Here is a 181,083-nt window from a genome sequence, read left to right on the forward strand (position 1 = left end):
GAACTCGACGAAAACCTGAAGGTCTGCACGCATTGCAATTATCACTTTCCCATCGGCGCGCGCGAACGCGTTCATTCCCTTGTCGAAACGTGCACGTTTGAGGAACTCGACGCTGACATGACGAGCGTTGACGTCCTGAACTTCACGGGCGCAGCGTCCTACATTTCCAAGCTTGAGAAGTATCAAAAGGCGACAGGCCTGAAGGATGCCGTCATCACGGGCATCTGCACGTTGAAGGACCACCGTGCTGCACTCGGGATCATGGATTTCAGCTTTCTTGGCGGTTCGATGGGATCGGTCGTTGGCGAGAAGCTCACGCGGCTCATCGAGAAAGCCACGGAAAAGGAATTGCCGTTGATCATCATTTCCACGAGCGGCGGCGCGCGCATGTATGAAGGCATGTTCAGTCTCATGCAAATGGCCAAGACCTGTGGCGCGCTGGCGTATCACGCACAAGCCCGCCTGCCCTACATCAGCATCCTGACTGACCCCACGATGGCGGGTGTCATGGCGAGTTATGCGAGTGTGGGCGACCTGATCCTGGCCGAGCCGGGCGCGATGATCGGCTTTGCGGGTCCGCGCGTGATCAAGGACACCACCCAGGCGGAACTGCCGCCGGGTTTCCAGACTGCCGAATTCCTCCTCGATCACGGATTGATTGACGCAATTGTTCCGCGGAAAGAGATGAAGGATCGCCTGAGCGACTATCTCGATTACCTCACGGCAAATCGCAATAAGCTGAAGAGCCGAGCCGCTTAGTGGGCGCCATGGCCTGGCATGGATTGCAACAGGCGTTGTTTCCGTTCGGCTGGCAGGGAGGATTGAAGCAACCACGCTTCGGCGGCTGCGGGGTCTGAGCGAATCCAATTCCGCGCCAGGTTCTCCGTTTGATTGTATCGTTGATTCGGGTCCGTCATGGTTTCGACCCATGGCGCCGCCAGCTCGGGCGAATTGTAGGAGAGGCGTGAAACGAAGCCAGAGATCGCCGATTCCCGCGACGTTCCAATCGGCAGGGTTTTGAGCCAAACGCTGGCTCCATTCGGGTCGGCGTCCGCCCAGTTCCCCGCAACAGACTGAAACGCCTGGTCCCTCGACTTACCATCGGGAAACGTAGCCACCCATTTCGCCGCCGCATTCGGCTCGGACTGGCTCCACTGGCTCAATATTTGTGAGGTGGCGCTTTCCTGGGCGGGGCCAGGAGGGAGTGTGCCGACGTAACGGGCCGCTTCTTCGGGTGCGTTCCGCGCCCAACCGGCAAGCACGCCGCTGAGAGCGTTATTCTGTCCCTGCTGGTCGGGAAAACTCCGCGCCCATTCGAGGGCCTTTTGAGGATCTGTTTCCGCCCACTGATTTGCCACAGCGCCCAACAGGTTGTCCCGGGAACTTCCAGGAGGCATGTTCTGGGCGTATTCCGCTGCTCCCTTCGGATCGGCCTGCGCCCACGTATGACTCATCTGTTGGAACGCCTGATGCCGTGCGCTGCCTTCCGGCAGCTGCGTCACCCATTCAATCGCGCCGTTCAAATTCGCACTCGCCCAACTGCTGGCAAGCTGTCCTATGAATTCGTTTCGGCGCTGCCCGGGCGGCAATGTCACGGCAAACTCTGCAGCCGCCTCTGGATCCCCCTGCGTCAATTGCCATGAAACCTGCCGCAACGCGTCGCTCTTCATTCGGCCTTCAGGAAACGATGCAATCCATTCCATCGCGCCTTTGGGATCATACTGCGCGAGGCCGTTTGCGATCTGCGCCACTGCCTGATTTCGGGACTGGCCGGCAGGCAGCAGGTTGGCGAACTCCAGTGCGGCATGTGGATCCTGATAGGACAGGCTCGACGCGAGCGTCTGCAAAGCGCGATTGCGCTCAGGGCCGGCACGCAGTTCCTCAATCATCTTCAGGGCCGCTGGCCGATCGTTCTGTGCCAGTTGAGTAGCGATCGTTCCGATCAGTTCGCTGCGGTGCCGGCCTTCAGGCATGGCTTGAACCTGTGTCAGCGCCGCCTGGGGATCCGCTGCAGCCCAACGCGAGAGGACGCTGGAAAGGGCATTTTTCTTCGCCTGCCCTTCGGGCAGTTGCTGCGCCCACGCCAGTGCGCTGTCAGGATCGGAACCCGCCCATTGCGAAGCCACGTTCACCATGAACTCGTTTCGCATCTGTCCCGCTGGCAGGGTGGCGGCAAATTCAGCGGCCGCTTTCGCATCATGCTCCGCCACCTGGTACGAGATGTTGCGGAGTGCATCCCGCTTGCCTGGACCTTCCGCCATCTGATTCACCCAATCCAGCGCTTCCCTGGCATTCTGCCGGGCCAGTCCGCCGGCAATCTGTCCAATGATCTGGTTCCGCTGGCGGCCAGGAGGCATGGCCTCGGCAAATTCCTTCGCCACCTGCGGATTTTGATACGCAAGATTCGACGTGATGCGCTGCACCAACTGATTGCGCAGTTCGCCTGCCGGCAGATTCTGCACCCACGCAAGAGCGGCTTTCGCGTCAATCTGCGACCATTGCAATCCAACGCTGCTCAATGCTTCCCTTCGAGTATTCCCGTCAGGCAACTGCTCGGCCCATGCCAGCGCAGCCCGGACATCGATGCTCGCCCATTGTGATGCAACCGCGTTCATGGCGGAGTTGCGCGTCGTTCCCACGGGCAGCGATGCGGCGAGCGCGGCGGCTGCGGCAGGATCGGTTCCGGCAAGGTGTGTCACAACCATGTGGATCGCACTGCTGCGCTCCGGGGTGGCGCTGAGTTGTTGCGCCCAGGCCAACGGCGCCTGGGAATCGATGAGGACCCACGCGCTGACAACGGCGCTGATCGCCTGCATCCGCTGGGAACCGGACGGAAGGCTCAGCACCCGTTGGGCGGCAGCGGCGGGGTCGCGCGCCGCCCAGACATTGAACACTTCATAGACCGAGTTGCCCCATCGAGGTCCGTCGCCCGCTGCGACCGTCATGTTGATGGCCGCTTCCGGGTCTGATTCGGCAAGTACCCCGGCCAGCGCTGATACGCTCTGTTTCTTTAACGGCCCTTCGGGCAGCTTCGCATGCCATGCGATGGCTGCCGTAGAATCCACTTCAGCCCAGCCGCGCAGGACATGAACGATCGCCTGGTTGCGTTCATTGAAGTTCGGCAGGGCGTTGGCGTGATGCATCGCCGCAGTAACATCGAACTTGGCCCAGCGCGGGAGCAGCACTCCCGCCGCCGCGGGCCGGGCCTGGCGAAGATGCGGCTGATCCAGATAAGCGACGAGGCCAGGAAGATCCTCAGGTTGAATGGAATCCGAAACCTGGCGAAGGCGTTCGAACTGGCGGACACGTCCGCTGCGCGTGGCTGCTTCGATTGCGGCCTGGGCTTCTGCGAGCGACATCACGCGGCCAGGGCGGAACTCATCGAGGTTGGTTGCGGCCAAAGCGGCAATGGGCGGAAGGGTCCTGGCGGTCTGCTCCCCAGCCAGGATGGAAGCAGGTTCCGCTGAACGGACTGACGCCCGTTTTGTTCCAAGCGCCCATCCGAGCACGAAGCTCAGAATCACAACCAACGAAGCCGCGACGAAACGTCGATTCATATGCCTTCGATTGCTTTCCGGGAAAAATGTTCGGGTTTTTCTGATCCTCCTGCGAACTCCCTGCGCAAAGACGCCACGTAATCCGTGAAGAAGCAAGCCGCGATTCCAAATCTTTTCTGGCGTGTTCAAACCTGGCGCGGGCCACCCGCACTGGTGGCGTGCTCACCCCATTTTTAGGCCGGGCTCTCCCCGGTAGGTTTCGGGGAGAGGCTATTGTGAAAATTATCATCTTGATCATCGGAATCGCCATCGGCGCCACCGCGGTGTGGTTTTATCGAAGCCAGCCCCAGGGCTCCCCTGCGCGCAACACTGGCGAGGAAATTGAGTCCGCCGTTCGTTCGGCGGGAAGCTCCCTGCAGGAAAGGATCGGGTCGCTCAACCTGAGGGGCGATGACATCCGCGACGAGCTGGAGCGCACTGGAAAAGTGATTCGACGCAACGCCAGCAGCGCAGGCGATGCGATCGCGGACGCAACCGAGGACGCGCGGACGACAGCTGCGATCAAGGCGAAGCTCGTGCGGGATCCCGATCTTTCGGCGTGGGACATTTCGGTTAATACGACGGCGGGTGTTGTAACGCTTGCGGGCAGTGTGGCGAATGCGGATCATATCGGAAAAGCGGTCGCACTTGCGATGGATACCGAACACGTAAAGGAAGTGGTGTCCACGCTGCAAGTAAAGGCCGAGCGGTAAGCCATGAGCATGTCTCCCAACCCCACGAACCTCGCTTTCGTTGAAAGCCTTTATGAGGATTACCTGCGCGATCACCAGTCCGTTTCATCGGAGTGGCGCGAGTACTTTTCAAAGGTCGCGGCGAATGAGCTGAGATTCCCAAAACCGCATTTCGGCCCGACCTTTCAGCCAGCGAGCATCTTCAATCCGCCTTCCAACCCAGCGCGCAACGGCCGGGCGCGAATTTCCGATCCCAACACGGCGGCGTTGCAGGACCGCATTTACCTTTTGATCCGGCTGTACCGCGTTCGAGGGCATCGCATCGCGCGCGTGGATCCGCTCGGCCAGCCCATCGAGACACCGCCGGAACTGGAGCCTGAATTTTTCGGCTTCACGGACGCGGACATGAGCCTGCCGGTTCACAGTGAAACCTTCCAATACGACGGCGCGCTCACACTTGGAACGCTCCTGGAGCGGTTGCGAAACACCTACTGCCGCAGCATCGGAGTGCAGTACATGCACATCGACGACTTGCGTGTGCGGAGATGGCTGCAGCGCCGAATGGAAACAACGGAGAACCGGCTGCAGCTCACGCGCGAGGAGCAGCTGCGCATTCTCACGCGGCTGACGGGCGCGGTGACGTTCGAGGAATTCATCCGCAGGAAATTTGTCGGCGCCAAAAGCTTTTCACTGGAAGGCTCGGAAAGCCTGATCCCCCTCCTGGATCTCGCGCTCGAAAAGGCGGGTGACCAGGGCATTGATGAAGTCGTTGTTGGCATGGCGCATCGCGGGCGGCTGAACGTGCTGGCCAATGTGATGGGCAAGAGCCCGCGCCAGATTTTTCGCGAGTTTTCCGACACCGACTGGAAATCCCGCCCGCAGCGCGGCGACGTCAAATACCACCTCGGTTACGATTCTGAATGGACGACGGCGGCTGGCCACAAACTTCGCCTTGCGATGTGCTTCAACCCGAGCCATCTCGAGTTCGTGAATCCGGTCGCCCTTGGCCGGGCGCGCGCGCGCCAGGACTGTCTCGAGGATCACGATCGCAACCACGCCATGGCGCTGCTGATCCATGGTGACGCTGCCTTCGCAGGCGAAGGCATCGTGCAGGAAAGCCTGAACCTCAGCCAGGTTCCCGGCTTTCGGACAGGCGGAACGTTGCATGTCATCGTCAACAACCAGATTGGATTCACCGCTGGCCCCGAACAGGCGCGTTCCTCACAATACGCGAGCGATGTCGCCAAGATGCTGCAGATTCCGATCTTCCACGTGAATGGCGAGGATCCCGAGGCGGTTGCACAAGTGGTGCGGCTGGGCATGGATTTCCGCCGGGAATTCCAGCGCGACGTCGTCATCAACATGTATGGATACCGCCGCCTGGGACACAATGAGGGCGACGAACCCACGTTCACACAGCCCGTGCTCTATCGCGCGATCGCCAAGCGCAAGCCCGTCCGCGAAGGATATCTCGAGCATCTGCTGCGCCTGGGCGGCGTCACGCGCGAGGAAGCCGACGAGATCGCCGCGCGGCGGAGGGAAGTGCTGGAGAAAGAATTGTCGCAATCGCAAAAGGAGGATGCGGAGGGCGGACGGCCCATTATCACGCGTTGGAAATGCCGGGGAGGGCTTGAACCCTCGGACGACGAAGCGCAGACAGCGGTGCCGCGGGACAGGCTGGTGCAATTGCTTCGGGCGTTGAACGAGCTGCCGCCCGAATTTCACCTACATCCCAAACTGAAGAAGTTGTTTGAGAATCGCGAATTGATGATGACGGGCGAACATCCGCTCGACTGGGCCGCGGCCGAAGCTCTTGCGATCGCAACGCTGGCGGCGGAAAAATGCCGCGTCCGATTGACTGGACAGGACAGCGAGCGCGGAACCTTCAGTCATCGCCATGCGGTCCTGCACGATTACCAGGACGGACACACGTACACACCGCTGCAGCATGTTGCAGCCGGCCAGGCCAGCGTCGAGATTTACAACAGCCCATTGTCCGAGACGGCCGTGCTTGGGTTTGAATACGGGTACAGCCTGGACTGCCCTGAAGGCATCGTGATCTGGGAAGCGCAGTTTGGGGATTTTTGGAATGTGGCACAGCCGATCGTTGATCAGTTCATCACGAGTGGCGAAGACAAGTGGGGCCAGCTCAGCGGCGTCACGTTGCTGTTGCCGCACGGGTTTGAAGGCCAGGGACCTGAGCATTCAAGCGCGCGGCTTGAACGATTTCTTGCGCTCAGCGTTGAGGATAACATCCAGGTCGTTTATCCCACCACGCCCGCCCAATACTTCCATTGCCTGCGGCGACAGGCGCTGCGTTCATGGCGAAAGCCCCTGGTGATCATGACGCCCAAGAGCCTGCTGAGGCATCCGAAGGTGGTGTCCTCGCTGGAAGACCTTGCGGAGCGCGGATTCCAGCGGATTATTCCCGACACGTTGCAAAAGCCTGCCGAGAACATTCGCCGCGTGCTGCTGTGCACGGGAAAAATCTTTTTCGAGCTGGAGGAACACAGGGCGGAGGCGCGGCACGAGGACGTCGCAATCCTGCGCGTCGAGCAACTCTACCCGCTTCGCCGTGAGACGCTCGAGACGGCGCTGGCACCCTACGCCGACAATACCCAGGTGCTCTGGGTTCAGGAAGAGCCGGCAAACATGGGCGCCGCAAATTACCTGAAGATTCATTTCGGGGAGCGCCTCTTCGACCGTCTTCCGCTGAAAACCATCGCGCGCGCCGCTGCCGCCACCCCGGCTTCCGGCTCCGCCAAACGCCACAAACACGAACAGGCCGAGATCATCAAGCGCGCCTTCACCGACTGATTTATGTCCATCGAATTGAAAGTTCCAGAAATCGGCGAGTCGATCACTGAAGTGGAAATCGGCGAGTGGTTTAAAAAGGAAGGCGATGCCGTCCAGAAGGATGATCCCATCGTCACGCTCGAAAGCGAAAAGGCGACGGTGGAATTGTCGTCGCCGGAGGCAGGAACGATCAGCCGGATGTTGAAGAAGAAGGGAGATGTCGCGAAGGTGGGCGAGGTCATCGGCTATCTTGAAAACGGAAAGGCTGAAGCCACGCCGTCGAAAGCAGCCGCAAAGGCTCCCGACCTCACAGGACCGCCGAAGACAACTCCCGAAAAAGTGCAGGCTCGGAGCGAGGAAACGGCGCCTGCGAAAGCAGAGAAGCCCGCACCCGCAGCGCCGCCGGCGCCAGCACCGCGCGCAGCCACCAGCGAGGCACCGCAGGAAAAAAGCCGGAGTCAACGCCAGTTGGACGAGCAGGAAATGCCGCTGTCAAACACAGCCGTGGAGTCAGAGCCTGCCCGCGAGCCGCAGACCAAAACCGTGGCTGAGCGGCCCGAAGAAGTTGTTCCCATGAGCCGTTTGCGCCGCACCGTCGCCGAACGGCTCGTTGAGGCACAGCGCAACGCCGCGCTGCTCACCACGTTCAACGAAGTCGACATGTCCGCCATCCTCCAGCTGCGGCGGGAATATGGGGAAGGATTCCACAAGAAGCACAACGTGAAACTGGGCTTCATGTCGTTTTTCGTGAAAGCGGCCATCGATGCCCTGAAACAGTATCCAGTGGTCAACGCGGAGATCCGGGGCAACGACATCGTTTACCACAATTACTTCGATATCGGCGTCGCCATTGGCAGCGGGAAAGGCCTTGTCGTCCCGGTCCTTCGCAATGCCGAGCGGCTGAGTTTTGCGGAAATTGAATTGACCATTGGCGACTTTGGCCGCCGTGCGCGCGACAACAAGTTGAAGCCCGACGAACTCCAGGGAGGCACCTTCACAATCAGCAACGGAGGGGTCTACGGGTCGCTTCTCTCCACGCCGATTGTCAATCCTCCTCAAAGTGGCGTGCTCGGCATGCACGCGATCCAGGATCGGCCTGTGGCTGTCGAGGGCAACGTTGTGATACGGCCGATGATGTATCTCGCCCTCAGCTACGATCACCGGATTGTCGACGGCCGCGAAGCCGTTTCCTGCCTCAAGCGCATCAAGGAAGCAATCGAAAGCCCGGCCCGGATGCTGATGGAGATCTGATCGCCTTTGGGTAAAAGCCCCATTTCGAAGAAGCTGTCCCGCGGCTATTCACATGCACAGCATGAATTACGAGGCCGTCGCAGAGACGATTCGAAGCGGATATCGCGAAGTCACGCCGCAGTATCGCCGGGACGATGAGATTGAAGTCACGACGCGGAACCACGCGCACATCAGCGGGATTCTTCGCAAGCTTTGCGTTTCGTTTGACCGTCCGATTCGTGCGCTCGATGTCGGCTGCGGAACGGGCCGTTATTTTCATTGTCTTACGAACGTGCAGCAACTGCTCGGCATAGACATCACCGAGGAAATGCTGCGCGCTGCCGAACATCCCGTGCGCGAGGATGAAGTTACGATTCCGGAGATCCGGCTGGTGTGCGCGAATTTTTACCTGACGGAATTTCCGCCGGGTGCCTTCGACCTGATCTATTCGCTGGGCATGTTCGGCAACGGCTGCCCCGTCACCACGGCTGTTTGCAACCGTTTCCACAAGTGGCTGGCCCCCGGGGGAAAGTTGTTCTTCAACACTGTTGATGTGGCGGGGATGCCCGCATCCTACAGGATCAAGCGCCAAATCCGCGGCGTCGCATACCCGTTTCTTCCGCCAAAAACCAAGGCGCGCCTCGATGAACGCGCGGCGAGGCACCCGTTCTACGGAATGAGCCGGCGCGAACTGGCGTCGGTCCTGAAGCAAAGCCAGTTCAAGAACTTCGAAGTCACTTCAAACTTCTGTGAATCGCCGCTTTGGAATGGACGGCACCTGGAGTGCATCGCCTCGAAGGATTAACCCGCCTGCGGCCGGTCGTCTTTATTTATCCGCAAACTGAACGCGGCCGGCAGGCATGAGGTTGCGGCGCTCATTGGGATCATTGTGCAGCGCAGCTTCGATCATCAGGTATTCACCGACGTTCTCTGCCGTGATCATCCCTGCCAGCTGCCCATTCCAGAGCACAGGCATCGACCGCAGCGTTGGCCCCTGCAATCGCGTGAAAACCGCCTCAACAAGATCGTCGGCGTCCGCGGTTTGAAATTGCTGCTCCATCGCATCGGCGACGGGAAGCTGCGAGCCGAGGCGCGCCAGTCCTTGAACCAGGGCTGACCTCGTCAACACACCGACCACACGTCCGCTTACGACCACCGGGAAGTCCTGCTGATGCGTTGTCAGCAGGAGATCAACTGCGCGCGAGAGCGTATCCTCGGGTGCCAGCGTGCGAAAATCCGTGATCATGAGTTGCCCGACACGCGTATGGCCCAGCGCGGATTTCACCTGAACCATGTTGGATTCCTGCGCCGCACCCATCCAGACAAACACGGCTATCAATATCAGCAAAGGGTTCATAGGTCCGCCCATAAACCCGAGCAACCCGAGCATTCCGAAAATGAAAGCCATCCCCTGCCCGATGTTTGCAGCGATCTGCGTTGCCCGCACATAATCCATTCGAATCGCCAGCAACGCGCGCAGAACGCGGCCGCCATCCATCGGGAATGCGGGCAGCAGATTGAAGACGACGAGGACGATGTTCACATACAAGAGCCCCGTGATAAAACCCCGGCCTGCGGACAGGACCTGCTCCCCTGAGCTGAACCGCGCGGCAAGCATCATGCCCGCGCCAATCAGGATGGCGAGCACCACATTCACGGCGGGCCCGGCCAACGCCACCACAAGCTCCTGGCGCGGCTTCTCCGGCATCCGTTCAAGGCGCGCGACGCCGCCAATCGGGAGCAACGTGATGTCCCGCGTCCCTATTCCGTATCGCCGCGCCGCAAGCGCATGGCCGAGTTCATGGAGGACGACAATAAAGAAGAGTGTGAGGGTAAACGCAATGTACCACAGCGCATCGGATGCTTTTTGCTGGACCGAATATCCTTTCCAACCTGCGAAGAAAATGAGCAGGAGGAAGGTGACATGGACGTAGATGCCGATCCCCGCCATGGTCGCTACTCGCCAGGACCATTTCATTCCCTCTTCCCTGGACGCTTTACGATTCACGTGTGGGTTGATATCCGCTCTTCAATATCGTGTCGTGCAATGCGGGCATGTTGGTGCGGGCGCTTTCGAACGTCACTGTCGCGCGCGCAGCAGCACGGTCGACCTTGACATCGCGAACCCCCTCCACGCTGCGCAATGCCTTGTCGACGCGACTCACGCATTTGTCACAAGTCATTCCTGATATTGCGATATCGCGTGTCTCAATCCGTTGTACCGGGGGTGTGGATCCAGGCTCGTTCATAATTTGTCCCGTCCCCATCCTCGCATATGTGTTCCCACACGCAAATGCCGCAGCGCAGGTTTCCGACACCAGAGCGCCGACATGCAACTTAACGCTCAATTCCACCTGGACAGCGAAACGCGTGCGCCGCTGTTCTCGTTTGTGGCATCGGATCTTAGCGAGCGCCCGGTTCTTCGATCGTCGTAAGCCGACTGCAAGTCGGCGCTCCGGCCGCCTGCAGCCTGCTCCCGACGAGTTGGGACGTGTATCGCTGGCTTCCAAGCCGGCTTGGTGCGATGTCCGAGGTTCGCAGCCCTTTTTCCTCGACCCCTCCGCCGTCCGCTGGCATCACTGGCCGGTGAATCTCAAGCAATGGCTCGAAGTGTCAATCATGGCGGCTCGATCGGCAGGCGCGCTCATGCGCAAGAACCTGCGCGCGGTGAAAAAGGTGAACGCCCATACCGCGCATGACGTCAAACTCGAGCTGGATGTCCGCTGCCAAAAGCTGATCGAACGAATACTGGGCGATGCCTTTCCGGATGTCGCATTTCTCGGCGAGGAAGGAAGTGCCGGCGATGCCAACGCCCCGTACCGCTGGGTTGTCGATCCCATCGATGGCACGGTGAACTTTTCCCACGGCATTCCCCACGCCTGCGTGTGCATCGCGCTCCAGGAAATGGGAAAAACCAGCAAAACGCGGCTACCCAAGGGACAACCTTCGGATCCCTATCAGACAGTGCTGGGTTTGATCTACGATCCCTTCCAGGATGAACTCTGGACCGCCACGCGAACGGATTCCGCGCGGTTGAACGGACGTGTGATCGAGGTCAGCAATCGCACGCGCCTTGAGGACGCCATCTGCGTGATGGGCTACGGGAAAAACGACGCAATGATCCGCGAATCATTGCCACTCTTCGGCAAGCTGACTCTTCGATGCCGCAAGTTGCGGAACATGGGATCGGCGGGCCTTGGCCTGGCGTATGTCGCGTGCGGCAGGTTCGATGCCTACATCGAGCGCGGCGTGAGCCTTTGGGACATCGCGGCGGGCGGATTCATCATCGAACGTGCGGGTGGTGAGTTCTGGCACGAGCCCCTTGGAAATCAGGATGGCTTTCGCCTGATCGCGAACAACGGCCATCTGCGGCGCAAGATCGAAAGTCTGGCGAAGTAGTTCGCCATTGGACATTGCTTCCGACCGTGTGTCACACGATTACCTGCGTGCGCCGCTCTGCGATCGACACGCGGCTTAGGGATTGCACGTAAACGTTCCGCTCACGGGTCCGATGGGTGCCACCAGAAAAGCGCTGCCATTGAATGTTCCCGCGTTCGGGGAATCGAAATCCAGATGCAGCGTCATGATGAAGTTGTAGCCCGACAGCAGCAACGGATTGAAACGGCCGCGATACGGATCCTGTTTCCAGGAATAGACGACGCCGCCTGACCCGCCGCCGTTGTCCGTGTAGGTCGCGTTCCCCTGTTGATCGAATGTCATGGTCACTTCAAGTCCGCCATTGAAGTTGAGTTTGATCACCTTGCCATTGGGAACACGTGGGACATAGAGAGGGCCGGGATATTGCACCTGCAGCATTCTGAAAAATTCGCGCGCCAACTGCGGTTTGAACGTCAGTGAACTCACCACTGGCAGGGTGGTCTGAAGTCCCAAGCTGCCACCCGCCCATGCCTGCAGGTTTGTCGAACCGTAAAAATAGTTCTCAACGCCCAATCGGTTGCTGAACGTGACGGCCACATTCGTTCCCGCGCGCGCGATTTGCACCGCGATGTTCGTGACAAGAGGAAGACCCTGCGCGTGGATGTCAAAAGCCTGCGCCTCTGCGCCGATGCGGTGGATCCGAACGGAGTGCAATACAATGTTCGTCAGCGGCTTGTCCTGGCCGTCGGTGGCGACGCGGTTGATCGCATAGACCACGTTCGATCCACCGAACAGGCGCCCAAACACCGAATAGCTGCCGTTCAATGAAGGCTGTGGCCCTGCTGTGATGAAAAACTGCGAGCCGTTTGAATCGGGACCCGCATTCGCCATGGAGAGCGTTCCGAAGGCATCATGCGTTCCGTTGGTCTCATCGGTGAATTGATAGCCCGGACCTCCCGACGGCGAGCCGTCAGGCGAACCGCCCTGGTTCATGAAACCGGCAATGACGCGGTGAAAGGTGGTGCCATCATAGAATGGAACGCGGCGAATGCGGCCGGTTGAATCCAGCCACGCCCGTTCGCCCGTTGCCAGTCCAATGAAATTTGCGACAGCCTTTGGCGCGAGCGCCTGGTTGAGGCGGCAGGTGAAACTGCCCATGCTCGTGTTGAACTCGCTGTAGATGCCGTTTGTGTATTGCGCTGTCGCAGAGAACGTCGAAAGCGCCAATAGAACCGCGAGCATTTTCCACGGGGAGACGGCTTGGCGGATGGTGTGTGATGTCATGTGATTACGGCACGGCGCGAGATCTTGTTTTCACGCCAGTGCTGCCAACAATGACACATCGGACGCCTGAGAAACAATGGCAAACCTGTCCGAACTTGTGCTAACGGCGCAGCCGGAAATAACGGATGCCATTGCTGCCGTCATACGCGAACGGACTGGAGGCGCCGACGACATCTTCGAAGGGTCCACTGCAGTTCTCCGCCCCCTGCAACACATAGCCCGTATCCCATTTTAGCTGCATTGTGCTGCCATTTGCAGTGCTCTCGAGGAATGGTCCGGGAACGAGTTCGCCAGTAGGCAGCAATCGCGCGGGAAAATCTCCCGGGGCGGCCCCGGTGGGATTTCGGAAGATGACCCGGGATAGTTGCGCCGGCGTGAGCGATTGGGCGTCGGACCCAAACACGACCTGCTCCGCGCCACCGCCTCGCATCGAGCCGTTCCAACCCTCAATCACGAGACTGGCATCGGTGCTCCAATCGGTGCTGCTGCTCGGCTCGAATTGCAGCCGCCCGCGTTCGCCCGCGAGTCGAATTGTCGACTCGGCGGCGGCCTCGCCTGCAAGTTGCAAAGCACCCAGTTTCTGATCCTGGCCGGTGACCTCCCAAATGGCGTTATCGAGAATCAGGATTCCCGATTGCACCAACTGCCCCGCCGTTTGTTCAAATGACCCAAAACGCACCTCAATATCCGCGCAGTGCAGTTCACCCGCCGCCAGCGTGTAGACAGCGCGTTGGAAGGAATCGCCGGAAACCGAAAGCTGTTGCGCAATGCGATGCCGTCCGCCGGATTGTTTGAACCCGCCGCGCCAGGAGCCGTACACAAACGTGCGTTGCGTTTCGAGTTCACCCGCGTTGAGCTGGAAGGTGCATTGGGCATTATGGGGTCCGAGAATCAATTCGCCTGCGGAGTTCGTGCCCCCGTTTTGAGCGAACACGCCCACGGTAACCTCGACGGTGTGGGCGAGCACATGTCCGCCGTGCAATGTATAAAAAGCGTAGGCCGTTCCGCCGCCGCTCAGCACATTGCCACCCTGCAATTGCAGCGGCCCCGCAACCACATGCGCGCCGCCCGTGTGCTCGAACGTGCCCTGCGGACCCACACGGGTTCCCGCAGTTTCAAGAATTCCGGATTCCAGCGTATAGGAAGTCCCAACGCTGGGTGGCGGTCCAATGTGCAATGTCTCCGGGTCGTCCTGCGCAGAGCAAATCAACGCCCATCCAAAACTGTAAATGACCGAGATGGTACAAAGCTGGCGGGAGGAGTTTTTCAACACCGAACAGAACGTCTGAGTGGTCATAGTGCAATGGCTGCGGACAATCCAACAGCGTGACTGCATTATGGGTGGAACGTTCGAAATTTGTCTCTGCGTGAGAACCCCACACCCAGCCGGGTTCTTAACCCTACCTTCGGGAACGGCGGATTGTCAGACAAACCCCTACAAAGTGTCGGCGCGCGATAGGTAGGCGCGCCGCCATTCCGCCCGCGACAGCTTGCCGCGTTTGTTCGGCAAGAGTGAATCAACCCGCCACCACTCGCGGGGGACCTGCCATGCGGGGAGCTTCTCCAAAGCGAACTGCCGCAGCGTCTCGTCCGCAACCTCGCCTCGCGCAACAAAACACGCGACAACCATTTCCGTCCGTCCCCCGTGTGGCGCAGGAGCGCCGAAGACCAGGCATTCACGAATGGCAGGATGCGCTGCGATGGCCGTCTCGATAACTTCAGGAGCGATCTTTCGTCCTGCGACATTGATCTGGTCATTCACGCGGCCGCGCAAATAAACCATCCCGAACACAATCTCGGCGAGATCACTCGTTTTAAATACTCCATTCCCCAAGGTGTCGCCCGGTTCAGGCCAATAGGTATTGGCGACCGCATCGCTCCTGACTTCCAGGCAACCTTCGCTGCCGACCTTCAGGCTTACGTTCTGCATCGGACCGCCAACACAACTGCCTTCCGTGCGTGGCAAGGACGAAGCATCATACGCAATGCCGCCGCATTCGCTGCTGCCATAGAAGTTGTGCACCTTGAGTCCGCGCGCTGTGAAGATGCTCTGCTCCAAGGCAACGGGCAACGGCGCTCCAGCTGAGATCGCAAGCCGCACATTGCGAGGGATCGCATTGCTTTCATGCCACACGCGCCAAAGGGCGGGCACCGCGGGCAGAGTGAATTTCTCCGTAATCGCATTGGCTCGTTTTAGAAGTTCTGGCAGGGGCGAGTGGATGAGATGCAGAGGAATGCCGTGCAACACGAGAGGCAGGACGAGGTTCGAAAAGCCATAGGAATGCGCGAGTGAGATCACTCCCAGATTGGGTGAGTCGAGTCCAAGACCCATCGTCGCCACAATGTTTTGGGCATCCGCGACCAATTGCGCTGCAGTGAACGCAATAACCCGCGCGGTCCCGGTCGTGGCCGACGTCATTTTCAGGTGAACTATGTCCGCGGGTAGAGCTCGCGGAATGACAGGCGCAGCCTGGTCGGTTTCGAGGGGACAAACAACCTGCTTGAAACGCCATGCTCGCAGAAGTTCAAAGATGAAATCCGCGGAGATGCCGCGCGGATGCGCCAACGCTGCCCTCGAGGGCGCGGGCTCACGTTCCACCCTGGCCGCGATTTCACCGAAGGTCCAGTCTTCGCCAGAGCTGAGATCACGCAGCGCCATCCGTTTGGAATGACTGAAGGCGATCTGGCGCCACCGTTCGTACAGCATTGCCAGTTTGTTACTGCACCCCTAGGTTCTGCCGCAAGCAGATATGCATTGCCGGTTCAGTGCCCAACATTCAAGCATCCGCTCCTGTTGCCCAGCACAGCAATCCTTCTGGCGAAAAGCGGCCCAGGCTGTTTCGCTTCGGTTTGTCTTTGTTCTCACGGCGATTGTCCTTCTCTCCGGCTGCGCGACGAGCAAGCCAGTTCCCGGAGATCGGCCCTTCGACTTCTCGCGCGATACGTTCGCGTTCACCAACCAGCTCGTGTGGGATTACTACTACGATGCCGGCGGGAACTGGGTGCACGAGCGTCACAAACCGGATCCCGATTACACGCATCACTGCTTTGTGGTGGTTCGCGCCGCGCGCCAGTTTTTCCAGCACGCGCGATTTGAACCCGCGGAGCCACCCGTGGATGTGGAGGAATATCGGGAACTGATACGGCGGGTGGTGGGACGGGACCCCGCGCGTCCGCTGCATCCGAGCCGGCGCATTGTCATTCCTGGCTACCCGGATCTGCGAAGCTTCAGCGCCGCGCATCCAGAACTTTTGAAGGCCGAATGTGGTGGTGCGTGGCGGAGTTACTTTCAGCGCGGGCACTGGCGCATCCTCTTTCCCTTTCGTCGCGCACAGCAGAAAGGCGTCGCCGAAGAATTCTTGAAAGACCTGCAATCGAATCAGCCACCCGTCGCGCACCTTGTGAAGTTTCCAGAGTTAACGATCAATCACGCGCTGCTGGTTTTCGACGCGAGGGCGAATGGCGAGCGCATTGAATTCCTTGCCTACGATCCGAACCGGAACGATCAGCCCGCGTCGCTCTTCTTCGACCGGGCCACGCGCACGTTCCACTTCGAGCAAACCGATTACTGGCCAGGGGGAACGCTGGACGTTTACGAAATTTATCGAAGCCTGTTTTATTAAAGCAGGTCAACACCGCGCAAACGGGTCACAACCGTTCGCGGCCCGCGTAGCCCGTGTCGATGTCGTGCCAGAACTCAATGTCGTCCTCGTCCTTTTCCCAGCAGAGAAAAACTTCGCGGCCGCCGATGATTGCAGGGAAATCCACCAGGCCGCGTTCGAGATCCTTGAGCTGGATCTGTCGGACTTCAAACTCCTGAAGCAACTCCTGCAGGGAGGCGAGCGATCGCACCCAGCCGTTGGCCGTGTCGCCGCCAACATCGCCGCGTTCCAGCAACGCCGTCATCCGGCGGTCGCCCTTTTCCATCGCGGCACGCAGGCGATCCAGCTCCGCAAGCCAGCGTCGCACCCGCGGCAGCAGCGCCCGTGCTTCATCACGCGTGTAGTGCTTGCTGAACTGGTATTTCATGGAACCGAACTTGCCGAGGTCCCGCGGCTCAGCTTCTCCCGCACCTTGTCATTCGCTTCAATCGACAACGATTTTGTCCAGGCCTCGCGCGCCTTGTCATGTTGCTGCAGGGAGTCGTAGACATCCCCAAGATGATCATAGAGCGTGGCATCCTCCTCCTCGGACGCCTTGATGGCATCGAGCAGGTACTTCAGTGCCTCCTGCCTTTGATTCAGCTTGAACAACACCCAGCCCATGCTGTCGAGGTAGGCGGCGTTGCCCGGGTTTGCAACGAGCGCGCGCTCGATCAGCGCCTTTGCCCGATCCAGCTTCTCGCCGCGTTCCGCGAGCATGTAGCCGAGGTAGTTTTGCGCCTCATCATTGTTCGGGGACAGCTCCAGGCATTTTTCGAAATATTGTTCGGCGCGCTGGTAATCGCCCAGCCGCTCGCAGGTCGCGCCCAGCTGGAAGTAAAACGAATCGCGCAGGATGCTGGCCGCGGAACCGCTGGCCTCTGCGATGACCTCGGCCGTGGTGAAATGTTTCAACGCGTTCGTGAAATCGTCGTTCGACGTATAGGCCACGCCCGTCAGGTATTCCGCATAGAACTTCTGCGGGAACTTGGCGCGAGCGCGCTCGAGCGTTTTCAACGCCTCCCCCGCCTGGCCGGCATTCAACTGCGCCGCCGCCAGTTCGTAATACGCCTGCTCAAATTCCGGGTTCAATACAACGACGCGGCTGAACGATTCACTGGCGGCAACGTAATTGGTCTCGTTGTAGTGGATGCTGCCGAGGATGTAATGCGCCTGGATGTCAGCCGGGTTGTCGCGGATCAAGTCCTGCAATTGTTCCGCCGCCTCCTTGACGTTGCGCCCGCGCAAATAGACATCCATCAGCTTGGCCCGCACGGAGTCGCGCATGAACGGCATGTCATCCAATTCCCCCAGCAACTCGCGATAAATCCCCGCTGACTGCGTGGTCTCGCCGAGAGTATTGAAGGCATCGGCCAGTCGCAGACGCAGATGGGGCTCGGTCGGAGGTTCCTTGAGCGCGCGCTTCAGCACCGCAATGCCCTTCGCGAACGCACCCTCCCGTTCAGCTGGCTTTTGCAGACCCAATGTCCCGTACAACTCCCCCAGGGCAATCAGGAATTCTGTCGGCACCCCCGGAACCTTCCCTGCGTCGTCGAGTACCTTGACGGCCTCAGCCGTGAGATTCGTCTGCAGGTATATCAGAAAAAGATTCTGGTAGCTGACCAATGCTCGCGGATCCCGTCGAATCGCGGTTCGGTTCGCGGCAATTGCCTGGTCCACGTTCCCGTTCTGGAAGTGCAGAAAGCCAAGCCGCGCAAACAGGTTTGCAGAAGGTCGCGGCTGGGCGATCGCCAGCCTGAGGAGCTCTAGCGCCTTTTCGGTTTGCTTCGCCTGGAACAACCGCCGCGAGACCTCCAGAACGAGGGCTTCGTTTGAAGGATCGCGCGTGGCTGCCCGATGAAACGCTTCGGTCGCGGCATCCGCCTCGCCGTTCATCTCATGCACGAGGGCGGTCGCATACTGCGCCTGCGCTTCGATCGCATCCTGCTCCGATGCCGTGGTCGTGCCGCGATGCGTAACGACATCGCGGTCGTGTCCGAAACCGGGCGCAGGGACGGATGAAGCGGGGCCGCTGCTGCAGCCAGTGGCCATCCAGCCACTGACCGCCAGGAGGAGGATCAGGGTGAAACGGGAGCTAAACAACATGCGGTATCATAAACCAACAGGGCGCAACCCGCATCTTGCGAATCGCGCCAAGGGTTTTCCCGAAGCTGTCGTCGGCAGATTACTTCTGCCAGGTGCGCTTCTTATGGCGATGCTGACGCAGCTTCTTGCGCCGTTTATGTTTGTTGATCTTCGCTTTACGACGTTTTTTAAGTGAACCCATATAATCTTTAAATCAGTAACGGGCTAATGGATTAAAGGAGAACCGGCGAAATGCCAATCTGAATCTTATCTTCGCGGGGCCGGATTTCGGCCGGATTTCGTCTGGCGCGTGTGTTTGGCTGCGAGCCGTCTCCCGGCCAACCTTTCGAAAAATTTGTATCGATCTTCATCCTGGAAACCGGAAGCTAGGCGTCGCATGGCATTGGGGATTTACCAGTTGTATCGCCTGCTGCGGCAAGACGCCTTCCGCGAGAGACGCTGGCAGTTTTTCCTGCGGAACATGCAGCCCATGGATGCCACCCGTATTCTCGACCTCGGCGGCTACCCATGCAATTGGGAGTCTGTGCCGATCCTATCCCCGATCACATTCCTGAACACCGAATATCCTCCCGGCTGGCAGGTGAATTCAGGGCGGTTCCGCTCAGAGATCGGCAATGGTTGCGCCATGCCCTTTGCCGATCAGAGTTTCGACATCGTTTACTCGAACAGCGTGATCGAACACGTCGGTTCATTTGAAGACCAGCGAAGGTTTTCAGCTGAAATTAATCGCGTCGGCAAGCGCGTGTTCCTGCAGACGCCGAATCGCTGGTTTTTCCTCGAACCCCACTTCCTCGCGCCGTTTGTTCACTGGTTGCCGTGGCCGATGGCTAAACGATTGATTCAACACGTTTCCTTGCGTGGATTAATGCGGAGCGGCGACAACAAGGACCTGAAAGCTCTCGCAGACGAACTGCGTTTTGTGCGGAAGGCGGAACTGCGGCGATTCTTCCCAAATGCAGCGATTCATCACGAGCGCTGGCTCGGCATGACAAAAAGTTTCATCGCGATGGGGCCGGCGTTGGCGCCGTCGGCATCGAACGAAGGACAATATCGCCCACGGGAAGCGTCACCGTTGGATGAGCATTCTCCGGCACGGTGACGGTGATTTCGCCCTGGGCCACGATTTCGCCAGTAAATGAGCCCTCCCTCTTCGCAGTGGCCGTGACTCGAATCACATACTCGCCGGGCGTGATGGAATCCACCGTGAAGCTTCCATCCGCATTGGCCGCAACTGCATAAGTGCGGCGCTCGCGTTGGGCCGTTTGGAACTCAGGCGAAGTCAAAAATGCCCGAGCCTCCTCCGCAGATCCGAACTGCGGAATCGGGGGCATCTTGGAGGACAGCGTCCCGCTGATGACGAGCGCTCCTGCATCGGGGGGCTGCGTTTCCCAGCGAATATTTCCCGAAACAACCCCGCCTGATTCACCCAGGCGCACTCGCGTTGTCTGGCCCGCTTCGATCGTCACTGGGGTTTGATGGCTGAACATGCGGGTCCCCTGACCGATTGGAATCATCCGGACAATGGACCCTTCACCCGGTGGAATGCGTTCCATCGTGAAACTGCCTTGTTCATCCGTTTTGACCTGATGCGTTTCATAATCAGGCATTACTCCGGAGGACATCATCGAAAACAGCATTTCATGGCCGGCGGCGGGCTTTCCTGTGATGGATAACGTTCCCTCGATCCTTCCAAAGGCCTGCAACTGGATCTTGCCGTTGCTGCGCACCTCTTCCAAGGACGCCCAGCCAAATCCCGTCGTACCCAACGCCGCCAGCCTTCCCGCTGTCGCCGTGAGCGTAAGCTTGAAACGGCCGTTCGCATCCGTGACGGCCACTTTCGCGCTTCCATGGGATTCTATCCTTCCATTGCGGATTTGAATGTTCATCCCCGGATCATTGCCAGCGGCCACCATCGCCACACTGGCGCCTGCCGAAGGCAACCCGTCCGGTGTCATCACGACTCCTTCAAGAACGCCCGTGGATTTCATTCGAATGGTCAGCTGAATCACGCCGCCCCCGCCCGCTGGAAACGACTCGACCGAATCCGCATACCCAGTCGCGGCGGCCAGTATGGCATTGTGACTATGCTCATCGAGGGTCATCGCGAATCGTCCTTCAGGTGAATTGAACTCCTTGCGCATCAGAATGCCGTAGACACGGTCCCCACTGCGCGTCCCCACCCGCACATTGAAGTTCGTCACGGCCTGGCCAGTCGCATCGTCCAGGACGACTCCTTCAATCGTCCGTGCGCGCCGCATCGTGATCACCTTTTCCTCACCGGGTGGCACGGGCACATTGCGCATGGCTTCGTAGCCCGTCGCAAAAATGTAGAACGTCATGGTGTCGCGCGGGGCGCTGTCCCACTCGAAAACTCCAGCCTGATCTGTGGTGGTCGTGAACTCGATGACCCCCGGCCCCTGGGAGCCCAGTTCACCGTCCAGTCCCACCCTTGCTTCCGGCAACGGCTCGCCCGCTTCATTCTGCACCCGCCCCCTCACCAGTGAACCGGCCTGCACCTGTACCACGATCTCAGAAAGTCCCTGACGCACCACGATGTTTGTTGTGACAGTTTCAAACCGTCGCGCCATCACCGTCAACGGCGTGGATCCTTCGTAAACCTTCTTGAAGTCAAAGGAGCCATCCGCCGCGGTTGTTACTTCCTGCCGCTCCCGATAATGTCTGAGCCCAAGCCAGATGGTTGCGCCTGCGACTGGAACATTCTGTCCGTCAATCACGCGACCGCGCACTGGCACGCCGCGGGTCAACCTGGCCGTAAACTCCAGTTTTCTCAGTTGCCCCTCCGTGCTGGCCGGATTTCCCACCGTGAAGTTCGTGGAAAGAAATTCCGGATGTGAAACGGTAAAGCCGATTCTATGCAACAAATCTTCAGGAAGTCCCGAAATCGTCCAATAACCCCGCGCGTCGGTCATTACGACGCTGTTCGGAAAATCCGGACTTTCGCCCCGCGCCGCCCTCGGGTCATCGTCTCCCCCACTCCAAAACCGGTGAAACGCAAGCTGCGCCCCTGCGATGGGAACTTCGGCAGAATCCACGACAAACCCGCCTATGCGAACGCCTCCCCCGAGTTTCAACACATGACGTGCAGGAATCTCGTCCCCTGCCTCCAGGTTCCAACGAATCTTGCGTCCGCCATGCTCGTCATGACTCACGGAAAGATCGAGCGAGCTCAATTGCCGCGGTGGAAAACGCACCGCAGCGATGCCAAACTCGTCGGTCGGCATTTCAGATCGGGCCGGAGGCGAACGATCCGATGCGCGCGTTTCGATCCGCACCCTCGCGCTGGAAACTGGCATTCCAGCAGCCGATTGCACCACGAGTTCCAATTGCGCGGGTGGTTCAAGATCCCCGGGCTCAAGATCAGGCGACGCGTCCATCCGATGGCCGGGCGGCATGGAATCGAGAGTTATGGCGATGACAAACAGGGTCGCCATTCGCCTGGCGCTCACCCATTCCAGTCGCGTAACGGGTTTTGCAGGTTCGGGGTTGGCAAGGCTCACCCGATACAACCGTCGCCATCGTGCAGGTTGCGAATCCACTTCCGCCCAAACGACTTTCGAGTAGGGATAGGTCAGACGCGCCGGATTTTCGTAGGGCTCGCGTATCCAGTCCCGGATCTCATTCATGTAAGCGATTGCTGACCGGCGCGAAGTTCCATCCGAATAATGCCAGACCAGGTCTGCCGCCGCCGTTCCTGCTGAAGATTCATAGCGCGTTGCGCCTAACAGGTGAACGCTTCCAACGTTGGTTTCGGAAACTCCAGCGACGGTCAAAGGAACTGAAATCGCTGATCGGTAACCGCGTCGGCGTTGCTCCGATCCGATCCCTTGCAGTTGAAACATTCCCTCCAGCTTGAATGGAATACCCCCCAACACGTGGTCACCGCGTGGAATGTTTTTGTAGGCGTCGTCCCGCTGCCACGTGCCATTCTCGGCATCTGTGAAGATGGTGCTCAACGGCAATGGGATGATAAAGTCCGGGACGTTCTGATCGCTGGCCCATGCGGAACCCGCAGCGGCGTCTGCGATCGACGAACCCTCAGTTCCGGTTTCCATTTCGACGGCCTCGTCGCTTTTGATTGAAGGCCCGGGCCGCCGCGCATTTGTCCAAGTCAGAAGTCCGATCAAAACAGCGAGAAACGCGACTCCTCCCAGCACCGACGAGCGGATTTTCATGGAAACTCCTGTTGTTGGTGAATCCTCTTTCGACCCTCAAGGCCCACTGCCGTTCAATCAGTTAACGGGCGAGGCCGCAACTCCCGTGGCCGCGCGTGGGGGAGTTTTGCCCGCTGCTTTAGGCCGGCTTCCAAATCCTTCAGAACCGTGCGCCAGCTGGTCTGGGCTAAACGGATGACGCGCCGAAATCCCGCCGCGCCGGATGGTTGGTAACCTTCGATTCAGCCGCAGGTCATCCAAAAGGGAAGTCTGCGGCGCTCTGCACGGGAGCGGCTACACATCGATGCCGTACGCCTTGATCTTGTTGTAAAGCGTCTGGCGCCCGATGCCCAGGCGTTTGGCAGTTTCAAGCTTGTTGCCGCCCGTTTCCTTGAGCATCTGCACGATGGCATTACGCTCCACGCCCTCAAGCAGCGTGAAATTGGTGTCCATCGCCTGCTCGGATTCCGCGCGCGCGCTCGTGATCGAAAGATCGCTCGCATCGATGTCGTTGCTCTCGCACAACAACACCGCGCGTTGGATTTCATTCTGCAGCTGGCGGACGTTGCCGGGCCAGTCGAACGCTGTCAGGCGCTCAACCGCGGCAGGGGTGAACCCGCGGATCGGCCGCGCGGCCTGGGCCACGAAGCGTTTCAAGAATGCCTGGGCGAGCGGCATGATGTCCTCGCGCCGCTCACGCAGCGGAGGCAGCAACACCGAAATGGCACTGATCCGGTAGAACAAGTCCTCACGAAGCTTTCCATCCTTGATCGCCTCATCTGTTCTGCGATTCGTGGCGCCCACAATCCGGCAATTCGTCTTGTAACTGATCTTGCCGCCGACGGGCCGCACTTCCTGGTCCTGCAATACGCGCAGCAGCTTGCTCTGCGTATCGATTGGCATTTCCGAAATCTCATCGAGAAACAGCGTCCCGCCCTCGGCCTGGCGAAACAATCCTTCCCGGTCCGAATGGGCGCCCGTAAACGCGCCCTTCACGGAACCGAACAACTCACTCTCGATCAGTTCACGCGGCAGCGCAGCGCAATTGATCTTGATGATGCGCCCCTTGCTGCGGGGGCTCATCGCGTGAATCAGGTCCGCAATGACTTCCTTGCCCGTTCCGCTTTCACCCGTGATGAGGATGGAGACGTCGCTGGGCGCAACGCGTTCTACAGTGCGAACCACAGCCTGCATCTGGGGGCTTTGAAAGATAGGCGACGACCCGCCACTCATTGTGGACAGCGCGCGGCGCAACGAACTGTTTTCCTCGCCCTGCTGCTTGTGTTCAAGCGCTCGTTCAACCGTTACGAGCAGGCCCTGCGTGTCGAAAGGCTTGTTGAGAAAGTGATAGGCGCCGCGCTTGGTCGCCTCGACCGCCGCTTCAAAGGTGGCATTGCCCGTAAGGACGACGACTTCAGTTCCAGGCCATTGCTTTTTGATCTGCGGAAGAAGGTCCAGGCCGTCTGCATCGGGAAGTTTCAAGTCGAGCAGGACAACGTCCGGCTGGATCTCCGTGAACAGCTGCTTCAGCGCAGCACCGCTATCGGCCTCCGTGACATCATAGTTGTCCCGCAGAATGGCAGCCAGCAACTCGCGGATGTCCGCAGCGTCGTCAACGACGAGAATGTTTCCCTTCATATCATTTGGTCCGATGCCGCACGCAGGCCTGGGTGAACGCCCGAAAAAGAGCCCGGTGCTCCGCGTAACAGCTCGCCAGCCGCTCCGGGTGAAACTGAACGGCCAGCAGAAAGGGCAGCATGCCGGTCGCGTCAGGCTTCAGTTCCATGCTTTCAACAATCCCGTCCTCGCTCGTTCCCGTCGCCTGCAAAGGGCCGGCAACCCGTCCAACCGCCTGGTGATGCGTGCTGTTTACGCCCAGAATTTTCTTGCGCGTCATCTTGGAGATTAACGATTGCGGTGTCAACCGCACTTCATGAACCACCTCGTTGCGGCTGTCCATTCTTCGATGCTCGATCCCGTCCGGCACCTGCGATGGGATGTCTACAATCATCGTGCCCCCGAGTGCCACGTTTAATAACTGGTGCCCCCTGCAAATCGCGAACAGCGGCTTTTTCTGTCGAAACACCTCGTCGATCAGGATCAGTTCTCGGAAGTCCCGTTCGCCATTATCAGGCGTCGTTCCCACAGTCGCCCTGAGCTTTGGCGGAAGTTCATCGGCGTAAATCGAGGGTTCGATGTCGTCGCCGCCCGTCAGCAATACGCCATCGCATCGCCGGACGCACTCAGCAATCAATTCACGGGATTTCCCGACAGGCAGGGTCAGGGGAATTCCGCCCGCATCCGCGACCGCCCGCGGATACGCTTCCGAGAGGCTGATCGATCGATCCTCGAACTCAACCCCCGCGCTTTCAATGCTCGGCGAAACCAATATGAGTGGCGGATTCATTACGGGACTACGGGACTACGGGACTACGGGACTACGGGACTACGGGACCAAGGGACCAAGGGACCAAGGGACCAAGGGACCAAGGGACCAAGGGACTAAGGGACCAAGGGACTAAGGGACAACCGACAACTACTCATTCACATATTCTGAATTATGTTCGTCCCGAACTCGCTGCATTTGATTTCGGAGGCGCCTTCCATCAAGCGCGCAAAGTCATACGTCACACGCTTGCTGCCAATTGCCCCGTTCAAACCCTTCACGATCAGATCCGCCGCCTCGACCCAGCCCAGGTAGCGGAACATCATTTCGCCCGACAGGACAACCGATCCCGGGTTGACGACATCCTTGTTCGCATATTTCGGCGCGGTTCCGTGCGTCGCCTCGAAAATGGCATGGCCTGAGACATAATTAATATTGCCCCCAGGTGCGATTCCAATTCCGCCCACCTGTGCCGCCAATGCGTCGCTCAGGTAATCACCGTTAAGGTTCAAGGTCGCGATGACATCGAAATCCGTGGGACGCGTGAGCACCTGCTGGAGCGTGATGTCCGCAATGGCATCCTTGATGACAATCCCCGCGCCCGGCTTGCCGTCCGGAATTTTGCACCACGGTCCGCCGTCCAGTTCCGTCGCACCGAATTCATTCTTCGCCACGCCGTATCCCCAATCCCGAAACGCCCCTTCCGTGTATTTCATGATATTGCCCTTGTGCACGAGCGTGAGGCTCTTGCGCTTGTTGGCGATGGCATACTCAATGGCCGATCGGACCAAACGCTCCGTTCCCGTCTTGCTCACGGGCTTGATGCCGATGCCCACAACATCCGGCGTTTCGCCGAAGCGGATCTTCTTGAACTCCTTCGGAAACGCGTTCTTGAGAAACTCGAGGGTTTTCAACGCCTGTTCCTTGCCCGCTTCGAAATCAATGCCCGCGTAAATATCCTCCGTGTTCTCGCGGAAGATCACCATGTCGACCTTTTCCGGATGTTTCACAGGAGAAGGCACGCCCGTAAACCATTGCACGGGACGCAGGCAGACATAGAGGTCGAGCATCTGGCGCAGGGCGACGTTCAGGGAGCGGATGCCTCCGCCGACGGGAGTTGTGAGGGGTCCCTTGATGCCAACGAGGTATTCCTTGAATGCGTCAACCGTGTCATCTGGCAGCCAGTTGTTGAAGCGTTTGAAGCTTTCCTCGCCCGCGAAGACTTCGAACCACGAGATCTTTCGCTTGCCGCCGTAAGCCTTCTCGACTGCCGCGTCGAAGACCCGCACGCTGCTCGCCCAGATGTCTGGCCCTGTGCCGTCGCCGCGAATGAATGGAACAACGGGGTTCTCCGGAACGTTCAGCTTGCCGTTCGCGATCGTGATCTTTGCGCCTGCCGGCAGGGTGACATCTTTGTAGGCCATGTGCAATTCAGTTGGTTAACGGTAAAAATTGAATCCGCAGAGCAAACGTCCGATGCGCCCGGAAATCAAGGATAGAAACCGAGCCCGCGCGATGCGGTGCATGCTGGCACTGCCCCAGGCCACACTGCTGGAAAGCGCGGCGTTTACGCCGCTTGAGCGGGCGCGAATCCGTTGGGCTGGCGTTTCCTGCGATCCAGCGCAATCATTGAAGCGATCTGAAGATCGCGCTGCGGGGCAGTGTCGGGGAAACCGGCGGGATGGGGTCTTCGTGTGACTTTCCATTTGGCCTGATGAAAGATCTTCTCCTCGCATTCGGGCGAGGAATTTCCCTTGCCGATATGAAACAGCGAAGCAACTGTGTACCCGAACCTTCCCACATCCATGAACTTCGCGTTGAACACCCCGGAACAGATCGTTGGCTGGACCGCCATTCTGTTGTTGGTTGGGTTCGGAGTTGCCGTTGCGTTTCGCCGCATGGCCAGCGCGCCGCTCTCTCCTGATCCCTGGGATTCAGACGTCGCGCGCGATCTTGAAAGCGGGGATGCGACGCCCTTGTGCCATCGCTGCATCACCGAGCACGGTTTGAACGACAAGTTTTGCCCCAGGTGCGGCGCCCCGGTCGGACAGTACGTGAACTTCATGCCTTACGAATACCTGTTCTCCGTCGGGCACATGTTCCGTCTCGGCACCTCGGGCCAGGTCAAACGGTCGTTTATCACAACCGCTGGATTCCTCCTGGTCAGTTGCGCGGAATACATCATGTTTGCGCCCATCTACTGGATTGTCTTCCTCCTCAACCTGCGGCGGGAAAAGCAAAACACAACGCGTGCCGGACAACGAACGCCTGACACTTGAAGGGCCTTGCAGGAACAATGCGCTCGTGATGCGCGGAAAAAAACATCGGCTGCGAATCGTCTTCAAGTCGGTTTGGCTGTCGGCCGAGCTTGTGTTCGCAGCCATCCGTTATTTCATCACGTGCGGAATCGCACCCTCGCGTTGCCTTCCCGAACGACGCGCCGCATGGTTGCAGGCTTCCTCGCAGCGCGTCCTTCGCGTCATCAACACCCGCATTCATGCCTCAGGAAACATTCCCCAGCACGGATTGCTGGTGAGCAATCATCTCAGCTATCTCGACATCCTGGTCATCGCATCACTGACTCCCGCGGCGTTCGTGTCAAAGCACGAAGTCAAAGCCTGGCCTGTCTTTGGCTGGTTTGCGCGCATTGCCGGAACCGTTTTCGTCGATCGACAAAAACGTCATCAAACCGGGGTTGTGGCATCTGAAATGGAATCCGCACTGCAGCACTCCGTGGTGCTGGTGCTGTTTCCCGAGGGCAGGAATTCCAACGGCGACGCCGTGCTTCCGTTCAAATCGTCATTGTTGGAACCCGCTGTGCGGCTGCGCCCCAATCTCAGCGCGGCATTTATCTGTTACGAACTCGACGACGGAGATCCCGCGAACGAGGTGTGCTATTGGGGCGACATGGTCCTCGTGCCACACATGTTGAATCTTCTCAGCAAGCGAGGCGTTCGAGCGTTTGTCCGTTTCTCTGCCCATCCAAACTCTGCCTCCGACCGAAAACATCTTGCGCGGGAGCTGCATCGGAAAGTGATTGTGCTGAAATCAGAGCCGCTCGGTGCGGCCAACAGTTGAAGGTTAACATGTCCTGCTGGCTTAGGTGGTAAACTGCGGCTTTTGGAGAAGAGGTGGGGTGGCCAACGGGACTCGAACCCGCAACATCCAGAACCACAATCTGGGGCTCTACCATTGAGCTATGACCACCAACCGGGCGATACACTAGTTTTCGTGCCGGCCAACGTCAAGTTCGCGCAAGCACGTAACGCGGCGCCAAACCCGGATGGGAACGGGGCGCTGCTCGTCCCCGCACATCAGCGCGAAACAAACTCTTCCCGACGCGTCGTGTGCCATCGGATCGAAAAACGAAGTTGTCTCAAGCGAAGGTCACGAAGGACGTGAAGAAAAGTCGTTTAACAGGAGCACGCAGAGGTAGCCGAGGAGGCAGAGAACGACGCATCGGTATCCGTGTCCATCAGTGTTCATCCGTGGTCAAAGGCTTATCTCTAGCGCCTTCCTCTGCTCACTCTGCTTTCTCACGTTCAACGTGCTGTTTCTCCGCCGCGGGCCATTACCAGGTTCCGATCCGCGAAATCCAGGAACGTTTTCCAGTCCTCAGCTGTAATCGTGTGCCCGCCCGTATGGTAGAGAAATCCAACTGAGCCGTTCACGACAGGCTGATCCAGATCCGGAAGTTCCTTCACCCCCAAACCGGTTTTGCCCAACAATCGGTATACTGGTTCAGCAGCCACCGCTGCGAGAAATTGCCCGCGCGGATCCGCCCATTGATCCTGCGTTCCACCCGTAATGAACACGGGCCGCGGCGCGATGAGAGAGATCAGGAGATGCGAATCGACAGGCATCTCGTTCCATCGTCCAACATATTTCTGGAAGTTCCCGGCGAACTGCCATCCGAAGTTCGCGGCCATGTCATCCACCGTTTCGCCAAAATCGCGGCGAGCAAGGGACGCCCCCATCTCTCCCGAACAACTTGAAAACACCAGGGCGAACCGCGGGTCCTGTGCCCCCGCCCAGAGAACGGTCTTGCCCAGTCGCGAGTGGCCGATCAGCCCAATGCGTTGGGCGTCAATGCCGCGGTCTGCAGACAGATAATCCAATACGCGGCTGGCGCCCCACGCCCACACACTGATTGTTCCCCATTCGTCAGCGGCAGGTTCAGTTTGAGTTGTCGCCAGCGCCATTTTGCGAACACGGCTGAGGCTCCCCGCGCGTGAGTCGCCTTCGAAATCCGTGTAACGCAGCGTCGCATAGCCGAAACCGCGGCTCACTATTTCAGAAATTGGACCCGTCTCGTTGAACCGCGGGCGCGCCCCTGAATCATTCGTGACGCCAGAGGGAATTGGGCTCGCGCCGAAAAACGTCAGGTGCAGGAAAACAGGAACCGGCTGGGCGGCCTTGGCTGGCAAAACGATATGCAGCGTAACTGTATTGGTTCCAAAATGCCCGGCAACCTTCCTGTAAACAGCTGATCCGTTCAAAGCCGTCGCATTCGTTTCGGCAACTTCCCAGGTGATTCGTGGAACACTCTGCGGGACCCGTCCGTAAATCTCGGTTTGGTACAGCCCAAGTATTTCAGGGCGCCGGCGATTCACCCACGTCGCGGCGTCACTCACGCGCGTCCCATCCCGTAAAAGGAGGGGATCGGGCAATGTGTATTCGCCCACCCTGGCTTCATCGTAGTTCGACACATGGCCAGTCGGAGCGCGTCGAATCGGATTTCCCGCGGCGTCGGTTCGCGGAAGCGCATTCGTGACTGAAACGGTATTTGTGGAAACGGAACGCACCTCGGCTGCTGACAAAGCGACATGGAGAAAAGTGAGCGCGCCAACTCCAAGGAGGATCGCCGCCGGGAAGGTTTTCATGAAACGGACCTTAGCCGTGAGGTCCGCCAACGTCCAGCATCGGCACAGAGACCTCCCGGGCCGCCCGGACCGCAATTTCCAAACCCGGCGATACAGCAGACTCGGAGGTCTGCGCTGCAGAACTGAATTTCTTGGAAGCACCCGCCAATCGCATCTTGAGCTTTACCGCTCCCCTTTTTTTCCTAAAGTCCCAGCGTGGTTACTCTGGCTCAAAGCAAAGCCTTCCGCATGCTCGGTGGCGCTGAACGCATGGCGCTCGAACGGATCGCTGCCGAACAAAGCTACACGAAAGCGCAGACCATTTTTCGTGAAGGCGATGCTGGCAATGGCGTTTACGTCGTGAAGCAAGGCTGCGTCGAAATCTGCAGCACCGCGGTCGATTCGGAGCATCGGGTGTTTGCGGAGGTTCCGCCCGGCGAGATGTTTGGCGAGATGGCGGTGCTCGAAGTGAAGCCGCGATCAGCGACCGCGCGCGCCAGGGAAGATTGCGTCGTGTATTTCATCCCGCGCGATGAATTGCTGCTGCAGATCGAGCGCTCTCCCCTGCTCGCCCTGGAGTTGCTCCGCGCCATCAGCCGCCGCCTGCGCGACTTGAACCAGCGTTACATCCAGGATGTCCTCCAAGCCGAACGCCTTGCCGTCGTTGGCCGGTTCGCCAGGTCCATCATTCACGACATCAAGAACCCCCTCAACATCATCAGCCTGTCCGCGGAATTGAGCTGCCTCGATACCAGCACGCCGCAAACCCGCCAGCGTTCTTCGACGACCATCCGAAAACAGGTTGAACGCATCAATGATCTCGTCGGCGATATTCTTGATTTCACGCAGGGCGCCAGCAAGGACCTCATTCTCGGCATCGTGGATTACGACGCTTTTCTCCAGAAACTCGTCGACGATTTGCAGCCGGAACTGGAAATGCGCAACGCGCGCCTGGAAGTCGGACCCGTCCCAACTGTGCGTCCGCGGTTCGACCCGCGCCGGCTCCGCCGCGTCTTCAACAACCTTCTGCACAATGCAACCGACGCGATGCCCGGCGGCGGCGTCATCCGGGTCCGTGTCGCTAACCAGGAAAATGCGGTGCTGACTGAAATCGAAGACAGCGGACCGGGGATTGCGCCCGAGATTGCCGGCAAACTGTTTGAAGCCTTTGCCACGTTCGGCAAGGCGCATGGCACAGGGCTCGGTTTATCCATCTGCAAAAAAATCATTGAGGACCACGGCGGCCGCATCTGGACGCGTTCTGAACCTGGTCATGGCGCGATATTCTGTTTCACGCTTCCGCTATGACGCTGTGGAAGTGAGAATCCGCTGCTTGAACCATCCGCCCGCATGAATTGCATTCGCCTCTTATCCGACCAGGTCGCCAACCAGATCGCGGCCGGCGAAGTCGTGGAGCGTCCCGCCAGCGTGGTAAAGGAGTTGGTGGAAAATTCCCTCGATGCGCGCGCGCATCGGATCACGATTGAGATTCAGGCCGGCGGACGCAGCCTCATTCGCGTGACAGATGATGGCGTCGGAATGAGCCGCGACGATGCCCTGCTTTGCCTGGAACGCCATGCGACCAGCAAAATCCAGCGGGCGGACGATCTTGCGTCGATCTCCACGATGGGTTTTCGCGGCGAAGCCTTGCCGAGCATTGCGAGCGTCAGCCGCTTCATGCTCGTGACGCGTGAGCGAGAGAGCGGTTCGCCCGAGGGCACGCAGGTGGTCATCAATGGCGGAAAGATCGTCGAGGTCAAGGCGGCTGGGACCGCCCCGGGAACGACGATGGATGTGCGGCAGTTGTTCTTCAACCTTCCCGCGCGACGCAAGTTCCTGCGGACAGAAGAGACCGAAGCCGCGCACATTCAACATTACCTGACGCTCGCCGCGCTGGCGTATCCCGAGGTGGCGTTCACGTTTATCCGCGACGGCCGTGTCGTGTGGCAGCTCCCTGCTGCGCGAACAGGTGAAAACGTGGCCGACAAATTGGCCGGCCTTGAAGAACGGTTGCGCTCGCTGTGGGCTGGCGACCAGAAGCTCCTCCAGGTGGACTTTTCCGCCGATCTGCTCGACGCTGCCGATCATTACGAAGCCGAGGATCTGCTTCGCGATCAACCCTCCCGCACCCTGTTTCGCCTATGGGGCTTCATCGGTGCTCCGGGCGTGTCGCGTTCAACGAGGGAGGATCAACATCTGTTCGTCAACCGGCGCCCAGTGGAAAACCGGGGGCTCAACTTCGCGCTGCTCGAGGGCTATCACACGGCGCTGATGAAAGGCCGGTATCCCGTCGCTTGCCTGTTCGTCGAAATTGATCCCGCCGCCGTCGACGTAAACATTCATCCCGCCAAGCGGGAGGTGAAGTTCCACCGCGAAATGGATGTGCGACGCCTGGTGACCCGCGCTGTCCGGGAAACACTGCTGCGCTTTCATACACCCGCCACAGCTCCTGTTGCGGAGACTCCGATCGACCCGCCCGTTTCGATTCCACATCTTGCACCCGATTCATCGCTTGCCGCTGAGGCAAGCACACCGCAAACAGCGGCACTGCCGCATTTTCCCGCTGCGTTGATGCCGCAGCTCGAGGCCGCTCGTCCCGCGCCTCAACCTGCGCTGCGCCTCGGATTCTCTCCCGCAGAACCACGCCAACCCTCGGCGCCCACCTCGCCCGCCCATATTCATCCATCGACCCCCACGGCGCCTGCGCTCCCGCCACGATCTGCGGCAACCGGCCCTGTGCCATTGCTCAACGTTCCCTTGCGCCTGGTCGGAGTCGTGGGACGGCTCTACGTTGTCCTCGAGTCCGATCGCGGCCTGGTCCTGCTGGACCAGCATGCGGCGCATGAGCGGATTCTATTCGAGCAAATGCTGAGTCGCCTCGAACTGAAGCAGCAGGCCGATTCGCAGAAGCTTCTGTTGCCCGAAACCGTGGAACTCTCCGTCCGCGACGCGGGATTCATTCGCGATCATTTGGCCGTCCTCACACGACTCGGCGTCGGACTTAGCGAGTTTGGCGAACGCACCTTTCTCCTGGACGCATTGCCGCCGTTTGTTAAAGCGGGCAACCCGCGCCAATTCGTGCTCGAACTTGTGGACGAGCTGAAGGCCGCGGGAAGCCAAGTAAATTCTCTTCGCCTCGGCGAGCACGTCGTGGCGAAAACCGTTTGCCGCCACGCCGTCAAAGCGAATGATCCGCTCGCCGGACCCGAGTTGGAAAACCTGATCAACGACCTGCGCACATGCTCGATGCCTTACACATGCCCGCACGGCCGGCCCACGTTGATTGAGATGAATTTCCGCGAGCTGGAAAAGAAGTTTGGGCGCACGCAGTGACATCGTTCAACCTAGCTGCGAAACCTGAACCCGGCTTCGGCGTCTGTTGAGCCAACCTATGGATCGCATGTCCTGCCAAAACTTGGATTTCGCCGCTCGCCTGCGCGCGCACCTCTTCGCTGCGCTCTGCGTGTGCGTGCAACTGCTGGCTCCGCAGCTGCGGGCTGGGCCGCATCTCGCCGAGAATCAAGGCGGGCGGGTCGTTGTTGCCTTCGATTCAGATTGGCGATTCAGCCGCGGCGATTTCGCGAACGGGATGATCGCAAACTTCAACGATTCGAATTGGCGGCAGGTTGAGATCCCTCACGATTGGAGCATCGAAGGGCCGCTGGGCCCGGAATTCGCCAGCGGTTCAGGGTTCGCACCCGGCGGGATTGGATGGTATCGAAACCGTTTCACAATGGACCTGAGTGCCTCAAACAAACTTGTGGCAATTGCGTTCGACGGCGTCTATCAAAACGCGCAGGTCTGGATCAATGGCCACCTTGCGGGTGGACGCCCCTACGGTTACTCGAGCTTCGAGTGCGACCTCACCCCGCACCTCAAATTCGGCCGCGCGGGAAATGTCATCGCCGTCCGTGTGGATCACACCAAGTTCTCCGACTCGCGATGGTACACAGGGTCGGGAATTTATCGCCACGTCCGACTGAGGATGACCGATCGGGTCCGCATCGCGCCATGGGGAACGTTCGTCACGACTCCTGCGCTGAATTCGGATTCAGCCACGGTGCGCATTGAAACCGAACTTCGCAACGGCAACGCGGCGGATTCCAACCCCACGCTGCAAACGGAAGTCGTGAACCCGCATGGCGAAGTCATCGCTTCGAATGCGACAGCGACGCAGATAACCGCGGGCACCAATCGCTTCGTGGTTCAGGAACTCCAGGTGACAAAGCCAAATCTTTGGTCTCCTGATTCCCCGCAGCTTTACACCGTGCGACAGCGCCTCGTCGTGCAGGAACGCCTGTTGGATGACAACGATACGCCGTTCGGATTTCGCAACTTTCGCTTTGATGCGAACCGCGGCTTCTTCCTCAACGAAGTCCCGTTGAAGCTGAAGGGTGTTTGCCTGCACCACGACGCCGGAGCGCTCGGCGCCGCTGTGCCCGCACCAGTATGGGAGCGGCGCCTGCGCACGCTCAAGTCGATCGGCGTGAATGCCATTCGCACCAGTCACAATCCGCCCGCGCCCGAGTTGCTCGACCTGTGCGATCAAATGGGATTCCTCGTGCAGGACGAGGCGCTTGATGAGTTCACGCCACCGAAGAACAAGTGGGTCGAGGGGTGGAACGCCGGCGAACCGAGCCGCTTTGGCGCCGGGGAATTCTTCGAGCAATGGGCGGTTCGCGATGTTGAGGACATGGTTCGGCGCGATCGTAATCATCCGTCGATCATCATGTGGAGCATTGGGAACGAGATTGATTATGCCAACGATCCCTTTTCGCATCCCGTGCTCGGCTCGGAATTCCGCCCCGACCATCCTCGCGCCGAAAATATCGTCAAGCTCGCCCGCCCGCTCGTTGCGGCGGTCAAGCGCTTCGACACCACACGCCCTGTCACCGCGGCGCTGGCGAATGTGTTGATGTCCGATGCCGTGGGATTTGGCGAAGTGCTCGACATCGTTGGATACAATTATCAGGAACAGCGCTATCCGGAGGATCATGGGAAGTTTCCCGGCCGCGTCATCTACGGCAGCGAAAACAGCCACACCTGGAATGCGTGGGTCGCCGTCCGCGAGAATGAATTCATCGCGGCGCAGTTCCTCTGGACGGGCGTGGATTACCTGGGCGAAGCGGGGCGCTGGCCCGTCCACGCCAACGGATCGGGCCTGCTCGATTTATGTGGTTTCAAAAAACCGCTCGCGTGGTTCCGGCAAAGTCTCTGGAGCGAAAAGCCGATGGTGTATCTCTGCGCCACGCCGGGCGGCGATACAAACCGGCAGGGCCGCGGCCGTTTGCGCGCGGATGAAAGTTGGAACTGGAGCAGCAACAGCACCGTCACAGTGCGTTGTTACACAACGTGCGCCGACGTTGAACTCACCCTCAATGGAAAAGTCATCGGACGAAAATCAAAGGCTGAAGCGGTGGACGGCGCCTTGATCTGGCGCGTGCCCTTTGAACCGGGAACGTTGAAGGCCGCCGGTTTCAATGGAGCGACTGCCGCGGCCGAATTCTCGTTGCGCACTGCGGGTCCTGCTGCCCGTGTAGAACTGCTCGACGACTCAGGCGCCGCTCCGATTTCGTCATCGAGCAGGATTCGGCAGGTTCACTTTCGCATTGTTGACGACCAGGGGGTCCAGGTCCCGGATGCCGCTCATGAGGTGAACTTCGCGATCAGCGGAGACGCAAGGCTTCTCGGGATTGAGAACGGCAACCTTGCGAGCACGGAGAACTACCACGATCTAAAACACAGGGCGTACCGCGGGCACGGCTTGCTGATTCTGAAGAGCCCCGCCAACGCGGATGGCATCCAAATCTCTGCCACTGCGGAGGGCCTTTCAGGAACCACACTGTCCATGCCATAAAACGGAGCGCGGACTTGCAGCTGGCTTACAATCGAGGAACCCGGCGCGGTCTCGTGAGGGTTATGTCTGATAAAGCAAACGAGAACGACCTCTGCACGACGTAAACCGCCCGCCCAATTGAAAGCGCCAAGCCGGCTGCAATTACCGCAAGCCGCCGCTCCAGAACACTTGCCCGGCTGGGTTGCGCGCCGTGAATCACTTCGCCGGCAGGCCGCGAACTTCGGAACGAATCACCGTAAACGGCTCGCCCTTCTTCACGTTCACCGTCACGTTTTTAAGCTCAAGGCCTTTTGCGTTCGCAATCGTCAGGCCCGTTTGAGCGTGGATCGTCACGTTTTCCAGAACGAAATTCTCGATTGGCGCTTCCGGCAAACCCACGATCAGGCCGGCGGACTTCGTTGAATAGGCCGTGAGATTGCTGATGCGGATGTTCTTGTACATCGGCGTGGTTTCGGTCACGGGTTGGGCTGGGTCGTTCTCCAGCATCTTGAGCTGCGAACTGTTCTGGTAATAACCGGCGAACGACAACGCGGGATAAACGTTGGTCATCACAATGCCGGTATAAGTGACATTCTCGACCCGCCCGCCACGATCCCGCCGGGATTTGATTCGGATGCCGTTCTCGGTGCCATCAAACCGGCAGTTCTTCACGGTGATCCCTCGAACACCGCCAACCACTTCGCTGCCGATCGATAAACCGTGACCGCGCCGGAATTCGCAATCCTCAATCAAAATATTCTCCACTGCGAACTCGCGGCCAGGAACCTTCTTTCCGGATTTGATGGCAATGTTGTCGTCGCCGACGTCAATGAAGCAGCGGCGAATGATGATGTTGCGGCTGATGCTGGGATCAATTCCGTCCGTGTTTGCAGCCTCTTCAGGCGCAATCACCCTCACGTCTTCAATCACGACGCCATCACAGTCGGTCGGGACAAAATGAAACTTGGGCGCGTCCCGCAGCGTAATGCCAGACATGCGGATGTTTTTCCCGCGATTCAGCACGATCAGATTTGGACGCGGCAATGTGTAGCCCGAAACTTTTTTGCGAGCCTCCTCCGCCGGAATCCACCACTTCTCACCTGAACCATCGATGGTCCCCTTCCCCGTGATCGTGACGTCCTCCAGATCTTTTCCGCCGATGAAGGGTTGAAACGGGCCTTTGCTGGTGCCGTCGAGAATCTTCTCCCAGGTGACGCCGGCAGGAAGGTAATGCGCGGGTTCATCCGTGGCCTTCAGCACCGCCCCTTCCTCCAGCAGCAGCGTCGTGCGCGTGCGGATGGTCAGCGGCTGGCTCAGGTAGACGCCCGCCGTCAACCGCACGGTGCCGCCCTCTTTGCCAGCGGTGTCGAGCGCCTTCTGAATCGATTCCGTGTCAAGCGCGCGTCCGTCACCCTTTGCGCCGAATTGCCGGACATCAAAAATCTTCGACGCACCGTTAGCTGATGCCGTTCCCACGGTCAGTCCCAGTGCCAGCCAAAGTCCAAAGGCTCTGTTCATAGTTCAAATTGAAAGTTGTTGGATGTTTCGACGTTGTCCACCTACGGCCCGAGCAATACCCGATAAAACCGTTGCGCTTCATTCACGCTGTCCTGCCAGGACCACGGCAGTGACGGCGCGCTGTTGGTAAAGACGCCAAACCAGTCCGTCAGGTTCGTCGATCCTTCAATGATGTAATCCGGCCCTGCGTCGCCTGTGACAGTCCACTGCACGTCAAAGTTGTCTCCATGCGCAACGTGCAGCTGCGGTTGCGCCGGGGGCAGCACGATCCCAGTGAACGACTGCGTTGCGCCAAGACTCGGGCTGCCGTTGTCGAAAACCCGCACGGTGAAAACGTTCGTTGTTCCCGCGTCTGCTACAGCGGGCCGCCACGTCACAATACCCGAGTTCGTGTCAATCGCCGCCCCGGCAGGCGCCGCTTCCAACGCGAAAGCCAGGTTCTGCCACGGAAGATCCGGATCCGTTGCGACGTTTGTGACCGACAGGGTCGAACCCCCAATCCAGATCTGTTCCGTAACGGGTTGCAACGTGGGCGCTTGATTGGGAATGTTCGTTACAAGGACTGTCACCGCCACGGGACCGAACCCCGCCGCATCAACGTGGTTGGTCGCGTGAAACTGGAACTGCGACAACCCGGAAAAATTTGGCGAAGTCAGAAGCTCCACGGTTTCGCCGTCGCCGAGCAACACTGCGGTTCCATTCGTCGTCGAAATGCTATGGAACAGGATGTTCGTCAATCCGCCTGCCAGCGCGCGCAAGTTCACCTGGATCGGCCGGCCCGCCCCGCCCGTTGCATTCGGTCCTGCGAGCCAGTTGAGATACCATTCCAGGTCAGTGTAGCCGTCTCCGTTGAAATGATTGTTGTTCGCCACCACGGGATTCCATCCGAGCGCCGATTCAAAATAATTCGGAATGCCGTCGTTGTCGGAGTCCAGCGGAAGCGTGCCTGAGTTCAACACGGGCCAGCCGCGAACGAAGGCGTAATTGACGCCGTTGATGTTCGTGATGACATAGTCGCTGGATTGCGCAGGTGAGCCGACGGCATCCACGAGGCGTCCGTCATGTCCATTCACCGTGCCAATCAGGCGGGTGTCCACGGCATCGCGCTTCCGCGAATTCCCCGCGAATGCAAGGACGCGTTGATAGGCTTCCGCTGCCGTCTCAGCCGTGACGGGCGGCAATGGGTACGGCGTTTCGCGCTGCGTGTATTGGCTTGTGAACATGTTCCATCCCGTGTCCACGCCGTTCACAACGGAGTTCTTGTTGTTATCAATGAAATTACCCGACTGGTAGATGAAGGTGTTGAACGAACCGCCTCGGAACGCCTCGGACGACGGGCCCGTGCTTGGGCCTGCCACGAGGTAATTTCCGACGTAGTTCAGGTAATTCGTAAAACCGTTGGGATTGTCTCCGAAATCCTCGCCCGAGTAGCCCGCGCGGCCGCCCCAGTTGTAGATGACGTTGTTCACGAAATCCAGCTTGATGCGGTCGCCAAGCCGCGGATTCCGGCTGTCATGATGCTGGTAAAGATTGTGATGGAACGTGAGTTCGCCCGCGCCGTACCGCAGCAGCGAACCGTAGCCGTGCGCGCCCTTCTCGTGCTGCGACAGGCGCAAGCTTTCGCTGATCATGCACCATTGCACCGTGACGTTTGTTGAATGCGTGACGGACAGGCATTCATCCACGCTCCATGAAGTGGAGATGTGATCCAGAATCACGTTCGTGGAACCCGTGACCCAAAGCGCATCGCTCTCGAAATTGCTGTCGAGGTCGCCTGGCCGGACGCGAATATGACGCACAATGATGTTATGCGAACTCACGCGCAGGGAACGTCGTCGAAGCGTGATGCCGTCGCCCGGCGCAGTCTGGCCCGCGATTGTAATGTAGGGGCGATTGATCGTGAGGTCGGATGCAAGGTCAATGTTGCCCGAGACGCGGAAGATGATCGTGCGCGGGCCGGTCGCTCCCGTTATTCCCGTGCGCAAGGAACCTGCGCCGGAGTTGTTGGTTGTCGTCACGAAATAGAGATCCCCACCGCGTCCGCCACGCGCCTCGCTACCCGCACCTTCAGCGCCTGGAAACGCCGGAATCGCGCTGGCGCGCGGCATGGATAGAGTTAGAACTGCGACGAGAAGAATGGATGGAATTAAAGGCACGATCATGCGACGGGGCAAAAGTGTGAAATCAGTGTGAACCTGTCCGCTACGCGCGGGCACGGCGCCCCCGCTTCGCAACGGCCACGCCTTCGCTCGGCTGTTTCGATGCGCTCGCGGTTGCGGGCGGGAATCCGAAATACTGCTTCGCGTTTCCAAAGCAGATGTTCTGGATCATCGTCCCCACCAACGCCTCGTCATCCGGAATCTCCCCATTTTCCATGTCGCGACCGATGAGGTCACACAGCGTGCGACGGAAATATTCGTGCCGCGGATAGGACATGAACGAGCGGGAATCCGTGATCATGCCGACAAAGCGTGATAACAGCCCAAGGTTCGACAACGCATTGATCTGCCATTGCATGGCTTCCTTTTGGTCGAGGAACCACCAACCCGAGCCAAACTGCAACTTGCCTGGGATCGTGCCGTCCTGGAAGTTCCCAAGCATTGTTGCAAACGCGTAATTGTCGGCGGGGTTGAGGTTGTAAATGATTGTCTTGGGAAGCGATTTTTCCTGGTCGAGCCGATCCAGATATGCCGCCAGTGCCTGGGCCTGGGGGTAATCGCCAATCGAATCGAAACCCGTGTCGGGTCCAAGTTGCTGGAGCAGGCGCGTGTTGTTGTTGCGCATCGCTCCAAGGTGCAACTGTTTCGTCCAGCCTTTCTCCGCATCGAGCTTCCCGAAAAACAGCATCATGAACGCGGCGAACTTCCCGTATTCCTCAGGCGTTGCGGCGGTTCCGCGGCGCGCCTTGCTGAAGATGCCCGCCGCAACCTTGGGCGAACAAAAATCCGAAAAACAATGATTCATCCCGTGATCAGACAATCGGCTGCCGTGGGCGTGAAAAAAGTCATGACGCTGGCGCAACGCATCCAGGAAGTCATTGAAGTTTCCAATGTCAATATTCGCTGCTCCCTCCAGCGCCGCGACCCACTTGTTGAATCCTTCGGGCTTGTCCACCGTCAGCGCCTTGTCGGGCCGGAAGGCCGGGATCATGCGAGTCGGATGCCCACTCTGCGCGAACTGCCGATGATACCGCAGGTCGTCCGTCGGATCATCCGTCGTTCCCACGGCGTGCACCTTGAACTTGCGAAGAATGCCGTGCGCCGAAAGTTCGGGCGTTGCCAGGCGTTCGTTCGCCTTCTTCCACACGCGGCTGGCACTCGCCTCATCGAGAAGTTCGTCGATCTCGAAATACCGTTTCAATTCGAGGTGGGTCCAATGATACAGCGGATTCCGGAGTGTGTGCGGAACCGTTGCTGCCCAGGCTTGGAATTTTGCGAACGGATCGGCATCCCCTGTGCAGAATTTTTCAGCAACGCCGTTGGATCGCATCGCGCGCCATTTGTAATGATCCCCTTCCAGCCAGATCTCGAACAGGTTGTTGAATTGACGGTTCTCCGCGATGTCCTTCGGCGAAAGGTGGCAATGATAATCAAAGATCGGCTGCCCTTCGGCGAATTGCTGATAGAGGCGGCGGGAAGTCCGGTTACCGAGGAGAAAATCTTCGTGTATGAATTTCATGATCAAGGATGAGCATCGATGCCACTCCAACCGGCGCGCGCACAAGGGCTCGGGAAGTGGATTTGCATCGATTGCTTGCGAGGAGAGTAAACCACCTTTGCAGGCGCGTACTCACTCCTTTTTGCACAAAATCTTGATTTTTCTGCACCTTTTCGGCGCCTCCCGGCAACGGCGAATGGCCAAGCCGCAACAGGAGAATGCGGGCAAGAGGGATAATGCAAAACCCGCGCAGCTCTGCATCGAGCCGCACGGGTTTGGACGATTCAACAATTCGTGATGTTTTACTTCGATGCCGATTCGGATGCCGCCGACGCTTGCGGCTGGCCTAAGTCGCTTAGAAACTTCTCAATTGCGTCCGACAATGCCGCTCCCGCGACCCTCGATTTGGTCGCCGCAGTATCACACTTCAACTTGGCAAGCTTCTCCTCGCAAAACCCAACATACTCCCGGCTGAGCACCTCCCGCCCGGATTGAAGCACCCGCAACTGCAACACCGCGTTGCCCTGGACAGGCGTCGATGTGCTTCCATAGGCAAAGGCGCCGATTCCACCCGTGAGCAGGCTTGTCGCTATCGCTTTCGTCATGATGGCATCATACCCCGGCACGACCCAATCCAACCGAGCCAGCGTGCCCTCAACATTCAGGATCGTCGCCGAATCGGCATTCAGCGACGCTATGTTGGAATCGAGCAAAGCCTTCTTCAGCGCAACGGCGACCTCGTCCGAGGGCTTGTTTTTAAGAACAGAATCCAGGGATTGATCGGTTCGCGCGTCAGCGATCCGGACTTTGACGTCAACGAACCGAGTGGTAGAAGCTGCGGAATAAACGGTCGGCTTGGTTTGCAGGGGAACGCGACTGGCGCAGCCTGTGAGCACCGCGACAGCAACCGATAATAGGAGGAGTGGAACTTTCATAGGAACAGCAGGGAACGATTCGATGTGTAGGAATGATGACACTTGAAAGGTGACCAGCGCAGGTCCACGAAGCAGAGCCTTTCAAACAAAAGCGCCTCCTCCGAAACCTTGTTTTCTTCACCGCTGCAACAATTCAAGCGGACGCATTGTGCCGCAAAGCCGCGGAACCGTCAGCAAAATTGCGCATTCAGGGGATGCCCGTCTGTTTCACCGCGGTGGCGAGGGCCTTAGCCTTCGGGAAGCCTGTAGCTCAAAACCCAGTAATACTTTAAAAACCGAATCTTCACGCCGGCGGCAATATCGGCGACGGCGCCCCGCAATTCGGATTCGGAAGGAAAATTCTTTAGAACCTCATGTTCGCTGCCGTCATCCAGGCGCCGCGTCTGAAAGCTGTCGCCAAATTCGTCCGTACGGGAAATCGGCGTGCTGCTCCCCGCGACGTACACGTTGTCCATGAAAACCACCGTCGCGCCGGGTGGTAGAACAGCGTGAAATCCGGTGAGGAAGCCACGCAGCCTGGATTTCGGAATGTGAGACCACCAAAATGCCGAGAACCCGGCCGTTATCCTGCGCGATGGCATCCGCGGGGCGTAAGCGTCTTGGTTCTGAAACGCAACCTCGCAGCCGTATTGCTTCGTCCGCGCGATCGCCAAAACCTCTTCGTTGATATCCGTCGCCAGGACGCATGCCGCCGTTCGTGAAACAATCTCCGTCCAATATCCCGTCCCGGAGGCGACCTCGAATACGTGGGCACCGTCGAACGCGCCTTCGACCTCGTTGCGTAACACCTGCAAATCGGCCTGCCGTTCCGGCTTGTGGAAAATCCGTTCGTATTCGCTAGCCCGCCTTGCGTAGTAGTCAACGATCGATGTGGAAATGTTCATTTCGTTCGCAACGATCTGGCACAACCAACGTGTGTCAATCTGATCGGGGAATCGGCTGATGGCGAGATCCGATTTCATACAGCGCCAGCATCAACGGCCTTGGATGCCGCGCAGAATTCCGGACGTTCATCCACAACGCCGACGCCGATGCCGGGTTCGGAAAGCATTGCGTCCTCCTCTTCGATGAAGAAGACGACTACTACAGCTACATCTCGTATTTTCATCGGGACGGGACCAACCCGATGAGCCGCGGCTGCCTGCTCGCGGGAGGCTATTTCCACATCGCCATCCAGCATCATCCTGACGATCTGCGGTCGGTGCTCGCCCATGAACTGACCCATGATTGCGTGGCATTCCTTCCGTTGCCGCTCTGGATCAACGAGGGACTGGCGCAACGTGTGGATCGCTCGGTCGGTTTGACGGCGGAACCGCTTATTGATTTCGATCTCAAGGAACGGCACCTCGCGTTCTGGAACGAAACGAACATTCAGCAGTTTTGGGCGGGCGTATCCTTCAGCTCGGTCGGAGACGCACAGCAGCTGAGCTACAGTCTTGCCGAAATCCTGCTGACGCTGGCCGAGGAACAATCGGGGGACCACGCTTCGTTCCTGCGGAACGCGCACTACGATGACGCCGGGCAGACGGCTGCGTTTGATCATCTCGGTGTCGACCTTGCTGACCTGGCGAGCACCTTTCTCGGACCAGGCGAATGGCGGCCAAACCGTAAAGCGATTGCAGACGCGTGGGAGCAATGGCAGACACGCGTGCCGAATGAGGCGGAATAGCAACCTTCGAAGGCTTACGAACTCGCCGCCGGGCTGGCCGGCTTCGATGAAAACAGGTTCATCGCGATCTTCAGAAGGATCGTATACACGCCAAACCCAGCGGCCCAGATGCCGGCGCTGACTTTCCATTCCAGCACGCTGGGTTTGTATTCCACGAGTTCGTGCAGTGTCGATGGCACGAATCCAGGAATGATCAGCCCCATGCCCTTTTCAATCCAGATTCCCGCAAACGCCAGCACGCACGCGGTGATCAACCCGGCTGGCCGCTGCACGAGCTTTGGGTTGAGGAGGATTGCCGCCGCCGCGATGACCATCACAATCGAGCTCCAGATCCACGGCACCAGGGCGTTATGGCCGTGCAGCCCGAAGTAAAGGTAACGCGCCGACGAGGTGTGGGACCCGCCCGTGTAAAACTCGGTGAACACCTCGGACACCACCATCAGCAGGTTGATCAGGATCGTGACGCGCATGATGTTGACCAGCGTGCGAACCGCGCCCGCGCCGAAGCCATTGCCAATGACCCGGCGGATCACGTGGATGGTCACGATGATAAACGCAGGACCGGAGACGAATGCGGACGCGAGGAACCGGGGCGCAAGCAGCGCCGTGTTCCACAGCGGCCAGCCGCCCAACCCGCAGTACAGGAACGCGGTCACTGTGTGAATGGAGATCGCCCAAACGATCGAGACGAAGACGAACGGCACATAGAATTTCGGGTTGGGCTTCCTGCCAAGAAATCGCGTGTAAAGCAGGTAGCCGCAGATGTGAAGGTTTAAAACGAGGTACCCGTTCAACACAATCACATCCCACGTCAGCATTGAGACGGGAAAGTTGAATTTGCCAAGGCCCGGAAGCAGATGCCAGAAGCGGTCAGGCCGGCCGAGGTCCGCGACGACAAACATCAGGCACATTACGATGGCTGCAATCGCAAGCAATTCGCCAACGATCACGATCTTGTGCATATCCTTGTCGTGATACAGATACGCGGGAATCACCATCATGACACCGCCCGCTGCGAGCCCGACGAGGAATGTGAAGTTCGCGATGTAAAGGCCCCACGACACATGATCACTCATGCTGGTCAGTCCCATTCCATCGCGCACCTGCGTTGCCCACGCGTTCGCTCCCACCAGCGCAATGGCCGTCAGGAGTGTCATCCAAACATAAAATTGCCAGTTTCCGTCGAAGGCTTCCCAGAACAGCCGCGCAATAAATCGCGCGAACAGGCGGATGTGGCCCTGCTGTGCGGCGGGTGGACGGCTGAGTGGCGCGGTCGAAGTGGCAGATGCGGTATTCACGTAATCAATTGGAGCGTGGCGCGAAGGTGTCTGGCTTCTCGGGGCGGATTAAACATCGAAGAAATAAAAGAACTGCGGACGCAACCCGAGTTCCTCCTTCAGCACAAACACACGTTTGTGCGCGAGCACCTGCCGAATTTCCGAGTCGGGATCGAGGAGATTGCCGAACACCCGCGCCCCCGTGGGACACGCTTCGAGACAGGCAGGCAGGCGTCCGTTGCGGGTTCTGTGCAGGCAGAAATGACATTTTTCCATCACGCCCTGCGGGCGAATGCGATTGCTCAGGTATCCTTGGTCCGGATTGATTTCCTTTGCCGGAATTTCTGGCTTCGTCCAGTTGAAACGGCGCGCATGATACGGGCAGGCCGCTTCGCAATAACGGCATCCGATGCACCAGTTGTAATCCACCACCACAATGCCGTCGGGTTCCTTCCACGTCGCCTCGACCGGGCAGACATCCACGCAGGGCGGCCGCTCGCAGTGCTGGCATTGGACCGGCATGTAAAACTTGTCCTTCTGCGGCACGGGATGATCGTAGTGCGCATTGCCCTTTTCCATGTCAAGCGAACCCTTCTGCATCTCGAAGACCCGGATATAGGATTGGTTCGAGGGGCGATCGTGGTTGTTTTCGATGTGGCACGCTTCGGCACACTTGCGGCAGCCGATACAGATGCTGAGGTTCAAGGCGTATCCGAACTTCACGCCAGGTTGCGGCTTGTAGTCCCGAATCGTGACGTCCGCGCCATACTGTTCCTGGGTATCCTTCTCGAGCCGCGCAAGGATCATCGCCAGGTCAACGGGCGTGAGCTCACGATAATGGCGCTGCAAAAATTCATCGGGGGAAATGTCCTTTGTCCATTCCGTCAACGGCGCCAGGGCTTTCGCGAACGCGGCGACACCGAGCGTTGCACCAATTCCCTTCAATGCATCGCGGCGCGTCCAGTCTCGTGATTCAACCGCAGGCTCGATCGTGTTCATTCGAGTTTAAGCTTCAATGCGGAACCGCGATGCGATCCTTCGGCGGGAGCACGGGTCTCACTGTTGGATAGGCGGGCGCGTGCGGATCGTGGCAATGGGTGCAACTGTTGCGCGTGCGCGGGCCGCGCGTGAGATCCCAATAGCCATTCATGCCTCCATGCAAACCGCGCTCAAAATCGCGTTTCTGCAGGCCATGACATTGACCGCACAGTTGCATCACATCGGCATATTCCAGCGAAGTCCCATTCGCCAATCGCAACGCATCATAGTTCCCCTCGTGGTGGCAATTGAGGCAGCTCTGGTTGCCATGCTGGAAAACAAGCCCTTGATGAAATCGATCCAACTGAGCAGCCGAGTGCGTGGCACGGTCGGGCGTTGTGGTTGAATGACATGAACTGCAGGAGACAGAGGCGATCACCCCGGAATGATTTGTAAGGGCGGTGAGAACTCTTGGAGCCGGACCGACACGCCGGATGTGAACGGGATGGAGAGCGGCAGGACTGCGGGCCGTCACTGCACTCTTCGATGTCGTCACGTTTTCAGGAGCGGCGAACAACCAGGCCGTTACAGCGGCGCACGTTGCGGCCAGGATCAGGAGCATCTTGAAATTGCCGGCCTTCATTCGTGAGCACGAGGCTAGGGATGCGGAAGGATCAAAACATTGACGCACGTCAAAGCGGTTGAAGAACGATTCAGGATACTCAACTCCAGCATGCCGATCAGCGGACTCGTTATCACCATTGAACGCGGATACCGCGGCGACGCTGCTGTTGAAGCTCTCAAGCAGTTGCGTGAGCTGACGCTCGGCGAACGTTCGGGAAACCAAGTGCCCGCGGCACTCGAATCCGCCGACGTATCGCACAGCCGCGGCCTTCACGATCAACTTTCAGCGATCCCGGGCGTCACGCTCGTGGACGTCGTTTACGTCAACCTTGAATCCCTATGAACCTGCCACGCCGCGAATTCATCAAAACCTCGGCCCTCGCCGCCGCCAGCGCGCTGATCGCGAATCGGGTGGGTGCTGCGCTGCCATCATCTCCCACGGCCTCGGAATCCGATGGCATTCACTGGGACAAGGCGCCCTGCCGTTTTTGCGGAACGGGATGCCATGTTCGGGTCGGCGTAAAGGACGGCAAAGTGGTTGCAATTCAGGGCGAGCAACTGGCCGAAGTGAACAAGGGCCTCCTCTGCGTGAAGGGATACCATGTCGGTCTGGCGCTGTATGGAAAGGATCGCCTGACGACTCCCCTGCTCCGCCGCAATGGGAAGCTCGAGCCGATCTCATGGGATGAAGCGATTGAAATTGTTTCCCGCCGCATTCTTCACGCGCCCGAACGATTCGCGATCTATGGCTCGGGTCAATGGACCATTCCCGAAGGCTACGCCGCCAACAAGTTGATCAAAGCCGGATTATCCACCAACAACATCGATCCCAACGCGCGCCTCTGCATGTCGAGCGCCGTGACAGGTTACTTGAGCGTATACGGCGTCGATGAACCGGCCGGCTGTTACGACGACTTCGATCGCTGCGACGTGTTGATCCTGTGGGGAAACAACATGGCGGAGATGCATCCCGTTCTTTTTTCGCGGGTGATCGATCGCCGTTCGCGCGGTGAAAAGGTAACGATCATTGACCTTGCAACACGTCGAACGCGCAGCACGGACTTCGCCGATGAACATTTGCTGTTCAAGCCGCAGACGGATCTCGCCATTGCGAATGGCATCGCGCACCTGCTCCTGAAGAATGGCACGTGGGACAAGGCATTCGCGGAAAAGCATTGCAACTTCCGCAAGGACACTGCCGAAGCGTCGCTGCTCGGCGAAGCGATGACATTCGAGGAATACAAGGCATCGCTTGAAAAATACACGCCTGAGGAAGTCGAGCGGATTTCGGGAGTTCCCGCCGGGAAGATCCGCATGCTGGGCGATTTGTTTGGACGCCGCGACATTCGCATCACCAGCACGTGGTGCATGGGATTCAACCAGCACAGCCGCGGCACGAACATCAATCGCCTTTGTCACGGCATTCACCTGTTGAGCGGACATTTTGGCCGGCCGGGCGACGCCCCGACGTCCTTGACCGGCCAGCCGAGTGCCTGTGGCACTGCGCGCGAAGTCGGCACTCTGTGCAACTCGCTGCCCGGGGGACGCCTTGTAACCAACGCCGAGCATCGCGCGGATTCGGAGAAACTCTGGAATGTTCCTGCCGGCCGCCTGAGCGCGAAGGCAGGGCATCACACAGTGTTGCTGTGGGAAAAATTTTGCACGCCGACGGACGAGGGCGGCGACATTCAAACGATCTGGGTTCAGGCCACGAACCCTGGGCAGTCGCTGCCAAACCTGAACAAGCTCTTTCGCGGCAAGAAGAACCTGGCTGACAAGTTCCTCATCGTTTCCGACGTGTATCCCACGGCGACGACCGAACTTGCCGATCTCGTGTTGCCATCTGCGTTGTGGGTCGAGAAGAACGGGATGTTCGGAAATTCGGAACGGCGGACGCATCAATGGTTCAAGATGGTACAACCGCCCGGCGATGCGCGCGATGATTCCTGGCAGATCATTGCGGTGGCACGCAAGCTTCTCGACCTGGGCCATGCGGGGATGCGGGATCGCGACGGCAATTTCCTGTTTGCAGCCCGCGACGCGCAAGGCCGCGAAGTTCCCATCTGGGAGTGGAAACATTTTTACGACGTGAACGTGGATCGGCTCCTGTTTGAGGAATACCGCACGTTCAGCCGCTACAAGCACAAGGATCTGGCGCCGTACGATGAATACGTAAAGGCGCGCGGATTGCGCTGGCCCGTGGTTCAAGATAAGAACGGAAGCTGGCGCGAAACAAAATTTCGCTTTGCTGAGTTCGATGATCCATATGTGACGAAGGGAGCGGGAATCGAGTTCTATCATTCCGTCACGAAAGACAACCGCGCCCTCATCTGGTTTGCGCCGTACGAAAAAGCCGCCGAGGAACCCGATGACGAGTTCCCGTTCTGGCTCTGCACGGGCCGTGTCCTGGAGCACTGGCACACGGGCACGCTTACGATGCGGATCCCGCAATTATCAGGGGCGATGCCCCACGCCTACGTGGAAATGCATCCGGACGATGCAACCGAGCGCGGCATTCGCAATGGAGAAAGGGTGGTTGTGAAAACGCGGCGGGGAGAACTGCAACTCCCCGTGTGGATTGGCGGGCGCAGCCGCGTGCCACGTGGATCTCTGTTTGTGCCGTTCTTCGACGAGCGCTTGTTGATCAACGAGATCACGCTCGGAGAGCCCGATCCGATTTCAAAGGAGCCCGACTACAAAAAGTGCGCGGCGGCCGTGTTGAAGGCGGGAACCCCGGGCTGAGGACACCATGCATACGCCGAATCACGCGCCTCGGAAACGCGCCACATGGATTGGGGGCGTTGCGTTGGTCACCATTGCAGTGAGCGGTTACTTCATGGGCCTTCGACAAACCAGTTCCGCTTTGAAAGCCCCGGAACCGAAGTCCACGATTACATCGGATTCCCTGCGCCGCTCGGCGCTCGAAACGAATGACGTTCCGATTGCGTCGGGCTACGTAAAGCAGGACTGGATTCGGCAGGGCCATAACGCGGGCTGGACGAATCATCTCGCGCGGCTGGTGCAAACGGCGGCATCGAATTCAACGAACTTCTTTGCTTCCGAATCCGATCGAGCCTTGGCGTTGCAGGAGAGGTCGCTGCGACGCGCTTACAACGGCGCGCCTCCTGTTGTTCCGCATCCGATTCAGCAGGATTCCTCGGCCGGATGCCTCGCCTGTCATGAATCGGGTTTGGCGATCAAGGACCGCGTGGCCCCGCGCATCAGTCATCCGCATTACGCGAGCTGCACGCAATGCCATGTTCCTGCTGGCGGCACACAACTGCCGGTGCAAAACGCGGCACTGCGTGAGCCACTGGCGCTGAATCGATTCGGCGGTGCTCCTGAACCTGGCCGGGGCGAACGCGCGTGGATATTCGCACCACCGGCCATTCCGCATTCGACCCTCATGCGCACCGACTGCCTGAGTTGTCATGGCGCAACGGGCCGATTTGCCTTGCGAACGCCGCATCCCGAACGCCACTCCTGCATGCAATGCCACGTGCCGTCGGCGAACCTCGACCAGCGTCGATTCACTGAATCACCGTTTCCACGCACGAACTAGATGAGCGCTGCAATCTCACGCCGCGATTTGTTAAGCCGGTTCCTTGGCAGGATGTCGCCAGCCCCGCAGCAGCGACCCCCGCTGGAAGCTGGCGAATGTCAGAAAGGCGCAGAGACAACAGGGAAGGTTGCTGTCATTCAAGCGCGCTTCTGCATTGCGCTCACGTCGTTTTGTTCCGTCTGCACGGAACGCTGCCCGGAACCGCTCGCGATGTCGGTCGATCACGGCGTTCCGCGAGTGAATCCCAATGCGTGCACGGGCTGCGGCGTCTGCCACGAAGTATGCCCCGCGCCACGCAATGCGGTGCTGATGATCCCGGCGCGTCGGACCCTCAATTCTCATGAACTCTGAAACAGACGATCTGGAAGCGCCGAAACTGGCGGAACTGCAGGAATCCATTCTCGATTCCGCAACCCTCAATGATCTATTTCGTGACCTGCGCGTTTGCACGGAAGTGATCGAGGTGATTCCGCGCGCTTCGCGTCATCAGATGGTTGCCGAGCGCACGCTGACGCTGGAAGAGGCGAAAGAAAAAATTTTGAGTGGAGCCATTAACGGACTGCAGATTCGATATCGTTATGAGGGGGCGGAATGGTGGGACACCCTGCTGCGGCTGCCGCAAGGGGTTCGAATCGTGCGCATTCGCCACGAATTTTGAACTTATAGGGCTTGCAACATCCCGCTGCTGAGAATCCGGCAGCGCAGGCCGCCGCGTCCGCGCAACCACGCCTCAGCTCCCCGTGCGATCGCGGTGTTCATCCAATAACACGGACGGCATTCCTCCACGCCGGCAAAGCGAATCCCGTTCAACTCAAATTCCACGCCGATCAATTCGCGCAAATCCAATCCACGAACGAACACGTTCCGCCGGGTCGCATCTGGTCGAGCCTCAGGCAAAGAGAGTTCCCGCTGAAGAGCATCAAAGGTTTCCATTTCGAAGAAGGTTATCTGTCCCTTGTAGTTTTCCTTGAAGTCGAAAAACCGATCACCGCGAATTCCACGATGCGCAACACATTCGATCTGGTTCAGAGCCAGCATGGGATGATTGGCCGCGGGTTGCCCATGGTGGCCGAAGAAATTGTGACCGGCAGATACGAACAGGTGCTCGATTCGAACGTTTTCCAGCACGCGCAGGGCTCTTTCTCCAAACTGCAAGTGAGGCAGCGGTGCAACCAGGGCTTCCATTTTCACGGAGCGAGAATAGCAGCTGCACGATCTCGTGCTTTGACGCAGGTCAAGCGGTCCGCGGCACGTGCGGCTTTGGCAATTGCATCGGGCAGCCCGCCAGAAATTCCCAACGTTTTCCGAGTTTTCAACGCTGAAGCGGCCTGAAGGCACGCGCTCCGGCAAGCCAGGCAGGATCGGGCAGTGCATAAGGCCGGAATGTTTCGAGGTATCCCTCGCGATCGTTGTAAAACAACGCGCGATGCATTCCAAGGGTTCCCGCGTCGGGCTCATCAATCAGCGCCGCCGAATCGCTTGCGCTCATCTGGAACAATACACGCATCGAAAATTCGCTGAGCGTTTTCCGCCCAATGTAACGGCTCACGTTGTTGTAGGTGTCGCAGCTCGCGATGATATGAATACCGCGGGCGGAACCTTCCGTAATCAGGCTTTGCAGCACGGCCGCCGGCTGCACCGCATCATCGGTGCTGGACGAAAAACCGAACTCATCCTCCGGCCGCAGTTTGCGGAAATTCTGCAATCCCTGGATCAACACGTAGGTGTCAGGTCCCGCCGACGATTCCTCCCGCGCTTTGAATTCTTCGGCGAGGCGCTTCATGGCGCCGGCAAGCTCGCCCGGCCGCACCCGCTGAACGTCGGCCGAAAGCATCTGTGCCGCTCGATCCAGAAAATCGCCTGCTGCACCTGAGCCTTGCCCCGGACTTTCGAGGACCACAAACCGAACGTCACCGGCGGGATACTGCGCCGCCAGCGCGATCAAACTGGTCCCCAGCATGATTGATGTGCTTTCCTCGCTTTGTCCCACAATCAGCAAATGGCTGCCGCTTTGTCGTTGGAACACAGCCTCAGTTGGGCCTTTGATGGAATTCGGCGCACCGAGCCACACCCGCGCGGAAGCAGGCGCAGCCGCGGGCGGCAGCTCCAGTGCGCGCTGCAGCAGAATGTTGTCGCGGATGTCAGCGGCCGCATTCCCTTCGAACACGAAGGGGCCGGGATGCTTGACGGCGTCCCGCGCGGCGCGCTCCCGCACCATGATCAGGTAACGTTCCCGCTCCTCTTCCGAGAGCCACACCGCCTGGAACGGGCTGTTGCCATCAATCGCTCCTGCGGCGTCGTTGTAGATTCCTTCGCCGGGACGCGACAACAGCCGGGGCGCAGGATTGTCCTGGTCCATGATCAAATAAGCGTCGGCTTCATTGCACATGAGTGCGATGCGGATCACCATTTGTCCGAGAGTTGCGCGCGCAAGCGTGTAGGCGCCGCCCAGCGTTTGCGAACCGAGAATCACGTGAATGCCAAAGGCACGGCCCTGGCGCACGATCCGATCCAGCAACACCGCCGCTCCCTGCGAAACGCGATCCTCCTCCGTGAAAAATTCCTGGAACTCATCGATCAGCAGCAGCGACCGCGGCATCGGCTCCTTGCCACCACTGCGCCTGTAACCCGCCAGATCCTGCACCCCAAGCGTGCGAAACAGATCACCCCGCCGCCGTAATTCGTCGTCGACCCGCTGCAGCACACTCAATCCAAACTGGCGGTCACTCTCGATGGCCACGACGCGCGCATGCGGCAGGCGATGCGTTGCGTATCCCTTGAATTCAACGCCTTTTTTGAAATCAACGAGATAAAACTCGACCTCTTCCGGCCGGCACCACAGCGCCAGGTTGGTAATGATGATATGAAACAGCGTCGATTTGCCTGAGCCCGTCTTGCCCGCGATCAACGCGTGCTGGCGCGTGCCGCGGCCGATCTCCAGCCATTGCAGCTTCGTCGCGCCTGAACGTCCGATTGCGACACGCAATTCCTCCGCGGTCTCGCGGCTCCAGATTTCCGGTTCCGGCGGGGCAACGTGCGAGAAAGGAACCTCAACTCGATTCGATCCACGCCCGCTTTCTCCCACCTGATGCAGAAAACGCGTGGCGACTTCCGCCGGAGGAGGTTCATCGAGCACGAGGCGCGTTCCAGGGCGTTTGGTTCCCGCGATCGCAAATCCCCCATCGGCTGCGACCAATTCGACGCTGTTCTTCCGCAGCTCATCGGCCACAAACCCCTGCGGCAGCGGCTGGCGCTGGTCCCAATGGATGAGCGTGTAAACCCCGCACCGTGCGCCATTGCTCACGATGTTGATCAGGCGCCGCAGCGCGGTGTCGCTGAAGTTGACGGGAAAATCCGCGATGACCAGGAAATGATATTTCTCAGCGATGCTGCCGGCCTGCGCGTTGTATTCGGTGATCGTCGGATATTCATTGCGAAGGTACATCTGGATGACCTTCTCCATGTGCTCGTTCAATTCAGCCAGTTTTTCCTCGAGGTGATTGGATTGGGTCCAGATGCGGCTGTTGATGTGGCTTTCCTCGTAGTCGGCCAGGTGCATAAGCCCCGCGAAACTCTGGCCGAGTCCAACGGGATCGAAAATTGTGAAGCTCAATTTGCCGGGAGGAGTGGCAGCCAGCAGCCGGAAAATAATGCTGTTGATGAGCGTGCGCGCCGGCGCGGCATCCCCCGTGGTCCTGACCAGCAACGATCCCGCATCGGGGTAAGTCAGCAACAGCGGCACAGCCAGATTTTCGGCAGGGGGTGCAAGCCGCGAATCCTGGGGCACACGATCCGTCAACTGTGGAATTGCCAGGTGCAACTCACCGAATCGCGCCGCATTGATAAAATGGTTGGGGGGATCCCACTGAGCCCAGGAATCATCCTGCCAGCTGGGAAACAGTTGCTGCGCCTCCGCGGCATTCCGGGAGAGCGTCTCGAAGATGGGCCAGACATGCTGTTTCCATTCGCCAGCCAGCGCCGAGAATTTCGCGTGCCGATCCGCTTCGCGTTGCGCTTCGCGGGCCTGATGATCCGCCTCGAGCCCTAGCCTGGCTTCCTCGCCCTCACGTTCAAGCCGTTCAATGTGCGCCGGATGCTCCAATTCAATCCGCTGCAGCCTGCGTTGAAAAACCGCCTCATTCTTTTGCGTGACACGTTGAGCTTGTTCATCAATGCGGCGGGGGCGCTCTCCGAGCAGGTCGATGCCTTCCTTGACCGCTTTTTTCCATTCCTGATTCAATGCCTGCTTCGCCGCCTCGAACTCTGCATGTATGCGCGCTTGCTCCTGCGCGCTGCGCGCGTGCGCCTGGGCAGCGGCCGCGCTTAGCAATTGCTGGATCGTCGCGAGATCGGACGCCAGCATCTTGGCGGTCGGATTGATTTTACTCGTCGCCGTCAAGCGCCCGAGCAACAGCAGAATCCCGGCGGCCACAAGGCCAATCCCGATTGCCCGCCATGGACCGCCCGCAGGCAATTGGGCTGCAACAGGCGAAAGCATCACAACACCTGCGATGAACAGGAATGCGGACACGCCGGCAGGAAAGAAGCGAAACCATTTCGGCAGAGCGGCCGAGCTCAAATCCTCCAGGCGCCGTGACGCATCCGCGTGCGCTTGAGCCGCCTTTTCGAGCATTTCATCGGGCGAGGCGGCGGCGACAGATGGGACGGGATGTTCGCGCGACAGCATGCGGGTAATCTTCCCGTAGCCGCTGAAGGCAAATCGAGTCGACGTGGCCAGTTGCGCGAGCCATTGCTGGGCTTCGATGAGCCGGCCGTTAAATGCCGCGTCGTCTGCTGCGAGCGCGGCGAGTTCAGCATCCCGCCGTTTCTCGGCATTCAGGGTGCCTTCCTGCACTTTGTATTTCCGGCGCCCTTCCACTTCATGAATGGCATCCAGAGCCCGGCGACGGCTTTCCATGTGGCCCCGGTTGATCCGGGCCTTCCGTTGTTCAAAGCGCTGCTGCAATCCTTCCATTGCATGCTGCGAGTTCAACTCCGCCTGCGCTAGCATCTGGCTCCGACGCGCCAATTCGGCCTCGCGCGCGGTAGTGAACGCATGCTGGTCAGCCGCTGTGCGCGTGCGGAACTCTGCGAGGAGGCGTTGCTCGCGCGCGGCGAATTCCTGCATCGCAGCCACCAGCTGGTCGATCAGCGCCAGCGTTTCATTTGTGCCTGGAAGCTTACTCACAGTCTTTTCTCACTTTTGCCAGCAGGTCATCGACTTTCTCCATCGCAGTAATCGTTCGGTCAACGCTGATGAACAGTTCCTGCATGTAATCCTTCTCGAACTCGAGCGCCTTTGCGTCCCGCCACGCTTCGCGCGTCTCGTGCCATTGCATCCACAAATCCTTCGTCAACGTGGCAAGGCGGCTCTTGGACCCCGCAAGGCTCATGGCTGCGCCTCCCCGTCTGACGGCTCGGACTGGGCCGCGGGCGCCACTGCGTTCGTTCCGGAAACGACATCACGGTAGGCCGCGAGGGCGCGGCTGATCTGTTCGAGATGGGCGACGGCTCGCGGCAGGTCATTGTTGAGGACATGCTGCAGCCCGTTCGTCTGGCGCACCAGCGGCTCAGCGATATGCTCCAGTTCGCGATCCCATTTTTTCAAAAGGCTGAGTTTATTCTCCGCTTCCTGGACACTGTCGCGCGCCCTGCGAACCGCCATCTGCTGACCGGCGGTGGCTTCATCCATCAATGAAAGGCGCGCCGACGAAAGCTCGCTCATGGCAGCATCGAGTTTTTTTCGGCGACGACGCAATTCGTCGCTCCAGTTCTTGCGCTGATCTCCCTGGATCCATTGGCGGGTGCGGCTGACCTCGCCGGAAACCTCCTCCACGAGAGCGCGGGTTTTCGTGGCATACACAATCAGGTGCGCGCGAAATTTATCGATCGCTTCAACCGATGTGACCTGGGCTCGTTCGGCCATTTAACGCTGGTTCAAGTACTCCTCAATGCGCTGTGCCTTGCGGAGAAGGTAGGGGGTGTGGGCCTTTGACAGTTCCACGAATTTTTTCAACGCCTTCATCGTCTGCCGAAATTCCTCCGAGAACTTTTCGTGTTCCTGGTCCTGCCAGCTGTCGCCGAGCGCGGTGAAACGCGCCTGCAGCAATGTCAGCCGGCCTTCCAAATCGCTGTTGAACCGCTGAAGGTCATCGGCAAACCGCCGGACCTTTTCCGGATCCATCATCGCCTGAGCCATGCAATTCCTTTCGAGCTGTTAAACGCCGGGTGCAGCGCTGACGCAACTTAGCTTGGTGCCCCGAAGATGGCCAGCAGGAGAATCACCCGTTCGAGACGCGCGGCATTGATGGCCTTCAGCGAAAATCGCGCAAAGGGGCAGTCCTGCTTGCTTTCCCAGACCCCGCGGGCGGGCGCCGTTGCTCAAAGCTCAGGGAACTTCAATCTGATAGTAGCGCCCAGCCTCCTCCCCGCTGAGGGAGTTCGTGAATGAAAAACTGCCCAGAGAATCAAATTGGTTGGTCGAAATGCGGATCCACTCTGTCATGGGCCGCGCAAGGTTCGTGGTGGTCAGAACATGATACGTCCAATCGGGTGTGCCCCCTGAGCCTCGAATGACAAGGCCAGCCGCAACATTTTGAACCTGCGAAAGGTGCGGCGACGCAGTGCGCAAGACCCAGAGCGTCCCATCAAGGTTCAGACGCGATGTGTTCCATTTCAGGCTGTCATCGAGGGCGGGCAGGCTGAAGCTGGCGAATTCACCCGTGAATGATTCAGCCTGCAGCAAGGGAAACCGGTCGCCCGCGGCAAGGAGCTCGGGTGTCACATTCACCACCGTCAATTCTCCGTTCAATGCAAGATTTCCGCCGACCCGGATCGAATCGTTCGTCATCGGGCTTACACTGATTTCAAACACCGCGTCGCTGCCTGCTGCAAACGTCACGTTGCGATGGAAGCGCAACGCTCCGATGCCTGCGCCGGGCCGCAATCCGCCAATGATGACCGCATCGCCGCCAATGATTCCGTTCCCCCCGAGGCTGCCATTAACACCCACCGTGACGACATTCGTCGCCGCCGATTGATCGCCATTCACCAGCAATCTTCCGGCGTTGACCGTTGTCGCGCCTGAATAGGTGTTGTCGGAGGTGAGTGTCCATGAACCCGCGCCTTCCTTGATGAGCGCCGTTGTGCCTTGGAAACGCGCGTTGTTGATCGCATCCGTGTTCAAGCCACCGACGCGCCACGTGACAGAATTTTGCGCACCGGCTCCGCTGCCCGAACCGGCATTTACAACCGCTCCAACCGCGCCCGAGAATTCGCCAATCGGAATCACGCTTCCCGCATTCGCGCGTGAATACATGAAAATGTTCGAGGCGATGTGCACACGCGCGGCGGGAAAACCAGCGCCCGTGCTGACGCGAAAGTCATCCATCGTTCCGCTGGGCGGCGTGCCAGTGGTTGGCAACACGTTGAGCGATCCCGCAAAACCCGTCCAGTCGCCGCCGACGTCACCGCGCACGTAATCCACATTCAGGTTGAGCGTTCCTGAGCCTGTGACCGTGCTGGCGATGGCCTGCCGCGGACCGGCAGCGAGCGTTCCCGTTTGGCCGGATTCAATCACCAATCGATTGGTGATCGATCCGAAGCTGCTCGTGTTGTCCGCCAGCCCTGAACCGTACAGGGCAAGGCGGCCGCCACGAAAGAGCACGGGTCCCGATCCGAGCGCGAAGGTGTTGGCCGTGTATCCCCCAACGAGATTTCCGACGATCGCGAGCGTTCCGTTGCTCAGGATCGTTCCGCCTGAAAAGGTATTCGTCGTGCCCAGGGAAATCGTGCTTGTGCCCGTCTTGACCAATGCAGCCGGCCCTGCAATTCGCCCACCGCCCGTTATCGTGTAATTCCGGGTGCCGGCGAACATCAGGGAGGCCGGCTGAACAATCTGCGTCAGGTTCAACGCTGGGGTATTCGAGCCGCTGTTGTCAAAGAGCACATGCGCGCCATCGGTGAACACTGTGAGGGTCGAGCCATCAAACCAGTTCGCCGTTCCTATCACATTCCAAACGTTCTGCAAACCATCCCCGCGCCACGTCAACGCGGGCGGCGTTGCGCTCGTCGTTGCGCTGGCAGTGGCGGAGTATTCGGAGAATCCAGCCAGGTTCGTCCCACGCACCCGGTAAAAATAGGCAACGTTCGCAGCCAGCCCGGAATCCGTGAAGTTGGTCACGCTTCCACCCACCGTGCCGGCCTGCGCGAAGGCATTGCCATTACCTGTTGAACGCTCGATCAGGAACGCGTTGATGTCGTCACCCGTATGACGCCAGGTCAGTGTAATCTGTGAAGCATTCAATGCGAACGCCTGCAACTGGAAGGGTGCCGGCGGCGGGGCATTGGGGACGATCGCAAGGAGCGCAATCTGCCCCGGCAGATTGGTGAGCACGACGTCCTGGATGAAATTCCCGCTCAATGCCAGATTGTTGAGCCCGCCCGAAATCGCGCCGGTATATGAAATCAGAGGATACACACCGCCTTGCAGGAACCCGTCCGGCAATCGCACCACAATCAGGTTTGTGCCCGTCAACGTGAGATTTCCCACGACGTCCACACGATCGTTGGCACCCTGCAACGTGCTCGACAACTCAAAGTGATTGGTGGCTCCTGCGAGCGTCAGTTGATTTGAAACCGTGAGCACCCCTGCCCCGTTGGTGCCAGGGCCAACGATCAACGTGCAACCCGCCTGGACGGTCAGGCCGTTGCCGAAAATGCCCGCGCCGCCGATGGTGGCAAATCCTTCGGGTGTGCCTCTGCGTTCAACGGTCACCGCGCTGCCCGAAAACGCGCCGTTCACAATCAAGGCGCCTCCGCTGACAACTGTAGGGCCCGTGAAGGAATTTTGATTCGCAACGGTCAGGCGACCCTGACCCGCCTTGAGCAGTCCTCCCATGCCGGAAATCGACCCTGCGCCTGTGAAGATATAATCGGTTGGTGAGTACACAGTGACATGGGCGGGCTCGACGACCGTGCTCAGCGTCACAGGTGTTTGATTGGATCCGCCGATATCGAACAGCACGGATTCTCCTGCAAATGCAACCGGCGGATTGTTCGTGCTCCAAACCCCGTTCGTTCGCCAGTTCGCCGTCATTTCGTCCCACACGTTTCCAGCCGCATTGCCGCGCCATGCGAGCTGCGCCTGCGAAATCGGCGCGCGCGGCGCGGGCGACATTCCTGCGCCAAGAAAGAACCCGGGATGCGGCGGTTGATTGTATCCCGTATTCTGCCACGCAATGGCGCAACGATATTGCGGGTCGTGCATCAGCGTGTAGAAGCGGTTCGTCGAAAGCGTTGTTGCGGTGTAAATGCGCAGCGCGGAATTGTCGGCCGTGCGCCAGATGACTTCCTCGCGCCAGTCGCCGAACAGATCGGCGCTCAAGCACGGATTTGATTTCGTGCTGTTAACGGACGCGAGCCCTCCCGGCGAAAGCTGGCTGCTGGTTGAGCTTGAATTCCAGTTCCATTTTGAAATTGTCGTCCCGTCCAGCAGTTCGCGCGTGAGATCGGCATCCCACCAAAGAGCGAAGTTCATCTGTCCCGGCCTTGACCCGGAAATCTGAACTCCCGTCGAACTCATCAGTCCCCCGCGCGATGCCCATGCCTCATAGCCGGGCTGTCGCGGATCGATGTCCATCGCAATCCCGCGGCCGACATCCGAGTTTTGTCCGCTGACACCAAACAAAATGGCTCCCGTCCGTGCATCGCGGAAGTCGCCGCCGTACGGTCCATACGAACCCGGATCTTCATGGACCATCCAGATTTCCTGTCCTGGACGATTGGGATTCATATCCGAAAGATGCAATGCATCGCCGTGCCCGAGGCCGGTCGAATAGAGTCCCTGCCCATTGTCATCGATTGCCGCCGCGCCATAAACGATCTCGTCCTTCCCGTCGCCATCGACGTCGCCCACGGTCAGGCTGTGCGCGCCCTGGCCGCGATACGCGAGATTGCCACTGCCGCCCGTGTTGCTGTCAAACACCCAGCGCCTGCTCAAGCGGCCGTCGCGCCAGTCCCACGCGGCAATAACGGCGCGTGTGTAATAACCACGGCAGAAAATCCCGCTCGGCTGCTTGCCATCCAGGTACGCCACCCCGGCGAGAAATCGGTCCAATCGATTGCCATAGCTATCGCCCCAAACAGCATTGATGCGGCTGGCCGTTGGATTGTCGTTGTTGTTGTCTGGATCGCGTTTGGGATAGTAGCCGGCGCTCGCCAGCTCCTGCCCCGTACTGCCTTCGAACACGGTCAGGAATTCCGGCCCTGCAAGAACATAGCCGTTCGCCGAGCCATTCGGATTGCTGTAGCGGTAATCATCCGTGTTGTTGAACGGCGGACGCGCTCCGTTCGCATTCTGCCAATTCGCCGCGCCCGCAACGTAGTTCCCGGCACCATCGCGCGTTCCCGGCGCTGTGCGGCACATCAGTTCCGCGCGGCCGTCGCCGTCGAAATCAAAGACCATGAAATGCGTGTAATGCGCGCCAGCCCGGATGTTCGGACCGAGGTCAATCCGCCAGAGCAACGCCCCGTTCAACCTGTAACAGTCAAGCAACGTGTTTCCCGTGAACCCGCTTTGCGAGTTATCCTTGGAATTCGACGGATCCCACTTGAGGAAGATCCCGTATTGTCCATCCCCATCGACGTCGCCGGCACTGGCGTCGTTCGCGTGATAAACGTACTGGCTGCCATCGGGTGAAGTGCCGCCTGCGGGGATCGACAGCGGGATCTGCAGGTATTGCTGCGTCGGTGACTGCGCCGGAAGTGTATGGCCCGCGCTCGGAGGACTCATCACGCCGTTGGTCAGCGCACGAACAAAATAAGTGTTCGCCACTGAAAGGTTGGCGGATGCATCCACGAAATTGCACGAGTTCACAATGGCGCCGCCGGTGTTCACCAGGTTTGTGAGACCATTCGCGACCCGATACACATTGAATGCGATCGCGTCGGGATCGTCCCCGAGCAGTCTCCAGCCGACATATACTGAATTCGCTCCCGTGGAGATTGCAATCAGTCCGCGATCGAGAGCTTCCATTTGGCGCTGTGCGGCCGCCGGGCCGCAACACGCGAGAACCAGGATGAAATGCAGGTAAGTTCGAGCGATGGGGAAAGGCTGATCCATTTGGCAGTGTATGTCAGGATTGGTCGTTCAAATGCGAGCGATATTGTATCGACACGCCGCCGCCAGACCCAGCCCCGCAATGCCTGTCCCCGCAGCAAATTCTGGTTACACAGCCGCCGCGGAATGCGTGCCGCGGACGCCTGGCGGCCGGCCATCCAACCTTTTGCCCTGCGTCATTGGCTTGTTTTCTGTTGAAACAGCTTGAGCACGCCCTCTGTGATATCGATTACCTCGCCGCTGCTTTGGTATAGAAGCCCGGCGTGATTCGAAAAGCGGTCGCTTGAATCTGCGACAACATTGAAGCGGTCGCGCGCATACTCAGCCACAAGTCCGTTCACAGTGTATCGGGTGCGAATTTCTTCGGACGCGCGCTGGCGGCGTTCGAGGACGGATGCAATCGGCAACCGAGCTTTTTCCTGCTGGGCCATCAGCTCTTCGTAATTCGCAGTCAGGTTTGTGTTAGCGGGGACACGAGTGGGCATCCCCGTGGCCGGATCGAAGTGTGGTGGATAGGGACGGCGCACTCGCGACAATTCGCGATTGATCGCCTCATAACGTTCCAAATGCTGGGCGACCTCAGGCTCCAAGACCTCGCTGCGAATATCTGCCTGAATTTGACGGATACTCCAGGTGTTGATTGCGGACTCTATTCTTTCCCGGCTTGCAACAGCCAACCGAATGGAGCCGGCCCCCGCGGCGTTCTGTCGCATCCATTCAGCACCTGCCGCCGGTTCAACGTTTTTTCGCGCACAACATCCCGTTGCAAACAGTGTGGCACATGCCAGAAAGGCGAAAAGCAAACCACCGTTGATGCAAACGCGCGGCATGCCAGGTGTGATAGGCGCATTCCTGAAATGGTGGAATGCCTTCGCGTTCAAGCATCCAATCGAAGTGATAATCCTCATTGCGAACGCACCCTATGAAGCCCGATTTTGGGCGTCAAGAATTTTGCCCGGCTACGAACCCGCGTCGCTTCAAATGAACTCGTAGTCGTACGGTTTTCGCATCGACCGGGCGAGCCGGCGGTTCGCATCCTCCGCGTGTTGGCCCACGAACACTTCCTTCTCAGCATCCCACTGCAGCACCTTCTTTTCTGCCAGCCCGATCACGATCAAATGTCCAATCACGGCGGAACGATGCCCTTCCTCGACGCTCGCAATGGGATCCTTTCGCGACCGGACGCATTCGAAGAAGTTCGACATGTGATCGCGGCTGCGTTCCAGTTGGATGGAGTCCTCAGGCAAAGGCGTGCGGATTCGTTCCGGATCGTTTGCGGTGATTTCATCGCGATTGACCCAAAGCCAGCCGTCGCTGCCTTCAAACTTGATCCCGTTGCGTTGGCCATCGGCCTTGATCACAGCGCCGTACGGACTGTCATCGGGCGTGGTGCGCACGATTTGCTTCACTTCATTTGGCCATAGCAGGGTGGCTTCGAAATCGCTGGGCGCGGTGTAGCCGCCGGGAACGATTTCCGCCAGCGCGCGCGCTTCCACCGATGCCGGCCCTGGCGAGCCGAGTGCCCAGCGGACAATATCGTTGTGATGCGCGCCCCAATCCGTGACGGGTCCGCCCGAATATTCAAACCACCAGCGGAAGTTTCCATGACAACGTTCCGCGACATATTCCGCGGCAGGAGCCTGCCCCTGCCAGAGATCCCAATTGAGGCTTTCGGGCACCGGCCGTTTTTGGAATGGGCCGCCACGCAATCCGGAGGGAACAAACACACGGACCTGCTGGAGCTTCCCAATGCGCCCGTTCCGAATCAATTCACATGCCAGCCGAAAACGCGCGCTGCTCCGTTGCTGCGTGCCCGTTTGCAACACCACCTTATGCTTTCGCACGGCGGCGATTGTCCGCTTGCCTTCATCGATCGTCAGTGTCAGCGGCTTCTCCGCATAGACATCCTTGCCCGCCTGGGCAGCGGCGATGTTGATGAGCGTGTGCCAGTGATCCGGCGCCGCCTGCACCACGACATCGACGATATCCTTCTCGAATAATTTTCGGAAATCTGCGAACGCGGCGGGGGTCTTTCCATCCCTGGCAAGTTCGCGTGCAGCTGAGTCTGCCCTCGATCGATCCACATCACAAACGGCGACGATCGTTCCGTGCCGGGCAGCGTTCCGCCCGTCTGCCATTCCCATCCCTCCACAACCCACCAGGGCAATGCGGGGACGTTCATTCGGAGAAGACTCCGCCGACGTGACCTGGGCAAATGCGCGTTCAGCGTCGAGAAACCAGAGTGGAAGCCCCGCGGCGGCCGCGGTTTTCGCTGAGGTTGAAAGGAAGCTTCGGCGGGTCATCTGGCTGGACGATTTCATACAAGTTGAATTACACGCACAGCAGAGCAGAAGCTCACGCCAATGCCAGTCGTTAAAATTGATGAAGTTCATCGGCGCGCCATGCGTCTCCCTGTGACAAATGACAGGGGTCGTTTCGATATGACCGTGTGGGGAATGATGATTGCCCGCGGAGCGGCTTCAACTACTGTGTCAGCATTCTCGTCAAGCGTGCACACATGAGAACTCACCTCTGCCGTCGCTGGATCTGCTTGAGCCTCCTTTCCTCCGTGCCCGCGATCGCGCCAGGCAATGCGGCGACAGAAATCCGCTTCGCCGGGCACCCTGGCGAACTGGTGATCAGCGAAGTCAGCGAACGAACGGCGCGAATTCAGTTCTTCCCGTTCGACCTCAATGGAAGGCCGCGGCAACCCGCGAAGTCCACTGTGTTAGTCCCATTCGACGCGACGGAGAAACTGCGGCTGAAAGCGCTCGACGGAACGAAGACTGTCAATGTGGGAACAGTGCGCGTCAACGTGACAGCAGATCCCTTGACGATCGCGTTTCAACGCAATGGAAAACAGGTGCAGCGAATCGTGTTGGATGCCGCGTCCGCCACCAATGCAGCGGTTCACTTTCAAACCGCCGCGCCGGTGCTTGGCCTTGGTGAAGGTGCGCAACAGTTTGATCGCCGTGGCGCGCTTTATCCAATGGAGCCGAGCTGGGGCGGATGGAATCGCTCCGTATTGGGGTCGGTGGTTCCCTCGCCTTTCCTGATTGGCACTGAAGGCTGGGCGCTCTTCGCGCATCGTCCTGAAGGCCAGTTTGACCTGCGTGGCGACGTTGGAAAATTCGTGCCCCGCCAGGATTCCGACGGCGGCGCGGCCCTCGACATCTTTGTCGTCAGCGTCGAAGAGCCCGCGGCAGCACTTGCCGAATACATCCGTCTGACCGGGCGCCCCGTGATGCCTCCCAAATGGGCGCTTGGATACTTTCAATCGCATCGAACCCTCCCGGGTCCCGACGAACCGCTCCAAATCGCGCGCACGTTCCGCGAAAAGAACCTGCCGTGCGATGCGCTAATTTATCTTGGCACCGGCTATTGCACGAACGGCTGGAACACCGGACACGGATCCCTGACGTTCAACAGCAACGCCTTTGCTGCGGACCACGTCCGCGCCCTGCACGACTTGAATTTCAAGGTGGTGTTGCACGTGAACCGCGCGCCGCGCAACCTGTTCGGCAATTCCATCAATGAAGCTTCGGATTCCCCGCTGCATATCCGGAATTACTGGCGGCGGCACAGCGCTCTCGCAAGCTTGGGCGTGGATGGCTGGTGGCCGGACGATGGCGACGAACTTCCGCTCGAAGCCAGGCTTACGCGGCATCGCTGCTATTACGAAGGTTCGCTGTCAGACGAGCCAAACGTGCGTCCCTGGAGCCTCCACCGGACGGGTTACGCCGGCGCGCAGCGCTACGGGGGATGGATCTGGTCGGGCGACATTGATTCCAAATGGGAAACGCTCGCCGCGCAAGTGTCTGTCGGATTGAACCACGGACTGAGCCTGACACCTTTCTGGGGCACGGACACGGGCGGCTTCTATCCTTCGCGCGAACTGACAGGTGAATTGTACATTCGCTGGTTCCAGTTCTCCGCGTTCTGCCCGTCATTCCGTTCGCATGGCCGCACGTGGCTTCTGCGCCTGCCGTGGGGCTGGAACACCGGAAGCTTCGGGCCGATTGAGCATGGCCCGGCCGAACGAACCGACTTCACGGGCAACATCACACGTCCTCCGCAGCACCCCCCGCCCGGCGAACTGCGCAACGAATCCATCGAGCCGATCGCGCGCAAGTTCCTGGAATTGCGCTATCGGCTCCTCCCGTACAATTACAGCGTCGCGCGCCAGGCGGTCGACCACGGGATGCCCATGATGCGGGCGTTGTGGTTGCATTATCCTGAAGATCCCGAAGCGGTGAAGATCGGCAATGAGTATCTCTGGGGACGCGACCTTCTCGTGGCACCCGTGACAGAACCAGGCGCACAATCGCGGCGTATATACCTCCCCGCGGGCGCGTGGGTCGATTGGTGGACTGGCGAGAAGGTCGAAGGCAAACGTTGGATCGATCGGCCAGTCGACCTGGCCACGCTGCCGCTCTACGCCCGGGCAGGCGCAATCATTCCGCTGGATCCCGTGCGCCAGCACACGGGCCAGCATGCCACCGATCCCACCACGCTGCGCGTGCACCCCGGCGCGGACGGCAGTTTCGTGCTCTACGATGATGACGGCGAGAGTCTCGGATACCGTGATGATTCAGATCCGCGCGCTGTATGGATTTCCATGCGATGGAACGATGCGGAGCGCCGGCTCACGCTCGAGTCGGATCAAAGAATGAAACGAAGGCCGCCCGCCGCACGCCGGTTCACGGTTGAAATCGCAGGCCACGCCCGGTCGCTGCCGGTTGAATTCCGCGGCGAACGTGTTTCGCTCACATTGGACTAGCGTCGCCGCTCGCGCGATGTGGCGAATTTCGGATGACTTCAACGCGTTCGAAGATGGGCTCACCGTTCTCGTAATCAATCCACATCCCGGTTTTATCGCGGTACGCCAGGCATTGCTGCGAACCACATCGAACGCGAATGGGAAGAACGAGGGGGCGGGAGAATTTCACATCCTGCTGAACGCTCTTGCGAAGCGCTTTCATTACCTTCCATATACTCGACCACGACGAAACGGGGCATGGGGCGTATGCCCGATGGACACTTCAACCCGCAGAATCCGAAAGCAGTGCATCGGCGAGGCGCTCGTATTGGGGCAAGGAGTTATACAGTTGCGCTGAAACACGGATCAGGCGCGAACCTGAAGTCCAAGGCATGATTGGAACCTCGATGCCGTGCTTCTCGAGCAAACGCATCTGCAGCGGATGCTCGTTTACAGGCAACACCGGTTCTTCGTGCGCGAACCTCGCTGGCAATGGGATGGATGCCAGGGAACCAATCATCTCTTGCGGACAGGGGGCTGCAACCTCGAGCGCGTTGCACAGGAGCTCGCGCGCCGCGAGCGCCAGCGCGCGGTTTCGCGCCCTGATTTCAACCCAACCCCCAGGCAAAAGCGAGCCCATGAACCGCAATGCCTCGGACACGCTGAGCGCCGCGGTCGGATCCCATGTGCCCATCCACGCAAACTCGACCTGGAAGCGCGATCGATCTTTGCGCAGGGAATTCGCGCCGTGGCTGATCGTGAGCGGGCGGATGGCGGCCTGGCGATGCGGCAGCACATGGAGAAACGCGGCACTGCGCGGAGCGCAGAGCCATTTGTGGCAATTCCCGGTGTAATACGTGGCCCCGAGTTCCTTCAGGTTCAACAGAACCATTCCGGGTGCATGCGCGCCATCGATCAGTGTCTCAATCCCCCGCTCTGTCATTGCACGAACAATCCGTTCAACGGGCAGCACCATTCCGGTCTGGCTCGTGACATGATCAATCAACACCAGCCGTGTGCGCTCGGTGACCTTCTCCAGCAGCGCCGCGATAGGTTCGTCGCCTGCGGACAGCGGGAATGGAATGTGAACAACGATCACATTTAGTTCGAAACGTTGCGCGACAAAATCCAGCGCGTTGCGGCACGCGTTGTATTCCTGCGTCGTCACGATTACCTCATCACCGCTTTTCCAATCCAACGACCGCAGGATGGTGTTCACGCCGGTCGTCGCGTTGGGAACAAAGACGAGGTTTGCTGGATCAGCTCCAACGAATTTTGCCAGCGTGTTGCGAGCGGCATCCAACATCGGTTCGAGGTCGCGCGCGAGGAATTGCAGCGGCTGGCGTTCGAGCCGTTGTCTCAGCCCTTGCTGGTATTCCAGGACAACCCTGGGACAAGCTCCAAACGCACCGTGATTGAGATAGGTCACAGCGGGATCGAGAAGCCAGTTGCCAGGGTCGGCCGCTGGATGCTGCAGCAGAGCGGGTGTATCAAAGGTTTCCATCATCTCGGTCGAACATCTTACGTAGTCCACCGATTGCAGCCAATGCTGATCAGGCCACGTGAAGATTGTTGGAGAGCAGCACCGGGCGACGTGCATGTCACCGTTGGCGCGCCCCTCTTTTCCGTCCTCCCTCTTTACCAGGAACGAATCCCAGCGAGCCGATGACCATCAGCGGGCCCGCAAAGGGAACCAGCCAAAGCAAAGTCATCAAACACCTGGTCGCGAGAAGAAAGGCTGACGGAGCGGCGGGCAAAGCAAAGCAAACCGCGCTGTATGTTCGGTCTCCGCTATCGCACTTACGACGTTCGTCGTATGGATGTTGCGGAAACCGTTCTGCCAACCTCACAGCCGAAATACACTGAAACTCAGACACTGTTATCGAAGCACACGATTATGAAAACTCCACTCAAGGTCCTGTTATGCGGAAGCTTTTGCGCCATCACTGCCAGTGCATGGGCCGGTGTTGCCTATTCCGTCGATGGCAGCATGAACACCAGTTCCGCAGCGTGGTCTGGAACTCCGGCGATCGCTCTTGCGACACCGGGACAGGGCAACGTTTACGAAGGAGGGAACACTGGCGGCGGCGTTGTTGGGATCGCCTTCCTGACCACCAGCGCATTCAATCTCGGCGAAATCAAATTCGAGTCGCAAGGCATCCTCGGCAACAACTTCTCGCTTTCGCTGTATGATCTCGGAACGACGGTTTCAGAAACGAATCCCCGTTACACGATCGACAACACGAGCGTCGACCTCTTTTCAGCCGACCTGAATTTCTCCTACACGACTGCGGGCGGCCAGATTACGACCCTCACCTTTACGGGCGCCGATCAGGTGTCCTTGCTTGCCGGCCACTGGTACAGCCTCGAAATATTGAACAACGACCTTGCGAGCAACCTCCTTGTGGAACGCGCTTCGACTGCGTTGAGCGCGTTTATGTCCCTTGGAACGGGAGCCACTGGCGCCCGCAATAACGTGCCCGCGGGCGATCGCGATCCGGTCGCCGCAATCTACGCCGCTCCCATCCCGGAGCCTTCTTCGATCGCCCTGGTTGGCGCCGGCCTGATGAGCCTGTTCATGATGCGCCGTTCGAAAAACGGATAGCAGGTTCAGAGCACCCGCCCGGGAATCCTCTTCGATCAGGACCGCGTTCCGTGAATGGAACGCGGTTTTTTTACAGCGACCGGGAATTCCCGCGCCATCTTACGCCTCCATCGAAGGTCCAGTGAACACGGAGGCGCACCCGGCAATCAACTTTGAAAAGCCACTCGGCGATTTGCGCGAAAAATCGAGAAGGCATTTCGAGCGGGGGCTGCTAGAGTGCAGAAGCAGTGCATCGGCTCATAACCCAGCTCTCGCTCAGAACGGCGCGTCAATCGATCGCGCTGGTTCTCTGGCTCGCAACAGCCACGGCCGGAGCAGCGACCTGGTTTGTTGCGCCGAACGGACTGGATGCCAGCAACGGTTCCAGCAATGCGCCTTTCCTGACGTTGATGCGCGCGCAGTCAGCCGCCAGCGCGGGTGACACCGTGTTTCTTCGCGGCGGGAATTATTTCCTGAACAACACCCACGTCACCGCCACGAATGCGCCCTGGGCAATCGTCAACAGGATCAACAAGAACGGAATCAATTATCTCGGTTTTCCTGGCGAACGTCCCGTCTTCGATTTCTCGTCCGTGAAGCCGCCCGGGTGGCGAGTGACGGCGTTCCTCGTCACGGCAAGCGATTGCGTTTTCAAGGGCTTTGACGTTGTGGGCGCGCAGGTCACGATTCGGGCGGGGGAGGCGGGCAACACGCAATCAGAATGTTTCCGCGTCGCGGGGGGAAACCGAAATCGATTCGAACATTTGGCCATGCGCGACGGCATGGGCGTGGGTTGGTATCTCACGTCAGGACAAAGTAATCTCGTGCTGAACTGCGACGCCTATAACAATCGCGGTCTCGACAGCCTTTCGATGGGGAACGTTGACGGATTTGGCGCGCATCCATCGGCAGCGTCCGGCAGCGGCAACGTGTTCAGCGGATGCCGCGCGTGGTTCAACAGCGACGATGGATTCGACCTGATTGGCGCGAGAGCGGCCGTGACGATCGACCGTTGCTGGGCGTTCTACAACGGGTACTTCACGAACTTCACGAGTTCGGGCGGGGACGGCCACGGATTCAAGGCGGGCGGCTATGGGCGGAATGGCAGCGCAATCCCAAGTCCGGTGCCGCGGCACGTCACGCAGTTCTGCCTGGCGGTGCGCAACCGCGTGAGCGGATTTTACGCCAATCATCATACGGGCGGCCTCAACTGGTTTCACAACACTGCATTCCGCAACAGCGTGAATTACAACATGCTGTCCACCCTGGCCGACAATGAAACAGATGTGCCCGGTTACGGTCACCTGATGAAAAACAACCTGGGATTCCGCGCCTCGACGGAAGTGGCGAATCTCGGCAGCAGCAACGATGTGTCGTTCAACTATTTCACCCTGCCCGTGACGATTGCCTCGAACGATTTTGCGAGCTTCGATGAATCGCTCCTGACGCAGCCGCGCCAGGCGAACGGCGTCTTGCCGAATACTGCGTTTGCAAACCTCCTGGGATCGAGCGACCTCGTCAATGCCGGGACGAATATTGGATTCGTTTTTGCGGGAGTTGCGCCCGATTTGGGGGCATTCGAACGCGGATTGGCAATGCCCCCGTTTCTTCGGATCAGCCGGCAGGATTCGCACGTGTTGCTCAGCGGCCAGGGCGGCTGGGGCGGCGGGCCTTATCATTTGATCGCATCCACAAACCTGCGGAATTCAGCCGCCGAATGGGCGCTGATTCACACGAATCGTTTTGATGCCGCCGGAACGTTCCTGCGCACCAACGCCGCAACGCCGCCAGACAACCGGTTTTTCCGCGTGCGCCTTCCCTGATATTACGAATGAACCCGAACGAACCTGAAAGGCTGGAACGGCTTGAAACCCACGTCGCGCACCTGGAACATCAACTCGAGCAATTAAACCAAGTTGTGATTGACCACGGAAAAGTCATTGCGCGGTTGAAGAAGGAAGTGCAGCGACAGTCTGAGACGTTGCAGGTTCAGGAGCTCGAGCGGATCAAGGGAAACAACCAGAAGCCGCCGCACTATCAATAGGGATCAGGCACTTTTCGGTTGAAGGAAGGCAAGTCCCGACTAGCCGCGGGCCGTCGAATGCGCTGTATTGGACGGCAACAACCAGTCATTCCAATGAAGATTACAGAAGCACTGCTGGCCGAACACCTGGTGTTCCACAATCTGTTTGATCACATCGAAAAAATCGCGCCACGGCTCAAGACGCTGGCCGAGGTGAAGGTGCTGGCGTCGTTGATGGAAACAATGCTGTCGGCGCATTCGCACACGGAGGACGAACTCTTCATGAAGCCGCTCGAACCCTCGTTTGAGCAACTCGGCCATTGCGCGATCTTTCATCACGAACACGATCTCATCGAACAGAACCTCGCGCTTGTTCACGAGTCGAAAAGCCTCAAGCACGCACGCCACCTCCTGCTCACCACGGTCGTCCTCTGCCGCAGCCACTTCGACAAGGAAGAACGCATTGTGTTCCCAATGGCCGAACGCGTGTTGAAATCGAAGACGCTTCTTGAACTCGGCCAAAGCTGGATGAACCAACGGAACTGCGCCTTGCTCGCATAGGAGCGAACGCACATCGCGGAGCGGAATTCAAAAACCGCAGAAGGTGTTGAGCGCCGCATGAACAGCCGTGATCAGCGCCTGCTCCCTCACCTGCAACGCGAAATCTGAGGGCGCTTCGAGCGTGTAGCTCAGCCGCGTCTTGTGTCGAATCAGATAAAACGCCTCAGGCCAGTCGGGGCGCGAATCGGGATCGAGATTCGGGCGGATGATTCCCCTGCTTGCCGGACGTCCCTCAATCAACTCGTTTGGATCAATCGGACAAACGCGTTCCACAGCATCGATCATGGGTTCAGCGAGCGAACGCTGGCCCAGCGGGTTTTGTTCGTAGAGGTAAAAGCCGTTCGATTCCCAATCTTCATGCAGCAGAAGGCAGAGGTCGAAGGCGGGCTGCCTCTCCAGCCAGTTGATGTGCGCAATGATTTCGTCAGCCGAGGGATTCAGGTAGGCGCGGTTCAAATCAAGGCCTCGCGCGTTTTCACGACAGTTCAGTGTGAACCCTACCGGATTCAGGCACGGGCAGAACCAGAGTTCCGCATTTTCGGGCCAGCGATCTTCCTGAAGCAACCGCAGCGCCGCCCTCGGACCCGCGGGTTCGTCTCCATGAATTCCCGCGCTGAGGTAAATGCGCCGCGTGGCTGGGCTGTCTGAGCGCGCCGGTCGATGCAGGCTCAATAATTCGAAACCGTCCGTGGTCGCAAACGACCCGCGTTCCCATCCGTGCTTGTCGGCGGCGGAAATGATTTCTGCCAGCGTCTGGCGGACATCAATGACATCGCCGCAGTACCGATCAAGGTTCTTGCCGAGGCGCTGCCCGGGCCCCGCTACTTCGCCATCGCCGGTTCCGCTTCGCATGAAGTTCCGTTGCACCCGCATTCGTGTTCCGCCTGGTCAGTGAAACCGTGCTTGTCCCAGCTCGGATCCAAACCCAGGTCGCGGATCATCTGCATGTCCTTCTCGACAGGCTGATTCAGGGTGGTCAGATAATTGCCGACCATCATCGCGCTCGCGCCCGCCATGAAGATCATGCTTTGGGCTTCGCGCAGGTTCACCGTGCGTCCCCCGGCGATCATGATCTCGCGTCGCGGAAGGATGAACCGGAAGCACGCGATCGACTTTAGAATCTCCATCACAGAGAGCGGTTCGTTGTTCTCGAACGGCGTGCCTTTGATCGGGTTGAGAATGTTGATCGGCACCACGCTCGCGCCAATTTCCTTGATCGAGAAAGCAAGATCGCATCGATCCTCACGCGTTTCGCCCATTCCGATGATCCCGCCCGAACAGATGCTGATCCCGGCGTTCTTAAGAAACTGGATTGTCTGCAGGCGATCGTCGTAAGTATGCGTGGTGCAGGTTTTCGGAAAGAACCGCCGGGAGCTTTCCAGATTATGACCGTAGCATTCCAATCCCGCTTCCTTCAGCCGATTCGCGACCTTCTGGTCCTTGATGATTCCGAGTGATGCGTCAGGGCGGGTCTTGCCGCCCGCCTTCAGTTCGCGAATCCGGTCGCACACCTCGTCGAGAAGGGGTCCCTCATTGAGCCCCTTCCAGGCAGCTACCAAACCAACGGCAGTGACGCTGTTGCGATTGGCTTCGTCGGCGGCCTCCTGGACAGGTTCGGGATCGATGAAGCCGTAGCGCGGCGAGCCGGTTTGGTAAAACGCGGATTGCGCGCAGAAACTGCAGTTCTCGGAACAGGCGCCGGCCTTGGCATTCACGATGGAACAGAGATGAATCTTGTTTCCCTTGAATCGTTCACGGATGCGGTTGGCCCAGGAAATCAGGTCCAGGATGTCGGCTGAAGTCTCGAGATTGAACAGCCACAACGCCTCTTCACGCGTGATAGATCCGCCGGAAAGCACCCGCTGACCCAGGAGCCCCAAACGTTCGTGGCTTGTGGCGTCAAATGAACTCGCACTCATGGTTGACAGCATGATTCACGGAGGGTCGTTAGGCAAGGAACGATCGTAATGATCAGGCGCCCGACTGGGTGTCATCGGAGGCGCGCTTTTCGTCTCCGAGGCGGCCGAGGACCGGAAGGACGATGTCGTATTGCTGTTCCTCAAACTTCAATACCAGCTGCACGTGAGAGATTTTATTGAGGACGCAGAAGTCGATTGCGCCGGTTGAACTGAGGAAATCCATCGCATCAGCAGGATCCCTCGTCCAGGCCCCGACGTCTTTAAAGTAGAGGCCACTGTTTTTCTGCTGGATCAGAATCCGCATAACTTTTCCTTTTCCCCACGAACTCCGATTCAAACCGGCTTGAAGATTGGTCTCAGCCCGATAACGGTTTGACCTTAGCAGGTGGGCATCCGCTGGCAACACAATTGATGGAGGGGATGCACGGCGCGGGGGTTCCGCGGAAGATCGAGAACCGATCCGATTCGAAGCGCAGGTTTACGTACCTGCTGTGTCGCCACGCTTCCAAAACAGCAGGGCGCGGCTCGCGCAGGCAGCTGGCCGATTAGAGATGCACTGCGCCGAGGATGTTCTGCCGGCGAACGGGACCATACATCCGGCTGTCGAAACTGTTCTCCCGATTATCGCCAAGCACGAAGTACTGATCCTGTCCGCAGACAATCAATTGCTCGTGGAAGCCTGAATAGGTCAGGGTCGGCCGTCCGGCCCACACGTAGGGTTCCTTCAACTGCACCCCGTTTACGAAAACCTTCCCGTTCTTGAACAGGATGGAATCGCCCGGCATTCCAATGATGCGTTTCACGACGAACGCTCCATCGGTGGGATCCTTGATCACGACAATGTCGTTTTGTTTCGGCGCATGAAAGCGGTAGGTGAGGCGATCGAGGATTAACTGATCGGCTGGACGCAGGGTGGGAACCATGCTGACACCGACGACCTGCACTGACTGAAAACAAAAGTGGCTGATGAAGAGATACGAGCCAGCGCTGAGAAGCACGAGCATCAAGCATTGAAGCAACTGGCGGCTCAACGATGGCGCCGCGGGCTTGGTGCTCGGAGCGATACTCTCCGCTGGGGGGGTTGCCGATGTTTGATTTTCCATACTCTCGCGGTCCTGATTGCAGCGACAGATTAAGAGGATGGCGCGCCTTCGCACAATTGGGGCGTTATACGCAAAATGAAGATGGGAGAACTACGGAAACGGGCGCCGGGGTGAACGCTTCAACTTGCCGGGACTGCATTGGATGTGCTCCGCAACCACAAAGCGCCGGCACCTGCCGCAGGCCCGCTCCTACGTGGTGCGATGGAGAAGCACCTGTGCGATTGCCTCGCGCAAATCGTCGAGCAGAAACGGTTTGCTGATCAGCCGATCGACTCCAGACAAGGGAACCCCGGAAGACTGAAGCATCTCGGCGTACGCAGTGATCATGATCACGGGCTGTTCAGGAAACTGGCTTTTGATCGTCGTCGCGAGCTCGTCGCCCTTCATCAAGGGCATGGCAAAGTCGGTGATTACCAAGTCGAATTTTTCCTTGCCCAATGAAGCCAGCGCTTCCTTGCCGCTGTTGGCCGTCTTCACCTCATGGCCATCAAACGTCAGCATCATCTTGACGGCGTCGCAGACGAATGGTTCGTCATCGACCACCAAGATGCGTTTGGTTGGCATCACAGGTACAGCCATGGTGGGGGATACTATCTCCACGCTTTTTCTGCGCCAGTCTTTTGTTGAATTTGCGTTCCAGCCGTTTACATCCCAGCTTAGCTCGGAAGAGGGGAAGTTTAAAATCAACCGGTTCGATCACACGCCCTTCAATTCCTTCCTCAATTCCACAATCCATGTAAGCGTTGACAATGCAACGAGGTCAGTTACCGTTTCGCGCTCAAATTTAAATTACGATCTATGCCGAATACCAAGTCAGCCGAACGCCGCATGCGGAGCAGCGCGCGGAAAAATCTGCAAAACCGCCGCGTCAAGTCACGCCTCCACACCCTGGAGAAGAACTACCTGGCCCTGGTAACCGCCGGCAAGAAAGAGGACGCTGCCAAGGCTTTGCGCAGCGTCGCTTCAGCTTTCGACAAGGCTGCGAAGACCGGCGTGGTGCACAAGGGCACCGCCGACCGCAAAAAGTCGCGCCTGTCCGTCCGCCTCAACGCAGCGGCCAAGTAACGCCGTTCTTCCAGCCCGTCCGGGCCAACTGGAGGCGGATTGATCCATGGCCGAACTGCAACCGCTCACATCCTGCCCGCTCGGCGCGGCGGCAACCGTCGCCGAGATTCATGTTCCCTCCCCGGCTCGGGCGCGCCTGATGGAAATGGGCCTGCTCGTCGGCACCAAGATCGAATTGGTTCGCTTCGCACCTCTCGGAGATCCCGTCGAAATCAAGATTCGCGGCTATAATCTTACCCTGCGAAAACACGAGGCGGACCAGATCCTGGTACGCCTTGCAGCCAGCGCGTAATTCGCAATGAATTCCGCGGCAGCCAAGCACGACAGTGTTGAGTCCAAGAATCACACAGGGACTTATGTTGTACTGACGGGCAACCCCAACTGCGGCAAGACCACCCTTTTCAACGCGCTGACCGGCCTTCGAGCCAAGGTCGGCAATTACGCCGGCGTCACTGTTGAACGCAAGGAGGGCAAGCTGCTCGATGCGCCCGCACACGCGGATATCCGGGTTCTCGACCTGCCCGGCACTTACAGCCTCAGCCCGCAGTCCCTCGACGAACAGGTTTCCCGCGACGTCCTGCTGGGTCGCCTGGACGAACTTCCCGCCCCGGCCGCCATTGTAGTAGTGGTCGACGCCTCAAACCTGCAGCGGAACCTTTATTACGCCACCCAGGTGATCGAACTGGGATATCCCACGGTGGTGGCGTTGAACATGATTGATGTGGCCGAAACCAACGGCCAGCGCATTGAAGCCAGCCAGCTTGCCCAGGCCTTGGGGACGCCGGTTGTTCCGGTTATTGCAAGCACCGGCCATGGAATTACGGCATTGCGCGAGACGATTCTGTCGGCTTTGGCGAAGAATGCAGCGAACGCATCGGGCACGACGGCGGATGTTCGTTTTTGCGCATTGCCCCGGGAGTTTGCGAATGAGGTGGCGGAGATTTCCCGCGTGCTGTCCACGGCGTTTCCCGGGCGCCGCTCGCAAGCCCATGCCGAGGCGCTGCTGATCCTCAGCAATGAAAAGGCGCTCGCATCGAGCGCGAATCATTACCCGCCAGAAGTGTTGGATGCGGTTGAGGCGAGCCGCGGACGCCTCGAGAAGGCGGCAATCGATTGGAGAAGCCAGGCAATCGAAGGCCGGTATGCTGCTGTTTCGGAAATCCAGATGGCCGTCACAGCCGAACTTGCGCCGCCTGGAGAAACGTTCAGCGACAAGCTGGATCGCGTGCTCACGCACAAAGTGTGGGGCACGGTGATCTTCGTGGCGATCATGGCCGCGATGTTCCAGAGCATCTTCACGTTCGCCAGCATTCCGATGGATGCGCTGCAATCCGTCGTAGACTGGCTTGGAACCCGGGTTGGAGAACTGATCCCCGAGGGCGACTTGAACAGCCTGCTCGTGGACGGCGTGATTGCCGGCGTCGGCGCGGTGGTGGTGTTCCTGCCGCAGATTTTGCTGTTGTTCCTGTTCATCGGATTCCTGGAAGACACAGGTTATATGGCGAGGGCGGCGTTCCTGATGGATCGCCTGATGAGCAAGGTGGGACTGCACGGAAAGAGCTTCATACCCATGTTAAGTTCCTTCGCCTGTGCCATCCCGGGAATCATGGCGACACGCACGATCGAATCCCAGAAGGACCGGTTGGTGACGATCCTTGTGGCGCCGCTGATGAGTTGTTCCGCGCGGCTGCCTGTCTATACGCTCCTGATCGGCGCGTGCATTCCGGATCGCGTGGTGGCGAACCTCCGATACGATGTGAACGTCGGCTTCGGGAGCTTCAATCTGTTTGGATTCCTCGGAATGCAAGGGTTGACGATGCTTTCGATGTATCTCCTGGGAATCGTCGTTGCGCTCTTCATGGCCTGGATCTTCAAGAAGACGCTGCTCAAGGGTGAAACGCCCTTGCTCATCATGGAACTCCCGCCTTACAAGCGTCCGCTGTTGCGAATCGTGCTGCGGCACATGTGGGATCGATCCAAGATTTTCCTTCGCCGCGCGGGAACGGTCATTCTCGGAATCAATATCATTCTGTGGTTCCTTGCAACGTATCCGCGCGTGAACAGCCACGCCCTGAACATTCCGCGGGCGGCCGCCGAAGCGCCTGAACGCGGCTCTGAAATGCAGGTGCCGGACGTGTCTGGAACGATCCAGGGAGAAGTCGCCGGAGAACAGTTGCGCAACAGCTTTGCGGGTCGGATGGGCCGTGCGATTGAGCCGCTGATCGCGCCGCTCGGGTTTGACTGGAAGATCGGCATCGGCCTTGTCGCCTCGTTCGCTGCTCGCGAGGTGTTTGTCAGCACCATGTCCACGGTTTACAACGTGGCCGACGCAGAAGGCGGTGAAACCAAGCTGGAGGAAACCCTGCGGCAGCAGAAGCGGCCCGATGGCACGCCGGTTTACACGACCTTGACCGCGGTGACGCTCATGGTCTTTTACGTGTTCGCACTGCAATGCGTCAGCACGGTCGCCGTTGTTCGCCGCGAAACCAACTCATGGAAGTGGCCTGTGTTCCAATGGATCTACATGGGGCTCCTGGCCTGGGGATTTGCTTTCGCGACGCTTCATCTCGGGCGGATGCTTGGGTTTGAATAAGATCGAGCCCGCCCGTTGTCCCCTCTCCTTCGTCCCCGCTTTCTTTATACAATTCCCGGCTCGGCGGTGTCTATGCAGTGAAAACGTGAGCGAAGAAGCGCCAGAACATTGGAGTGCAGGACTTTACGAAGCGCGTGCCGCCGAACTGCTGCTGTATGGGCGCGCGCTCGGCTTGAGCCATGCCGAGGCCCAGGATGTTCTGCAGGAAACGTTTATTACGTTGCTTGAACGTCCAGTGGCGCCTTCCAAGCCTGGGCACTACGCCATTCGCACGTTCCGCAATCGCGTCCTCAATTACAGGCGCTCGATGTGGCGGCGCCTGGCGCGTGAACTGGAATCGCATCGATGGTTTGAGAAGCAGCCCGACCAAACCGCGGCGGCTGAGGCGGCAATGCGACACCTCCGTGAATTGCCTGTTGAGCAGCGTGAAGTCATTGTGCTGAAGATCTGGCATCACTACACGTTTGAGGAAATCGGCGAATTGCTGGAAACGTCGCCCAACACGATCGCCGGCCGGTATCGATATGGACTTCAAAAAATGCGGAACTGTTTGAAGGAAGCGGACTATGAACGAGATGAACCCAGTGGAAACGCAATTGGCTTCCTGGAAGCCGCGGCGCCCGTCGCCAAACCTTAAACGCAGGATTTTTCGGCAGCGCAGCGCCAATCCATCGCCCCGGTTGGGCATGCTGCAATGGGCGGCGCCCGTTGCCGCGTGCTGCCTGCTCACATTCCTGGTGCTGCGTGAAGGAGTGGACCCCCTGGTCAGCTCTGCGCACCCGTTTGCGACGGATCAGCCATCGCGCGCAGCGTCGATTCCCCCTTACGACGTGGGGCATGTGAACGCTCCGTTTGGAAATAGATTTGATTGGACAAACGCGGGCGCTTTCACTTCTAGTGTTGGCTCATTTTTGCCAGGCCGGGCGAACTGATTTACACGCATGGAAAAACCTAAACTGACCTCCGACGCGGTGCCGACCGCCGCCACTACGCCGGGAGTTCCCGTCGTTCCCCCGAAGCTGCCACCCCTTTTCAGACGAATCGACTGGCTCACCTTTGGGCTCACCTTCCTGGTTGTCTTCGCTGGATATTTCCTGACGCTCGCCCCTGAAATGACGCTGGAAGATTCCGGCGAACTCGCTGTCGCGTCGTACTACGCAGGCGTCCCCCATCCTCCCGGTTACCCGGTCTGGACGTTATACACGCATCTGTGGGCCATTCTACTTCCGATCGGAAATGTCGCCTGGCGGGTCGGGCTCGGCGTGGCGTTCTCGGGCGCCATTGCAGCAGGCCTGCTCGGCCTCGTTGTCTCGCGCGGCAGCAGCATGCTCATCGAAAGCATCGACGATCTCCGCACGATCAGGCGAAACATTGAAGGTGCGATCTGCCTTGTGACCGGCTTCGTTGCGGGCGCGCTCATCGGCTTCAACGGTTACATGTGGAGCCAGTCGGTGATTGTGGAAGTGTACCCGCTCAGCGTGCTTTCGCTCATGGGCGTCATCGCGTGCCTGATGCGCTGGCTATACGCGCCTCACCAGCATCGCTATCTCTATTATGCATTTTTCTGGTACGGCATCTGTGTCAACAACCACCAGTCCCTGCTCGTCATTGCAATGGGAATCCAGGTGCTCGTGTGGCTCGCGGAACCGAAGCTCGGACGGGAGATGTTCTTTTGGAACACGTTGATCTGGTTGCTCGGGTTGCTCGCGGGACCCTCAATGCTGGAAACCAACACGATGGTGAAGCTGATCTACAACCTGATCGGGATCACCTCGGCGGCACTGTGGATCTGGCTGGTTGTGCGCACGCAGAAGAAATCCTCGGAGTTTATCCGGGACGGCCTGATGCTGGCCACGCTCGGATTCATCGCGCTCTTTTTCGGCGGGCTTACGAATTACATCCCGCGGGTTAATTCCAGCGGCACGTTGTTTCTCATTGCGGTCGCAATCCTTGTCTCTGGCTTCTTCTTCGCCCGCTGTGCCCGGCAGACCGCGGCGCTGGGAAAACAGTGGTGGCATGTTCTTGCTTCGGGCCTGAGCTGGGCGGCCGGCATGGCATTCTACCTTTTCATGCCAATCTCGGGAGCAACGAATCCCCCGATGCAGTGGGGCTATCCGCGGACTTTGGACGGATTCATCCACGCCTTCACACGCGGGCAATATGACAAGATCAATCCGACGGGTGGCGCGGGCGACACCCTGTTCGAACAGATCGGCAACTTCTTCGCCACGTATTCGCTTCAGCTCTGGCGTTTCTTTGAGGGTCTGAGCACCGAGTTCGGGTTTTTATACCTCCTGATCGCGCTCGTGGTCTTCCTGTTTTTCCGAAAGCTGAAGCGGCGTGAGCGGGTGTGGATTCTCGGCATGGTCGCGCTGTTCATCTGTGTGGGACCATTCCTGGTCTGGCTGCTCAACTTCTCCTCCGACCGTCAATCCCTTGAACTGAACCGGGTATTCCTGACGTCCGCCCATGTGTTTGTCGCGATGTTTGTAGGCTTCGGCCTCAGCCTGGCAGCGGCTTCCATGTCGGTTCATTACAACTCATTGCGCAACGTATCGATCCTGGGCGGTTTGTGCGCGCTGGATTTCACAACCTTCACCCTCGCCCTGAACGCGCAGGAGGCGCTCAGCCCTGATGCCGCGACGGCGTTTGGCTTCATCAAGATCCTCTGCTGGATGGCGGCGCTTACGTGCATTGTGATCCTGTGGTACAAGGGCCTCGAGCGGGATCGCCAGCTGTCGTTCGGCATACCGTTGTTCTTCATCCTTATTTCGCTGGTGTTCTCCTGTTGGACACTGGTCGGAAAACCGGCTGCAATGGCGAATATGCGGGAGGCGCTGGCTGCGATTCCTCAGGCCTTCAATCCGGATCAATATGGCCTTCCGATTTACGCTGCCCTGCTGCTGGTGGTCGCATGCCTGGTCTACCTCGCTGCTGTTTTCGCTTCGCGCACACGGGCGCCCATGGCGGTAACACTTGCCGTGCTGGCCCTGATGCCGAGTTACGCCGTGATGACGCATTGGTTCGAAAATGAGCAGCGCGGACACTGGTTCGGCTACTGGTTTGGCCATGACATGTTCACCCCGCCGTTCAAGGACAAATCGGGTCAGCTCAGTTACGACGCGAAGGAGCGAACGGAAGCCGCGTCCGGTGCCAGCGGTAAACTCGTTTACCCCGAGATGGATCGGCACGCGATCCTGTTTGGCGGCACGGATCCCGGACGGTTTGCCCCGACGTACATGATCTTTGCGGACAGCTTCATCCCGAATTCCTGCAAGCCCGAGGTGGATCCTGTCTTCGATCGTCGTGACGTCTATATCATCACGCAGAACGCGCTCGCTGACGGCACGTACCTGCAGTACATCCGCGCGCACTACTTCCGAAGCGACGAATATAAGTACGACACCTATTTCTTCCAGGAACTGCTGCGCGGACCGGAAGAGCGCGACCGCGAAGGACGTTTCAATTATCAGACCAACCTGCTGGCCCGGCTCGCAGGCCGGGTCCTGGATGGGCCACTCAATGCCTGGGGCGCCCGCGTGGAGGCACGCCGTCGCAAGGAAGGTGTGTATCCGCCGAACGAGATCTACACGCCCACCCCTGAAGATTCACAACGCTGCTTCCAGCTTTACATCGAAGACGCCCAGCGCCGTCTGATGCATGACCAGCAATACCCCAACGAACCAAGGCAGGTTCGCCCGGGCGAAAACATCAATATCGTCGACAACCGCGTCCAGGTTTCAGGACAGGTCGCTGTCATGGCGATCAATGGCTTGCTCACAAAGGTCATCTTCGACAAAAACCCGACGAACGAGTTTTATGTGGAAGAAAGCTTCCCGCTGGATTGGATGTTCCCGCACCTGACGCCGTTCGGCATCATCATGAAGATCAACCGCCAGCCGATTCCCGAACTGACTGAGGAGATCATCGCGCGGGATCACCAATTCTGGAAGGACTACTCGACACGCCTGATCGGCGACTGGATTGATTACGACACGCCTGTCAAAGACATCGGCGCCTTTGCCGAGAAGGTCTACATGAAGCGCAACTTTGCGGGCTTCAAGGGTGATCGCAAATTCGTTCGCGATGATCAGGCGCAGAAGGCGTTTTCGAAATTGCGAAGTTCGATCGGCGGCATCTATGCGTGGCGCCTCGGCTTTTCATCGGGCGCACCGACGCCCGTCCAGTACCTGCCAAAGAGCGACGCCGAACGCCAGCGGCTCGTCCGCGAGGCGGAGTTCTCCTTCAAGCAGGCTTTCGCATTTTGTCCTTACAGCCCCGAGGCGGTGTTCCGTTATGTGCAATTGCTCGCGAACCTCGGCCGCATGGAAGACGCGCTCGTCGTGGCTGAGACCTGCCAGAAGCTGGATCCCTACAACGGGCAGGTTGGCAACCTCGTCGAACAACTCCGCTCGTCCACAAGTCGCGCAGCCGCGCCGCCGCAGCCACAGATTGACTTCGCACAACTCGAACGCGATGTGAGCGCGAATCCGACGAACTTCGTCAAGGCATTCGAACTCGCACAGAAATACTGGAGCGTGCAACAGACGGATCGCGCAATGCAGTTGCTGGACGGCATCGTGGCCCATCCACAGGCCGATGCGGCGATGGTCTTTCAGGTCGCCCGGATTTACGCGGAGCTGAACGTCGTTCAGCGGCTTGAACCCGCGCTCCAGAGGCTGGTCGCCCTGGCGCCCAATGAGCCTGAAGCGTGGTACAATCTGGCGGCGACAAAGGCCGCTTTGAACAAGCGAACCGAGGCATTGGCCGACTTGAAGCGGGCGCTGGAACTCAGCGTCCAGCGCAGGCAACAAAATCCCGCTGCGAATGACCTGCAGGCGGAGGCGGAGAAGGACCCCCGGTTTCAAGGACTCAGAACCGATGCGGCATTTACCAACCTGTTCCGCCGGTAAACCGGCGTTTGCAAACGGTTGCCGCGGCCCGTATTGTTCCCGCAGTACTCTATGAAACGGCGTTTCGTCTTCAGCATCGTCGCGGTCGTTCTCGCGGCAAACCTGTTCATCGGCGCACGGCTTTACATCAGCTCCGCCGAGGCGGCTCAAAAAGATTCGCCGTATCCCAACCTCAAGCTGTTCACCGAGGTGATGCAGAAAGTCCGCAAGGACTACGTGGATGGCGAGGAGATCAGCTACCAGGAACTGGTGTATGGCGCGCTGCAGGGAATGATCGATCGGCTCGATCCGCACAGCGAATTCATGGAGCCTTCGAAATACAAGGAACTGCAGAGCGACACACAGGGGCAGTTTGGAGGCCTGGGAATTATCATTTCGATGAAGGATAATTTCATCACTGTGGTCGCACCTGTTGAGGACACGCCCGGGTTCAAGGCCGGAATTTTGTCGGGCGATCGGATCACCCGGATCCAGGGCAGAACCACGGAGAACATGACACTCCAGGACGCGGTTAAATTCCTCCGCGGCGAACCCGGCACTGATGTCACAATCACTATTCAGCGGCCGTCCTCTGGCGAAACCAAGGACTACACCCTCAAGCGCGCCGTCATCAACGTCGACATGGTCAAGGACATCAACGGGCGAAAGGAATTTCCGCTGGGCGACAACAAGATTGGCTATGTGCGCCTCGTTCAGTTCGGGGAGAAAACGAGCGAGGATCTCGCCGCTGCATTGGCGAAGCTGAAGGCGCAGGGCATGCAGGCCCTCATCCTTGATCTGCGGTGGAACCCCGGCGGGCTGCTCGACCAGGCAGTTGAAGTGTGTGAGAAGTTTCTGCCGCGCGGGCAGCTGGTCGTTTCGACGGAAGGCCGTTACACGAACCAGAAGTTCACCGCCAAGGGACGCGGCGATGAGCTTCCGCATACGCCCATCGTCGTGCTCGTCAATATCGGCAGCGCCAGCGCATCGGAAATTGTGGCAGGCTGCCTGCAGGACTTGAACCGCGCGATCGTCCTGGGAGAGAAAACATTCGGCAAAGGTTCCGTTCAAAGCATCATCCCGCTCGATGACGGTTCGGCACTCCGCTTGACGACTGCCAAATATTACACCCCCAGTCACAAGGTCATTCATGAAGTGGGCATCACGCCCAACGTGATCGTCCCCGTTACTGAGGACGAGGAGCGCGACATCCTGCTGCGACGCACGCAGGGCGGCGTCGAAAGCCTGGACGGCGCGGATCGGGACCGGGTGCTGAATGCGCGCGACCCGCAGCTCGATCGTGCGATGGATCTTTTGAAAGGAATTTTGCTCTTTGGCGAACTCCGTCCTCAAAAAACCGGACCCTCAAAAATGGCTGCGGCCCAGGCGCGGGGGAATTAATCGCGGTCCTCTTTCCATCCTCAGTTCATGCTTGTGCTGGCGTTCGAAACCTCGTGCGACGAGACGAGCGCCGCAGTGATCCGAAACGGCGGGGTCCTTTCCAGCGTGGTCTCTTCTCAAATCGGGCTTCATGCTGAATACGGCGGGGTGGTTCCCGAACTCGCCGCGCGTGAACATCTGCGGAATCTCATTCCCATCACAAATGCCGCGCTGGCAAAGGCTGGAGTTCGCGCGTCAGACTTGGATGGATTTGCCGCCACGCAAGGGCCAGGGTTGCCGAGCGCTTTGATGGTTGGATTTCGCGCGGCGCAAAGCATGGCGTTCGTCCTGCGCAAACCGTTCCTCGGGATCAATCACCACGAGGCGCACCTCTATTCACCCTGGATCGTCGGCGACCCTCCCGCGGCAGATTTCGGCTCCTTTGAACCGAACGTGTCGCTGATCGTGAGCGGCGGGCACACCATGTTGATCCACGTTGTCAGCGAACTGCAGCATCGCCTTCTCGGTTCAACACTGGACGATGCCGCAGGGGAATGTTTCGACAAGGTCGGCAAGCTCATGGGCCTCCCCTACCCTGCCGGGCCCGAGATCGATCGGCTCTCCGCGAATGGAAATCCGAATGCATTTGATTTTCCACGACCGTTGATTCACGACGCGAATGACGATTTCAGTTTCAGCGGATTAAAGACGTCGTTCCGCTATTTCATACGGGACAACCCTGACCTGCTCAACTCGCCGCAAACCATTCGCGATCTGTGTGCGAGCGTTCAATCCGCCATCGTGGAAACGCTCGTCGCGAAAACGATGCGCGCGGCGAGGCGATTGAACGTGCGATGCGTCACGGCCTCAGGCGGCGTCACGTGCAATCGCTCGCTGCGGGCGAGGCTGGCGTCCGCGACGCAGCGGGAGAACCTGCGATTGAGGCTGGCACCGGGCGGCTTGTGCACAGACAACGCGGCGATGATTGGAATTCTTGCTGAACGCAAGTGGTTGAAGGGCGCGCCTGCGCAACCCGGGGACGATGTGCTGCCGTCCTGGCAATTGATTGCGTGAGTGCATAAATCGAAGACCTTTCTGCCTTAATCTCACGATTCTGGCGATTGACCCCTCTCCCAGCGCCATGCAGAATGCCGCCCGTCAACATGCTCACCATCGAGAAATATTCCATTGGGGTCGGAGATCGTTTTGCACAACAGGCGGAAGCCCAGTTGCGCGCGTGCTTGCTCGCCGCGGAAAAAGGAATCGAGGTGATTCCCGTCTGGAACAAGTCGAACCGCGAGCACATGATTGTGGGCTCCGAACCATCCAGTGTCCGGGCGGCTGCGGATGCCGCGGTCCAGCAACTCGGGTGGAAAAAGCCGCACCACGTTGATGCGGATCACATTCGCCTCGAGACCGTTGACCGTTTCGTCCCGCACTCGGATTTCTTCACGATTGACGTCGCTGACTCAATCGGAAAACCGGCACAGGCTGATGCCGTGAAAGCGTTTGCGGATCGCCACCCCGAACTGGCGGGTCGCGTCGACATACCCGGGGTTGAGGGCGGTATCAACGCCTCACGCGCTGAAGTCGAGCGCATCGCGAATAAATTTCTCTACGCAGTCCAGGAAGCCGCGGTCATTTACCGGCACATCGTGAAGGCGAAAGGGGAAGGCAAGTTCATCACCGAGGTTTCAATGGACGAAACCGATTCACCACAAACGCCCGTTGAGCTGCTCGTGATCCTCGTTGCGCTTGCGGATGAAAAGGTGCCGGTTCAGACGGTCGCGCCCAAGTTCACAGGCAGGTTCAATAAAGGCGTCGACTACGTCGGGGACGTGGCTCAATTTGAAAAAGAGTTCAACGACGATCTGTCCGTGATTCGTTTTGCGATCCAGAAGTACGGCCTGCCAGCCAGCCTGAAGCTGAGCGTGCATTCAGGCAGCGACAAGTTTTCGATCTACGGACCCATTCACCGCGCCATCAAACGGCACAACGCCGGACTCCACCTGAAGACCGCGGGAACGACGTGGCTCGAGGAGATCATCGGGCTTGCCGAGGCGGGGGGGGAAGGACTGGCGCTCGCACGCAACATCTATGCGCAGGCCCTCGAACATATCGACGAACTCTGCGCCCCCTATGCGACGGTTATTGATATCGATCGCGCGAAGTTGCCGTCCCCGCAGGATATCGCGGGCTGGGACGCCGCGCGTTTCGCGGCATCCGTGCGGCATGACCAGAAATCGCCCCACTTCAATCCGCACGTGCGCCAGCTGTTACACGTAGGATTCAAGGTGGCCGCGAAAAAGGGGGACACGTATTTGAACCTCGTGCGCCAGTGTTCCGAGACCATTTCCAGGAACGTGACGGGCAACCTTTACGAGCGGCATCTCAAGCCCGTTTTCCTTGGACTGTAGTCACCGCACCTTCACCGCAAGCAGGGCGAAAAACGACTAAAAGGGCGGTCTTCGCCCGACGCATCCTTCGTTCCGGCACCGCGGAAAACTCGGATATATTTCTGGCCCGTACAGCCTAGGGTGTTTAACCCACTAGGAGTTTGGAGTCAGGACGCTACAGGTATTAACCACTCGTCCCAAAAACATCCAAGAACGACCACATGCGAAATCTTTCCAAATTTCTGCTAACGCTTTTAACATTGGCTGCGATGTCCGCGTCGGGCGCTGTCATCCACCGATATTCTTTCAACGATCCCGGCCCTTCAACAGTGCAGGATTCGGTCGGGACCGCGCATGGAACCCTTCGCGTGAAAGGCACTGGCACGGCGACGCTGGACGGCTCACAGGTGAATCTCGGCACTGACGGCACGCCCGAGAATGGCGGATATGTCGATCTTCCAAACGGCCTCGTCTCCGGGCTCACGAATATCACCATCGAAGGCTGGGTCACCTGGACCGCCGGCGGAACCTGGGCTCGCATCTTTGACTTCGGCACAAACAGCGTCGGGGAAGACACGACCGGGAGCCTCACAATGGGCGATGGAGGAAACTATCTCTTCCTGACACCACAGGCGGGCGGCACGCTCCTCCCGCGTTTCACGGCCAGCGACACATTGCCTGGCTTCAACAATGAAACGCCTGTCCTGAATTCGCCGACCATTTTTCCATCCGGGGTTGAAACCCATTTTGCCGTCACTTACGGTCCGTCCGGCGCCAGGCTGTTCATCGGCGGCCAGGAGGTTGCGAGCGGTGTGGTGACGATCCCTCTTTCCAGTATTCGCGACGTGAACGTCTGGCTCGGACGAGCCAACTGGAACGATCCTTTCCTGGGAGGCAGCTACAATGAATTCCGAATTCACAACAGCCTGCTGACACTTCAGGAGCTGAATGCCAGCGCATTCCTCGGCGGACCCGATACAATGAATTACAACCCCGGCGCGGTTACATCGGTCAGCCTGGTGTTGCAGAATTCCATGGTTGTCGGCGCCACGCAAAATGCAGTCATCAATGCCGGTTTTGCAAATCTCGGCGGGCTTCAGCTTTCGGGCGCGGACGTGACACTGACCTCGTCCGCCACCAATGTGATCAGGATCACGCCTGGCGGGCAGCTCGTTGCGCTCGCGCCTGGCACGGCAACGATTACGGCCGCGGTGGGTGGAATGAGCAACAGCGTTCCCGTAACTGTCGCCACAGGCGTCGCGACCCTGGAGCACCGTTACAGTTTCAATGAAACCGCAGGCGCGACCACCGTCACCGATTCAGTTGGCGGAATGCATGGCACGGTCTTCGCAGGTCCGACGGGAACGAACATCACGTTTGGCACGGGCCAGGCCGATTTCCCGGGGGCGAGCAGCTACACGTTTGCTCCCTACATCGACCTTCCCGATGGAATTATCTCCAGCAAGACCAACGTTACCGTCGAGGTCTGGTTCACCTGGCGCGCTGCGGCCAACAACACGCGCATCTTTGACTTCGGAAGCAGCCTCAAGGGGACCGATCCGAACGTTGCCGGCAACGGATTGGAATATTTCTTCCTGACACCCCGCAGCGCCGCCAACCAGGGCGTGCGTGTCGCCGCGCGCTCCGATTCCAGTGCAGCTGAGAATCCCAACCTGGTGGGGCCACAGTCAAGCCAGCCCCCGCTCAACCAGGAGGTTCACGTTGCGGTGGTGCTCGCACCCGAAAGCAACTTCTCCCGCATTTATTACAATGGAATTCCCGTTGCGTCCGGTCAGGCCCCATGGGCACTCGCGCTTCTCGAAGACATCAACAACTGGATTGGCATCTCGCAATGGAACGATCCGATCTTCAACGGTCGAATCAACGAGTTCCGCATTTACGAGGGGGTGATGAACGACGTGGATATCGCGATGAGCCGCAAGGCAGGCCCCAATGCGCTCGCTGTTTCACCTGGCAACCTGGTGTCGATCCAGGCGCAACCTGCGAATCTGCTGATTGGTAATCCCCTGGGCATGCAGGCAGTGCTCCTGGGAAATTATCAGAACGTGACAAATGTCGATATCACCGGCCTCTCCGGCGTCACGCTTCAGAGCGCAAACACGAACATCTTCACCGTAAACGCACTGGGGCTTCTCACGCCCCGAACCTTTGGGACTGCCAACCTTGTCGCTTCCTACCAAGGCATGTCTTCCACCTCGACGGTTAGCGTCCTGTCACCTGTATCATTGCAACTGGACCTGACGAACACCCTCTATGCAGGCGGAATAGCGAGCAACGCAGTGCTGCGGGCGAACTTCGGCGGAAGCGTTACGAACATCAACGTCAATGCCTTCACGAATGTCACGTTCACCTCGGCAAACACAAACATTGCCACCATCACCGCGGCGGGCGCGGTCACGCCGATCAATGTCGGCACAACGACAATCATCAGCACCTATGCGGGATTCACGAACCAGTTCACGTTGAACGTCGTGCAACCTCCGGGTTCCTCACCCGCGACGCTCGTGCATCGCTACAGCTTCAACGGCACCGGCACTGAAATCACCGACCTGGTCGGGAATGTAAACGGCACCCTGATCAACACGACCCTGCCCGGGACCGGCTCCGCCACGTTCGCGAACACAGCCATTCCCAGCAATGATCCGAACGTTCAATGGGTCGATTTCGGCCAAACACTGATCCCTGCGGGAGTGAGCAATGTGACGCTGGAAGCCTGGTTCACGCCTGGCTTTTACGCGCCCGTTGGCACCGACCAGGGCAACTGGGTGTTCAACCTCAACGATACCGTCGAAGGATCCGCGACGACGGGACAGTATCTCTTCTACAGCCCGTGGGGTGCAGGCGGAGGCGCAAACCGCCAGCAATACCGCTGGGCGCGAGCGGGCTTCAACAACGAAGTCGGCGTGAACGTCGGCGCCAATGGCAGCGGCCTGACCAACGGCCAGCATCACGTGGCGGTGGTCATCGACGCCTTGAACCGCACCTTCTCGCTGTTCACCGACGGCGCGCTGCTGGGCCGTGTCAGCTACGATGCAACATTTGACCTGACGGCGCTCACAACTGCATGGCTCGCGCGTTCCAGCTACCCGGATGTGGGCTTCACGGGTTCGATCACCGAATTCCGCGTTTACAACGGCGCGCTGTTGCAATCTCAAATCGCGGCCAACATCGCAGCGGGTCCGGATACAATCGTCTCCCCCGGAGCTTCCTTGTCCATCAACCTTGTTGGAAACAGCGTCCAGATACGCTGGCCCGTTAGCGGAAGCGCCGGCGCAGTGCTCCAGGGAACGACGGCGCTTGGAACCGGCGCCAATTGGACCACGAACGGCATCCCCGCTCCCACCGTTGTGAACGGGCAGAATCAGGTGACCATCCCGGCGAGCGAAACAAGCATGTTCTACCGCCTCGTGCGGTAAAGACCGAGCCTCCTTTTAACTCACGAGCGCGAAGGCGATCCTTCGCGCTTTTTTTTGCTCAGCACCCCATGGAAAATTTTATTGGTGCCATGCCGTCGCATGCCGTGTAAAACGTCGGCGCTATGTTTTCGCTGCAACGATTGCTCGGAAAGGAAGACATGTTCTTCCGGCTTCTGGAAGCCAGTGCCCAGGAAGCGCGCAACAGCGTCCAGACGCTGATGAAACTGAGCACCTCGCTGGATCAGCCAGCTTCCTTGGAGGAATTCGCCGTCGCCCGGCGCAAGGACAAGCAAATCACCCGAGAAATTACGGAAGCAGTTTACACGACGTTTGTGACCGCCCTCGAGCGCGAGGATATTGAGGCGCTGTCCAATGCGCTCTACAAGATTCCCAAGACGGTTGAAAAATTCGGGGAACGGGCGCTTCTGGCAGCACAACACGTTCGAGGTGTGGATTTCTCGCCGCAAATCGCGCTCCTCGACAAGGCCACCGTGACCGTCGTCGAAATGGTGAAGAGCCTCTCGCGCGGTGTGAACCTCGAAGAGATTCGCGCGCTCAACAGCAAGCTTCAGCAGATCGAAGGCGAAGCAGACGATACCATCATGGGCATTTTCAAGGATTTATTCAGCGGCCGCCACGATGCCGTCAAGGTCATCGTCCTCAAGGATCTTTATGAGCTTCTTGAAAAAGTGGTGGATCGCTGCCGCGACGCGGGGAACGTCATTTCTCACATCGCGTTGAAGAATTCCTGACGCTGCCATGACGCTCGTCCTTTCGGTCATCCTGGTAGCGCTGATCTTCGAATACATCAATGGCTTCCACGACACGGCGAACTCCATTGCCACTGTCGTTTCAACCAAGGTATTGACCCCGCGACAGGCCGTGGTTCTGGCCGCTTCGACCAACCTGCTGGGCGCCCTCTGGGGAACCGCCGTCGCGAAAACGATCTCTTCGGGATTGGTCGATTCAAAGATCGTGACACTTTCTTCCGCCGTGATCATCTGCGCCTTGATCGGCGGCATCGTGTGGAACCTGATCACATGGTGGTTCGGCCTGCCATCCAGTTCCAGCCACGCGCTGATCGGCGGCTTGTGCGGCGCCGCCGTTGCCGCAGCCGACAATAACTGGGCCGCGCTGATCTGGTCCGAGCCTCACGCGGACCATTGGTGGATGGGCAAGGGCCTGCTCTGGAAGATCGTGATTCCCATGGTTCTGTCCCCGTTTGCAGGATTCATAATTGGCTTCATTGTGATGGCAATCCTTTACGTCCTGCTGAGGAACTGGCGCCCCGTTACGGTTAACCGTACCTTCGGCAAACTCCAGTTGCTGAGTGCCGGTTACATGGGCTTCAGCCATGGCACGAACGATGCCCAAAAAACCATGGGAATCATCGCGCTCGCCCTCGTCAGCGCGACTGCAACGGGGAGCCTGGACAATGCGCCGGGCTGGCTGTCTTTCCTGTACACACCTCCGCCAGCGCCGGGAAAGACGGTGGAGATCGCCTTGTGGATCAAGGTCATCTGCGCGCTGACAATGGCCGCAGGAACCGCCGCCGGCGGCTGGCGCATCATCAAGACGCTGGGTCATAAAATGGTGAAACTTCAACCAGTTCATGGCTTCGCCGCGGAAACGACTGGGGCAACCGTCCTTGCAACCGCAGCACATTTCGGCATGCCGGTCTCCACCACCCATGCGATTACCGCGTCCATCATGGGGGTCGGTTCAGCCAAGGCCTTTAATGCTTTGAAACTGACGGTCGTGGAGCAAATCATGTGGGCCTGGGTGCTCACCATCCCCGCGAGCGCCTTCGTCGCCTACTCCCTCGTGACCGTCCTCAAGATGTTTGGATGGCATCAGTAGCCGTTCCGTCCTCCCGCATCCGATTATGCCCGACTCGCAGCTAAACGTTCTCGCCGTCGCAGGAAGCCCCAGGACGCGATCCGTGACGCGAATCATCATCAATGAAATCGCGAAGGAACTGACGGCGAACGGATGTGCCGTCGATGTTCTCGACCTCCAGGCCGAACCACTTCCGCTCTATAACCCGGACACTGCCTATGCCGCGCCAGGTTTCAAGGCCCTCCAGGCGCGGGTGCATCGGGCTGATCTGTTTATCCTCGGGTCCCCCGATTACCACGGCAGCATCAGCAGCACGCTTAAGAATTTCCTCGACCATTTCTGGCATGAATTTGCGGGCAAGTTGATCGTGCCCGTCGTTGCCTCGCACGAGAAGGGCCTCACCGTCGTGGATCAACTCCGGACGGTCGCGCGGCAGTGCTACGCCTGGACGCTTCCTTACGCCGTGTCGTTCTCAGAACATGATTTGAAGGAAGGCAGGGTGGTCAGCGAAGTGTTCCAGAAACGATTGGAAATGATGCTGCGCGATGCGCGGGTGTACGGCCAGCTTCTGGCGCAGCAACGCCGCGCCGATCTCGCAGGATCCGAAGCCGGGTTCCTGGCAAAACACCGCAAAACCTAGAACAGTCCCGCTGAACTTTCGCAAAGCGACTGCCAGCGCTCGACACCTCGATCAGCTTTTGGAAGACTTCGCGCCCGTGAAACAATCGATCGTCACTCTCGACATGGAAGGCGTCCTCACGCCGGAAATCTGGGTCGCCGTTGCGGAAAAGACGGGCATCCCTGCACTGCGCCGCACCACGCGCGATGAACCGGATTACGACAAATTGATGCGGTATCGCATCGATATCCTCGACCAGCACGGCATCAAGTTGATCGACATCCAGAATGTCATCGGAACATTGAAACCGCTGCCCGGCGGAAAGGAATTTCTCGACGAACTGCGCACGCTCGTTCAAGTGATCATTCTCTCCGACACCTTCGAGCAGTTCGCACAGCCATTGATGCGGCAGCTTAACTGGCCCACGCTTTTCTGCCATCGATTGAACGTCGAGAACGGCCGTATCGCCGGTTACCAGCTGCGTCAGCCAAACCAGAAACAAAAATCGGTGGCGGCATTAAAATCGCTGAATTACCGCGTCATCTCAGCGGGAGATTCCTACAATGACACCGCGATGCTCGGTGAGGCCGACGTTGGATTTCTTATCCACGCGCCTGAAAACGTGAAATTGGAGTTTCCTCAATTCAAAGCCGTGGACTCCCATGCAGAGCTGCTGCGGCTGATTCAGGCGGAACTCAAGGGCTAGGCGGATTACGGGGCGCTGAGGCGTTTCAGGAGGTCGAAGGAAAAAATCCCGCTGTTGTGGCCATCCTTCCAGCGGGGCTGGATGCCGTAGCCGCCGACGACCTGCATCGAGGCGAGCTCGAATGCTGGAGGCGTCAGCACGCGATTCGGGCCTTTGTGCAGCTGGCCCATGATATCCACTTCGCCTTTGCAACCTGCGCAGGGACAACTACGACGCAGCTTCTCAAGCGGAACGAAGCTTTCTGTCTGATCAGACCACTTGATCGCCAATTCATTCCCGATCTGTTGGATATCGGCCGGTTGCATGGGCGCACGTTAATTGGGTATTCGAGCGGGCTCAATCTCCTAAACAACGGCCTTGCCCGAATGGGCGCGATTTGCGGGGATCCGGGCGAAGCCTCTCCGCGGCAGGGTGGTAGAAATACTGACAAAAAAACTCTGGAACAATCCAGGTCAAGGCGCATCATACAACCAGTTAGAAGAGAAAAACCAAACCCGTAGTTGCATGGAAGTCGCGCGCGCGCTGCCGTGTGTACTGCAAAACAGAAAGAACGCCATGAAGAAGCTTTTCCTTTCGCTCGGTATGGCATGCAGCCTGATCTCGGCACAGGCAGCCGTTTACGTATTCGACGCCGATCTGTCAGGCCTGACAGAAAGCCCGCCCAATGCTTCGCCTGGAATTGGCTATGCACTGTTCCATTACGACGACACAGCAAACACGTTGCATGTGGATGTTTTGTTCGGCCGTTTGATGGGAACGACCACTGCCGCTCATATTCATGCGCCCACTGCGCTGCCATTCACCGGAACCGCGGGTGTCGCAACGACGGTCCCGAACTTTGCCGGATTTCCTACAGGCGTGAATGTCGGCTCGTATGAGACGCTGTTAGATCTGACCTCCGCAAGCAGCTACAACCCGGCGTTCATCACTGCAAACGGTGGAACAACAGCGGGTGCGCAAGCAGCGTTGGTCGCTGCGATGTTTGCCGGACGCTCCTATCTGAACATTCACACGACAGCGTTTCCGGGCGGAGAAATCCGCGGATTCCTTACGCTGGTTCCTGAGCCCAGCAGCTTTGCGCTTCTCGCGTTGGGCGGTGCCGCCCTGGCCGCCTTCCGCGCCAAACGCCGCGCCTGATCGCTCATACTGTTTCGCAAATCGCAGAGCCTTCGAAAGAAGCTCTGCGATTTTGCTTTTTTTCGAGGGAAACAGCCGGCCGCCGCGACGTAAAAGTACTGAACAGATTCTTCTGGAACAAATTACGCCCGGGAGCATCATACGTTCAGTCAGAGAGAACCAAACCCGCAGTCACACGGAACACGCCGTTTTGCCCCTGTGCTGCTCAACCGCCGAACCGGCGAACATCGTTAATCGAACAGTCAGAAAAACCGGGAGCCCTATGAAGAAGTTAATTCTTTCCCTTGGAATGGCGAGTTGCCTCGTCTCCGCTCAAGCGGCCGTTTACATTTTCGACGCCACCCTCACAGGCGCGAACGAAAGCCCAGCCAACGCATCCCCTGCATTCGGGTATGCTGTGTTTCAATACGACGATGCAGCGCATTCGCTGACGGTCCAGGCACTGTTTGCAGGACTGATCGGCACGACCACTGCAGCTCACGTCCACGCACCCACCGCCCTGCCCTTTCAGGGAACGGCCAGCGTCGCAACCACGGTTCCGAACTTTGCAGGGTTCCCGACCGGCGTCACCCTCGGTTTGTATAACAACACTCTCGATCTGACTGCTGCCTCCAGCTACAACCCCGCATTCGTCACTGCCAACGGTGGGACGACCGCCGGCGCCGAAGCAGCACTGGTAGCCGCAATGTTCGCGGGCCGGTCCTATCTGAACATCCACACCACGCAGTTTCCTGGCGGTGAAATTCGCGGATTCCTCACACTCGTTCCCGAGCCGAGCTCCTTCGCATTGTTGACGCTCGGTGGTGCCGCATTGATGGGTGTTCGCGCCCGGCGCCGCGCCTGATCCTTTTCCGGCCAATCATCGCAGAGCTCTCCAGCTCTGCGATTTTTTTTGCCCTGGCACCTGCCTGCTTGCAGCCAGGCTCCATTCCTCGCCGTGATTCACTAAAATTCCCCGCGCAACGACAAACTAATCTTCAGCCTTGAACGAGCGCGAAATCAATTCCCTGACCGCCTGCCTCGGATCCTTGGCCTCGTAGAGAATCGAATGAACTTCATCAATGATCGGGGTCGGCACTCCTTTTTCCTTCGCCAATCGATGCGCGGACCGCGCCGTCGGATAGCCTTCCGCAAGTTTCGGATGCGATGCCTGAATGGCTGGCATCGTCTCTCCGCGTCCCAACCGTTCGCCCAGGTCCCTGTTCCGGCTCTGGCGTGAAAAGCAGGTCAGCATGAGATCGCCGAGTCCGCTCAGCCCGGCGAAGGTTTCCGGCTGTGCTCCGCACGCGACCCCAAGCCGGCGCATTTCCGAGAGCGCACGCGTAACAAGACCTGCCTTGGTGTTGTCGCCATAGCCCAGCCCATCGCTCACTCCCGCCGCGATTGCGATCACATTTTTCAGTGCGCCGCCATACTCCACACCCAACACATCCGTGGACCGATAAATCCTGAACTCAGGGCGATGAAACAGACCCTGCACTGTGCGTGCGGTGCCATCGCTTTCGCACGCGCAGACCACAGTTGTCGGAATGCCCAATGCCACCTCGCGTGCAAAGGTTGGGCCGGACAAGGCGACCACGCGATCCGCGGGCGCATGCTCCCGCAGTATGCGGCTCATGGTTTCGCCGGTGTCGAATTCAATGCCCTTCGTCACGCTCACGAGCACGCCTGGATGGGATTTAAGCCGGCTCGCCACCTCACGAAATGCCTGCGAGGGAATTGCCAGGATCAGACACTCGCGACCGGCGACTGCCTTCGCAAAATCCGATTCAACTTTCCAGTCCGTTGGCAGGGGGACTCCAGGCAGATACTTTTCATTGCTGCCCCGCAGTATGTCCTGCAGCCCTGCGGCCTTGATATCCCACAGCGTGACGGAGTTGCCGTTTTCGTGCAGAACTTTGGCAAGCGCAGTGCCCCACGCGCCCGCGCCAAGAACAGCGACCCTCATCTCGCCCCTCCTGTCGCGGTGACTTTTCTTCCGATTTTGTTTTCAGTTCCGTTCATCAGCCGCTGAATATTGTTTCTGTGTTTGAAAATTGCCAGCGCGCCCAAAGCTGTGGTGACAACGCCCAGCAGCATGCTGTCCTGCGTCAACCAGACTGCCGTCGGCAAGGCAATTGCCGCCGCGATGGAAGCGGCTGACACATATCGGGTGATCAGCGCAACAATGAGCCACGCCATCAGCGCAACCGATACCGCGATGGGAGCCAGTGCAAGATAAACTCCGGCCGTGGTGGCGATTCCCTTGCCTCCTTTAAACTTGAGCCAGCACGTGTAGTTGTGCCCCAGGACCGCGCAGATTCCAGCGGTGATGCGCAGCCAATTCAAATCGACTGTGGCGACATCCAGCAAGGGAGCCAGGAGCGCGACCAACCACGATGCAGCCGCATAACCTTTGAGCGCATCAATGAGCAGGACAAATGTGCCCGCCGGTTTCCCCAGCACGCGAAACGCGTTCGTCGCCCCAATGTTCCCGCTGCCAACGCTGCGAATGTCGATGCCCCTCGCCTTCGCCACCAGGTATCCCGTCGGAATGGATCCGAGCAGATACGCGGCGACGGCGACGGCTGTATACGTCAGGACTGGCACGGGCGATACTGTATGAGCCTCGTGCGCGTCCTTTAAAGTCGAAAATTGATTCGTGATCGCCCGTGCTCGTTGGCATGATCTTCCGGCGCCACATTGGCGCGCAACGCAACATGTCACTCATCAAAGTCGCTGTCCTGGGAACGGGTTCGCTCGGCAAGGAACACGCGCGCATCTATTCAGAACTGGCAGCAGCGGGATCAGTGGAGTTCACGGGGATCTTCGACGCAAATGCCGACACCGCCCGGCGCATCGCAGCGAAACATAACGTCCGGATGTTCAGTTCAGTTTCCGAAGCGGCGGCTGCCAGTGATGCCGTCAACATCGTTACGCCAACCACGACACATTTCGATCTCGGCCGGCAGTTGCTGGCTGCCGGAAAGCATGTGCTGGTGGAGAAGCCGATGACAGACGACACCGCACAAGCGGCGGAGCTGGTTCAGCTGGCGCAGGAACAGAATTGTGTCCTGCAAGTCGGTCACGTGGAACGATTCAATCCCGTCTTCAATTATCTTCAATCCGTCGCCACCGAACCGCGCTTCATCGAGACCCACAGACTCTCCCCCTACCCCGCCCGCTCGACTGACATTGGCGTGGTTCTCGACCTCATGATTCACGACCTCGATGTTGTGCTGGCGTTCGTGCAGTCACCCGTGACGAATGTCGATGCAGTGGGAATTCCCGTTCTGAGCCGCTCGGAAGACATTGCAAATGCCCGGCTTCGCTTTGCCAACGGTTGCGTCGCCAACGTCACCGTGAGCCGCGTCAGCCCGGAGCGCATGCGAAAAATCCGGGTTTTCAGCGGCGGGGAAATCGCAAGTTACATTTCGCTCGATTATCGCGCGCAGGAGGGATTCATTTACCGCATCGCGCGTGACGGCGAGGAAGAAAGTTCCATCCTCAAAAAGCTGCTCGCGGCGAAGCTGGGCGTGGGCAAGGACTCTGCAATTGTAAGTGAATTTGGGGGCAAACGCATTGTGCGGGAGCCTGTCCCAATCACGAAGGAGGAGCCGTTGAAGCTCGAACTGCAGCACTTTGTCAAATGCGTCCAGGAAAAGCAGACACCTCTTGTCAGCGGCGCGTCAGCCAAGCGAGCACTCGACCTCGCGTTCGAAATCACACGCCTAATCCAGCAACAGGCCTGACGCTGCATGAAGCCGCTTCGCATCATGATCATTGCCGGGGAGGCAAGCGGCGATGCGCACGCAGCGAAGCTTGTGTCCGCTCTGCGCGACGAGCTGGCAGCGCGTCCTGATGTCTGCCCGGATCAACCTCAACCGCTGCGCACTGCGCTTGCACCCCGCTTCTTTGGCGCTGGCGGTGAGCGCATGCAGGCGGCAGGCGTCGAACTCGCACTTGATCTGACCCGCCACTCGGTGATCGGACTCTCCGATGTCCTGCGCAGCTATTTCAAATTTCGAAGGCTGTTTCGCCAGCTGCTCCGCCTGGCACTGGAACGGCAGCCAGACGTCATCATCGGCGTGGACTACGGCGGATTCAATTTGCGCTTTGGCCGGGCCATCCGCCGTCATGCGGGTTCAACGGGATCATTCAATAACTGGCGTCCGAAATTAGTCCAGTTTGTCTCACCCCAGGTTTGGGCATCACGCGCGGGCCGGGCGTTTCAATTACAGCGCGACTACGACCTGCTTCTCAGCATTTTTCCGTTCGAAAAATCCTGGTATGCCGCGCGCGTCCCGCGTCTGCGCGTGGAGTTCGTCGGCCATCCTCTTCTGGACCGCACGCCGGATATCACGAATGCCACCGAACAACCTCCTGCTTCCAACCTCCTGCTGTTGCTTCCCGGCAGCCGCCAGGGCGAGGTGAAGCGGCATCTTCCCGTCATGCTGGCCGCGATGAAACAGATCAAGGCCGCCCGTCCCCAGATCGAAGTCCTGATCGTTCTACCAGACGCAGGTTTGGCCAGCCTTGCACGATCCGTTGGAAGTCCAGCCGATGTCCAAATTCAAATCGGCAACCTTCACGGTGCGCTGTCGCGGACAGCGGCGGCCATTGCTTCGACAGGAACCGTGACGATGGAATGTGCACTGTTTGGCGTCCCGACGGTGACGCTCTACAAAACCTCGTGGAGCACGTACCAGGTTGGAAAACGAATCGTAACGGTGAAGTCACTCACGATGCCGAACCTGCTGGCAGGCAAAACAGTTTTCCCCGAATTCATCCAGGATGCAGCGACTCCAGCGAATATTGCCGGGGCAGCCCTCGATCTGCTTGGCAACGCCGAACGCCGCGGGTCGATTCAGCACGACTTGGCGAACATCGTCAACTCACTGGGCGGGCCCGGAGCCATGCAACGCGCAGCCCGCGCAATCGTGTCGCTCCTCGGGGATTGATTCAACGGCAGGTTTGCACTATGCATCGCACCTTGAAAAAAGTCGGCCGCCCAGAGATTCCGCGCAAGACGATCTACCGCCTGTCGGTGTATCTGCGGTGCCTCGCGCGCCTCAAGGATAAGAATATCCAGACCGTTTCCAGTGAAGCCCTCGCCAAGGTTGCTGGAGTGAAATCAACGCAACTGCGGAAGGATCTCGCGTACTTCGGACAGTTCGGAACACGCGGGCTCGGCTATGACGTTGCGCAATTGTCGCAGATGATTTCCGATGAGCTGGGAACCACGCGGCTGCAGCCTGTAATCCTGGTTGGCGTCGGCAATCTGGGCCTGGCGCTGCTGTCGTACCGGGGATTTGAGAAGGAAGGGTTCGAGATCGTCGCGGCTTTCGATGCCGATCCGCGGCGGCGCCGCGACACGCGTTATACGCAGCCGCTGCTGGACATGGAAGAAATGCCAGAGTTCATTCACCAGCACCACGTGCGAATGGCGATCCTGGCCGTGCCAGCAGCAGTCGCTCAGGAAGTTGCAAACCAACTCGTTGAAGCAGGCGTGGTTGGCATCCTCAACTTCTCGCCGATTGTGCTTTCGGTTCCGGAGGAAGTCATGGTGAACAACGTGAATCTCGCCATTGAGCTGGAGAACCTGAGTTACTTCATCCAGGAATAAAAACGCGGTGATCGCGCGATCACCGCGTTCCTTCAAGCATCAGGATCCGCCGTCCGTTCAGCTTCCAGCCGCTGTTTCAGTCGGTTCGATGGCAGCTTTCTTCTTGCGCGGTTTCTTAGCGGGCTTGGCCGCGACGGGCGCTTCTTCCGTTTTGTCTGGCAGGTACAGATAACGCCCGCAACTGTCGCACAATTGAATATCCTCGTTGCGCATCAGGGTATTGATGGTGCCGATCGGCAGGCGCATCTGGCAGCCGCCGCAGACCTGGTTTCGAATGACGGCCACGCCTTTCTTCCCGCGAGCGATGAGGCGGGAGTAGTGCCCGAGAATTGGTTCCGGAACCCCGGCGCGCAATTCGGTAATTTCCCTGGCTTCGGCCGCAGAGGGAGTGCGGTCGAATTCAAGAGTCTGAAGTTTCAACAATTTCGAGATGATCGAGTTCATAAAAGTGCGGCAAAGGCGCCAACATTATCTTCAGGGATGCTCGTGTGCGAGATCCCGGTGGATTCCGGCCCCAGCATTCTTCTCGGCGAGAAGGTGAGCCGCACGGGCCAGTGAAGCGTCCATGTCGCCACAGACATTATCCATCCCCAGCCGATCCAACAAGCCGGAACGGGTCAGTGCAAATAAAGGTTGCGAGTGCGGACCGCACAAAATCAGCTCCTTCTTGTGCTTTCGAAGCTTCTCCAGCAGGTCTTCCAGAGCGTCCAGTCCCGTCGCATCCAGCGCCAGCACGTCCCGCATCCGGAGAATCAGGACGTCAGGCAGCTGCCCGGCACGGCGCAAAGAAGACTCCAGCTTGTCCGCGGCACCAAAGAAAAACGCGCCGAATACCCGGAAGACGACGACTCCCCGCGGAATGACCCTGCCCTCAGCGCTTTGCTGCGGGGAGTTTGCGAGCGTGATCTCTTCGTCGGCTGTGACCTGGGAGGCATCTGAAAGGCGCTTCACGAGGAGCGCGGACGCCAGCACGAGCGAGGTGCCCACGGCAACCGGCAGGTCCGTCACCACCGTCAAAATAAACGCGCACAGGAATACCGCCACATCGCTCCGAGGCCAGCGTCGGAGGCGTGCAAACTGATGCCATTCGCCCATCCGCAGGGCTACCACGACCAAAACCCCGCTCAAGGCAGCCAGCGGAATATGCCGTGCGAGCGGCGCGGCCAGCAGCAGCACTCCCAGCAGCACCAGGGCATGCACAATTCCAGCGATGGGCGAGCGTCCCCCATTTCGAACGTTCGTCGCCGTGCGGGCAATGACGCCCGTCACGGGCATGCCCCCGAAGAATCCCGACGCTATGTTCGCAATCCCTTGCGCCATGAGTTCCTGGTTTGAATCGTGGCGGTCGTCAATCATCCCATCGGCAACCACCGCGCACAGCAACGATTCAATGGCCCCGAGCACCGCAATTGTCATCGCAGCGGGAAGAAGCGCCCGCCATTCGTCAAAGGGAACCGACGGCCAATGCGGTCCCGGCAACTTCCGCGGCATGTCGCCAAACGCGGTCCCGAGCGTCTCGATCCCGAACCGTTCCGGCAGGTGAAACCAGGCCGCCGCCGCCGCCGCCGCGGCAATCACTACAATCGAGCCAGGCAACTTCCTGCCAAGGTTCCGGGGCCAGAACCAAATCAAGAGTGTGCAGGAGAGAGCCACAATCAAAGTGGGCCAGTTTGGATGAAAGTTTCCAGCAAGCACGTGAAACTTCTCCAGGAAGTCGGCGGGCATTTTAACCTGGAGCCCGAAGAAATCGCGGATCTGAGTGCTGAGAATGATGATGGCGATGCCGCTGGTGAAGCCTGTAACGACCGGGAATGGAATGTATTTGATCAACGTTCCGAGCCGAGCCGCGCCCAGGATAAACAGGATCACCCCGGCCATCATGGCGCAGACCACCAGGCCGCCAGGTCCGTGCGCCATCACGATCGGTGCCAGCAAAGGAACAAAGGCGCCGGCGGGACCGCCAATCTGAACCCGGGAACCCCCGAGAAGCGACACGAGGAGGCCGCCAATGATGGCGGTGAAGATTCCGACCTCTGGTTTGAGTCCCGATGCTATCGCCAGGGCCATGGCGAGAGGGAGCGCAACAATTCCAACCGTGACACCCGCGGCAAGATCCGCGCTGAGTTGTGGTTTCGAGTAGCTTTTTAATGTGTCCGCCAGCTTCGGCCGGAACACAAACCAATCATTCATACGTCGACATCGGCAAATTCGCCTCAGTCTGGTCGCATGGTGCAGCAAGTCCGCGGAATTTCAAATTCCGAAACGAACCGAAAATTGGCAAAGGCAAACCACCCGGCCCGAGATCAACGCGTCATGTAATACTTCTTTGTGTATTCCTTGACCATGCGATCCGTGGTGAACTGCGGCACAAGCGTCGCCATGGCGCGGCGGATTCGTTGAATCCACTTCCGCGGCAAGCCCTGCTCGTCGCGCTCGTAAAACAGCGGCATGACCTGCTCCGTCAACGTCGTGTAGAGATTCGCGCTGTCCACCCGATCCTGCTCTTCAACGGACTCCGCGTGCGAATCGTCGCCGATCCCGAACCCGTTGGTGCCGTCATAACCTTCCCGCCACCATCCATCCAGGATGCTCATGTTGAGACAGCCGTGGCATCCCGCCTTCATGCCGCTCGTGCCCGATGCTTCCAGCGGCCGCCGCGGATTGTTGAGCCATACGTCGCATCCCGAAACCATCTGGCGCGCCACATGGATGTCATAGTTTTCAATGAAGACCAGGCTGCCTTTCAGATCGCTGTACTTGCTCAGGTGGATGATGTGCTGGATGTAGCGTTTCCCGTCGTCATCGCGCGGATGCGCCTTGCCTGCGAAGATGAACTGAACAGGCCGCGTGCGGTCACGGGTCAGGTGGACGATGTTTTCCATCTGCTGGAAGATCAGCGGCGCGCGCTTGTAGGTGGCAAATCGCCGCGCAAATCCGATGGTTAACGCATCGGGGTTCAGCAACTGATCGAACGTGATGTAATCGCCCTGGGTCAGGCGCTGTCCCTGGATCAAGAGCCGCCTGCGCGCGAATTCGATCAACTCACGGCGCAGCTTGTAGCGCAATGCCCAGATTTCCTCGTCGGAAATGAAGTTAGGATCGAGCATGCGCTGCCAGAACTCCGGTGAATTCAACTCGCCCGACCAGTGCGTGTTTGCCTGCCGCCAGATTTGTGTCGTATCCCCAGTCGCTGCAGCAGCTGGGTTGTTGATAAGCCGCTGACGCCAGAAACGGCGCACCGGGCCTTTCATCCAGCCGAGCAAATGGATGCCGTTGGTAATGTGCCCGATTGGAACCTGCTCGACGGTTTTGCCTGGATATAAACACTGCCACATGTGGCGGCTCACCAAACCGTGAAGATCGCTGACGCCGTTCGCTGCCCGCGAAATCTTCAACGCCAGCACTGTCATGCAGAAAGGCTCCTCCTGGTTGGCAGGGTCCACCCGGCCCAGCGCCATGACTTCAGGAAATGGAATCCCAATCTGCGTCTGGTATCGCTGCATCGCATAGTTCATCAGGTCGGGGCTGAATCGATCGTGCCCTGCCTCAACCGGCGTATGCGTCGTGAAGAGGCATTCGCGCCGGGTTTCTTCAAGCGCAGCTGCCGCCGTCTTGCCGCCACGAATCTTTTCACGGATCAGTTCCAAAGTCAGGAACGCGGCATGGCCTTCGTTCATGTGGAACGTTGAGGGCTGGTAACCAAGCTTCCGCAGAAGCCGGACTCCGCCGATGCCGAGCAACATCTCCTGCATGATGCGCGTGGTGCTGTCGCCCCCGTAAACACGCAATGTCAGGTCGCGGAAGTGCTGCTCGTTCTGCGGCATGTTGGCGTCTAGCAACAACACCGGAGCGCGCCCCACGTTGACCCGCCACGCCCGAAAAAAGACGCGGTTCATTCCGATATCCAAATCGCAAACCACTGGCTCGCCCTTGGCGTCCACAACCGTCTCAACGGGCAGGTTCGCAGGATTCAAATGATTGTAGTATTCGGTCTGCCAGTTGTTGCCGTCGATCGTCTGCTGAAAATAGCCTTCGCGATAAAAGAGGCTGATGCCAACAAACCCGAGCCCAAGGTCACTGGCCGACTTGGTGTGATCGCCAGCGAGGACCCCAAGCCCGCCCGCAGCAATCGGCAGGGCTTCGTGAAAGCCAAATTCGGCGGAGAAGTAGGCCACGGGATTTTTGTTCAATGCAGGCGCTGTCTGATGAGCCCAGGCTGCTTTCTCGCCCATGTACTCTTCAAACGCATTCAGCACCGTTCGCACCCGTTCCGCAAACATGGGATCCTGCAGCCGCACGCGCAGCTCGTAGTCCGACACCTCGCGCAACACCGCCACGGCATTGTGATACAGGTTCTGCCAGCCCCGCGGAGACAGTTCCTGGAAGAGCTCCTGTGCTTCCTGGTTCCAGGTCCACCAAAGGTTGTGGGCCAACTTGTGCAAGCTGGCGATGATGTCGCCCAGCTCTTTGCTCGTTAGAGGCTTTTTCGGCATAAAATGAAAATTATGGCGCCCCCTGATTGTTCGGCGGCGCGCGCTTCACACTATTTTTCCCGTATCGCCGGTGCAAGTTATGTTCCACGGAAAATCTGGCACATCGGGCAAAGTCCCCGGAAGAAACGTTCGCATTTCTCCTGGTACCCCAGGGAATGCCCAGGCTGCGAGGTGATCCATTTCAACCAACCTGCGAAAATTCCACCCGACGTTTTTTAGCGCCTGCAATCCGTTGCAGGCCCGCAAAAGGCTATGGAACCCGCAGGCGGAAGAATCGGGCGGGATCAGGACTGTTCGTCATGGAGTAAGTGCGAAACATTCCGTTGTCCAGGATGCCGCTCGTTAACGTCTGCCATGGAACCGCAGCGGATAGATTGGTTTTCGTTTGAAGCGCATAGCCCGCGGCAGAGCTCGGCCATCGAATCGAAATCACATTGCCCGCCCGCGATGCCGAAAGCGCAGGACCCTCGTTCCCTCCTGTATCGTCCACGGAAATCACAACAGACGCATAATTGTTGACCGTGTTCACATCCGCGACATCCGAAAACGCATTGGCCGCGTTCAGGTAGCTGCCGGGGACAAGCGCCTTGGCCTGAAGGGTCACTGAGGCGTTCGCGCCGCTCGCAATGGTTCCGAGCGATGCAACGATCGCGTGGTTCGTCACCAACAGCGTCCCCTGGCTCGGGAAAGCTGAAATAAAAGCCAGGCCGACAGGGAGCAGGTCGGAAACGACCACGTTCGCAGCGGGGCTCGGCCCCGTGTTCATCACGATCACGGTCAGCGTGATGTTGTCGTTCACTGCAGGCGACGCTGGGTTGGCCTGCATCGTCACAATGAGATCTGCGGCGGCGGCGCTCACGTTCGGTCGCACAAAAAACAAGTCCTGGTTCAAGTTCCTGTCGTTCATCACCAGATTGTCAGCGCTGCTGATGAACGCGACCGTATTGCCATTGGCGCTGATCAAGGCATCCGAGGAACCGCGCGTTGCGCCGCGACCCATGTTGCCGCCGCCTTGTGCATCCATCCGAACGCTGATGAGCCGGGTCCGATTCTCAATGAGGTCCCGCATAAAGACATTCTCCACACCAGCAGGGCCCATGGAGAAATCGCCCGGAGCAAGGTCTGTCGCCACGCTGTGGAACGTGATGTAACGGCCATCCGCACTGATGTCCGGAACCTCTGACGCTCCGTTTGCTGCCGCGGAGCCATGGCAATTCACACTGACCAATCGCGTGACGCCAGTGATCATGTCACGGACAAATACATCCGTCAGGGCATTGGTGTCGCCAGATACCAAATCGCCGGCCGTGCTTTGAAAAGCCACGAAGCGCCCATTGGGAGTGATCACAGGCGACCGCGAAAACCCATTCCCGCTGCCGGACCCGGCAAGCCTCCGGCTCACCAAAGTGGTTTGCCCCGTGAACAAATCCCGGACGAAGACGTCCCAGGTTCCATTTGTGTCACCCGCCACGAAGGCGTCGTCGGTCGTCTCGAAAACAACGTAGCGCCCGTTCAGGCTGAACTGCGCATTCTCGAAAGATCCGCCGCCCGCGCCACTGATCCGCGTCATCGTACCAGCGGAAAGATCGCGCGCGTAAACGTCGGTTCCCGTTCCATTCGGGTCGTTCGCTGCGACCAGGTTGGTCGCCTGGCTGTGGAAGATCACGTGCCATCCACCAGGGCTGATCAGCGGACGAAACGAATCGCCGCTGCCTCCGCCGGGTCCATCGAACCGCCGGCTAATGAGCGTCGTTTCGCCCAATGTGCGATCGCGCAGGTAAATGTTCCTGTGGGTTCCCAGCACACCAGGAACAATCGCTGACGATTCGCTGTCGAATGCAATAAGCCTGCCGTCGGCGCTCATGTCGAAAAGGCCGCCTCACCGGCTGCAAGGCCGTTGGTCTGCAATGAAACCAGATGGGCAATCCCGGTCAGCCTGTCACGAACGTAAACATCGCGCGTGGTGTTCGCATCCCCGGCTGCAAGATTCGTCGCGGTGCTGAAGAAAGCCACAAACCGCCCGTCATGGCTGATCACCGGGACGCCCGAATCGCCGCTCGCGGTTCCCGTTCCCGAACTATTGCCGCTGACCAGCGTCACGGAGCCACTTGTCACATCCCGAAGAAACACGTCGGTCAACTGGTTGAGGTCATTCGTCGCCTGTTCGTTCGCCTCCGTGCTGAATGCAATGTAGCGTCCGTCCCGGCTTAACACGGCTTCGAACGCGGAGCGGGACGGCGTGGACGACGCAATGGCGCTGACGATCGAAAGCGAATTCGACGACGCCGCGTAAACAAAAACATCCATCTCCATGTTGTTTCCGTCGCCAAACGCCAGGTTGCCGGACTGCGATTGAAACGTCACGACCTGCCCGTTGCCGCTGATGAGCGGATCCATCGAGTAACGATTTCCACTGCGCAGATGGCCAGGCTCATGGCTGATGAATGTCGTGACGCCGGTTTGAAGATCGCGAACGTAAATCTGCGAGTAGGCAAAGGTCGTGGATGCTTGGTAACCCGGCACCAGGTCCGTCGCTTCGCTTTCAAACGCCGCATGGCGCCCATCCTCGCTGATCGCCGGATCAAACGAATCATCATTGCCGCTGAAGGACCCAATCGAATTGACGCTGATGAGGAGGTTGGAACCGGTCACGCGGTCGTAACGGTAAGCATTCCAACGTCCCGAAAACCCACCCGAGGACACGATGTTCCCCGCCCGGCTGTCGAATCCAATATAGCGGCCGTCGCGGGTCATGGAGGCAAATCGCGATTCCTGATTACCTGCCCCTGTTCCCGTGGCATTGCGCGAAACCAGTGTTGTCGTGCCCGTTTGAAGATCGCGAAGGAACACGTCGTCCGCATTGTTCGAATCGTTCGTAGTCAGGTTCGAAGCATCGCTTTGGAATGCGACATAACGTCCGTCCGCGCTCAGTGCCATCACGAGCGACGCCGCGTTGCCCAGCTGGTTCGTAATCCCCCGACTCACGAGCACGGTTGTTCCCGTTTCAAGATTGCGGGCGAAGACATCCCAGGTGTTGTTCGTGTCTCCCGGGGCGAGGTCGCCAGCCATGCTGTGGAACACCACCACCATTCCATTCGAGCTGACGAGCGGATGGGCCGAATTTCCGTTTGCCCCGACGCCGTTTGTGTTCACTGACACGAGCGTCGTTGTGTTGTTCGTCAGATTGCGCACGAAGATGTCGGGGAACCCGTTCCCATCGTTTCCCACCAGGTTCGTGGAGACGCTGGCAAACGCGATGAATCGCCCGTTCGCGCTCAGGACGGGATCCTCAGAAGTGCTGTTGCCGGGACCCGAACCCGAACTGTTGACGCTGATCAAGCTCGTCGTCCCCGCTTGCCGGTCGCGCATGAACACGTCGCCTGTTTTGTTGGTATCGCCAGCGACAAGGTTGGACGCAAAGCTTTGAAACACGACAAAGCGGCCATCATCGGAAACGTCCGCGCCTTCAGAATTTCCGGTTCCCGCCGCGCCCCCGTCCGCACTGATGCTGACGAGGTGATTCGAACCGGTCTGTCGGTCATGCAGAAACAAGTCGCGGACATCATTTGTCTTCAAGTCCGAAAGATTCGGCGGATACGCCAGGAACGCCACGAATCTGCCGTCGGGTGTCATGTCGGCCAGCGTGGATTCCTCGAGGAAGAAGCCTGAATTCTCGAAGCTCGCAGTGATGCGTCGCGGCACGCCATCCGCAACCCGATTAACCGTTGACAGCGCGCCAAAATCGTCGTCCGCAATCTCGATGTCGGTGCGCGATGGACTGATGGGAGAACCCTGGCCCAACAACGCGGCGCCGCCGGTTGGATTTGATAAAACCAGGCGGAACAGCTCATTGCACTCACCCTGCATGTCGTTTGTGATCGGAATGGCGATGGTCGATTGCGTCTGGCCGTTCGTAAAGGTGAGCGTCCCCGTTATCTGTGTGTAATCGCCGGGCGCTGCCGCCTCAAAGGGCGATGTCGAGTATTGCACCGTGACAACGCCATTGCTTCCGCTCTCGCGCGTCACCATCACCACCGCCGGTCCTGCAGGCTCCCGAACATACAGGTTCGGCTTGAGTGACAAGATGCCTGGCCCCGGAGTCACGACTGTCGTAATGATCACGGTGTTGTTCAAGGTGTTGGTGTCGATCCCCAACAAACCGCCCCCGATGATAAAGCGAGATTGGTTCGTGCCCAGCTGCATTGGAATTGCTGAAACCGTCGCTTTCACGCCCTGCCCCGCGGGCAAGGTTCCAAGGCGCCATTGCACCGTTGCACGATCTCCCACGTGCGAATTGACGAACGTTCCCGGACCGGACGCAGTGGCATCCGCAAACCCGCGCCCCGACGAGTTCCAACCAGGATAGATGAAGGCGACAACATTTGATGCAGTGTCCCCTCCCAGGTTCGTCACGGTGGCCGTCAAGGTAATGGGCTGGCCAGCGACCACCGGATCGGGCGAATCGTTTAAAGCCACCTGCAGGTTGAACATTCCCGCAACCGTGGATGCCTGGGCCGTATTATTAGCGGGCACATGATCAACCTGGTCGGCAATTGCAACCACCTGGCTTGCGTTTTGTCCCGCCACGTGCAGGCTCGCCGTTACTGCGAGGGTCGCGCGCGTCCCCGCATTCATTGAGCCGAGTTGAAACACCACGACGCCCCCGCTGTGCGATGCCGAACCTTGCGAGTTGGTCGCCGATACAAACACGGCGCCAGCCGGCAATGTGTTGGTGACGCGCACATTCGTCGCGTTGAAAGGGCCGCCGTTCGTGACGGTGATCAGGTAAGTCATCGGGAGCCCGAGCCGCACTGGATCCGGCGCGTCCTGCAGTGTCACCGCAAGCTCGACACTGGCGGGGGGCACGAGCGGCGCGCAGGCACTGAACTCAGACGTGTTTCCGAACTCGTCTGTGGCGGTTGCAGTCACTACATCCCCTGCCGACACAACAGCCGGGAATGTGCACGTGAAGTTCGCGTTTCCAGCTGCGTCGGTCGTGATGTTGGTCGCACCGAAAAGCAACTTGCCCTCTCCGTATCCGTTCACCGGGTTGCAACCCGGGCTGCTGAAGAATTCCAGCCGATAGGTGCGACTCGGTTTACTGTTGAAGCTTCCTGCCACTGAGCCGGAGCCGGGTCCCGCAACGCCATAGCTCAACACGGGAAAATTCTGCCGGAAATTCGCGCCAGAGTCGGCGTCGGCAGCGTCATTCGCCGTCGCGCCAGCCGAATCAACGTCGATTCCAAGCCCGGCATTCTCGAAGATTGAATTACCCAGGATGGAGTTGTTCGTGCCCGTGAGGACGGCCACGCCCGCAGAGGTGTTGAATGCGATGAGATTGCCAGCGCCAGGGGTTGCGCCACCCACCCGGTTGAAGCGCGCGTTGGAAGTAATGTTTATGCCGTGGCCATTATTGCGCACCTGAAGCGTTCCCGTGGCGTCAGTGCCAATCCGGTTTCCCTGGACAACGACATTTGTGGCAGCGGCGCCAGAAATATCGACGCCGTTATTCCCGTTGCCCGAAATAAGGTTCCCCGCGCCAGGCTCGATCCCACCGATCCACGTGTTGGCGACGAGGACGCTGATGCCGCGAGTGGCGTTTGCCACGGCCACCGAACCCCCGGCGTCTGTTCCGATGTAATTGCCCTGAATCACGGTGTTGGTTGCGGGACCTACCCATGTGGAAACCAGAATCCCGATTCCTCCGTTGCCCGAGATGACGTTTCGCGCAGCCGCCGTAGTTCCGCCAATCATCGTGTCACGAGCGCCGCTCACGTTCACTCCCTGTCCATTCGGCACGGCTGCGGTGCCATTGAGGCTCAGCCCGATGTAATTGCCCACGATCAGATTGGCCCGGGCGCCATCGTCCTGGAGCCGCACACCGTACGTGTTGTTTCCTGCAATGACATTCCGGGCGGCGGCGATGGTTCCTCCGATCCGATTGCTGGCGGAGTTGGCGATATCCACGCCCGCGTAAAAGTTTCCTGAATCAACCGTTCCACCCGGGTCGAGCCCTATAAGACAACCTTCAACGACGTTCCACCCACCGCCGCTGATGGTGACGCCACTCCCACTGTTGCCGGAAAGAACATTGCGGGCGGATGGCGTCGTGCCGCCAATCCGGCAATAAAGGCTGCCGGAAATTTGCACCCCGGAATTCCAGTTCTCCCATTCCTCGTTGTTCGGACCGATTCCAATGACGCAGCCCTCAACGACGCCGTTTGTGGCCACTGCGGAAATTGCGATGCCATCCCGGCGGAAGTTGAAGATGTTTAATCCGCGGATTGTGCAATTAGGCGCCTGCAGGCGAAGCCCGTCCGTGTTGGCACCGGCGTTGGTTCCATTGAGCGAAATTTTGACAGCCGCATTGAAGCCGTCAGGCAGGGAATTCATCACAGCCCCGGGCTGGCTGTAACCGTCGATCAGGACCGAATTAGTGATCGCAGGAAGGGCGGCGGATGGGGAGATGGTATGCGGCCCAGCGCCGGCGATGCTGAAGGAGATCGTGTCAAACGCGGCAGACGCGTTCGAATCGAGCACGGCTTGCAGCAATGAACCCGGGCCAGATGCGTTGGTGTTCGTCACGGAGAACGTGGCGGCCTGCACGGTCGACGCCGAAAACACCACCACCAGCATCAGCTTGTGCAGCCGGGAGAGGCCGCCACCGCGGTGCTTTGTTCCGCGGGCGTTCACGACCGGGGAAATAACTGCCGGGAACTTGGGAGAGTTTGTTGCTGACTTCATGGAAATGCGAGCTGGGGTGCGGAGGGAAGCTCCGCGTGAGCAGATCGTGTGGAACGCAGCGATGCTGAAATCTTCGCGCGGTTATGTCAAGAAACCCTTTGTTGAAGCAATCTATCGCATCCCGCTTTCAAGGAGCCGATTTCTTGCGTGCGTTGCTGAACCCGTAAACGTATCTTCCGCTCCCTCATGGCCATTGTTAAACCATTTGCGGCACTGCGTCCCAAGCCGGAACTTGCGGCTCAAATTTGCGAGTTGCCTTACGACGTGATGTCTTCTGAGGAAGCGCGCCAGCTCGCGGCGGGAAACCCATTGAGCTTCCTGCATGTCAGCAAACCGGAAATCGATCTGCCGCCCGGCACGGATCTGTACTCGAATGCCGTGTATGCGAAAGGAAAGGAAAATTTCTCGCGGCTCATTTCGGAAGGCGCTTTGCGCCAGGATCCAAAGCCCTGCTTCTATATTTACCGGCAGATCATGGGCAGGCACGCGCAACTCGGGATCGTCGCTGCTGCGAGTTGCGAAGAATACCTCAAGGGCGTGATCAAGAAACATGAGTTCACCCGTCCGGACAAAGAAGACGATCGGGTGCGCCACATCGAAACTTTGGAATCACAAACGGGCCCTGTATTCCTCACGTACAGGGCCGTGCCCTCGCTCGATGCTCTCATTTCCAGAATCGTCGCCACGGCCCCGGCAATCGATTTCACCGCGGCAGACGGGGTTCGACACACGTCCTGGACGATCGACGGCAGCGAGGATGTGAAGGTGATTGAATCGGAGTTTGCCAAACTTCCCGCGCTGTACATCGCGGACGGACATCATCGCAGCGCTGCCGCAGCGCGCGTTTATCAGAGTCGAAAGGGAGCTGGTCACAGCGGATCCTTCCTCGCCGTCATTTTCCCGCACAACCAGATGCAGATCCTGCCGTACAACCGCGTGCTCAAGGATTTGAACGGCCTTTCAGCGGAAGGATTGCTGGCGAAGCTCGATTCCATTTTCACCATCCATCCCAGCGCATCCCCTGCCCCGACCCATAAACATGAGGTCGCATTGTTTCTCACCGGCAAGTGGCACACGCTGCATTTCCGCCCGCATTTTGCTTCGGCATCGGATCCCATCGAAAAACTCGACGTGACCCTGCTTCAGAGATTCGTGCTGGATCCAATCTTCGGCATCAACGATCCAAGGACGAGCACGCGGATTAATTTTGTTGGCGGAATTCGTGGCACAGGCGAGTTGGAAAAACTCGTGAACAGCGGCGAGTACGCCTGCGCGTTCTCGATGTTTCCCACGAGCATTGAAGATCTTATGACCATCGCCGACGCAGGCGGCATCATGCCGCCGAAGAGCACATGGTTTGAACCGAAGCTCCGCGACGCCATGTTTTGTCACATGATTGCCTGACGCCGCGAATCCTCCACGAGTGGTGCAACTCACGCCACACGTCTTCAAGTCGGCGCTCGGAAGCGCGGCGTTCACACCGCTTAACGTCGGGAATGGGATGCGGGTATGCTATTGTAGTTCGACCAGTCCGCGAAGGTTTGCCGCGGAAATAGGCTGAAGCCCGCGGTCCAGAAAGCAGTCTTTCGTAGCATGAAGCGCTCGGGCTGGTTTCAGCCGAGGTGAGAAACATGCACCCCGCCCCAATGCTCGCTCAGATACTCTGCAACGAGCCGTCTGTGGCAGTGATGCGGTTTGTCTTCACTGCACAGAAGGCATCCCTCTGAAATAATCTCTTTCGGGATCGAGTGTTCGACGCGGCGTTGTTTAATCAGGCGAAGGAATTGAACCTCATAGGCTTCCCAGCCCCCTTTGCGCTTTCGGTAATCGTCGAGCATCTCCTGCGTGGGCGCCAATTCAGGCAGGTGGACGTAATCCATTCCACAGATTTCTTTGACGAAGAACTTCAAGTCGTCACGCTTCGCAAATCCGGCCAGTTGGGAACTGTTGTTCAGTCGAACATCCACAATCCGCTTCGCGCCGGAACGCCGCAGCGTGTCGAAAAACTCCTGAGCGGATTTCCTTGTGAACCCTATCGTGTAAAGCTTCATGGCAAGTTCACCCGAAACATGGCGCATGCATCGTCAACCAAACAAGCAGCAATGCCTTTCAATGGGAACCTCAAAAGGAAGCCATGGACGTAGGCGAAAAGGAGAGTTGCCTGCTGACACAGTGGCCGCAACGTTCTACCGTTTGTCATGCCGGCCGAACGGCTGAAAAGAAGTCTGCGGGCAACCTTCACCGGTCTGGCCGCCAACACAGCACTCGCAGTGTCGAAGCTGCTTGCAGGAATTTTTGGCCATTCGCACGCGCTGATTGCCGACGCCGTGGAATCGTTTGCGGATATTTTCAGCTCGCTGGTGGTCTGGCGCGGCCTTGTCATCGCAGCGGAACCCGCCGACGAAGATCATCCCTACGGCCACGGCAAAGCAGAACCGATTGCGACCGCCGTTGTTTCCGCCATGCTGCTCGTCGCAGCACTTTGGATTGTTGTTCAATCCATTCGCGAAATCGCCACCCCGCATTCCACACCCGCACCCTTCACCCTCGTGGTTCTGTTTGCGGTCATGCTGATCAAAGAAGGACTGTTCCGCTACGCACTTCGTGAATCTGCTTTCACGGAAAGCCAGGCTGTTGCCAGTGACGCCTGGCATCATCGCAGCGATGCGATTACATCCCTGGCAGCGGCCATCGGAATCGGAATCGCACTGGCGGGCGGGCAAGGTTACGAGGCCGCCGATGACTGGGCGGCGCTGGTGGCGGCGGGAGTCATTGCCGTGAATGGCGTCAGGCTGTTGCGCCCGGCGCTGAACGAATTGATGGACCGCACACCCGACCGCGACATGGTTCAGCGCATCCGGCACATTGCGAAATGTTGCACGGATGTCGTGGACGTGGAGAAATGTTTTGTCCGCAAAATGGGTTACCATTATTTCGTGGATATGCACGTCGAAGTCGACCCGCAGATGACAGTGATCCGCTCGCACGAAATTGCGCATCAGGTGAAGGATCTCGTGCGCAGGGAAATCCCTGCAGTTTCAGACGTGCTTGTTCACATTGAACCCGCGCATGCACCCCGAACCCCGGCCGATTCGTGATCGACGTGCCTGAATTCAAAGGCTGGGCGAAGCCGGGTCCCGCTGCCCCGGGTCGCGCCGCGGCTATGGCGCCTGAACCGCATGAAACCCTCGACGCCATCAGCGGCCACTTCCGCTTGTTTCAACTTCGCGAAGGCCACCGTTTCTCCACCGACGACATCCTGGTGGCGTGGTACGGCACGAGTTGGTGTCCCACCGCGCGCACCGCGCTTGACCTCGGCAGCGGCATTGGAACTGTGGGGATGATTTCGGCCTGGCGCCTCCCGGGAGCACGCTTCGTCAGTGTCGAAGCCCAGTCCGACAGCGTGGCACTCGCGCGCAAGTCCGCGCGTTATAACGGGCTGGAAAGCCGTTACGAAATTCGAGAAGGGGATTTCCGCGATCCCGGAGTAATTCGCGCCGACGAAAAATTCGATCTCATCACGGGCAGCCCGCCCTATTTTCCGCAAGAAGCCGGTGTCAAGAGCGAGCATTCGCAACGGCTCGCGTGCCGCTTCGAATTGCGTGGGACGATTGCAGACTATTGTGCGGCGGCATCGCGGCACCTTGCGCGCGGCGGCTGGTTCGCCTGTGTATTTCCGTTTGAACCTTCGCAAAGAGCGCGCGTCGCCGCAGGGGCGAAAGATGCGGGCCTTGCGATCGTCCGCCAGCGCCCGATCGTGTTCCGGGAAGGCGAACCGCCGCTGGTGGGTTTGTTTGGCATGATGCTCGCCAGCGACCTGCCGGACTGGTTTCGTGAACAAACCTGGACCGAACCGCCGTTGATCATCCGCACGGACAAAGGCGCGATACACCCTGAATATTCTGCGATGAAACTCGCGATCGGCTTTCCACCCTGACCTCCACATGAGCGACCTGAAGATCATCACTGACGAACAGTGCACGAGTTACACATCACCTGGACACCCCGAGAAACCTGTTCGCATCAGCCGCACGCAGGCGAAGTTGCGGGAGCAGACCGAACTGAACCTGGCGTGGGGGACGCCCGGTGTGGCTAGCGACGAATCCATCCTGCGCGCGCACGCCCCGGAGCTGTTAAAGCGCCTGGAGGAGCCTGTGGCATTTGATGAGGACACGCCGTTTCACCCCGGGATTTCAGGCCTGGCTCGCGCGTCCGTGGGTGCCGCACTGGAGGGTCTGCGTTGCGCGCGCAATGGCGAGATCGTTTTCAGCCTCATGCGTCCTCCCGGCCACCATGCCACACGCCGCAAAGCGATGGGCTTTTGTTATCTCAACAACGTCGCCATTGCGGCCCTGGAAGCGCTCGCCACGGGAACCCGCCGCGTTGCGGTCTTTGATTTCGACGTGCATCACGGAAACGGCACGGAGGATATCCTCGTCAACGAGGCGGGGGCTGCATTCTATTCCATTCATCAGCACCCAGCCTACCCTGGAACAGGCGCGATGAACGTTGGCAACAACTGTTTCAACTATCCTTTGCCTGAACAAACCCCGCGCGCGCATTACCGGGAAGTCCTGGCTTCGGCACTCGAGGAACTCGGCCGCTTCCAGCCGGAGCTCGTGGCGGTATCCGCTGGATTCGATGCGTATGCGCGTGATCCGCTGGCGCAGGAAACTTTGGAAGCCGAAGATTTCCACTGGCTCGGCGGTCAGCTGCGCGGGCTTGGCAAGCCGTTGCTCTGCCTGCTTGAAGGCGGCTACAGCCGTGATCTTCCCGGCCTCGTCTTCGCATTTCTCAAGGGGCTCGCGGGCAAATGACGGCAGGTCGGGGATAACACCCTATTCTTCAGCGAGGGAGCACCGCCAACATGGGACGCCAATGGCGTCAGGAGCGCGTGCGCGTTCGGCCGCCAGCAAATTAACGCCTATGAAAATCAACAGCATCAGCCTCGCGATTCTTGCCGCCAGCTGCATCAGCAGCGTCGCCCAGCCGAACTGGGTTTCCCGGTTTGAATATCAGGCTTCATCCGACGCCTTTCGCGCGGGGGAAACCCAGCTCGACATGTTTGGGCTGTACGCAACCAGCGACCGCGACAACTTCAGCGAAGACACGTGGGGGCTCGGAATTGGCGGAAATTACTTCGTCACGGACCAATTGGGCTTCGGCCTGGATACTTACGTGGCCGATGTCGACTGGCCAAAACACATCGAGGCGTCCGTCATCGGCCGGTATCCGCTTTACGAACGCTACCATCTTTCCATGGCGCCGTATGGTTTCGTCGGCATTGGAAGGCAATTCTTCGACAAGGGACAATGGACGGGCCACATCGGGGGTGGCGTTGAATACCGGTTGAATCATTCGACGGGAGTTTTCCTCGACCTGCGCGGCGTATTCGCCGACCAAAGCAAAGACTTCATGGTCTGGCGCTTCGGGGTTCGTTTGGTGTTCTGAGAGGAGAAGAAAGGCTGCGACCCTGCGTTCGGATGATCGATGGTGCCGACGGAGGGGGTCGAACCCACACACTCGTAAGAGTACCAGATTTTGAGTCTAGCGCGTCTGCCAATTCCGCCACATCGGCTACCGTCATCGATCCGCGTCCCTCACCGAATCCGCTTTTGAATCCGTCGGATTGGCGAAAAGACTGCACTACTATCGTCAAAACTTTTTTGGTCGCAATAAGAATCTGGCGCACGGTGGGCACGCCAAGGACGCGAGGAAGAGACGTGGAACCGATTTTACCTTTTAGCTTTTAGGGTTTCAGCATTTTTCTCCAGATCCGGTGTTCATCCGCGATCGAAAAAAGACGTTTAACAAGAGCACGCAGGGGTAGCAGAGTAGCAGAGATGGCGGAAGGCAGCTTGTTCGCTTCCGATCCGTGTTCATCCGTGGTTAAGTTCCCCTCTTCAATTCGCGAAAATTTGCGTAAGCCCGTTTCACCTTTCCGGATCGGTGTGCCATCCGCGGTAAAAGCATCTTCTTCGAGCTTCGTGTTCATTGGCGTTCATTCGTGGTGCAAGCCGAAGTACCTCACGCGAAGGACTCGAAGACCGCGAAGGAAAGAAAGGTTGAACAGGAGGAAGCAGAGATAACGGACAGGGGCGTGGGCGGTTGAACGTTAACCCGTGTTTCGTTGCTTGTGTCCCCTGGTCCCTTGGTTCCGTCCACCGTTCACCGCCTCAGTCCTCAGTCCTCAGTCCTCATCTGCATCCGTGTTCATCCGTGTCCATCCGTGGTTAGGTTCCTCTCTTCAATTCGCGAAAATTTGCGTAATTCGCGTGAATCCGTTTTCCCCCTTCGGATTTCGCGCGTTGCCGCGCCCCAGACCGGCAAACGCGTCTAATTGGTCGCAATCGACGGCAGGACATGTGCGCCAGTTCAGGTTTGAATGAGTTTGCCGCATGCCGCTTTGATACAAGAAGCATTGAAATCCGGGCGCCTCTAGCCCATTTTCGGCCGCATGTCTCAACCGGAAATCCTCGCCGAGGACTGCGTCCCGCGTCTGGCGGATTCGCGCAAGCCAGCTGAACCGTGCTCGATCGTGATCTTCGGCGCCAGCGGCGACCTCACCGCCCGAAAGCTGATTCCTGCGCTCTATCACTTGTTCAAGGAACGGCAGATGCCTTCCTCGTTTCGCGTGGTGGGCGTTGCGCGGCGAGAAAAAACCGATGATTCATTCCGCGAGGAACTCCATGCCGCATTGGAGAAATTCTCCCGAACCCAACCCCTCGATGACAAGGCCTGGCGCGAATTCGCGAAAAATATTTTTTATTGCCAGGGCGATATGACCGACCCGGCGGTCTACACGAAGCTGGAGCAATTGCTAACCTCGTTCGGCCGCGCACCCCTCCGTGAAAATCTGCTGTTTTATCTCGCGACCTCGCCCAGCCAGTTCGGCATGGTCGTCGAACACCTGCACCACGCTGACCTGCTCCAAAAGAACGGAGCGGGCTGGCAGCGGATCGTCGTGGAAAAGCCGTTTGGCCATGATCTGGAGTCCGCCCACGCGCTCAACAATGAACTGACGCGGTTCGCCCACGAGCAACAGGTTTTCCGCATCGATCACTATTTGGGGAAGGAAACGGTGCAGAACATTTTGATGTTCCGCTTTTCAAACTCGATTTTCGAACGCCTCTGGAACCGCGATTCGATCGATCACGTGCAGATCACGGTAAGCGAACAACTCGGCGTGGGCGGCCGCGGCGGATATTACGAAGAGGCCGGCGCATTGCGCGACATGGTCCAAAACCACCTGCTCCAGGTGCTCGCGCTCGTCACCATGGAACCGCCCGTCTCCCTCGAGGCGGAAGCGGTTAGGGACGAAAAAGTGAAACTGCTGAAGTCCATCCGCCCCGTCCAGGCCGAGGACATTTCCAGGCAGGTCGTCCGCGGCCAATACTTTGCGGGTGTTGTGGAGGGCGAAGCCCGGCCGGGATATCGGCAGGAACCCAAGGTAAAGTCAGATTCAAATGTCGAAACGTATGTCGCGCTGAAATTGTTCATCGACAACTGGCGCTGGTCCGGCGTGCCGTTTTATTTGCGCACAGGCAAGAACCTGCCCACCAGCGCGAGCGAGGTGCGAATCCAGTTTCGCCCGACTCCGAATGTTCTGTTCGCTGCCCAGTGCGGTGAAAGGCTGGATGAAAATGCGATCGCCCTGCGCCTCCAGCCGGATGAAGGCATTTACCTGCGCTTCAACGGAAAAGTCCCAGGCACATCGATGGGAGTCCGCCCCGTGCGCATGCATTTCAGCTACGACTCTGAATTCGGCGCCTACACGCCCGAAGCTTATGAGCGCCTATTGCTCGAAGCGATGGTAGGCGACGCCACGCTGTTCATCCGCCGCGACGAGGTCGAAACCGCATGGCACATCGTGGATTCAATCCGCGCTGGTTGGGAGAACAAGGCGTTAACCAACCGTGAATTCTATGCCGCAGGAACGTGGGGGCCGGTTGCCGCGGACGATCTTCTCGCCCAAAGCGGGCACGCATGGCACGAGCCGCAGGTTTTGAAATAACCATGAATAGCGGGCCTAAACCACGTTACGACCTCAAGCAGTATGCCAGCGCGGATGCGCTGGCCCACTCGGTGGCATCGGGTCTCATTGAGAAATTCGAAGCAGCGGAACGGGATCGGCAGCCCATGCATATCGCGCTTTCCGGCGGGCGAATTTCCAGGAACCTGTTTCAGGCGCTGACGCAACTGGCCGCAGCACGCGGGTTGTCCCTGAACACGATTCATTTCTTCTGGGCAGACGAACGCTGTTTGCCGCCCACTGATCCCGAAAGCAACTTCTACACAGCCAACGAATTGCTGTTTCAGCCGCTGAACATCGCCACAGCGCAGATCCACCGGATCCGCGGAGAAGCCGCGCCCGCAGCCGCAGCCGAACAGGCGGAACAGGAGATCAGGCGCGTGGTGGCCGCGGATCCCAACGGCCAGCCTGGCCTCGACCTGATCCTGCTGGGCCTCGGCGAGGACGGCCATGTTGCGTCATTATTTCCGGGGGAAAGCGAAGCTGCAGTGGCATCGCCCGCAGTTTACCGCGCGGTTCTCAATTCGCCGAAGCCTCCGCCGGCGCGCGTCACCTTGGGTTTTTGCGCAATCGCTGCCGCGAAAGAGGTTTGGATGCTCGCCTCCGGATCCGGCAAGGAACGCGCGCTCAGCGCAGCGCTGGCGGGGGAAGACAATCCGTTCGGGCGGGTGCTGCGTGAGCGTCCATGTACGCAGATCTTCAGTGACATCCACGGTGGCTAGTTCCAGGAGCGATCGGGGATTTGCCTCTTGACGGGTTTTCAGATTGGTGCGACGGGTTTTCAGGCGCAAAGATCGCCACTGTTCTCTGAAAACCGGCATTGAATCAGATGAAAATAAATTTTGAACAAACTCGGGGTTGAGATGATCTATTATACTGTTGGGTGAGTTTGGTTAAGGTTTCGCTGTTCGTTTAGGGTTAGTATAGAGGTTTTGCTTGTAATGCGGTTCGAGCAGCGAGCAATAGTTGGCCGCATTACCCTTCTGAGCGCCTTGGTGAAGGCGTATAAACCTCATCACCGTTTAGGGCCGGACCTTGTGTCCGGCCCTTTCATTTACCACCGCAAAATCCGCATGGGAATTCACATTGCTTGAACCAGAGTGAGAGCCTAATCTTCGCCCCCGAAATGAAACATCAACTCGACTTCGAAAAGCCGATTGTCGAACTGCAGAACAAGCTGGCTGAGTTGAAGAAGCATCCGGAAACTCATTCGCTGGGAATCAGCTTTGAGGACGAAATCCGGATGATCGAAAAGAAGATCGAAGACACACGGCGGCAGATCTTCACCAACCTTTCCGCCTGGCAGCGCGTCCAGCTCGCGCGGCATCCCAAGCGTCCCTTTACCCTCGATTATTTCAACACCACATTCACGGATTTTTCAGAATTGCATGGCGACCGCCTGTACGCTGAAGATCGCGCGATCGTCGGGGGCTTTGCCCGCCTCGGGGATCACCGCCTGATGGTCATTGGCACCCAAAAAGGCCGGGACACGAAGGAAAACATCAAACGGAACTTCGGATCAGCGCACCCGGAAGGCTACCGAAAGGCGCTGCGTCTCGTGAAAATGGCCAATAAGTTTGGCCTGCCCATCGTCGCATTAATCGATACCGCGGGCGCTTACCCCGGCATCGGGGCGGAGGAACGCCACATCGCCGAAGCCATCGCCGTCAACCTGCGCGAAATGATGCTCCTGGAAGTCCCCATCATTGCAGTCGTTATTGGCGAAGGCGGTTCGGGGGGAGCGCTTGGAATCGGCGTGGCCGATCGCGTCCTGATTCTCGAAAACGCCTATTACTCGGTGATCAGTCCCGAAGGATGCGCCGCAATTCTTTGGAAGGATCGATCCGCTTCCGCCAAGGCCGCCCAGGCCTTGCGGATCACAGCCAAAGACCTGCACGAACTGAAACTCGTCGATGCCGTTGTGCCCGAGCCGCTGGGCGGTGCGCATACCGACCCCGCGCAAACCGGCGAGAACCTGAAAGCGAACCTGCTTCAACACCTCGAAGAACTGCTGGCGTTGTCCTCATCGGAACGCCTGCGATTGCGATACGAGAAGTACCGCGCGTTCGGCCACTTTCAGGAAAAGGTCGCAACCCCGGCCGAACCGGTTCCTCCAGCAAAGGCGTCCTCGCGATCCGTCAAAGCCGCCTAAAATTTCATGCCGACTGATTCCCTGCTGTATCCATTCAAGTTCAATCCGATTTTCAAGGAACGCGTCTGGGGCGGGCGCAATCTCGCGACGTTGTATCGCAAGTCCCTCCCGTCTTCAGGCCCCATCGGTGAATCGTGGGAACTGAGTGATCGGCCAGGCGATGCCAGTGTTATTGCCAACGGCCCCCTCGCCGGAAAAAATCTCCGATGGCTGATGGAAAACTGCCAGAAGGAGCTGCTAGGCGATGTGCCGGCACAGAATGGGCTCTTCCCATTGCTGATCAAAATTCTCGATGCTGAGGAGAAATTGTCCCTGCAGGTGCATCCCCCTGCGAACAAGGCCGCGGAGCTCGGCGGCGATCCCAAAACGGAGATGTGGCACATCACGCATGCGGCGCCGGGTGCGGAATTGTACGTCGGCCTCAAACGCGGCGTCACACGGAAGGAATTCGAGCAGCGCATTCTCGATGGGACGGTCGCGGAGTGTTTTCATCGCGTCCCCGTCAAAGCAGGCGACACGATGTTTCTTCCCAGTGGCCGGGTTCATGCCATCGGGGCGGGCTTGGTGATCTTCGAAATTCAGCAGAACTCCGACACCACATATCGGGTCTTTGACTGGAACCGCGTTGGCACTGACGGCAAGCCGCGCGAACTTCACGTGCCCCAGTCGCTCGCCAGCATTGATTTCACCGACTTCGAACCAGCCCTCGTTTCGAGTGACTTCGCATCCGCGGGACGATTCAAAATCCGGCCTCTGGCAAAACACCCGTTGTTCAGTGTCGATGCTTTTCGTGCCTTGTCGAAGGAGACAATCACGTTCAAACAGCCGCGCATGAAGATTCTGGCCGCGCTCGAAAATCGAGTTGTCGTCAGCGGAAGCAACGTCGACGTCCAACTTCAACCTGGCGAATTCTGCCTCGTTCCGGCCAGTGTGCCCGATGCGCAGGTGCATGCGGAAATCAACGCCAGCTTCCTCCTGATTGGGGCTGGGGAAACAACGCACTAGAGCTCTCGCTTGTAACCTTGCGGGAGCTGTTTCATCTTGGGTGAGGCGTTCGCATGTCACCAAACATTAAACGTTTTCTGCAGACCTGGGCCATCAACACACTGGCTGTGTTGGTCGCCGTGTCCATCCTCCCTGGAATTCGCTACGAGCGCATCGTTGATCTATTTGTAGCATCGCTGCTGCTCGGCGTTCTGAACGCGTTTGTCCGGCCGATCCTCCTCCTGATGGCGTTGCCTCTCCTGATCTTTTCACTCGGCTTGTTCATCTTCGTGATTAATGCGCTGCTCCTGTATTTCATCGGCTCCATCCTCACGGGATTCCATGTGGACAGCTTCTGGTGGGCGTTTGGCGGCGCACTCGTCATCTCCACGGTCTCATTTTTCCTGAATCTCCTGACAGGCAATAAGCGGGGAAGAATCGAAACACAACGTCCGCCCAACCCACCCGATCCCGGACCACCGGGCAAGGGTCCAATCATTGACGTGTAATGGCTTTTTACTGCACGCGCTGATACGCGGCATGGCGGGTGGGAATGCCCTGCGCATTGAAGTGTTTCTCAAAATCGGTGACGATCGCTTTCAGCTCTTCGGAGATGTCACTGGCCTCAAAACGGGTGTCCGCCGCAAACACCCGCAACATCTGCTCGTGATAATCGGCGTCGTCGGTGCGCAGGTAAACCACCCCGCCGGTTTTCAAAGCGGCACGGGCAAGCGATGGAAAACGTTCGTTGATGAGCCGATGACGCCGGTGCTTCAACTTCGGCCAGGGATCAGGGAAATAGACGTGAATGGCGGCCGCAGCTTCCGGCGGCAGGAGGAACTCGAGGAAGTAGCTCGATTCAATTCGCACTCCGCGAAGATTCAGCAAACCCATCCGCGTTCCCTTGCGATGCAATTTTGTGATGCGGCCCAACAAGCGTTCGACCCCAACAAAATTGCGGTCGGGATGCTGTTTTGCGTAATTCAGCAGGAACGACCCGTCACCTGATCCGAGCTCGACTTCGAGCGGCTGTGCCACGGGAAAGAGTTCGCCGAGGTCCAGCCGCCTGACAATGGACGGCAGGTCGTAAACGAGATTGGGCGTTTCAGGCGCGGTCGGACGCATGGCGACATACAAACGAAGCGCCTCCTCGAAACAAAGCGAATTTTGCGCTTGAGAAGGCGTGCCCGCCCAAAGTTCTTGAACGCCACCCGTTCATCTCTGTATCAATATCGCGTTCTCCAATCCAACTCGACTCGCATGAAGACGAAACCTTTTGCAACGCCCTATTGTCCCGGCTTTGGATCCCATAATCGGAAATTCGCAGCATCCATTGTCATTCATGTGATGCGATGCTTTCTCGCACTGGCATTGTTTTCAACGCATGGACTCGCTGCCACTCCCGGGCCGGGAAGCGCCTTGCAGTTCGACGGAACCAATGGCGTGGTTTTGCTGCAAAATCCTGCGGCGCCTTTCCCCAACCCAGCCGGCGAATTCACCATCGAATTTTGGGCCAAACCAACCGCACTGCGCGATGCAAGCGCAGCCGAGGGAAATTCCGGAACGGCCGGAACTTCGGGCCAGCGCTATGCCATCTTTCCAGATGACGGCGGCAACGCTTACGGCGCATCGCATGCCAGCGTCGGCGTGTCGGTGGGCATCAACGGTGTTGCTGTGTTCGCGCGCGGCACTGCCTACTTCCCGCCAATCCTTGCGCATAATGTGTCCATCACGAACTGGACGCATATTGCAGTCGTCGTGCAAACGAATCGCCCTCGGCTTTACCTGAATGGCACCCTCGTGCGAACCGGGGTGACATCCACAAAAGCGTTGCATCCCAGCGCAGGCCTGGGAGATCCGGGTTTCCATTACGGGCACTACCAGGGACAAGTCGACGAAATTCGAATCTGGAAGCTCGCCCGCACGGCATCCGAAATTCAAGCAGCGATGAACCTCCCGCTGCCCGAGAACCCGAATCTTGTGGTGCTCTATTACCGCCTGGATGAAGGCTCTGGCGATGTGATTACAAACGCGACGCTGGAATCTTTCGACGGCCAGCGTTTTCCCTCCCCCGCTGGCTTTCCGGCGTGGGTGCCGTCGACCGCTCCTGTGGGAGTGCCGCTGCTGGCGACGATCCCTGCGACGCAGCTTCAGCCGGATCGCGCGCAGTTGAACGCTGTGGTTCAGCCGCATGGCCTTGCGACAACAGCATGGTTCGAATGGGGCGGAACCACGAACTACGGCAACACCACGCCGCCTGCGGCCCTGGGCAGCAACTTCGTCAGCAGCTCGCTTGGCGTAACGATCTCCAACCTCGCCGTCGGCGCCACCTATCATTTCCGTGCGGTTGCGAGTAACAGCGTCGGAGTTGTCCGCGGAACCAATGCAACTTTCCAGACGCCCTTCTTTGGGCCCATTCACTCTGGCCTGCCCCTCGTCGCCTTCGGATCGGGGATCTTTGCCGACATGGACACCAACGGCACCCTGGATGTCACCCTCGTCGGAGTAGGGAATACAGGCTTTTTCTCGGACGTCTGGTTGAACTCGGGCGGGACGTTGAACCGCCAGTTCCACGCGTTGGGCCAGGTGCAGAACGCGTTCGCGACTGTCGCTGACATCGACAACGACGGTCGCATGGATCTTTCCATCATGGGCTCTCCCATTTCTGGCGAACTTGCACGCCTCTATCGCAACACAGAAGGGGGAATGGTCGAAGTTGCTGCGGCCATTACCCAGGTGCGAAACGGCGGGATGGATTGGGGCGATTACGACAACGACGGTTTGAAGGACCTCGCGCTTTCAGGCTTCAGCAGCACTCCACCCGGAGGATCGTTTCACACGACCATCTGGCGAAACACAGGTTCCACCGTCACCAACATCAATGCAGGCCTTCCAGGGTTAACCGTGAGCGCAGTGGCGTGGGGCGACTATGACAACGATGGGTTGCTGGATCTCGCAATCCAGGGCGGCACAGGCGGAGCTTCGATCGTTCAGATCTGGCGTAATAACGGCACGGGCTTCACCAACATCAACGCAGGCCTGACCGGAATGAACAGCGGGGATCTCTCGTGGGGCGATTATGACAACGACGGCCGGCTGGACTTGCTTGTTTCTGGATTCATCGCGTTAACATCGACAACCGAAGTCTGGCGCAACACGGGTGCAGGCTTCACCAACATCCAGGCGGCAATTACCGGCGCGGATAGCGGATCATTCTGGGGCGACTATAACAACGACGGGCGGCTCGATGTCGTTACGATGGGCACGAGTGGCGGCGGTGTGCGGAGCACACGCGTATGGCAGAACAACCCGGACGGGTTTGTCCAGGTTCCTGCGAATCTGCCGGCCGCAAACCAGGGAACGGTCGCGTGGGGCGACTATGATCGGGATGGGCGGCTGGACATCCTGCAAATTGGCTATGACGGCTTTGCGATCTTCACGGACATTTGGCGGAACGGTTCGCCAGCAACCAACACCGCGCCGTCCGCGCCCGCTCATCTGACCGCGCAACCCACTTCAACCGGCATTCAACTCGCGTGGTACCGGGCGTCTGACGCGCAAACGCCGTCGATCGGCCTCACACATAACATCCGCGTGGGCACAACTCCGGGCTCTGCCAATGTGGTGGGACCCGAAGCGAACCTTTCAACGGGCCAGCGCTTTGTTGCACGCATGGGCAACGCGCAAATGCGAACCAATGCCTTCCTGAACCTGCCGCCAGGCCGCTATTACTGGAGTGTGCAAGGAGTTGATACTGCATTTGAAGGCGGCCCATGGGCACCCGAACAAAGCTTTGACGTCGGAGGGAGCCGGTTCACGAAACTCGCATTGCATGAACCGGGCACCATTCAATTAACACTCGCGGGTTACGTTGGCCGCACATACGCGATCAAGGCGTCGGCCGACATTTCCGCGCCGCCCGCACAGTGGCAAACCGTCACCAACGTGCTGATTGGATCACCAGGCGTTTATGAATTCACGGTCCCGAACCTTGGCGAAGCGCGTTACTTTCGGGCGGAAGGCCTTTGAGATTGTGTGGCTGATGATTCGCGTAAACCCGTTTCCCCCTTCCCTTTTGGTTGCGAGGCTCTGCCGCGCTGTGTCGATCCGTGGTTGAAAAGTTCCAGCCGCCCATCGCCTCGCTGTCATCCGCGGTTCAATCCCAACTGCCTCACGCGGCGGCCGCGAAGGGCGCGAAGGAAAGGCTTGAACAGGCGAATGGAGAGGCGCGGTTGTCCGTAGTCGGTTGAAGGTCTCTAGTCGAGAGATAAGATCATCCGCGGGCCGCTGCTTTTTGTTCCTTCGTCTCTTGGTCCCTTCGTCTCTTAGTCCCTTCGTCTCTTAGTCCCTTCGTCTTTTAGTCCGTTGGTCTTTTAGTCCCTTGGTCCCGTCCTCGGTCTGCATCCGCGGCCATCCGTGGTTAACAAATCCGCCCTTCAATTCGTGAAAATTCGCGTAATTCGCGTCAACCCGTTTTTCCCCCTTCCCGTCATTTTGATTGCGGCTCTGCGCGCCGTATCCATCCGTGTTAAACAGCTCGCAAATCTGGCCGACCCGTTCACACGGCCACAAGCGTTTGGCTTCGATGCTCGCTGTCCACAGCGCGATGCTGCGGTGTCGCTAACGGCGGCGTTAGCGGAAGCTCGAGCACAAACGCGGCTCCTTCACCCAGCCCATCGCTTGAGACCCGCAACTCGCCGCCCATCTCCCTGGCAGCCAATGCGCCGCTGTGCAGGCCAAATCCGTGACCCTCCTTCCGGGTCGTGAATCCCTGCGAGAAAATCCGCGTCAGGTTTTCCGCCGGAATGCCCACACCATTATCGATTACCTCAAATCGAACGCGCCCTGCAGGACCCGCGGACACTCGCGCGGTGACGCTCCGATCCGTGGATTGATTTGCGTCGCACGCGTGTTTCGCATTCTCCAGGAGATTGACGAGAACCTGAATCGCCTTGTGCCGGTCTACCGTCACTTTCGGGGTTGAACCAAATTCGCGGCTGACCTTGACCCCGTGGGACTCATAGCCCGCCTGCTGCATGCGCAACGCGTCTTCCATCAACTCGACCGGATTCACGACTTCCGTGATCCCGGCGACGCGCGCGTAGGATTGCTGCATCGTCACGATGTCCTTGATGTGGTCAATATTGCTGACGAGCGAGTCGAGTTCCTGCAACGAACGCAATTTCTCCGTCTCCGCGTGTTTGGCCAATGCGTCAAGATACTGGATCAGCTTGCCGCCGCGCTCCCCCTGGGTGAAGAAGCCGGCCAGGTCATCCTTGTTCGCGCGGAGGAGCTCAACCACCTTGCTGACACTCGCGGTATTCGATCCGCGGATTTTGTCTTTGAGGATGCCCGCGGACACATTGACGCTGTTCAGCACGTTGCCGACATTGTGCAGAACGCTGGTGGCGACTTCCGCCATGCCCGCCCTTCGCGACACTTCGAGCAATTGATTGTGCATGGACGCCATCCTCGCCTCCCATTCCTTGCGCTCGGTGATATCGCGATTAATGCCTGCGATTCCGACAATCTTGCCACGTGCGTCGCGCAGCGGGACCTTGGTCGTCCGCAACCAGCACGTCAGCCCTGTTCCACGGTCGACCCCCGTCTCCTCACCGTCAAAGCTTTCGCCAGTGCGGATAACGTGTTGTTCATCCGCAAAAAACTTCTGCGCCATCTCACGCGAGAAGAAATCAAAATCACTTTTCCCGACGACTTCTTCCGGTGTTGATACTCCGAGCCGTCGTGCGTGCGAGACATTGTCAATGATCACGCGGCTCTCGGTATCCTTGACGAAAACATTGTCGGGCAGGTGGTCGATGAGCGTGCGCAGGAGATTTCGTTGCTCTGCCAGCTCGTGGGTCCGTTCGTTGATCCGCGCTTCCAATCGCTCATTGGCCTCTTGCAGCTTTTGCTGGCGCTTCGCGTAGCGCCATGCGTTCCACCTGTAGAGTGCGATCAACAGGACTAGGCCGGAGGCGACCGCCAGAAACTGGAAAGCATCCGTCTGGTAAAAACTCGGCGGCAGTTCCACGTCAACAGCATCGCCCGCCGTGTTCCATACACCGTCTGCGTTGCACGCCTGGACAACAAACCGATACTGCTTCGGTTTGAGATTGGCGTAGAACGCGGAACGCCGATTTCCAGCTTCCTGCCACTCGGATTCGTATCCTTCAAGCCGGTAGCGGTATTGCACTTTTTGCGGGGAAATAAAAGTAATGGCGGAGTACTCGACGAGAAGTTCTCCCTTCCCGGGACGGGGCGGAACCGAGTCCTCGCGCTGGGTAAAGTCTGTTCCGTTGATACGGACGCGCTGAATGTGAACGGGCGGAGGAAGAGGGTTCGCAGGTACATTTCGCGGGTTGATCATCACCACCCCTTGCGGGTTCGGGAACCACACCCGCCCGTCCGTTGTCCTGCACCCCGAATACTCGACTTCGGTCGTATCAACGGTCTTCACCGATTCCAGCCCGTCATACGACACGCACGCGATCTGATTTATCCCGCCGTTGAGAAAGGCATTCACGCTTTCCTTGGTTGTGTGCAGGATCCCGCGCATGGAATGCAGCCACAATCCGCCGAGATCGTCTGGAACAATTGCCAGGATGTGGTTCTCCAAAAGGCCGTGCTCCCGGGTGATCGCGGCAGCGTTCCCGTTTCGAATCCGCGCCATGCCCGTGCGAAGTCCGGCCCAGACATCCCCTTCCTGGTCTTCAGAAACCCACAGGACATCGTAACCAGGAAGGCCATGCTCCACCTTCCAATGCTTGACGCGACCGTCGGTGATTCGAAAAAGTCCGTTCACGGTCGCAACAAGAAGCGATCCGTCCCTGCAACCGTGAAGATGGCGGATCCAATCGAACGGAGGCTTTTCGCCGTCGTCGAACGTATAAGGCTCGTATGCCGACGCACTCGCCCGAAAAAGTTTCCCCCCCACCGATACCACAACGCCTTTGGCGTCCTCGGCCAGCCCTGTCGGCCAATCATCGTTTCTGTGTCGGGCGATGACTTTACCCTGCGACACCACCTCGATCTCGCGAAGGGCATTGATCAGGTAAACATCGCCGTTTGAGGCTTCCAGCACCCCTTTGATGTAAGGCGTTGAAAGGCCGGCCTCGCGCCCGTAGTTGGAGATCGCATGCTCCTTCCAAAAGGAGAGACCACCACTGCCGGCGATCCAGAGCCCGCCGTTTCGCGCTGCGGCGACGCCGTGTGCCGCGCCTGCCGCGAGCCCTTCGTTTACCGAAACTATGGGAAACTTTACGTCGCTCAATTGCGTTAATCCGTCACGAGTTCCCACCCAAATGCTGCCTTCCCGATCCTCACAGAGGGACAGGACAAAATCATCCGAGAGTCCCTTGCTCTTGTTCAGGAAGTCCAGTTGCTCCCCCCGATAACGTGCCAATCCCAAATCCCGCGTGCCGATCCATAAAACTCCATGACGATCCACGAGCAAGGCGCGGGTCTCCTGAATTTGCGGGAGGATGCCAAGCGGTTTGAATTCGGAATCGTAACAGTGCAAACCCAGCTGTGTGCCCACCCAAATCCGATCCTTCTGATCCACTGCAATCGCAAAAACCATTTCACCCTTCTCCTGCAACACAGGATCCGGCAGCTCCCGCATTCGTCCATCCTGCCAGCAAAACACGCCCCGGCCGACCGTGCCGATCCAAACCCGGCCCTTCGAATCCTCATGAATTTCAAGCACCGCTCCCATCCCGTTTGTCATGATCTGGTCTTCGCCGTTTGGACGATGACGTGCCACGCCATCCAGGTATCCGATCCAAACCGACCCGTCCCTGGCTTCCAGCACAGCGCGGGCGTCCATCTCGGGCTTCACCCACCCCACCGATTCCATGGTGTCGAAGCGCGCTACTCCATCGAAAAATCCGCACGCTCCGGGTTCCGTCCCGAACCACATTCCGCCTTTTTTCGATGGCGAGAGCGCGCCGACATTTTGATGCCAGTAATGCGCCGGGAGACTCACCATCGTAAACGCCGCACCATCGAATCGTACGAGGCCTTTTTGTGTGCCCAGCCAGAGACAGCCATCGCGCGTCTGGATGACATCGCGAATGCCGTTTATGGCCAGCCCCCCGCCCTGCCGGGTCCACGTCTGAATGTTGTATTGGAAGACGCTTTTGTCTGGATCCAGGGCACGAGCGAGCCATGGGCACAGGAGAATTCCCATGCCGAGGACAATCATCATCCAGGCAGATGGAAGTGGCTTCACGAATATATCTGTTCGATCAGAAGCCTATCGGTGAGCCAGGACCCTAAATTGAGCAATCCTTTGCACCTCCTTCTCGCGCATCGCCCGGCAACTCGTTGCCAACGGGACCTTTACAACCACTGGAGGTGACGATCAGTTGTTCGTTATTCGCTGGAAATGCGATGCAGGTGAGGTGTTTTGTGCGCCATTTCCGGAGCGCTGACTTGCAGTTGGCTTACGAAGATCGAAGAACCGATCGTCCCCAAAAAAAAGCCGGCGATGCACGAAGTTGTCCACATGTGCAAAATTGAGCGTTGGGCCGGCTGCAACGTCGCTTCGGTGTCACCCGATTAAGGCGCGAGGTTTCCGTCAAGCCATTCAGCGATTCGATACGTGCGCTCATTCAAAGCCCGCATTGCATTGAGCAACACCTCGTACGACGCATAGCGGTTGCTTACGACACCTTTGTTGGAATCAATATTGGATGGATCGGCATCCGCGTCAGGGTCATTGTCAGCATACTTGAACCAATGCCAGCCAACGCACACTTTGGATTCGATCAGCGCGAGGGTGAAATTCTGATAGAAGCTGCCGCGGTCCGCCTGAGTGCGCACCACCCAGCCGGCCCCCGTGTTATTCGGCATGCCGCTGTCCTCGCCTTTGACGTAGTATTCGGTGATGATCACCGGCCTGCCTGATTCCTGCTCCCACATTTGAATGCGTGAAATGTCGGGTGTCCATTGATTGTAGTGGTTGACGGAAATCACATCGACATGCGGTCCAATGGCTCGAAATATTTCGGGCCGGTCCTTGTCCGACGAGAAGAATCGGGATCCGAGATACAGATGATTGGGATCGTGTTGCTTGATGGCTTGATTCACCACTTGGTAATAGCGTCCCCAAACGTGGCCAAGAAAATCCAGGCGATCCTGATTGCTCACTTGTCCCGCAGTCGCGGCAGGACCATAACGTTCCCGAAGCCAGCGCCAGGCTTCGGCATGACTGGAATTGCCGGCAGGCAGCGCGAGCCACGTCGAAAGCATGGATGACGGAAACGCGAGCTCGTTGTCCGAAAAATATCCGAGAAGCCACCGGTCCGTTTTCGTATTCGCAAAAGACTGCGCATAGGACTCGCAGAAGGTGACGAATTCTGGATCGAACACCTGCGGATAACCGGGGTTGGAACTCGAGTCGCTGTACGTGCCGAGGAAATTCTTGATGATCGTGTAAACCAATGGACCAGGTGACCGCCGGAGGCGCGCGGCATCGGACCAGGCGCCCGCGCCGTTGAAGCCGTGCCGGCGCAGCTGCGTGGTCGTCGACACCGCCCAGTTGTTTGCGTTGGTGAACCGGTCAGCCAAGGCCGCCGCAGCACCCGGAGAGTTGATCGTGGAAATCACGGCGATGCCTTTGTGCAGGAAGAAATATCCCTGCGGATCCACGAGCCACCAGCGGTTATCCACCTTCAACGGATAGAAATAACCTGTCGCGTTCGTTTGGCGGGAAAGCAAGCCGCCGTAAATGCTGGCCGGGCCATCCTTCGAGCTGGAGATAAAACTCGGCAACTGCTCGAGAGTGCGAGTGGAGAATGGGTTCCACGCAGCGCCTGTCGGTTTCGTCGCGGCTTCCACGACCAGCGGCGGCGTGGGCAGCTCGCGCACTTTCACGAAAAGCGAATTGGCTCCGACGTAACCAGGCATGGGTTGAGGCGAAACGCGCCCGCGCAACGTAATGTCGTCGAATTCCAAACTGCTGCCGGCCGCAGGCGAATACAAAACAATCTTGAACACGACCGTGTCTCCCGCAGAGAGATTCTGCAGGCTGCTGAACCCGGTGAGGTTGATATAGTGCGGCGTCCAGTCCGGACGGACGGAATTCACAGCTGTCGCCAGCTGGACAAGTTCATTGCTCGTGGACGGCGTCGTCAGATACACCGCGTAACCACGCGGAGTCGAACTGCCGCCCCGGGCGATATTGAAACTGAGGCTCGTCAGGTCTGCATCCGTGACGTTCGATCCTGTTTGGAACGAAAAGGTGAAGCAGCTTTCGTTCGAAAGCGCAGTTGGAATGTCTGGCGTGGTGTTCTTGAAGTTCAATTGCAACGAAGGCGCGGACGCGTACGCACTGAAGTTCACATCAAACAAGGCGAGCCCGGCGCCAGGGGTCAGGTCGCTGCCGGGGCCGTCCTGATAAACAGCTGTGTGCGGGTGGCGTTGCCCAAGTTCATAACGCAGCAGGACGAGCTCCCCTTCGTTCGTGAAGGCAGTATTAAACGCAAACCAGGTTTCACTACTGTCGGGATCCGCGGGGACGTTGGTCGGAAAGGAACTCCACTCGGCGAGGTTCGAAGAATACTCAACCGCATAACTGCGTCCGCGGATGGAATTCCATTTCGCGCTGATCGTATCGGCCGCGGCCTGTAATTCCGTGATCCGCAAGGGCGAAGTCGCAGCAGGATTCGTCGCCGTTGTGGTCTCACCCCAAACGGCGATCGAATCCAGTTCAACACTTTGCGCTGCTTCTGCCGTCCAGAAGGGAACACGCACGCGGACGGCGTCCCCCGGCCGCAGATTCTGCAACTCAGGTACGTTGAGCAAGTTCACATCAACGAGCTGCCATGCAAACCGTTGCGCATCGATCAACGTGGAAGGTTGCACCTGCAAATCTGCGGTGAATGGAGTGGTAACATAAACGCCAAAACCGCGGTTGCTGTTGGCTCCGCCGCGCGCGATTTGAAACGTCAGGCCCGTCACCGAAAGGCTCCCGACCATTGGCCCCACGATGAAGTCGAACGAAACACAGCAATCCTTCGTCAGCGCCGTGCCGGCATTATTGAGGGGCAGTGCGCCCGCCGATGGACTCATTGAAAGAACGGGCGCACCTGGATAAGCGAGTTGCGATGGAAGACTGACCGTCCCAACGCCGCTGCCGGGTTCAAGGCTTTGCCCCTGGATGATTCCACCGGGAGCCGTGAAGGTGGGACCCGCACCGCTCATGTCGTATCGCAGGAGCAAGCCCGCATGCACGGCCGGAAAAGTGCATGCCAGCATGGCAATCAGTGTCACCGCCAGGCAAACCGTTGGCCGCACACTGCCGCCAGCCAACATCACGCGTTCATCACGGTTCATGTCAGCGCAGTTTATCACCTTGGGAAAAACACCCCGCCAACCCATCGGGTGGGGGTTGTGAAACCATCGGGATCGTGAAACTTATTGTTGCTTGATGCGAAGAAACAATTGCGTTGCACCAGCATACGGGGGCAGAGGTCCGGGGCTGACATTCCCAAGAACCGTGATGTCATCAAACTCCGCGCTTTGCCCGGGGTTTGGCGCATAAAATGGAATCTTGAATGTGATGGTCTGGCCGGCGGTGAGATTTTGCAGGCTCGCAATCCCCGCAAGACTGATGTTCTGCGCACTCCACGCCGGACGTTGTGTCGGAAAATCCGTGGCGCCTTGGACTTGTTCATCTGTCGTGCTGGGCGTCGTAACGTAAACCCCGTAACCCCGTGGAGAAGCGCCGCCCCCGCGCGCACCGTTGAACGTCAAACCGGTCAGGTCCAGATCAGTCACGTTGGACCCGACCGTCAGTTCGAACGTGAACCACGCCTGGTTGGCAACGGCCGAGGCGAGATCTGCGCCAGCCGTGGGGAACCCAATCTGCAGAACGGGCGCGCTCGCGTAATTGGGTGTGACGGTGGCGTTGAAATTGAACAGGTTCAATCCGCTTCCTTGCGTCAGTGGTCCGGCCGCGACCAGGTCCGCCGCGTTCTGAACCTGGGCCCCCGCGGTGCCCATTGAATACTGCGCCAGGACCAGACTGGCGCCGCTTCCAGCGCCGCTAAGGTCAAGGACCGCCGTGGTGGAATTGGTCGCGGCGTCCGCAGCGATGTCTTGTTGCAACCCAGACCAGTCATGCAAATTCGTGGAATATTCGACCGCATAGCTGACGCCCGGATAGGAATTCCATGTCAGCTTCACGCCGCTGGCCTGGCGCTCAATGGCGGTGATCTCAAGCGGCAACAACTGCAAAGGATTCGCCGCTACTTTGATGATGCCCTGGCTCATGAGCAGCGATGTGTCCCATGTTTGATTGGGCTGCCCAAGTGGAGGCAGCTGGATCGTGTCGAAAGACCCGCTCACAACGGCATCGATCAGTTTGAAACTGTCGCCGACTTCCAGCGCAGGTCCAATGTTCACGACCGACAGCGTCCCTGCAGCCGGGAACTGCGCGACCAGCACCTTGTCCGCATTCTGCCCGTTGGTGCGATTGATCTCCATAACTGTAGACGCCGTGGCGGCGAGCGTGACAGAGCTGGCGAGGGTCAGGGTTCCAATCCCTCCACTGCCCGGCGCCAGCCGGCCGCCGTCGAGCACCGCCACGGGACCGAGCACGTTGCCGCTGCCTCCGAGCGCGCCACCGCTGTTGATGGTGACGGAGCCGCCGTTCCACGTCCCGTTCACGCGAAGTGTCCCATCGTTCACTGTCGTACTGCCCGCTTCATTCGATCCGCTCAGGAACTCGACAGTGCCCTGGCCGTCCTTCGTAAATGCTCCGGTGCCGATGGAAAATGTATTCTGGAAGGACATCACTGATGTCGCATCAGCAGCTCCGTTTCCCACCGTGCTTTGCAGCGCCACGTTGTCTCCGAGAACCGTGTTGGCAAAATTCATGCGCACGCCGGCGTTCACGACGCGAAACCGTGCGTCGCTCGTGATGGTGACCGGCCCAGCCCAGGTGACGCTGTTGCCCGTTGTGTTCACATACAACGCGCCGGGCGCCGCACTGATGCCTGTGCCGCCCACTTGAATCGGCTCCGCAACCGTCATTTCGCCCACGAACGTATTCACGCCCAGCCGGCCGTTTGGCAACACAATGGTCCCCCCCAACGGGCTGCCCAATGCGGCGCTGGTGGTGATGTTCAACTGGCTCTCGTTGTTGATCGTCGTCACTCCAGTGTAGGAGTTTGTCCCGCGCAGAATCAGGGTCGAACCACCGCCTGCAAGTTCGACGGCGCCACTGCCGGTGATTTCCGCATCGACGGTGATGCCGCCGCTCGCCAGATCGACCTTGAAGATGCCGTTGTTGGTGATGATGGCCGGGGATCCGAGGGAACCGAAGCTCCCGCCCACGCCGATCGACAGCGTTCCCGCTCGAATGTCCACAGGACCGTTAAACTGGTTTGCGGGGCTCGTGAAGGACAGCGTGCCCGGCCCGGACTTGGTCAGAGTTCCCAGTGTTGAAATGCCCTCGCCGTAGAAAACATAAGGTTGCGCGCTGTTGTTGACCGTCATGTTTTGTGGCTGCACTGTCGCCGCAACGAAGATATCAGGCACTGCTGAACCGGAATCGGTGAACGTCACATTATCCCCGGTGCTGAATGTTGTCGCGGTGCCGGTCCAGTTCGGTGAAACGGTGTCCCACGAATTGCCCGCCCCATCCCCGACCCATGTCAGATTTTGCGACGCTGAGGTGATGATGAGATTTACCTGGCCCGGCGTGCTTGTATCCAGCTGGAATGTCGCAGTGCTCTCGGGTGGCGGCACCAGGTTGAACGATCCACCGCCTTGTATCGTGCCGTTGTAATTGATCAGCCGGTATGTGCCGCCCGGCTTGAAACCGGCCAGCGCCAAATTCAAGGCTGGCGTTCCGTTCAGCGTCAGCGCGCCTGTAATGTTCAAAACGTCATTTGTCAGGGCGCTGAGGTTGAAATTCAGCGTGTTGGCTGAACCCGCCGTCAACGATCCCATCACAGTGCCGCGGGAATTCAGAACCTGCCCGAAGCCTTCGTTCAAGGCCAGCCCGCCGATGGGCGTGGCGTCGATGGTGCCGCCCGCAAGGGTGATAACGGACACGCTGCCGATCGCGCCCGCGTGATTCAGCCTCAGCACGCCATTGCTGATCACCGCGGTTCCTGCCAGCGGATTGATCCCGCCGAGGGTCACCGTGTTGGTATTCAGCTTCACGATCGCGCCGAAACCATCGATGACATTGTCGATCGTGAAGTCGTTGGTTGCATTGAACGTCACGGCATTCGCAAGGCCGCTTAACAATACTGTCCCCGAACCAAGCGGAGACTGTGCGTTGCTCCCGATTTCAATCCGCCCGGAATTCACCGTCCAATTGCCGCTGTAGGCAGAGTTGGTTCCAAAGAGCACGAGCGCGTTGTTGACCATTCCCACGGTAAGATTGCCGCTGCCGCTCAACGACGAACGCAACCAGACATCGCGCGTGCTTCCTCCCGCGACGGAATTGATGGTGGAGCTGTCCTGAACCAGAACCGTGCCGGCAATGGCGGAAATCGTTGTGCCATTGGCGGTGTTGTAGGTGATGGATCCGCCGTTAAGGATGAGGTTGACGGTCGCCACGCCATTGCCCGCGCCGCCGTTCTTCAATACGAGCCGCCCGCCCGCATCGATTTGCAAGGTGTCCCCGAGAAACAGAGACGGACTTTGAACATCCGGCGTCCGCACATCAAAACCGCTGGGTGTGACGTAAGCGTTCCCCCCGGCGGGAACCGCGGCGGGCGATCCCCACGCGGCTTGATTCCAATGCGCGCCAAGACCTTGCGTGACGGTTTGATTGATTACCGCGCCGTTGGCAGGCGCGGCCACCAGCACGGTGCCAAGCACTGAGGCGCTCCAGAACAGGGATCGTTGGATTGAATTCATTAGCATGGTGGATCAATGATGGGTTTAAGGGTCAAAGTTCTGCGTCAACCTGCCGGGACTGAATTGTCGTGCTGACATCCACGCGCCTTGGGATTTCGAAAATCCCTGACGGCTCCCGTTCCGAGGCGGCGATTTTCATGGCTGAGGGAATGGTGGCGAGGGTTGCACACGGGCGCTCGATTCAACCACCCTACAAAAGCATGGGGGAAGCCGTGGGGTTCATCGTCAGGGACGCACTTTGAGATAGGGAACGTCTGGCCGATTGATTTTTCCAAGATCTTCCTGGAAATGGTAGAAGAGCCGCGAACTCGTATCGAACGTCGTCAGTTGAAGCAATCGTTCCCATTTGATCCAGTTGACCGAGCCATCGACCGTCAAATGATTGGCACCGTCCGGATACGCAGCGCGAGGGCGTTGATGTGCAACGCGACCATTGCCACTGGCGATGGCCCACGGATTTCCCGGCGCCGTGCCGTCCTTGCAAACCAGATCCGCCGCGAGCACCCACGACGCCTTGGCGCGGCTCAACTTCGTCGGACTCGCGGATTCAATACCCGCCGTGTTGGCGACGTTGTACCACCAGTAGATTCCGCCAAAATACTGATATCCAACATTCCACTGCGGGGGCGTCGTGGTTGAATTGTAGGAAACGCTGCCCTGGCCAAGGCTGGGGCACGCCCAGATGGATGGATTATTGGTCAGCGTCGGGTCCAGGTTCACTTCCTTCGCCATGCCAGCTTGAGGTGAATTGATCGCGTGTTGATTGTATTTGCCCTTCACGGTCGCACTCGGATTCCCCGCCGCGGCGCGCGCCTCCACCACGTAATCGTTGTTGTCTCCGGCATAGATGGTCATTCCAATTCCGATCTGGCGGAGATTGTTCAAACAGGATGCGCGGTGCGCCTTCTCCTTCGCCCGGGAAAGCGCCGGCAGCAACATCGCCGCAAGGATCGCGATGATGGCGATGACGACCAGCAATTCAATCAGGGTGAATCCCGGCTGCAGGCGCCGCCATGGCAGGTGGGCGCCACGTTGCAAAGTGTTAACGGATGTCTGAGTTGTCACAGAGATATTGGGTTTGCTGCTGGCGTGATTCTATTTCAGCAACCCCCAACGACCACCCTACAAAACTTAGGGGTGAAGGACGCAGGCTGGACGTTGGCACGCGTGAGAGCCACGGCATTCACACTGCAACGCAAGAACGAAGAGATGCCTGAAAAGTCCGCCGCTCTCCCGCATTCAACTTCGAAGCAGGGGACCGCCCGATCGCTTACAATCCATCGTTCGCGCGGAAAAAGCGGGAGGAATTCGGGGTCGTGGGAGAAGTTACCCTGAACCGATCACCTGGACTGTTCGTGGTCAGCAGCGTTTGCCACGCGCCATTCGCAAGGTTGGTTCTGTATCGCACGGTCACGGTTTGTCCGGGCGAGCAAAGGACATCGAAGCTCAACACACCCGCATTCCGCACTGCGTTCGTCAGAATCAGCGGGCTTGTCACCGTGGAGGCGGTCTTCAAGACAAACTGCGTCACGGTCGCCCGGTAAACTGACGTGGAATAGCTCGTGCCGTTGGTTGTTGAAACGTACCGATAAAAACCGACCGTTCCTTCGTATTCTGAATTCGGCTGGAACGTGCCCGCTGGAATACTAACGGACGTGGCGGTTCCTTTCAGCGCTCCGGATTCGCCGAGGTTCGTCGAAGAGAAGACATCGCCGATGTGTACCGCGATATAATCAGCGGCCGAACCACCCGGAAACGCATCCCACGTGAGCGCGAACGGCTGTGCGGGATTGACGTTCTGTGCCGCCGCGTGATTGCTCACGCGCGGCGCGGCCGGTTGTTGCAAGCTCGCGGGAAAATTCAAGGGCACGATCTGGTTCGACGAAGCGGATTGAACATTGAACACGTAATTGCCAGACGAAAAGGTCGAGTCAAAGGCGGGCAGGTTCGTGTAAATCGCGAACAAAAAGTAATCTTCCGGCTGCACAAAGTTTTGATTGAGGTTCGATATCGATCCTGACGGCAGTGTCAGCGTGACGGCAGTGGCGGTACGATTCGATGCAAGGGACGTCAGCGCGCCAAAACTGTAGGAGAAATCAGGATCCACAGTGGGTGCTGCCGCGGAACTCTGGACGTAGGTATGCGTCTTTCCGAGTGAGAACGATGTAATGGCATTTGTTCCGGAACCACCGCCACCGCCCCCTGCGCTGGTCGTAAAAAATCCGCTGGTTTCGCCCTCCAGCGTGTCTCCCGACGCGCTCTCGCCATCAACGCTCCACACGATGAACTTGCCGGCCGGAAACGCTGGCGATGGCGTGCATGTCAGGACCGTGTTGCCGGCGCTCCAGGCCGCGGTTGTGTTCAGTGGCACGAACGGATTTGAGGAGTCGAGGAACATCGCTTCCGTGAAATCGGGATTCATTGCTGTGCTGAAGGTGAACACAACACCTGCCGTCGGGGAAACTCCGCCGGCTCCACTCGGCGGAACGGTGGAAACAATCACAGGTTGCGCATTCACAAAAATCCCGCCCGACAGCGAGAACAACAAAGTCATCAACGGCAGCAAACGCATTTGGAAACCAAGAGATCTCATATTTTCGGGACAGGATTGAAAAAGAATGCACGTGTGTTGTCACGGCGAATCCACCAAACATTGCGGGCGAACCCTGCGGCCGGATCTTCCATCCGTGCGCACGGAAGCACCCACTTTTTACACCCTCCGCTGCCGGGCATCAGCGCGCAGCAGAGCCGTCGAGGGTTACGGCAGGGCAGTGACGCGGAACACGAGGTTGCTGGTCACAGGCAGCGGCTGCCACAACGGCGGCAGGGCAAGCTGGCCGCCATTGTTGTCGCCCCACATGTACAACTCGCCCGCGGAATTCACTGCGACGTCACGGCTGAGGAAAGTCCAGTTACTCGCCGGGCCCACGCGTTTCGGTTCCTTCAAAACCGATGTGTCATTCGGATAGGGAATATTGGGGTAGAGATGATCCGCCGGCGTGTAATAGAGTTCATTCGTTACAGAAGCCACTCCGGATCGCCCCCACATCCAAAGCGTTCCGTCAGTGCGCAGCCCGGCCGAATAACCGCTCGAACCCGTAGCTACCACCGATCGCCAGTTCATGGCTGAACCGACGCGCGTCGGCACATTGGTGCCGGTGCCTGTGGTCACCACGGCTGGATATGACGCATTGGGTGCGGGAGCGAACATGCAGGACCAAAAGGAGTGAATGTACGGCGCGGTCAGGGCGACAATGCCCAGCTGAGCGTCAACATTGTACGACCCCCACGCCTGCAGAGATCCGTCGCTCGCAATCGCGAGCGTGTGATTGAAGCCCGCCGCGGCGTCCCGCCATGAATCGTTATTCACCGCAATTGCGTCCTGGTTCGTTGCGGTCCAGAAGAAAAGCATCCCGTTGGTCGCCAGTGCGACGGTGTGGGTGTCTGCGCCGGCGATATGCTTTGAAAACGGAACGTTCGTCAGCAGTGTCGGCTCAACCAACGTTTTCTGATTTCCAGGGGCAGTAAGTGAATCTCCCGAAATCCCGCCAAGGTTCCAGCCCCAAACCGCTCCGTTGGCTTCAATGGCCCACATTCGCCGAGCGAACGTATGAACGGATCGCCATTGCCTGTCCGGCACCAGGTGCACAGGCAATGCTTCTCCGCGGTTTGTGCTGGCAGTCGTGCCGCGGAACCTGCCCCAGCCCCACAGACTGCCATCGGCATGCACCGCAAGCGTCAGGGAACTCCCCGCCACATAACTCCTCCACGGACCCGTTTTGACCAGCGGCGTCGGCACAAAGCGCGCCGTCCGATCACCCAGCCCCAACTGGCCCACGTTGTTCGCACCCCACATCCAGAGGTTGCTGCGAGCATCAAGCGCCGCGACGTGGTTCTCGCCCTTGAAAGCGCTCAGCCAATTCGTGCCTGGCAATCGCAACAGCACATTCGTCGATTCCACCGATTCATTGTGCGGACCCGGACCCCACGAGTGGACGCGCCCGTCCACTTTCTGCGCCGCAAATCCGCCCGAGTAATTCGCGGCAACCGCACGCCAGTTCGTGTCGGAATTCACCCGCTGGAAAACACCGTCCCGCGGCTCATCGCCCGAACGCGGAGAGAATTCACCGGCCGTCCACACTGTGCCGTCACTGTGCAGCGCAATGTTTGGCTCCACGCTTACCCAGCCGCTCCTGGCAGATGCCGCGTCGAACAGGTAATCGTCCTGGAGCCGGCGAAGCGTCCCTTCCACATCGGGCGGCGGCCCATGAAGCGATTCGCAAATGCTTCGCACATCTTCGGGAGGAAGACCGAATCCGGAAAATTCTTCGACGCAAGCGCCATACCGGGCCGGGTAGCCAAGGACATGTTGAACATTTCCCAGGGATTCCCGGTTCATCCACAGCGTCCCATCGGCTTTGAGCGCGTAAACCACGCCCGCGAAAGCCGCTACGTCCAGCCATGGGCCTGGCACCCCGACAGGCGACGGTGCGTCCACCGCGGGAACAGCGGTATTGGTCTGCAATAACCGCTCGCGAATAAGACGGGGAAGGATTGTTTCGCCCCACGCCCAAAGCGACCCGTCGTTCTGAATGCCAACGGCCCATCCGGAACCTGTCCAGCCCCACGTTGAAACCTTGGCCCAGTTTCTGTTCGTTCCAATTTGCAGCGGCACCTCGACGACAGGCGGATTGTTTGACCCAAACACATTCCCTGTGTTCTGTCCCCATCCCCAAAGCGTGCCGTTGGTCGCGATGGCGAAACTGCGCCAGTTCGATGCGAAGACAGAGCGCCACCGCATGTTGGTTCCCACGGGCACAGGTACCGGCCATGAAATGTCGCGTCCGCCGGGCGTAATGAAGCCACCCACGTCGTTTGTGTTTCCCAACTGCCCGTAGTTCGAATCGCCCCATGCCCACAGCGTGCCATCGCCCTTGATCGCCAGCGTGTGCGACGCCCCTGTAGCCAGTGAAACCCAGTTCGAACCGCGCGCCATCAAGGGACCCCGATCCGTGTTGAAGCTGCGTGTCTCGTTCCAGCATCCCGTGACGTAATACTCCGACGAATAGGTCTGGAGCGCGTTCCCAAACTGTCCGCGCTGGTTCAGGCCCCACGTGAAGATGAAACCGTTCGTCGCAATTCCCGCCGCGTGCGGGCCGGTCATTGCAAAAGTCTTTCCAGGCCGGGGAAGAATCGGGCTCGTTCCGCGTTGATACTCCGCCACATTCGAAACGCCGTTCCCGTTCTCATCTCGCGAAGCGTCAGCGGGATCGTCGGGATCGAGAAACAAGCGATGCTGCAACTCAAACAAATCGTCCATGCCGTCGCCGTCAGAATCCGGCCGCATAGCGTCCGGGTAAATCTCTGCGCGGAAGAAGGAGTGCACGTGCTCGGGAAATATCATCACGGCAATCTCCCGGTTGGTTGCGCTCACCTGTCGCATTAGCGCTATGTTCGTGAGAGCGTCGACCGTTGTTGAACGGTACAACACGAGCGTGCCGCTGTTCGTCGAAGAAAACACCAGCTGCGCCGTTCCATTCGTAAGAGTCAGGGACTGGATTCGCGCTGCTGACCCGCTATCGACACAGCACGCCATCATCACGAATAGAACAGGCATGGTGCACAGCCGCAGCATAAGCTCGATATGAAGTAAATATCTGCGTCGATCGGGAACACGCAGACGATAGCACGCCCGCGCGTTCCCGCAATGCATTCCATTCGGAGAGTAGATACCCCTCCACGCCGGCTCGAGAAATCGGAATCAATGATCGTGACCGAATATTTACCGGTCAAGGTTTCCCGAACCTTCACCCAAATTCCCGCCTCATTTAGTCGTCCCTGCCGTCCGCAGGGACGTCTGCCACGACATTTTACCCTCTGCAGCACTCTTCTCAGGATCGCCCGAATGATTGTGGGCAGGCCGGGCAAGCGGCGACGCGTGAAATTCGGCCTCGCAGTGGGGTCGATCTACCCTGCGGGTTCTGGCTACTGTATCTGCTGGTATCTGGTCTTTGTACATATTCACCTCAACTGTGTATTCCTGTTATTGGTTTGGAGCGTTCGCCCAAAGCGCCCTGCGCTTCTCTCGCACGCGCTGTGCGAGCCTTGCTGTCTTTCGTTTGCGCAGCCGTCGTTCGATCTTTTCCGAGACAACATCCAGCGCCGCAATCGGATCACGCCCGCTGTGCGCAACGATCACGTCGTTGCCCGGAACTTCATAGTGGACTATGACGTGAAATCGATCTGCGGCTTTTCGTGCTGGTTCTTTGCGAAATTGAACCCTTACCCGGAACGCACGCGGCGCGTATTGCCGCACGCGCCCGATCTTGCGGACAACCGCATTCTGCAGATCCTCCGATACGTCGAAACCGTCGGCCCGCGTGAGAATGCTCAATTGGCCATTCTTGAGGGAATGAAGGCGGACGTCCCTGAGGCTCGCAGTCCCAGCGTTCAAAGCGAATAAGGAATTCATGTTCATATCAACCTTTCAACAACGTTGGATTTCGCCTCCTTGATAGCCCAGACCATGCCAACCCGGAATTTCATCGGGTTGGCGGCCGCAACGCAGTGCGAATCACAAACGGCGGGTGGAACTGCGGCTGGCGCGGGATGTTTTGTTCCGGCTTCGGTTACTTTTGTTCCGGATCCCGGAAAAAAAACATGGGTCGGAAAATAGCTGCCAGCCTCGCGCAAATGCGACGAGTCCTGAGATATTCTTGAATCTGCGAACGAAACCGCCGCTCACTACGGCTTCAGAAGATAAAAACGGGCAGCGTGATTCGTCGCGTGTGAGTCCACGAATTCATACGCACCCGCTCCGCGCGGCGAAGGTGGACCCATGTTTTCCCATTCGCCGATGGGAGCGGCGAGATTGGTCGAGGCGAAAACCGAATACGTGCTCACCTCGCTTTCAACCCGGAACACAAACGCTCCATTCGCCAGCCGGCCAATGGGAATCAACAACGGCCTGGCTCCGAGAACCAGGATGCTCCCGGGTTGCGCGGTTGAAGAAATGAGTTCGTTGCCTGCCAGCGTGCGCGCTTCCGGGTTCGCGCTGAAAGGCGGCTCAAGGACCGCGGGAAGAATTAGCGGATACACGGCCGGAATCGCATTGGCAGGAACGGAATAATTCAGCAGCAGCAGCGGGCCATTCGCAATCGGCGAGCCGCCCAATACAAAGGCGGTCACCCGATGAATGCCGTTCCCGAAGTCATCCACAAAGCACTGCACGTGAGGCTGCGATGGCGCAGGGATTACCGCCGGAATCGCCCACGCCGGTGAGTTTGTCACGAAGAACGCCACCGCGCTCAGGTTGGTTGGCGTTCCTGAAACCGTGACAGGCATGGTCACAACACTCCCGGCTCCCGCTGAATGGGTGCCCAGCGACAACTCAAGCGCACACACCGAAGCCGCCGCAGCCCATGCCGCAACGGCAAACGGCAGCGCACGGCGTCCGGGCGAAAATGAAAAATGTGTTTGCATGTAACGCCCTCGTTTACGGCCGGAGATTTCTGTAATACTGGATGACCTCATTCAACTCCTGCAAATCCACGACACCATCGCCGTTCGAATCTCCCGGTATTGGACCACCCAAAACCGTCGACAGCACATTGTGGAGACCAAAACCTTTCTGGGGGGTGAAGGGCGATCCTTTGAATCCTGAATCCACAGCTTGAACGCTCCAGTAGTAGTTTCGGCCGGCGGGCAACGGCAGAGTGAATGTGTTTGCAGATCCCACATTTCCGCGGAGATCGATGAGCAATGTTCCGTTGGATAGGGCAGGCGCAGCAATTACGTCCTGAAGCAATGGCGCAGTTTCAACGCGCAGGTTGTAGGTAATTCCCTGCGGTGCTGTTTGAGCATCGCTGGCCGGGTTCCACCGGAAAGTCACAAGCGAATTGGAAACTGTTGTGGACAGTCCGACGGGAACCGACGGCGCGGCGTTCGGAATTCCCAGTTGATTCAAAAACAGGAAGGTTCGGAAGTTGAATGTCTCCGCCTCGAAGCCCCCGCCCGTGAGATCCATTCTGCCATCGCGATCGAAATCGAGCCACGCCAGCGACTCGGTTTCCACCTGCGGCAGGTTGAGATTCGTCAGCGAGAAGGAAACCCCGTTGTTGTTGCGATACATGTCCATGGCCGGCGTGTAAGGAAACTCATTGTTGCTCGCGCCCGACAAAACCACGTCGACCCACCCGTCACCGTCGAAATCGCCCCACGCGGCCTGGCCGAAGATCAGCGGCGCCAAAGCCGATCCCGAATCACTGAAAGTTCCATTTCCGTTGTTGCGCAGGAGCACAGTCAGCATTTCGCCGCCAAACAACTCGGTCTCGCCCATCAGCAATAGATCGAGGAATCCATCGTTGTTGTAGTCGATCCACTGCACGACGTCCGCAATCATGCCTGGCAAAGCGCCAGGTACGAGCGTGAACCCGGCGTTGCCATTGTTTCGATACAACAGCGTCGCAACCGAGTCATCCTCATACGCTCCGTTGACGGCGAGATCCGGAAATCCGTCATTGTTATAATCCCCGACCGCAACGAGCGAGAATCGCGGCACCTCCACTCCTGCCGATCCAATATCTACAAACATCTGTCCGCCGGGCGTCGGCCGATTCAGCCATATATTGAACAGGGCCTCGGATTCACTGAACGATGGACCCACGAGAAGAACATCCAAGCGGCCATCACGATCGAAGTCCGCCACCAGCAACTCTTCCGCGCCATCGGACACCACTAGAAAACTGTCGGCGAGAACCAGCGTTCCACCAGTGTTCTTCAGGAATTGCAAGGCGAACCCCTCGTCGTCGTCCTCTTCCCACTCACCCAGCGCCATCACATCCATCCATCCATCGTTGTCCATGTCGCCAATCGCCATCAAGTCAGACGAGAACGGCATGAATTCCTCCACTAATCCGTTCGTGGGGGTGTTGAAGTAAATCGAGCCCGAGCGAAGGATGTCCAGGCGTCCATCATTGTCGAAGTCGGCCCAGCCATCGCCCGTCACAAATCCCACAGCCGAGGCAACATCAACCAGCAGGTTGTTGAACAGGATTTCGCGTCCGAAATTTGTTCCCGCCTCGTTCATGGCCTCAGCGCGAACGCTGTAAGATCCAAGCGTCAGCCCCGCGACGACTGCCGTAACTTCCGTCGTCCCCGTATTCGTGACGCTTTGCCAGGGCGTGAATTGATTCAATGCGTTCCCGCTGCCCCACGCAAACCGCACCTGCGTGGCAGCGTGACCCGTCACCCGTGCGATAAATTCAGCACTCGTCGGGGTGATGTTCGTGGGCGGCAGCGTCGTGATTTCCGGTTGCAACGGAACTCCTGGCGAACTCCACGACGGACCCAGCACGGCGCCGTCGTAGAACGACGTTCCGGAGTTCTGCGCCACCGCGCCGCCACCTTCGTCCATTCGAAAATACGCAATCAATCCCGGCTGCTCGCCTGGCAGGCTTCGGAAACGGTTGGTTGCGATCTCATCCGCACTCCGGACGCGATTCCAGATGCGCACCTCGTCCATCAACCCGGTAAATGCCTGAGAAACCTGGAACCCGCCCCCAAGTGAATCCTGCTCCTGTCCCAGTTCGAGGATGCCGCCCCTTGCAATCACCTGCCCTGCGGCAATCACGTCATTGGAAAGCACAATCGTGCCATCCTTGTAAAAGCGGAGCACACCCGAGTTGGTCCAGGTCATTGCGAGGTGATGCCACTGGCCGTCATTCGCCGAAACGTTCGTTAATGCCGTGCGCGCGTCGTTGATGGCGCACTGGAAATTGCGGTAATCGAAGATGAACAACGAGTTGGCGTTGCTCGCGGTCGCGTAGGATACAGGCGTGCCTGCGTTCGTCGTCGACGAGGATTTCATCCACAGCTCAACGGTTACCGAGTTCGTCGGGAACCGCAGGGCAGTATCGACGATCTCAATGCGGTTCGTGTTGCCGAAAAACTGCATCGCGTAGTTCGCGGCGGATAAGGGAAACGCCAGAAACATGCAGGTGAGCAGTGCTACCATCCGGATCGCACGAGGCAATGATTGCGGGAATTGCCTGTGGAAAACGGGCGCCGGGTTGTGGCAGATGGGATTTGGGTGAGATCGTTCGAAACGGGAGAAGCAACAGCTCATGCGACGAGTCGGATTGGGAACTTGTGTTCCAGAATTCAAGGGCTGGCCCGTTGTCTCACATGCAGGGTTCGGCTGTCAAGGACGGCGGCCGCCAGGGAGGAATGATGTCACCCGGTGTCCGTAGTCACGGGGACTTGATAGCGCTTGAACGGCTCCCGTTATTGTGGTGTCGTTCGCATGAAAGGATTGTTTCAAAATCAATGAATCCACTCGTTCCCGTTGTCGCAATGTTGGTGCTATCTGCCGCCGCCCATTCCCAAGTCATCTATGATATCGATTTCAACCGGCTGCCGCAGGTTCCAGGCATTCCGGTGGTGAGCGGGACCGCGCCGCACCACGTGTCCGAGATTTTGTGGGGGACGCCCACTGTGGAAAGCTCCGTCGGCGGCCTCACCGACCAGCCTCTCAAGCTGGACCACAGCGGGAACAATGGTCCTTTTTACTACGACCAAATCCAGATAGTGATGCCAGAGATCCAGCCGTCGAGCTGGGATTTGTTTTTCGATTTCACTTCTCTGGGTTTAGTGGGCAGCGATAGCGAGCTTGCGGTGCTGTTCGATACCCCCGCCGTGAGGAACGTTTACTTTCGCGGTGATGGCCACATTTACCTTTATGGTCCGACGAGCCCGTACTATGAAGAAACGGAGATCGGCACGTTCAGCGACGGAGAGGTGTTTCGCATCCATGTTCACGTCGATTTGGAGGGCAATGAATGGTCGGCCTACAAGAACGGCGTGTTGCTCGGTTCAACTCCTTTCTTCATGAGCGGATCCTCGTTGAATTCCATTCGTTTTTCCTACGGCCTGCCATTCGGCGCGCTGAACGACACAAGCACCGTGGGCATCGACAATATCATCATAGCCATTCCGGAACCTGGGACCTCGGGAATGCTGCTTTGCGGCGGGGTGTTGCTGCAGCTTTCAACGCGAAGAATTCGCAATCGGTTATTCCTGCTGCAGGAGAAGCGTTCTGAGGCGCACAGAGAACGTGATGCGCAGAGGCTTTGCAGTTTGCCCGCTTTCAAACTCGCGAAGACGGCGGAGATCGGAATCCTGCCATGATTAACAAGCAGGACGGGGCAGCCTTGAAAATGTAACGTGCAAACAATGGCGGACGCACGGAACCCTTTCCGAAGCGCCTGAAGGCACGCGCTCCGGCACAGCAAACCTCACTGGCTATTCCGCCGAACGGTGATTCACTGCGTCGAGGTATTTGGCGGGATTTCGGATTCGATCCAGCCTCTCAGCCTCAACGGCATCGCGTCCGGCTTTTCCCCGGACACTCCAAATGGCAGCGCACACCGCGCGAGAAAGCCGCAACAGGTGGAGCGGGCCCTGGACGAGATCGCGGCAGATAAGCTTGAGTTTGTGCATGAAAGTTCTCGATCCCGGGAACCGGCGCACCAACGTAGCAGCTCCCGTTTGTTACTATGCCTTTTTCCGCCTGCGTCCAACCGGGCGCACTAATTCGATGATCTCGGGCATCACCCATCCCATTTTCTCCTCGATAATTTCCATCAAGGCGATGTCAGCGACGCCAGCCTGCCCGACGTCCGCGAGCAAGGGGCGGCTTAACGCCCCGCCGCCCGAGTTCAACTGCCGGACTCGACGGGAAACCATGTTGATTAAGACGTGCGGGTCCCCGACTTTTGCCAGGGCCTGTTTTACAAGTTCAGCTTTCATATTCAGTGGTATTTATTGGTAGAACTGTGGCAGCCATCACCCCTGCCGCGACGTGCGGAAGGTTCCGGCCAGGCCCGCGATGATCGCGACAATGCCGCCGATCAGCATCCAGATGGACTTATCGGTCGGCGACCCGGTAAAGAATCGCGAGACATCGGAGCCAAACGAGTTGGCCGCCTGAAAGCCGTAGATCGCGAGAATTGTTCCGCCAACGAGCAGAACCAGGGAGAATGTTTTATTCATAGGAGCTTGACGGAACCCGACGATCACCGGCGTTTCCGGCCGGAAATTAAATTAACCAGGATCATCACCACTGCGATCACGAGCAGGATGTGAATAAATCCGCCAATGGTGTAGCTGCTGACGAAACCGAGCAGCCATAGAATGATGAGAACCACCGCGATAGTATATAACATAATAAGATTATAAATGCGGAGCAGCTGACGCGACCTGCGCCAGCGTTCCGGAGGTGGACGACTATCTGGCGGCCACGGGCACTGCAATGGTCATGTCGTTGACCACGCTGATGACACCGTTGATGTCATTCGCCAGCTTGGTCACGAGGCTTTTCTCGGCGGCGTTCTTTGCGATACCGGTCACAGTGACCACCCCGTCAACCGTTACGACCTTCGTTTTCAAAGCGCTGGTCGAGCGGTGCGACAGGAGCGACGATTTCACCTGGGCAGTGATCGAGGCGTCGTCGATCTTCTCCTCCAAGGAGGCCGGCTTTTCCGCCGCGGTTTTCGCGACAGTCATTTCATTCTTAACTTCCTTAACGCCTTCGACATCCCTGGCGTATTCGGCGGTCAATTCCTTCTGAACACCAAATTATTAACAGCCGCAGGCCACGATGTGAACTCCGCCGAAGACGGCTCCATCGCCTGGTCGGCGCTCAGCACGAGCCACTACGATCTCGTTGTGACCGACAATGCCATGCCTTGCGTTTCCGGATTGGAGTTGTTGGAAATGATGCATGCAGCGGGCCTGAGCATTCCGGTCATCATGGCAACGGGGTCGCTTCCGGTCGACGCGTTTGCACGGAAACCGTGGTTACAGCCCGCAGCCACCTTGATCAAACCTTACCTCGGTCCAGACCTGCTGACGAAGGTTCAACACATTCTCAGCAGTCAGCAGCATGGCGAAAGAAACGTTGCAACCCCCATTGAAGTCCCCGCTGAGGATTCGGCCAGCACGCAAGGCTCGTCCTAGACGCCAACCTGCGTCAGTTGGAGCACAGGGGAAGACAAGAATAGCATCAAGAGGCGCCCCGAATCTCAGCACCTGGTTAATCCTAACCTGAAAGATAAACATGTTTTCGAAGCGCGTCAGCGACTTCATGATGGACGCGCAGAGCTGGGCGATTGGGCAGCTGTCGATCAGGACCGGTCATCGCCTGTCAGGTGCGGAAGTATTGGTTGCAACGAAGAACGTGGACCGCATCATTCATGAGGAATCGGTCGTATTCGGCGAATTGACCTCCCAGCAACCCGCCGCCCTCAGCGCGGTTTCACAATAGCGTTCCCTGTTGATTTGGCGCTTCTACGGAGTGCGCACACTCACGCGCGAGACACCAAGCGCTTGGCGCGGCGGAACCAGATTCGATCGCGTTTGCGCTGGAATGCCGGACCGTGTGCGTCGTCGTTGAGAACATCGAGCAACTCCGCGCGCGCAAGATCCTTCTGCCCCTTGTCCAGATAGAGTTCCGCCAATTGAACCTTCGCTCGCGGATACGAATTATTCGCGGTCACCCGCTGCCAGACTCCAATGGAGGCATCAATTTCGCCAACCGCCATTAACGTTTCCGCCAGGGCCATCATCGTGTACCCGTATTCGTGCCTCGGATTCTGTGCGATCGCGCCTTCGATCAGGGGCCGCGCCTCCCCCGGACGATTCAACCGCAGCAGGCACTGGCCGAGGTGCGCCCGAATGTCGGGATCCTCAGGATCGCGCTCGAGAGCCGCGCGATAACTGGCTTCGGCCTGGTCGAGCTTGCCCTGCTGGAAATAGAGGTCGCCCAACTGAAAATGATGGTGGGCATTGTCGAGATGATGGATCTGCGCCTGGAGCTCCTTGATGCGCCTCCGATCATAAGCGCCGGGCAGTTCGAAGCCGCGCGTCGACGACGGGGCGCCGCGGTACATGTAAAAGAAGTACCAAATGGTGGTGAGGCCAGGCAGAAAAAACATCAGGGCGAGCCACATCCATTCCTGCTTTCGGACGGCATCGATCATCATCCAAATGTGGAACCCGCCGAAGATCAGCACGGGAACACTGGCAAACCACGAATGCTCGCCTTCGTACACGCGGCAAGGCTAGAGGATTTGACGATTCCGACGCAATGCCTTGATTCGCAAAAGCCGTCTCATCGGGCCGGTGCGAACGCGATTCAGATCGGCGACATCAGGCAGTGAAGTCTGACGCCCCGAACGTGCACTTCGCGCCGCTCATCAATTAAGCCGGGTGAACCCTGCCACGACCCGGCTCCTGGGTCACAAATCCATTGTTCATCCGTGGTTAGATTTGAATTATAACGGAAGTGCCCTCTGTCCGTGTGATGAGTGTGATTCGTCGTTAAGAATTCCCTCCGCCCGCCTTGCCTTCAATTCGCGCAAATTTGCGGAATTCGCGTAGACCCGTTTTCCCCTTCCCTTTTGGTTGCGGCTCTGCCGCGCTGGTAATCCGTGGTGATGCTGTCCTCGACCTGCCGAGTGAATTACGCCTGCAGTCTTGCCGCGCCAATCGCGATTCGGGATTCTCAGGAACTTGAACGCGAGTGCGAACTCTTACCGCGGCAGAATAGCGCCGTCGCCGACAGGCTTTCTCCACCTCGGCCACGCACGCACGTTCTGGACTGCGCAAGCACGGGCACAGGCTCACGGCGGAACCTTGATTCTGCGCAACGACGATCTCGATCGCGCCCGGTGCAAACCGGAATTCGTCTCGGCCATGTTCGAGGATCTTCGTTGGTTTGGATTTAAGTGGCAGGAAGGACCTGACATCGGCGGTCCGTTCGCGCCCTATTCCCAGTCCGAACGAACAAGCCGGTACCGATCCTGTCTCGAACAACTCAAGGCGCAGGGTTCGATTTACCCCTGCGCCTGTTCGCGCAAGGATATCGCAGCGGCTGTCTGCGCACCGCACGCGGCCGACGATGAACTCATTTATCCAGGCACCTGCCGCAGCCGTATTGGGGCTTCCAAAAACGACGCGTGTTCATGGCGGCTTCGCGTTCCTGATGGCCAGCAGGTTTCGTTCACGGATGTTCAATGCGGACGGCAAACGTTTGAAGCAGGAAAGGATTTCGGAGATTTCGTTGTATGGCGCCCCGATGATATCCCGGGCTATCAACTCGCCTGCGTGGTCGATGATTCCGCGATGCAGATCAGCGAAGTCGTTCGCGGGCGGGATCTGCTCTTGAGCACCGCGCGGCAGATATTGATTTACCAGGCCCTGACTTTGCCGGTTCCTAACTTTTTGCACTGCGAGCTTATGACGGACGAATCGGGTGTTCGACTGGCAAAGCGTCACGACGCGTTGAGCCTTCGACAATTGCGGCTTTCCGGTGCCAGCCGCGACGAGCTTATGGCCGGGTGGAACACCGCCTGAAAAACAAAAGCGCCCTCGCGCCGATTGGCGAGAGGGCGCGCAGTTTGATCGAAACCGATTATCGATTTCGGTTTTTGTTTTGGTTCTGTCCCCGCCCCACTTCCAGAGTCAATACTTCGAGCCGTCCCTCCGCGGATTCTTTGTATGTGCCTGACACGTACTGATCCTTCTTGATGTCTGAAAACGTCATTGGATCCCCGATGGCTCGGGTTATCCGCGTGGTGGGAAGGATGTGGTAAGTGCGCTGGCCGATCCTGAGTGTCTGGTTGGCCGCACCCACGCGGTCCACCTCACCGTTGAATGTAGCGCCCGATTCACTTGAAGAGCGTTCGCTGGTGCCGCCCACGGCAGCGCTCGCCTTGGTGATGTCGAGATTCAGCACCTCGCGCTTGCCTTCAGCGGAGCGTTTGTATCGGCCATCGACCTGTTGTCCCACGGCAAGATCCCCGACCGCGGCGACTTGATCTCCTTTCGTGACGCGCGTGGTTGGCAGCAACTGGTAAGTCTCGCCGCCGACGACAACCGTTTGCGCGTCCTTGTTGACAGAGGTCACCTTTCCGTCAAAGGACGCACCCTGCCGCGAGGATTCGTCCGCCGCGGACATTGGAAGCGTTGCCAGCCCGAGAGCGAGCAAGCCCATCAAAGAGAGTTTGGAATTGAGTTTCATAAGTAATGTCTTCTTCCTGTGATTCCCGGGTGGTTCATGGGTAACAGTAACACGCAGGACCGTTCGGGCAACGGGCGTCGCCCCTCGGTATTCTACCCAGTTCCGGACGTCGCATTGAGGTGTCCCTCCGTTTCGCTGCGCGCGGTCCGGCTGCAGTGTTTACTTGCGCCGGCTCACTTTGTCCCTGCGTCGCTGCTTCTTCTCTTGCGCAAGCGAATTCGAAAGCTTCTCCTCGAGAGACAGCCGCTGCTGCAACAGCGCGAGCACCGCCGTTTCTTCACCGCGCAATTTCACAAGCTCCTCTTTCACTTCCTTCTCTGCGCGCATCTTCAACGTCTCGGCCAGTGTGCCTTCGAGATAGGCATCGAGCACGTGCGGGTGAATGTAACATTTGCGGCACACGGCAGGCGTGTTGCCAAGCCGGCGTGAGACGGCTTCAATCGCAGCCACCACGTTTTTCTTCGCCTGCGCTTTGCTGTCGAATTTTGAAAACTCGCGAAGCGCCATGGCTGCGAGAACAGTTCCGGCCCAGGTGCGAAAATCCTTCGCCGTGAAATCCCGGCCCGTGGCTTCGCGCAAGTAGCCGTTCACGTCATCTGATCGCACATCGCGCCGGACCCCGTCATCGTCGAGAAACTGAAATAGTTCCTGGCCAGGCAGGTCCTGGCAGCGTTTCACCACCTTCGCAAGGCCGTGATCATGGATATCAACGTCGTGCGTCTTCCCTGACTTGCCGCGGAAATGAAATCTCACCCGGGCACCATTCACGTCCACATGGCGGTCGCGCATGGTCGTGAGTCCGAACGAATCGTTGCTTCTGGCGTACTCGTCATTGCCCACGCGAATCAGGCTCACTTCCAGCAGTCGAACGACCGCCGCCAGCACCTTCCGGCGTGGCAGACCGGGAAGTGCAAGGTCCTTTGCGATCCGACGACGCAGGGCGGGCAGCGCCTTTGCAAACAGGATCATGCGTGCGTATTTCGTTTCGTCGCGAATCTCCCGCCAGCGCGGATGGTAACGGAACTGTTTTCGCCTGCGTTGATCGCGGCCCGTGGCTTGCAGGTGTCCGTTGGGATCAGGACAAATCCAAACATCCGTCCAGGCTGGAGGAATCACGAGGGAACGAATGCGGCGGAGGATGGATTCGTCGCGAATGAGCGCCCCGCGCGGATCCCGATAGCGGAACGACTTTCCCGAACGCTCGCGAATGATGCCGCGATGGTTGTCGCTGACATACTTCAACCCGACAGCCTCTGCGGAATTCGCGGGATCGGTCAACTGCTCCACCACCTCGGCAACGGCTTCGATCATGAGCTGAAGGCGGCTTGTTCAGGCTGCTCACGCGTGCAGGGCGCGAGGGCAATGATCGAGGCGAGGGCCTGGTGCATGGACGTCACAATCTCGTCGGCAGGAATCGCGGGCTGCCGTTTGCGAACGACGTTGGGATCGCCTCCGTTCAGCAGCGCAACGATCACCTTTGCGTGGGGCATCTGTTGTCGCAAGCGGCGCGCAGCGTAGCGGGCGTGGAGATAACCGAGCGGCGGAATTGCGATGACACAGGCAATCGGCACCTGCGCATTCGCGACGGTCTCCAGGCGTTCCGAAAGCAAACCTGCTGGCGCCGCCTTCGCGCTAATGCCCCTGCGGGTGAGGAGTTGCGCGAGCATGATGGCGCTCACCTCATCCATCTCATCCCGGGCGGGAACCGCAATCACCGTCGGATCCCCGTCGGCCGCGGCAGCTTGCAGATTCCGTCTCGCCAGCGTCCGTGCCGCGTCCTCTTCCGGCACAAGCTCATCGAATCGCTCGCACAGGTCTTCGACAATGATTCGCGCATGGTCGACGATAAATTGCTCGTGCTCCTTGTCGAGGCGGCCGCGATGACGATCCGTCTCGGCGAGGGCCAGCGCTGGGACAATGACGACATCATAGAGCTTCTCTAGAGACTTCTTCTCCTTCAGAAATTCGAGCGCGATGTCCGTGGCTTCTTCAACGTCCATTGCGAGCAATCGCTGATAAAAACGCTTCTCCGGCGTGAGCACGGGTTGATCGCCGAGAATGATGCTGAGGAATTCGAGTGAGGGAACGTAGCGGCCGATGACCACGAGGCACACCGTCAGCGGAGTGGAGAGCAACAATCCGATCGGCCCCCAAAGCCAGGTCCAGAAAATCGCTGCAACAAGAATCGCCATGGGCGAAATGCCGGTGGAACCGCCATACACCAGGGGCTCGAGAAAGTTGATAACGAGCAGGTCGATGCCGAAATAAAGGGCGAAGATCCCGATGGGCTCGAGCCATCCGGGATTTGTCGCCAGGGACACCAGCGCAGGCATGATCGCGGCCACCCAGATTCCGAGATACGGAATATAGCGAAGCAGCACAGCCAGGCCGCCCCACATGATGGGATTGGGAACACCCATCAACATCAGGCCGAGCGCCGCGATGACGCCAAACAGAACATTGAGCGCGAGCTGGGCTAAAAGGTATCGACTCAAGCGGTGGGCCGCGTCGTCGAGCGCTTTCGTCGTGAGGTGAATTCTTCCCGACCCCAGCAGGCGGATGAAGCGATCGCGCAGATCCTCCCTTTGAAAAAGCATGAAGATGACGAAGACGACGACGATGCCTGCGGTGAACCCTACGCTGATAAGGGAGCCCACGATGCCGCGCACTGCCTGCAACGGCGAGAAGCCGTTGCCGCGAATTTCGACCGGCACCGGTTTGACTTCGCCTGGAGTTTCCTTCGCCGGAACATGTGGCGTCAGGTCTTCGCTGAAGTCGTGAATCGCCCGGGTGAGGCGATTGATGGTGCCGCTGCTTGAATCGCGAACGGAGTGCAGCTTGGCGCGAATGTTATCCTGATATTCGGGCATTCGGCGCGCGAGATCTCCGAATTGAACAACCATGACTCCCCCGATCACGGCGATCACAACGAAGGCGAACGACACGACCAGAACGACACTGGGCACGCGGGGGATATTCCAATGCCGCAGCCGGATGACCAGCGGGGCGAGCAGGAAGGCCAGGAGAATGGCGAGCGCGAAGGGAATGAACACCACGCGCGCGAAGTAGAGTCCGGCGAGCACGACCACGAGCGTCAGCAGGGTTGTGCTTCGGGAACCGTCGTTGGGCCTCTGGTCGATTGCCACAGTATTCGCTGTTGAGCAGCTACCACGCAGAGTAGCGCAGGTACGGCGAGGATTCACGTAGACGAAGACCCCAAGGGCATTGAGGAATTACCCGGGCACTGGCGATGCAATTCCGTTTTCGCCTTGGAACCTGTCCTTTGACACAATGCGCCGCGTGTTCGCCGCGTTTCTCACAACGATACTGATCTCGATTTCCGCGATTTGCGGACATCGGTCGGCAAGGCTCATCGGCGGAACCGAAGCGAACTTCTGGCGTGTCACGTTTGCGACGGGATTTCTCGCATTGTGGGCATTCACTTTCGGGCAGGGCCTGGCCGGCGCTGGATTGCCACTGTTCCTGATCAGCGGATTGCTGGGAATCGGACTGGGAGATGTGACCTACTTTCAGGCGCTGCCCCGATTGGGTCCACGGCTGACGCTGCTGCTCGTGCAATGTTTGACTGCGCCATTTGCCGCGCTCATTGAATGGCTTTGGCTGGGTACCACACTCTCGCTGGCGCAAATGCTTGCGGGCGGAGTCACGCTGGCGGGGGTGGCGCTTGCGCTTGCGCCGAAGGAGCACATTCACCTGAGCGCGCGCGATCGCGCCATTGGACTCGCGGCGGGCGTGGTGGCGGCGCTTGGAGGCGCGGCCGGGGCGGTGTTCAGCCGCAAAGCGTATGCCGTTCTGGCCGCGGCAAACGAAACCGTAGATCCCGCCACTGCGGGATTTCAACGGGTGCTGGCAGGTTGCATCGTTTCTGGCGTGGCTCTGCTGATTGTGAAACGCAACATGATACGGCGAGAGGTTGCTGAAGATGCTGCAGCCCCGAACGCAACACGCGAGAAATGGCGCCGCGTCTGGTTTTGGATCGTGTTGAACAGCCTTGCGGGTCAAACGCTGGCGGTGAGCTGCATGCAATGGGCATTTGAAACAACCCCGACCGGCATCGTCCTGCCCATCGTGGCGCTTTCACCGATCGTCGTGATCCCGATGTCTTACATGATCGATGGAGAACGACCTTCCGTCCGGTCACTCATTGGCGGTTTGATCGGCGTGGCGGGAGTGATCGCTCTTACGATGACCCGTCATTGAAGGAGGCGCACAGGACTTTTTCCATTCCCCAAAAACAAGACTACCGATGCACAAACGCGACCGCAGGGCGAAATTGAAGCGGTAAGCCAACTGCAAGCCGGCGCTCCGGCGCGATCTACTGGTTCATGGCTTCCAGGTAACGCTCGGCCTCAATCGCGGCGGCACATCCCATCCCGGCAGCGGTGACCGCTTGCCGATAAATCCGATCCGCACAATCTCCCGCCACAAAAACTCCCGGAATGTTCGTCGCCGCACCCTTGACCGGCACGATGTATCCTGCGTCATCCAACGTGATGATTCCTTTGAAGACATCCGTATTCGGAATGTGTCCAATCGCAACAAACACTCCCGCGCAATCAATCACGGTTTCAGCTTCGGTCTTGAGGTTTCGGATGCGAACGCCTGTGACCTTATCCTGCTTCACGTCGAGCACTTCCGTGACGACAGAATCCCAGACAGGCTTGATCTTGGGGTTTGCGAGCGCGCGCGCCGCCATGATTCGGGAGGCGCGGAGTGAATCGCGGCGGTGGATGAGATAGACGACGGATCCGAAACGCGTGAGATACAACGCTTCTTCACATGCTGAGTCGCCGCCGCCGACGACCACGAGCGGCTGGTTGCGGAACATGGGGAGCGCGCCATCGCAAGTTGCGCAATACGTCACGCCCTTGTTCTCCAGCTTGTGCTCACTTTCCAGGCCGAGATGCCGGTGCCCTGCGCCCGTTGCGATAATGACGGTTTGCGATTGCACGGTTTCGCCATCAATCGTCAGCAGAAACGGGCGCTGGGAAAAATCGACGTTTTCGAGCGTTCCGAACTGCACGCGTGCGCCGAAGCGTTCGGCCTGTTTCTGCATCCGTGTCATCAGCTCGTAACCATCCACGCCCTCGGGAAACCCGGGAAAGTTCTCAACAATGCTGGTGGTCGTGAGCAGTCCGCCCGGCTGGCGGCCCGTAAGGACGAGGGGTTTCAGGTTGGCGCGGGCGGTATACAACGCGGCAGTAAGGCCGGCGCACCCCGTGCCGATGATAACGACTTTTTCCATATCGCGGCGCAAGTTAGGTGCAAGGCCATGGGATGGCAAGTTTGGCATTCCTTCTCCGCCGGCGAGGTGTGCTCGAAAGCAGGTGAGAATCACGCGGAATTCGGACTTGAAACTTCGTTCTCACGATCCAGTCTGTGACGCAGGCGAAGGACGAGCTGTGACACGGCCGAATCGTCGCTGCCCGCGAAAGCAGGAAGCCGCTGAGCCGAGGCATGAGCCGCTGGATTCACCCATGCTCTATGATTGAAAACAAAACGAAACCCACAGATGCGAACGTTGAGGACTACATCACGTCCAGAGCCAGCGGCGAGCAGACCGCCGACTGCCACGATTTGATGGTTTTGCTTGAGAAGGCCACCGGCCACACACCGAAGATGTGGGGATCGAGCATCGTCGGCTACGGCTCCTACCGATACACGTATGAGAGCGGGCGTACTGGAGAGGCTCCCCTGGTGGGCTTTGCCATTCGCGGCCGGGAGCTGGTGGTGTACGTCATCGCGGAGGGGAAGGAGCAGCGATCCTTGCTGTCCAGGCTGGGCAAGCACAAGATGGGCAAGGCCTGCTTGTACTTCAAGCGGATGGCTGACCTTGATAAAACGGTGCTTGAGAAGCTTGTTGTCAACTCGATCGCCGAGCTTAAGAAACGCTACGCCTGAGCAGCGGCGTCAAATAAATCCTTGCAGCATTTTCTTCATGCAAACGAACAATCGCGGGAACCTGGCCGCGCGAATCAGGGAGGGACGCACGGACTTGGTCTTCGAATACGTCGCTGCGGGCCACGCGCCAGCTGTCGCAGAAAGCGGTGTGTCTCTGATCAGGTGGTGCGCTCATCACGGCGACGTCAGCGCCATCCGATTTTTGATCGGGCATGGAGAGTCGCTCGAGTCATTGGGCGCCAATTTCGACCTGAACGGGGCGGTATTTCACGGGCATTTGCCCTTGTGCCAATTCCTGGTTGAGGAAGGTGCCGATATTAACAGACCCCTGGAAGACACTGGCGAATCACCACTTCATTCAGCCCTCTGCACGATGAATCGAACGGCACACGATCCTGTGGTTAAGTTTCTGCTCACCCAAGGCGCGAATCCAAATTGCGTAACGAAACGATCCGTGCCGACGGAATCCTTCATGCGGGACATAAGAACCAGGGCGGAATCGCCCCTTCATCGCGCTGCCGCTTTCGGCTCGGAGGAAACCATTCAGATGCTCCTTGAAGCCGGAGCCCGGACGGACGTCAAAGACATGAACGGAGATTCGCCGCTTACATGGGCCAGCTGGCATCTGCGTCCAAGGTCGATTTTGAAGTTGCTGTGTTATGCGGACTTTTCCGCTTGATCCCATGTCACACGATATCGCGATCCCCATCCTTCCCAGCCGGTGTTTGGCGGACACGCTGGTTTTCTATCGACGACTCGGATTCGAGGGCGAGATTCATCCCTTCGGAGATTACGCAATCTTGACGCGGGGAACAGTGGAACTGCATTTCTTCACGCATCGCGACCTTGATCCGACTGAGTCCTCGTCGATGTGCTACATCAGGGTTTCAGAAGTGGAGGGCATCTACCGTGCGTTCGCGCTGGAGCAGTTGCCGGCGAAAGGCATTCCACGCATCGATAGCCTCGCCGACAAACCCTGGAGGATGAGGGAGTTTGCCATCGTGGATCCAGACGGCAATCTGTTGCGCATCGGACAGGCGCTCTGAGGGAGACAGATTCTTGTGAGCGGTGCCTCGAAGCATCATCCGTATGCGAGTGAAAGTCTTTTGCGGGCGCTCGCGTGCGCGGGATTCACGCTGGTTTACTTCAAGGAGCTCAAGCGATTCAGGAGCGCGGCTTCGAAATCGGTGGCATCCTGTGCCCAGTACGTCTGCATATTGGGGAACACGCCGTCGCGCCTTGAGAATCGATACCATGCATCAAAATTGCGCCAGTTGGCTGAGCCATCTGCGTACGCCTGGTTTCCGCCTGCGGGACCGCCGCCCTTCTTGTGGGGCGGAATGCCACCATAAACGTTCATGTTCCGCTCATTGCCCCTGCTGGGGACCTCAGCCCACTGCGCCCCGGCCTTGATCAAGGCATCGGCGGCCAGGACCCAATAGGGCTTCGCCTGCGACAGCTTGATGGGACTGTAGGATCGAAAATTGCCAAGGCTCGTCTGCCATTCTGTGAGCCCGCCGAGATATGTATAGCCAATCACCCATTGAATGCCGCCAACCCCATCCGGCTCACGCAGCGGCAGGCCGGGAGCATTCTTTCCACGATTCGGGCAGCACCAAATGCTGGCGGAATTGGAACTCACAACCAGTCCGACCGCCTTCGCACTCTCCGCACTGGGTTCCGTCAGCGTGTTCAAAACATTCGCGCGCACTGGAAGGACGAGGTCGCGATTGTCGCCCGCGTAGATGGCGACACCGATTCCAATCTGCCGGAGGTTGTTTACATCTTGGATCCGCCGGGCTTTTTCCTTCGCGCTGGCAAGGGCCGGGAGGAGCATGGCGGCGAGGATGGCAATGATTGCGATGACCACCAGTAATTCAATCAACGTGAAACCGCGTGTCCTGGTTCTGAGGTGCTCTAGCGACATAATCAATTTTTTCTTCTCATCGGCTGAATCAAATCTGACCCGCCACAGGTTTGTTTTCTTAACTTACGGGAAGTGCGGCGGGACACAATCTCATGCCCCGCCGCACTTTGCTAACAGGATTACGGACGTATCATCCGGAAGAACACGTTCGTGATCGCCGGATTGATCGGGATATTGACGTTGGTGAGACTGGACGATCCAGGGTAAGTGAACCACTGGCTCGATGCATTCAACGCGACACTGTTTGTCTGCAAGGTCCAGCCGAGGTTCGTCGGCCATGCGAGGCTGAGGGTGTTCCCGGAGCGGGCGAACTGAACCTGCGGAGGATTCGGATTCACTGAAGGTCCAGCCGTCAACACGGTGATGGATCCATCCACGTCCAGGTCGTTCTTCCAAGTCGCACCCGCGCCTGTGACTGTCAAAGCCTGTCCACCGGATACTGGCTGGCTGAACAGGGTGAATTTATCGCCGACGACCAGCGAGGGTCCGACGTTCGCCACAGTGAGCGTTCCGGTGCCGAGCTTCGAGAGATTGCCAGCCACGACGACCATATCGCTTGTCTGCGCTGCAGACCTGTTAACATCGACCGCGACATTGCCGCCGAGCGACAGGTCGCTGTTGATCGTGAAGGTTCCAATCGCACCAGCGGAAGGTCCTGGCACCAGCGTTGACCCGGCTTCCAGGATGACAGGGCCCGAGACGGTGCCTGTGCCACCCAATCCGCCATACACGGTTGTGAAGGAAGGAAACTCTTCCCCGTTAACAAGCAGCGTACCGTTGCTCACCGTGAGTGAGCCGAAGTAAATGTTGGTTGCGGTCAGCGTCAATGTGCCCGCCCCCATTTTCACCAAGGCACCGTTGCCGCTGATCACACCGCCAAAGGTGATGTTATCCGCACGGTTGAAGATCAGGATCCCCTCATCGGTCACAGGGCCTGTTCCGATGGCGCCGCTCGTGCCGCCGTTGCCGACCTGGATCGAACCTGCGGTGATCACGGTGCCGCCTGGATAATCGTTGTTGGCAGTCAATGTCAGAGTGCCGGGTCCGCGTTGCTCAACGATGCCGCGGTTGCCGAACGGAAGATTCGTCGAGTAAGTGATCAGTCCCGGGAAGGTGACGTCGTCGGGATGATTGAACACGAGCCGCCGAGGATTCTCATTCGGTGTCGGGCTGTTGGTAAACACCACGTTGCCCGCGATGGTACCCGCGCCGCTCGTTGCAGCATCGCCAAGAATCAGGATGTTGTTGGCAATGAACGTGCCGCCGGAATAAGTGTTCGTGCCGGTTAATGTCACGTCGCCGTTGTTGACATTGTTCGCGTCGACGACCAGCTGGCCAGTGCCGACAATCGGACCGCGGTAAATGAAGACACCGTTATCCTGACGAACCAGTTTGAGCGTGCCATTGTTTGTGACAACAGAACTTGCGAGTTCACCCTGATTACCCTGCGAGGGCTGGAACGTAGCGCCGGGTTCAATGAGCGTCCAACCGGTATAGGTATTGGCTCCGATCGCCTGGAAGAGGCCACCATCTCCGCGGACAATCACGTTGCCCGTGCCGCTAATCACACCACCACCCGTCAGAGTAAAGGTGCCCGTGCTGTTGACGATGAATGTGCCGTCATTGACCACGCCGCTGGTACCCGAGAGCTTGCCGGATGTTCCGCCGTTGCCGACCTGCAGAGTGCCGCCGGTGATTGTCGTGCCACCGGAGTAGGTGTTGTCGCCTGGGAGGATAACGGTGCCGGCGCCATTGACTGTGACAGAACCGCTGCCACTGATCGTGCCATCATTCGTCAGAACCCCGGAGCGGTTGAATATCAGCGCACCGTTGTTGACCGTGTTGCCGGTTCCCAGCGAACCGCTGGCACCGCCCGCACCCACCTGGAGGGTTCCGGCCGCCACCATGGTGCCACCTGAGAATGTGTTGCTGCCCGTAAGAACCCACTTGCCAGCGCCGTTTTTCGCCAGAGAAGTAGGACCGCCACTGTCTGCGACTGCAGCCGCCAGAGTGTTGTCCTCGGTGTTGCTTCCCGTGAGGGTCAGGACCCGGGGGCCTGCGCCGCTCAACGACACTGCGCCGCCGTTATTCAGGTTCAACGCTCCCGTTCCGGAGGCTTCGATGGTTCCATTGCCAGTCCCGAGGGTGAAGAGACGGTTCACGCTCACGGCCTCGCCTGTGTATTGCAATCGTCCCCCATTGAGGACAAGATTTGCGGCGCTGCTGGCTGAAGCTCCGATATCACTCGCGACTCCGCCGTTTGCCAATGTGCCGACGCTCAGGATGCCGCCAATGATTGTTGACGGGCCGCTGTATGTGTTGGCTCCGCCCGAGACTGTCAGCGTTCCTGTATTGGCCTTGGTCAAACCACCGGTGCCGCCAATGTTATTTGCTCCGCTTGACGCGATGCTGTAGGGGTCCGTTGCATTGTTGACGGTCACGCCTGCAGGAGCGACAGGGGAACTCACGATTACCGAAGTCGGGCCGCTTGCGGTGTCATCGAACAATGCGCCGCCGCCATTTGCGAAAGCGGATGGATTGCCATTGAACAGCCAGTTGACGGTGCCGATATCCCAGTTTGCATCGGCCGCACCAGTCCAAACGTAGGACAGGGCAGTGACGTTGAGTCGAAGCGTGTTGCCGACAACCTGAAGATTGCCAACCGCTCCAATGACAATGCCGAGATTGAACGTGGGCGACCCACTGGTCCAGGAGACGAGCGGATAGCTCTGGCCGACGGTAAACGATCCGCTATTAACGTTCACGGTGATCGGACCGCCGCTGGACAGCGTTCCCGCCGCGATCACGGGAGTGGCTGTGCTGTTGACGTTATTGAATTCGAGCGTTGCAGCCGAGCTGGTGCCGACGGTCAGGGTGGAAGGGGCAACCTGGGTTCCTGTCGCCGTGACGCCGAGAGCGGCACCGTTGGCGACTGCAATGTTGCCCGCGCCTGTCTTTGCGCCTGCGAACACCAACTTGCCCGCAGCAACGGTGGTCAAGCCGCTGTATGAACTGGAGCCGCCGAGCGTGAGCGTGCCCGAGCCGAGCTTGGTGAGCGTGCCGCCGGTGCTGACCAGGTTGTTGGTCAGGAGAACACTCTGCCCTGCGGTGTCGAAGCTATACAACTGGCCTGCTGCCGTACTGAAGCGCGGCGAGTAGTCGAATGTGTTGTTTGCACTGAATTGCAAGGTGCCACCCGTGAAGGAGATCGTGCCGCCGTTGCCCAGGGGCCCCGTGGCCGCATCGCCCTCGGCGCCGTTCACAATCAAGCTGCCGCCGCTGAGGATCGTGTTGCCGGTGTAGCTGCTCGCACCTGAAAGAGACAGAGTGCCATTCGCAACCTCGAGAATGCCGCTCCCGGAAATGGGGCCGGTGAGGATCTGCGTGAGGCCTGGAGCATCGTACTTGAACCGGGTTCCGTTGTTTTCAATCCCCTGTGTTCCGGTGTTGCCGTTGCCGAGCGGACTCAAGACCGTGTTGTTCTGCAGAACCAACGTGCCTGCATTGATGACGATCGGAGAGGTGATGGTGCCGTTGCCTTTGGCAGCATTAATCGAGGGCCCGTTCCAATACATCGTGCCGGTGCCGTCCTTCCGAATCGACGTCGAAGGGCTGTTGGCAACAATCAGGTTGTTTGTGATCCACCAATCTCCGGTGCCGTCGAAGGACAAAACGTGATTAATTCCTCCGCCGGACTGAACTCGGACGTTGGGATAAATGATGTTGGGAGCCGCGGAATTATTCACGAAGCTGTGAAGCGTGTCCGCGTCGCCCGGCCGCCAAATCAGGTTCAGCACACGCGTACTGGTATCGCCCAGGCTGAACGAGGCCGTGGGGCTTTCGTTGATAAGGTTAAGAATTGCGAGATTAACCGAAGCGCCAACGGGAGAGCTGATGTTGACCGATCCGGTTTGGTTTGGCGTAAGGTGAAGACTGACGCCGGATTGTCCGAATCCGCTGGCCAGCCCGCCGTTGTAGGTCAATGACAGATTACCCGGAACGACGCCGTCAAACTGGCCAATATCTCCAGGCAAGGCGGTGCTCGGCAGCGTCCCGCCCCAGTTGGTCGCGGCTCCTAAGTCCGTTCCCGTGCCGTTTCCGCCGGTCCACGTGACAGTCGCCTGGCCAAAGGAATTCAATGATGCCAGTGCCGTGCATACCGCGACAATTCGCGCAAGGTTCTTGCAAGTGCTTTGGATCTGCGGCAGGGAACCCCACGCGGGAGCTGCCCAGCCGGGCATCCGGTTTATCGCCGGTTCGATCTTACAGGAGGGAGTTTTCATTTGGGTTGCGGATCTATTGGGATTAATGGTGTCTCGTGAAAGACATGGGTTTGGTTGTGGGCGGTTCGGTGACGAATTCTGCATTAAGGGCGATTTGATAACCATACGACGAATGTCGTATCGCGCCGGCATCCAATGAAACAGAACCGCGCATCCCATTTCCAATACGATGAATGTCGTATGGCGACGTCTCATCTCCATGCGATGATGGCGCACTTCAAATGCCTGACACGATTACTTGCAACGCTTGCCTGCGACCGTTGAGGCTTCTCGCAAGTCTCCTCCTCGCCGTCACGAGCGCAAACACCGTGCTGGCGCTCGGAGAATCGAATTACGTGTTCACAGCGGCCACCCGCGGAAGTTTCACCCTCGTTGACGGGCGTGCAGCGCCAATCATCGTTGACACCAACGATTTCGCCGGAGTGCTGCGGGCGGCGGGTGACCTGCGAAAGGACGTTGAGCGGGTGACTGGAGCTCGGGCGCAAATCCTCCACCGCGCCGGACCGGAGAGCCGAACGGCGGTGATCATTGGCACGGCCGGCAAAAGTCCGCTCATCGACACCCTGGTTCGGGACGGGAAGATCGATGTCTCAGACATAGCGGGCAAATGGGAGGCGTTCTTCCTGCAGGTCGTGCCGCAACCAATGGCCGGGCTCGATAATGCGCTCGTCATTTGCGGCAGCGATAAGCGTGGAACGATTTACGGCATCTACGATCTTTGCGAAAAAATCGGCGTGTCTCCGTGGCATTTCTGGGGGGACAGCCCGGTCGCGCGGCATGGGAAACTTTTTATCTCGCCTGGGAAGTTCGTGCAGGGTCCGCCCTCCGTGAAGTATCGCGGCATTTTCATCAACGACGAAGCGCCTGCATTGACCGAGTGGGTTCGCGCACAATACGGCGACGTGCCGGGCAGGCGCGGCGTCGCGAACTACGGCCGCGGTTTTTATACGAACATCTTTGAGGTGATGCTTCGTCTTCGCGCCAATTATCTCTGGCCGGCCATGTGGAACAATGCTTTCAACGAGGACGATCCCGAAAACCCGCGGCTGGCGGACGAATATGGAATCGTGATGGGCACGTCGCACCAGGAACCAATGTTGCGGGCCCAGCAGGAATGGGATCGCGGGTTTCGGCAGCAACACGGACTTTGGGATTACAACAAGACCAACCAGCGGCCGGCACTGCACGACTTCTGGCGCGCAGGCATTCGGCGGAACAAGGCCTTTGAAAGCATCATCACCTTGGGCCTTCGCGCCGAGAACGACAGCGGCGCTCCCGTCGGCCGGGAACTCACGGAGGAAATCATCAGCATCCAGCGCCGAATCCTCGCCGAGGAATTAACCGCCGACGTCACGAAAATCCCCCAGATGTGGTGCCTGTACAAGGAGGTCCAGGCTTATTATGAGGAAGGTTTGCGGGTTCCCGATGACGTCACCCTGCTCTGGGCTGAGGATAATTGGGGCAACATCCGCCGGCTTCCGACCGCGAACGAACGCGGGCGAAGCGGTGGCGCCGGCATCTACTATCATTTCGATTACCACGGCGGCCCGCGCAGTTATCAATGGATCAACACAAGTCCGATTCCAAAAATCTGGGACCAGATGTCACTGGCCGCGCAATACGGGGCCGATCGAATCTGGATCGTCAATGTCGGGCACTTCAACAAGGGCAGCGAATTCCCGCTCGAATTCTTTTTGCGGCTTGCATGGAACACGTCGCGGTGGACTCACGAAAATCTCGACGAATTCACGCGGTTGTGGGCGGAGCGTGAGTTTGGAAAAGAGCATGCCGTCGAGATCGCGGATCTTATCGCGACCTACACCCGGTTCAATGGGCGCCGAAAACCCGAGTTGCTCGAGCCTGAGACCTACAGCCTGTTGAACTATCGCGAGTTTGAATCCGTGGTTGCGGAATACCAGGCCTTGAGCGATCGCGCGGAAAAGGTTTTCAACCAGCTTGAGCCCAGGTACCGCGACGCGTTCTATGGGTTCGTCCTCTATCCCGTGAAAGCCTGCGCAGGTTTGAACGCCATGTATTTCGCCGCTGGCAGGAACGCCCTCCATGCCCGGCAGGGTCGCGCAAGCGCGAATGATTCCGCTGCTGAAACGCGCAAACTCTTTGCCACGCAGACGAACCTGGTCCACCATTTCAACCACATCTACGCAGGCGGCAGGTGGAACCATTTCATGGATCAGGCTTACATCGGGTATACGAGTTGGAATCCGCCCCGGCAGAACAATCTCAACGCAATCAAGCTGGCCGAGGTCACCGTCCCGGACGCAGCAAGGATGGGCGTCGCAGTTGAGGGTTCAATGGATGCGGCGGGTGGAACTTTGAAGTTTCACAGGCACGGCCAGGCTTCCCGATATGTGGAAGTTTTCAATGGCGGAAAAACGCCGTTCGAGTTTTCCGCAGATGTCCGCGCCCCATGGATCGTTTTGGACGACCAACGGGGAACCGTTGAGAAGGATCGGCGCATTGAGCTCAGGATAGACTGGAACAAAACAGTCCAGGGCGAAAATAGCGGCGTCCTTGTTGTCCATGGAGCAGGAACCAACTTTGTTGTGAACATCCGAGCCGTCAACCCCGCGCAGCCCGCATCGGAAACGGCTGACCTTTTTATTGAAGCGGATGGATTTGTTTCCATTGAAGCCGAACATTTCAGCCGGAACACGGATGCGGGAACGAACCGCTGGATCCGAGTTTCGAATTACGGTCATACCCTTTCAGGCATGCGCGCCGATGCGCCGCCCGGGGCACTCGCTACGCCCGGCAAGGATTCGCCCTGCCTGGAATACCGCATGCATTTATCCAGCAGCGGCGAGGTTGAAGTCGAATCGATTGTGGGTCCCACGCTGGGCTTCATTCCGGGCCGGCCGATTCGCTATGCAGTTTCATTCGACGATCAGGCTCCACGCGAAGTGACGATTGTGCCGGCGCCGTTTGAAGGACATTACACCAATCCCCGATGGTCGGATTCCGTAAGGAACAATTGCCACAAGGTGAAGTCGAAGCACCTCATCCAGTCTCCTGGCGAGCACACACTGAAGATTTGGATGATCGATCCGGCAGTCGTGCTGCAGAAACACATTGTAAACTTTGGCGGCGCCCTCCCCAGCTACCTTGGCCCTCCGGAAAGCTTGCGCGGATCCGTCCGATCCCAGGCGTCGTCGCAATTTCCGTGATCTTACTCCATGAATAACGAACCGTTGGCAGCGGCGCTTCAGCCGCACTCACGCTTCCGCCCGCGCAACAATCAGGTTGGACAGCAAACCGTAAAACAGGCGTTTGAAGTCAAGGATCCCGACTTTCAATTGAGTCCGCTCACCGGGATGACGCGGCGGCATTACATTGAGTGCGCGAAATACGTGCTCGAGCGCGCCTTCACGCACGTGAAGTCTTTTGATTCGCCGATCGTTTTCCCGCTCGTTCCAGGCAAATCGTATCCGCAACCGGACGATCCTGAATGGCGCACGCGTTCCCACGAGTTCGAGGCGCTGGAACGGACCTTCAATCTTGCCGCCCCATTGATGCACGTCGATCCCGAGATCACCATCAAGGGCATCAAACTGCGCGACTATTACTGCCATCATTTTCATGCCGCGTTAACGCCGGGCAATCCCACCAGCCTGCCCCTGCCCGAAGACCTTCCCGATGCCACCTACCAGTTCACCTGCGAATTCGGAGGATGGACCAAGACGCTCCTGCTCCTTCCGGACGTGCTTTGGCCACATCTGACGAAACAGCAGCGTGATGCGATGGCGATCACCATTTCCAAGTGGGCACACCATCGGACAACCCAGAATAACTGGAGATTGTTCAATATTTGCGCGCTGTCGTTCCTTAAAAAGAATGGCTACGCGATTGACGATGATTTGTTGCGCAGTCACCTGCTTTGGATCGCATCCTACCACGCAGGCAACGGATGGTATCTGGAGCAGAGCTACAACTACTACACCATCAGCCTGTTCGTGGTTTATGGAACGATCTGGAATCGGGCCTTTGGAGATGAGCATTATCCGGAGATCGCGGCAGTGCTCGAGAAAAGCTTTGAGCAGTTGATGAAGACGTACGCGCAGTTTTTCGGGCGCGACGGGTACATCAACATGTGGGCTCGCAGCATCTGTTATCGGCTGTGGATTTCGGGCGGGTTTCCTGTTTCGTTCATGCTCAAGTCCAAACCTGCCATGGATCCTGGATGGGCCCGCAGACTCTGCTCCGGCTCCCTCCTGCAGTTCACAGCGCGCGAGGACTTTTACGAGAACGACATTCCGAGCCTGGGATTTTACGGGCACCGGGAATTTGCGATCCAGAACTACAGCTGTCCTGCCAGCCCGTTCATCATGTTCCTTCCCTTCATCGCATTGGCGCTGCCTGAGGACTCCCCATTCTGGACAGCCACGGAGAACGACGGCATGTGGCGCGGCCTTGGCAAAAAATCGCAGCGAACGGTCCTCGAGAAACCCGGTCTTGTGCTGGTGAACCACGGAAGCAGCGGGAGCTCGGAAATCATTTCCGGCAAAGTTTACGACGACGACCACAATTATTCTAAGCTCGTCTTCAACACACATTTCCCCTGGGAGGATCACAACCCGGAAGGCGGCACTTCGCAGGAATACAGCTTTCGCAGCCTCGATCCGCGTGACCTTCGGGGCACGGACATTAATTTTTATCTGACCGGCCGGGCTGTGGAGAATTCCCCGACTCGCAACGCCAGCTATTCAACGTCACAAAGCATCATTTTTAACGGCGTTCGCGATGGAGTGCTTTACAGGCAGCTCCTGATGCGACGACCGCCGAACAACGGCGTCGGTTACATCATCGACCTTGCAGAGATCACGATTCCCGGCGGGGTGATCCGCGTGGATCGATGCCGCCTCGCGTTTGAGCATGAGCTGACACTGGGCCACTTCGGATTGCCCCACTACAACGGCGTAAAGGCGGAGCTGCGACATTTTGAGGACGCGATGCGAACAGGGATCACTGCAAGCGTTCCAGGGAGAAGCGTTGCGCTCATGGCGTATCTCGGCTGGGACAGCGTCTCCGCTCAGGTTCACGAAGGATTCAACGCCGAGACGGACGAAAGCAGTGTTCTATTTGTCCATCGCAGGCGAACGGAAAAGAATCCCGCGATGGAGTTGATGATTTCAGTGATGTTGCACAAGACCGACAACAATCCCTGGAACGACGAGGAACTCTCGCCTGTGAAAAACCTTCGTCTGATGGAAATCACTCCGTCTGGATCGGTGCTTGGAGCTGAAGTCACGCTGGCTGACGAAAGTCGGCATCTGGTTGATTTCAACGAAATCGACGGCTTTAAATCCTGCTGAGCCGATTCCGCGTTGCGCACCGATTGGGACCTTCACAGGTTTGGCAACCACATCATGAAAAAACAGGGCGCGCATTGCTGCGCGCCCTGCCTGATTCACGTTGGGATTCGATTACGGATAGATCAGCCGGAAGAACACGGCTTCATTGCTGGTGTTGATCGGCATTGCGACGTTTGTCGTCCCCGTTGATCCCGCGACATCCACCCAGTTCGTTGCCAGGCCCGTGCTCAGGGAGTTCGTCTGCGCCTGCAGCCGCCATCCCTGGTGGCTTGCGGGCCACGAGAGCGTCAGCACGCCACCCGAGACCGACGTTGTGATGTTTGTGGGGGTGGTACTGACTCCGGGCGGTCCGACAACGGTGATCGTGCCGTTCACGTTGAGGTTGGCAGTGTTGAATGTAACCCCGGGAATGGTCGGCGTGGTGACGCTTGAGAACGAACCACTCAGGCTGCCACTGAACAGTTGGAACACGTTCGTTCCCGTGATGTTGCCGGAGTTGGTGATCACCAGCGCACCGCCGTAAACGATGGTTGGGGCGGTAAGACGATCGCTTGAAGGCGAACCCGTTGTGCTGATGTCGAACAGGTGGCTGCCGCCGAGGGTCACTGAACCACTCACGGTCAGGTTTCCAGTGGCACCCACAGCAGCGCCGGGCCGAAGGCCGCCGTTGCTGCCGAGAACGATGTTGCCCTGGACTGTGCCATCCCCAGCAAGGATCTGATTCGTCGTCCCAGTTCCGAGCGACAGCGTTCCACCGGAGAGTCCCGTCACATTCAGCACGCCCGGCGCGAGGACCGTGACGCCGGCGGTATGTTCCGGAATGGAGGTGCCGGTGAGCGCGAGCACACCGTTGCTGACGGTGGTCACCCCGCGATAGACGAGGGTGGCATTGTTCAGCGTGAACGTGCCGGTGCCTGCTTTAGTGAACGCAGTGAGCCGGGCGGGGGCGGGTGTGGCGAAGGTGATTCCGTCAATGATGCGGCCTTCGAACGTCGTGCTCGTATTCATGCCCCCAACCACCCAGGTGACCGTGCCGTTGCCGCTTCCCTGGGCGGTGAGTGTTCCCTGTCCTTCAAGGCTGCCGAGGAAGTTTACAGAGGCATTGCGGTTTTGGAGGTCACCACTGCCCGCTTCCAATATCCAGCGAATGTTGTCGCTTCCGACGGCGTTGTTTCCGCCGCCCGAATTGAAGCGCAGGCCGCCAGCGCCAACGTTGGTAATGACACCGCTCAGGTTGGCCAGCGTGCGGTTCATCGTTGTCAGCCCGGTCTTATCAAAAAGAATGGCGACGTTGGTTCCCTCTACCGGAACATCGATGTTGAAGTTCCCTGCAGCGGTGTTTTGGAATGTGGCGTTGGTGATGACGACAGCGGTCCCGACGTTGTTGTTAATGTTCGCTCCGAGCTGAACTCTGCCGCCTTCGATGCGGATGCCGCCACCAATTCCAGCAGCGTTTCCATTGTTGTTTCCAAACGCGGTTCCTGACCGGACGATCACACCGCCCGTGAAGGTGTTCGCGGCCGAGAGGTTGACCTGCCCGATACCCGCCTGAATCACACGTCCGGTGCCGTGAATCTGATTCGCCACCGTTGTAGCGCCGACAAGGTTAAACTCCAGCGTCGCGTTGTTCGTTACGACACCCGAGCCGAGCGACCCGTCCGTCACGCCATCTCCAATGCGCAAGGTCCCCCCCTGGATTTCCGTAACGCCGTCGTAGCTGTTGATCCCGGTGAGCGTCAGCGTTCCTGGGTCCAGCTTGATCAGCGTCGCATTGCCAACGATGCCGCCGCCTGTGAATACGTAGGGTTTAGCCGAGTTGCTCACGATCACTGATTGCGGAGCCACAGCTCCCAGAATGTTAACCGTGGTCAGGCCTGTCGCGGTGTCATCGAATCGCACCTTCGCGCCATCGTAATAGTTCGTCAGATTTCCCGATCCCACTTCTCGCCAGACTTTGTTGGCAGCATTGTCGATGTCCCAAACCGCACTTGCGTCGCCAACCCATCGCAGGGTGCTGTCGAAGGTGGCGTTGATGGTCAGGACGAGGCTGTTTCCAACGATGTTGAGCGAGGCGCCCGTAACTTGTGGGGGAAGGGTCCCCAAAACGAAGTTGCCGGCACCGCTCCGGCTGCCCCATTGCATCAGTGTGATGGAACCCACTGTGAGACCGCTGCCTTCAACATTCACCGTGACGTCGCCGTTCATGACGAGACTGCCGGTGTTCGTCACAAGGGCAATCGCAGGGTTGACGCCGCCCGTATAAATGACGTCGAACCTGCCGGGGCCCGCATATGACAGGCCGCTGATCGTGAGTGCTGAATTGGGCGATCCTGAGCGGACACCAAAGCCTTCAGCCGAGTCGGTCAGAAAATAACCTCCAGTTGCGCGCGAAGCCGTGGCGACGATCAACCGGCCAGCTGTGACATACGTGGGGGCGGAATAGGTGTTCGATCCCGCAAGAATCAAAGTTCCGCCGAGCCCCATGTTCGTGATGGCACCATTTCCGTGGATCGGTGCCGTGACCAGCAGTGTTCCGCTGCCGCGTGCAAACACCAGTGCGCTCAGGTTTGTGATCGGGCCTGTGCCGATCGTGCCCATGTCACTTGATCCATCGCCGATCTGCAGCACACCGTTGCTCACAATCGTCGAGCCTGTGTACGAGTTGGGACCCGTCAGCACGAGAGTTCCCAGACCGCGCTTCACCAGGGCAGCGGGTCCCGCACCATTCGCGATGGCGCCCGCAAACACATCCACGTCGCTCGAACTCGCCTGCAGGCTCCCGATATCGTACGTGAGGGTTGAGGCCGCATTGGGACTTCCCGAAAGAAACACGTTGGCGTTGTCGCCAGTGAGTCGTCCGATGGGGAAGTTTGTCGATGCAGGCATGGCAGGGTAGTACCGGAATGTGAATGCAACTCCGCCGCCCATGGACACGCGTGCATTGGGGAATCCCAGGACATTCCCGTATCGGAACTCGTCGCCACCAGTGGTTGCGTTCGCGGTGATATTGATCTGCCCTGTGAATGCAGACCAGTCACCCACAACGTTGTTGCGCACGTATTTGGTTTCAACATTGAAGGTGCCGCTGCCTGTAAGCGTGCCGCCCAACCCCGGGCCGACCGCTCCGTTGTCACCTGCGGATCCCGTCCAGCGCACCGGAAGGATCAACGTCCCCATCGCATCCTGCGGGACAATCAGGTTTCCATTAAACACGCCGAAGGTCGTGGCAGTGTTCGGCGCGGGACGAAGGTTCAATGTACCGTTGTAAAAGGTCACCGACTCGACCGTGCCAAGCGCCAGGGTGTTGGCATCGTTGTTGTCATCCACGTTGATGCCCTGCACCTGCACGATGCCGTTGCTGAGAACTATGCCGCCGGTGATAGTGTTTGCCGCGGCCGTGTTTTCCTTGAAAAGGTTGAGGGTGCCGCCGCCGTCGAGCACGAACCCATCATTGCCTGCCAGCACAATGCCGCGGAGGGTTGCATTCTGGCCGGGCCAGACGTCAATGGTCGGCTTCAACAGCCCCGCGAGCGTGAGCGTGTTGACGGTGTTGCTGATGGTGTAAGTGCCTACCTGGAAAAAGAGGTTTCCGATCGTGCGCGAGGAATCGAGTTCCACCTGCACGGCCGAAGCTGTCTGGTTGTTAAAGGTGGCGCTGTTCCCGGCGCCGCTGGCAACGACGCCATCGACCCAGTTGGTTGCGTCGCTCCAGACGCTGTCGAATTCGTTGGTCCAGGTGCCGCTCTGGCCGAAAGCGCCGTGAGTGACGGCGCCCAACGCCAGGAGCGCCATGAGGCCGGTTTTTGATTTTCTGCTAGGGGTGATGCTTTTCATGGTGATAACTGTGTTTGAGATGAATCATCTCGTAACCGTCTGATCGTCCTGTTTGCTTCCCTGCCCTGCCCATCCGTTCGATCAAAGAGCCCTTTCTGGAGCCGCGACTATTTCGGAAACAGCGCCAGAAAAATCTTCAATTCAAGGAACCTGCTCCAAACCCAAAACACCGGATGGAAGAGGGTCGCCCGGTAGATGGTTCTGGATTAGGTATCGCCGAGCTTAGCCGCTGACCTAATCCGTGGTATCCCCAGTTCTGATGATAGAAACAGGTTCGACGGGACTACGGGACTACGGGACTACGGGACTACGGGACTACGGGACTACGGGACTACGGGACTACGGGACTACGGGACTACGGGACGAAAGGACGAAAGGACGAAAGGACGAAGGGCTCAGGAGGTAATGGGCAAGGGACAAAAATCAAGGCGTCACCTGGCGGCCTGCTCCAGCAGCGGAAGCACATTGCGGTTGAAGTCTGTGAGATCGGCAGGATAGTCGCCGGCGGCGATCTTCCCATAAACGGCCGGTGCCGGCTTGCTGAAGCGCGTCGAGCCGTCCGTGAAAGTCATATTCCAACCTTTGGAGCGTTTGTGGGCGAAGAATTCCGGCCGATCCATCTGGGAATCAATGTAGTCCATGATGAAGACGCGATGCTGCTTCACCTGGGATTGCTTCTGGAACATGCGCGTGGAGGTATTCGGCAACACCACGGGATTGTAGATGTAGCTGGTTCGCACGCCTCCGGTGTTGTTGACCCGGCCAAAACTGATGAATCCTTTCTCTGTGTATTGATCCCAGCCCAGCGGGGATGCGGCGGGATAGCTGGGATCAAAGAACAGGCGTCCATCGCCAACCAGCTTTGCGCCATAGAGGTAACCCAGGTTTTCGAACTGCGCCCCGCGTGCGTTTACCGCCGCGGCATTCTGCGGAATGAGACCGCCACCGACGGGGCCGCCAAACACCACCCATCGAATGTAATTGTCCAGGTCGATCACGTTCTTGGTGCGATTGTTCAGTGTGTTGCCGCCCCACGACGGAAACTCATCGCTGTTGTCCCCTGCGTATAACGTGCATGCGATGAACATCTGCCGTCCGTTGTTTACGCACTGAATGCGCTTTGCCCGCTCCTTCGCGTTCGCAAGCGCCGGAAGGAGCATCGCCGCAAGAATGGCAATGATCGCAATGACCACCAGAAGTTCGATCAGGGTAAATCCGCAGGCCCGGCGGGTCGGGAAAGCAGTTCGCGAGAGGAGGGCAGTCATAATTCAAGAACAGCTCTGGGGAGGCAGCGTCATGAGAATGGCTGGACTGTCGCACAAACAACGCCGTTTAACCATCACCAGTTTGGTGTAGGCGCACAAAAAAGGCGGGCACTTTTCAGTGCCCGCCTTGAAGGTTGCCCTGCTCAGAGCGGTCTTATGGACGCACGAGGCGATAAAACACCGCGCCATTCGCTGCGTCGATCGTCCCATTGTGCTGCGTGCTCGATGTCGAACCAGGCACATTGATCCAGTTGTCGCTCAGGCCTGTCGCGAGGCTATTGGTCTGGACCTGCAGCTGCCAGCCAAGGTGACTCGAGGGCCATGAGAGGTTCAACGAACCCGCTGACACATTGAACGTGATGTTGGTCGGGTTCCCGGTGATTGGAGCCGCGCCTTGCAGAACCTTGATGGTTCCGTTCACTGCCAGCTTGTTTTCCCAGACGTACTGCACCGAATTGTCGGCATTCGACGTGGGAAGCTCAACCAGCGTGAAGCCCAGGCCGGCTACAGGCTTGTTGAACAACTGAAACACATCCCCAGTCACCAGATCCGAGCCCAGGTTTGTGATCGTCAGCGTTCCGCCGTTCACGGCAATCAGGTTGGCGCCGCCGGCTGCGAGACGGTCGCTGTTTTGAGACTGGCTGCGATCGAGGTCCATGTTAACAGTGGCATTGTCCAGGATGATTCCGGAGGTGACGTTCAAAGTTCCAACCGGCAATCCAACGTTCAAGATGCTGCCAGGTGTTGCATTGAGGCTGCCTTGAATAGTTCCCAGGCCGCCGAGCGTCTGGCCGCCGGCCACTTCAAAAACGCCGTTGGTCACGAGCACGGAAACCGCGCCGAAGTCATTGAAGTAATTGCTGACAATGCCCATGCGGGTTGCATCGAGCACCGCGGCCGGCGATGCGAGGGTGATCACAGGCGAGCTGACCAGGTTGTTCGGAACCACGAGCGCGAGCACGCCATTGCTGATGGTCGTCGTGCCGGTGTGCGCCACCAATGAAGGCTCTATCGTGATGTTGGTGAAGGTGACTCCATCCGTATTCTCAGTGCGGGTTGCGCCGAGGAACGTGAGCGTGCCTGTCCCGTCCTTCACGAGGTTGTTCAAGCCGCGGAAAAATCCCGCGAACGTCGAATCAATGTTCTTCCCGCCAATGATGTAGGTGTCGACCGCGCCGGCTGCAGTGGCCTGGTCGATGCCCGACGAACTGCTGCCGCCGGCGATTGCGCCGAGGCGCACCGTTTGCGCGTCACGCGTCACCACCACTGAATTGGAACTGAACAGGAATGTTGGGGCGTCGCCGCCGCTGATTCCACCGCCGTTAAAGAAACGAATCGATCCCGAGGGAATATCCAGATGCACGAGGCCCTGGAAATTCTGGAACGAGGTTGCTCCGCCAAACGACATCTGCGTGGTCACGTGGTTCGTTGTATTCGCAGCGCCGATGAACTGGCCGCCCCAAATGTTTCCGAGGGCATTGGCGGACAAGGTGATTGTGCCGCCATCGACGACGGTGATCGAGTCGGGGGTTCCGGGAGTTGCGCTGCCGCCGACGAGGCTGAGAGCGACGTTGTTGCTGGCGATCACCGCGCCGTCCAGGTTGGCCGGCGAGTTTCCGATCTGCAATGTTGTGCCCGCGGCGAGGACGGTTCCGCCAGTAAAGGTATTATTCCCGTTCAAGCGGAGCGAACCGCCGAGGACCTGAAGCGCCATGCCACCTGTCGCGCCATCCATGATCGTGCCGCCGAACGTAGTGGCTGCGCTGCCGTCGAGGACCAGCGTGTTGGTGCCCGTCGAATTGTTGACGACGGTTCCGGCTGCGCCGGAAAGGCCTGACACGATCAGCTTTTCCACCGCGACGTCCACGATGCCACCGTTGGCAGCCAACTCCCCGACACCGAGGGCACGGGTGCTGGCGGCAACGAGGATTCCGTTCTGCACCGTGGTTGGACCCGCATAGGAATTGGAGGCGGACAACGTAAGCGAATTGGTGCCGATTTTCGTAAGAGCCAGGGTTCCGGCCGAATTACCAATCACGCCGCTGAATGTCCCGGCGCGATCGTTGTTGCCCACGGTAAGGACCGAAGCGGCTGCAATGCCCAGATCAACGGAACCATTGCCGATCAGGCCATTGATCATTCCGTTCTGCCCGTTGAGGTCCAGGCGGCCATTCCCGTAGATTGCAACGTCGCCGGTTCCCGATGAGGGAAGAGCGTTCTCAGCGGCATATTGAATGGTGCCGTTGCTGATGACGGTGCCGCCGGCATAAGTGTTCGCAGTTTGCAACACGAGCGTGCCTGTGCCGACCTTTGCGAGCGAAGCTGCGCCGCCGATCTGGCCTGCGCCGCCGAAGGTGTAATTTCCCGCGGTCGTATCGACTGTGACACTTGAAGGAGCGAGTGTTCCCGCAAGATTAACGAACGAGTTCGCAACGCCAGTTGCATTGAAGAGGACCGAATCAGAATTGTTAAACACAGACGGCAAGCCGCTGTTCAAGAAATTCGCCGTGCTATTGAGATCCCAGGTGGTGTCAGGATTGCCGCCGCTCCAAACAAGGTTCTTGGGCGTGTAGGCGGTGACCACGAGATCAACATTCCCGCCACTGACCTGAATGGCAGCCGCAGTTCCGGCAGCAAGGCCGCTCCCGCTGACCAGCACGGCATAATTGCCGCCGGAGAGGATTGAGCCGGTCGCCTGAGTGATCAGTCGATAAGTCCCGACGCCCAGGGGCGACAGGGAGGCGTTGTTGACCGAAAATGTATTTCCGCTCAGCGCCAGTGTTCCGATTGCAATGTGCAACGCAGGGCGGGCCAGATCGCCGCTTGCGCTGGTGGGCGTGTATACGAGGTTGATTGCTTTGCCTGTGAGGTCGAGCGTCGCGCTCGGATCCAATTCAACAGCAGCCGCATTCACACCAACGGCGGTTCCCGTTCCGCTCCCCCCGAAACCAGTCGTCGTGGGCATGAAGGCAACGCCGCCCATAATCGTAAGGTCGAGCACGGCGCCCGCCGCAACGTTCGCGTTCGGTCCCGTTCCCAAGGCGCCCGGCGTGGTGATCTGATTGATCTTCGCGCCGAACGACCATCGGCCAGCGTACGTGTTATCCATGGAGAGAACCACGGTGCCGGGACCTGCGGTGTTCAAAACGCTGTCGGCTGCGCCACCCGAGACGACACCGACGCCTGACGCTGCCGGATTCAGCACATCACTCGGCATGGTGGTCGCCAGGGTTGCAGTTGTGCCCACGTGATTGCCAACGACGACACCATTCACACCCGAAGAACCGCGCGCGGTCAGGGTACCGCCTTTCCGAAGATTAACCGCCTGGGGCAGCGTGACATTTTCCAGGCGCAGCACTCCGGTGTTGGTCACTGTCGCGGCCGCCGCACTGCCAAAGGCATCCGCAACCAGAACGCCCAGAATGCCTTCGTTGATGTTGATCGGCGAGCCTCCGGGGAACAGGCCTGTGCCTGCGATCAGCCACGTTCCAGAACCTTGCTTTGTGATGCCACCAGTTGCGTTTCCAGGGCCTTCAGACAGGTTCGTGACAACGTTGTTGCCTGTGTTCACGCCATCAAGGACGTAGCGTGTGGCGCGCGTGTTGGCTCCGTTATGCTCGATTGACTCTACTGAAAGCGTGGCCGCGGGATTGGTTGAGTTGTTGATGAGGCTATAAACGCCCGCTGTGCTCGAGGGAAGGTTAACGAGCATCGGCATGGCGATGGATTGCGGGTTGGCGACCGACTCCGTCAGGCGAATCGAGCCGTTATGGCTGACATATAAGATTCCCTGGGCCGGCGTCGCGGCATCCCGCAAAACCACTGGGCTTGGCGAATCGATGACGTAAGCGCCAACGTTCTCGCCATCGAAAACAATGCTGCCAACGCGGCGGCTGCGGCCGTTCACGACTGTGGCGTCGTCGGGAACGATCGGGTTCGCGGCGCCACCGATTCCGGAAAACAATGGCGTGTTGAACGTCGCGGTATCGTTATTGACGTTGTTGTTCCCGGTGTTGTTGACATCGCCGGGCACGGCATTTCCCACCCAGTTGGCAGGAACATTCCACAGCGCGCTCGCGGGCGCGTTTGTCCAAGTCTGGCTTGCAGCGAATGCTGACGCGGCAGAACCGAGAACAGCACATGCTAGGAGCCGGCTGATTGTGGGGTTGGGGGTTGAACACACCGACGGGCGTGTGGATCGAGTTTTCATCTTAGTCATAGGTGCTTGGTCAAAGGCATGGTGTTTTCCAGAAGTTCACACCACGAGTCTTGGATAGATCATCCAGAAAATACATCAGAAGGGAAATCATCAGTTATGGCGACCACGTTGCCTGCTCACCGCGCTGGCATGCTGGGCAGCGACCGCGTTTTTCGCAGGTGCTTCGCAACGGCTTCAGTCCTCGATCGCACATGGAGCTTTTCGTAAATGTGACGGATGTGCGTGTGCACTGTGGCGTAGGTGACGTGCATCGCATCTGCAATCTCTTTGTAAAGAAATCCCTTGGCCAGCAGGTCAAGCACCTGCGCTTCGCGTGGCGACAACGAATCCGTTTCGCTCTGTTCCCCTGCAGGCCGTTGAAACGATTGCACGATCTTTCGCGCGATGTGGCTGCTCATCGGTGAGCCGCCTTCATGGACTTCCTTGATGGCCGACAGCAGCTCCGAGGGCGGCGTCTGCTTGAGCATGTAACCCGTCGCGCCTGCCGCGAGCGCGTTGAAAATGTGCTCGGTGTTCTGGTAAACGGTCAGCATGATGATCTGCGTTTTGGGAAGCGAAGGCTTGAGGCGCCGCACGCATTCCACCCCGTTCAGGTTCACAAGGTTGATGTCCATCAGCGTCACGTCCGGGCGCACCCTCGGAATCTGTTCCAACGCATCCTCCGCGCTCGCGTGCGCGCTCACACAACGGTAGCCAGGGGAACTATTGATCAAACGGGACAGGCTCTGGCGCACTTCCCCATCATCTTCCACGATCGAAACCGAAATACTCATCTGAATCTGCTCAACCTTTCACTTAACCGGCACCGACTCCGTCACGTTGCGGCCGCCTGTATCGATTCTGGCGGATCACGCCATGCACGCATTCTATAGACACATCAAAGCATTGCTATCCCCACAACTGGGTAGCGCCCCAGCCCGGGCTTATATATTTAGCAAACGCAGGAAACCTGGCGGTAGGTGAGCCGTTTGTTTTCGATCAACTGGCCAAACCCTTTCAGGCGGGTGCCATCGGTTTGATGGCGGGTGTTCCAGCGGAAAGCGAATTCATTGGCGTAT

Annotated in this window: 137 protein-coding genes and 2 tRNA genes; 62 read left to right on the top strand and 77 right to left on the bottom strand. The window is 58.6% G+C overall.

From position 1 onward, the window contains the following. A partial coding sequence (accD, locus tag VEH04_09180) for an acetyl-CoA carboxylase, carboxyltransferase subunit beta (GenBank protein HYG22942.1) occupies positions 1-759 on the top strand: 759 nt, incomplete at its 5' end. Here accD and VEH04_09185 read toward each other — a convergent pair. Beyond that, entirely contained in the window at positions 756-3,557 is a 2,802-nt protein-coding gene (locus VEH04_09185) for a hypothetical protein (protein HYG22943.1), read from the bottom strand. The genes accD and VEH04_09185 overlap by 4 nt on opposite strands. 215 nt (positions 3,558-3,772) lie before the next feature. Here VEH04_09185 and VEH04_09190 point away from each other — a divergent pair, with 215 nt between their 5' ends. From VEH04_09190 to VEH04_09205, 4 genes are all read left to right on the top strand, one after another. Next, positions 3,773-4,249 (top strand): BON domain-containing protein, encoded by a 477-nt coding sequence (locus tag VEH04_09190; GenBank protein ID HYG22944.1) that lies wholly within the window; start codon positions 3,773-3,775, stop codon positions 4,247-4,249. A gap of 9 nt (positions 4,250-4,258) precedes the next feature. Further along, positions 4,259-7,045 carry a 2-oxoglutarate dehydrogenase E1 component gene (locus tag VEH04_09195; GenBank protein HYG22945.1) on the top strand — a complete coding sequence of 929 codons (2,787 nt, stop codon included), beginning with the start codon at positions 4,259-4,261 and terminating at the stop codon, positions 7,043-7,045. A gap of 3 nt (positions 7,046-7,048) precedes the next feature. Continuing rightward, positions 7,049-8,275 carry a 2-oxoglutarate dehydrogenase complex dihydrolipoyllysine-residue succinyltransferase gene (odhB, locus tag VEH04_09200; GenBank protein ID HYG22946.1) on the top strand — a complete coding sequence of 409 codons (1,227 nt, stop codon included), beginning with the start codon at positions 7,049-7,051 and terminating at the stop codon, positions 8,273-8,275. A gap of 61 nt (positions 8,276-8,336) precedes the next feature. Further along, entirely contained in the window at positions 8,337-9,059 is a 723-nt protein-coding gene (locus tag VEH04_09205; protein ID HYG22947.1) for a class I SAM-dependent methyltransferase, read from the top strand. Between the two features lie 21 nt (positions 9,060-9,080). On the opposite strand, the gene VEH04_09210 is transcribed toward VEH04_09205, so the two are convergent. Together VEH04_09210 and VEH04_09215 are read right to left on the bottom strand one after the other, a co-directional pair. After that, entirely contained in the window at positions 9,081-10,262 is a 1,182-nt protein-coding gene (locus tag VEH04_09210; GenBank protein ID HYG22948.1) for a site-2 protease family protein, read from the bottom strand. After that, positions 10,252-10,521 carry a heavy-metal-associated domain-containing protein gene (locus VEH04_09215; protein ID HYG22949.1) on the bottom strand — a complete coding sequence of 90 codons (270 nt, stop codon included), beginning with the start codon at positions 10,519-10,521 and terminating at the stop codon, positions 10,252-10,254. The genes VEH04_09210 and VEH04_09215 overlap by 11 nt, the downstream gene beginning before the upstream one ends. Positions 10,522-10,840: 319 nt before the next feature. Here VEH04_09215 and VEH04_09220 point away from each other — a divergent pair, with 319 nt between their 5' ends. Further along, positions 10,841-11,653, top strand: coding sequence for an inositol monophosphatase family protein (locus VEH04_09220; protein HYG22950.1), 813 nt, complete (start codon positions 10,841-10,843; stop codon positions 11,651-11,653). A gap of 75 nt (positions 11,654-11,728) precedes the next feature. Here VEH04_09220 and VEH04_09225 read toward each other — a convergent pair whose 3' ends face one another. The 3 genes from VEH04_09225 to VEH04_09235 form a co-directional block, all read right to left on the bottom strand. Then, positions 11,729-12,916 (bottom strand): peptidylprolyl isomerase, encoded by a 1,188-nt coding sequence (locus VEH04_09225; GenBank protein HYG22951.1) that lies wholly within the window; start codon positions 12,914-12,916, stop codon positions 11,729-11,731. 100 nt (positions 12,917-13,016) lie between these two features. Beyond that, positions 13,017-14,213: a hypothetical protein gene (locus VEH04_09230; protein ID HYG22952.1), complete on the bottom strand. Its 1,197-nt coding sequence runs from the start codon at positions 14,211-14,213 to the stop codon at positions 13,017-13,019. Positions 14,214-14,351: 138 nt separating this feature from the next. After that, on the bottom strand, positions 14,352-15,623 hold the full coding sequence (locus tag VEH04_09235) for a fatty acid--CoA ligase family protein (GenBank protein HYG22953.1): 1,272 nt from the start codon (positions 15,621-15,623) through the stop codon (positions 14,352-14,354). 43 nt (positions 15,624-15,666) lie between these two features. Between VEH04_09235 and VEH04_09240 the strand changes: the two genes are divergently transcribed. Further along, positions 15,667-16,539, top strand: coding sequence for a hypothetical protein (locus tag VEH04_09240; protein HYG22954.1), 873 nt, complete (start codon positions 15,667-15,669; stop codon positions 16,537-16,539). 25 nt (positions 16,540-16,564) lie between these two features. Here the strand turns inward: VEH04_09240 and VEH04_09245 are convergent, their stop codons facing one another. The 3 genes from VEH04_09245 to VEH04_09255 form a co-directional block, all read right to left on the bottom strand. Then, entirely contained in the window at positions 16,565-16,945 is a 381-nt protein-coding gene (locus VEH04_09245) for a DUF2203 domain-containing protein (protein HYG22955.1), read from the bottom strand. Next, entirely contained in the window at positions 16,942-18,663 is a 1,722-nt protein-coding gene (locus VEH04_09250; GenBank protein ID HYG22956.1) for a tetratricopeptide repeat protein, read from the bottom strand. The genes VEH04_09245 and VEH04_09250 overlap by 4 nt, the downstream gene beginning before the upstream one ends. Positions 18,664-18,742: 79 nt before the next feature. Continuing rightward, positions 18,743-18,844, bottom strand: a complete 102-nt coding sequence (locus VEH04_09255; protein HYG22957.1) for an AURKAIP1/COX24 domain-containing protein — start codon at positions 18,842-18,844, stop codon at positions 18,743-18,745. 195 nt (positions 18,845-19,039) lie between these two features. Here VEH04_09255 and VEH04_09260 point away from each other — a divergent pair, with 195 nt between their 5' ends. Then, positions 19,040-19,762 (top strand): methyltransferase domain-containing protein, encoded by a 723-nt coding sequence (locus VEH04_09260; GenBank protein ID HYG22958.1) that lies wholly within the window; start codon positions 19,040-19,042, stop codon positions 19,760-19,762. On the opposite strand, the gene VEH04_09265 is transcribed toward VEH04_09260, so the two are convergent. From VEH04_09265 to icd, 4 genes are all read right to left on the bottom strand, one after another. Continuing rightward, complete coding sequence (locus VEH04_09265; GenBank protein ID HYG22959.1) at positions 19,662-22,856, bottom strand: carboxypeptidase regulatory-like domain-containing protein; 3,195 nt, start codon at positions 22,854-22,856, stop codon at positions 19,662-19,664. The two genes, VEH04_09260 and VEH04_09265, sit on opposite strands and share 101 nt — an antisense overlap. Before the next feature lie 273 nt (positions 22,857-23,129). Next, positions 23,130-24,473 carry a sigma-54 dependent transcriptional regulator gene (locus VEH04_09270; GenBank protein ID HYG22960.1) on the bottom strand — a complete coding sequence of 448 codons (1,344 nt, stop codon included), beginning with the start codon at positions 24,471-24,473 and terminating at the stop codon, positions 23,130-23,132. A 1-nt stretch (position 24,474) separates the two neighbouring features. Continuing rightward, entirely contained in the window at positions 24,475-25,242 is a 768-nt protein-coding gene (locus tag VEH04_09275) for a gamma-glutamyl-gamma-aminobutyrate hydrolase family protein (protein ID HYG22961.1), read from the bottom strand. 137 nt (positions 25,243-25,379) lie between these two features. Then, a complete protein-coding gene (icd, locus tag VEH04_09280) occupies positions 25,380-26,645 on the bottom strand; it encodes an NADP-dependent isocitrate dehydrogenase (protein ID HYG22962.1) in 1,266 nt (421 codons plus the stop codon). Between the two features lie 357 nt (positions 26,646-27,002). On the opposite strand from icd, the gene VEH04_09285 reads away from it, so the two are divergent. Continuing rightward, on the top strand, positions 27,003-27,500 hold the full coding sequence (locus tag VEH04_09285) for a hypothetical protein (GenBank protein ID HYG22963.1): 498 nt from the start codon (positions 27,003-27,005) through the stop codon (positions 27,498-27,500). After that, complete coding sequence (locus tag VEH04_09290; protein HYG22964.1) at positions 27,472-28,299, top strand: lysophospholipid acyltransferase family protein; 828 nt, start codon at positions 27,472-27,474, stop codon at positions 28,297-28,299. The genes VEH04_09285 and VEH04_09290 overlap by 29 nt, the downstream gene beginning before the upstream one ends. Positions 28,300-28,353: 54 nt before the next feature. On the opposite strand, the gene VEH04_09295 is transcribed toward VEH04_09290, so the two are convergent. Beyond that, a tRNA-His gene (locus VEH04_09295) sits at positions 28,354-28,428 on the bottom strand. 335 nt (positions 28,429-28,763) lie between these two features. Then, on the bottom strand, positions 28,764-30,104 hold the full coding sequence (locus VEH04_09300; GenBank protein ID HYG22965.1) for an acetylxylan esterase: 1,341 nt from the start codon (positions 30,102-30,104) through the stop codon (positions 28,764-28,766). A gap of 195 nt (positions 30,105-30,299) precedes the next feature. Between VEH04_09300 and VEH04_09305 the strand changes: the two genes are divergently transcribed. The 3 genes from VEH04_09305 to VEH04_09315 all read left to right on the top strand — a co-directional run bounded on the left by VEH04_09305 (position 30,300) and on the right by VEH04_09315 (position 35,940). Further along, on the top strand, positions 30,300-31,391 hold the full coding sequence (locus VEH04_09305; GenBank protein HYG22966.1) for an ATP-binding protein: 1,092 nt from the start codon (positions 30,300-30,302) through the stop codon (positions 31,389-31,391). 42 nt (positions 31,392-31,433) lie between these two features. Then, entirely contained in the window at positions 31,434-33,416 is a 1,983-nt protein-coding gene (mutL, locus tag VEH04_09310) for a DNA mismatch repair endonuclease MutL (protein HYG22967.1), read from the top strand. A gap of 67 nt (positions 33,417-33,483) precedes the next feature. Next, positions 33,484-35,940: a glycoside hydrolase family 2 TIM barrel-domain containing protein gene (locus VEH04_09315; GenBank protein HYG22968.1), complete on the top strand. Its 2,457-nt coding sequence runs from the start codon at positions 33,484-33,486 to the stop codon at positions 35,938-35,940. 195 nt (positions 35,941-36,135) lie between these two features. On the opposite strand, the gene VEH04_09320 is transcribed toward VEH04_09315, so the two are convergent. The 6 genes from VEH04_09320 to VEH04_09345 form a co-directional block, all read right to left on the bottom strand. Then, positions 36,136-37,437 carry a glycoside hydrolase family 28 protein gene (locus VEH04_09320; GenBank protein ID HYG22969.1) on the bottom strand — a complete coding sequence of 434 codons (1,302 nt, stop codon included), beginning with the start codon at positions 37,435-37,437 and terminating at the stop codon, positions 36,136-36,138. Between the two features lie 41 nt (positions 37,438-37,478). Then, complete coding sequence (locus VEH04_09325; GenBank protein HYG22970.1) at positions 37,479-39,599, bottom strand: putative Ig domain-containing protein; 2,121 nt, start codon at positions 39,597-39,599, stop codon at positions 37,479-37,481. Positions 39,600-39,639: 40 nt separating this feature from the next. Next, a complete protein-coding gene (gene uxaC / locus VEH04_09330) occupies positions 39,640-41,115 on the bottom strand; it encodes a glucuronate isomerase (GenBank protein HYG22971.1) in 1,476 nt (491 codons plus the stop codon). 281 nt (positions 41,116-41,396) lie between these two features. After that, positions 41,397-42,029 carry a hypothetical protein gene (locus VEH04_09335; protein ID HYG22972.1) on the bottom strand — a complete coding sequence of 211 codons (633 nt, stop codon included), beginning with the start codon at positions 42,027-42,029 and terminating at the stop codon, positions 41,397-41,399. A gap of 227 nt (positions 42,030-42,256) precedes the next feature. After that, a complete protein-coding gene (locus VEH04_09340; protein ID HYG22973.1) occupies positions 42,257-42,991 on the bottom strand; it encodes a class I SAM-dependent methyltransferase in 735 nt (244 codons plus the stop codon). Beyond that, positions 42,988-43,137, bottom strand: a complete 150-nt coding sequence (locus VEH04_09345) for a hypothetical protein (protein HYG22974.1) — start codon at positions 43,135-43,137, stop codon at positions 42,988-42,990. Before VEH04_09345 ends, VEH04_09340 begins: the two co-directional genes overlap by 4 nt. Positions 43,138-43,155: 18 nt before the next feature. On the opposite strand from VEH04_09345, the gene VEH04_09350 reads away from it, so the two are divergent. Then, positions 43,156-43,698 (top strand): hypothetical protein, encoded by a 543-nt coding sequence (locus VEH04_09350; GenBank protein ID HYG22975.1) that lies wholly within the window; start codon positions 43,156-43,158, stop codon positions 43,696-43,698. Between the two features lie 14 nt (positions 43,699-43,712). On the opposite strand, the gene nrfD is transcribed toward VEH04_09350, so the two are convergent. From nrfD to VEH04_09365, 3 genes are read right to left on the bottom strand one after another with little or no spacing between them, the layout of a single operon-like run. Then, positions 43,713-44,996, bottom strand: a complete 1,284-nt coding sequence (nrfD, locus tag VEH04_09355) for an NrfD/PsrC family molybdoenzyme membrane anchor subunit (GenBank protein HYG22976.1) — start codon at positions 44,994-44,996, stop codon at positions 43,713-43,715. A gap of 48 nt (positions 44,997-45,044) precedes the next feature. After that, complete coding sequence (locus VEH04_09360; GenBank protein HYG22977.1) at positions 45,045-45,974, bottom strand: 4Fe-4S dicluster domain-containing protein; 930 nt, start codon at positions 45,972-45,974, stop codon at positions 45,045-45,047. Positions 45,975-45,987: 13 nt separating this feature from the next. After that, a complete protein-coding gene (locus VEH04_09365) occupies positions 45,988-46,596 on the bottom strand; it encodes a hypothetical protein (protein ID HYG22978.1) in 609 nt (202 codons plus the stop codon). A gap of 39 nt (positions 46,597-46,635) precedes the next feature. On the opposite strand from VEH04_09365, the gene VEH04_09370 reads away from it, so the two are divergent. The 4 genes from VEH04_09370 (at position 46,636) to VEH04_09385 (ending at position 50,797) form a co-directional block, all read left to right on the top strand. Further along, positions 46,636-46,920, top strand: coding sequence for a hypothetical protein (locus VEH04_09370; GenBank protein ID HYG22979.1), 285 nt, complete (start codon positions 46,636-46,638; stop codon positions 46,918-46,920). Beyond that, the gene (locus VEH04_09375; GenBank protein HYG22980.1) at positions 46,917-49,319 is read left to right on the top strand and encodes a molybdopterin-dependent oxidoreductase; all 2,403 of its coding nucleotides are present in this window, start codon (positions 46,917-46,919) and stop codon (positions 49,317-49,319) included. The genes VEH04_09370 and VEH04_09375 overlap by 4 nt, the downstream gene beginning before the upstream one ends. 7 nt (positions 49,320-49,326) lie before the next feature. After that, positions 49,327-50,139 carry a nitrate reductase cytochrome c-type subunit gene (locus VEH04_09380; protein ID HYG22981.1) on the top strand — a complete coding sequence of 271 codons (813 nt, stop codon included), beginning with the start codon at positions 49,327-49,329 and terminating at the stop codon, positions 50,137-50,139. A 340-nt stretch (positions 50,140-50,479) separates the two neighbouring features. Beyond that, a complete protein-coding gene (locus VEH04_09385; protein ID HYG22982.1) occupies positions 50,480-50,797 on the top strand; it encodes a hypothetical protein in 318 nt (105 codons plus the stop codon). A gap of 2 nt (positions 50,798-50,799) precedes the next feature. On the opposite strand, the gene VEH04_09390 is transcribed toward VEH04_09385, so the two are convergent. The 8 genes from VEH04_09390 to VEH04_09425 all read right to left on the bottom strand — a co-directional run bounded on the left by VEH04_09390 (position 50,800) and on the right by VEH04_09425 (position 63,579). Continuing rightward, positions 50,800-51,324 (bottom strand): MOSC domain-containing protein, encoded by a 525-nt coding sequence (locus VEH04_09390; protein ID HYG22983.1) that lies wholly within the window; start codon positions 51,322-51,324, stop codon positions 50,800-50,802. Between the two features lie 127 nt (positions 51,325-51,451). Next, positions 51,452-55,327 (bottom strand): FtsK/SpoIIIE domain-containing protein, encoded by a 3,876-nt coding sequence (locus VEH04_09395; protein ID HYG22984.1) that lies wholly within the window; start codon positions 55,325-55,327, stop codon positions 51,452-51,454. After that, complete coding sequence (locus VEH04_09400) at positions 55,320-55,532, bottom strand: hypothetical protein (protein HYG22985.1); 213 nt, start codon at positions 55,530-55,532, stop codon at positions 55,320-55,322. Before VEH04_09400 ends, VEH04_09395 begins: the two co-directional genes overlap by 8 nt. Beyond that, positions 55,529-56,065 (bottom strand): hypothetical protein, encoded by a 537-nt coding sequence (locus VEH04_09405; protein HYG22986.1) that lies wholly within the window; start codon positions 56,063-56,065, stop codon positions 55,529-55,531. The genes VEH04_09400 and VEH04_09405 overlap by 4 nt, the downstream gene beginning before the upstream one ends. Then, a complete protein-coding gene (locus VEH04_09410) occupies positions 56,066-56,338 on the bottom strand; it encodes a WXG100 family type VII secretion target (GenBank protein ID HYG22987.1) in 273 nt (90 codons plus the stop codon). A 189-nt stretch (positions 56,339-56,527) separates the two neighbouring features. Then, positions 56,528-61,261, bottom strand: a complete 4,734-nt coding sequence (locus VEH04_09415) for an autotransporter-associated beta strand repeat-containing protein (GenBank protein ID HYG22988.1) — start codon at positions 61,259-61,261, stop codon at positions 56,528-56,530. A gap of 173 nt (positions 61,262-61,434) precedes the next feature. Beyond that, positions 61,435-61,971, bottom strand: coding sequence for a hypothetical protein (locus VEH04_09420; protein HYG22989.1), 537 nt, complete (start codon positions 61,969-61,971; stop codon positions 61,435-61,437). 264 nt (positions 61,972-62,235) lie between these two features. Beyond that, positions 62,236-63,579 (bottom strand): Gfo/Idh/MocA family oxidoreductase, encoded by a 1,344-nt coding sequence (locus VEH04_09425; protein ID HYG22990.1) that lies wholly within the window; start codon positions 63,577-63,579, stop codon positions 62,236-62,238. Between the two features lie 197 nt (positions 63,580-63,776). On the opposite strand from VEH04_09425, the gene VEH04_09430 reads away from it, so the two are divergent. Continuing rightward, complete coding sequence (locus VEH04_09430; protein ID HYG22991.1) at positions 63,777-66,038, top strand: TIM-barrel domain-containing protein; 2,262 nt, start codon at positions 63,777-63,779, stop codon at positions 66,036-66,038. Here VEH04_09430 and VEH04_09435 read toward each other — a convergent pair. Next, the gene (locus tag VEH04_09435; protein HYG22992.1) at positions 66,025-66,240 is read right to left on the bottom strand and encodes a hypothetical protein; all 216 of its coding nucleotides are present in this window, start codon (positions 66,238-66,240) and stop codon (positions 66,025-66,027) included. The genes VEH04_09430 and VEH04_09435 overlap by 14 nt on opposite strands. Before the next feature lie 60 nt (positions 66,241-66,300). Beyond that, complete coding sequence (locus VEH04_09440; protein HYG22993.1) at positions 66,301-67,521, bottom strand: aminotransferase class V-fold PLP-dependent enzyme; 1,221 nt, start codon at positions 67,519-67,521, stop codon at positions 66,301-66,303. A gap of 393 nt (positions 67,522-67,914) precedes the next feature. Here VEH04_09440 and VEH04_09445 point away from each other — a divergent pair, with 393 nt between their 5' ends. The 4 genes from VEH04_09445 (at position 67,915) to VEH04_09460 (ending at position 71,185) form a co-directional block, all read left to right on the top strand. Next, positions 67,915-68,622, top strand: coding sequence for a PEP-CTERM sorting domain-containing protein (locus VEH04_09445; GenBank protein HYG22994.1), 708 nt, complete (start codon positions 67,915-67,917; stop codon positions 68,620-68,622). 227 nt (positions 68,623-68,849) lie between these two features. Beyond that, positions 68,850-70,424 (top strand): pectate lyase, encoded by a 1,575-nt coding sequence (locus VEH04_09450; GenBank protein ID HYG22995.1) that lies wholly within the window; start codon positions 68,850-68,852, stop codon positions 70,422-70,424. Positions 70,425-70,432: 8 nt separating this feature from the next. Further along, a complete protein-coding gene (locus VEH04_09455) occupies positions 70,433-70,645 on the top strand; it encodes a SlyX family protein (protein ID HYG22996.1) in 213 nt (70 codons plus the stop codon). Positions 70,646-70,738: 93 nt separating this feature from the next. After that, the gene (locus VEH04_09460; GenBank protein ID HYG22997.1) at positions 70,739-71,185 is read left to right on the top strand and encodes a hemerythrin domain-containing protein; all 447 of its coding nucleotides are present in this window, start codon (positions 70,739-70,741) and stop codon (positions 71,183-71,185) included. Between the two features lie 27 nt (positions 71,186-71,212). Here VEH04_09460 and VEH04_09465 read toward each other — a convergent pair whose 3' ends face one another. The 5 genes from VEH04_09465 to VEH04_09485 all read right to left on the bottom strand — a co-directional run bounded on the left by VEH04_09465 (position 71,213) and on the right by VEH04_09485 (position 74,786). Continuing rightward, positions 71,213-72,037: a M14 family metallocarboxypeptidase gene (locus tag VEH04_09465; GenBank protein HYG22998.1), complete on the bottom strand. Its 825-nt coding sequence runs from the start codon at positions 72,035-72,037 to the stop codon at positions 71,213-71,215. After that, positions 72,007-73,104, bottom strand: coding sequence for a biotin synthase BioB (gene bioB, locus VEH04_09470; protein HYG22999.1), 1,098 nt, complete (start codon positions 73,102-73,104; stop codon positions 72,007-72,009). The genes VEH04_09465 and bioB overlap by 31 nt, the downstream gene beginning before the upstream one ends. Before the next feature lie 52 nt (positions 73,105-73,156). Next, positions 73,157-73,408, bottom strand: coding sequence for a hypothetical protein (locus VEH04_09475; protein HYG23000.1), 252 nt, complete (start codon positions 73,406-73,408; stop codon positions 73,157-73,159). 241 nt (positions 73,409-73,649) lie between these two features. Then, the gene (lepB, locus tag VEH04_09480; GenBank protein ID HYG23001.1) at positions 73,650-74,207 is read right to left on the bottom strand and encodes a signal peptidase I; all 558 of its coding nucleotides are present in this window, start codon (positions 74,205-74,207) and stop codon (positions 73,650-73,652) included. A gap of 189 nt (positions 74,208-74,396) precedes the next feature. Then, entirely contained in the window at positions 74,397-74,786 is a 390-nt protein-coding gene (locus VEH04_09485) for a response regulator (GenBank protein ID HYG23002.1), read from the bottom strand. A gap of 219 nt (positions 74,787-75,005) precedes the next feature. Here VEH04_09485 and rpsT point away from each other — a divergent pair, with 219 nt between their 5' ends. The 13 genes from rpsT (at position 75,006) to thrH (ending at position 93,134) form a co-directional block, all read left to right on the top strand. Then, complete coding sequence (rpsT, locus tag VEH04_09490) at positions 75,006-75,272, top strand: 30S ribosomal protein S20 (GenBank protein ID HYG23003.1); 267 nt, start codon at positions 75,006-75,008, stop codon at positions 75,270-75,272. A 46-nt stretch (positions 75,273-75,318) separates the two neighbouring features. Next, positions 75,319-75,564, top strand: coding sequence for a FeoA family protein (locus VEH04_09495; GenBank protein HYG23004.1), 246 nt, complete (start codon positions 75,319-75,321; stop codon positions 75,562-75,564). A gap of 6 nt (positions 75,565-75,570) precedes the next feature. Continuing rightward, positions 75,571-77,865, top strand: coding sequence for a ferrous iron transport protein B (gene feoB / locus VEH04_09500; GenBank protein ID HYG23005.1), 2,295 nt, complete (start codon positions 75,571-75,573; stop codon positions 77,863-77,865). Positions 77,866-77,950: 85 nt separating this feature from the next. After that, positions 77,951-78,502 carry a sigma-70 family RNA polymerase sigma factor gene (locus VEH04_09505; GenBank protein ID HYG23006.1) on the top strand — a complete coding sequence of 184 codons (552 nt, stop codon included), beginning with the start codon at positions 77,951-77,953 and terminating at the stop codon, positions 78,500-78,502. A gap of 304 nt (positions 78,503-78,806) precedes the next feature. Continuing rightward, a complete protein-coding gene (locus tag VEH04_09510; GenBank protein ID HYG23007.1) occupies positions 78,807-82,778 on the top strand; it encodes a DUF2723 domain-containing protein in 3,972 nt (1,323 codons plus the stop codon). 51 nt (positions 82,779-82,829) lie between these two features. Further along, entirely contained in the window at positions 82,830-84,158 is a 1,329-nt protein-coding gene (locus VEH04_09515; GenBank protein ID HYG23008.1) for a S41 family peptidase, read from the top strand. A gap of 27 nt (positions 84,159-84,185) precedes the next feature. Then, positions 84,186-85,211: a tRNA (adenosine(37)-N6)-threonylcarbamoyltransferase complex transferase subunit TsaD gene (tsaD, locus tag VEH04_09520; GenBank protein HYG23009.1), complete on the top strand. Its 1,026-nt coding sequence runs from the start codon at positions 84,186-84,188 to the stop codon at positions 85,209-85,211. A gap of 89 nt (positions 85,212-85,300) precedes the next feature. Next, positions 85,301-86,554 (top strand): tagaturonate epimerase family protein, encoded by a 1,254-nt coding sequence (locus VEH04_09525; GenBank protein ID HYG23010.1) that lies wholly within the window; start codon positions 85,301-85,303, stop codon positions 86,552-86,554. A gap of 200 nt (positions 86,555-86,754) precedes the next feature. Further along, positions 86,755-89,970, top strand: coding sequence for a LamG domain-containing protein (locus VEH04_09530; GenBank protein ID HYG23011.1), 3,216 nt, complete (start codon positions 86,755-86,757; stop codon positions 89,968-89,970). 122 nt (positions 89,971-90,092) lie between these two features. Then, positions 90,093-90,722 carry a DUF47 family protein gene (locus VEH04_09535; protein ID HYG23012.1) on the top strand — a complete coding sequence of 210 codons (630 nt, stop codon included), beginning with the start codon at positions 90,093-90,095 and terminating at the stop codon, positions 90,720-90,722. Positions 90,723-90,729: 7 nt separating this feature from the next. Beyond that, a complete protein-coding gene (locus VEH04_09540) occupies positions 90,730-91,830 on the top strand; it encodes an inorganic phosphate transporter (GenBank protein ID HYG23013.1) in 1,101 nt (366 codons plus the stop codon). A gap of 25 nt (positions 91,831-91,855) precedes the next feature. Continuing rightward, the gene (locus tag VEH04_09545) at positions 91,856-92,449 is read left to right on the top strand and encodes an NAD(P)H-dependent oxidoreductase (protein ID HYG23014.1); all 594 of its coding nucleotides are present in this window, start codon (positions 91,856-91,858) and stop codon (positions 92,447-92,449) included. Between the two features lie 76 nt (positions 92,450-92,525). Continuing rightward, positions 92,526-93,134 carry a bifunctional phosphoserine phosphatase/homoserine phosphotransferase ThrH gene (thrH, locus tag VEH04_09550; GenBank protein ID HYG23015.1) on the top strand — a complete coding sequence of 203 codons (609 nt, stop codon included), beginning with the start codon at positions 92,526-92,528 and terminating at the stop codon, positions 93,132-93,134. A 5-nt stretch (positions 93,135-93,139) separates the two neighbouring features. On the opposite strand, the gene VEH04_09555 is transcribed toward thrH, so the two are convergent. Beyond that, on the bottom strand, positions 93,140-93,439 hold the full coding sequence (locus VEH04_09555; GenBank protein HYG23016.1) for a DUF971 domain-containing protein: 300 nt from the start codon (positions 93,437-93,439) through the stop codon (positions 93,140-93,142). Between the two features lie 250 nt (positions 93,440-93,689). On the opposite strand from VEH04_09555, the gene VEH04_09560 reads away from it, so the two are divergent. Further along, a complete protein-coding gene (locus tag VEH04_09560) occupies positions 93,690-94,271 on the top strand; it encodes a CHRD domain-containing protein (GenBank protein HYG23017.1) in 582 nt (193 codons plus the stop codon). 262 nt (positions 94,272-94,533) lie between these two features. Further along, complete coding sequence (locus VEH04_09565; GenBank protein ID HYG23018.1) at positions 94,534-95,115, top strand: CHRD domain-containing protein; 582 nt, start codon at positions 94,534-94,536, stop codon at positions 95,113-95,115. Between the two features lie 126 nt (positions 95,116-95,241). Here VEH04_09565 and VEH04_09570 read toward each other — a convergent pair whose 3' ends face one another. After that, positions 95,242-96,219, bottom strand: coding sequence for an NAD(P)H-dependent glycerol-3-phosphate dehydrogenase (locus VEH04_09570; protein ID HYG23019.1), 978 nt, complete (start codon positions 96,217-96,219; stop codon positions 95,242-95,244). Then, positions 96,216-96,851, bottom strand: a complete 636-nt coding sequence (gene plsY, locus VEH04_09575; protein ID HYG23020.1) for a glycerol-3-phosphate 1-O-acyltransferase PlsY — start codon at positions 96,849-96,851, stop codon at positions 96,216-96,218. Before plsY ends, VEH04_09570 begins: the two co-directional genes overlap by 4 nt. A gap of 119 nt (positions 96,852-96,970) precedes the next feature. Here plsY and VEH04_09580 point away from each other — a divergent pair, with 119 nt between their 5' ends. The 3 genes from VEH04_09580 to VEH04_09590 are packed head-to-tail and all read left to right on the top strand — an operon-like array spanning position 96,971 to position 99,876. Next, the gene (locus VEH04_09580; protein HYG23021.1) at positions 96,971-98,002 is read left to right on the top strand and encodes a Gfo/Idh/MocA family oxidoreductase; all 1,032 of its coding nucleotides are present in this window, start codon (positions 96,971-96,973) and stop codon (positions 98,000-98,002) included. A 6-nt stretch (positions 98,003-98,008) separates the two neighbouring features. After that, positions 98,009-99,211, top strand: coding sequence for a lipid-A-disaccharide synthase (lpxB, locus tag VEH04_09585; protein HYG23022.1), 1,203 nt, complete (start codon positions 98,009-98,011; stop codon positions 99,209-99,211). Between the two features lie 20 nt (positions 99,212-99,231). Continuing rightward, on the top strand, positions 99,232-99,876 hold the full coding sequence (locus VEH04_09590) for a redox-sensing transcriptional repressor Rex (protein HYG23023.1): 645 nt from the start codon (positions 99,232-99,234) through the stop codon (positions 99,874-99,876). Positions 99,877-99,933: 57 nt separating this feature from the next. Here VEH04_09590 and VEH04_09595 read toward each other — a convergent pair whose 3' ends face one another. The 5 genes from VEH04_09595 to VEH04_09615 all read right to left on the bottom strand — a co-directional run bounded on the left by VEH04_09595 (position 99,934) and on the right by VEH04_09615 (position 111,113). Then, a complete protein-coding gene (locus tag VEH04_09595) occupies positions 99,934-100,320 on the bottom strand; it encodes a C4-type zinc ribbon domain-containing protein (GenBank protein HYG23024.1) in 387 nt (128 codons plus the stop codon). Positions 100,321-100,350: 30 nt separating this feature from the next. Next, positions 100,351-102,066: a SulP family inorganic anion transporter gene (locus tag VEH04_09600; GenBank protein ID HYG23025.1), complete on the bottom strand. Its 1,716-nt coding sequence runs from the start codon at positions 102,064-102,066 to the stop codon at positions 100,351-100,353. A gap of 113 nt (positions 102,067-102,179) precedes the next feature. After that, complete coding sequence (gene glgP / locus VEH04_09605; protein HYG23026.1) at positions 102,180-104,369, bottom strand: alpha-glucan family phosphorylase; 2,190 nt, start codon at positions 104,367-104,369, stop codon at positions 102,180-102,182. Between the two features lie 250 nt (positions 104,370-104,619). Continuing rightward, positions 104,620-106,233, bottom strand: coding sequence for a hypothetical protein (locus VEH04_09610; GenBank protein HYG23027.1), 1,614 nt, complete (start codon positions 106,231-106,233; stop codon positions 104,620-104,622). After that, entirely contained in the window at positions 106,230-111,113 is a 4,884-nt protein-coding gene (locus tag VEH04_09615) for a Calx-beta domain-containing protein (protein HYG23028.1), read from the bottom strand. Before VEH04_09615 ends, VEH04_09610 begins: the two co-directional genes overlap by 4 nt. A gap of 186 nt (positions 111,114-111,299) precedes the next feature. Here VEH04_09615 and VEH04_09620 point away from each other — a divergent pair, with 186 nt between their 5' ends. Next, positions 111,300-112,517 carry a DUF1015 family protein gene (locus tag VEH04_09620; GenBank protein HYG23029.1) on the top strand — a complete coding sequence of 406 codons (1,218 nt, stop codon included), beginning with the start codon at positions 111,300-111,302 and terminating at the stop codon, positions 112,515-112,517. Positions 112,518-112,726: 209 nt separating this feature from the next. On the opposite strand, the gene VEH04_09625 is transcribed toward VEH04_09620, so the two are convergent. Then, positions 112,727-113,164 (bottom strand): DUF488 domain-containing protein, encoded by a 438-nt coding sequence (locus VEH04_09625; protein HYG23030.1) that lies wholly within the window; start codon positions 113,162-113,164, stop codon positions 112,727-112,729. Positions 113,165-113,311: 147 nt separating this feature from the next. On the opposite strand from VEH04_09625, the gene VEH04_09630 reads away from it, so the two are divergent. From VEH04_09630 to VEH04_09645, 4 genes are all read left to right on the top strand, one after another. Continuing rightward, on the top strand, positions 113,312-114,211 hold the full coding sequence (locus VEH04_09630) for a cation diffusion facilitator family transporter (protein ID HYG23031.1): 900 nt from the start codon (positions 113,312-113,314) through the stop codon (positions 114,209-114,211). Next, positions 114,208-115,050, top strand: coding sequence for a methyltransferase (locus VEH04_09635; protein HYG23032.1), 843 nt, complete (start codon positions 114,208-114,210; stop codon positions 115,048-115,050). Before VEH04_09630 ends, VEH04_09635 begins: the two co-directional genes overlap by 4 nt. Before the next feature lie 7 nt (positions 115,051-115,057). Beyond that, entirely contained in the window at positions 115,058-115,930 is an 873-nt protein-coding gene (locus tag VEH04_09640) for a histone deacetylase (protein ID HYG23033.1), read from the top strand. Positions 115,931-116,039: 109 nt separating this feature from the next. After that, the gene (locus VEH04_09645) at positions 116,040-116,564 is read left to right on the top strand and encodes a hypothetical protein (protein ID HYG23034.1); all 525 of its coding nucleotides are present in this window, start codon (positions 116,040-116,042) and stop codon (positions 116,562-116,564) included. A gap of 40 nt (positions 116,565-116,604) precedes the next feature. Here VEH04_09645 and VEH04_09650 read toward each other — a convergent pair. Next, positions 116,605-116,691, bottom strand: a tRNA-Leu gene (locus VEH04_09650). Between the two features lie 171 nt (positions 116,692-116,862). Then, a complete protein-coding gene (locus VEH04_09655; protein ID HYG23035.1) occupies positions 116,863-117,108 on the bottom strand; it encodes a hypothetical protein in 246 nt (81 codons plus the stop codon). Positions 117,109-117,570: 462 nt separating this feature from the next. Here VEH04_09655 and zwf point away from each other — a divergent pair, with 462 nt between their 5' ends. From zwf to VEH04_09680, 5 genes are all read left to right on the top strand, one after another. Further along, positions 117,571-119,127 carry a glucose-6-phosphate dehydrogenase gene (gene zwf / locus VEH04_09660; GenBank protein ID HYG23036.1) on the top strand — a complete coding sequence of 519 codons (1,557 nt, stop codon included), beginning with the start codon at positions 117,571-117,573 and terminating at the stop codon, positions 119,125-119,127. A gap of 2 nt (positions 119,128-119,129) precedes the next feature. Then, positions 119,130-119,867, top strand: coding sequence for a 6-phosphogluconolactonase (pgl, locus tag VEH04_09665; GenBank protein ID HYG23037.1), 738 nt, complete (start codon positions 119,130-119,132; stop codon positions 119,865-119,867). Positions 119,868-120,271: 404 nt separating this feature from the next. Beyond that, complete coding sequence (locus VEH04_09670; protein HYG23038.1) at positions 120,272-121,297, top strand: acetyl-CoA carboxylase carboxyltransferase subunit alpha; 1,026 nt, start codon at positions 120,272-120,274, stop codon at positions 121,295-121,297. A 6-nt stretch (positions 121,298-121,303) separates the two neighbouring features. Further along, complete coding sequence (locus tag VEH04_09675; GenBank protein HYG23039.1) at positions 121,304-122,302, top strand: type I phosphomannose isomerase catalytic subunit; 999 nt, start codon at positions 121,304-121,306, stop codon at positions 122,300-122,302. 53 nt (positions 122,303-122,355) lie between these two features. Continuing rightward, positions 122,356-122,790 carry a phage holin family protein gene (locus tag VEH04_09680; GenBank protein ID HYG23040.1) on the top strand — a complete coding sequence of 145 codons (435 nt, stop codon included), beginning with the start codon at positions 122,356-122,358 and terminating at the stop codon, positions 122,788-122,790. A 7-nt stretch (positions 122,791-122,797) separates the two neighbouring features. Here the strand turns inward: VEH04_09680 and trmB are convergent, their stop codons facing one another. After that, a complete protein-coding gene (gene trmB, locus VEH04_09685; protein ID HYG23041.1) occupies positions 122,798-123,406 on the bottom strand; it encodes a tRNA (guanosine(46)-N7)-methyltransferase TrmB in 609 nt (202 codons plus the stop codon). Between the two features lie 135 nt (positions 123,407-123,541). Here trmB and VEH04_09690 point away from each other — a divergent pair, with 135 nt between their 5' ends. Continuing rightward, the gene (locus VEH04_09690; protein ID HYG23042.1) at positions 123,542-126,310 is read left to right on the top strand and encodes an FG-GAP-like repeat-containing protein; all 2,769 of its coding nucleotides are present in this window, start codon (positions 123,542-123,544) and stop codon (positions 126,308-126,310) included. A gap of 529 nt (positions 126,311-126,839) precedes the next feature. On the opposite strand, the gene VEH04_09695 is transcribed toward VEH04_09690, so the two are convergent. The 9 genes from VEH04_09695 to VEH04_09735 form a co-directional block, all read right to left on the bottom strand. Then, complete coding sequence (locus VEH04_09695; protein HYG23043.1) at positions 126,840-130,514, bottom strand: two-component regulator propeller domain-containing protein; 3,675 nt, start codon at positions 130,512-130,514, stop codon at positions 126,840-126,842. A gap of 329 nt (positions 130,515-130,843) precedes the next feature. Further along, positions 130,844-133,621: a hypothetical protein gene (locus VEH04_09700; GenBank protein HYG23044.1), complete on the bottom strand. Its 2,778-nt coding sequence runs from the start codon at positions 133,619-133,621 to the stop codon at positions 130,844-130,846. An 81-nt stretch (positions 133,622-133,702) separates the two neighbouring features. After that, positions 133,703-137,164 carry an autotransporter-associated beta strand repeat-containing protein gene (locus VEH04_09705; GenBank protein HYG23045.1) on the bottom strand — a complete coding sequence of 1,154 codons (3,462 nt, stop codon included), beginning with the start codon at positions 137,162-137,164 and terminating at the stop codon, positions 133,703-133,705. A gap of 225 nt (positions 137,165-137,389) precedes the next feature. Continuing rightward, a complete protein-coding gene (locus tag VEH04_09710; GenBank protein ID HYG23046.1) occupies positions 137,390-138,229 on the bottom strand; it encodes a prepilin-type N-terminal cleavage/methylation domain-containing protein in 840 nt (279 codons plus the stop codon). Positions 138,230-138,434: 205 nt separating this feature from the next. Next, complete coding sequence (locus VEH04_09715) at positions 138,435-139,757, bottom strand: Ig-like domain-containing protein (GenBank protein ID HYG23047.1); 1,323 nt, start codon at positions 139,755-139,757, stop codon at positions 138,435-138,437. A 165-nt stretch (positions 139,758-139,922) separates the two neighbouring features. Further along, positions 139,923-142,781 carry a hypothetical protein gene (locus VEH04_09720; GenBank protein HYG23048.1) on the bottom strand — a complete coding sequence of 953 codons (2,859 nt, stop codon included), beginning with the start codon at positions 142,779-142,781 and terminating at the stop codon, positions 139,923-139,925. A gap of 426 nt (positions 142,782-143,207) precedes the next feature. Next, positions 143,208-143,636: a ribosome-associated translation inhibitor RaiA gene (gene raiA, locus VEH04_09725; GenBank protein HYG23049.1), complete on the bottom strand. Its 429-nt coding sequence runs from the start codon at positions 143,634-143,636 to the stop codon at positions 143,208-143,210. A gap of 272 nt (positions 143,637-143,908) precedes the next feature. Then, entirely contained in the window at positions 143,909-144,646 is a 738-nt protein-coding gene (locus tag VEH04_09730) for a hypothetical protein (GenBank protein HYG23050.1), read from the bottom strand. 13 nt (positions 144,647-144,659) lie between these two features. Beyond that, complete coding sequence (locus tag VEH04_09735; GenBank protein HYG23051.1) at positions 144,660-147,158, bottom strand: FG-GAP-like repeat-containing protein; 2,499 nt, start codon at positions 147,156-147,158, stop codon at positions 144,660-144,662. A gap of 332 nt (positions 147,159-147,490) precedes the next feature. Here VEH04_09735 and VEH04_09740 point away from each other — a divergent pair, with 332 nt between their 5' ends. Further along, positions 147,491-148,351, top strand: coding sequence for a hypothetical protein (locus VEH04_09740; GenBank protein HYG23052.1), 861 nt, complete (start codon positions 147,491-147,493; stop codon positions 148,349-148,351). Between the two features lie 114 nt (positions 148,352-148,465). Here the strand turns inward: VEH04_09740 and VEH04_09745 are convergent, their stop codons facing one another. The 5 genes from VEH04_09745 to VEH04_09765 form a co-directional block, all read right to left on the bottom strand. Further along, on the bottom strand, positions 148,466-148,663 hold the full coding sequence (locus tag VEH04_09745; protein HYG23053.1) for a hypothetical protein: 198 nt from the start codon (positions 148,661-148,663) through the stop codon (positions 148,466-148,468). Between the two features lie 54 nt (positions 148,664-148,717). Further along, on the bottom strand, positions 148,718-148,972 hold the full coding sequence (locus VEH04_09750) for a DNA-directed RNA polymerase subunit omega (GenBank protein HYG23054.1): 255 nt from the start codon (positions 148,970-148,972) through the stop codon (positions 148,718-148,720). A gap of 36 nt (positions 148,973-149,008) precedes the next feature. Next, positions 149,009-149,215 carry a DUF3185 family protein gene (locus VEH04_09755; GenBank protein HYG23055.1) on the bottom strand — a complete coding sequence of 69 codons (207 nt, stop codon included), beginning with the start codon at positions 149,213-149,215 and terminating at the stop codon, positions 149,009-149,011. A 23-nt stretch (positions 149,216-149,238) separates the two neighbouring features. Further along, positions 149,239-149,388 (bottom strand): lmo0937 family membrane protein, encoded by a 150-nt coding sequence (locus VEH04_09760; GenBank protein ID HYG23056.1) that lies wholly within the window; start codon positions 149,386-149,388, stop codon positions 149,239-149,241. Positions 149,389-149,449: 61 nt separating this feature from the next. Next, positions 149,450-149,728 (bottom strand): BON domain-containing protein, encoded by a 279-nt coding sequence (locus VEH04_09765; GenBank protein HYG23057.1) that lies wholly within the window; start codon positions 149,726-149,728, stop codon positions 149,450-149,452. Between VEH04_09765 and VEH04_09770 the strand changes: the two genes are divergently transcribed. Next, on the top strand, positions 149,627-150,181 hold the full coding sequence (locus VEH04_09770) for a response regulator (GenBank protein HYG23058.1): 555 nt from the start codon (positions 149,627-149,629) through the stop codon (positions 150,179-150,181). The genes VEH04_09765 and VEH04_09770 overlap by 102 nt on opposite strands. A 100-nt stretch (positions 150,182-150,281) precedes the next feature. Continuing rightward, positions 150,282-150,488, top strand: coding sequence for a hypothetical protein (locus VEH04_09775; protein HYG23059.1), 207 nt, complete (start codon positions 150,282-150,284; stop codon positions 150,486-150,488). A 40-nt stretch (positions 150,489-150,528) separates the two neighbouring features. Here VEH04_09775 and VEH04_09780 read toward each other — a convergent pair whose 3' ends face one another. Next, entirely contained in the window at positions 150,529-151,275 is a 747-nt protein-coding gene (locus tag VEH04_09780; protein ID HYG23060.1) for a tetratricopeptide repeat protein, read from the bottom strand. A 460-nt stretch (positions 151,276-151,735) separates the two neighbouring features. Here VEH04_09780 and gluQRS point away from each other — a divergent pair, with 460 nt between their 5' ends. Next, entirely contained in the window at positions 151,736-152,578 is an 843-nt protein-coding gene (gluQRS, locus tag VEH04_09785) for a tRNA glutamyl-Q(34) synthetase GluQRS (GenBank protein HYG23061.1), read from the top strand. Positions 152,579-152,636: 58 nt separating this feature from the next. Here the strand turns inward: gluQRS and VEH04_09790 are convergent, their stop codons facing one another. The 3 genes from VEH04_09790 to VEH04_09800 form a co-directional block, all read right to left on the bottom strand. Then, entirely contained in the window at positions 152,637-153,245 is a 609-nt protein-coding gene (locus VEH04_09790) for a DUF5666 domain-containing protein (protein ID HYG23062.1), read from the bottom strand. A 159-nt stretch (positions 153,246-153,404) separates the two neighbouring features. Further along, positions 153,405-154,556, bottom strand: a complete 1,152-nt coding sequence (locus VEH04_09795; GenBank protein HYG23063.1) for a DNA topoisomerase IB — start codon at positions 154,554-154,556, stop codon at positions 153,405-153,407. Further along, a complete protein-coding gene (locus tag VEH04_09800; GenBank protein HYG23064.1) occupies positions 154,553-156,391 on the bottom strand; it encodes an AI-2E family transporter in 1,839 nt (612 codons plus the stop codon). The genes VEH04_09795 and VEH04_09800 overlap by 4 nt, the downstream gene beginning before the upstream one ends. A 145-nt stretch (positions 156,392-156,536) precedes the next feature. On the opposite strand from VEH04_09800, the gene VEH04_09805 reads away from it, so the two are divergent. Next, positions 156,537-157,466 carry a DMT family transporter gene (locus VEH04_09805; GenBank protein HYG23065.1) on the top strand — a complete coding sequence of 310 codons (930 nt, stop codon included), beginning with the start codon at positions 156,537-156,539 and terminating at the stop codon, positions 157,464-157,466. 115 nt (positions 157,467-157,581) lie between these two features. Here the strand turns inward: VEH04_09805 and trxB are convergent, their stop codons facing one another. After that, entirely contained in the window at positions 157,582-158,511 is a 930-nt protein-coding gene (gene trxB, locus VEH04_09810) for a thioredoxin-disulfide reductase (protein HYG23066.1), read from the bottom strand. Between the two features lie 239 nt (positions 158,512-158,750). On the opposite strand from trxB, the gene VEH04_09815 reads away from it, so the two are divergent. The 3 genes from VEH04_09815 to VEH04_09825 are packed head-to-tail and all read left to right on the top strand — an operon-like array spanning position 158,751 to position 160,213. Further along, on the top strand, positions 158,751-159,167 hold the full coding sequence (locus VEH04_09815; GenBank protein HYG23067.1) for a DUF1801 domain-containing protein: 417 nt from the start codon (positions 158,751-158,753) through the stop codon (positions 159,165-159,167). Between the two features lie 37 nt (positions 159,168-159,204). After that, on the top strand, positions 159,205-159,846 hold the full coding sequence (locus VEH04_09820) for an ankyrin repeat domain-containing protein (GenBank protein ID HYG23068.1): 642 nt from the start codon (positions 159,205-159,207) through the stop codon (positions 159,844-159,846). A 4-nt stretch (positions 159,847-159,850) separates the two neighbouring features. Then, on the top strand, positions 159,851-160,213 hold the full coding sequence (locus VEH04_09825) for a VOC family protein (protein ID HYG23069.1): 363 nt from the start codon (positions 159,851-159,853) through the stop codon (positions 160,211-160,213). A 95-nt stretch (positions 160,214-160,308) separates the two neighbouring features. Here the strand turns inward: VEH04_09825 and VEH04_09830 are convergent, their stop codons facing one another. Next, positions 160,309-161,094, bottom strand: a complete 786-nt coding sequence (locus tag VEH04_09830) for a prepilin-type N-terminal cleavage/methylation domain-containing protein (protein ID HYG23070.1) — start codon at positions 161,092-161,094, stop codon at positions 160,309-160,311. A gap of 119 nt (positions 161,095-161,213) precedes the next feature. Beyond that, entirely contained in the window at positions 161,214-165,377 is a 4,164-nt protein-coding gene (locus tag VEH04_09835) for an autotransporter-associated beta strand repeat-containing protein (GenBank protein HYG23071.1), read from the bottom strand. A gap of 221 nt (positions 165,378-165,598) precedes the next feature. Between VEH04_09835 and VEH04_09840 the strand changes: the two genes are divergently transcribed. Together VEH04_09840 and VEH04_09845 are read left to right on the top strand one after the other, a co-directional pair. After that, positions 165,599-168,562, top strand: a complete 2,964-nt coding sequence (locus VEH04_09840) for a glycosyl hydrolase 115 family protein (GenBank protein ID HYG23072.1) — start codon at positions 165,599-165,601, stop codon at positions 168,560-168,562. A 9-nt stretch (positions 168,563-168,571) separates the two neighbouring features. Then, positions 168,572-170,707, top strand: a complete 2,136-nt coding sequence (locus VEH04_09845) for a DUF2264 domain-containing protein (protein HYG23073.1) — start codon at positions 168,572-168,574, stop codon at positions 170,705-170,707. A 111-nt stretch (positions 170,708-170,818) separates the two neighbouring features. Here VEH04_09845 and VEH04_09850 read toward each other — a convergent pair whose 3' ends face one another. From VEH04_09850 to VEH04_09870, 5 genes are all read right to left on the bottom strand, one after another. Beyond that, positions 170,819-174,541 (bottom strand): autotransporter-associated beta strand repeat-containing protein, encoded by a 3,723-nt coding sequence (locus tag VEH04_09850; protein ID HYG23074.1) that lies wholly within the window; start codon positions 174,539-174,541, stop codon positions 170,819-170,821. A gap of 431 nt (positions 174,542-174,972) precedes the next feature. Continuing rightward, positions 174,973-175,806 carry a prepilin-type N-terminal cleavage/methylation domain-containing protein gene (locus VEH04_09855; protein HYG23075.1) on the bottom strand — a complete coding sequence of 278 codons (834 nt, stop codon included), beginning with the start codon at positions 175,804-175,806 and terminating at the stop codon, positions 174,973-174,975. A 154-nt stretch (positions 175,807-175,960) separates the two neighbouring features. Further along, on the bottom strand, positions 175,961-180,016 hold the full coding sequence (locus tag VEH04_09860; GenBank protein HYG23076.1) for an autotransporter-associated beta strand repeat-containing protein: 4,056 nt from the start codon (positions 180,014-180,016) through the stop codon (positions 175,961-175,963). Positions 180,017-180,141: 125 nt separating this feature from the next. Then, positions 180,142-180,798, bottom strand: coding sequence for a response regulator transcription factor (locus VEH04_09865; protein HYG23077.1), 657 nt, complete (start codon positions 180,796-180,798; stop codon positions 180,142-180,144). Positions 180,799-180,956: 158 nt separating this feature from the next. After that, positions 180,957-181,083: transposase (locus VEH04_09870; protein ID HYG23078.1), on the bottom strand; the 127-nt coding region annotated here is incomplete at its 5' end.

This window comes from Verrucomicrobiia bacterium (genome assembly GCA_035629175.1).
Classification (GTDB): domain Bacteria; phylum Verrucomicrobiota; class Verrucomicrobiia; order Limisphaerales; family DASXHY01; genus DASXHY01.

Bases quoted from the DNA above. Each gene is read 5' to 3' on its own strand.
- VEH04_09185 (HYG22943.1), bottom strand. From the start codon at position 3,557: ATGAATCGACGTTTCGTCGCGGCTTCGTTGGTTGTGATTCTGAGCTTC.
- VEH04_09195 (HYG22945.1), top strand. From the start codon at position 4,259: ATGTCTCCCAACCCCACGAACCTCGCTTTCGTTGAAAGCCTTTATGAG.
- odhB (HYG22946.1), top strand. From the start codon at position 7,049: ATGTCCATCGAATTGAAAGTTCCAGAAATCGGCGAGTCGATCACTGAA.
- VEH04_09205 (HYG22947.1), top strand. From the start codon at position 8,337: ATGAATTACGAGGCCGTCGCAGAGACGATTCGAAGCGGATATCGCGAA.
- VEH04_09215 (HYG22949.1), bottom strand. From the start codon at position 10,521: ATGGGGACGGGACAAATTATGAACGAGCCTGGATCCACACCCCCGGTA.
- VEH04_09225 (HYG22951.1), bottom strand. From the start codon at position 12,916: ATGACATCACACACCATCCGCCAAGCCGTCTCCCCGTGGAAAATGCTC.
- VEH04_09230 (HYG22952.1), bottom strand. From the start codon at position 14,213: ATGACCACTCAGACGTTCTGTTCGGTGTTGAAAAACTCCTCCCGCCAG.
- VEH04_09235 (HYG22953.1), bottom strand. From the start codon at position 15,623: ATGCTGTACGAACGGTGGCGCCAGATCGCCTTCAGTCATTCCAAACGG.
- VEH04_09240 (HYG22954.1), top strand. From the start codon at position 15,667: ATGCATTGCCGGTTCAGTGCCCAACATTCAAGCATCCGCTCCTGTTGC.
- VEH04_09245 (HYG22955.1), bottom strand. From the start codon at position 16,945: ATGAAATACCAGTTCAGCAAGCACTACACGCGTGATGAAGCACGGGCG.
- VEH04_09250 (HYG22956.1), bottom strand. From the start codon at position 18,663: ATGTTGTTTAGCTCCCGTTTCACCCTGATCCTCCTCCTGGCGGTCAGT.
- VEH04_09255 (HYG22957.1), bottom strand. From the start codon at position 18,844: ATGGGTTCACTTAAAAAACGTCGTAAAGCGAAGATCAACAAACATAAA.
- VEH04_09260 (HYG22958.1), top strand. From the start codon at position 19,040: ATGGCATTGGGGATTTACCAGTTGTATCGCCTGCTGCGGCAAGACGCC.
- VEH04_09265 (HYG22959.1), bottom strand. From the start codon at position 22,856: ATGAAAATCCGCTCGTCGGTGCTGGGAGGAGTCGCGTTTCTCGCTGTT.
- VEH04_09270 (HYG22960.1), bottom strand. From the start codon at position 24,473: ATGAAGGGAAACATTCTCGTCGTTGACGACGCTGCGGACATCCGCGAG.
- VEH04_09275 (HYG22961.1), bottom strand. From the start codon at position 25,242: ATGAATCCGCCACTCATATTGGTTTCGCCGAGCATTGAAAGCGCGGGG.
- icd (HYG22962.1), bottom strand. From the start codon at position 26,645: ATGGCCTACAAAGATGTCACCCTGCCGGCAGGCGCAAAGATCACGATC.
- VEH04_09300 (HYG22965.1), bottom strand. From the start codon at position 30,104: ATGAAAACCTTCCCGGCGGCGATCCTCCTTGGAGTTGGCGCGCTCACT.
- mutL (HYG22967.1), top strand. From the start codon at position 31,434: ATGAATTGCATTCGCCTCTTATCCGACCAGGTCGCCAACCAGATCGCG.
- VEH04_09315 (HYG22968.1), top strand. From the start codon at position 33,484: ATGTCCTGCCAAAACTTGGATTTCGCCGCTCGCCTGCGCGCGCACCTC.
- VEH04_09320 (HYG22969.1), bottom strand. From the start codon at position 37,437: ATGAACAGAGCCTTTGGACTTTGGCTGGCACTGGGACTGACCGTGGGA.
- VEH04_09325 (HYG22970.1), bottom strand. From the start codon at position 39,599: ATGATCGTGCCTTTAATTCCATCCATTCTTCTCGTCGCAGTTCTAACT.
- uxaC (HYG22971.1), bottom strand. From the start codon at position 41,115: ATGAAATTCATACACGAAGATTTTCTCCTCGGTAACCGGACTTCCCGC.
- VEH04_09335 (HYG22972.1), bottom strand. From the start codon at position 42,029: ATGAAAGTTCCACTCCTCCTATTATCGGTTGCTGTCGCGGTGCTCACA.
- VEH04_09340 (HYG22973.1), bottom strand. From the start codon at position 42,991: ATGAAATCGGATCTCGCCATCAGCCGATTCCCCGATCAGATTGACACA.
- VEH04_09345 (HYG22974.1), bottom strand. From the start codon at position 43,137: ATGAAAATACGAGATGTAGCTGTAGTAGTCGTCTTCTTCATCGAAGAG.
- VEH04_09350 (HYG22975.1), top strand. From the start codon at position 43,156: ATGAGCCGCGGCTGCCTGCTCGCGGGAGGCTATTTCCACATCGCCATC.
- VEH04_09360 (HYG22977.1), bottom strand. From the start codon at position 45,974: ATGAACACGATCGAGCCTGCGGTTGAATCACGAGACTGGACGCGCCGC.
- VEH04_09365 (HYG22978.1), bottom strand. From the start codon at position 46,596: ATGAAGGCCGGCAATTTCAAGATGCTCCTGATCCTGGCCGCAACGTGC.
- VEH04_09375 (HYG22980.1), top strand. From the start codon at position 46,917: ATGAACCTGCCACGCCGCGAATTCATCAAAACCTCGGCCCTCGCCGCC.
- VEH04_09380 (HYG22981.1), top strand. From the start codon at position 49,327: ATGCATACGCCGAATCACGCGCCTCGGAAACGCGCCACATGGATTGGG.
- VEH04_09385 (HYG22982.1), top strand. From the start codon at position 50,480: ATGAACTCTGAAACAGACGATCTGGAAGCGCCGAAACTGGCGGAACTG.
- VEH04_09390 (HYG22983.1), bottom strand. From the start codon at position 51,324: ATGGAAGCCCTGGTTGCACCGCTGCCTCACTTGCAGTTTGGAGAAAGA.
- VEH04_09400 (HYG22985.1), bottom strand. From the start codon at position 55,532: ATGAGCCTTGCGGGGTCCAAGAGCCGCCTTGCCACGTTGACGAAGGAT.
- VEH04_09405 (HYG22986.1), bottom strand. From the start codon at position 56,065: ATGGCCGAACGAGCCCAGGTCACATCGGTTGAAGCGATCGATAAATTT.
- VEH04_09410 (HYG22987.1), bottom strand. From the start codon at position 56,338: ATGGCTCAGGCGATGATGGATCCGGAAAAGGTCCGGCGGTTTGCCGAT.
- VEH04_09415 (HYG22988.1), bottom strand. From the start codon at position 61,261: ATGGATCAGCCTTTCCCCATCGCTCGAACTTACCTGCATTTCATCCTG.
- VEH04_09420 (HYG22989.1), bottom strand. From the start codon at position 61,971: ATGCGACAGAACGCCGCGGGGGCCGGCTCCATTCGGTTGGCTGTTGCA.
- VEH04_09425 (HYG22990.1), bottom strand. From the start codon at position 63,579: ATGAAATCGTCCAGCCAGATGACCCGCCGAAGCTTCCTTTCAACCTCA.
- VEH04_09430 (HYG22991.1), top strand. From the start codon at position 63,777: ATGAGAACTCACCTCTGCCGTCGCTGGATCTGCTTGAGCCTCCTTTCC.
- VEH04_09435 (HYG22992.1), bottom strand. From the start codon at position 66,240: ATGAAAGCGCTTCGCAAGAGCGTTCAGCAGGATGTGAAATTCTCCCGC.
- VEH04_09440 (HYG22993.1), bottom strand. From the start codon at position 67,521: ATGGAAACCTTTGATACACCCGCTCTGCTGCAGCATCCAGCGGCCGAC.
- VEH04_09445 (HYG22994.1), top strand. From the start codon at position 67,915: ATGAAAACTCCACTCAAGGTCCTGTTATGCGGAAGCTTTTGCGCCATC.
- VEH04_09455 (HYG22996.1), top strand. From the start codon at position 70,433: ATGAACCCGAACGAACCTGAAAGGCTGGAACGGCTTGAAACCCACGTC.
- VEH04_09460 (HYG22997.1), top strand. From the start codon at position 70,739: ATGAAGATTACAGAAGCACTGCTGGCCGAACACCTGGTGTTCCACAAT.
- VEH04_09465 (HYG22998.1), bottom strand. From the start codon at position 72,037: ATGCGAAGCGGAACCGGCGATGGCGAAGTAGCGGGGCCCGGGCAGCGC.
- bioB (HYG22999.1), bottom strand. From the start codon at position 73,104: ATGAGTGCGAGTTCATTTGACGCCACAAGCCACGAACGTTTGGGGCTC.
- VEH04_09475 (HYG23000.1), bottom strand. From the start codon at position 73,408: ATGCGGATTCTGATCCAGCAGAAAAACAGTGGCCTCTACTTTAAAGAC.
- lepB (HYG23001.1), bottom strand. From the start codon at position 74,207: ATGGAAAATCAAACATCGGCAACCCCCCCAGCGGAGAGTATCGCTCCG.
- VEH04_09485 (HYG23002.1), bottom strand. From the start codon at position 74,786: ATGGCTGTACCTGTGATGCCAACCAAACGCATCTTGGTGGTCGATGAC.
- rpsT (HYG23003.1), top strand. From the start codon at position 75,006: ATGCCGAATACCAAGTCAGCCGAACGCCGCATGCGGAGCAGCGCGCGG.
- VEH04_09495 (HYG23004.1), top strand. From the start codon at position 75,319: ATGGCCGAACTGCAACCGCTCACATCCTGCCCGCTCGGCGCGGCGGCA.
- feoB (HYG23005.1), top strand. From the start codon at position 75,571: ATGAATTCCGCGGCAGCCAAGCACGACAGTGTTGAGTCCAAGAATCAC.
- VEH04_09510 (HYG23007.1), top strand. From the start codon at position 78,807: ATGGAAAAACCTAAACTGACCTCCGACGCGGTGCCGACCGCCGCCACT.
- VEH04_09515 (HYG23008.1), top strand. From the start codon at position 82,830: ATGAAACGGCGTTTCGTCTTCAGCATCGTCGCGGTCGTTCTCGCGGCA.
- tsaD (HYG23009.1), top strand. From the start codon at position 84,186: ATGCTTGTGCTGGCGTTCGAAACCTCGTGCGACGAGACGAGCGCCGCA.
- VEH04_09525 (HYG23010.1), top strand. From the start codon at position 85,301: ATGCTCACCATCGAGAAATATTCCATTGGGGTCGGAGATCGTTTTGCA.
- VEH04_09530 (HYG23011.1), top strand. From the start codon at position 86,755: ATGCGAAATCTTTCCAAATTTCTGCTAACGCTTTTAACATTGGCTGCG.
- VEH04_09535 (HYG23012.1), top strand. From the start codon at position 90,093: ATGTTTTCGCTGCAACGATTGCTCGGAAAGGAAGACATGTTCTTCCGG.
- VEH04_09540 (HYG23013.1), top strand. From the start codon at position 90,730: ATGACGCTCGTCCTTTCGGTCATCCTGGTAGCGCTGATCTTCGAATAC.
- VEH04_09545 (HYG23014.1), top strand. From the start codon at position 91,856: ATGCCCGACTCGCAGCTAAACGTTCTCGCCGTCGCAGGAAGCCCCAGG.
- VEH04_09555 (HYG23016.1), bottom strand. From the start codon at position 93,439: ATGCAACCGGCCGATATCCAACAGATCGGGAATGAATTGGCGATCAAG.
- VEH04_09560 (HYG23017.1), top strand. From the start codon at position 93,690: ATGAAGAAGCTTTTCCTTTCGCTCGGTATGGCATGCAGCCTGATCTCG.
- VEH04_09565 (HYG23018.1), top strand. From the start codon at position 94,534: ATGAAGAAGTTAATTCTTTCCCTTGGAATGGCGAGTTGCCTCGTCTCC.
- VEH04_09570 (HYG23019.1), bottom strand. From the start codon at position 96,219: ATGAGGGTCGCTGTTCTTGGCGCGGGCGCGTGGGGCACTGCGCTTGCC.
- VEH04_09580 (HYG23021.1), top strand. From the start codon at position 96,971: ATGTCACTCATCAAAGTCGCTGTCCTGGGAACGGGTTCGCTCGGCAAG.
- lpxB (HYG23022.1), top strand. From the start codon at position 98,009: ATGAAGCCGCTTCGCATCATGATCATTGCCGGGGAGGCAAGCGGCGAT.
- VEH04_09590 (HYG23023.1), top strand. From the start codon at position 99,232: ATGCATCGCACCTTGAAAAAAGTCGGCCGCCCAGAGATTCCGCGCAAG.
- VEH04_09595 (HYG23024.1), bottom strand. From the start codon at position 100,320: ATGAACTCGATCATCTCGAAATTGTTGAAACTTCAGACTCTTGAATTC.
- VEH04_09600 (HYG23025.1), bottom strand. From the start codon at position 102,066: ATGAATGATTGGTTTGTGTTCCGGCCGAAGCTGGCGGACACATTAAAA.
- glgP (HYG23026.1), bottom strand. From the start codon at position 104,369: ATGCCGAAAAAGCCTCTAACGAGCAAAGAGCTGGGCGACATCATCGCC.
- VEH04_09610 (HYG23027.1), bottom strand. From the start codon at position 106,233: ATGAGCGCCGACGGCAGGCTTATTGCATTCGACAGCGAATCGTCAGCG.
- VEH04_09615 (HYG23028.1), bottom strand. From the start codon at position 111,113: ATGAAGTCAGCAACAAACTCTCCCAAGTTCCCGGCAGTTATTTCCCCG.
- VEH04_09620 (HYG23029.1), top strand. From the start codon at position 111,300: ATGGCCATTGTTAAACCATTTGCGGCACTGCGTCCCAAGCCGGAACTT.
- VEH04_09625 (HYG23030.1), bottom strand. From the start codon at position 113,164: ATGAAGCTTTACACGATAGGGTTCACAAGGAAATCCGCTCAGGAGTTT.
- VEH04_09630 (HYG23031.1), top strand. From the start codon at position 113,312: ATGCCGGCCGAACGGCTGAAAAGAAGTCTGCGGGCAACCTTCACCGGT.
- VEH04_09640 (HYG23033.1), top strand. From the start codon at position 115,058: ATGAGCGACCTGAAGATCATCACTGACGAACAGTGCACGAGTTACACA.
- VEH04_09645 (HYG23034.1), top strand. From the start codon at position 116,040: ATGAAAATCAACAGCATCAGCCTCGCGATTCTTGCCGCCAGCTGCATC.
- VEH04_09655 (HYG23035.1), bottom strand. From the start codon at position 117,108: ATGAACACGAAGCTCGAAGAAGATGCTTTTACCGCGGATGGCACACCG.
- zwf (HYG23036.1), top strand. From the start codon at position 117,571: ATGTCTCAACCGGAAATCCTCGCCGAGGACTGCGTCCCGCGTCTGGCG.
- pgl (HYG23037.1), top strand. From the start codon at position 119,130: ATGAATAGCGGGCCTAAACCACGTTACGACCTCAAGCAGTATGCCAGC.
- VEH04_09670 (HYG23038.1), top strand. From the start codon at position 120,272: ATGAAACATCAACTCGACTTCGAAAAGCCGATTGTCGAACTGCAGAAC.
- VEH04_09675 (HYG23039.1), top strand. From the start codon at position 121,304: ATGCCGACTGATTCCCTGCTGTATCCATTCAAGTTCAATCCGATTTTC.
- VEH04_09680 (HYG23040.1), top strand. From the start codon at position 122,356: ATGTCACCAAACATTAAACGTTTTCTGCAGACCTGGGCCATCAACACA.
- trmB (HYG23041.1), bottom strand. From the start codon at position 123,406: ATGCGTCCGACCGCGCCTGAAACGCCCAATCTCGTTTACGACCTGCCG.
- VEH04_09690 (HYG23042.1), top strand. From the start codon at position 123,542: ATGAAGACGAAACCTTTTGCAACGCCCTATTGTCCCGGCTTTGGATCC.
- VEH04_09700 (HYG23044.1), bottom strand. From the start codon at position 133,621: ATGAACCGTGATGAACGCGTGATGTTGGCTGGCGGCAGTGTGCGGCCA.
- VEH04_09705 (HYG23045.1), bottom strand. From the start codon at position 137,164: ATGAATTCAATCCAACGATCCCTGTTCTGGAGCGCCTCAGTGCTTGGC.
- VEH04_09715 (HYG23047.1), bottom strand. From the start codon at position 139,757: ATGAGATCTCTTGGTTTCCAAATGCGTTTGCTGCCGTTGATGACTTTG.
- VEH04_09720 (HYG23048.1), bottom strand. From the start codon at position 142,781: ATGCCTGTTCTATTCGTGATGATGGCGTGCTGTGTCGATAGCGGGTCA.
- raiA (HYG23049.1), bottom strand. From the start codon at position 143,636: ATGAATTCCTTATTCGCTTTGAACGCTGGGACTGCGAGCCTCAGGGAC.
- VEH04_09730 (HYG23050.1), bottom strand. From the start codon at position 144,646: ATGCAAACACATTTTTCATTTTCGCCCGGACGCCGTGCGCTGCCGTTT.
- VEH04_09735 (HYG23051.1), bottom strand. From the start codon at position 147,158: ATGTTTCTGGCGTTTCCCTTATCCGCCGCGAACTACGCGATGCAGTTT.
- VEH04_09740 (HYG23052.1), top strand. From the start codon at position 147,491: ATGAATCCACTCGTTCCCGTTGTCGCAATGTTGGTGCTATCTGCCGCC.
- VEH04_09745 (HYG23053.1), bottom strand. From the start codon at position 148,663: ATGCACAAACTCAAGCTTATCTGCCGCGATCTCGTCCAGGGCCCGCTC.
- VEH04_09750 (HYG23054.1), bottom strand. From the start codon at position 148,972: ATGAAAGCTGAACTTGTAAAACAGGCCCTGGCAAAAGTCGGGGACCCG.
- VEH04_09755 (HYG23055.1), bottom strand. From the start codon at position 149,215: ATGAATAAAACATTCTCCCTGGTTCTGCTCGTTGGCGGAACAATTCTC.
- VEH04_09760 (HYG23056.1), bottom strand. From the start codon at position 149,388: ATGTTATATACTATCGCGGTGGTTCTCATCATTCTATGGCTGCTCGGT.
- VEH04_09765 (HYG23057.1), bottom strand. From the start codon at position 149,728: ATGACTGTCGCGAAAACCGCGGCGGAAAAGCCGGCCTCCTTGGAGGAG.
- VEH04_09775 (HYG23059.1), top strand. From the start codon at position 150,282: ATGTTTTCGAAGCGCGTCAGCGACTTCATGATGGACGCGCAGAGCTGG.
- VEH04_09790 (HYG23062.1), bottom strand. From the start codon at position 153,245: ATGAAACTCAATTCCAAACTCTCTTTGATGGGCTTGCTCGCTCTCGGG.
- VEH04_09795 (HYG23063.1), bottom strand. From the start codon at position 154,556: ATGATCGAAGCCGTTGCCGAGGTGGTGGAGCAGTTGACCGATCCCGCG.
- VEH04_09805 (HYG23065.1), top strand. From the start codon at position 156,537: ATGCGCCGCGTGTTCGCCGCGTTTCTCACAACGATACTGATCTCGATT.
- trxB (HYG23066.1), bottom strand. From the start codon at position 158,511: ATGGAAAAAGTCGTTATCATCGGCACGGGGTGCGCCGGCCTTACTGCC.
- VEH04_09815 (HYG23067.1), top strand. From the start codon at position 158,751: ATGATTGAAAACAAAACGAAACCCACAGATGCGAACGTTGAGGACTAC.
- VEH04_09820 (HYG23068.1), top strand. From the start codon at position 159,205: ATGCAAACGAACAATCGCGGGAACCTGGCCGCGCGAATCAGGGAGGGA.
- VEH04_09825 (HYG23069.1), top strand. From the start codon at position 159,851: ATGTCACACGATATCGCGATCCCCATCCTTCCCAGCCGGTGTTTGGCG.
- VEH04_09830 (HYG23070.1), bottom strand. From the start codon at position 161,094: ATGTCGCTAGAGCACCTCAGAACCAGGACACGCGGTTTCACGTTGATT.
- VEH04_09835 (HYG23071.1), bottom strand. From the start codon at position 165,377: ATGAAAACTCCCTCCTGTAAGATCGAACCGGCGATAAACCGGATGCCC.
- VEH04_09840 (HYG23072.1), top strand. From the start codon at position 165,599: ATGCCTGACACGATTACTTGCAACGCTTGCCTGCGACCGTTGAGGCTT.
- VEH04_09845 (HYG23073.1), top strand. From the start codon at position 168,572: ATGAATAACGAACCGTTGGCAGCGGCGCTTCAGCCGCACTCACGCTTC.
- VEH04_09850 (HYG23074.1), bottom strand. From the start codon at position 174,541: ATGAAAAGCATCACCCCTAGCAGAAAATCAAAAACCGGCCTCATGGCG.
- VEH04_09855 (HYG23075.1), bottom strand. From the start codon at position 175,806: ATGACTGCCCTCCTCTCGCGAACTGCTTTCCCGACCCGCCGGGCCTGC.
- VEH04_09860 (HYG23076.1), bottom strand. From the start codon at position 180,016: ATGAAAACTCGATCCACACGCCCGTCGGTGTGTTCAACCCCCAACCCC.
- VEH04_09865 (HYG23077.1), bottom strand. From the start codon at position 180,798: ATGAGTATTTCGGTTTCGATCGTGGAAGATGATGGGGAAGTGCGCCAG.